213 protein-coding genes, 2 tRNA genes, 1 other RNA gene, 2 pseudogenes and 1 riboswitch (2 of these 219 running past the window's edge) are annotated in these 223,923 nt (G+C 72.6%); of the genes and pseudogenes, 149 read left to right on the top strand and 69 right to left on the bottom strand.

Features of this window, described 5'->3' with window-relative positions:
* On the top strand, positions 1 to 1,176 hold the 3' portion of the coding sequence (locus FA582_RS10755; RefSeq protein WP_141567634.1) for a cell division protein PerM. It extends 114 nt beyond the left edge of the window; 1,176 of the gene's 1,290 nt are visible here — the last part of the coding sequence; its start codon lies beyond the left edge, outside the window; the stop codon is at positions 1,174 to 1,176.
* A 34-nt stretch (positions 1,177 to 1,210) separates the two neighbouring features.
* Positions 1,211 to 1,804, top strand: a complete 594-nt coding sequence (gene purN, locus FA582_RS10750) for a phosphoribosylglycinamide formyltransferase (RefSeq protein WP_010147879.1) — start codon at positions 1,211 to 1,213, stop codon at positions 1,802 to 1,804.
* On the opposite strand, the gene FA582_RS10745 is transcribed toward purN, so the two are convergent.
* Complete coding sequence (locus FA582_RS10745; protein ID WP_010147878.1) at positions 1,763 to 2,374, bottom strand: class I SAM-dependent methyltransferase; 612 nt, start codon at positions 2,372 to 2,374, stop codon at positions 1,763 to 1,765. The genes purN and FA582_RS10745 overlap by 42 nt on opposite strands.
* A 44-nt stretch (positions 2,375 to 2,418) precedes the next feature.
* Positions 2,419 to 2,495: riboswitch (ZMP/ZTP riboswitch) on the top strand.
* A 59-nt stretch (positions 2,496 to 2,554) separates the two neighbouring features.
* Here FA582_RS10745 and purH point away from each other — a divergent pair.
* Genes purH through FA582_RS10720 form a run of 5 tightly spaced genes read left to right on the top strand, consistent with a single transcriptional unit; the run spans position 2,555 to position 6,916 of the window.
* The gene (purH, locus tag FA582_RS10740) at positions 2,555 to 4,174 is read left to right on the top strand and encodes a bifunctional phosphoribosylaminoimidazolecarboxamide formyltransferase/IMP cyclohydrolase (RefSeq protein ID WP_010147877.1); all 1,620 of its coding nucleotides are present in this window, start codon (positions 2,555 to 2,557) and stop codon (positions 4,172 to 4,174) included.
* The gene (locus FA582_RS10735; protein WP_033229024.1) at positions 4,164 to 5,186 is read left to right on the top strand and encodes a DMT family transporter; all 1,023 of its coding nucleotides are present in this window, start codon (positions 4,164 to 4,166) and stop codon (positions 5,184 to 5,186) included. Before purH ends, FA582_RS10735 begins: the two co-directional genes overlap by 11 nt.
* 10 nt (positions 5,187 to 5,196) lie before the next feature.
* Positions 5,197 to 5,730, top strand: coding sequence for a glycine cleavage system transcriptional repressor (locus FA582_RS10730; protein ID WP_010147875.1), 534 nt, complete (start codon positions 5,197 to 5,199; stop codon positions 5,728 to 5,730).
* A 32-nt stretch (positions 5,731 to 5,762) separates the two neighbouring features.
* Positions 5,763 to 6,617, top strand: coding sequence for a bifunctional methylenetetrahydrofolate dehydrogenase/methenyltetrahydrofolate cyclohydrolase (locus FA582_RS10725; protein WP_010147874.1), 855 nt, complete (start codon positions 5,763 to 5,765; stop codon positions 6,615 to 6,617).
* Entirely contained in the window at positions 6,614 to 6,916 is a 303-nt protein-coding gene (locus FA582_RS10720) for a DUF3017 domain-containing protein (RefSeq protein ID WP_010147873.1), read from the top strand. Before FA582_RS10725 ends, FA582_RS10720 begins: the two co-directional genes overlap by 4 nt.
* Positions 6,917 to 7,154: 238 nt before the next feature.
* Here FA582_RS10720 and FA582_RS10715 read toward each other — a convergent pair whose 3' ends face one another.
* Positions 7,155 to 8,141, bottom strand: a complete 987-nt coding sequence (locus FA582_RS10715) for a malate dehydrogenase (RefSeq protein WP_010147872.1) — start codon at positions 8,139 to 8,141, stop codon at positions 7,155 to 7,157.
* A 225-nt stretch (positions 8,142 to 8,366) separates the two neighbouring features.
* Here FA582_RS10715 and FA582_RS10710 point away from each other — a divergent pair, with 225 nt between their 5' ends.
* Entirely contained in the window at positions 8,367 to 8,738 is a 372-nt protein-coding gene (locus FA582_RS10710; protein ID WP_010147871.1) for a LysM peptidoglycan-binding domain-containing protein, read from the top strand.
* Positions 8,739 to 8,813: 75 nt separating this feature from the next.
* On the opposite strand, the gene FA582_RS10705 is transcribed toward FA582_RS10710, so the two are convergent.
* From FA582_RS10705 to FA582_RS10695, 3 genes are read right to left on the bottom strand one after another with little or no spacing between them, the layout of a single operon-like run.
* On the bottom strand, positions 8,814 to 9,377 hold the full coding sequence (locus tag FA582_RS10705; protein ID WP_010147869.1) for a 2'-5' RNA ligase family protein: 564 nt from the start codon (positions 9,375 to 9,377) through the stop codon (positions 8,814 to 8,816).
* A 51-nt stretch (positions 9,378 to 9,428) separates the two neighbouring features.
* On the bottom strand, positions 9,429 to 10,724 hold the full coding sequence (locus FA582_RS10700) for a glycosyltransferase (RefSeq protein ID WP_010147868.1): 1,296 nt from the start codon (positions 10,722 to 10,724) through the stop codon (positions 9,429 to 9,431).
* Positions 10,721 to 11,851, bottom strand: a complete 1,131-nt coding sequence (locus tag FA582_RS10695) for a mannose-1-phosphate guanylyltransferase (RefSeq protein WP_010147867.1) — start codon at positions 11,849 to 11,851, stop codon at positions 10,721 to 10,723. The genes FA582_RS10700 and FA582_RS10695 overlap by 4 nt, the downstream gene beginning before the upstream one ends.
* Positions 11,852 to 11,875: 24 nt before the next feature.
* On the opposite strand from FA582_RS10695, the gene FA582_RS10690 reads away from it, so the two are divergent.
* The 7 genes from FA582_RS10690 (at position 11,876) to FA582_RS10660 (ending at position 20,638) form a co-directional block, all read left to right on the top strand.
* On the top strand, positions 11,876 to 12,970 hold the full coding sequence (locus FA582_RS10690; protein WP_338093004.1) for a quinone-dependent dihydroorotate dehydrogenase: 1,095 nt from the start codon (positions 11,876 to 11,878) through the stop codon (positions 12,968 to 12,970).
* A gap of 94 nt (positions 12,971 to 13,064) precedes the next feature.
* On the top strand, positions 13,065 to 14,369 hold the full coding sequence (locus tag FA582_RS10685) for an amidohydrolase (protein ID WP_010147863.1): 1,305 nt from the start codon (positions 13,065 to 13,067) through the stop codon (positions 14,367 to 14,369).
* Between the two features lie 159 nt (positions 14,370 to 14,528).
* Positions 14,529 to 15,710, top strand: coding sequence for a BMP family lipoprotein (locus tag FA582_RS10680; protein ID WP_010147862.1), 1,182 nt, complete (start codon positions 14,529 to 14,531; stop codon positions 15,708 to 15,710).
* 163 nt (positions 15,711 to 15,873) lie between these two features.
* Positions 15,874 to 17,532 carry an ABC transporter ATP-binding protein gene (locus FA582_RS10675; RefSeq protein ID WP_010147861.1) on the top strand — a complete coding sequence of 553 codons (1,659 nt, stop codon included), beginning with the start codon at positions 15,874 to 15,876 and terminating at the stop codon, positions 17,530 to 17,532.
* Positions 17,529 to 18,884, top strand: coding sequence for an ABC transporter permease (locus FA582_RS10670; RefSeq protein WP_010147860.1), 1,356 nt, complete (start codon positions 17,529 to 17,531; stop codon positions 18,882 to 18,884). The genes FA582_RS10675 and FA582_RS10670 overlap by 4 nt, the downstream gene beginning before the upstream one ends.
* Positions 18,881 to 20,182, top strand: a complete 1,302-nt coding sequence (locus FA582_RS10665) for an ABC transporter permease (RefSeq protein ID WP_010147859.1) — start codon at positions 18,881 to 18,883, stop codon at positions 20,180 to 20,182. The genes FA582_RS10670 and FA582_RS10665 overlap by 4 nt, the downstream gene beginning before the upstream one ends.
* Before the next feature lie 60 nt (positions 20,183 to 20,242).
* Positions 20,243 to 20,638, top strand: coding sequence for a cytidine deaminase (locus tag FA582_RS10660; protein WP_010147858.1), 396 nt, complete (start codon positions 20,243 to 20,245; stop codon positions 20,636 to 20,638).
* 65 nt (positions 20,639 to 20,703) lie between these two features.
* On the opposite strand, the gene FA582_RS10655 is transcribed toward FA582_RS10660, so the two are convergent.
* A complete protein-coding gene (locus tag FA582_RS10655; RefSeq protein WP_010147857.1) occupies positions 20,704 to 21,387 on the bottom strand; it encodes a hypothetical protein in 684 nt (227 codons plus the stop codon).
* Positions 21,388 to 21,453: 66 nt separating this feature from the next.
* On the opposite strand from FA582_RS10655, the gene FA582_RS10650 reads away from it, so the two are divergent.
* Positions 21,454 to 22,257 (top strand): hypothetical protein, encoded by an 804-nt coding sequence (locus FA582_RS10650; RefSeq protein WP_010147855.1) that lies wholly within the window; start codon positions 21,454 to 21,456, stop codon positions 22,255 to 22,257.
* 104 nt (positions 22,258 to 22,361) lie between these two features.
* Positions 22,362 to 23,651 (top strand): thymidine phosphorylase, encoded by a 1,290-nt coding sequence (locus FA582_RS10645; protein ID WP_010147854.1) that lies wholly within the window; start codon positions 22,362 to 22,364, stop codon positions 23,649 to 23,651.
* A gap of 3 nt (positions 23,652 to 23,654) precedes the next feature.
* On the opposite strand, the gene deoC is transcribed toward FA582_RS10645, so the two are convergent.
* A complete protein-coding gene (gene deoC / locus FA582_RS10640; RefSeq protein WP_010147853.1) occupies positions 23,655 to 24,422 on the bottom strand; it encodes a deoxyribose-phosphate aldolase in 768 nt (255 codons plus the stop codon).
* A 24-nt stretch (positions 24,423 to 24,446) separates the two neighbouring features.
* Between deoC and FA582_RS10635 the strand changes: the two genes are divergently transcribed.
* Positions 24,447 to 24,797 carry a cupin domain-containing protein gene (locus FA582_RS10635; RefSeq protein WP_010147852.1) on the top strand — a complete coding sequence of 117 codons (351 nt, stop codon included), beginning with the start codon at positions 24,447 to 24,449 and terminating at the stop codon, positions 24,795 to 24,797.
* On the top strand, positions 24,790 to 25,935 hold the full coding sequence (locus FA582_RS10630) for an adenosine deaminase (protein ID WP_010147851.1): 1,146 nt from the start codon (positions 24,790 to 24,792) through the stop codon (positions 25,933 to 25,935). Before FA582_RS10635 ends, FA582_RS10630 begins: the two co-directional genes overlap by 8 nt.
* A gap of 92 nt (positions 25,936 to 26,027) precedes the next feature.
* Here the strand turns inward: FA582_RS10630 and FA582_RS10625 are convergent, their stop codons facing one another.
* Complete coding sequence (locus FA582_RS10625) at positions 26,028 to 26,861, bottom strand: RDD family protein (RefSeq protein ID WP_010147850.1); 834 nt, start codon at positions 26,859 to 26,861, stop codon at positions 26,028 to 26,030.
* 47 nt (positions 26,862 to 26,908) lie between these two features.
* Between FA582_RS10625 and FA582_RS10620 the strand changes: the two genes are divergently transcribed.
* Positions 26,909 to 27,904, top strand: a complete 996-nt coding sequence (locus FA582_RS10620) for a stage II sporulation protein M (RefSeq protein WP_029540979.1) — start codon at positions 26,909 to 26,911, stop codon at positions 27,902 to 27,904.
* Positions 27,905 to 27,923: 19 nt separating this feature from the next.
* Here the strand turns inward: FA582_RS10620 and FA582_RS10615 are convergent, their stop codons facing one another.
* From FA582_RS10615 to FA582_RS10575, 9 genes and pseudogenes are all read right to left on the bottom strand, one after another.
* Entirely contained in the window at positions 27,924 to 29,234 is a 1,311-nt protein-coding gene (locus FA582_RS10615; RefSeq protein ID WP_010147848.1) for a DUF58 domain-containing protein, read from the bottom strand.
* A gap of 13 nt (positions 29,235 to 29,247) precedes the next feature.
* Positions 29,248 to 30,176: pseudogene (locus tag FA582_RS10610) on the bottom strand (AAA family ATPase).
* 127 nt (positions 30,177 to 30,303) lie between these two features.
* Entirely contained in the window at positions 30,304 to 31,590 is a 1,287-nt protein-coding gene (locus FA582_RS10605; protein ID WP_141567623.1) for a DUF4350 domain-containing protein, read from the bottom strand.
* Positions 31,587 to 32,276, bottom strand: coding sequence for a DUF4129 domain-containing protein (locus FA582_RS10600; protein WP_010147845.1), 690 nt, complete (start codon positions 32,274 to 32,276; stop codon positions 31,587 to 31,589). The genes FA582_RS10605 and FA582_RS10600 overlap by 4 nt, the downstream gene beginning before the upstream one ends.
* A 16-nt stretch (positions 32,277 to 32,292) precedes the next feature.
* A complete protein-coding gene (locus FA582_RS10595) occupies positions 32,293 to 33,450 on the bottom strand; it encodes a DUF7847 domain-containing protein (RefSeq protein WP_010147844.1) in 1,158 nt (385 codons plus the stop codon).
* Positions 33,447 to 34,103 carry a uridine kinase family protein gene (locus FA582_RS10590; protein WP_010147843.1) on the bottom strand — a complete coding sequence of 219 codons (657 nt, stop codon included), beginning with the start codon at positions 34,101 to 34,103 and terminating at the stop codon, positions 33,447 to 33,449. Before FA582_RS10590 ends, FA582_RS10595 begins: the two co-directional genes overlap by 4 nt.
* Before the next feature lie 49 nt (positions 34,104 to 34,152).
* Positions 34,153 to 34,764 carry a hypothetical protein gene (locus FA582_RS10585; RefSeq protein WP_010147842.1) on the bottom strand — a complete coding sequence of 204 codons (612 nt, stop codon included), beginning with the start codon at positions 34,762 to 34,764 and terminating at the stop codon, positions 34,153 to 34,155.
* 62 nt (positions 34,765 to 34,826) lie between these two features.
* Entirely contained in the window at positions 34,827 to 36,515 is a 1,689-nt protein-coding gene (locus tag FA582_RS10580) for a phospho-sugar mutase (protein ID WP_010147841.1), read from the bottom strand.
* Between the two features lie 80 nt (positions 36,516 to 36,595).
* Positions 36,596 to 37,429 (bottom strand): purine-nucleoside phosphorylase, encoded by an 834-nt coding sequence (locus tag FA582_RS10575; protein ID WP_010147840.1) that lies wholly within the window; start codon positions 37,427 to 37,429, stop codon positions 36,596 to 36,598.
* A gap of 23 nt (positions 37,430 to 37,452) precedes the next feature.
* On the opposite strand from FA582_RS10575, the gene FA582_RS10570 reads away from it, so the two are divergent.
* Positions 37,453 to 38,928 (top strand): NAD(P)H-quinone dehydrogenase, encoded by a 1,476-nt coding sequence (locus FA582_RS10570; protein WP_010147839.1) that lies wholly within the window; start codon positions 37,453 to 37,455, stop codon positions 38,926 to 38,928.
* Positions 38,929 to 39,201: 273 nt separating this feature from the next.
* Here the strand turns inward: FA582_RS10570 and FA582_RS10565 are convergent, their stop codons facing one another.
* Positions 39,202 to 40,977, bottom strand: coding sequence for an acetyl/propionyl/methylcrotonyl-CoA carboxylase subunit alpha (locus tag FA582_RS10565; RefSeq protein WP_010147838.1), 1,776 nt, complete (start codon positions 40,975 to 40,977; stop codon positions 39,202 to 39,204).
* Between the two features lie 75 nt (positions 40,978 to 41,052).
* Positions 41,053 to 41,439 (bottom strand): MerR family transcriptional regulator, encoded by a 387-nt coding sequence (locus FA582_RS10560; RefSeq protein ID WP_010147836.1) that lies wholly within the window; start codon positions 41,437 to 41,439, stop codon positions 41,053 to 41,055.
* A 131-nt stretch (positions 41,440 to 41,570) separates the two neighbouring features.
* Here FA582_RS10560 and FA582_RS10555 point away from each other — a divergent pair, with 131 nt between their 5' ends.
* From FA582_RS10555 to FA582_RS10540, 4 genes are read left to right on the top strand one after another with little or no spacing between them, the layout of a single operon-like run.
* Positions 41,571 to 42,755: an acyl-CoA dehydrogenase family protein gene (locus tag FA582_RS10555; RefSeq protein WP_010147835.1), complete on the top strand. Its 1,185-nt coding sequence runs from the start codon at positions 41,571 to 41,573 to the stop codon at positions 42,753 to 42,755.
* Positions 42,756 to 42,783: 28 nt separating this feature from the next.
* Complete coding sequence (locus FA582_RS10550; protein WP_051125155.1) at positions 42,784 to 44,376, top strand: acyl-CoA carboxylase subunit beta; 1,593 nt, start codon at positions 42,784 to 42,786, stop codon at positions 44,374 to 44,376.
* A 59-nt stretch (positions 44,377 to 44,435) separates the two neighbouring features.
* A complete protein-coding gene (locus FA582_RS10545; protein WP_141567622.1) occupies positions 44,436 to 44,627 on the top strand; it encodes a hypothetical protein in 192 nt (63 codons plus the stop codon).
* Between the two features lie 37 nt (positions 44,628 to 44,664).
* Positions 44,665 to 46,200, top strand: a complete 1,536-nt coding sequence (locus tag FA582_RS10540) for a PIG-L family deacetylase (RefSeq protein ID WP_010147832.1) — start codon at positions 44,665 to 44,667, stop codon at positions 46,198 to 46,200.
* On the opposite strand, the gene FA582_RS10535 is transcribed toward FA582_RS10540, so the two are convergent.
* The gene (locus FA582_RS10535; RefSeq protein WP_147899811.1) at positions 46,197 to 48,140 is read right to left on the bottom strand and encodes an alpha/beta hydrolase family protein; all 1,944 of its coding nucleotides are present in this window, start codon (positions 48,138 to 48,140) and stop codon (positions 46,197 to 46,199) included. The genes FA582_RS10540 and FA582_RS10535 overlap by 4 nt on opposite strands.
* Before the next feature lie 240 nt (positions 48,141 to 48,380).
* Here FA582_RS10535 and FA582_RS10530 point away from each other — a divergent pair, with 240 nt between their 5' ends.
* Positions 48,381 to 49,649, top strand: coding sequence for an HNH endonuclease signature motif containing protein (locus tag FA582_RS10530; RefSeq protein ID WP_147899810.1), 1,269 nt, complete (start codon positions 48,381 to 48,383; stop codon positions 49,647 to 49,649).
* 99 nt (positions 49,650 to 49,748) lie between these two features.
* On the opposite strand, the gene FA582_RS10525 is transcribed toward FA582_RS10530, so the two are convergent.
* On the bottom strand, positions 49,749 to 50,759 hold the full coding sequence (locus tag FA582_RS10525; protein ID WP_010147829.1) for a dihydrofolate reductase: 1,011 nt from the start codon (positions 50,757 to 50,759) through the stop codon (positions 49,749 to 49,751).
* Positions 50,756 to 51,577 (bottom strand): thymidylate synthase, encoded by an 822-nt coding sequence (locus FA582_RS10520; protein WP_010147828.1) that lies wholly within the window; start codon positions 51,575 to 51,577, stop codon positions 50,756 to 50,758. The genes FA582_RS10525 and FA582_RS10520 overlap by 4 nt, the downstream gene beginning before the upstream one ends.
* 60 nt (positions 51,578 to 51,637) lie before the next feature.
* On the opposite strand from FA582_RS10520, the gene FA582_RS10515 reads away from it, so the two are divergent.
* Complete coding sequence (locus FA582_RS10515) at positions 51,638 to 53,323, top strand: ribonuclease J (RefSeq protein ID WP_010147827.1); 1,686 nt, start codon at positions 51,638 to 51,640, stop codon at positions 53,321 to 53,323.
* A 34-nt stretch (positions 53,324 to 53,357) separates the two neighbouring features.
* On the opposite strand, the gene FA582_RS10510 is transcribed toward FA582_RS10515, so the two are convergent.
* Together FA582_RS10510 and FA582_RS10505 are read right to left on the bottom strand one after the other, a co-directional pair.
* On the bottom strand, positions 53,358 to 53,723 hold the full coding sequence (locus FA582_RS10510; protein ID WP_010147826.1) for a 2TM domain-containing protein: 366 nt from the start codon (positions 53,721 to 53,723) through the stop codon (positions 53,358 to 53,360).
* 237 nt (positions 53,724 to 53,960) lie between these two features.
* Positions 53,961 to 54,608 (bottom strand): hypothetical protein, encoded by a 648-nt coding sequence (locus FA582_RS10505; RefSeq protein WP_010147824.1) that lies wholly within the window; start codon positions 54,606 to 54,608, stop codon positions 53,961 to 53,963.
* A gap of 337 nt (positions 54,609 to 54,945) precedes the next feature.
* Between FA582_RS10505 and FA582_RS10500 the strand changes: the two genes are divergently transcribed.
* Both FA582_RS10500 and FA582_RS10495 read left to right on the top strand, forming a co-directional pair.
* On the top strand, positions 54,946 to 57,570 hold the full coding sequence (locus FA582_RS10500; protein ID WP_010147823.1) for an FtsK/SpoIIIE family DNA translocase: 2,625 nt from the start codon (positions 54,946 to 54,948) through the stop codon (positions 57,568 to 57,570).
* A 1-nt stretch (position 57,571) separates the two neighbouring features.
* Complete coding sequence (locus FA582_RS10495; protein WP_029540954.1) at positions 57,572 to 58,288, top strand: maleylpyruvate isomerase family mycothiol-dependent enzyme; 717 nt, start codon at positions 57,572 to 57,574, stop codon at positions 58,286 to 58,288.
* Between the two features lie 114 nt (positions 58,289 to 58,402).
* Here the strand turns inward: FA582_RS10495 and FA582_RS10490 are convergent, their stop codons facing one another.
* On the bottom strand, positions 58,403 to 59,518 hold the full coding sequence (locus FA582_RS10490; RefSeq protein WP_010147821.1) for a dipeptidase: 1,116 nt from the start codon (positions 59,516 to 59,518) through the stop codon (positions 58,403 to 58,405).
* A 150-nt stretch (positions 59,519 to 59,668) separates the two neighbouring features.
* On the opposite strand from FA582_RS10490, the gene rimO reads away from it, so the two are divergent.
* From rimO to FA582_RS10465, 5 genes are read left to right on the top strand one after another with little or no spacing between them, the layout of a single operon-like run.
* The gene (gene rimO, locus FA582_RS10485; RefSeq protein ID WP_010147820.1) at positions 59,669 to 61,183 is read left to right on the top strand and encodes a 30S ribosomal protein S12 methylthiotransferase RimO; all 1,515 of its coding nucleotides are present in this window, start codon (positions 59,669 to 59,671) and stop codon (positions 61,181 to 61,183) included.
* On the top strand, positions 61,180 to 61,800 hold the full coding sequence (gene pgsA / locus FA582_RS10480) for a CDP-diacylglycerol--glycerol-3-phosphate 3-phosphatidyltransferase (RefSeq protein WP_010147819.1): 621 nt from the start codon (positions 61,180 to 61,182) through the stop codon (positions 61,798 to 61,800). Before rimO ends, pgsA begins: the two co-directional genes overlap by 4 nt.
* A complete protein-coding gene (locus tag FA582_RS10475) occupies positions 61,797 to 62,414 on the top strand; it encodes a nicotinamide-nucleotide amidohydrolase family protein (protein WP_010147818.1) in 618 nt (205 codons plus the stop codon). The genes pgsA and FA582_RS10475 overlap by 4 nt, the downstream gene beginning before the upstream one ends.
* A gap of 2 nt (positions 62,415 to 62,416) precedes the next feature.
* Positions 62,417 to 62,752 carry a helix-turn-helix domain-containing protein gene (locus FA582_RS10470; protein WP_033229005.1) on the top strand — a complete coding sequence of 112 codons (336 nt, stop codon included), beginning with the start codon at positions 62,417 to 62,419 and terminating at the stop codon, positions 62,750 to 62,752.
* 24 nt (positions 62,753 to 62,776) lie between these two features.
* Positions 62,777 to 64,177, top strand: a complete 1,401-nt coding sequence (locus FA582_RS10465) for a DUF6395 domain-containing protein (protein ID WP_010147816.1) — start codon at positions 62,777 to 62,779, stop codon at positions 64,175 to 64,177.
* On the opposite strand, the gene FA582_RS10460 is transcribed toward FA582_RS10465, so the two are convergent.
* Genes FA582_RS10460 through FA582_RS10440 form a run of 5 tightly spaced genes read right to left on the bottom strand, consistent with a single transcriptional unit; the run spans position 64,174 to position 69,346 of the window.
* Positions 64,174 to 65,073 carry an RNA polymerase sigma-70 factor gene (locus tag FA582_RS10460; RefSeq protein ID WP_010147815.1) on the bottom strand — a complete coding sequence of 300 codons (900 nt, stop codon included), beginning with the start codon at positions 65,071 to 65,073 and terminating at the stop codon, positions 64,174 to 64,176. The genes FA582_RS10465 and FA582_RS10460 overlap by 4 nt on opposite strands.
* Complete coding sequence (locus FA582_RS10455; protein WP_010147814.1) at positions 65,066 to 65,716, bottom strand: carboxymuconolactone decarboxylase family protein; 651 nt, start codon at positions 65,714 to 65,716, stop codon at positions 65,066 to 65,068. Before FA582_RS10455 ends, FA582_RS10460 begins: the two co-directional genes overlap by 8 nt.
* 30 nt (positions 65,717 to 65,746) lie before the next feature.
* Entirely contained in the window at positions 65,747 to 66,604 is an 858-nt protein-coding gene (locus tag FA582_RS10450) for a DNA-formamidopyrimidine glycosylase family protein (RefSeq protein WP_010147813.1), read from the bottom strand.
* On the bottom strand, positions 66,597 to 67,655 hold the full coding sequence (locus FA582_RS10445; RefSeq protein WP_010147812.1) for a hypothetical protein: 1,059 nt from the start codon (positions 67,653 to 67,655) through the stop codon (positions 66,597 to 66,599). The genes FA582_RS10450 and FA582_RS10445 overlap by 8 nt, the downstream gene beginning before the upstream one ends.
* Positions 67,652 to 69,346: an ABC-F family ATP-binding cassette domain-containing protein gene (locus tag FA582_RS10440; RefSeq protein WP_010147811.1), complete on the bottom strand. Its 1,695-nt coding sequence runs from the start codon at positions 69,344 to 69,346 to the stop codon at positions 67,652 to 67,654. The genes FA582_RS10445 and FA582_RS10440 overlap by 4 nt, the downstream gene beginning before the upstream one ends.
* Before the next feature lie 163 nt (positions 69,347 to 69,509).
* Here FA582_RS10440 and FA582_RS16405 point away from each other — a divergent pair, with 163 nt between their 5' ends.
* Positions 69,510 to 69,656: a hypothetical protein gene (locus tag FA582_RS16405; RefSeq protein WP_158640869.1), complete on the top strand. Its 147-nt coding sequence runs from the start codon at positions 69,510 to 69,512 to the stop codon at positions 69,654 to 69,656.
* 71 nt (positions 69,657 to 69,727) lie between these two features.
* On the opposite strand, the gene FA582_RS10435 is transcribed toward FA582_RS16405, so the two are convergent.
* Positions 69,728 to 74,989 (bottom strand): Lhr family ATP-dependent helicase, encoded by a 5,262-nt coding sequence (locus tag FA582_RS10435; protein WP_010147810.1) that lies wholly within the window; start codon positions 74,987 to 74,989, stop codon positions 69,728 to 69,730.
* Positions 74,990 to 75,037: 48 nt separating this feature from the next.
* Positions 75,038 to 75,259 carry a hypothetical protein gene (locus FA582_RS10430; protein WP_010147809.1) on the bottom strand — a complete coding sequence of 74 codons (222 nt, stop codon included), beginning with the start codon at positions 75,257 to 75,259 and terminating at the stop codon, positions 75,038 to 75,040.
* A 174-nt stretch (positions 75,260 to 75,433) separates the two neighbouring features.
* On the opposite strand from FA582_RS10430, the gene FA582_RS10425 reads away from it, so the two are divergent.
* Both FA582_RS10425 and FA582_RS10420 read left to right on the top strand, forming a co-directional pair.
* Positions 75,434 to 77,371: an ABC transporter transmembrane domain-containing protein gene (locus tag FA582_RS10425; RefSeq protein ID WP_010147808.1), complete on the top strand. Its 1,938-nt coding sequence runs from the start codon at positions 75,434 to 75,436 to the stop codon at positions 77,369 to 77,371.
* Entirely contained in the window at positions 77,368 to 79,317 is a 1,950-nt protein-coding gene (locus FA582_RS10420; RefSeq protein ID WP_010147807.1) for an ABC transporter ATP-binding protein, read from the top strand. Before FA582_RS10425 ends, FA582_RS10420 begins: the two co-directional genes overlap by 4 nt.
* 15 nt (positions 79,318 to 79,332) lie before the next feature.
* Here the strand turns inward: FA582_RS10420 and FA582_RS10415 are convergent, their stop codons facing one another.
* A complete protein-coding gene (locus FA582_RS10415) occupies positions 79,333 to 81,342 on the bottom strand; it encodes a carboxyl transferase domain-containing protein (protein WP_010147806.1) in 2,010 nt (669 codons plus the stop codon).
* Here FA582_RS10415 and FA582_RS10410 point away from each other — a divergent pair.
* From FA582_RS10410 to FA582_RS10390, 5 genes are read left to right on the top strand one after another with little or no spacing between them, the layout of a single operon-like run.
* The gene (locus FA582_RS10410) at positions 81,341 to 82,327 is read left to right on the top strand and encodes an AEC family transporter (protein WP_081480570.1); all 987 of its coding nucleotides are present in this window, start codon (positions 81,341 to 81,343) and stop codon (positions 82,325 to 82,327) included. The two genes, FA582_RS10415 and FA582_RS10410, sit on opposite strands and share 2 nt — an antisense overlap.
* A gap of 14 nt (positions 82,328 to 82,341) precedes the next feature.
* Positions 82,342 to 82,569 (top strand): DUF3046 domain-containing protein, encoded by a 228-nt coding sequence (locus tag FA582_RS10405; RefSeq protein ID WP_010147803.1) that lies wholly within the window; start codon positions 82,342 to 82,344, stop codon positions 82,567 to 82,569.
* Positions 82,570 to 82,615: 46 nt separating this feature from the next.
* Entirely contained in the window at positions 82,616 to 82,993 is a 378-nt protein-coding gene (locus FA582_RS10400) for a VOC family protein (RefSeq protein ID WP_010147802.1), read from the top strand.
* Positions 82,990 to 83,457: a hypothetical protein gene (locus FA582_RS10395; RefSeq protein ID WP_010147801.1), complete on the top strand. Its 468-nt coding sequence runs from the start codon at positions 82,990 to 82,992 to the stop codon at positions 83,455 to 83,457. Before FA582_RS10400 ends, FA582_RS10395 begins: the two co-directional genes overlap by 4 nt.
* On the top strand, positions 83,447 to 84,094 hold the full coding sequence (locus tag FA582_RS10390; RefSeq protein WP_010147800.1) for a class I SAM-dependent DNA methyltransferase: 648 nt from the start codon (positions 83,447 to 83,449) through the stop codon (positions 84,092 to 84,094). Before FA582_RS10395 ends, FA582_RS10390 begins: the two co-directional genes overlap by 11 nt.
* Positions 84,095 to 84,148: 54 nt before the next feature.
* On the opposite strand, the gene FA582_RS10385 is transcribed toward FA582_RS10390, so the two are convergent.
* Positions 84,149 to 85,291, bottom strand: coding sequence for an aspartate-semialdehyde dehydrogenase (locus tag FA582_RS10385; protein WP_420181529.1), 1,143 nt, complete (start codon positions 85,289 to 85,291; stop codon positions 84,149 to 84,151).
* A 5-nt stretch (positions 85,292 to 85,296) separates the two neighbouring features.
* Positions 85,297 to 86,568, bottom strand: a complete 1,272-nt coding sequence (locus tag FA582_RS10380; RefSeq protein ID WP_010147798.1) for an aspartate kinase — start codon at positions 86,566 to 86,568, stop codon at positions 85,297 to 85,299.
* 180 nt (positions 86,569 to 86,748) lie between these two features.
* Here FA582_RS10380 and FA582_RS10375 point away from each other — a divergent pair, with 180 nt between their 5' ends.
* The 4 genes from FA582_RS10375 to FA582_RS10360 all read left to right on the top strand — a co-directional run bounded on the left by FA582_RS10375 (position 86,749) and on the right by FA582_RS10360 (position 91,233).
* Complete coding sequence (locus FA582_RS10375; RefSeq protein WP_010147797.1) at positions 86,749 to 87,864, top strand: NYN domain-containing protein; 1,116 nt, start codon at positions 86,749 to 86,751, stop codon at positions 87,862 to 87,864.
* 354 nt (positions 87,865 to 88,218) lie between these two features.
* Complete coding sequence (gene recA / locus FA582_RS10370) at positions 88,219 to 89,241, top strand: recombinase RecA (RefSeq protein ID WP_010147796.1); 1,023 nt, start codon at positions 88,219 to 88,221, stop codon at positions 89,239 to 89,241.
* Positions 89,241 to 89,876 (top strand): regulatory protein RecX, encoded by a 636-nt coding sequence (locus FA582_RS10365; RefSeq protein WP_010147795.1) that lies wholly within the window; start codon positions 89,241 to 89,243, stop codon positions 89,874 to 89,876. The genes recA and FA582_RS10365 overlap by 1 nt, the downstream gene beginning before the upstream one ends.
* A gap of 70 nt (positions 89,877 to 89,946) precedes the next feature.
* Positions 89,947 to 91,233, top strand: coding sequence for a hypothetical protein (locus FA582_RS10360; RefSeq protein ID WP_010147794.1), 1,287 nt, complete (start codon positions 89,947 to 89,949; stop codon positions 91,231 to 91,233).
* 10 nt (positions 91,234 to 91,243) lie between these two features.
* On the opposite strand, the gene FA582_RS10355 is transcribed toward FA582_RS10360, so the two are convergent.
* Positions 91,244 to 91,660 (bottom strand): hypothetical protein, encoded by a 417-nt coding sequence (locus FA582_RS10355; protein ID WP_010147792.1) that lies wholly within the window; start codon positions 91,658 to 91,660, stop codon positions 91,244 to 91,246.
* Between the two features lie 98 nt (positions 91,661 to 91,758).
* On the opposite strand from FA582_RS10355, the gene FA582_RS10350 reads away from it, so the two are divergent.
* Both FA582_RS10350 and miaB read left to right on the top strand, forming a co-directional pair.
* Positions 91,759 to 92,505, top strand: a complete 747-nt coding sequence (locus tag FA582_RS10350; protein WP_010147791.1) for a sulfite exporter TauE/SafE family protein — start codon at positions 91,759 to 91,761, stop codon at positions 92,503 to 92,505.
* 51 nt (positions 92,506 to 92,556) lie between these two features.
* Positions 92,557 to 94,101 (top strand): tRNA (N6-isopentenyl adenosine(37)-C2)-methylthiotransferase MiaB, encoded by a 1,545-nt coding sequence (gene miaB / locus FA582_RS10345; RefSeq protein ID WP_010147790.1) that lies wholly within the window; start codon positions 92,557 to 92,559, stop codon positions 94,099 to 94,101.
* A 208-nt stretch (positions 94,102 to 94,309) separates the two neighbouring features.
* On the opposite strand, the gene FA582_RS10340 is transcribed toward miaB, so the two are convergent.
* Positions 94,310 to 94,933, bottom strand: a complete 624-nt coding sequence (locus FA582_RS10340) for a PGPGW domain-containing protein (RefSeq protein WP_010147789.1) — start codon at positions 94,931 to 94,933, stop codon at positions 94,310 to 94,312.
* Between the two features lie 121 nt (positions 94,934 to 95,054).
* Between FA582_RS10340 and FA582_RS10335 the strand changes: the two genes are divergently transcribed.
* Together FA582_RS10335 and FA582_RS10330 are read left to right on the top strand one after the other, a co-directional pair.
* A complete protein-coding gene (locus tag FA582_RS10335; RefSeq protein ID WP_010147788.1) occupies positions 95,055 to 95,852 on the top strand; it encodes a GNAT family N-acetyltransferase in 798 nt (265 codons plus the stop codon).
* Between the two features lie 298 nt (positions 95,853 to 96,150).
* Entirely contained in the window at positions 96,151 to 96,576 is a 426-nt protein-coding gene (locus FA582_RS10330; RefSeq protein WP_010147787.1) for a hypothetical protein, read from the top strand.
* On the opposite strand, the gene FA582_RS10325 is transcribed toward FA582_RS10330, so the two are convergent.
* Complete coding sequence (locus tag FA582_RS10325) at positions 96,551 to 100,591, bottom strand: FtsK/SpoIIIE domain-containing protein (RefSeq protein WP_010147786.1); 4,041 nt, start codon at positions 100,589 to 100,591, stop codon at positions 96,551 to 96,553. The genes FA582_RS10330 and FA582_RS10325 overlap by 26 nt on opposite strands.
* Positions 100,592 to 100,800: 209 nt before the next feature.
* Between FA582_RS10325 and FA582_RS10320 the strand changes: the two genes are divergently transcribed.
* The 11 genes from FA582_RS10320 (at position 100,801) to prfB (ending at position 110,331) form a co-directional block, all read left to right on the top strand.
* Positions 100,801 to 102,033, top strand: coding sequence for a TadA family conjugal transfer-associated ATPase (locus FA582_RS10320; RefSeq protein ID WP_010147785.1), 1,233 nt, complete (start codon positions 100,801 to 100,803; stop codon positions 102,031 to 102,033).
* Entirely contained in the window at positions 102,033 to 102,899 is an 867-nt protein-coding gene (locus FA582_RS10315; RefSeq protein ID WP_010147784.1) for a type II secretion system F family protein, read from the top strand. The genes FA582_RS10320 and FA582_RS10315 overlap by 1 nt, the downstream gene beginning before the upstream one ends.
* Entirely contained in the window at positions 102,896 to 103,825 is a 930-nt protein-coding gene (locus FA582_RS10310) for a type II secretion system F family protein (RefSeq protein WP_010147783.1), read from the top strand. The genes FA582_RS10315 and FA582_RS10310 overlap by 4 nt, the downstream gene beginning before the upstream one ends.
* 25 nt (positions 103,826 to 103,850) lie before the next feature.
* On the top strand, positions 103,851 to 104,054 hold the full coding sequence (locus tag FA582_RS10305) for a hypothetical protein (protein ID WP_010147782.1): 204 nt from the start codon (positions 103,851 to 103,853) through the stop codon (positions 104,052 to 104,054).
* 1 nt (position 104,055) lies between these two features.
* Positions 104,056 to 104,439, top strand: a complete 384-nt coding sequence (locus FA582_RS10300) for a TadE/TadG family type IV pilus assembly protein (protein ID WP_010147781.1) — start codon at positions 104,056 to 104,058, stop codon at positions 104,437 to 104,439.
* Entirely contained in the window at positions 104,436 to 104,873 is a 438-nt protein-coding gene (locus FA582_RS10295) for a hypothetical protein (protein WP_010147779.1), read from the top strand. Before FA582_RS10300 ends, FA582_RS10295 begins: the two co-directional genes overlap by 4 nt.
* Positions 104,870 to 105,322, top strand: coding sequence for a pilus assembly protein TadG-related protein (locus FA582_RS10290; RefSeq protein ID WP_010147778.1), 453 nt, complete (start codon positions 104,870 to 104,872; stop codon positions 105,320 to 105,322). The genes FA582_RS10295 and FA582_RS10290 overlap by 4 nt, the downstream gene beginning before the upstream one ends.
* 74 nt (positions 105,323 to 105,396) lie before the next feature.
* A complete protein-coding gene (locus FA582_RS10285) occupies positions 105,397 to 106,116 on the top strand; it encodes an HAD-IA family hydrolase (protein ID WP_010147777.1) in 720 nt (239 codons plus the stop codon).
* A 154-nt stretch (positions 106,117 to 106,270) separates the two neighbouring features.
* Entirely contained in the window at positions 106,271 to 107,779 is a 1,509-nt protein-coding gene (locus FA582_RS10280; protein ID WP_010147776.1) for a beta/alpha barrel domain-containing protein, read from the top strand.
* Positions 107,780 to 107,844: 65 nt separating this feature from the next.
* A complete protein-coding gene (locus FA582_RS10275; protein ID WP_010147775.1) occupies positions 107,845 to 108,390 on the top strand; it encodes a DinB family protein in 546 nt (181 codons plus the stop codon).
* Between the two features lie 828 nt (positions 108,391 to 109,218).
* The gene (gene prfB, locus FA582_RS10270; RefSeq protein WP_010147773.1) at positions 109,219 to 110,331 is read left to right on the top strand and encodes a peptide chain release factor 2; all 1,113 of its coding nucleotides are present in this window, start codon (positions 109,219 to 109,221) and stop codon (positions 110,329 to 110,331) included.
* A 93-nt stretch (positions 110,332 to 110,424) separates the two neighbouring features.
* On the opposite strand, the gene FA582_RS10265 is transcribed toward prfB, so the two are convergent.
* Positions 110,425 to 112,848 carry an ExeM/NucH family extracellular endonuclease gene (locus tag FA582_RS10265; RefSeq protein ID WP_010147772.1) on the bottom strand — a complete coding sequence of 808 codons (2,424 nt, stop codon included), beginning with the start codon at positions 112,846 to 112,848 and terminating at the stop codon, positions 110,425 to 110,427.
* A gap of 274 nt (positions 112,849 to 113,122) precedes the next feature.
* On the opposite strand from FA582_RS10265, the gene ftsE reads away from it, so the two are divergent.
* The 3 genes from ftsE to FA582_RS10250 are packed head-to-tail and all read left to right on the top strand — an operon-like array spanning position 113,123 to position 116,463.
* Positions 113,123 to 113,806 carry a cell division ATP-binding protein FtsE gene (ftsE, locus tag FA582_RS10260; RefSeq protein WP_237707516.1) on the top strand — a complete coding sequence of 228 codons (684 nt, stop codon included), beginning with the start codon at positions 113,123 to 113,125 and terminating at the stop codon, positions 113,804 to 113,806.
* Positions 113,803 to 114,726, top strand: a complete 924-nt coding sequence (gene ftsX / locus FA582_RS10255; protein WP_010147770.1) for a permease-like cell division protein FtsX — start codon at positions 113,803 to 113,805, stop codon at positions 114,724 to 114,726. The genes ftsE and ftsX overlap by 4 nt, the downstream gene beginning before the upstream one ends.
* A 12-nt stretch (positions 114,727 to 114,738) precedes the next feature.
* Positions 114,739 to 116,463, top strand: coding sequence for a M23 family metallopeptidase (locus tag FA582_RS10250; RefSeq protein WP_010147769.1), 1,725 nt, complete (start codon positions 114,739 to 114,741; stop codon positions 116,461 to 116,463).
* Positions 116,464 to 116,549: 86 nt separating this feature from the next.
* Here the strand turns inward: FA582_RS10250 and FA582_RS10245 are convergent, their stop codons facing one another.
* A complete protein-coding gene (locus FA582_RS10245) occupies positions 116,550 to 116,969 on the bottom strand; it encodes a CBS domain-containing protein (protein WP_010147768.1) in 420 nt (139 codons plus the stop codon).
* A 130-nt stretch (positions 116,970 to 117,099) separates the two neighbouring features.
* On the opposite strand from FA582_RS10245, the gene smpB reads away from it, so the two are divergent.
* Positions 117,100 to 117,576 (top strand): SsrA-binding protein SmpB, encoded by a 477-nt coding sequence (gene smpB, locus FA582_RS10240; protein WP_010147767.1) that lies wholly within the window; start codon positions 117,100 to 117,102, stop codon positions 117,574 to 117,576.
* Here smpB and FA582_RS10235 read toward each other — a convergent pair.
* Positions 117,560 to 118,000, bottom strand: a complete 441-nt coding sequence (locus tag FA582_RS10235) for a hypothetical protein (protein WP_010147765.1) — start codon at positions 117,998 to 118,000, stop codon at positions 117,560 to 117,562. The two genes, smpB and FA582_RS10235, sit on opposite strands and share 17 nt — an antisense overlap.
* Positions 118,001 to 118,127: 127 nt before the next feature.
* Between FA582_RS10235 and ssrA the strand changes: the two genes are divergently transcribed.
* Positions 118,128 to 118,495: a transfer-messenger RNA gene (gene ssrA, locus FA582_RS10230) on the top strand.
* 398 nt (positions 118,496 to 118,893) lie between these two features.
* Here the strand turns inward: ssrA and FA582_RS10225 are convergent.
* Positions 118,894 to 120,813, bottom strand: a complete 1,920-nt coding sequence (locus tag FA582_RS10225; RefSeq protein ID WP_237707515.1) for a metallophosphoesterase family protein — start codon at positions 120,811 to 120,813, stop codon at positions 118,894 to 118,896.
* A gap of 271 nt (positions 120,814 to 121,084) precedes the next feature.
* Here FA582_RS10225 and FA582_RS10220 point away from each other — a divergent pair.
* Positions 121,085 to 121,766, top strand: a pseudogene (locus FA582_RS10220) (winged helix-turn-helix domain-containing protein).
* A gap of 173 nt (positions 121,767 to 121,939) precedes the next feature.
* Here the strand turns inward: FA582_RS10220 and FA582_RS10215 are convergent.
* Positions 121,940 to 123,721, bottom strand: coding sequence for a choice-of-anchor I family protein (locus tag FA582_RS10215; protein ID WP_141567618.1), 1,782 nt, complete (start codon positions 123,719 to 123,721; stop codon positions 121,940 to 121,942).
* Between the two features lie 238 nt (positions 123,722 to 123,959).
* On the opposite strand from FA582_RS10215, the gene FA582_RS10210 reads away from it, so the two are divergent.
* From FA582_RS10210 to FA582_RS10200, 3 genes are all read left to right on the top strand, one after another.
* Positions 123,960 to 124,838: a metal ABC transporter permease gene (locus FA582_RS10210; protein WP_010147762.1), complete on the top strand. Its 879-nt coding sequence runs from the start codon at positions 123,960 to 123,962 to the stop codon at positions 124,836 to 124,838.
* A gap of 469 nt (positions 124,839 to 125,307) precedes the next feature.
* Positions 125,308 to 125,649, top strand: a complete 342-nt coding sequence (locus tag FA582_RS10205; protein ID WP_029540912.1) for an ArsR/SmtB family transcription factor — start codon at positions 125,308 to 125,310, stop codon at positions 125,647 to 125,649.
* Positions 125,646 to 126,080, top strand: coding sequence for an SRPBCC family protein (locus FA582_RS10200; RefSeq protein WP_010147760.1), 435 nt, complete (start codon positions 125,646 to 125,648; stop codon positions 126,078 to 126,080). Before FA582_RS10205 ends, FA582_RS10200 begins: the two co-directional genes overlap by 4 nt.
* A gap of 72 nt (positions 126,081 to 126,152) precedes the next feature.
* Here the strand turns inward: FA582_RS10200 and trxA are convergent, their stop codons facing one another.
* Positions 126,153 to 126,536 (bottom strand): thioredoxin, encoded by a 384-nt coding sequence (gene trxA / locus FA582_RS10195; protein WP_010147759.1) that lies wholly within the window; start codon positions 126,534 to 126,536, stop codon positions 126,153 to 126,155.
* 65 nt (positions 126,537 to 126,601) lie between these two features.
* Between trxA and FA582_RS10190 the strand changes: the two genes are divergently transcribed.
* The 7 genes from FA582_RS10190 (at position 126,602) to FA582_RS10160 (ending at position 134,149) form a co-directional block, all read left to right on the top strand.
* The gene (locus tag FA582_RS10190; protein ID WP_029540910.1) at positions 126,602 to 128,206 is read left to right on the top strand and encodes an ABC transporter substrate-binding protein; all 1,605 of its coding nucleotides are present in this window, start codon (positions 126,602 to 126,604) and stop codon (positions 128,204 to 128,206) included.
* Complete coding sequence (locus tag FA582_RS10185; RefSeq protein WP_051125158.1) at positions 128,203 to 129,207, top strand: ABC transporter permease; 1,005 nt, start codon at positions 128,203 to 128,205, stop codon at positions 129,205 to 129,207. The genes FA582_RS10190 and FA582_RS10185 overlap by 4 nt, the downstream gene beginning before the upstream one ends.
* Positions 129,200 to 130,075, top strand: a complete 876-nt coding sequence (locus FA582_RS10180; RefSeq protein ID WP_010147756.1) for an ABC transporter permease — start codon at positions 129,200 to 129,202, stop codon at positions 130,073 to 130,075. The genes FA582_RS10185 and FA582_RS10180 overlap by 8 nt, the downstream gene beginning before the upstream one ends.
* On the top strand, positions 130,072 to 131,640 hold the full coding sequence (locus FA582_RS10175; protein WP_010147755.1) for an ABC transporter ATP-binding protein: 1,569 nt from the start codon (positions 130,072 to 130,074) through the stop codon (positions 131,638 to 131,640). The genes FA582_RS10180 and FA582_RS10175 overlap by 4 nt, the downstream gene beginning before the upstream one ends.
* A gap of 101 nt (positions 131,641 to 131,741) precedes the next feature.
* Entirely contained in the window at positions 131,742 to 133,157 is a 1,416-nt protein-coding gene (locus FA582_RS10170; RefSeq protein WP_010147754.1) for an NAD-dependent malic enzyme, read from the top strand.
* 110 nt (positions 133,158 to 133,267) lie between these two features.
* Positions 133,268 to 133,528 (top strand): VanZ family protein, encoded by a 261-nt coding sequence (locus FA582_RS10165; RefSeq protein ID WP_147899809.1) that lies wholly within the window; start codon positions 133,268 to 133,270, stop codon positions 133,526 to 133,528.
* Positions 133,529 to 133,570: 42 nt separating this feature from the next.
* Complete coding sequence (locus FA582_RS10160) at positions 133,571 to 134,149, top strand: YqgE/AlgH family protein (RefSeq protein WP_010147752.1); 579 nt, start codon at positions 133,571 to 133,573, stop codon at positions 134,147 to 134,149.
* 101 nt (positions 134,150 to 134,250) lie between these two features.
* On the opposite strand, the gene FA582_RS10155 is transcribed toward FA582_RS10160, so the two are convergent.
* Positions 134,251 to 134,595 carry a DUF3039 domain-containing protein gene (locus FA582_RS10155; RefSeq protein ID WP_010147751.1) on the bottom strand — a complete coding sequence of 115 codons (345 nt, stop codon included), beginning with the start codon at positions 134,593 to 134,595 and terminating at the stop codon, positions 134,251 to 134,253.
* A gap of 134 nt (positions 134,596 to 134,729) precedes the next feature.
* Here FA582_RS10155 and FA582_RS10150 point away from each other — a divergent pair, with 134 nt between their 5' ends.
* Both FA582_RS10150 and FA582_RS10145 read left to right on the top strand, forming a co-directional pair.
* Entirely contained in the window at positions 134,730 to 136,478 is a 1,749-nt protein-coding gene (locus tag FA582_RS10150) for a DEAD/DEAH box helicase (protein WP_010147749.1), read from the top strand.
* A 259-nt stretch (positions 136,479 to 136,737) separates the two neighbouring features.
* Positions 136,738 to 138,099 (top strand): cytochrome P450, encoded by a 1,362-nt coding sequence (locus tag FA582_RS10145; protein ID WP_141567616.1) that lies wholly within the window; start codon positions 136,738 to 136,740, stop codon positions 138,097 to 138,099.
* Here FA582_RS10145 and FA582_RS10140 read toward each other — a convergent pair.
* Positions 138,096 to 138,572, bottom strand: coding sequence for an Lrp/AsnC family transcriptional regulator (locus FA582_RS10140; protein WP_010147747.1), 477 nt, complete (start codon positions 138,570 to 138,572; stop codon positions 138,096 to 138,098). The genes FA582_RS10145 and FA582_RS10140 overlap by 4 nt on opposite strands.
* Positions 138,573 to 138,679: 107 nt before the next feature.
* Here FA582_RS10140 and hppD point away from each other — a divergent pair, with 107 nt between their 5' ends.
* From hppD to FA582_RS10125, 3 genes are all read left to right on the top strand, one after another.
* The gene (hppD, locus tag FA582_RS10135; RefSeq protein WP_033228967.1) at positions 138,680 to 139,906 is read left to right on the top strand and encodes a 4-hydroxyphenylpyruvate dioxygenase; all 1,227 of its coding nucleotides are present in this window, start codon (positions 138,680 to 138,682) and stop codon (positions 139,904 to 139,906) included.
* Positions 139,907 to 139,981: 75 nt separating this feature from the next.
* Positions 139,982 to 140,602, top strand: coding sequence for a hypothetical protein (locus FA582_RS10130; protein ID WP_010147745.1), 621 nt, complete (start codon positions 139,982 to 139,984; stop codon positions 140,600 to 140,602).
* Between the two features lie 27 nt (positions 140,603 to 140,629).
* Entirely contained in the window at positions 140,630 to 141,529 is a 900-nt protein-coding gene (locus FA582_RS10125) for an RDD family protein (protein ID WP_010147744.1), read from the top strand.
* Positions 141,530 to 141,532: 3 nt separating this feature from the next.
* Here FA582_RS10125 and fahA read toward each other — a convergent pair whose 3' ends face one another.
* Complete coding sequence (gene fahA, locus FA582_RS10120) at positions 141,533 to 142,738, bottom strand: fumarylacetoacetase (protein ID WP_010147743.1); 1,206 nt, start codon at positions 142,736 to 142,738, stop codon at positions 141,533 to 141,535.
* Positions 142,735 to 143,631 (bottom strand): hypothetical protein, encoded by an 897-nt coding sequence (locus FA582_RS10115; protein ID WP_010147742.1) that lies wholly within the window; start codon positions 143,629 to 143,631, stop codon positions 142,735 to 142,737. The genes fahA and FA582_RS10115 overlap by 4 nt, the downstream gene beginning before the upstream one ends.
* A gap of 130 nt (positions 143,632 to 143,761) precedes the next feature.
* On the opposite strand from FA582_RS10115, the gene FA582_RS10110 reads away from it, so the two are divergent.
* Genes FA582_RS10110 through FA582_RS10095 form a run of 4 tightly spaced genes read left to right on the top strand, consistent with a single transcriptional unit; the run spans position 143,762 to position 147,407 of the window.
* Entirely contained in the window at positions 143,762 to 145,072 is a 1,311-nt protein-coding gene (locus tag FA582_RS10110; RefSeq protein WP_010147741.1) for a homogentisate 1,2-dioxygenase, read from the top strand.
* Positions 145,072 to 145,743, top strand: coding sequence for an IclR family transcriptional regulator (locus tag FA582_RS10105; RefSeq protein WP_010147740.1), 672 nt, complete (start codon positions 145,072 to 145,074; stop codon positions 145,741 to 145,743). The genes FA582_RS10110 and FA582_RS10105 overlap by 1 nt, the downstream gene beginning before the upstream one ends.
* Positions 145,744 to 145,777: 34 nt before the next feature.
* Positions 145,778 to 146,365, top strand: coding sequence for an isochorismatase family protein (locus FA582_RS10100; protein WP_010147739.1), 588 nt, complete (start codon positions 145,778 to 145,780; stop codon positions 146,363 to 146,365).
* Positions 146,277 to 147,407, top strand: coding sequence for a low temperature requirement protein A (locus FA582_RS10095; protein WP_272941907.1), 1,131 nt, complete (start codon positions 146,277 to 146,279; stop codon positions 147,405 to 147,407). Before FA582_RS10100 ends, FA582_RS10095 begins: the two co-directional genes overlap by 89 nt.
* On the opposite strand, the gene FA582_RS10090 is transcribed toward FA582_RS10095, so the two are convergent.
* Positions 147,386 to 148,642, bottom strand: a complete 1,257-nt coding sequence (locus FA582_RS10090) for a nicotinate phosphoribosyltransferase (protein ID WP_051125157.1) — start codon at positions 148,640 to 148,642, stop codon at positions 147,386 to 147,388. The genes FA582_RS10095 and FA582_RS10090 overlap by 22 nt on opposite strands.
* 67 nt (positions 148,643 to 148,709) lie before the next feature.
* Between FA582_RS10090 and clpS the strand changes: the two genes are divergently transcribed.
* The 6 genes from clpS (at position 148,710) to FA582_RS10060 (ending at position 152,498) form a co-directional block, all read left to right on the top strand.
* Positions 148,710 to 149,042 (top strand): ATP-dependent Clp protease adapter ClpS, encoded by a 333-nt coding sequence (gene clpS / locus FA582_RS10085; RefSeq protein ID WP_010147735.1) that lies wholly within the window; start codon positions 148,710 to 148,712, stop codon positions 149,040 to 149,042.
* Positions 149,043 to 149,045: 3 nt separating this feature from the next.
* Entirely contained in the window at positions 149,046 to 149,630 is a 585-nt protein-coding gene (locus tag FA582_RS10080; RefSeq protein ID WP_010147733.1) for a DUF2017 family protein, read from the top strand.
* A 46-nt stretch (positions 149,631 to 149,676) separates the two neighbouring features.
* Positions 149,677 to 151,230: a glutamate--tRNA ligase gene (gltX, locus tag FA582_RS10075; RefSeq protein ID WP_147899807.1), complete on the top strand. Its 1,554-nt coding sequence runs from the start codon at positions 149,677 to 149,679 to the stop codon at positions 151,228 to 151,230.
* An 86-nt stretch (positions 151,231 to 151,316) separates the two neighbouring features.
* Positions 151,317 to 151,388: transfer RNA gene (locus FA582_RS10070), tRNA-Gln, on the top strand.
* Positions 151,389 to 151,473: 85 nt separating this feature from the next.
* Positions 151,474 to 151,546 (top strand) — tRNA-Glu (locus FA582_RS10065).
* Between the two features lie 136 nt (positions 151,547 to 151,682).
* Positions 151,683 to 152,498 carry an HU family DNA-binding protein gene (locus FA582_RS10060; RefSeq protein ID WP_010147729.1) on the top strand — a complete coding sequence of 272 codons (816 nt, stop codon included), beginning with the start codon at positions 151,683 to 151,685 and terminating at the stop codon, positions 152,496 to 152,498.
* Positions 152,499 to 152,570: 72 nt separating this feature from the next.
* On the opposite strand, the gene FA582_RS16760 is transcribed toward FA582_RS10060, so the two are convergent.
* Positions 152,571 to 152,807: a patatin-like phospholipase domain-containing protein gene (locus tag FA582_RS16760; protein WP_010147728.1), complete on the bottom strand. Its 237-nt coding sequence runs from the start codon at positions 152,805 to 152,807 to the stop codon at positions 152,571 to 152,573.
* A 10-nt stretch (positions 152,808 to 152,817) separates the two neighbouring features.
* The gene (gene cofC / locus FA582_RS10055; RefSeq protein ID WP_010147727.1) at positions 152,818 to 153,513 is read right to left on the bottom strand and encodes a 2-phospho-L-lactate guanylyltransferase; all 696 of its coding nucleotides are present in this window, start codon (positions 153,511 to 153,513) and stop codon (positions 152,818 to 152,820) included.
* Between the two features lie 37 nt (positions 153,514 to 153,550).
* Here cofC and FA582_RS10050 point away from each other — a divergent pair, with 37 nt between their 5' ends.
* Genes FA582_RS10050 through FA582_RS10040 form a run of 3 tightly spaced genes read left to right on the top strand, consistent with a single transcriptional unit; the run spans position 153,551 to position 156,475 of the window.
* The gene (locus FA582_RS10050; protein ID WP_010147726.1) at positions 153,551 to 154,285 is read left to right on the top strand and encodes a lysophospholipid acyltransferase family protein; all 735 of its coding nucleotides are present in this window, start codon (positions 153,551 to 153,553) and stop codon (positions 154,283 to 154,285) included.
* Complete coding sequence (locus FA582_RS10045) at positions 154,282 to 155,283, top strand: NAD(P)H-dependent glycerol-3-phosphate dehydrogenase (RefSeq protein ID WP_010147724.1); 1,002 nt, start codon at positions 154,282 to 154,284, stop codon at positions 155,281 to 155,283. Before FA582_RS10050 ends, FA582_RS10045 begins: the two co-directional genes overlap by 4 nt.
* A 58-nt stretch (positions 155,284 to 155,341) precedes the next feature.
* Positions 155,342 to 156,475 (top strand): D-alanine--D-alanine ligase family protein, encoded by a 1,134-nt coding sequence (locus FA582_RS10040; RefSeq protein ID WP_010147723.1) that lies wholly within the window; start codon positions 155,342 to 155,344, stop codon positions 156,473 to 156,475.
* 70 nt (positions 156,476 to 156,545) lie between these two features.
* On the opposite strand, the gene FA582_RS10035 is transcribed toward FA582_RS10040, so the two are convergent.
* Both FA582_RS10035 and FA582_RS10030 read right to left on the bottom strand, forming a co-directional pair.
* Positions 156,546 to 157,022, bottom strand: coding sequence for a DUF3515 family protein (locus tag FA582_RS10035; RefSeq protein WP_081480566.1), 477 nt, complete (start codon positions 157,020 to 157,022; stop codon positions 156,546 to 156,548).
* Positions 157,001 to 157,234 (bottom strand): Lrp/AsnC ligand binding domain-containing protein, encoded by a 234-nt coding sequence (locus tag FA582_RS10030; RefSeq protein ID WP_010147721.1) that lies wholly within the window; start codon positions 157,232 to 157,234, stop codon positions 157,001 to 157,003. The genes FA582_RS10035 and FA582_RS10030 overlap by 22 nt, the downstream gene beginning before the upstream one ends.
* A gap of 51 nt (positions 157,235 to 157,285) precedes the next feature.
* Here FA582_RS10030 and thiL point away from each other — a divergent pair, with 51 nt between their 5' ends.
* The gene (gene thiL / locus FA582_RS10025) at positions 157,286 to 158,296 is read left to right on the top strand and encodes a thiamine-phosphate kinase (RefSeq protein ID WP_010147720.1); all 1,011 of its coding nucleotides are present in this window, start codon (positions 157,286 to 157,288) and stop codon (positions 158,294 to 158,296) included.
* A 110-nt stretch (positions 158,297 to 158,406) separates the two neighbouring features.
* On the opposite strand, the gene rpmB is transcribed toward thiL, so the two are convergent.
* Positions 158,407 to 158,592, bottom strand: coding sequence for a 50S ribosomal protein L28 (gene rpmB / locus FA582_RS10020; RefSeq protein ID WP_010147719.1), 186 nt, complete (start codon positions 158,590 to 158,592; stop codon positions 158,407 to 158,409).
* Positions 158,593 to 158,962: 370 nt separating this feature from the next.
* Between rpmB and FA582_RS10015 the strand changes: the two genes are divergently transcribed.
* From FA582_RS10015 to mutM, 9 genes are all read left to right on the top strand, one after another.
* Positions 158,963 to 160,615 (top strand): DAK2 domain-containing protein, encoded by a 1,653-nt coding sequence (locus FA582_RS10015; RefSeq protein WP_029540874.1) that lies wholly within the window; start codon positions 158,963 to 158,965, stop codon positions 160,613 to 160,615.
* Entirely contained in the window at positions 160,615 to 162,918 is a 2,304-nt protein-coding gene (locus tag FA582_RS10010) for an ATP-dependent DNA helicase RecG (RefSeq protein ID WP_010147717.1), read from the top strand. Before FA582_RS10015 ends, FA582_RS10010 begins: the two co-directional genes overlap by 1 nt.
* A gap of 4 nt (positions 162,919 to 162,922) precedes the next feature.
* Positions 162,923 to 163,492 carry a 16S rRNA (guanine(966)-N(2))-methyltransferase RsmD gene (gene rsmD, locus FA582_RS10005; RefSeq protein ID WP_010147716.1) on the top strand — a complete coding sequence of 190 codons (570 nt, stop codon included), beginning with the start codon at positions 162,923 to 162,925 and terminating at the stop codon, positions 163,490 to 163,492.
* A 26-nt stretch (positions 163,493 to 163,518) separates the two neighbouring features.
* Positions 163,519 to 164,061 carry a hemerythrin domain-containing protein gene (locus FA582_RS10000; RefSeq protein ID WP_010147715.1) on the top strand — a complete coding sequence of 181 codons (543 nt, stop codon included), beginning with the start codon at positions 163,519 to 163,521 and terminating at the stop codon, positions 164,059 to 164,061.
* Between the two features lie 43 nt (positions 164,062 to 164,104).
* Positions 164,105 to 164,587: a pantetheine-phosphate adenylyltransferase gene (coaD, locus tag FA582_RS09995; RefSeq protein ID WP_010147714.1), complete on the top strand. Its 483-nt coding sequence runs from the start codon at positions 164,105 to 164,107 to the stop codon at positions 164,585 to 164,587.
* Positions 164,588 to 164,705: 118 nt separating this feature from the next.
* Positions 164,706 to 165,308 carry a YceD family protein gene (locus FA582_RS09990; protein ID WP_010147713.1) on the top strand — a complete coding sequence of 201 codons (603 nt, stop codon included), beginning with the start codon at positions 164,706 to 164,708 and terminating at the stop codon, positions 165,306 to 165,308.
* A gap of 1 nt (position 165,309) precedes the next feature.
* Complete coding sequence (gene rpmF / locus FA582_RS09985) at positions 165,310 to 165,504, top strand: 50S ribosomal protein L32 (RefSeq protein ID WP_010147712.1); 195 nt, start codon at positions 165,310 to 165,312, stop codon at positions 165,502 to 165,504.
* Positions 165,505 to 165,518: 14 nt separating this feature from the next.
* Entirely contained in the window at positions 165,519 to 166,271 is a 753-nt protein-coding gene (gene rnc, locus FA582_RS09980; RefSeq protein ID WP_010147711.1) for a ribonuclease III, read from the top strand.
* Positions 166,272 to 166,281: 10 nt separating this feature from the next.
* On the top strand, positions 166,282 to 167,190 hold the full coding sequence (mutM, locus tag FA582_RS09975; protein ID WP_010147710.1) for a bifunctional DNA-formamidopyrimidine glycosylase/DNA-(apurinic or apyrimidinic site) lyase: 909 nt from the start codon (positions 166,282 to 166,284) through the stop codon (positions 167,188 to 167,190).
* 1 nt (position 167,191) lies between these two features.
* Here the strand turns inward: mutM and FA582_RS09970 are convergent, their stop codons facing one another.
* A complete protein-coding gene (locus FA582_RS09970) occupies positions 167,192 to 167,473 on the bottom strand; it encodes a hypothetical protein (RefSeq protein ID WP_010147709.1) in 282 nt (93 codons plus the stop codon).
* Between the two features lie 7 nt (positions 167,474 to 167,480).
* Positions 167,481 to 168,524, bottom strand: a complete 1,044-nt coding sequence (locus FA582_RS09965) for a Gfo/Idh/MocA family protein (protein WP_010147708.1) — start codon at positions 168,522 to 168,524, stop codon at positions 167,481 to 167,483.
* 24 nt (positions 168,525 to 168,548) lie between these two features.
* On the opposite strand from FA582_RS09965, the gene FA582_RS09960 reads away from it, so the two are divergent.
* From FA582_RS09960 to FA582_RS09945, 4 genes are all read left to right on the top strand, one after another.
* Complete coding sequence (locus tag FA582_RS09960) at positions 168,549 to 168,830, top strand: acylphosphatase (RefSeq protein WP_010147707.1); 282 nt, start codon at positions 168,549 to 168,551, stop codon at positions 168,828 to 168,830.
* Between the two features lie 111 nt (positions 168,831 to 168,941).
* Entirely contained in the window at positions 168,942 to 172,610 is a 3,669-nt protein-coding gene (gene smc / locus FA582_RS09955) for a chromosome segregation protein SMC (RefSeq protein WP_010147706.1), read from the top strand.
* Positions 172,607 to 173,113 (top strand): tetratricopeptide repeat protein, encoded by a 507-nt coding sequence (locus tag FA582_RS09950; RefSeq protein ID WP_010147705.1) that lies wholly within the window; start codon positions 172,607 to 172,609, stop codon positions 173,111 to 173,113. The genes smc and FA582_RS09950 overlap by 4 nt, the downstream gene beginning before the upstream one ends.
* Positions 173,114 to 173,227: 114 nt before the next feature.
* Positions 173,228 to 173,602, top strand: a complete 375-nt coding sequence (locus FA582_RS09945; RefSeq protein WP_010147704.1) for a hypothetical protein — start codon at positions 173,228 to 173,230, stop codon at positions 173,600 to 173,602.
* A 49-nt stretch (positions 173,603 to 173,651) separates the two neighbouring features.
* On the opposite strand, the gene FA582_RS09940 is transcribed toward FA582_RS09945, so the two are convergent.
* Complete coding sequence (locus FA582_RS09940) at positions 173,652 to 174,386, bottom strand: AAA family ATPase (protein WP_010147702.1); 735 nt, start codon at positions 174,384 to 174,386, stop codon at positions 173,652 to 173,654.
* 88 nt (positions 174,387 to 174,474) lie between these two features.
* On the opposite strand from FA582_RS09940, the gene ftsY reads away from it, so the two are divergent.
* Positions 174,475 to 175,662, top strand: a complete 1,188-nt coding sequence (ftsY, locus tag FA582_RS09935; protein WP_010147701.1) for a signal recognition particle-docking protein FtsY — start codon at positions 174,475 to 174,477, stop codon at positions 175,660 to 175,662.
* 158 nt (positions 175,663 to 175,820) lie between these two features.
* Here ftsY and FA582_RS09930 read toward each other — a convergent pair whose 3' ends face one another.
* On the bottom strand, positions 175,821 to 176,759 hold the full coding sequence (locus FA582_RS09930) for an oxygenase MpaB family protein (protein WP_010147700.1): 939 nt from the start codon (positions 176,757 to 176,759) through the stop codon (positions 175,821 to 175,823).
* A 94-nt stretch (positions 176,760 to 176,853) separates the two neighbouring features.
* Here FA582_RS09930 and ffh point away from each other — a divergent pair, with 94 nt between their 5' ends.
* The 3 genes from ffh to FA582_RS09915 are packed head-to-tail and all read left to right on the top strand — an operon-like array spanning position 176,854 to position 180,261.
* Positions 176,854 to 178,485, top strand: a complete 1,632-nt coding sequence (gene ffh / locus FA582_RS09925; protein ID WP_010147699.1) for a signal recognition particle protein — start codon at positions 176,854 to 176,856, stop codon at positions 178,483 to 178,485.
* A gap of 49 nt (positions 178,486 to 178,534) precedes the next feature.
* The gene (locus FA582_RS09920; protein ID WP_033228956.1) at positions 178,535 to 179,680 is read left to right on the top strand and encodes a M4 family metallopeptidase; all 1,146 of its coding nucleotides are present in this window, start codon (positions 178,535 to 178,537) and stop codon (positions 179,678 to 179,680) included.
* Positions 179,680 to 180,261 (top strand): mismatch-specific DNA-glycosylase, encoded by a 582-nt coding sequence (locus tag FA582_RS09915; protein WP_010147697.1) that lies wholly within the window; start codon positions 179,680 to 179,682, stop codon positions 180,259 to 180,261. The genes FA582_RS09920 and FA582_RS09915 overlap by 1 nt, the downstream gene beginning before the upstream one ends.
* A gap of 9 nt (positions 180,262 to 180,270) precedes the next feature.
* On the opposite strand, the gene FA582_RS09910 is transcribed toward FA582_RS09915, so the two are convergent.
* A complete protein-coding gene (locus tag FA582_RS09910) occupies positions 180,271 to 180,963 on the bottom strand; it encodes a hypothetical protein (protein ID WP_010147696.1) in 693 nt (230 codons plus the stop codon).
* 75 nt (positions 180,964 to 181,038) lie between these two features.
* Here FA582_RS09910 and FA582_RS09905 point away from each other — a divergent pair, with 75 nt between their 5' ends.
* Complete coding sequence (locus FA582_RS09905; protein ID WP_010147695.1) at positions 181,039 to 182,121, top strand: amidohydrolase family protein; 1,083 nt, start codon at positions 181,039 to 181,041, stop codon at positions 182,119 to 182,121.
* A gap of 121 nt (positions 182,122 to 182,242) precedes the next feature.
* Here the strand turns inward: FA582_RS09905 and FA582_RS09900 are convergent, their stop codons facing one another.
* Positions 182,243 to 183,808: an aldolase/citrate lyase/malate synthase family protein gene (locus FA582_RS09900; RefSeq protein ID WP_010147694.1), complete on the bottom strand. Its 1,566-nt coding sequence runs from the start codon at positions 183,806 to 183,808 to the stop codon at positions 182,243 to 182,245.
* A gap of 78 nt (positions 183,809 to 183,886) precedes the next feature.
* Complete coding sequence (aceA, locus tag FA582_RS09895; protein WP_010147693.1) at positions 183,887 to 185,188, bottom strand: isocitrate lyase; 1,302 nt, start codon at positions 185,186 to 185,188, stop codon at positions 183,887 to 183,889.
* Between the two features lie 119 nt (positions 185,189 to 185,307).
* Between aceA and FA582_RS09890 the strand changes: the two genes are divergently transcribed.
* The 5 genes from FA582_RS09890 (at position 185,308) to trmD (ending at position 189,175) form a co-directional block, all read left to right on the top strand.
* Positions 185,308 to 186,819, top strand: a complete 1,512-nt coding sequence (locus tag FA582_RS09890; protein ID WP_010147692.1) for a helix-turn-helix domain-containing protein — start codon at positions 185,308 to 185,310, stop codon at positions 186,817 to 186,819.
* A gap of 203 nt (positions 186,820 to 187,022) precedes the next feature.
* Positions 187,023 to 187,598 (top strand): 30S ribosomal protein S16, encoded by a 576-nt coding sequence (gene rpsP, locus FA582_RS09885; RefSeq protein WP_051125147.1) that lies wholly within the window; start codon positions 187,023 to 187,025, stop codon positions 187,596 to 187,598.
* 2 nt (positions 187,599 to 187,600) lie between these two features.
* Entirely contained in the window at positions 187,601 to 187,843 is a 243-nt protein-coding gene (locus FA582_RS09880) for an RNA-binding protein (RefSeq protein WP_010147690.1), read from the top strand.
* An 85-nt stretch (positions 187,844 to 187,928) separates the two neighbouring features.
* Positions 187,929 to 188,450 (top strand): ribosome maturation factor RimM, encoded by a 522-nt coding sequence (gene rimM / locus FA582_RS09875; RefSeq protein WP_010147689.1) that lies wholly within the window; start codon positions 187,929 to 187,931, stop codon positions 188,448 to 188,450.
* Between the two features lie 5 nt (positions 188,451 to 188,455).
* Complete coding sequence (gene trmD, locus FA582_RS09870) at positions 188,456 to 189,175, top strand: tRNA (guanosine(37)-N1)-methyltransferase TrmD (protein WP_010147687.1); 720 nt, start codon at positions 188,456 to 188,458, stop codon at positions 189,173 to 189,175.
* Positions 189,176 to 189,233: 58 nt separating this feature from the next.
* Here trmD and serB read toward each other — a convergent pair whose 3' ends face one another.
* Positions 189,234 to 190,121, bottom strand: a complete 888-nt coding sequence (gene serB, locus FA582_RS09865) for a phosphoserine phosphatase SerB (RefSeq protein ID WP_029540851.1) — start codon at positions 190,119 to 190,121, stop codon at positions 189,234 to 189,236.
* A gap of 282 nt (positions 190,122 to 190,403) precedes the next feature.
* Between serB and rplS the strand changes: the two genes are divergently transcribed.
* From rplS to chrA, 9 genes are all read left to right on the top strand, one after another.
* Entirely contained in the window at positions 190,404 to 190,793 is a 390-nt protein-coding gene (rplS, locus tag FA582_RS09860; RefSeq protein ID WP_033228927.1) for a 50S ribosomal protein L19, read from the top strand.
* Between the two features lie 121 nt (positions 190,794 to 190,914).
* On the top strand, positions 190,915 to 191,664 hold the full coding sequence (gene lepB / locus FA582_RS09855; protein WP_010147684.1) for a signal peptidase I: 750 nt from the start codon (positions 190,915 to 190,917) through the stop codon (positions 191,662 to 191,664).
* Positions 191,665 to 191,708: 44 nt separating this feature from the next.
* Positions 191,709 to 192,386 carry a ribonuclease HII gene (locus FA582_RS09850; protein WP_010147683.1) on the top strand — a complete coding sequence of 226 codons (678 nt, stop codon included), beginning with the start codon at positions 191,709 to 191,711 and terminating at the stop codon, positions 192,384 to 192,386.
* Positions 192,383 to 192,703, top strand: a complete 321-nt coding sequence (locus tag FA582_RS09845) for a DUF2469 domain-containing protein (protein WP_010147682.1) — start codon at positions 192,383 to 192,385, stop codon at positions 192,701 to 192,703. The genes FA582_RS09850 and FA582_RS09845 overlap by 4 nt, the downstream gene beginning before the upstream one ends.
* A gap of 109 nt (positions 192,704 to 192,812) precedes the next feature.
* Complete coding sequence (locus tag FA582_RS09840) at positions 192,813 to 193,211, top strand: YraN family protein (protein WP_010147681.1); 399 nt, start codon at positions 192,813 to 192,815, stop codon at positions 193,209 to 193,211.
* Positions 193,211 to 194,740 carry a YifB family Mg chelatase-like AAA ATPase gene (locus tag FA582_RS09835; protein ID WP_147899806.1) on the top strand — a complete coding sequence of 510 codons (1,530 nt, stop codon included), beginning with the start codon at positions 193,211 to 193,213 and terminating at the stop codon, positions 194,738 to 194,740. The genes FA582_RS09840 and FA582_RS09835 overlap by 1 nt, the downstream gene beginning before the upstream one ends.
* Positions 194,737 to 195,876 (top strand): DNA-processing protein DprA, encoded by a 1,140-nt coding sequence (gene dprA / locus FA582_RS09830; protein ID WP_010147678.1) that lies wholly within the window; start codon positions 194,737 to 194,739, stop codon positions 195,874 to 195,876. The genes FA582_RS09835 and dprA overlap by 4 nt, the downstream gene beginning before the upstream one ends.
* Entirely contained in the window at positions 195,873 to 196,532 is a 660-nt protein-coding gene (locus tag FA582_RS09825) for a M23 family metallopeptidase (protein ID WP_010147677.1), read from the top strand. Before dprA ends, FA582_RS09825 begins: the two co-directional genes overlap by 4 nt.
* Positions 196,533 to 196,673: 141 nt before the next feature.
* Positions 196,674 to 198,041 (top strand): chromate efflux transporter, encoded by a 1,368-nt coding sequence (gene chrA, locus FA582_RS09820; RefSeq protein ID WP_010147676.1) that lies wholly within the window; start codon positions 196,674 to 196,676, stop codon positions 198,039 to 198,041.
* Between the two features lie 4 nt (positions 198,042 to 198,045).
* Here chrA and FA582_RS09815 read toward each other — a convergent pair whose 3' ends face one another.
* The 3 genes from FA582_RS09815 to FA582_RS09805 are packed head-to-tail and all read right to left on the bottom strand — an operon-like array spanning position 198,046 to position 200,741.
* Positions 198,046 to 198,999: a tyrosine recombinase XerC gene (locus FA582_RS09815; protein WP_010147675.1), complete on the bottom strand. Its 954-nt coding sequence runs from the start codon at positions 198,997 to 198,999 to the stop codon at positions 198,046 to 198,048.
* Positions 198,996 to 199,565 (bottom strand): RDD family protein, encoded by a 570-nt coding sequence (locus FA582_RS09810; protein ID WP_010147674.1) that lies wholly within the window; start codon positions 199,563 to 199,565, stop codon positions 198,996 to 198,998. Before FA582_RS09810 ends, FA582_RS09815 begins: the two co-directional genes overlap by 4 nt.
* A gap of 12 nt (positions 199,566 to 199,577) precedes the next feature.
* The gene (locus FA582_RS09805; RefSeq protein ID WP_010147673.1) at positions 199,578 to 200,741 is read right to left on the bottom strand and encodes a pyridoxal phosphate-dependent aminotransferase; all 1,164 of its coding nucleotides are present in this window, start codon (positions 200,739 to 200,741) and stop codon (positions 199,578 to 199,580) included.
* Between the two features lie 261 nt (positions 200,742 to 201,002).
* Here FA582_RS09805 and rpsB point away from each other — a divergent pair, with 261 nt between their 5' ends.
* A complete protein-coding gene (gene rpsB, locus FA582_RS09800) occupies positions 201,003 to 201,932 on the top strand; it encodes a 30S ribosomal protein S2 (protein ID WP_010147672.1) in 930 nt (309 codons plus the stop codon).
* Between the two features lie 35 nt (positions 201,933 to 201,967).
* Entirely contained in the window at positions 201,968 to 202,795 is an 828-nt protein-coding gene (gene tsf, locus FA582_RS09795) for a translation elongation factor Ts (protein WP_010147671.1), read from the top strand.
* A 140-nt stretch (positions 202,796 to 202,935) separates the two neighbouring features.
* Here tsf and FA582_RS09790 read toward each other — a convergent pair whose 3' ends face one another.
* Complete coding sequence (locus tag FA582_RS09790) at positions 202,936 to 203,748, bottom strand: aminoglycoside phosphotransferase (RefSeq protein WP_010147669.1); 813 nt, start codon at positions 203,746 to 203,748, stop codon at positions 202,936 to 202,938.
* 190 nt (positions 203,749 to 203,938) lie between these two features.
* Between FA582_RS09790 and pyrH the strand changes: the two genes are divergently transcribed.
* From pyrH to FA582_RS09755, 7 genes are all read left to right on the top strand, one after another.
* On the top strand, positions 203,939 to 204,712 hold the full coding sequence (gene pyrH, locus FA582_RS09785; RefSeq protein ID WP_010147668.1) for a UMP kinase: 774 nt from the start codon (positions 203,939 to 203,941) through the stop codon (positions 204,710 to 204,712).
* 54 nt (positions 204,713 to 204,766) lie between these two features.
* Entirely contained in the window at positions 204,767 to 205,333 is a 567-nt protein-coding gene (frr, locus tag FA582_RS09780; protein ID WP_010147667.1) for a ribosome recycling factor, read from the top strand.
* Between the two features lie 28 nt (positions 205,334 to 205,361).
* On the top strand, positions 205,362 to 206,255 hold the full coding sequence (locus tag FA582_RS09775; RefSeq protein ID WP_010147666.1) for a phosphatidate cytidylyltransferase: 894 nt from the start codon (positions 205,362 to 205,364) through the stop codon (positions 206,253 to 206,255).
* 23 nt (positions 206,256 to 206,278) lie between these two features.
* Positions 206,279 to 207,445, top strand: a complete 1,167-nt coding sequence (rlmN, locus tag FA582_RS09770) for a dual-specificity RNA methyltransferase RlmN (RefSeq protein ID WP_010147665.1) — start codon at positions 206,279 to 206,281, stop codon at positions 207,443 to 207,445.
* A 45-nt stretch (positions 207,446 to 207,490) separates the two neighbouring features.
* The gene (locus tag FA582_RS09765) at positions 207,491 to 207,763 is read left to right on the top strand and encodes a hypothetical protein (RefSeq protein WP_010147664.1); all 273 of its coding nucleotides are present in this window, start codon (positions 207,491 to 207,493) and stop codon (positions 207,761 to 207,763) included.
* A gap of 3 nt (positions 207,764 to 207,766) precedes the next feature.
* Positions 207,767 to 209,221, top strand: coding sequence for a hypothetical protein (locus FA582_RS09760; protein WP_010147663.1), 1,455 nt, complete (start codon positions 207,767 to 207,769; stop codon positions 209,219 to 209,221).
* 98 nt (positions 209,222 to 209,319) lie between these two features.
* Positions 209,320 to 209,730, top strand: a complete 411-nt coding sequence (locus FA582_RS09755) for a hypothetical protein (RefSeq protein ID WP_010147662.1) — start codon at positions 209,320 to 209,322, stop codon at positions 209,728 to 209,730.
* Here FA582_RS09755 and FA582_RS09750 read toward each other — a convergent pair.
* Positions 209,727 to 210,950 carry an LOG family protein gene (locus tag FA582_RS09750; RefSeq protein WP_010147660.1) on the bottom strand — a complete coding sequence of 408 codons (1,224 nt, stop codon included), beginning with the start codon at positions 210,948 to 210,950 and terminating at the stop codon, positions 209,727 to 209,729. The genes FA582_RS09755 and FA582_RS09750 overlap by 4 nt on opposite strands.
* A 138-nt stretch (positions 210,951 to 211,088) precedes the next feature.
* Between FA582_RS09750 and FA582_RS09745 the strand changes: the two genes are divergently transcribed.
* The 12 genes from FA582_RS09745 (at position 211,089) to FA582_RS09690 (ending at position 222,915) form a co-directional block, all read left to right on the top strand.
* Complete coding sequence (locus FA582_RS09745; protein ID WP_010147659.1) at positions 211,089 to 212,990, top strand: acetate--CoA ligase; 1,902 nt, start codon at positions 211,089 to 211,091, stop codon at positions 212,988 to 212,990.
* 105 nt (positions 212,991 to 213,095) lie between these two features.
* Entirely contained in the window at positions 213,096 to 213,416 is a 321-nt protein-coding gene (locus FA582_RS09740) for a hypothetical protein (RefSeq protein ID WP_010147658.1), read from the top strand.
* Positions 213,413 to 213,598 (top strand): hypothetical protein, encoded by a 186-nt coding sequence (locus FA582_RS09735; RefSeq protein WP_147899805.1) that lies wholly within the window; start codon positions 213,413 to 213,415, stop codon positions 213,596 to 213,598. The genes FA582_RS09740 and FA582_RS09735 overlap by 4 nt, the downstream gene beginning before the upstream one ends.
* On the top strand, positions 213,595 to 214,809 hold the full coding sequence (locus FA582_RS09730; protein WP_147899804.1) for a hypothetical protein: 1,215 nt from the start codon (positions 213,595 to 213,597) through the stop codon (positions 214,807 to 214,809). Before FA582_RS09735 ends, FA582_RS09730 begins: the two co-directional genes overlap by 4 nt.
* Before the next feature lie 26 nt (positions 214,810 to 214,835).
* A complete protein-coding gene (locus FA582_RS09725; RefSeq protein ID WP_010147656.1) occupies positions 214,836 to 215,690 on the top strand; it encodes a hypothetical protein in 855 nt (284 codons plus the stop codon).
* 5 nt (positions 215,691 to 215,695) lie between these two features.
* Entirely contained in the window at positions 215,696 to 216,949 is a 1,254-nt protein-coding gene (locus FA582_RS09720) for a threonine/serine exporter family protein (protein ID WP_010147655.1), read from the top strand.
* Positions 216,946 to 218,169: a 1-deoxy-D-xylulose-5-phosphate reductoisomerase gene (gene dxr, locus FA582_RS09715; RefSeq protein ID WP_033228924.1), complete on the top strand. Its 1,224-nt coding sequence runs from the start codon at positions 216,946 to 216,948 to the stop codon at positions 218,167 to 218,169. The genes FA582_RS09720 and dxr overlap by 4 nt, the downstream gene beginning before the upstream one ends.
* 13 nt (positions 218,170 to 218,182) lie before the next feature.
* The gene (locus FA582_RS09710) at positions 218,183 to 219,505 is read left to right on the top strand and encodes a M50 family metallopeptidase (protein WP_010147653.1); all 1,323 of its coding nucleotides are present in this window, start codon (positions 218,183 to 218,185) and stop codon (positions 219,503 to 219,505) included.
* 53 nt (positions 219,506 to 219,558) lie between these two features.
* The gene (ispG, locus tag FA582_RS09705) at positions 219,559 to 220,737 is read left to right on the top strand and encodes a flavodoxin-dependent (E)-4-hydroxy-3-methylbut-2-enyl-diphosphate synthase (RefSeq protein ID WP_010147651.1); all 1,179 of its coding nucleotides are present in this window, start codon (positions 219,559 to 219,561) and stop codon (positions 220,735 to 220,737) included.
* A gap of 42 nt (positions 220,738 to 220,779) precedes the next feature.
* Positions 220,780 to 221,634 (top strand): GNAT family N-acetyltransferase, encoded by an 855-nt coding sequence (locus FA582_RS09700; RefSeq protein WP_010147650.1) that lies wholly within the window; start codon positions 220,780 to 220,782, stop codon positions 221,632 to 221,634.
* 4 nt (positions 221,635 to 221,638) lie between these two features.
* Positions 221,639 to 222,346, top strand: coding sequence for a nucleoside/nucleotide kinase family protein (locus tag FA582_RS09695; protein WP_010147649.1), 708 nt, complete (start codon positions 221,639 to 221,641; stop codon positions 222,344 to 222,346).
* Between the two features lie 14 nt (positions 222,347 to 222,360).
* A complete protein-coding gene (locus tag FA582_RS09690; RefSeq protein WP_010147648.1) occupies positions 222,361 to 222,915 on the top strand; it encodes an SRPBCC family protein in 555 nt (184 codons plus the stop codon).
* Between the two features lie 138 nt (positions 222,916 to 223,053).
* On the opposite strand, the gene FA582_RS09685 is transcribed toward FA582_RS09690, so the two are convergent.
* Together FA582_RS09685 and FA582_RS09680 are read right to left on the bottom strand one after the other, a co-directional pair.
* Positions 223,054 to 223,824, bottom strand: a complete 771-nt coding sequence (locus FA582_RS09685; RefSeq protein ID WP_010147647.1) for an amino acid ABC transporter ATP-binding protein — start codon at positions 223,822 to 223,824, stop codon at positions 223,054 to 223,056.
* On the bottom strand, positions 223,824 to 223,923 hold the 3' portion of the coding sequence (locus FA582_RS09680) for an amino acid ABC transporter permease (protein ID WP_010147646.1). The gene runs 695 nt beyond the window's last position; the window shows 100 of its 795 coding nt (coding positions 696-795); the start codon falls outside the window, past its right edge; it ends in the stop codon at positions 223,824 to 223,826. Before FA582_RS09680 ends, FA582_RS09685 begins: the two co-directional genes overlap by 1 nt.

The following is a 223,923-nucleotide window of genomic DNA, read 5'->3' as shown; positions in this document are numbered from 1 at the left end:
GGCCTCGCCGGCGTCGTGTGCGTCCTGCTGGGCCTGCTGGTCGTGGTGCTGCCGACCGCGCTGGCCTGGATCGTCGAGGAGCGCAGCACCGCGACCTTCTGGCAGACCGTAGGGGTCGGCGTCGACGTCTGGGCGCTCGCCCACCGGGCCAGCGTGAGCACGCCGGCCGCCGACCTCGTGCTCGCCCCGCTGCTGCTCACCGCCCTCTTCCTCGCCGTGTGCTGGTATGCCGCGCGCCAGGTGGTCCTCAGCCGCCACCAGGTCACCGCCCGGGTGCCGCGGATCGGGGGCTGGCGGACCGCGTGGAGCGCGCTCGGGGGCTCGGACGGCACCGCCTTCGTGCTCGGCTATCTCGTGACCGGTCTGCTCGTGGCGCACACCGCGAGCTTCGGGCTCGCGCCGGTGCGGCTGGCGACCCTCGTGCCCGGTGCGGTCCTCGTGCCGCTCGTCGCGCTCGGCCTCGTCTGGTGGGGGGAGCACCAGCGCGAGGAGCACCCCACCGTGGGGGCCGGTCTGGCCTTCCTCGAGGCCCGCACCCCCGTCCTCGTGCGCCGCGCGCTGCCGCCGGTGCTCGAGGTCCTCGTCGGGCTGGTGGCGGTGGCCTTCCTCCTCGTGCTCGGCCTGCTGCTGCTCCGCGGGGAGCGGATCATGACGCTCTACGGCTCCCTCGACGCCGGGGTGGTCGGCACCGGGCTGCTCACCGTGGGCCAGCTGCTGGCCCTGCCCAACCTCATGGTGTGGGCGCTGGGGTGGATGACCGGCTCCGGGGTCACGGTAGGGACCGTCCACGTGGGCTGGCAGGAGACGACGGCCGGCGACCTGCCGGTGCTGCCGGTCCTGGGTGCCCTGCCCGAGCCGGGCGCCATGCCTCCGGGGATGTGGGCCCTGGCCCTGGTGCCGCTCGTCGCCGGGGGGTGGCTGGGCTACCGCGCCGTCGGCTCGGCCTCCCGGCTGGCGTCTTGGTGGACCAAGGCGCAGATCATGCTGGCGTCCTGCCTCGCCGTCGCCCTCGTCGTCCTCGTCCTGTCGTGGCTCGCCACGGGCGGGCTCACCCCCGGGCTGCTCGGCACGGTCGGCGTCGAGCCGTGGCGGGTCGCGGGGACGCTCCTGCTGGAGCTGGCCGCGGGTGGGGTGCTCGTCGTGACCGCGCTGCACCTCAGCCGGCGACGGCTCTGAGGCGGCCCGGCGGCTGCGCCGTAGGCTGACGCGCGTGACCGAGCCCCGAGCTGCCCGCGTGCTGGCCCTCGTATCCGGGTCGGGCACGCTCCTCGAGGCGGTGCTGCAGGCCTGCACCGATCCCGGGTATGCCGTCGACGTCGTCGCCGTGGGCGCCGACCGGGAGGGGATCGAGGGGCTGGAGCGGGCCCGGCGCCGCGGCATACCGACCTTCGTCGAGCCGGTCTCGGCCCACCCGGACCGCAGCGCCTGGGACGCCGCGCTGGCCGCCCGGATCGACGCGCACGACCCCGATCTCGTGCTCAGCGCGGGGTTCATGAAGATCCTCGGCCCCGCCGTCCTGGGGTCGCACCGCGTGGTCAACACCCACCCCGCCCTCCTGCCCGCCTTTCCTGGCGCCCATGCCGTCCGCGACGCCCTCGCGCACGGCGTGCGGGTCACCGGGTGCACGCTGCACGAGGTGGACGCCGGCGTCGACACCGGGCCGATCCTGGCCCAGCGCGCCGTGAATGTGCTCCCGGGGGACACCCAGGAGAGCCTGCACGAGCGGATCAAGGTCGTCGAGCGGGAGATGCTCGTGGCGGCCCTACCCGGGCTGGCGCGCGTGCACCCGCTCGATGAGGCCTAGCGTCGTCCGCTCGGACTCCAGCACGGTGAGACCCACACCAGCCAGGTGCGTGCTGGGGCGGCGACCGAGGTGCTCCCCGGCGAGCGGCACGCTCACCACGTCGACCACGGCCTGAGGACCACGCACCCACCAGCGGTCCGAGGCGACGTGGTCGGCCAGCAGCAGCGAGCCGCCCGGGCGCAGCACCCGGGCCATCTCCCGCAGGGCGGCCGCGAGATCAGGGACGCAGCACAGGGTGAAGGTCGAGAGCACCGTGTCGAAGGAGTCGTCCGACAGGTCCATGGCCCCGGCGTCACCGTGCACCAGCGAGGGTCGCAGGCCGAGGTCGGCAGCCCGCCGACGGGTCTGCTCCAGCATGGGTGCGCTGCGCTCCAGAAGGGTCAGGTCCACGCCTGCGGGGTAGTGGGGCAGGTTGGCCCCGGTCCCGACCCCCACCTCGAGCACCCGGCCGCTCGCGCGCCCCGCCACCCACGGCCGGCTCGCCGCGAGGAAGCGTCGTTCCACCCCGGCCGACAGCTCGTCATACCGGTCGGCGAGGCGGTCCCAGTGCCGGGCGTGCCGCGAGTCCACGTCACCGAACCTACCGGTCGGACCCCTGCCTCGCCCCCGCTAGACTGGGCGCACACGACTGGCGCGGGTGGGACACCACCGGGGAGTGCACGCGTGGGTATCGCCCGCCTGGGTGCCCGCATTCGTCCGCCCGACGGTCGGCACCGGCCGTGGGCACGCACCCTGAGGAGCGATCCGCACGTGAGCACGACGAGCGACACCACCCCCACCACCACCGACGAGCGGCGCCCGGTGCGCCGGGCGCTGGTCTCGGTCTACGACAAGGCTGGCCTCGACGAGCTGGTGACCGGCCTGCACGACCACGGCGTCGCGCTGGTCTCGACCGGAGGGTCGGCGGCGAGGATCGAGGGCCTGGGCCTGCCGGTCACCCGGGTCGAGGAGCTCACCGGCTTCCCCGAGTGCCTCGACGGCCGCGTCAAGACCCTCCACCCCCGGGTGCATGCCGGGCTGCTCGCCGACACCACCAACCCCGAGCACGTGCGCCAGCTCGAGGACCTCGGTGTCGAGGGCTTCGACCTCGTGGTGTGCAACCTCTACCCGTTCACCGACACGGTGGCCTCGAGGGCCGACCCGGAGGCCTGCGTCGAGCAGATCGACATCGGTGGGCCCTCGATGGTCCGCGCCTCGGCCAAGAACCACCGCAGCGTCGCCGTCGTCACCAGCCCCACGGCATACTCGCAGGTGCTGGACGCGGTGGCGGCGGGCGGGTTCACCCTCGGCCAGCGGCAGCGGCTCGCGGCCGACGCCTTCGTGCACACGGCGACCTACGACGTCGCGGTCGCCTCGTGGATGCTGGGGCAGGCGCCGGCCGACACCGTGGCCGACCCGGGCGAGGACAACGGCTTCCCGACCTGGGTGGGCGCGACGTGGGACCAGGCCACCGTGCTGCGCTACGGCGAGAACCCGCACCAGCGCGCCGCGCTCTACACCGACGGCACCGGTGCCGGGCTGGTGCAGGCGGAGCAGCTGGGCGGCAAGGAGATGTCGTTCAACAACTTCGTCGACGCCGACGCCGCGCGGCGGGCGGCGCACGACCACGGCGACCTGCCGACCGTCGCGATCATCAAGCACGCCAACCCCTGCGGCATCGCCGTGGGCAGCGACATCGCCGACGCCCACGCCAAGGCGCACGCCTGCGACCCGGTGTCGGCCTTCGGTGGCATCATCGCGACCAACCAGCCCGTGAGCGAGGTGATGGCGCGTCAGGTGGCCGAGGTCTTCACCGAGGTCGTCGTGGCGCCGGACTTCGAGCCGGGTGCCCTCGAGGTCCTCTCGGCGAAGAAGAACCTGCGCCTGCTCAAGGTCGCCTCGCCGACGCCCGGTGGCCTGGAGACCCGACCGATCTCCGGCGGTCTGCTCGTCCAGGCGGTCGATGCGGTGGATGCCGAGGTCGAGGGAGGTGGGGACGACGCCGGGCGGTGGCGCCTGGTGGCCGGTGAGGCGGCCGACGAGGCGACCCTGGCCGACCTGCAGTTCGCCTGGCACGCGGTGCGGGCCACCAAGTCCAACGCGATCCTGCTCGCCCACGACGGGGCGTCCGTCGGGGTCGGTATGGGTCAGGTCAACCGGGTGGACTCCTGCCACCTGGCGGTGTCCCGGGCAGGCGAGCGTGCAGCGGGCTCGGTCGCGGCGTCCGACGCCTTCTTCCCGTTCGCCGACGGGCTGCAGGTGCTGCTCGACGCCGGGGTGCGCGCGGTCGTCGCCCCGGGAGGGTCGATCCGCGACGAGGAGGTCGTCGCCGCGGCGCAGCAGGCCGGGGTGACGATGTACTTCACGGGCACGAGGCACTTTGCCCACTGAGACCGCCGAGGAGGCCCGACCGGCGACCGTTCCCGTGCCGTCGGCGGTGCTCCCGCTCCTCGCCGCCGCGGTCTGCGGCGCTGTGCTGCCGGTGCAGTCGAGGGTCAACGGAGCGCTCTCCGAGCAGCTCGGTGCCCTCCCGGCGGCGACGATGTCCTTCGGCAGCGGCCTCGTGGTGCTCACGCTGCTGCTCGCGATCACCCCGCTGCGGCGGCGCACGGCGGCGGTGTGGGTGGCGCTGCGCGCGGGGCGGCTCCGGCCGTGGCAGGTCGTGGGTGGTGTCGGGGGAGCGCTGCTCGTCGCGAGCCAGACGTATGCCGTCCCCCTGGTCGGGGTCACCGCCTTCCTCGTCGCGGTCATCGGAGGGCAGTCGGTGAGCGCGCTGGTCGTCGACCGGGTCGGACTGGGGCCGGCTCCCGCGCAGCCGTTGCGGACCACGAGGGTCCTCGCGGCGGGGCTGACCGTGGTCGGGGTGGCGGTGGCCGCCTCGGCCCGGCCGGGTGGGGACGGGGCTGCCGCCGGTGCGGGGCTGCTCCTCGCCCTGGCCCTGGTCTGTGCGGCCGGAGCCCTGACCTCGGTCCAGCAGGCGCTCAACGGCGTGGTGACGACGGTGAGCCGCGCCCCGGTGGCGACCGCGTGGGTCAACTTCCTCACCGGCACCCTGACCTTGCTGCTCATCGGTCTCGTCTCCTCCCTCGCGGGCGGGCCGGCTCCGCAGGCCCTGTCGACGGGGGTGCCGTGGTGGGCCTGGACCGGCGGGGTGATGGGCATCGTCTTCATCGCGCTCGCCGCCTTCGCGGTGCAGCACCTGCCGGTGCTCGTCTTCGCGCTCGTCACGGTCACCACCCAGCTGGTGGTCGGGGTGCTGCTCGACCTGCTCGACCCCGCCGCGCGGCAGGCCCTCGGGGGCCAGCTGCTCCTCGGCGTGATGCTCGCGCTCGTGGGCTCGGTCTGGGCGGCCCTGGCCCGTGGGCGGCGCGCGTCGACCCCGACCGCCGCCACCCACCGGTAGTCTCAGAGCCATGGCCACCCTCGTGATCACCGTCATCGGCGACGACCGACCCGGACTCGTCAGCGCGCTGGCCGACGTCGTGGCCGAGCACGGCGGGAGCTGGGAGCGCAGCCAGCTCGCCGAGCTGGCCGGGAAGTTCGCCGGCATCGTCACCGTCGACGTCCCGGACGGCCGGGCGGAGAGCCTGGCCGGGGCGCTCGACGGACTCGGCGGCGTGCTCGAGACGAGCGTGCACCTCGTCGGGGCCGAGGCGCCGGAGGCGTCGGGCGAGCTGTTGCACCTGGATCTCATCGGCAACGACCGGCCCGGCATCGTCAAGGAGATCAGCGCGGTCCTGGCGGCTCAGCAGGTCTCCGTGGAGGACCTCCAGACCAAGGTCGTGCCGGCGCCCCAGGCCGGCGGGGACCTCTTCGCCGCGAAGGTGCGGCTGCGGGCGCCCGCGTCGACCGACCTCTCCGCACTGCGGGCGGCCCTGGAGGAGCTGGCGGCCGAGCTGCTCGTCGACCTGAGCTTCGACAGCGACGACCTGCCCGACTGGGAGTGAGCACCGCGGACCCAGGGTCCTAGACTCCTGGCATGAGCGCGACCATCCTCGACGGCAAGGCCGTTCACGCGACCATCCAGGACGAGCTGCGCACCAGGGTCGAGGCCTTGGCGGCGCGGGGGGTGGTGCCGGGGCTGGCGACCGTCCTCGTCGGGGACGACCCCGCGAGCCGGTGGTATGTCGGGGCCAAGCACAAGGACTGCGCGACGATCGGCGTCACCTCGATCCGCCGCGAGCTGCCTGCCGGGTCGACCCTGGAGGAGGTGCTCGCGGTCGTCGACGAGCTCAACGCCGACCCGGCCGTCACCGCCTTCCTCGTGCAGCAGCCGACCGGGCTGGACGAGTTCGCGATCCTCTCGCGGGTGGACCCCGCCAAGGACGTCGACGGCCTGCACCCCACCAACCTCGGTGCCCTCGTGATGAACGAGCCGGCCCCGCTGCCGTGCACACCGGTCGGGTGCGTCGAGCTTCTCCGGCGCTACGACGTGCCGATCGCCGGGGCCGAGGTCGTCGTCGTGGGGCGCGGGCTCACGGTGGGCCGACCCCTGGGTCTCATCCTCACCCGCCGCAGCGAGAACGCCACCGTCACCCTCTGCCACACCGGCACCCGGGACCTCGCGGCGCATACCCGGTCGGCGGACATCATCGTCTCGGCGGCCGGGGTGCCCGACATGATCACCCCCGACATGGTCAAGCCCGGCGCGGCCGTGCTCGACGTCGGGGTGGCCCGGCGGGAGGGCAAGATCGCCGGCGACGTGCACCCGGACGTCGCCGAGGTCGCGGGGTGGCTGACCCCCAACCCGGGCGGGGTCGGGCCGATGACACGGGCGATGTTGCTGAGCAACGTCGTGGAGGCCGCCGAGCGGACCGCCCACGCCGCAGGATGAGCCGGACCCCGGGGGAGTCGAACCGCCGGGAGAGCGGCGGGTCCACCCAGCCGCTCGGGGTCTGGTGGGTCGGGGTCGTGGGGCTCGTGGTGGCCGGCGTGCTCCTGACGTCCTCCAACCTGCGCGCCTACGGCTACGCGCTCGGGGCCACCCTGGCTGTGCTGGCCCTGCTGCGCGCCGTCCTGCCCACGGGCCGCGCCGGCGGGCTCGCGGTGCGCAGCCGGGTCGGTGACGTCATCACCCTGCTCCTGCTCGCCGGGGCCACGGTCACCGTCGCGGCGACCCTGCGCCTGGGCTGAGCCTCTCCGTCCCTGCTCAGGGGCCTGGGGAGGAGGCGTGCAGGTGCACCGATCCTCCACGCCAGGGGGGCGGTATGCGGAGAGGATACCTGCGGGTGCACCGATCCTCCACGCCGGGGAGGCGGTATGCGGGGAGGAGGCGTGCAGATGCACCGATCCTCCCCGGCGAACGACGTCGCACGGGGAGGATCGGGGGCGCTGGAGCGCGATCGGCTCCCGCAGGTAGGTCGGCTGCGGACTAGATGAGCCCGAGCTTCGTGACGGCCTCGCGCTCCTCGACGAGCTCGGCGACCGAGGCGTCGATCTTGGTGCGGGAGAAGTCGTCGATCTCCAGGCCCTGGACGATCTCGTAGGAGCCGTCGCGGGTGGTGACCGGGAAGGAGCTCATGATGCCCTCCTCGACGCCGTAGGAGCCGTCGGAGCGCACGGCCATCGACACCCAGTCACCCTCGGGCGAGCCACGCAGCCAGTCACGGGCGTGGTCGATCGTCGCGGACGCCGCGGACGCCGCGGACGAGGAGCCGCGCGCCTCGATGATCGCGGCGCCGCGCTTGGCGACGGTCGGGATGAAGGTGTCCTCGATCCACTGCTGGTCGCCCACCGCCTCGGCGGCGTTGCGGCCGCCGACCTGGGCGTGGAAGAGGTCGGGGTACTGCGTCGCGCTGTGGTTGCCCCAGATCGTCATATGGGACACGTCGGTGACGGGGGCGCCGACCTTGGCGGCGAGCTGCGCGATCGCGCGGTTGTGGTCCAGCCGGGTGAGAGCGGAGAAACGCTCGGTGGGGATGTCGGGGGCGTTGCTCATGGCGATGAGGGCGTTGGTGTTGGCCGGGTTGCCGGTGACGGTGATCCGGATGTCGTCGGCGGCGTGGTCGTTGAGCGCCTTGCCCTGGGCGGTGAAGATGGCGCCGTTGGCCTCCAGCAGGTCGCCCCGCTCCATCCCCTTGGTGCGCGGGCGCGCTCCGACGAGCAGCGCGACGTTGACGCCGTCGAAGACGACGTCGGGGTCGTCGCCGATCTCGACCTTCGACAGCAGCGGGAAGGCGCAGTCGTCGAGCTCCATGACCACGCCCTCCAGCGCACCCAGGGCGGGCGTGATCTCGAGCAGGCGGAGCTCGACCGGGGTGTCCTTGCCGAGCAGGTCACCGGAAGCGATGCGGAAGAGCAGGCTGTAGCCGATCTGACCGGCCGCGCCGGTGACGGCGACCTTGACGGGGGAGTTCACGAGAGGGGACCTTCCTTCGGGGTGCAGGTGGGCAGGCGCCCTGCTCGTGATGGCGTGCAGGGCCTCGCCGTCGGACGGCTGATGCGAGCGACGCTAGCACCCTGTGACACGACCACCGCGCCCGAGTGGCCGGGGTCCACGGCGTGGGCTAGCGTGCGCGGGCGAGGCGGGCCGCCGCCTGCGGGGTGCTGGCCCCGACCGGCCCGCAGGAAACGGAGAGCAGCCATGGGACTCATCGACCGGATCAAGGACGTCGTGCGCGGCGCACGCGGCGGGGACGCCGTCCAGGGCGCGACGACGCAGACCGGCCCGGCCGCGACGGACCGTGCCCACGACACGCGAGACGCTCGCCAGGTGCCCGCCGAGCCGGCCGCGTCGCACGACGCCGGCCCGGGTGCAGCCGACCGGGGCGAGGGGCCCGAGGAGGCTGCGGTCTCCGGTATGCGGTACGACACCGTCACCGTCCAGCCGGGCGACACCCTGTCGGAGATCGCGCAGCGACGCGGTGTCGACCTGCAGCAGATGGTGGAGCTCAACGGCATCGAGGACCCCGACCTCATCTTCGCCGGTCAGGTCTTCAAGCTGCCCCGCAACTGACCGTCGCTCGCGCGCCCCACCGGCCATCGGTGACCGAGGCCGGGCAACGGGGGCCCGTGAGCTGCGGGCGGAGGATCAGGCGTGGGCTCGGGCGCCGGCCAGCACCTGGTCGGCCCGCGTCCGCCATACCCCGTCGCCCTCGTGGACGTAGAGCCGCACCACGTCGGCCACGAAGGAGCAGCTGAAGGCCGCGAGGTCCTTGAAGGCGCGCTCCAGCGCGGCGACCGGCACGTCGTGGGCCAGAGTGACGTGCGGGTGGTAGGGGAAGTCGAGCTGGCGCCGCACCGGCCCGGAGCGCACCGCCTGCTCGAGGCGCTCACACATGGCCACCCCCTTGGCCACCTGGACGAAGACGACGTCGGACACCGGGCGGAAGGTCCCCGTGCCGCGCAGCAGGATCTCGAAGGGGCCGTGCTTTGTGCCCACCTGGGCCAGGTGCTCGGCGAGGGCGTCCACGACGTCAGGCTCCACCGGCGTCGGCGGCAGCAGCGTGATGTGCGTGGGGATCGCGGCGGCGCGCTCCTCGCCGTAGCCGATCCGCAGCTTCTGGAGGTGGGCCCCCCACGGGTCGGGGATGGGGATGGCCACCCCGACCACGGCCGAGTCGACGGACGGGTCCGACGGGGAGGAGGTGGTCATCGGCTCACCCTACTCGCGGTCGACCCCGGCCTGACCGGCACCGCAGCCGACTCAGGCCACCGAGCGCGCTGCCCCGTGGACGGCCTGGGCGTAGTAGTCGACGAGCTGGTCCACGAGGGCCGGCCACGAGCGTTCCTCCACCCGGGCACGCCCGGCCCGCCCCATCTGCTCACGCAGCTCCGCGGCGCCCGATCCGACCAGGGGGACCACGGCATCCCGCAGCGCGCCTCGCGCGTCGGGGTCGAAGAGGGAGCCGGTGACGCCCGGCTCGATGAGGTCGACGGGCCCGCCGCGCGCCGGCGCGACGACGGGGAGCCCGGCGGCCGAGGCCTCCTGCAGGGTCTGGCCGAAGGTCTCGCGGGTGCCGGTGTGGACGAAGACGTCGAAGGCGGCATAGGCCTCCGCGAGGTCGGCGCCCTCGCGCCGCCCGAGGAAGACGGCCTCGGGCAGCTGCGCCTGCAGGATCTCCCGGCCCGGGCCCTCGCCGACGAGGACGAGGCGGGTGCCCGGGAGGGAGGCGAGCTCGGTCAGCCGGTGCAGCTCCTTCTCGGGCGCCAGCCGGCCGACATACCCCAGGATCGTCTCCCCGCGCGGCGCGAGCCGGCTGCGCAGCAAGGCCGTGCCGGGGTCCTCACGACGGTCGGGGTGGAAGAGGTCGGCGTCGACGCCACGCCCCCACAGCGCGATCCGTGGCACGTCGTGGGCGGCGAGGTCGGCCAGCGCGGACGTGGAGGGGGCGAGGGTGAGGTCGGCCTGCTCGTGGATCCGCCGGATCCACCGCCACGCGGCGCGCGCCGTGAGGTCTCCGGCGGGCCCGGCGTGCTGACGGATGTAGGACGGCATGTCGGTCTGGTAGATCGCGACCGAGGGCAGACCGAGGGCGCGTGCGGCGACGAGCCCGCGCACGCCGAGCACGAAGGGGGAGGCGACGTGGACGACGTCGGGGGCGAAGCGGTGCAGGACCGTCTCCAGCTCGTAGGACGGCAGCCCGACCCGGAACTTGCGGACCGGCAGACTGGTGACGGTGTGCACGGGGAAGCCGGCGTAGCGCTCCGGCGTCATCACCGGGCTCCACGGGCTGGTGCCCGGCGCGATGACCAGGGCGTCGTGTCCCTGGTCGCGCAGGCACTCCAGCACCTTGCAAACGCTCGTGGTCACGCCGTTGAGCGCAGGGAGGAAGGACTCGGTGACGATGGCGACGCGCACGTGGTCCAGCCTGGGCGCCTCAGGTATGCCGTCGGCGGACTCCTCGGGTGTGTCGGGTGTCCGACGGGTGACCAACGGGTGCCCGATGCCGTCGCGCAGACCGCGTCGGGGCGTGCCCGTCGAGGGCTCGGGGGCGCTCACGTGAGGTCCTCCCGCCCGGCCTCGCGCAGCGTCGCGACGATGTCCCGGACGTCCTGGCAGCGCTCGCGGGTGGTGACGAGCAACGCGTCCGGGGTGTCCACGACGACGATGTCCTCCAGCCCGAGGGTGACCACGGTCCGTCCTCCCCGCGCGGCCACGATCCCGGTCGAGTCGTGGGAGACGACGTCGTGCGTCCGGCCGAGCACCCGCAGCCCGGCGTGCTCGGGGTGCTCGTCCAGCAAGGTTGCCAACGAGGCGAAGTCGCCGACGTCGTCCCACCCCAGCTCCGCGGGGACGACCTCCACGTGGCGGGCGCGCGCGGCCGGCTCGGCGACGGCCCGGTCGATGGAGATCGCCGGGAGCGAACCCCATACCTGCTCGAGATCCCCGGGGTCGGCGGCCAGGTCGCGCAGCGTGCCCACCATCTCGGGGTGCTCGTGGGCGAGCAGGTCCAGCAGCACCCCGGCCCGGACGACGAAGATCCCGGCGTTCCACAGGTGCCGACCCCCTTCGAGGTAGCCCTCGGCGACGTCGCGCTCCGGCTTCTCGACGAAGGAGGTCACCCGACGGACCTCCGGTGCGGCCGTATGGTGCCGGCGCTCGCCGACCTCGACGTAGCCGAAGCCGGTGGCGGGGTAGGTCGGCCGGATCCCGAGGGTGACCAGGCCCCCGGCGCGGGCCGCGACCACCGCCTGGCGGACGCACTCGGCGAAGGCGGTCTCGTCGTCGATGATGTGGTCGGCGGCGAACGAGCCGAGGATGGCGTCGGGGTCGCGGCGCTCGAGCACCGCGGCCGCCCAGCCGATGGCGGGCATGGAGTCGCGGGCCGACGGCTCGAGCAGGAGGTGGTCCTCGGCGAGCTCGGGGAGCTGCTCGCGGACGGCGTCGGCGTGTCGCCGGCCGGTGACGACGAGGACCCGGTCGCCGACGAGGGGGGTGAGCCGGTCGATCGTCGAGCGCAGCAGCGTGCGGCCGGAACCGGTGAGGTCCTGCAGGAACTTCGGGGAGGCGCTGCGGGACAACGGCCACAGCCGGGTCCCGAGGCCCCCGGCCGGGACGACGGCGGTGAGGTCGGCCAGCGCGTCGTGCGCGTCGTCGGCGTCGGTCGCGCGGGTCGAGGTGCTCACGTCCGCCAGTCTAGGGTTGCCACCATGTCGATGCCCCCGACCTCAGCAGCCGTGCCGCGTCGGGTGCTCGGCACGGTGTCCACCACGGCCTACCGTCGGCTGGTGCGGCCCGCGGCCTGGCGCCTGGATGCCGAGCGGGCGCACCACGGCACCGTCACCGCCGTCGACCTCATGGGCCGGTCGGCGCTCACCCGGGGACTCCTCGCCGCAGGGGGAGCGGCCGTGCCGCGCGGTGAGCCGGTCGAGCTGCTGGGGCTGCGCTTCGCCCACCGGATCGGCCTCGCGGCGGGCATGGACAAGGACGGGCGGGGTGTGCCGGGGTGGGGGGCGCTCGGCTTCGGCCACGTCGAGCTCGGCACCGTGACGGCGCGGCCGCAGCCGGGCAACCCCCGGCCGCGGCTGGTGCGGCTGACCTCCAGCGGTGCGGTGATCAACCGGATGGGCTTCAACAACGAGGGGGTCGAGGCCTTGGCGACCCGGCTGCGGGCGGACCGTGCCGCGGGGCGGGTGCGCCTGCCGGTCGGGGTGAGCATCGGCAAGAGCAAGGTCACCCCGGTGGAGGAGGCGACGGAGGACTACCTCGCGTCGGTGCGCGCGCTCGAGGGGCTCGCCGACTACCTCGCGGTCAATGTCTCCTCCCCGAACACCCCGGGCCTGCGCTCGCTCCAGGACGCCGGTCCGCTCGCCGAGCTGCTCACCGCGGTGGTGGGCGCCGCGGACGTGCCGGTGCTCGTCAAGGTCGCGCCGGATCTCACCGCGCCGGCGCTGGAGCAGGCGGTGGGTGTCGCGGTGGACGCCGGGGTCCGCGGGGTCATCGCCACCAACACGACGCTGTCGCGGGACGGGGTGGACCCCCGCGACCGGGCCGTGGCGCAGGCCGAGGGCGGCGGGCTCTCGGGGGCGCCGCTGACGCTGCGGGCGCGCGAGGTCGTCGGCCAGGTGCGCCGGCTCACCGACCTGCCGATCATCGGGGTGGGCGGGGTCATGACCGGAGCCGACGCCGCCGCTCTGGTGGACGCCGGCGCCGACCTGGTGCAGCTCTATACCGGCCTCGTGTATGCCGGACCGGGCCTCGTCGCCGACGCCGTCGCCGCCACGAGCGGCGCTCGGTGGGGGTGAGGGCGACCATCTGCGGCGCTCGGTGGGGTGCAGGGGCTGGTCGGGGGGCTCCGCGTATCCTGAGGGGTGACCCCGCCCCGTCCGGAGAGAGCCGTTGACGACCCACGCCCGCACCGACCGCGAGACCGCCGCACCCGACCGGGGTGCCGAGGGACCGACCGGACCCCGCCAGCGGGACGAGGGAGGGGCCGCGCCCCGCCCGCTCGCCGAGGTGATGCGTCGGATCGAGGCGGTCATCGACACCCGCTCCGAGGAGCTGCTGGCCTGGCGGCGTGACGTGCATCAGAACCCCGAGGTCTGCTGGACCGAGCACCGCACCACCGAGCTGGTGGCCGGGGTGCTGTCCCAGGCCGGCGCGCAGGTGCGGACGCTGCCGGGCACCGGCGCCCTGGTCGACATCGGCCACCCGGAGCCAAAGACCCGCATCGCGCTCCGCGCGGACCTCGACGCGCTGCCGATCGAGGAGGTCACGGGGCTGCCCTACGCGTCCCGCACGCAGGGCGTCTGCCACGCCTGCGGCCACGACGTGCACACCGTCGGGCTGCTCGGCGCCGGGTTGGCCCTGCACGACCTGGCCGACGAGCTGCACGCCCGCGAGGCCGCGGTACGGCTCGTCTTCCAGCCGGCCGAGGAGACCCACCCCGGCGGGGCGCTCAAGGTCATGGAGCAGGGCGGGCTCGAGGGGGTCGACCGGATGCTGGCCGTCCACTGCGACCCCTCGGTCGACGTCGGCCGCATCGGGCTGCGCGTCGGCCCGATCACCGCGGCCTCCGACGAGGTGCGCGTCGTCATCACCGGTCGCGGCGGGCACACCTCTCGCCCACACCTCACCCAGGACATCACGTATGCCCTCGCCAAGGTCGTCACCGAGGTGCCGGCCGCGCTGACCCGTCGTCTCGATCCGCGCGCCGCCGCGATCCTCGTGTGGGGCGTCGTGCGGGCCGGTGCCGCGGCCAACGTCATCCCCGCGCGCGGGGAGGCGCTGGGGACGCTGCGGATGCTCGACGCCGAGCTGTGGGACGTCGTCGAGCCGATCTTCACCGAGACGGTACAGGCCGTGGTGGCGCCCTACGGCGTGACCGCCACGGTCGACTACACCAAGGGCGTCCCTCCGGTCGACAACGAGAACGCCTCGGTCGTGGCCCTCTCCAAGGCCGGGATGATGCTGCTCGGGGCGGGTGCTGTGCAGCCGACCAAGCAGTCCATGGGCGGCGAGGACCTCGGGTGGTACCTCCAGGAGGTGCCCGGCGCGATGGCCAGGCTGGGCACCCGCACGCCGGGTGGCCCGACCTACGAGCTGCACCAGGGCGACCTCGTCGTCGACGAGCGATCGGTGCTCGTGGGCGCCAAGCTCCTCGCGGGCGCGGTCTTCACCGCGTTGGGCGAGACGCACCCCTGAGGTTCTCAAGGCTCGCAGGCCTGAGACGCGTGTGACGCGTGTGACCAGCAAGGTCACGACTGTGTCACGTCTTGCCCGACGCCAGCGGCGAGCGAGGCTACCCGTGAGTCACCAGGGTTACCATCATCGCGTCATACCCACAGGACAAAGGAGTTTCCCGTGCGTCGGGTCCTGAAGATTGCGACCGCCGGTGCGGCGGCCACCCTCGTTCTTGCCGCGTGCGGCGAGGCGCCCCCCGCCGACAACGAGTCGAGCGCCGGCAGCGGCGACAACGCCGAGAGCAGTGAGGACGGCGAAGCGGCCGGCGGCGACACCTCCGCTGCCGCCGACTTCAAGGCCTGCATGGTCTCCGACTCCGGCGGTTTCGACGACCAGTCGTTCAACCAGTCCGGCAAGGAGGGACTCGACGCCGCAGCCGAGGCCCTCGGTGTCGAGCCGGTCGAGGTCGAGTCCCAGGCGGACACCGACTACGCCACCAACGTCTCCAACCTCGTCTCCCAGGGCTGCTCGATCACCATCGGCGTCGGCTTCCTGCTCGAGGACGCCATCCAGGCGGCGGCCGAGGAGAACACCGACACCAACTTCGCCCTCATCGACTCCGCGTTCAGCGACGCCGACTTCGCTCCGGTCGAGCTGGACAACGCCAAGCCGATCCTCTTCAACACCGCGGAGGCGAGCTACCTCGCCGGCTACCTCGCGGCCGGCATGACCGAGTCGGGCACCGTCGCCACCTTCGGCGGCCTGCAGATCCCCTCGGTCTCGGTCTTCATGGACGGCTTCGCCGACGGCGTCGACAAGTTCAACGAGGACAACGGCACCGACGTCGAGCTCCTCGGCTGGGACAAGGAGGCCCAGGAGGGTGCCTTCTCCGGTGACTTCGAGAACCAGAGCCAGGGCCAGACCCTGACCGAGCAGTTCATCTCCCAGGGCGCCGACATCATCATGCCGGTCGCCGGCCCGGTCGGTCTGGGAGCGGCCGCCGCCGCCTCCGAGTCCGACGGTGTCCGGATCGTCTGGGTCGACTCCGACGGTTACCTCACCGCGTCCGAGTACTCCGACATCATGCTCACCTCGGTCATGAAGGAGATCGGTGCCGCGGTCGAGCAGACCATCACCGAGACGGTCGAGGGCGGCTTCACCAACGAGCCCTACGTCGGCACGCTGGAGAACGACGGTGTCGGCCTGGCCGAGTACCACGACTACGCCGGCGAGGTCGAGGGCAAGATGGTCACCGGCCCCGACGGCGAAGAGGTCTCGCTGGCCGAGGCGGTCACGATGCTCGAGGAGATGATCGTCTCGGGCGACATCACCGTCGAGTCGCCCAACAGCCCGCAGCAGTGAGGCGCTGACCTGTCGGTCGGCCACGACCGACAGGTCAGCCCGGTAGCGGCCCGGCCCCCAGCGGGCCGGGCCGCTACGCTGTCCCTCCCGTTCCACCCGGACGTCCCTGATCACCCGCGTCCGCCCGCACCACCCGTGAGGTTTGTATGAAGCAGGTTCTGCGATGAAGCTCGAGCTGCAGGGCATCACCAAGGTCTTCGGATCGCTGGTCGCCAACGACCACATCGACCTCGTCGTCGAACCCGGGGAGATCCACGCCCTCCTCGGCGAGAACGGCGCCGGCAAGTCCACCCTGATGAACGTCCTCTACGGCCTCTACGACCCCGATGACGGCCAGATCCTGCTCGACGGCGCCCCGGCGACCTTCAAGGGCCCGGGCGACGCGGTGGCCTCCGGGATCGGCATGGTGCACCAGCACTTCATGCTCGTGCCCGTCTTCACCGTCGCCGAGTCCGTCGCGCTGGGATACGAGCCCACGGGTGTCGGTGGCGTGCTCAAGCTGGAGGAGGCCCGCCGCCGGGTGCGCGAGATCTCCGACCGCTTCGGCTTCCAGGTCGACCCGGACGCGCGCATCGAGGACCTCCCCGTCGGGGTGCAGCAGCGGGTCGAGATCATCAAGGCGCTCTCGCGCGACGCGAAGGTGCTCATCCTCGACGAGCCGACCGCGGTGCTCACCCCCCAGGAGACCGACGAGCTCATCCGCATCATGCGCGAGCTCAAGGAGTCGGGCACCTCCATCGTCTTCATCACCCACAAGCTGCGCGAGGTCCGCGCCATCGCCGACCGCATCACCGTCATCCGTCGCGGAGCGGTGGTCGGGGAGGCGAGTCCGACGTCGACCGAGACCGAGCTGGCCTCGCTCATGGTGGGTCGCTCGGTGAGCCTCACCGTCGACAAGCAGGCGGCGCGCCCCGGGGAGGCGACCTTCGAGGTCGACGGCCTGTCCGTCGTCGCTCCCAACGGCACCGTCCTCGTCGACGACATCTCCTTCGACGTCCGGGCCGGGGAGATCCTCTGCGTCGCCGGTGTCCAGGGCAACGGGCAGACCGAGCTCGCCGAGGTCATCCTCGGCATCGAGGACGCCGACGCCGGGGCCATCCGCCTCGACGGCCAGGACATCCTCGGCCAGGGTGTCAAGGAGCGGCTCCGGTCCGGCATCGGCTTCGTCCCGGAGGACCGCTCCGCCGACGGCGTGGTGTCCAGCTTCTCCATCGCCGAGAACCTCGTGCTCGACCTCTACGACACCGAGCCGTTCGCCCGGGGCGTCTCCATGAGCCCCGCGAAGGTCGAGGCCAACGCCGAGCAGCGGACCGAGGAGTTCGACGTCCGCTACACCTCGGTGCACGACCCGATCTCCACCCTCTCCGGCGGCAACGCCCAGAAGGTCGTGCTGGCCCGCGAGATGTCGCGCCCGTTGCGCCTGCTCGTCGCCTCCCAGCCGACCCGCGGGCTGGATGTCGGCTCCATCGAGTTCGTGCACAAGCGGGTCGTGGCCGAGCGTGACCGGGGGACCCCGGTCATCATCGTCTCGACCGAGCTGGACGAGGTGCTCGGCCTCGCCGACCGGATCGCGGTGATGTACCGCGGGCGGATCGTCGGCATCGTCGACGCCGTCGCGGAGGACGGCACCGCCGTCAACCGAGACGTGCTGGGCCTCATGATGGCCGGCATCCCGCTCGAGGACGCCCAGGAGCAGGCCGCGCGGCACCAGTCGGTGCTCGGCGCTGCCGACCTCGACGGCGACGGCATACCTGATGACCAGCAGCGACCCCCCGCCGACCGGCATACCTCCGCCCCTGCGACCACCGAGGAGCCCTCGTGAGCGACGACGATCAGAGCCGCCCCGACGCCGGTGAGGAGCAGTCGGTCGCCGCCACACCGCCGGGGGAGACCGGCACGAGCACAGACGGCTCGGACGACGGGTCGGCGACGGGCCACGGCCCGACGCTGCGCGAGCGGGAGCGCCCCGGCGTGCTGCAGCAGATCCTCGGCGGCAGCGCCCTGATGTCGGTGCTCGCGGTGGTGCTGGCGCTCTTCATCGGCGGTCTGCTCATCGCCTTCGCCAACGAGGACACCCGTGAGGCGGCGACCTACTTCTTCGCCCGCCCGTTCGACACCATCGCGGCGGGGTGGAACACCATGGCGGAGGCCTACCTCGCGATGTTCCGCGGGTCGGTCTTCGACTGGCAGGCCGCGACCCTCGCCGGCATGATCAAGCCGTTCACCGAGTCCATGGTCTTCGCGATCCCGTTGATCCTCGCAGGCCTCGGCATCGCGGTCGGCTTCCGGGCCGGGCTGTTCAACATCGGCGCCCAGGGCCAGATCATCGTCGGCGCCATCGTCGCCGCGTGGCTGGGCTTCGCCTTCGACCTGCCGCCCGTCATCCACCTCCTCGTCGCCATCCTCGGCGGAGCGATCGGTGGTGCGGTCTGGGGTGGCATCCCCGGTGTGCTCAAGGCCCGCTTCGGCGCCAACGAGGTGATCGTCACGATCATGCTCAACTACATCGCGGTCTACCTCATCAGCTACATCCTCAAGCAGCCGAGCTTCAACCCCGGCCGCACCGGTCAGCGCAGCCCCGCGGTGAGCGCAGACGCGACCTACCCCCTCCTCGTGCCGCAGTGGCTGTGGCCGGACAACGGCTTCCGCCTGCACTGGGGCTTCGTCGTCGCGATCCTCGCCACGGTCTTCGTGTGGTGGCTCATGGAGCGCTCGACGGTCGGCTTCCAGATCCGCGCGGTCGGCGCCAACCCGGCGGCGGCGCGCACGGCCGGGATGTCGGTGGGACGGATCACCATCATCACCATGGTCGTCGCCGGTGCCCTCGCGGGGCTCGCGGCGACCGGCCAGGTGCTGGGCACCGAGCGCTCGCTCACCGCCGGTGTCGCCGCCTCCTTCGGCTTCGACGCCATCACCGTGGCGCTGCTGGGTCGCTCCCGGCCGTGGGGGACCTTCTTCGCCGGGATCCTCTTCGGCGCACTCAAGGCCGGTGGCTTCCTCATGCAGTCGCTCACCTCGACCCCCATCGACATCGTGCTCGTGGTGCAGTCGCTCATCGTCCTCTTCATCGCCGCGCCCCCGTTGATCCGGACCGTCTTCCGGCTGCCCGATCCTGACCGACGGCGTCGGCGCAAGGCCAACCCCGGCACCAGCCCCCAGGAGGCGACGGCATGAGCACCGCCACCCAGCCCCAGGCCACCCCGTCCGACGACACCGGCGTGCACCGCACCCGGCCCAAGGTGAGCCTCAAGGCGACGATCGTCTACGCCCTGGCGGCCCTGGTCACGCTGCTCGCGTGGGTGCTCGACACCCCGGCCGACGCGCGGACCACCTTCCAGTTCGGCACGAGCAGCGACCTGGTGCAGATCCCCAACATCCCGGTGCCCGCGCTCGGCTTCCTCGTCGTGCTGCTCCTCGTCATGGTGGCCGCCACCGGCTACTCCTTCTGGCGGTGGCGCGAGCGCCGACCGATGCCGGCCTGGTCGCACGTCGCCGTGGGCGTCGCCTTCGTCCTGGCCTTCCTCACGTTCGTGGGGGCGGGGCGCAGCACCGTCATCCCCATGGTGTCGCTGCTCGCCGGGGCCCTGGCCCTGTCGGTGCCGCTCGTCTTCGGCGCGATGTCCGGCGTCATCTGCGAGCGCTCGGGCATCATCAACATCGCCATCGAGGGGCAGCTGCTCTTCGGGGCCTTCATGGGTGCGGTGGTCGCCTCGGCAGCCGGCTCGGCCTATGTCGGGCTCGTCGCGGCACCCGTGGCCGGTGCCCTCGTCGGGGCCGCGCTGGCGTGGTTCTCGGTGTCCTTCCGGGTCAACCAGATCATCGTCGGCGTCGTCCTCAACACCCTCATCATCGGCCTGACCGGCTTCCTCTTCTCCACCGTGCTGTCGGACAACAAGGCGCTGTGGAACAGCCGCATGCCGTTGCCCCGGATCCGGATCCCGGGGCTGGCCGACATCCCCGTCATCGGCCCGGTGCTCTTCAACCAGACGATCCTCGTCTACCTCATGTACGCCCTCGTCTTCGGTCTGCAGTTCATGCTCTTCCGCAGCCGCTGGGGGCTCCGGACGCGCGCGGTCGGTGAGCACCCCAAGGCGGCCGACACGGTCGGCATCAAGGTCAACGTGCGCCGGGTCTGGAACACCATCCTCGGCGGTGCCATCGCCGGGCTCGGTGGTGCCTTCTTCACCGTCGGTTCGGGGCTGGCCTTCGGTCGCGAGATGTCCGCAGGACAGGGCTACATCGCGCTGGCCGCGATGATCCTGGGCAAGTGGAACCCGTGGGGTGCCGTCCTCGCGGCCCTGCTCTTCGGGTTCTCCAAGAACCTCGGCAACGTCCTGTCCAGCATCGGCAGCGGTGTCCCCTCCGAGCTGCTGCTCATGCTGCCCTACGTCATCACCATCCTGGCCGTCGCCGGCTTCGTCGGTCGGGTCCGCCCGCCGGCCGCCGAGGGCATGCCCTACACCAAGGGCTGAGCCCCGAACCGCCGCTTCCGATCCCACCCGCGCTCACCCGCATACCCCGAGGAGGCACCCGTGCCCGAGATCAACTGGCAGCCGCTGCACGACCGGGCGGTCGAGATGACCCACCGGTCCTACGCGCCCTACTCCGGTTATCCCGTCGGGGTCGCCGGGCTGGTCGACGACGGGCGCGTCGTGGCCGGCTGCAACGTCGAGAACGCCGGGTATGGCGTCACGCTCTGCGCCGAGTGCGGCATGGTCTCCGAGCTGGTCGCCGGTGGCGGGGGTCGCCTCGTCGCGGTGTGGTGCGTCGACGGTCGCGGGGAGACGATCATGCCGTGCGGCCGCTGCCGCCAACTGGTCTGGGAGCACGGTGGTGCCGACTGCCTGCTGCAGACGCCGCAGGGGATCCTGCGGATGGATGAGGTGCTGCCGCAGGCCTTCGGCCCCGAGGACCTCGACCGGCGCTGACGACCCGCGGGACCGACGTCACCCTAGCCCGACCTTCATCGGGAAGTTTGCCGATGCAGGTCGGGCTATCCCGACCGCACTCCGGAGTCGGTGGTGGACCCGCCCCCGAGCAGGCAGGTGCGCGGCAGCCCGGCCGCGAGGGCGGTGCGCGCGGCCTCCGGGCTGCGGGCGACGTAGATCGCCTGCCCGCCGATCTCGGAGACCCGCTCGTGCAGCGTCCTCATCGTGCCGGCGTCCACGACGACCCGCCCCTGCTCCGCGGCCAGGAAGGGCTCCTCGCCGAAGGTGCCGGAGCGGTCCTTGCGGGCGACCGTCGACACGTCGATCGGCCGCTGGCCCATCGCCTCGGCCAGCACCCGCAGCGTCCCCGCGCCCTGGCCCGTGGGCTCGCCACCGTCGACCGGCACCGAGAAGCGCACCCCGTCGGCCCCCTCGGTGACCTCCTGGAGCACCCATCTGGCCTGCCGCTCGCGGGTCATCACGGCATACGTCAGCGCGGGCTGCTCGCCGTCGAGCCGGGCCTCCGTGGCGACGACCAGCGCCTGCGGGTCCACTCCCACCGCGAGGGTGGTGGCGGCGGACATCGTCGCCTCGATCCTCGGGGTCGACACGCTGGCGACGACGCGGTCGTTGCGGACCGCGATGATGGTGGGGAACATCGGCTGCGGATCGGGCGTCCCAGTCCGGGATCGCCGCAGCAGATCCGTCACCGGCGGCGCGACCAGGGCCATGATGTCAGCGATGAGCACGCGGGTCAGGATGTCACACGACCCGCCCGGGCCGTCGACCGGAGCAGACGAGGAGCGCAACCACCCATGAAGAAGCCCAGGCAGGTCCCGATCTTCGCGATCGTCATCGGCATCCTCGTGCTCAACGGCCTCACGCCGCTGGACCTGCCGCTCATCCCCATCGTCCTGGGCCTCGTGGTGCTCAGCGTGGTGACCGGTCGTGGGGGCCTGCCCACCTCCCGGCGTCCGCAGGGTGCCGACCTCGGCCGCGACGCACACTCCCAGGTCTACGGCCACCGCGACGACGGCCACCGCGACGACGGCCACCACGACGACGGCCCGGGTATGCCGCTGATCGACGTGCCGGGCTACCACGACACGGCGTCGGCGCCCCCACCCCTGCCGTCGCCGGGGAACGGTCCGTCCGGCGAGAGCGGGTCGCCCGGGTCGGGACAAGCCTCCGAGCCGGGCCCGTGGCAGACCGGCTCCGCGCCCGGGCCGAGCCCGTCGCCGGCCACCTCCTGGGGAGCCACGAGTACGCCCGGGCCCGCGGCGGCATACCCCACCAGCACCTCGACCGACCCCGTGGTCTCCCTCGGCCAGCTGCACCTGGGGCGCCTGGCCCGCGAGCTGGACGCCGCGGCCCGCACGGCATCGGGCGCCGACGTCACGCGGTTGCTCGGCGAGATCGACCAGACCGTCGAGCGCTCGCTCATGATGCTCTCGGGAGCGCAGGGTGGGCCGGGCAGCGGACGCAAGGAGTTCGAGTCCGGGCTGCGACGTCTGGCCCGCGAGCTGGAGGCCGCCCGCGGGGAGGAGCCCGCCGGGAGCAGGGTGTCGCGGGTCGTGCAGACCTGCTCGTCGCTGGGGCAGACCGGGCGCTACGCCTAGAGCGGTCGGTGTGTGGGCGCGCCACAGGGAGCAGCCGTAGCACCAGCACAGAAGGGTCCTCCCCTCGTCGGCGGCGACGGCCCCTCATGCGTCACACTGTGCGGATGAGCGAGTCTTTCGATGCCGTCGACATCATCCGGACCAAGCGCGATCGGGGGGAGCTCGGCAGCGAGGAGATCGCGTGGGTCATCGATGCCTACACCCGTGAGGTCGTCGCCGACGAGCAGATGGCCGCGCTCGCGATGGCCATCCTGCTCAACGGGATGAACCGCCGCGAGATCGGCGACTGGACGGGCGCGATGATCGCCTCGGGGGAGCGGATGGACTTCTCCTCCCTCTCCCGGCCCACCGCGGACAAGCACTCCACGGGTGGCGTCGGCGACAAGATCACCCTGCCGCTGGCCCCGCTCGTGGCCGCCTGCGGCGTCGCGGTGCCCCAGCTCTCGGGGCGCGGGCTGGGCCACACCGGCGGCACCCTCGACAAGCTCGAGGCGATCCCGGGCTGGCGGGCGGCGCTGTCCAACGAGGAGATGCTCGACCAGCTCGAGGACGTCGGGGCGGTGATCTGCGCCGCCGGCTCCGGGCTCGCCCCGGCGGACAAGCGGCTGTATGCCCTGCGTGACGTCACCGGGACGGTCGAGGCGATCCCGCTCATCGCCTCCTCGATCATGAGCAAGAAGATCGCCGAGGGGACGGGCACCCTGGTGCTCGACGTCAAGGTGGGCTCCGGGGCCTTCATGAAGACCGAGGCGGACGCCCGCGAGCTGGCCGAGACGATGGTCGCGCTGGGTCAGGACGCCGGGGTCCACACCGTCGCGCTGCTCACCGACATGTCGACCCCGCTCGGGCTGACCGCCGGCAACGGCATCGAGGTCGCCGAGTCGGTGGAGGTGCTGGCCGGTGGCGGACCGCAGGACGTCGTCGACCTCACCGTGGCGCTGGCCCGGGAGATGCTCAGCGGGGCCGGCGTCACCGACGTGGACCCGGCCGACGCCCTCGCCGACGGGCGGGCGATGGACGTGTGGCGTCGGATGATCCAGGCACAGGGCGGCGACCCCGACGCCCCGATGCCGGAGCCGAAGGAGAGCCAGGAGGTCGTGGCCGATGCGGACGGTGTGCTGACCCGCCTCGACGCCCTCTCGGTCGGTGTCGCGGCCTGGCGCCTCGGCGCGGGGCGCGCCCGCAAGGAGGACCCGGTGCAGGCAGCCGCCGGTGTGGTCATGCACGCCAAGCCCGGTGACGAGGTCCGCAAGGGCCAGCCGCTCATGACGCTGCACACCGACGAGGCGCACCGCATCGAGCGGGCCGCGGACGCCCTCGAGGGCTCCTGGGCGATCGGCTCCGCGGGCGACGTCGAGACGGCCGGGAGCATCGTCATCGACCGCGTGAGCTGAGCGTCAGTAGCCCTGCCCGTCGGCCCCGGCGACATTGGCACCGGGCTCGGGCACGACGAGGGTGCCGGCCTGCTCGCGCTCCCGCGCACCGGCGAGCAGCGCCTCGGTCGAGGACGTGCCGATCCGGGTGACGCCCTCGGCGACCATGGCCAGGAGGGTGTCGATGTCGCGGACCCCGCCGGAGGCCTTGACCTGCATGGTGTCCGGGATCGCGGCTCGCATGAGCCGCACGTCAGGCAGCGTGGCGCCGCCGCCGGCGAAGCCGGTCGAGGTCTTGACGAAGTCGGCGCCCGCCGCCTCGCTGGCCCGGCAGGCGGCCTCCTTCTGCGCGTCGTCGAGGAGGGCGGTCTCGAAGATGACCTTGACGAGGACCCCGGCCGCGTGGCCGACCTCGACGACCGCGGCGATGTCCTGGGTGACGGCGTCGACGTCACCGCCGCGCAGCCGGCCGATGTTGAGCACCATGTCCAGCTCGGTCGCACCGTCGGCCAGGGCCTGGCGTGACTCGGCGACCTTCGCCGCCGTCGAGGTGGTGCCGTGCGGGAAGCCGATGACGGTGCAGACCCGCGTCGTGTGCCCGTCGACGGCCTGCAGGGCGAGCCGGACGTCGGACGGACGCACGCACACCGACCAGATCTCGTCCGCCGCGAGGGCGCGGCAGGCCTGCTCGACCTCCGCGGGCGTGAGCTCGGGCTTGAGCAGGGCGTGGTCGATGAGGTCGGCGACGTCCTGCGTGGTGAGGGTGGTCCCGGGGGTGATCGTGTGCGACATACCCACCAGAATAGGATCAACGGCATGCCGACGATGTTGCGGCCGGTCCGGGTGCCCGGGACCGGGGAGAAGCTGATCCAGGAACTTGCCGGTGCGGCGAGCACGGGCCAGGAGTCCGTGTCGCTCGCGAGGATGACCGCCCCGGCGGGGTGGGACGAGCCGGGCCAGCGCCCGGAGTTCGACGAGATCACCTACGTCCTGGCCGGTCACCTCGTCGTCGAGCACGACGAGGGGCAGGTGGACGTCGGTCCGGGGGAGTGCGTCCTGACCCGCGCCGGGGAGTGGGTGCGCTACTCCGCCGGACCGGGAGGTGCCGAGTACCTCGCGGTGTGCGCGCCGGCGTTCACCCTCGAGGGGGCCAACCGCGATGAGTGAGGCACTGACGCCCGAGCGGATCCGTGCCCTGCCCAAGGTGCTCCTGCACGACCACCTCGACGGGGGCGTGCGCCCCGCCACGGTGCTGGAGCTCGCCCGCGAGCAGGGGTATGCCGCACTGCCGGCCGACGACGTCGAGTCGCTCTCGACGTGGTTCGCGCAGGCGGCGGACAGCGGCTCGCTCGTGCGCTACCTCGAGACCTTCGCCCACACCGTCGGCGTCATGCAGACGGCGGACGCCCTCGCCCGGACCGCGCGCGAGTGCGTGCTCGACCTCGCGGCCGACGGGGTCGTCTACGCCGAGGTGAGGTATGCCCCCGAGCAGCACCTCGAGGGGGGCCTGGGGTTGGACGAGGTCGTCGAAGCGGTCAACACCGGCTTCCGGGAGGGCGAGGAGATCGTCGCCGCGGGCGAGTCGGCGGCCCCGGCCGGGCCGATCCGGATGCGTGCGATGCTCACCGCCATGCGGCACGCCGCCCGGAGTCGGGAGATCGCCGAGCTCATGGTGCGCCACCGCTCCGAGGAGGTCTGCGGCTTCGACATCGCCGGGGCCGAGGACGGCTTCCCCCCGACCCGCCACCTGGGGGCCTTCGAGTTCCTCCGCCAGGAGAACGCCCACTTCACCATCCATGCCGGGGAGGCCTTCGGGCTGCCCAGCATCTGGGAGGCGATCCAGTGGTGCGGGGCCGAGCGGCTGGGGCACGGCATCCGGATCATCGACGACATCACCCTCGACGGCGTGCCCGTCGCGCGGGACATGGCGGGGGCCATCGCGCGGGCTGCGCAGGATCCGGCCGCCTTCGAGCTCGGTGGGCTCGCGGCCTACGTGCGCGACCGCCGGATCCCGCTGGAGATGTGCCCGAGCAGCAACGTCCAGACCGGCGCGGCACCCTCGATCGCCGAGCACGCGATCCGGCTGCTCGACGCTCTGCGCTTCCGGGTCACCCTCAACACCGACAACCGGCTCATGAGCGCCACGACGATGACGCGCGAGGCCCAGCTGCTCGTCGACCACGCCGGGTGGGGGCTGACTGAGCTGCGGCGGCTGGGCGTCAACGCGATGAAGTCCGCCTTCCTCCCCTTCGACGAGCGGCTCGCCCTCATCGAGGACGTCCTCAAGCCGGCCTACGACGCCTGAGCGGCCGAGAGCCGCTGCTCCGTGGTGGCCCCGGGTCGGCACAGCGACCCGTAGCCACCACGTTCAGGCCCCGGCGACCGTGACCGGGCCCCTCAGCGGACGTCGGGGGAGGGCTGCGCCGGGTGCTCGTCGGGGAGCACCCGGGCCCGCAGCCGGTCGGCCCGGGCGAGGCGCTCCTCGTCGCGCTGCCGGCGCCGTGCCAGCACGCTGGCCATGACCTGCTCGGCGTGGGCACCGGGCGGTGGGGGCGGTGAGACGAAGCCGAGGATGGCGGCATACAACTCCCCACCGGTCTGGGCGCGCGCCGGCGGTGTGAGGCTCGAGGCGCGGGAGAGGAACTGCCGGGTCGCGACCACGAGGGCGTCCGGCACGACGCCGATGTCAGCACCCTGGACCCAGTCGGCGAGCGCCGGCTCGACCTCCGGCGGGTGGGCGAGCCGGAGCCGCACCCGGTCGTGCACGACATACGTGCCGGCGAGGAAGTCGCCGAGCCGCTTGCCCTTCTCGTTGGTCATCGCGGTGATGAGCGCGACGCTGCCGAACGTCATCCAGAGCTCGAAGGTGCCCACCAGAGCCCGGATCGTCGCGTGCCGGAAGCCGATCGGCCCGGTGTCGTCGCGGACGGTCCGCAGCCCCATGACGAGCTTGCCGACGGTGCGTCCGTGGGTGAGGGTCTCCAGCGTGATGGGGATGCCGGCCATGACGAGGATCGTGAGGACGATGACGAAGATCTGCCCGAGCGCGAGGTCGGCGTCGAAGATGTCGCCGGGCAGCAGCACGACGAGGACGAAGACGCCGACCACCACGAGCAGGAGGTCGATGAGGCCGGAGAGCATGCGGGTCGGCACCGGGGCCGCGGGCAGCTCGACCTCGACCGCCTCGCTGGTCACGAAGCGCTGCGCCTCGAAGATCCCCCGGGTCGCCATGCGGGCACTCTATCCCCGCCACCGCGGTGATGGCCTACGGTGTCGTCGTGGACCTTGATGCCCTGGTGGGCCGCCGACGCGAGGCGTGGGAGCGGCTGGACCGCCTGGCCCGGCAGCGACGGCTGGACGGCGAGCAGGCCGACGAGCTGCTCGACGGCTACCAGCGCGCGGCCACCGACCTGTCCCTCGTGCGCTCCAGCGCACCCGACGCGAGCGTCGTGACCCACCTGTCGACGCTCGTGGCGCGGGCCCGCGCGCGGGCCGCGCGGGTGCGCACGGCCAGCTGGTCCGGGGTCGGCCGGTTCTTCGTCGAGGACTTCCCGGCCGCGCTCTACCGCCTGCGCTGGTGGTGGGGCATCACCGCCCTGGCCAATGTCGTCGTCGGCCTCGTGCTCGGGTGGTGGCTCGTGCAGAACCCGGTGGTCGAGCAGTCCCTGCTCTCCCCGGAGGAGGTCACCGAGCTGGTCAACGTGAGCTTCGAGTCCTACTACTCCGAGCACGCCGCCAGCAGCTTCTCCACCCTCGTCTGGGTCAACAACGCGTGGGTCGCGGCGCGGTGCATCGGTATGGGGGTGCTCGGCGTCCCGGTCATCTGGTTGCTGTGGCAGAACATCGCCAACGTCGCGGTCATCGGCGCCCTCATGCACCGGCACGGCCGGGCTGACGTCTTCTGGGGTCTCATCACCCCGCACGGGCTGCTGGAGCTCATGGCGATCTTCGTCGCCGCGGGCGTGGGGCTCCGGTTGTTCTGGGCCTGGGTCGCCCCCGGCCCGCGCACCCGGCTGAGCAACCTGACCGCGGAGGGGCGGACCGCCGCGGGCGTCGCCATCGGGCTCGTCTTCGTGCTCCTGCTCTCCGGGCTCATCGAGGGCTTCGTCACGCCCTCACCCCTGCCGACCTGGGCCCGGGTGGGCATCGGCGTCCTCGCGCTCGCGGCCTTCTTCGGGTATGTCTTCACCCTCGGGCGGCGCGCCGCGCTCCGGGGCGTCACCGGTGACGTGGGGGAGGACCTCCAGTCGGCCTCCGCACCGTCAGCGGGCTGACCCGCTCAGGCCGAGCGGCTCAGAGGAGGCCCTGCGCCTTGAGTGCGAGGTAGTGGTCGGCCAGGGCGACCGGGAGCTGCTCCGGGGGCTCGTCGAGCACGGTGACCCCGAGCTGGGCGAGGGCGGTCGCGGTGCGGTGGCGCAGCGACTCGGTGCGCTCCGCCGCGGCGGCGGCGTAGGCCTCCTCCACCCCACCGGCACGGGTGCGCAGGTCGTCGAGCGCGGGGTCGGCGACGGAGGCGACGACCACCCGGTGGTGGGCGGTGAGGCTGGGCAGGACGGGGAGCAGCCCCTCCTCGATCGCCGCCGGCTCGAGCGGGGTGAGCAGCACCACGAGGGCCCGGCGCCGGGTCAGGGTCGTCACGGCACCTGCCAGTCGGGGCCAGTCGGCCTCCAGCAGCACCGGCTCCAGCGGGGCCATCGCGGTCACCAGCTGGTGCAGCAGACCGGACCGGCCGCTCGTGGTCCCCGAGCCGACCCTGGCCCTGATGACCCGGTCGCCGGCCAGCAGGTCGACCCGGTCGCCGGCCCGTGAGGCGAGCGCGGAGAGCAGGAGTGCGGCGTCCATCGCGGCGTCGAGCCGGGGTTCGTCACCGATGCGGGCCGCGCTGGTCCGGGCGGTGTCGAGCACGATGATGACCCGCCGGTCGCGCTCGGGCTGCCAGGTGCGGACCACGACGTGCTGGCGGCGCGCCGTCGCCCGCCAGTCGATGGAGCGCACGTCGTCGCCCTCGACGTAGTCGCGCAGCGAGTCGAACTCGGTGCCCTGGCCGCGGGTGCGGACCGCGGAGCGGCCGTCGAGCTGGCGCAGCTGGGCGAGCTTGGCCGGCAGGTGGCGACGGGAGCGGAAGGGCGGCAAGGAGCGCACCGCACCGGGCACCGTCAGCGTGGCCTGCCGCCCGGCCAGCCCCAGCGGGCCGTGGGTGCGGACGGTGACCCCGACCGCCGGGCGGTCACCTCGGCGCGTCGGGCGCAGCACGGTGACGACCCGGCGTCGCTCGCCCGCAGGGAGATAGAGAGCGTGCCGCGTGGGCTCCTGGGCACCCGCCGAGGGCACCCACGCATCCCGCAGCACGCCTCTGACCCGTCGGCGCGAGGAGTTGGTCACCAGCAGGGTCGTGGGGGTCTCCTCGTGCAGCCGGACCTGCGCGACCGGCAGCCGCTGGAGCTCCAGCGAGCGTGGCGAGGGAGCGCCGAGGACGTCCAGGGCGACGAGCACGGCGACGCCGCAGAGCCACGCGGCCGCCAGCACCCCCGCGGCGTCGGGCCAGAGCACCACCGGCACTAGCCCCAGGAGGGCCAGCGCCACGACGGGGCCACGGACGATCATCGTGTCTGCCGCGTCAGCGGGGGACCGGGACGCTGGCGAGCACGGAGTCCAGCACGGAGTCGCTGGTCACCCTCGAGCTCGGCCTCCGGGCGGAGGGCGACGCGGTGCCCGAGCGTCGCCTTGGCCAGCGCCTTGACGTCGTCCGGCGTGACGAAGTCACGGCCCGACAGCCAGGCCCAGGCGCGCGCCGCGCCCATGAGGGCCGTGGCCCCGCGCGGACTGACGCCGAGCTGGAGCGAGGGAGCCTCGCGGGTCGCGCGGGCCAGGTCCACGACATACCCCAGGACCTCCGGGGGAGACCTGCACGGTCCGCACCGCGGCAGACGCGGCGGCGAGGTCCTCGGGGGCGGCGACCGGGCGGACGCCTGCTGCCGCCAGGTCGCGCGGGTCGAAGCCGGCGGCGTGCCGCTCCAGCACCTGCACCTCGTCCGAGCGTGGGGGGAGCGGCACGGTGACCTTCATGAGGAACCGGTCGAGCTGGGCCTCGGGGAGGGGATAGGTGCCTTCGTACTCCACCGGGTTCTGGGTGGCGGCGACGAGGAAGGGAGAGGGGAGCGGCCGGGACGTGCCGTCCACGGTGACCTGGCGCTCCTCCATCGCCTCGAGCAGGGAGGACTGTGTCTTGGGCGGGGTCCGGTTGATCTCGTCGGCCAGGAGGAGGTTGGTGAAGACCGGACCGGGCCGGAACTCGAACTCGCCGCGGCCACTGTCGTAGATCATCGACCCGGTGACGTCGCCGGGCATGAGGTCGGGGGTGAACTGCACCCGCTTGGTGTCGATCGACAGCGCGGTGGCCAGGGTGCGGACCAGCAGGGTCTTGGCGACCCCGGGCACGCCCTCGAGCAGGATGTGCCCGCGGGCGAGCAGCGCCACGATGAGACCGGAGACCGCCTGGTCCTGCCCCACGACGGCCTTGGCGACCTCGGCCCGCACCGCGTGCAGCGCGGCCCGCGCGGCCTCGGCGCGGGCGTGGCCCCCGTCCGGTGCGGCAGGGGCGTCGCCGCCCTGGGGCGGTCCGGCGACGGTTGGCTCGCAGGCTGGTCCGCCCCGCGGGGCGCTGGCTGGTCGGTCATGGTGTCCTCTCGCCGGGGCGGGTGCCGGGAAGGGGGGTCTGCGCTGCCGGTGCGGAGGCCCCCTCGCGGTCAGGGTAGTCGGTGGGGTCGACGTCGACCGGCGGGGTCGGCGGGGCCGGCGCGGCGGGATGGCGGACCTGGTCCTCCAGCGCCTGGACGTCGCGGACGAGGGTGACCAGACCCGCGTCGTCGCCCACGGCGGTCGGGTCCAGCAGCAGCCGGCGCGTCTGCTCGGGGGCGCGCCCGCTCACCCGGCTCACGACGTCGACCAGGTGCTCGGGCGGGGCGCTGGTCGGCAGCCCGAGAAGCGGGGCGAGCCGGCGCCGAGCCCCCGCCTGCACCGCCCGCGCGGCGTGCGCGTGGTCGTGCGCCTGATGGTAGAGCCGGCCTCGGCTCAGCGTGGTCTCGGTGGACCGGACGAGCGCAGGGAGCGGCTCGGTCACCACGGCGCCGAGTCGGCGGCCCTGCCACAGCGCGAGCGCCAGCACCCCCCCGGCCACCACCCAGAGGGCGGCGGTGAGGTTGCGCGGCAGGACCTCCCACAGGCTGCCGGCGCCCTCCTGCCCCAGGTCGGAGGGCTGCGGTTGCACCCACACGAGGCGCTCGCTGCCTCCCAGCAGGCGCAGGGCCAGGGCGGCGTTGGCGCCCTCGGTGATCCCGGCGTTGGTCCACGTCGGCCCGATCCCCGCGACCACCGTGCGTGGCCGGTCCGTGGTGGCAGACAGCGTGAGGACGGCACCCTCACGGGCGCCCCCGAGGTTGTGCCCGGCGCCCGGGGGGAAGCAGGCGGTCGTCTCCGGGCGCTCCTGCGATCCCGCGGAGAGCAGGGTGTCCCAGCCGGTGATCTCCTCACCCTCCTGGACGAAGGGGGCCGAGCAGTCGGGCGCGACGGGTATGCCGGACCCCGGGCTGGCCTCGACGTCGAGCCCGAGCGCCGCGCCGACGTCCTCGGTGACGCCCTCGGTGAGCACGACGAGCTGGTCGAGGTCGGTGAGGTCGGCCAGCAGCTGGGGCCCGCTCTCGAGGCCGAGGTAGCGGGTGTGCGGGAGCAGGACGGTCGTGCCCGGGCCGAGGAGCGCCGGGTCGAGCGCGGCGGTCCCGGAGACGAGCTCGACCTCGACTCCTTCCTGTCGCAGCACCTCGGCCAGCGCCTGGGCGCCGTCGGGACCGTTGTTGCGGGGGCTGAGCGGCTCTCCGGAGCGTGGGGTGCTCACCAGGGCCGCAACCACGGTGACCACCACGACGAGCAGCACCCAGGGCCCCCACCGGCGCACGACCCTCATGAGGGCACCACCAGGCCGGGGTGCCGGTCCGCCCCGAGCTCGGGGCGGGCCTGCGCCAGGCGAGCCTCCAGCTCGAGGACGGCGCGGGCCTGGTCGGTACTCGCCCGGTGGTCGCCGTAGCGCACGGCGTCGAAGACGTCGCCCGCCCGGCGTAGCGCGTCGGCGCTGTCGACGAAGGTCGGCCCCAGCTCCAGCGCCACCTCGTGGGCGGTGCGACCGGGTCGGTCCTCGAGCAGGGTGCGCTCGATCGCGCCGGCCGCGATGGCGCGATAGGCCTCGAGGACCGCGTCGTCGAGCCGTCCGGCGTCCATCGCCTCCCGGGCGGCCGAGCGGTAGTCGGCGGCCGAGCGGCGCATACCGTCGAGGACGGCGCCGGCCGGGCCGGTCGGGGAGAGTCGGGCGGCGCGCCACCGGTCGCGGGTGACGAAGAGCACCCCGGCCACGACGGCCGCCCCCACCACGCCGAGGATGGCCCACGTCGACCACCCGGGCAGCGGCCCGAAGGAGGCGGGGTCGGGGAGGAGGTCGGTGAACCACCGCCAGAGGCGGACCAGCCACGACTCCTCGACCCTATAGTCGCCGGAGTCCAGCTCCTCCTGGAGCAGCCGCCTGGCCTCCTCCTGGTCTGGGTCCAGCGGCGTCCCCGTCAGGCCGGGGAGGGAGGCCCCGGCGGCGCGCGACGTCATACCCACGGGGTCGGACTCAGCGCGACCGGGCGGAGGCGCGCTCCTGGGCGGCGCGCACCAGGGAGACGTCGAGGCCCTCGCGGCGGATGCGCTGGTCGAGGTAGAGCAACGCGGTCACCCCCGCGGTGAACGGGATGGTCAGCGCCCCGACGACCAGCTGAAGGAGGTGATCGGTGACGAGGCTGGCCGGGTGGAAGGGGTTGGTGAGGCTCTCCGGACCGATGACCGTGGCGACCACGGCCGCGACCGGCAGCTGGATGATCGCGGCGAGGATGCCGGTGACGAGCCCGGCGAGGATGGTGATGCCGACCACCCGCCATCCCTGCCCGCCCTTGGTGAGCTGCCACGCCCGCGTGATGCCGCGCCACGGTCCGACCCGCTCGAGGACCACCGGGGCCGGTGCCAGGCTGAGTCGGCAGGCGGCCCAGACGAACCCGACGACGGCGACCAGGATGAGCAGCACGACGAGGGCGATGCCGGCCCCGGACTCGCCGAGCCCGGCGATGATGCCCACGATGGCCACACCGAGGATGGTCAGGGCCAGCACGAAGAGCACTCCGATGAGCAGCACCGTGCCGACGAGGGCCAGCAGGCGCCCACGGACCGCGGCCCAGGTCGAGCCGAGGCCGGCCCGGTCACCGAGGACGGCCTCCCCGACGACGTGCACGATCATGCCCGTCAGCGCGATCGAGGAGAGGCCGCTGAGCAGCCCCGCGACCATCGCGAGGATGAGGCCGGCACCGATCTCGTCGATCGAGGTCACCGAGCGGGTCGCGAGAAGGGTCAGCAGCAGCGAGGGCAGGAGGACGACGGTCTGGACGATGAGACCCATCCCGATCGTGGCCTCGGGGTTGCGGCGCATGGTCTGCAACGACCCGCCGAAGATGTCGCCGAGGGTCAGCGGGCGCAGCGGGATCACGCCTGGCTGGTGCAGTCGCGCCAGCTGCTCGGGAGGCAGCTGCTGCCACTGGGCCGGCTGGGGTGGCGCGTCCTGCCACGTGGCCTGCTCGCCGGGTGGCCGCTGCCACCCCGGCTGCTGCCAGCCCGCAGGCTGCTGCCCGCCGGGCTGAGGTCCGGGGGCGCTCATCGGGCCGGGCGGGATGGGTGGCGGCGTGGACGGCTGGTCCCCGCGCCCGGTGTCGCCGGGCGGTGGGCCGAAGGGTGGCTGGGTCATCCCCCTGCTCCTCGATCGATCGGTGAGGTCTGCTGGCCCGAGGACGACGACAGCCCCCGGGCGAGGGTCTCGGCCTCACGGGCGGTCATGGGCCGCGCGCCGAGCTCCTCCTGCGCCGCCACGATACCCGGCTCGGCCCGCCGCAGGACGTGGCCGCGCCGCCAGAGGGTGAGCGGGGGCTTGCGGCGTTCGGCCAGGTCGCGCGCGAGGCGCCGGGTGAAGGTCAGCCAGGGGCGGTTGCGCACGCACCACGCGTCGGCGAGCAGGCCGCGCTCGCGCAGCCCGGTCACGGTGTGGGCGGCGAAGATGCCCTCCGCGACGACGACGGTATGCCGTCCGAGACTCACCTCGTGCGTGCCGTTCACCGTGGAGCGGCTGATGTCGTAGACCGGCATGTGGGCCGAGCCCTCCCGGCACAGCTGCTCCAGTGCGCCGAGGGCGGCGTCGAGGTCCCAGGAGTCGACGTGGTCCCAGTCGGGCAGGCCGAGTGGGCTCATCGGCAGGTCGGGGTCGGTGCCCTCGCGGTAGAAGTCGTCCAGCTGGACGACCGGCCAGCCGTGGCTGGTGTGCAGGTGGGCGGCGAGCCTGGACTTGCCGGCGCCGCTGGGACCGGCCAGCACGAGCACGCGCGCGGGAGGAGGGGCCGGGTCCATGGGGGGACAGTCTAGGTCGCGTGCGGCGCGGGTGGGAGGGGACCTGCGCTCAGAGCAGCACGGCGAGCACGGCGAGGGTCGTCGCGAGGGAGAGGACCACGACGGCCGGCCAGGACAGGGCCGTCACCGCGGTGCGCCGCTCGGTGCCGATCTGCCCGCCGTCCAGCCGCCACCGCTGCAGGGTCCGCTGGGCCTGGTCGGCGACCGACTGGGCGGTGACGCCCCCGTCGCCCCGCTGCCGGGTCGTCTCGGCGAAGTCGTCCACCCCGGTGCGACGGCTGCGTTCACGCTTGGCGGGGACGGCCCACGCGCTGTGCCGGCGGCCCTGGGTGTCGTGCAGCTCGAGGGCCCACTGGTGGGTGATCTCCTCGACCGCGGCGAAGGGCACCGTGGTGTCCGTGACGACGTTGACCAGCCGGACCCCGTCCTCGCGTAGCACCACATGGGGCCGCAGGAAGAGCGCCCAGGCCGCCGCCGCGATCCCCGTCACCAGTGCTGCCGCCCCGAGCACCCCGGCCCGCTGGCCCGAGAGGAGGTCCCAGGTGGTGAGGGCGGCCAGGAGCACCGCGCCGGCGACCATCGCCCAACCCAGGATCCGGGCGGGCAGGGTGCGGTAGGTGCCGATGACGTCGCCGGTGAGGCCCCCGTCGGACGGTGCCATGCTTCTCCTCTCGAACACGCCCCGGTCGTCGCCGGGGCGAAGGGTCTGCCGCCGGGGCGGGGTCAGACCTGGGTGAGCTGCTGCATACTCTCCCGCACCTGCTCCAGGCGACGGGTCGCCTCCTGGCGGGCCTCGCCCAGGCCGCTCGCCCCGTCCACCGGCGCGATCGCCTCGAGGTAGACCTTGAGCTTGGGCTCGGTGCCGCTGGGCCGGACGATGACCTGGGTGTCGTCCTCGAGGAGGAAGCGCACGCCGTCGGTGGGCGGCAGGCCGTCGACCCCGTCGGCGAGGTCGTCGACCCGGGCGACGGGCACGCCACCGACCTGCGAGGGCGTCTCCTGCCGCAGGCGGGCCATGACGGGTGGGATCTGGCCGAGGTCCTCGACGCGCACCGAGAAGGAGTCGGTCTGGTGCACCCCGTGCCGGAGCGCGAGCTCGTCGAGCAGGTCGAGCAGGGTGCGCCCCTGCGCCTTGAGCGTGGCGGCGAGCTCGGCGGCCATGAGCGCCGCGGTGACGCCGTCCTTGTCGGGCACGGTGGCCGGGTCGACGCAGTAGCCGAGCGCCTCCTCGTAGCCGTAGGCCAGGCCGGGCACCCGGCCGATCCACTTGAACCCGGTGAGCGTCTCCGCCGGCTCCAGGCCCGCGTCCTGCGCCATGGCGCCGAGCAGCCGGGAGGAGACGATGGAGCGGGCGAGGACGGGTCGGTCGCCGCCGACCCTGCCCCGGTCGATGACGTGCTGACCGAGCAGGGCGCCGACCTCGTCGCCACGCAGCATCCGCCACCCGGTGCCGTCCTCGACCGCCAGCGCGCAGCGGTCGGCGTCCGGGTCGTTGGCGATGACGAGGTCCGGGCCGACCCGCGCGGCGAGCTCGAGCGCCGCGTCGATGGCACCGGGCTCCTCCGGGTTGGGGAAGGCGACGGTCGGGAACTCGGGGTCCGGCTCGGCCTGGGAGGCGACCGGTGCGGGGGTGGTGAAACCGGCCCGCTCGAAGGCTCGGCGGACCACCTCCGAGCCGACCCCGTGCAGCGCGGTGTGCACGACGGAGAGGTCCCGGGAGCTGGCCGGGTCGAGCACGGCGACCGCGCTCTCGAGGTAGGCCTCGAGCACCTCCTCGCCGAGGGTCTCCCAGCCGTCCTGCGCCAGCGGCACGGACGCGGTGGAGCCGACCGTCGCGATCTGGGCTGCGATGTCGACGTCGGCGGGCGGGACGATCTGGGAGCCGTCGCCGAGGTAGACCTTGTAGCCGTTGTCCTGCGGCGGGTTGTGGCTCGCTGTCACCATGACGCCGGCGTCGGCGCCGAGGTGGCCGATGGCGAAGGCGAGCACGGGCGTCGGCAGCGGGTGCGGGAGCACCATCGCGCGCCCACCGGCGGCGGTCACGACCGCGGCGGTGTCCCGGGCGAAGACGTCGGAGTTGTGCCGCGCGTCGAAGCCGATGACGACGGCCGGGCCCGGGGTGGCGTCGCCGGAGGACTCCAGGCGCGCGCGGAGGTATGCCGTGAGCCCGGCCGCGGTGCGGATGACCACGGCACGGTTCATCCGGTTGGGGCCGGCCCCGAGCGCCCCGCGCAGCCCGGCGGTGCCGAACTCGAGGAACCCGCTGAAGCGGTCGGCCAGGTCGGCGACCGCCTCCTCGTCGCCCGCCTGTGCACGCTCGAGGACGCCGTGCAGCTCCTGCCGTGTCGCGGTGTCGGGGTCGTCCTCGAGCCAGGCGCGCGCGGTGGTGAGAAGGTCGTCGGTCGTGCTCATGGATGTCCTCGCTGGCGGTGGTCGGGGCTGGTCACGCCGGTGCGGGCGTGCAGGTCACGGGTGGTGCCGGGGTGGTGCGCTCAGATGCGCTCGACGATGCGGGCCAGGAGCTCACCGCACCGCTGCGCGGCCGCCGCACCGGCGTCGATGACCTCCTGGTGGTCCAGCGGTGTCTCGCTGATCCCGGCCGCCGCATTGGTGACGAGGGAGACCCCGAGGACCTCGAGCCCCGCCTGCCGGGCGGCGATCGCCTCCAGGGCGGTCGACATACCGACGAGGTCGCCACCCAGCACCTTGGCCATCTGGACCTCCGCGGGGGTCTCGTAGTGCGGTCCGGGGAACTGCACGTAGACGCCCTCGTCGAGCGACGGGTCGACCTCGCGGGCGAGGTCGCGAAGGCGCGCGGAGTAGAGGTCGGTGAGGTCGACGAAGTTCGCGCCCTCGATCGGGGAGGTGGCGGTGAGGTTGAGGTGGTCCTTGATGAGGACCGGGGTCCCGGGGGCCCACTCCGGACGCAACCCGCCGCAGCCGTTGGTGAGCACGATCGTGGAGCACCCGGCCGCGGCCGCCGTGCGGACCGCGTGCACGACCGAGCGCACGCCCTTGCCCTCGTAGAAGTGGGTGCGGGTGCCGTAGACGAGGGCGCGTCGGCCGCTGCTCAGCGGGATGGAGCGCATCGTGCCGGAGTGGCCGGCGACCGCGGCCGCCGCGAAGCCGGGCACGTCGGCGTGGTCGATCTCGGCGTCCGCCCGGCCGAGGGCTTCCGCCGCAGGCTTCCAGCCGCTGCCGAGGACGAGCGCGATGTCGTGCCGGTCGGCGCCGGTGCGCTGCGCGATGACCTGCGCCGCGGCTGACGCCACCTCGAGCGGGTCGGTGGCGGGGTCGTCGAGCTCAGGGGCGGCACCAGTAGTCATCGGATCAGGGTAGCGATGGTTTGATGGGGCACGTGAGTGCCGCCAACAAGTCCGTCGTCGTCATCGGGGGAGGTCCCGGTGGCTACGAGGCCGCCCTGGCCGCTGCTCAGCTCGGCTCGGAGGTGACGGTGGTCGAGCGCTCGGGCCTGGGCGGTGCGGCCGTGCTCACCGACTGCGTGCCCAGCAAGGCCCTCATCGCCACCGCCGACTTCATGGACCGCTTCAGCGCGGCCAAGCGGATCGGGGTGCACTTCGACGGCGCCCAGGTGCCCGGCGACCAGGGCGTCACCGCGCACATCGCCGACGTCAACGCCCGGATCATCGAGCTCGCGCAGGCCCAGAGCCGCGACATCGCCGAGCGGCTGGAGTCCGCCGGGGTCGAGGTCGTCCAGGGGGCAGGCAGCCTCCTCGGTGCCGGGCGGGTGCAGGTGCTCGAAGGCGTGGACGACGTCGACTCCGGTGAGGAGCCGGCGCCGCACGACGAGGACTGTGCCGAGAGCCATACCCGCCGCGAGCTGGAGGCCGACCTCATCCTCGTCTCCACGGGAGCCCGCCCGCGGGTGCTCGACTCGGCGACGCCGGACGGGGAGCGGATCCTCACCTGGCAGCAGATCTGGGACCTCACCGAGCTGCCCGAGCACCTCGTCGTCATCGGCTCGGGTGTCACCGGTGCCGAGCTGGCGCACGCCTACCTCGGGCTCGGGTGCCGGGTGACCCTCATCTCCTCGCGCGACCGGGTGCTGCCGGGGGAGGACGCCGACGCCGCCAATGTCGTGGAGGAGGTCTTCCGTCGACGGGGGATGACGGTGCTCAACCGCTCTCGCGCCGGCGCCGTCCGACGCGAGGGCGACGGGGTCGTCGTCACCCTCGAGGACGGTCGTGAGGTCGAGGGCACCCATGCGCTGCTCGCCGTCGGCTCGATCCCCAACACCACCGACATGGGGCTGGAAGAGGCCGGGGTGCGGTTGAGCCGGTCCGGCCACGTCGAGGTGGACCGGGTCTCGCGCACCAGCGCGCCCGGGGTGTATGCCGCGGGCGACTGCACCGGTGTCTTCCCGCTGGCCTCGATCGCGGCGATGCAGGGCCGGATCGCGGTCGCGCACTCCCTCGGTGACGCCGTGGCGCCGCTGTCGCTGGGCAAGGTCAGCTCCAACATCTTCACCGACCCCGAGATCGCGACCGTCGGCGTGAGCCAGGCCGACATCGATGAGGGCCGGGTGGACGCGCGGGTGGTCATGCTGCCGCTCACCAAGAACCCGCGCGCCAAGATGCAGAACCTCCAGGACGGCTTCGTCAAGCTCTTCGCCCGCAGCGGCAGCGCGACGATCATCGGCGGCGTGGTCGTGGCGCCGCGCGCCAGCGAGCTGATCTTCCCCATCGCCCTCGCCGTGGCCAACCGGCTCAACGTCGACCAGTTCTCGGCGACCTTCACGGTCTACCCCTCGATGAGCGGCTCACTCTCCGAGGCCGCCCGCCAGCTGCACGAGATCGCCGACTGACCCCACCCCTCCCACGACAGCCCCTCCCGACCCCTCCCACGACCGCCCCTCCCGCTCGGCTGCCCCCTTTCCCCACCGAGCGCCGCAGATGGTCGCTCTCGGGGCGACCGGGCGTCGCACATGGTCGCTCTCAGGGGGACCGGGCGTCGTAGATGGTTGCTCTCAGGGCGACCCGCGTCGTCAGCGGCAACGCTGGGCGACCATCTGCGGCGCTCGGTGGGGTGCACAGCGACCATGTGCGGCGCTCGGTGGGGAGGAGGTGCCGAGTGTTGGTCAGTCCTTGAGCTCGCAGATCGCGGCGCCGTTGGCCACGGTGTCGCCGACGGCGGCGGAGAGGCGGGTCACGGTGCCGGCCTTATGCGCCTTGATGGGCTGTTCCATCTTCATCGCCTCGAGCACGACGACGACGTCGCCCTCGGCCAGGGTCTGACCCTCCTCGACGGCGATCTTGACGATGGTGCCCTGCATGGGCGCGGTCACGGCGTCACCGGACGCAGCTGCTCCTCCGCCACCACCGCGCGAGCGCTTGGGGGCCTTCTTGCGTCCACCGGCGGCCGCGCCACCGGCGCCGCCCAGCAACAGCCCGCCCGGCAGCGACACCTCGAGGCGCTGGCCGCCGACCTCGACGACGACCGTCTGCCGCTCGGCCTCCTCGGGGGCATCCGCGGTCGGGCCGGAGTAGGCCTCGATCTGGTTGTCGAAGTCGGTCTCGATCCACCGGGTATGCACCGTGAACGGCGCGTCGGCGTCCTCCGGGGCGAAGGCCGGGTCGGAGACGACGGCGCGGTGGAACGGCAGGACGGTCGGCATACCCTCCAGCTCGAACTCCGCGAGCGCGCGACGGGAGCGGGCCAGCGCCTGCTGGCGGGTGCGGCCCGTGACGATGAGCTTGGCGAGCATCGAGTCGAAGGCTCCAGCCACCGTGTCGCCCTCGACGACGCCGGAGTCGAGCCGCACGCCCGGGCCCGACGGCGGGCGGAAGGTCGTCGCCGTGCCGGGCGCGGGGAGGAAGTCGCGGCCGGCGTCCTCGGCGTTGAGCCGGAACTCGAAGGAGTGGGCGTGGGGCGCCGGGTCGTCGTAGCCCAGCTCCTCGCCGTCGGCGATGCGGAACTGCTCACGGACCAGGTCGATGCCGGTGACCTCCTCGGTGACCGGGTGCTCCACCTGGAGACGGGTGTTGACCTCGAGGAAGGAGATGTCGCCCTCGGGGCCGACGAGGAACTCGCAGGTCCCGGCGCCGACGTAGCCCGCGGCCGTCATGATCGCCTTGCTCGCGCGCACCAGCTCGGCGTGCTGCTCGTCGGTGAGGAACGGCGCGGGCGCCTCCTCGACGAGCTTCTGGTTGCGGCGCTGCAGCGAGCAGTCGCGGGTCGAGACGACCACGACGTTGCCGTGCTGGTCGGCCAGGCACTGCGTCTCGACGTGCCGCGGGCGGTCGAGGAAGCGCTCGACGAAGCACTCGCCGCGGCCGAAGGCGGTGACCGCCTCGCGGACGGCGGAGTCGAAGAGGTCGGGGATCTCCTCCATCGTGCGGGCCACCTTGAGCCCACGCCCGCCACCGCCGTAGGCGGCCTTGATCGCCACGGGCAGCCCGTGCTCCTGCGCGAAGGCGACGACCTCGTCGGGACCCTCGACCGGGTCCTTGGTGCCCGGCACGAGCGGCGCCTGCGCTTCCAGCGCGATGTGGCGCGCCTTGACCTTGTCGCCGAGCGCGTCGATCGCGTCGGGGGAGGGGCCGATCCAGGTCAGCCCGGCGTCGATGACGGCCTGGGCGAAGGAGGCGTTTTCGGCGAGGAAGCCGTAGCCGGGGTGCACCGCGTCGGCCCCGGCCTGACGGGCGACGTCGAGCAGCTTCTCCTGCACGAGGTAGGACTCGCCGGGGGTCGACCCGCCCAGGGAGTACGCCTCGTCGGCGACCTTGACGTGCAGGGCGTCCCGGTCGGGGTCGGCATAGACGGCGACGGAACCCAGGCCCGCGTCGCTGCACGCGCGGGCGATACGCACGGCGATCTCGCCGCGGTTGGCAATGAGGACCTTGCTGATCGGCATGGGGGTCACCCTAGCCCGTGAGGTATGCCGTGCGCGGCCAGGTGGCGGGCCCCGTCGCGGCGGCCCCGGGTGACGTCACGACAGGCGGGCGACGTCCTCGGCGCACCGCTGCTCGAGCTCGTCGAGCTCGCGCAGGCTGTCCTCGATGTCGTGTCGGCGACGCTCCAGGTCGGCCCGCCGGTCGCCGATCTGGGACAGCAGGTAGCGCAGCTGACCCACCTCGCCGGGCTGGTCGTCATACATGTCGAGGATCGTCGCGATCTCCTCCAGGGAGAAGCCCAGGCGACGGCCTCGCAGGATGAGGGCGAGGCGGGTGCGCTCGCGGCGGTGGTAGATGCGGCGCTGGCCCTCCCGGTCGGGGGAGAGCAGCCCGAGGTGCTCGTAGTGGCGCAGGGCGCGGTGGGTCACGTCGTAGTCGTCGGCCATCTGGGCGATGGTCCACGTCGTTGTGGTGTCGTTCACTGGTTGTCCTTACGTCAAGATCGTCCGCGCCCATCCTGCTTGACCTTAGCGTCAACGTCAAGCAGGATGGGCGAGAACGCTGGCGGGAGTCCCCGCCGCCACCCCGAGCGCGAGCAAGGATGCGGACGACGATGTTCGAACTGACCCAGGATCACGAGGAGTTCCGCGGCCTGGTCCGCGAGTTCGCGCAGGGGGAGGTGGCCCCCCATGTCGAGCAGTGGGACAAGGACAGCCATTTCCCGACCGAGCTGGTGCCCAAGATGGGCGAGCTCGGCCTCTTCGGGCTCAACGCGCCCGAGGAGTTCGGCGGCGCGGGCACCGAGCACGGCGGCTTCACCTACACCTGCCTGGCCATCGAGGAGCTCGGCCGGATCGACCAGTCGATCGGCATCACGCTCTCGGCCGGTGTCGGCCTCGGGATCAACCCAATCCTCTCCTACGGCACGCAGGAGCAGAAGGAGCGCTACCTGCCCGGCCTGCTCGCCGGCAGGACCCTGGCCGGCTTCGGTCTCACCGAGCCCGACGCCGGCTCCGACGCCGCTGCGAGCAAGACCAAGGCGCGCCTGGAGGACGGCTCGTGGGTGCTCAACGGGTCGAAGGCCTTCATCACCAACTCCGGCACCGACATCACCTCGGTCGTCACCGTCACCGCGAGGACCGGCGAGAGCGCCGACGGCAAGCCCGAGATCAGCGCGATCATGATCCCCGCCGGCACCGACGGGTTCGTCGTCGAGCCGGCCTACCGCAAGCTCGGCTGGCACATCTCCGACACCCACGGGCTGAGCTTCGAGGACTGCCGGGTGCCCGAGGACAACCTGCTCGGCGAGCGGGGGCAGGGGTTCAAGCAGTTCCTCAAGACCCTCGACGACGGGCGCATCGCGATCTCCGCGCTCGCCCTCGGGTGCGCGCAGCGGATGCTCGAGGAGTGCACGGCCTACAGCCAGCAGCGCATCGCCTTCGGCCGCCCGATCGCGGTCAACCAGGGCGTGTCCTTCCAGATCTCCGACCTCGCGGTCATGGTCGAGGCGGCGCGGCTGCTCACCTACAAGGCGGCCTGGCTCAAGGACGAGCAGGAGGCCGGGCGACGCGGCGTCGCCGAGGTCAAGCAGGCGGCGGCCATCGCCAAGCTCTACTCCACCGAGGCCGCCGTGGCCGCGACCCGGATCGCGACGCAGATCTTCGGCGGCAACGGCTTCATGGAGGAGTACCCCGTCGCCCGCTTCTACCGCGACGCCAAGATCCTGGAGATCGGCGAGGGCACCTCCGAGGTGCAGCGGATGGTCATCGCCCGGGGCCTGGGGCTCCCGGCGAGCTGACGCCGCGGGCCGAGGGGTTGCTGACACGATGACCGGTATGACGAGCGCCAGCGCAGACGACTCCGGCCCCGTCGCGGGCCAGGGCGACCCGCGCGTCGCCGACCTGCGGGCCCGGCTGGAGCGTGCGCATACGGACTCCGCCGGGCCGGGGGAGAAGGCGCGCGCCAAGCTCGACAGCCAGAACAAGCTCTACGTCCGCGACCGGATCGCGCTGCTCTTCGACGAGGGCACCTTCGTCGAGGACGGGCGGTATGCCAACGCCACCGCGGCCGGTCTGCCGGCCGACGGTGTGGTGACGGGTCGGGGTGAGGTCGACGGGCGGGCGGCGATCGTCGTCGCCAACGACCCGACGGTCAAGGCCGGGTCGTGGGGGGCACGGACGGTTGAGAAGATCATCCGGGCCACCGAGGCGGCGCTGCGCGAGGAGCTGCCGATCTTCTGGTTCGTCGACTCCGCGGGTGCGCGGATCACCGACCAGGTCGACCTCTTCCCGGGGCGGCGCGGGGCGGGCCGGATCTTCCACAACCAGGTCGCGCTCTCGGGCAAGGTGCCGCAGATCTGCTGCCTCTTCGGGCCGAGCGCAGCCGGTGGGGCCTACATCCCCAGTTTCACCGACCTCATCATCATGGTCGAGGGCAACGCCTCGATGTATCTCGGCAGCCCTCGGATGGCCGAGATGGTCGTGGGGGAGAAGGTGTCGCTGGAGGAGATGGGCGGTGCCCGCATGCACTGCACCGTCTCGGGGGTGGGGGACCTGCTCGCCGCCGATGACACCGAGGCGATCGAGCTGGCGCGCCACTTCTTCTCCTACCTGCCCGAGTCGTGGCGCGCCCCGACGCCCGCCTACGAGGGTGAGGAGCCCGCGACGCCGCTGACACGGCATACCGTGCCCGAGGCGGAGTCGGTGCCCTTCGACGTGCACGAGGTGATCGAGGGTCTCGTCGACGACGACAGCTTCTTCGAGGTCAAGCCGCTCTTCGCGGCCGAGCTCGTCGTCGGGCTGGGGCGCATCGACGGGCAGAGCGTCGGGATCGTGGCCAACAACTCCGCGGTCAAGGGCGGCGTGCTCTTCACCGACTCGGCCGACAAGGCCTCACGCTTCATCTGGCTGTGCGACGCCTACGGCATCCCGCTGCTCTACCTCGCCGACGTCCCGGGCTTCATGATCGGGTCCGAGGTCGAGCGCGGCGGGATCATCCGGCACGGTGCCAAGATGGTCTCGGCGGTGTCGGAGGCGACCGTGCCGCAGCTGTGCATCGTGCTCCGCAAGGCCTACGGCGCCGGGTTGTATGCCATGGGCGGGCCGGGCTTCGGCCCCGAGGCGACCATCGCGCTGCCCACGGCGCGGATCGCGGTCATGGGGCCCGAGGCCGCCGTCAACGCGGTCTACGCCAACAAGATCGCGGAGATCCAGGACCTCGACGCGCGGCAGGAGTTCATCGACGCCAAGCGCGCGGAGTACCTCGAGGACGTCGACCTGGAGCGGCTCGCTGCCGACCTCGTCATCGACGCCATCACCGAACCCGAGGACCTGCGGGCCGAGGTCGTGCACCGGCTGAGGTATGCGTCTCGTCGGGACCGGCACTTCTCCACCCGCCACCGCAGCATCCCGCCGGTGTGATGGTGCAGGAGCGTCGGTCGAGCGGGCACGCAAAGGCGCTGGCCGCGACCGGAGCCTCGATGGTCGTTGCTGGTGGGCTGCTGCCCTTCTTCGTGCCACGAAGCTTCGGGTGGTTCGCCTATCAGGAGATCGAGCCGACCCGCGTCATCCTCTGGCAGGACGGGGTGGGCATGGGTCTGATCGGCGTCGGCGCCGTGGTGCTGGGCCTGGGGTGCTACCGCTGGGGCCGGCTATCGCGCTCCAGAAGGTAGTCAGACCCGGCGATGGGCGCCTTGTTAGCCTCCCAGCATGCTCTCGATGATGCGGAACATGCTTGGTCACGCCCCCAGTCGGGCGGCGTTGCGCAAGCATGTCCGTCAGGGATCGCGGCGCGTCGCCTCTGTGTTGTCCCGCCCAGTGACCTATGTGGTCTCGCCGCACCCAGACGACGAGACCCTACGGCTCGCGGCCTACATCCCGTGGTTGTGCGCCCGAACGTCACACCCCGTCGTCCTGGTTGCCGTCAGCGACGGTGGTGCTTCGCAGCGGGCTCGGATCAATGGGTGGACCGAGGCGTACGAGCAGGAGTTCCGCCGGTCCGAGCAGGCGGCCGCATGGTCGGCGCTCACCGCTGGTGCTGGGCAGATCATCCGACTGGGTCTTCCGGATGGCAACGTGCAAGTGGCGGACGTCCGCAAGGCCCTGAAGAAGCTCGATCGTCGGGGGGCCCGGTGGGTCGTAGCGGCGCATCCTGAGGATGGCCATCCGGACCACCGCGCGGTCGCTGGGGCGGTCCGTGGTCTCGGTCACCGCGTAGTGAGGTTCAGCCTGGGCACCCTCATGTCGGGGGAGGCCGCGCTCTATCGACCGACACGGAGCACCAGTGATCAGATACAGATCGCGGTGGCTGCCTACCAGCAGTTCGGCCGCCAGTCCGTCAAGGACGAGTTCTCAGCCCTGCGCAGGTCGGGCTACGTCAGCCGGGTCGTGGCCATCTCGCGGGAGACGGCCGCTGACATCCCTTCGCCGGGCCCGGCGCAAGGCCAGCAGCAGGAGCGGGTGAGCCCTCCCCCGACCACGGGCCCGACCGGCGTAGGGACGTCACCGGTGTTCGTGCTGGGTAATCAAAAGTCGGGAAGCACGGCGATCGCTGCTCTGCTGGCCGAATGCATGGGTGGCAAGCCGTCCCTTGACGTGTTGTATCAGAGCCGCACCCGGCTGGAGGACCTGCTGGGGCAGGACGAAGCCATCGCTGCGCTGGCCCAACGACGCTCCAAAGCTTTCTCCGCCGAGGTCGTGAAGGACAACGACTTCATCTTCATCCTTCCTTCGCTGCGGGCTGCCTTCCCGGATGCGCCCGTGGTCTTCGTCGTCCGCGACCCAAGGGACAACATCAGGAGCATCCTCAATAGGGTGGATCTCCCTGGCTCCCAGCAGGATCTGACCACCGAGCAGTACGCCCACCTCCGCGACACACTTCCCGGCTGGCACTCCATCGTGACCAATGCGGGGATCGTCGCCGAGCCGCAGCAGTATGTCGAGGCGCTGGCCGAGAGATGGGCGCGCGCCGTGTCGGCCTACCTCGAGGCCGCAGACCGGATAACCCTCATCCGGTACGAGGACTTCTGCACCGACAAGCGCGGGCAGATCGAGAAGCTGTCCCGATCATTGGGCCGCCCGGTCGTCCACGACATCACCGGCTCGCAGGACCGACAGTTCCAGCCCCGGGGAGATCGCGAGATCTCTCCGGAGGCGTTCTTCGGTCCGGACAACCTCCGCAGGATCGAGGCAAGGTGCGGCGCGCTCATGTCGCGGCTCGGATACCAGCGGAGCGGAACCGCCTAGCGCAGGTGCTCGGCCCACCAGTCGAGGATGTGCTCGAAGCGCTGCTGTCGGTGGCGCGGCTGGCCGCTGCGGGAGAGCTCGTGACCTTCGCCCGGGAAGATCAGCAGCTTGGTCGGCACACCGTTGCGCTTCAGGCGGGCGAAGAGGCGCTGTCCCTGCTCCAGGGGGCACCGGAAGTCACGCTCGGAGTGGATGATCAGTGTCGGGGTGGTGATGTTGTCGGCCCAGGTCAGCGGCGACTGCTCGTGCTGGTAGGCGCCGGCATACTCGTCGGCGAAGAACCAGCCGATGTCGCTGGTGCCGGCGAAGGAGTCCCAGGCGTTGACGGCCCGCTCGCTGATCGCGGCGGTGAAGCGGTCGCTGTGACCGACGAGCCAGGTCGTCATGAGACCGCCGTAGGAGCCGCCCTGGACGCCGAGGCGTGAGCTGTCGAGCCCGGGCAGGGTCAGCGCGTGGTCCAGCAGCGCGGTGAGGTCGGTGACATCGACCGTGCCGATCGCCTCCTTGACCGCCCGCCCGTGGCTCGCGCCGTACCCCGCACCACCGCGCGGGTTACCCATGACGACGGCATACCCCGCACCTGCGAGCACCTGCGCCTCGTCGAAGAGGTTGCCGGAGTACTGCGCGTAGGGGCCGCCGTGGATCATGAGGATCACCGGGTGGCCCGCCTTGCGACGTGCCTTGGTGGTGGGCCGGAACAACCACCCGTGGACGGGGTAGCCGTCCCCCGAGGTCGCCTCGAGCTCCTCCGGTTCGATGGCCGCGGCCGAGCCGGTGAGGTGCCGCGCCAGCTCGGTCCGCTGGGTGAGCGGCTCGCTGCCGCGGCCCACGAACAGCTCGGAGTATGACGTGCGCGTTCCCGCGACAGCGACCGTCACGTCGCCACCGGTCGCCAGCGCATCGACGCTCACGTGGCCGTCGAGAACGACTGTGCCGGAAGGGAGTTCGCGTACCTCGGTGTCGCCGCGCCGCTCGAAGGCCGCGATGACCCGGCCGTCGTCGGCGATGACGGGTGAGCAGGCGAGGTGGTCGTCCTCGGCGTCCGTGAGCGCCACGCCGGGGCCGTCCAGGCGGCGCAGGACGGCATTGTGGGCCACGAAGTCCTGGAGGGACGGGCCGAGGTCGTTGGCGCCGTAGACGGCCGTGCCGTCGGTGCCGACGGTGAGGCTGCCGACGGACCCCGTCCCGTCGGTGTGGCGGCGGAATCCCTTGCCGCGCAGGTCGATCGAGCACACGTCCCGCACGAGGGTGTCGGGCCTCCAGGTGCCCCGCCGGTCGCGGGAGGCGAGGAAGGCGACGCGGGTGCCACCGTGCAGGAAGACCGGTGCCGTGTCGTCGCCGGCGCCATGGGTGAGCTGGGTGCTGGTGGGGATCGCCTCGGGCGCAGCCGGGTCGTGGGGGTCGGTGACGTCGACGGGGGCGAGGTCGAGCAGGAAGATCGCGCTCGGTCGGTCGAGCACGTAGCCGAGACCGTCCGCGAGGTAGGTGCTGTGCTCGATGAGGCGCGGCGCCTCCTGGTCGGGCTTGACCTCCGTGTCGGTGCCGTAGCGACCCTCCTCGGGCACGCGGGCGGCATACACGATCTGGCTGCTGTCGGGGGACCAGGAGTAGGCGCCGACACCGAGCGGCTGGTCGGTCAGCAGGCGTGCGTCGCCGCCATCCGTGCTCATGACGTGCAGCTGGGCCGGGCCGTCCTCGGAAGCGCGGAGGAAGGCGAGCCGGGTGCCGTCGGGGGAGTAGCGGGGGGCGGAGTCGCGGGTGCCGTGGGTGAGCCGGGTCAGTTCGGCGTCCTCGACCGTGAGGTCCAGGCGCCACAGGCTGGTGCGGTAGCGGTTGTCCTCCACGTCGGGCCGACTGAGGACCACGACGGTGTCTCGTCCAGCGGGGTGGACGGTCGGGGAGGAGAGGGTGCGGATCAGGGTGAGGTCGCCAGGTTTCACCAGAACGAGCCTACGCCGCAGCGTCCGAGTCGCCAGTGGGGGGCATCAGCGCAGGTGGGAAGGTCTGTCAGTCGGCGGTCGTACAGTTGTTCGCATGAAGGGGAATCGCGGGGGCGAGGGTCCGTCGGGCGGTGGCCGGGACCCCAGGACGAGGGGCGTCGAGCCGGGGTGCGCCGGTGCCATCGACGAGGTGAGCCGTGGTCTGGACCGCGCTGTGGTCGCTCTGAGCCGGCCGGCGCTGTGCATGAGCAGGAGCTCTCGCAGGTGCTGTCCGGCCTCGACACCGCGCTGGCACGGATTCAGTCGCTCCTGGTGACGGTGGCGCGGGAGGCCATCACGCGGGGACTGCACGTGGGTTCCGGGTTCTCCGTCATCGACTGGGTGAGGAGTCAGTGCCCCGGGTTGTCGACCCGTGAGGCCGCCGAGGTGGCGACCGTGGCCCGGGCCGGCCAGGAGCAGGTCCACCAGCCGCTGCTCGACGCGGTCGAGCGTGGGTCGGTGACCGTCTCGCGCGCCGCGTCGGTGCTACGGGCGCTCGGGCGGATCCGACCAGCGGTGGGGGAGTCGGAGTATGCGGAGGCGACCGAGCTCCTCGCCGCTGCGGCCGGTGATGACCGCTTCGACGACAAGGCTCTGACCAGGATCACCTCGAAGCTCGTGGCGTCCTGCCTGTCCGAGCGCGAGCAGGTCGCCCGGGAGAAGGCTCGACACGAGCTGCGCGACCTGCACGAGTCCTCGCTCGCCGACGGGTCGGTGCGTCGCTTCGTGCTCACGGTCGGCGATGACGCCGACGTCGCGACGATCCAGGCCATCCTCCGCTCGCCGTTGGCAGCGCCGGTCACGGCCACGGGTGACGGCGGCGCCCCGACCGCGACCACGTCGACGACAGTTTCGACGGCAACGGCGACGACGGCGACGACTGCGCCAGGGACGTCAGCGACGACTGCACAAGGGGTGACGGCGACGACTGCACCAGGGATGACCGCGATGCTGGACACGCGCACGCCGGGGCAGCGCCGATATGACGCCTTCATGACGGTCCTCCGTCGAGGGGTGGCCGGCAGTGAGGGTCAACCGACCACGCCCAAGGCGCAGGTCATGGTGACCATGGCACTCGACGAGCTCACCGGTGCCCTACGTGGAGCGGGGGTCACCGTGCACGACGGCACCCTGAGCGCCGGTCAGGTGCGCCAGCTCGCGTGCGAGGCCGACCTCATCCCGGCCGTGCTCGGCGAGAAGGGCGAGATCCTCGACCTCGGGTGCGCCCGCCGACTGGTCACCCCGGGGCAGCGACGAGCCCTCGCTCACCGAGATCAGGGGTGCACGTTCCCGGGGTGCCACGTGCCGGCGTCCTGGTGCGATGCGCATCATGTCGTCCACTGGGCCAGGGGCGGACGATCGGACCTCGCCAACTACGCCTTGCTGTGTCCCAGGTACCACACGTGGGTCCACCAGCACGACGCCACGGCCCAGGTCGACGCCACCGGTGTGCGGTGGAAGCTGCGATGATCCTGCCCCGCACCCGACCCGGGAGGGCCGGGTGATGGGGCTGCGATCGAGCCGGACTTGCCGGCTGTGACTCGATGTCCTGGCCCGGAGGCTGCGCTGTCAGGCCGATGTCGCGCCGGGGCGGTCGAGGCGTTCCCAGGTGACCCACGCGACCACGGCGTCGTCTCCGGAGCCGGGCTGGCGAGAGACGACGCGCCACGCCGAGGGGTCGACAGGGGGGAAGCGGGTGCGGCCTTCCGGCTCGAGGTCGACCTCGGTGAGGATCAACCGTTGGGCATGATCGATGGTCTGGGCATAGATCTCACCGCCACCGACGACGAAGACCTCGCTGTCCCCGGCCATGAGCAGGGCCTCCGCGAGCGAATGAGCCACCTCGGCGCCCGGTGCGGACCAGTCGCGTTGCCGGGTGACCACGATCGTGCGTCGGCCCGGCAGCGCGCGGCCGATGGAGTCCCAGGTGCCTCGACCCATGAGCAGGACTCCGCCCATCGTGGTCTGCTTGAAGAACCTCAGATCAGTGGGGAGGTGCCACGGCATCGACGACCCGTCGCCGATGACGCCGTTGCGACCGACCGCGGCCACCAGGGTCAACGACTGGCGGAAGCCGTGGAGCAGCAACGAGCCCCGTCTTCCCTCCCGCAGCGCGTCGAGGGCGAGACGTTCGTGCGGGACCACGGCGTCGGGCAGCTCATCCAGCGGCCACCAACGCAGCTCGGCGGCTCGGTGCGACTCGGCCACGTGCGGCTCTCCCGTCCAGGTGGTCGCGGTGACGAAGACGTCGACCCGCTGCTCGACCGGGTCCGGGAGCGCGCAGGTGCGGTGCACCGTCGCGAGGTAGGACAGCTCGGACTCCGCGAGGGTGATGCCCATCTCCTCCGACGCCTCGCGGACGCCCGCCTGCAGGAAGGACTCACCCGGCTCGACGTGCCCGGCGGCCCCGCACGCCCACCACCCGTCCATGTAGGGCGTGCCCTGGCGCAGCTGCAGGAGCACCTCGGTGCCGGACCCGCCCTCGCGCTGCAGCACGACATACGTGGCGGGCACGAGCCTGGAGTCGGGGTGCCGGTCCTCGCGGTCGGGCGCAGGCGCGCCCGCGGGGCCTGCGCTCATACGGCGATCGGTGCCTTGATCGTGGGTGCGGCGACGTAGTCGCGGACCTCGACGTCCTCGATCTCGAACCCGTCGATGTCGCGGACCTCAGGGTTGAGCCACAGCGTCGGCAACGGGCCGGGGGTGCGCGTCAGCTGCTCGGCCGCCTGGTCTAGGTGGTTGGTGTAGAGGTGTGCGTCACCCAGGGTGTGGACGAAGTCCTTGGCTCGCAGGTCCGTCACCTGCGCCACCATGTGCGTGAGCAGGGCATAGGAGGCGATGTTGAAGGGCACGCCGAGGAAGGTGTCGGCGCTGCGCTGGTAGAGCTGGCACGACAGCCACCCCCGCTGGTCCTCGTCGTCGGCGGCCGCGGGCGCGACGTAGAACTGGAACATCGTGTGGCACGGCGGGAGCGCCATGTCGTCGACGTCGGCGACGTTCCAGGCGCTGACGATGTGTCGACGCGAGTGGGGGGTGGTCCGCAGGCCCTCGACCAGCCGCTGGATCTGGTCGATGGTCTGCCCGTCGGCGGTCGGCCAGGACCGCCACTGGTGGCCGTAGACCGGACCGAGGTCGCCCTGCTCGTCCGCCCACTCGTCCCAGATCGTGATCCGGCGCTCCTGCAGCCAGCGCACGTTGGTGTCGCCGCGGAGGAACCAGATAAGCTCGCCGATGATCGAGCGCAGGTGCAGCTTCTTGGTCGTCAGCGCCGGGAAACCCTCGGTGAGGTCGAAGCGCATCTGGTGCCCGAAGACCGACAGCGTGCCCGTCCCCGTCCGGTCGTCCTTGCGGACCCCCTCGCGGCGGATCCGCTCCAGGAGGTCGAGGTATGCCTGCATGCGCCACACCCTAGACGAGGGCGGGGACACACCCTCTCGGTCCGGATATCCTCTGTCGCCATGAGCCACCCGCACCCCGAGCTGACCGCGCCCCCGCCGCTCCCGGACGGGGGCGTCCGCGTCATACCTCTGGGTGGTCTCGGTGAGGTCGGCCGCAACATGGCCGTTATCGAGCACCGCGGCAAGCTGCTCGTCGTGGACTGCGGCGTCCTCTTCCCCGAGGAGCACCACCCCGGCGTCGACCTGATCCTGCCCGACTTCGGGCCGATCGAGGACCGCCTCGACGACATCGTCGCCATCGTCCTGACCCACGGTCACGAGGACCACATCGGCGCGGTCCCCTACCTCCTGCGGCTCAAGCCGGACATCCCGCTGGTCGGGTCGCAGCTGACGCTGGCGCTCATCGAGGCCAAGCTCAAGGAGCACAAGATCACCCCGCTCACCCTGGGCGTGCGGGAGGGGGCGCGCGAGGTGCTCGGCCCCTTCGACTGCGAGTTCATCGCCGTCAACCACTCGATCCCGGACGCGCTCGCGGTGTTCATCCGCACCTCCGGCGGGACGATCCTGCACACGGGCGACTTCAAGATGGACCAGCTGCCGCTCGATGGCCGCATCACCGACCTGCGCGCCTTGGCCCGCCTCGGCGAGGAGGGCGTCGACCTCTTCATGACCGACTCGACCAACGCGCACGTCCCGGGCTTCACGACCCCGGAGCGGCAGATCGCGCCGGCGATCGAGCGGGTCTTCCACAAGGCCGAGCGGCGCATCATCGTGGCGTGCTTCTCCTCGCACGTGCACCGGGTACAGCAGGTCCTCGACGCGGCGCAGGAGTCGGGGCGCAAGGTCGCCATGGTCGGGCGCTCGATGATCCGCAACATGGGCATCGCGGCCGACCTCGGTTACCTGCGCGTCCCCGACGGCGTGCTGGTGGACCTCAAGCGGCTCACCACGCTCCCGGACCAGGACCAGGTCCTCATCTGCACCGGGTCCCAGGGGGAGCCGATGGCGGCGCTGTCGCGGATGGCGAACGGGGACCACCAGATCGACGTGGGCGAGGGCGACACCGTGCTTCTCGCCTCCTCGCTCATCCCCGGCAACGAGAATGCCGTCTACCGCGTCATCAACGGTCTGACCCGCCGCGGCGCCGACGTCGTGCACAAGGAGAACGCCCTCGTGCACGTCTCCGGCCACGCCAGCGCCGGTGAGCTGCTCTACTGCTACAACATCGTCAAGCCGCGCAACGTCCTGCCGGTCCACGGCGAGTGGCGGCACATGGTCGCCAACGGTGACCTCGCTGTGCAGACCGGGGTGCCACGCGACCACGTGGTCATCGCCGAGGACGGCGTCGTGGTGGACCTCATCGACGGGGTGGCCCGGGTCGCCGGGGCGGTCGACTGCGGCTACGTCTACGTCGACGGTTCGCTCGTCGGCGCCGCGGACGAGACGATGCTCAAGGACCGGCGCATCCTGCGCGACGAGGGCTTCGTCACGATCATCGTGGTCCGCGACGCCTCGACCGGCGCGATCGCCGCCGGCCCGGAGATCCAAACCCGCGGTTTCGCGGAGGGCCAGGACGTCTTCGAGCGGGTCCGCCCCAAGCTGGTCGCCGCCCTCGAGGAGGCGCAGCGCTCGGGCACCCAGGACACCTACCAGCTGCAGCAGGTCATCCGGCGCACCGTCGGGTCCTTCGTCGGCAACAGGCTGCGGCGGCGCCCGATGATCATCCCCGTCGTCATCGACGCCTGAGCGGGTCCATCAGGGACCCGGGTATGCCTCGCGCTCAGTCCTCCGGGTGATCGGGTCGTCCGAGGCGTCGGCGCAGGCGGGCCGCTTCTTCGGCGATCTCCGCCTCCGTGGGTTCGCGGTCCATCCGCAGCGTCAGGCCATGGCTGGCGACGCCGACGCCCCATCCCATCATCGGCCAGATGGGCCAGAAGTAGCCCATGCCGCTGACCAGCCAGATCCCGACGAGCAGCGCCATGATGATCCCGTAGATCGACAGGTGCTGGACGAACTCCTTGCGCTGCGCGAGCCGCTTGAGCGCCCGCTGCCGCAGCTCGGGGTCGAGCTCGGTGGAGGGTCGGTAGGGCTGGAGCGGGAAGGGCGTGTCCATCGGATCGTGCGGCCCGTCGACAGGCTGGCTCATCCCCTCACCCTACTCGCGCACGGGGCCGCAGCGCCCTGTGCCGGAGGGGTCGGCGACGACGCGCGAGACGTCAGGCGCGGCATACCCCTCGACGGTCCGATCGGCGTCGGGCACCTGCTGGATCATGACGGCTCCTGGGGCTCGTGGTCATCGGCGGGTGGTGATCCCTCGACGCTAGGCCCGGGTCGTGCGGATGCCCCGTGACAGATGTCAGCAGATCGACATCCCGTCCTCCCGCTACCGGCCCGAGAGGCCCTCGGGCACCGAAGCGGGCTCGCTGCAGATCGTCGCCAGCGCGGAGGTATGCCGCCCGATGACGTCGGTGCGCCCGTCCGCGGTGTCCACCGGGGCGGTGGTGAGGCAGAGCTGCCAGGTGCTCGGCAGCGGCTCGACCCGTTCACCACGCTGCGGGGCGTCGGGGAAGTCGACGGTCACCGGGAGAAGCACGAAGGCGGTGCCCTCGAGGGTGCCGCCCGGTTCGAGCAGCGCGGCAGGCAAGGTCGTCTCCGTCTCCTCGACGGTGCCCTCGGGCAGGGGCACGATCTCCTTGCTCAGCCGCAGGACGTCGCCGTCGGTGCGGACCCAGACGGACTCCTCGTTGTCCGGGCCGAAGGACGAGGTGTCCTGGCTGTGACCTCGCTCTCGTGCCACGAGCACGGGTGCCTCGCCGTCGTTGCGCACCGTGTAGGTCACCGCCAGACCCTGGCTGGTGGGGTCCAGGCCTGGGGCTGTGGGGGCGCCGAGGTCGGCCGTCGCCTCGACGCTCAGCGAGGTCGCAGCAGGCGTGGGGTCGCCCGCATCCTGCCCGCACCCGGCGAGGATCAGGGCTGCCGCGGCGAAGGCGGCCGTGGCGGGACCACGCAGATCAGGTCCGGACGTGCGCATCAGTACCTCCCTGCGGCAGACCCACCTTCGCGCCCTGTCGCGAGCGTCGTCCGGCGTCACCGTATCAAGGGGTGCTCGGCGTGGGACCCCTGTGACCAGGGTGGCCATTGGGTACCGTGCCAACGTGGCGAAAACTGCGACCTCGACCCGAGCCAGCTCCGGCGGCGCCTCCAAGCGCCCCGCCAGCCGATCGACGACGACCAAGGGCCGCAGCTCCGCGAGCTCGACGAGCTCCTCCAGGGGGAGCCGCTCCGCGTCCCGCGCGCCGGACGGACCCTCGCTGCCCGGTCGGGCCCTGCGCGGCATCGCCGGCGTCACCGGGGGCACGGTGCGGGCCATGACCGACACCGCCCACGACCTGGAGCCCGAGCACCGGCGGGACGGGGCCGGGTTCCTCCTCCTGGCGTTGGCGCTCGTCGTCGCGCTGCGCGAGTGGTGGGGTCTGGACGGCTTCGTCGGCGACGTCATCCACGTCGGTGCCGCGGGCACCTTCGGCCGCGTCGCCCTCGTGCTGCCGGCCGTGCTCCTCTTCTTCGCCGTCCGGCTCTTCCGCGCGCCGGGGGAGCAGCAGGCGACCAACCGGATGAGCATCGGCATGACGGCCATCCTCGTCTCTGCCAGCGGCATCACCCACCTGGCGACCGGCAACCCGGACTACGCCGAGGGCTCGGCGGTCCTGCAGCGCTCGGGCGGGATCCTCGGCTTCATGGCCTCCTCGATCCCGGCGTCGGCGATCACCGTGACCGGGGCATACATCGTCCTCAGCCTCCTGGGCCTCTTCGGCTTCCTCGTCCTCACTCGCACCCCCGTGCACCGGATCCCCGACCGCCTCCGCGAGGTCGAGCAGCAGCTCTTCGACTCCGCCCGCTTCGACGAGGTCGACGCCGACGGCAACGTCCTGCCGCGCCGCCGTCGGCGCGCGGGCGACGTCGACGGGGAGCGCGACGGCGACGTCGCCTTCGAGCAGGCTGCCGTGGTGGACCGCGGCACCCGGAAGCGTCCGACGAGGCGCGGCGCAGCAGCCGGCGAGAGCCGGTCCGCGACGCCCGAGGTCGACCCCGGCCCGACAGGCGACGCTCCCGCACCGACCCGGGCGAAGCGGCAGCAGGCCCCGGCCGAGGGCGACTCGACCGAGGAGATCCCCGCCCTGCGACCCGGCGTGAAGCGCCCGGCGCCCCCGAGTGCGGTGGAGAAGTCCAAGCAGGCGCCCAAGCCCGAGCTGGAGGCGCCCCCGACCGCACAGCTGCCGCAGCGCGTCGAGCAGCTCCAGCTCGCCGGTGACGTCACCTACACCCTGCCCGAGTCGGCCCTGCTCAAGCCCGGCAGCCCGCACAAGGAGAGGTCCGAGGCCAACGACAAGGTCGTGGAGGCGCTCACCGGGGTGCTCGAGGACTTCAACATCGACGCGCAGGTCACCGACTTCACCCGTGGCCCCACCGTGACCCGCTACGAGGTCGAGCTCGGCCCGGGCGTCAAGGTCGAGCGGATCACGGCGTTGTCCAAGAACATCGCGTATGCCGTCGCCAGCGCCGACGTGCGCATCCTCTCCCCGATCCCGGGCAAGTCCGCGGTCGGTGTGGAGATCCCCAACGCCGACCGCGAGAACGTCAGCCTCGGCGACGTGCTGCGCAGCCAGACCGCCCGCAACAACACCCACCCGATGGTCATGGGTGTCGGCAAGGACGTCGAGGGCGGCTACGTCATCGCCAACCTCGCCAAGATGCCGCACATGCTTGTCGCAGGGGCCACCGGCTCCGGAAAGTCCAGCTTCGTCAACTCGATGATCACCTCGATCCTCATGCGCTCGACCCCCGACGAGGTGCGCCTCATCCTCGTCGACCCCAAGCGGGTCGAGCTCACGGCATACGAGGGCGTCCCGCACCTCATCACCCCGATCATCACCAACCCCAAGAAGGCCGCGGAGGCCCTGGCCTGGGTCGTCAAGGAGATGGACCACCGCTACGACGACCTCGCGGCCTTCGGCTACAAGCACATCGACGACTTCAACAAGGCGATCCGGGCCGGCAAGGTGACCCCGCCGCCGGGGTCGGAGCGGGTCCTGCAGCCCTACCCCTACCTCCTCGTCGTCGTCGACGAGCTCGCCGACCTCATGATGGTCGCCCCGCGCGACGTAGAGGAGTCGGTGGTGCGGATCACCCAGCTCGCCCGCGCGGCGGGCATCCACCTCGTCCTCGCGACCCAGCGACCCAGCGTCGACGTGGTCACCGGCCTCATCAAGGCCAACGTGCCGAGCCGGATGGCCTTCGCGACCTCCTCCCTGGCCGACTCCCGGGTCGTGCTCGACCAGCCGGGCGCGGAGAAGCTCATCGGCATGGGTGACGCGCTCTTCCTGCCCATGGGCGCGAGCAAGACCATGCGCGTGCAGGGCTCCTGGGTCACCGAGACCGAGATCCACGACGTCGTCGCCCACGTCACCGGTCAGCTCAAGCCGAAGTACGTCGAGGAGGTCATCGCCGCCCCGGCCAAGAAGCACATCGACGAGGACATCGGCGACGACCTCGACCTGCTGCTGCAGGCGACCGAGCAGGTCATCACGACGCAGTTCGGCTCGACCTCCATGCTCCAGCGCAAGCTGCGGGTCGGCTTCGCCAAGGCGGGACGCCTCATGGACCTCATGGAGAGCCGGGGCATCGTCGGTCCGTCCGAGGGCAGCAAGGCGCGCGACGTGCTCGTCAAGCCCGACGACCTCGAGACCACCCTCGCGCTGCTCCAGGGCCAGGACCCGCCGCGGCCCGAGCCCGAGTCCGACCCGGCCCCCTTCGACGCCGACCCCACCGAGGTGGCCGACGAGCGGGAGGTCGAGGACGACGAGCCGGAGCGCGGTGCTCCGGCCCTCCGCCGGGACACCCGCTACGACAACGACCCGATCAGCGGCACCTACGTCGAGGACGAGGAGGAGCCCGAGAGCGAGGATGCCTGGTCGCTCACCGGGCGGGACTGACATGGCACCCGGACGCGAGAGCTCCCTGGCCTGGATGGAGGCCGGCACGCGGCTGTGGGAGGCCACGCTCGAGGCGCTGGAGGACCACGCGCTCACCGCGCCCTCCCTCCTGCCGGGCTGGACGCGGGCCCACGTGGTGGCCCACGTCGCGCTCAATGCCGGCGCGCTGCACAACCTCGTGACCTGGGCGCGTACCGGTGAGGAGACGCCGATGTATGCCTCGCCTGAGTCCCGCGACGCCGACATCGAGGACCTCGCGACGGCGTCCGCGGCCGAGCTGCGGCGACGCTCGAGCGGCGACGCGCTGGCCCTGGCCGAGGACGTCGGACGGCTGGGGGAGGAGCAGTGGGAGGCCCGGGTGCGGGTGCGTCAGGGCACGCAGATCCCGGCCTCCGTCATCCCCTGGCTGCGCGTGCGGGAGGTCTACCTCCACGCGATCGACCTGGGGGCCGCCGCGTCCGACCAGGACCTGCCGCTGGACGTCGCCGCCGCGCTCGTGGGTGACGCCAGCCGGCAGCGCTCGCGCGTCGAGGGCCACCCGAGCCTGGTCCTGCAGGAGCTCGACGGGCAGGGGCGCTGGGAGATCGGCGAGCCCGCCGCCGACGCCGTCGAGGTCTCGGGGGACGTCCGGGCGCTCGCCGCCTGGGTCACCGGGCGACCGGCCACCCTCCCGCTCACGAGCCGGGGCGACCTGCCAGAGCTGCCCGCCTGGCTCTGAGCCCCCGCTCACGAGCCCGGGTCGACCTGCCCGAGCTGCCCGCCTGGCTCTGAGCCCCTGCTCACGCGGCCAGGGTGGCGTGCCGGAGCTGCCCGCTGCGTGGCGAGGCGCTGCTCAGCCCTGTGCCACGTCCTCGACGGCGCGCATGACCCGCAGCACGTTGCCGTGCGCCAGCTTTTCCAGGTCGGCGCCGGACCATCCGCGACGGCCCAGCTCCTCCCAGAGCGCGGGATAGGTCGACACGTCCTCGAGCCCGGCCACCACCTGCTCGGTGCCGTCGAAGTCGCCGCCCAGCCCCACGTGGTCCACCCCGGCCACGGCACGCAGGTGCTCGACGTGGTCGGCCACCTGCTCCAGCGTCGCCACGGGCCGCGGGTTGGCTTCCTGGTGGGCCCGGCTGAAGCGGGTCATCGCCGGGTGGTCGTTGGGGTCCACCCCGGCGGCGTGCGCTGCCTGCCGCGCCCCGACCTGCCAGTCCCAGCAGTCCTGGGAGACGAACTGTGGCACGAAGGTCGCCATGCAGACCCCGCCGCCGGAGGCCAGCGACTCCAGGACGTCGTCGGGGACGTTGCGCGGGGAGTCGCACAGGGCGCGCGCCCCCGAGTGGCTGAAGACCACCGGGGCAGCCGTGGCCGCGAGCGCGTCCCGCATGGTGGTGGCCGCGACGTGGGAGAGGTCGACGAGCATGCCAAGCCGGTTCAGCTCGCCGACGACCTCGCGCCCGAAGCCGGTCAGCCCCCCGTGCTCGGGCTCGTCGGTGGCGCTGTCGGCCCACGGGGTGTTGTGGTTGTGGGTGAGGGTGAGGTAGCGCACCCCCAGCCGGTGCAGCACCCGCAGCACCCCCAGCGAGGAACCGATCGAGTGCCCGCCCTCGGCGCCGAGCAACGAGGCGACCCGGCCCTGCGCCATCGCCTCCCGCACCTGGGCCGCGGTCGTGGCCAGGGCGAGGCGGTCGGCATACCTCCTGACGAGGCGGTGCACCACGTCGACCTGCTCGAGCGTGGCGAGCACCGCCTCGGGCTCGGTGAGGGAGGACGGGACGTAGACCGACCAGAACTGCCCACCGACGCCGCCCGTGCGCAGACGCGAGAGGTCGGTGTGCAGGCCGAGCCCCCGGGTGTCGGCGCGCAGGTCGACCTCGAGCGCCCGCTCGGCACCGACGAGCTCACGCAGCGCCCACGGCAGGTCGTTGTGACCGTCCAGCACGAGAGGGTGGGCCCCGTCGCTCACGGCCGCGTCCGTCCGCGGCCGCCGCCATGGAAGGGGTGGGCTGCGGCATCGTCAGGTGCGGGCGTCAGCGGCATGGGCCCCATCATGGCCGACCACCCGCCCCACCCCGAGCCGGTAGGTCGGGCCCCGGGTCCGCCGTAGACTCGGGGGATGCCTGAAGCCTCCCGTAGCGTCGCCGTCGTCACCCTGGGGTGCACCCGCAACGAGGTGGACTCCGAGGAGCTGGCCGGTCGCCTCGCCGCCGAGGGGTGGACCCTCGTCGAGGACGCCGGCGACGCCGACGTGGCGGTCGTCAACACGTGCGGGTTCGTCGAGCAGGCCAAGAAGGACTCGATCGACGCGCTCCTCGAGGCCAACGAGCTCAAGCGCACCGGTCGCACCCAGAAGGTCGTCGCCGTCGGGTGCATGGCCGAGCGCTACGGCGAGCAGCTGGCCGCGGAGCTGCCCGAGGCCGACGCCGTCCTGGGCTTCGACTCCTACGGCGACATGTCCCAGCGCCTGCGCACCATCCTCTCCGGCCAGTCGGTGCCCTCGCACGTGCCGTCCGACCGCCGGCGGCTGCTGCCGATCTCACCGAGCGCACGGCATACCTCCAGCACAGGGGTGGCGCTGCCCGGGCACCAGCAGCCGAGCGCCGCACCGAAGGACGAGGTCCCGCTCGAGCAGGTCGCCCCCGCCACCGGCCCCCGGGTCGTGCGCGCCCGGCTGGACGGCCGCCCGTGGGCGCCGTTGAAGATCGCCTCCGGCTGCGATCGACGCTGCGCGTTCTGCGCGATCCCGATGTTCCGCGGTGCCTTCGTCTCGCGGACGCCGGAGGAGATCCTCGCCGAGGCGACCTGGCTGGGGGAGCGGGGCGTCAAGGAGGTCTTCCTCGTGAGCGAGAACACCACGTCCTACGGCAAGGACCTCGGTGACCTGCGCCTGGTCGATGCGCTGCTGCCCGAGCTGACCGAGGTGCCGGGGATCGAGCGCGTGCGGGTGTCCTACCTCCAGCCCGCGGAGATCCGCCCTGACCTGCTGGACGCGATGGCGAGGACGCCCGGCGTGGTGCCCTACTTCGACATCTCCTTCCAGCACGCCTCCGGCCCCCTGCTGCGGCGGATGCGCCGCTTCGGCGACCGCGAGTCCTTCCTCGGGCTGCTTGAGCAGGTCCGGGCCCGGGTGCCCGAGGCCGGCATCCGCACCAACGTCATCGTCGGCTTCCCGGGGGAGACCGAGGAGGATCTGGCCGAGCTGACCGACTTCCTCAGCGAGGCACGGCTCGACGTCGTGGGGGTCTTCGGCTACTCCGACGAGGACGGCACCGAGGCCGAGGGGTATGCCGACAAGATCGACGAGGACGTCATCCGCGAGCGGGTGGAGCAGGTCGGGGCCCTGGTCGAGGAGCTCACCGCCCAGCGCGCCGCCGAGCGGATCGGGAGCACGGTGGAGGTGCTCGTCGAGTCGGTCGAGGGCGACGACCCCGACGACGAGCCGCGCCTGGTCGGCCGCGCCGGGCAGCAGGGCCCGGACGTCGACGGCGTGACCTACCTCGTCGACGAGCAGGGAGGTATGCCCTCGCTCACGCCGGGCACGATCGTCACGGCGCGGGTGGTGGACACCGAGGGTGTGGATCTGGTGGCATGTCCCATCGTCTCTCCCGGCAGCGAGGACTCCCCACGATGATCGGCCCGCACGACCCCGACGGCCCTGACCTCGCGACGGCGGCGGTCCCGGATCGGGTGTCGGCGTGGAACCTCCCCAACGCCCTCACCGTGCTGCGGATCGCGCTCGTGCCGTTCTTCGGCTGGCTGCTGCTGGCCGACGGGGGCGACGACGTGGCGCTGCGCTGGTGGGCCCTGGCGCTCTTCCTCGTCGCGATCGCCACCGACTGGGTCGACGGGCACCTGGCCCGCAAGCACGGCCTCATCACCTCCTTCGGCAAGCTCATGGACCCCATCGCCGACAAGGCCCTCATCGGGACGGCGCTCATCGGGCTGTCGTTGCTCTCGTTGCTGCCCTGGTGGGTGACGGTCGTCATCCTCGTGCGCGAGATCGGCATCACCCTCATGCGCTTCGTCGTCATCCGGCGCGGCGTCATCCCCGCGAGCAAGGGTGGCAAGCTCAAGACGGTGCTGCAGGCGGTCGGCATCTCCATGGTCATCGCGCCGCTCGGCGGCTGGTTCGACGACCTCGGGGTCTGGGTCATGTATGTCGCCACGTTCGTCACCGTCGTGACGGGGGTCGACTACGTCCGGCAGGCGTTCGCCCCGGCCGGCCGGTCCACCACCGCGGGATCGTGACCGGCGGGTCGGGTGAGGACGTCGCCGCCGCGCTCGTGCGGGGGCTCGTCGCACGTGGGGAGTCCGTGGCGACGGCTGAGTCGCTGACCGGTGGGCTCCTCTGCGGGGCGCTGACCGGGGTCCCCGGGGCGAGCGCAACCGTCCGTGGTGCGGTGGTGGCGTATGCCGTCCCCGTCAAGGAGCGGGTGCTCGGGGTCGCCCGCGAGGTGCTCGACGCGCACGGTGCGGTCTCGCGGGAGTGCGCGGAGGCGATGGCGGTCGGGGGAGCCGGGGTCCTGGGCGCCGACTGGTGCGTCTCGACCACCGGGGTCGCGGGCCCGGACCCCAGCGAGGGCAAGCCGGTGGGCACCGTGCACCTCGCCGTCGCGCGCCGGGAACACGTGCAGGCCCATCAGATGTTGACCCTCCATGGCGATCGTGACCAGATCAGGAAGGACACGGTGAAGGCCGCGCTCGAGCTGCTGCGTGACTGCCTGGGGCAGGGTGTGTCGGGCGAGGGAGGTACGGTAGAGACATCAGGTGCCGTACCGGCACCCCCGCGACCCACCCGGTCCGCACGGGTCGGTGGCGCCGCACGACGCACGACCGAGACGGCGAGAGACGAGGAGGGATGACCATGGTGCTGCTGAGACGCGAGCTCGGGGACGCCCTCCGGGAGACCCGCCAGACGCAGGGTCGGACCCTGCGCGAGGTGAGTGCCTCGGCGTCCTGCTCGCTGGGCTACCTCTCGGAGATCGAGCGCGGGGAGAAGGAGGCCAGCTCTGAGCTGCTGGCCTCGATCTGCAAGGCGCTGGACGTGCCCCTGTCGCAGATGCTGTCGACGGTCGCCGACCGGGTCAGCCTCACCGAGGCCGCTGAGACCACGATGACCACGGTGCTCACCGAGGGCCTGGCCAAGCCGATCGACTCCCGCCGCGTCGCGCGCCGCGAGTCGGTCGTGTCCGCAGCCTGAGCCGCCGGCGGCCCGCGACGTCCGATGCACCTCGACCTCCGACACGAGCCGGGTCGGGTCCTCATCGGCCTCACGCCCGGCGAGGGCGAGCCCGACACCCGCAAGGGTGGGCTGGCACGGCATACCGCGTCTTTCGAGGTCTCCGTCGCCCCGCGTTCGCTGCACCCCGACCTGCTCGTCCTGTCGGCCATCCTCTGCGCCCGACCGTGGATCCGCCGGCAGACACCCGTCGTCACCTCGGTGGCGGGAAGCGAAGCACTGGCCACGGCGCTGCGGTCCGGGCCGGGGCTGCGCCTGGCGTCCGTGGATCCCGATCTGGCGCCGCGGGCCCGACCTGAGCCGGGTGCCCCCGGGCTGTGCTTCAGCGGCGGCACCGACAGCGTCGCCGCGCTCGCCGTCATGCCGGAGGCGACCCGCTCCTACCACCTCCGGCGTCGGGCTCCGGCGGGGGAGCGGCGGGCCACGATGTTCGACACCCGAGCGGCGCAGCAGTCCTGCGAGGTCGTGCGCCGGCACGGGCGGCAGGTCGAGGTGGTGCGCAGCGACGTCGAGTACCTCCGCGACGTCATGGGGTTCCCGCACGACTTCACCACCGCCGTGCCGCTGCTGCTCCACGCCGACCGGGACCGGCTCGACGCCATCGCCTGGGGTGCCCCGCTCGAGGCGACCTACCGGCTGCAGCGCGGCTACTACCGCGACCTCGCCGACTCTCCCTTCATCGGGGAGTGGGGCGACGTCTTCGCGGCCGTGGGGCTCCCCGTGTGCGTGCCGATCGCCGGCGTCTCCGAGGTCGTGACCAGCCGGATCGTGCAGACGCACGCGCTCGGCGCGGCAGCCCAGTCGTGCGTACGCGGGCCGCGTCTCGGCGCGCCGTGCGGACGCTGCGCGAAGTGCGCCCGCAAGACGCTGCTGGCCGGCGCCGTCACCGGCCGGTGGCCCTCCGCGCACGTGCTGGAGCGGCAGTGGCGCGGGGCCGAGCCCCGGGGGCACCTCCTCGCCGACCCGGTCAAGGTGGAGCCGGTCATCGCCCACACCACCCACGCCTACCTCGCGGCGGGAGGCGACAGCGCGCTCCTGCGCCTGGTGGCGGACAAGGTCGGCCCCGATCCGTTGCCGTGGCTCGACCGCTCCTACGAGCCCGCCCTCGAGCTGGTGCCGGAGCCCTACCGCGCCGAGATCGCCGACCGCCTGCACCGGGTCGCGCCCCCAATGAGTGCCGCGGAGGAGCAGGCGGTGCGCGACTACGACGTGCGTTCCGTCGACCGCGCCGCGGCACAGCAGGCGCTCGCCGCGTGGCTGGACGCCCACCCTCCCCAGGAGCGGTGGCCGCGCGTCACCGGGCGAGCCAGGAGGGAGGCCCGGGCGCGCCTACGCCGGTGTCGCGACCGGGTCCGCAGCCTCCTGCCAGGTGGGCGACGCGACTAGGTCGCAGACAGGCCTCTGGTCAGTGGCACCTCCTGGGAGACGTGGGACAGCTTGGCAGGGTTGCGCACGACGTAGATCGTCGTCACCACTCCGCCCTCGACCAGTGCGGTGGCGACGCTGTCGACCCGGCCACCCAGCCGGATGACCATCGCCGGGGAGCCGCCCACGAGCGCGCGTTCGACGGTGAGGTCCTCGCGGTAGACCCCGGTGAGGAATCGCAGGACCTTCTCCACCCCATGGATGGGCCGCAGCGCCGCGCTGACCGCGCCCCCGCCGTCGCTGAGCAGGACGACGTCGGGGGCCAGGACATCCATCAGCTGCTGCAGGTCGCCGGTCGCCGTCGCCGTCCGGAACACCTCCACGACGCGGTGCTGTTCGGCTGAGTCGACCTGACCCCGCGGTCGCCGGGCCTGCACGTGGCTGCGCGCCCGGTGGGCGATCTGCCGGGTCGCCTCCGGCGTGCGGTCGATCGCTGCGGCGATCTCGGCATACGGCAGGGCGAAGACCTCGCGCAGCACGAAGACCGCGCGCTCGATGTCGGTGAGGGTGAGCAGCACGAGCTGGACGGCGGTCGACACCGAGTCGGCGAGCGTGACGTCGTCGGCGACGTCCGGAGTGGTGAGGAACGGCTCCGGCAGCCACGTGCCGACGTAGTCCTCGCGGCGCCGGGCCAGGGTCCGCAGCCGGTTGAGGGCCAGCCTGGTGGTGATCCGGACGAGGTAGGCACGCGGGTCGAGCACGTCTGAGCGGTCCGCGGCGTCCCACCGCAGCCACACCTCCTGCAGCACGTCCTCGGCGTCCACGACGGACCCGAGCATCTCGTAGGCGACCGTGAAGAGCAGCGGTCGGTGCCGGATAAAGGTGTCCGTCGGCGAGCTCGCCGGTTCCTCACCCATGGTCTGCGTTCGTGTCAGCAGGTCTTGTCGCGCTCGGGCCCCCGGTCTCCGCCATGCCTGCCAACGGCACCGGGCACCGGTCGCTGAAGCCCTGGCTGCTCAGGCCGAGCGCCGCGTTCACCCGGGATCGCAGGTTCTCCACGCCCACCATCATCGTCAGTTCCACCAGTGCCGTGGGGCCGAGGGCCGCCTCCAGCCGGTGAACCTGCTCGTCGGTCACCTCGGGCGGGTCGGCGGTCATCGCCTCGGCGTAGTCCATGACGTCACGCTCCAGCGCGGTGAAGACCTCGCTGTCCCGCCACCTCGGCACCTGGCTGACCTTGGCCAGGTCCAGACCGGCGACCTGCGCGCCGTGGTAGCCGAAGTCGAGGCACCAGGAGCAGCCGATGCGGCCCGCGCTCGCGAGGACGGCATACGTCTTGAGGTGCGGGTCCAGGGCCGACCAGCGCGAGAGCAGGCCCTCGAAGACCAGGTCGGTGAGGAGCACGCGCGGGTGGTGCCACAGCGCCCGGGCCGGGTCGGGGACCGCTCCGAAGAAGCGCGTGGTCAGGGTGGTGACCAGGCGGCCCAGCGGGCCGTCCAGCCGGGCGGGGGTGATGCGCAGGGACGTCATGGTGTCCTCCTCGTGGATCGGTGTCGACATGGAGACACCGGCCGCCTGAAGGACGTGACATCAGTAGGTCGGGCGTCGCCCGTGACCCAGCGGAGACTGGGGCCGACCGTCGTCCGTGGGCGCCCGCCCTCCCTGGCAGCCGGGGCAGGAGAACATCACCCGCTGCTGGGGCTGCACGCCGATGGGCGCGAGCCGGATCGTCGTCCCGCACCTCTTGCACGGCAGGCCCATCCGTCCGTGCACCCACGCGTCGTCGTCGTTGACGTCGCCGCGCCCGGTGATCGTGGTCCGACCGGCCCGGCAGCTGAGGACGAGCAGGCGTCGCGCCAGGGTGAGCAGCTCGCTGACCTGCTCCTCGGTGAGCTTCCCGACGGGGGTCCAGGGGTTGATCCGCAGCAGGAAGAGCGGCTCCGCGGTGAAGATCGTGCCCATGCCCGCGACGTTGCGCTGGTCCAGGCAGGCCTCGGTGATGGTGCGGGCCGGGTCGGAGCGCACGTTCGCCAGGGCGACGTCGGCGTCATACCCCGGGTCGAGCAGGTCCGGCCCGAGATGACCGACGACGCGGTCTTCCTGGCTGGTGCGGACGAGGTCGAGCATCCCGAGCGAGTCGCCGACCGCCACCCGTTCGTCGGTCCACACCAGGGCCCGGACGGTATGCCGTCGCCCCAGCGGGTGCCGCCGCGCCACCGGGTGCACCCGCCAGGACCCCTCCATCCGCAGGTGGCTGTGCAGGGAGAGGTCGCCCTCGATCCGGTGCAGGAGGTGCTTGCCGCGGGGGACCACCTCGAGCGTGCGTCGCCCGGAGAGGTCGGCCGTGGCGTGCGCGGGGACCCGCAGGTCGGAGCCCACCAGCACCTGACCGGCCAGGCCCTGGTGCAGACGGCGGGCGGTCCGCCAGACCGCGTCTCCCTCAGGCACGGGGAAAGCCTAGGCCGAGCGAGGTGCCGACGCTCAGGACGGCCGTCGGAGGCTGGTCGGTCCAGGCCAGCGCCGCCGCCTGACCGTCGTTGACCAGCTCGCTCACGCGCACCGGCCGGTCCAGGCCTGCGGTCAGGGCCGCGCCGAGCAGGGCTGTCGGGTCCGGGCCCAGCCGGCCGAGGGTGCCGTAGGTCTGGTCGTCGTCCAGCACCCCGTCGACGACGTAGTTGGCGAGCGAGACCCGGACCTCCAGCTCGGCCACGCCCCGCGTCGACGCTGCGGGTCGCCTCGGCCCACATCGGTCGTCGCCCGCCTCGGCCACCGCCTCCGGTGCACTCCGGCCGGTCACCCGTCTGCCGGTCTCCCCTCGGCTGGTCACCTGTCGGGTCGCCTCGACGACGAGCGCCAGGAGACGCTCCGGCGCCGGCCAGGTGCCCACGTCCCACGGCGTCCACGGCACGCCGGTCCGATGCACCGGGCCGAGCGTGCCGGTGCGAGCGGTCCACGTCGCCGCCTTGACGGCCGAGTGGCCGAGGTCGAGGACGAGCAGGTCGCCGGTGACGGGCGCCGCCGCGACCAGACCGGTCAGCGGGGCGATCGCTGGGTCTGCGGCGATGAGGAGCTCGGCGGGCAGGGCACGCAGGTCGGGATCGGCCAGGGCCTGCTGCCCGAGCGCCCCAGCGACCACCCCACCGCCGAGGACGAACCGGCGCACCGCAGCCCAGCGATCCCATTCTGCGGCGTCCCACTCCTCCCGGGCCCGTCGGTCGGCGTCGTTGGGACGGGTGAGCGTGCGCAGCAGTCGGGTCAGTCCGGCGATCCACTCCGCCGCGACCTCCTGCGCCCACGGCTCCTCGTCGCGCAGCGCAGCGTCCAGGGCGGCGAGCGGCTGCTCGACCGGGCGAGGCGAGGGGTGGTGGACCTGCACCCGCTCGGCGAGGCCGACGGCGCCGAGGACCCGCCCGGCCGGCCGACCGTGCCACGGCTGCCGCTCGTCGAGGAGCAGAGTGCGGTTGAGCCCGGTGCGGCGGGTCACCGGCGGAGGGGTCACCGCGACAGTGTGCCTTCCCCCAGCTCCAGCCGCTCGCCCACCCAGTCCTCCCGCAGCCAGCGGTCGTGGCTGGCGACCACCACGGCGCCGGGGTAGTCGGGCAGCGACAGCTCCAGCTCGGAGACGAGCAGCAGCGACAGGTGGTTGGTGGGCTCGTCGAGCAGCAGCACCGCCGGCGGGTCGGCGAGCACGATCGCGAGGTCGAGACGACGGCGCTGGCCCACGGAGAGGTCCCGCCACCGCTGGTCGAGGTCACGGGCGGCCAGCAGCCCCAGCCCGGACAAGGGGTAGCGATCGGCGCGCTGCGCACCGATCGCTGCGGCATACACCTCACTGGCCGTGCTGTCCGGCTCGCGGGTAAGTGGCTCCTGGGAGAGCAGGGCCACGCTGCCGGTCGGGGCACGGGTGACGCTCCCGCCCGTCGGCGCGAGGTCGCCGGCGAGCAGTCGCAGCAAGGTCGACTTGCCGGAGCCGTTCGCGCCGGTGACCAAGAGCCGGCTGTCGGGACGCAGGGTGAGGCTGACCGGGGTCAGCCGGGTGGTGTGGCTGAGGTCCTGGGCGACCAGCAGCGGTCCCTGCCCCTCGGGCCGATGCCGCGCCAGGGCCCCGAGCCCGCGGAACCTCAGCCGGGCGGACGGCCGGCGCACCTGTGCGGCCTCGAGCCGTTCCAGCGCGGTCCTCGCGTCGTTGACCCGACGGGCTACCACCGTGGCGTTGCGGTCGGAGTAGAACTTCCGGGAGATCCGCGACTCGGTCCGTGGCGGGCGGTCGGCGTGGCCGACCCGCTGGTCGGCCCGCACCCGGGCGCGGAGCCGCTGCAGCTCACCCTGCTCCTCCTGGTAGCGCTGGACCCACCGTCTGCGCACCGCTCGACGGTGCTGGAGGTATGCCGTGTAGCTGCCGGTGAAGCGCGTCAGGCCGTAGCCCGACCCTGATGGCTCCGCGGTCACCACGCGGCGACGGTCCTCCTCCTGCTCACGGCCGTCGTCGAGGGAAGGCACGCCCGTTCGGGGCATCGGTGCCGGGTCGAGGTCGAGCAGGGTGGTCGCCGACTCGTCGAGGAAGGCGCGGTCGTGGCTGGCGATGAGCACCGGACCGCTCCAGGTGCTGAGCAGGTCCACCAGCAACGCCGTCCCCGCGTCGTCGAGGTGGTTGGTCGGCTCGTCCAGCAGCAGGGTGTCGGGAGAGCGCAGCAGCATCCACGCGAGTGACAACCTCGACCGCTGACCACCGGAGAGCTCACCTGCCGGGCGGTCGCGAGGCAGGTGGGTCAGGCCCAGTCCCTCGACCACGCGATGGGTGCGCTGCTCGACGTCCCAGGCCCCGGCGCGACGGGCGGCCTCGAGCGCCAGATCCAGCTCGGTGGCGGCCCCGGCGATACCGTCGCCGAGGGCCGCGCTCGCTCGCTCGACGGCCCGGGTGAGCGAGCGCAGGTGCCCGGTCGCGTCGGCGAGCACCCCGTCGAGGCGGAGGGAGGGGGCGAAGGGTGGCTCCTGGTGGAAGAGCCCCACCACGCCCGGGGCGTGCACCGACCCGACGTCGGGAGTCAGCAGGCTGGCCGCCACCCGCAGCAGCGTCGACTTGCCGGAGCCGTTCTCGCCGATGAGGGCGGCGCGCTCGCCGGAGGAGACGACGAGCGAGACGTCGGTGAGGACGCGACGGTCGCCGAAGGACAGGGAGATGCCGTCCATTCGGAGGTGGTCGGAGGCGGACGCGGTGGACGACGGCAGCAACGATGGTCGTGACATGGCGGGGATCTCGAACTCCTGGCGAGGGGGACTGACGGGCGGGACGCACACGGCGGCATCGGGAGGCGGGGCGTCAGGAGATCCACATGGGGCGCACGCTAGCAGGGTGGTCACCGCCGGTCACCTGCCTTTCCGGGCGGTCGGCCCGGACCGGCCCGGACCGGCCCGGACCGGCCCGGACCGGGCCGAGATGGCCGACCAGGACGACGACGAAGCCGGGGTGGACGACCAGGACGACGACGGGCCGGGGTGACTGATCAGGACGACGCCGGAGCTGGGTCGCCGACCAGGACGACGGCGGGGCGGCGCGGGGTGCCTCGGACGTCAGCGCCGCAGCCGCAGACCCTGCGGGGCCGTGTGGAACCCGGCGTCGGCCAGGGCAGCCGCCAACGGGTGCGCCGAGCCGAGGGCCCCGGCCCCGTCGATCTTGGCGATGGTGATCCCGCTGAGGGATCCGCGGCGCACCGCGGTGACGAGGGCGCGCGCGGCCGCGGGCCAGACCTCACCCGGGTCGGCCTCGGCGGGCAGCTCCATGGTGAGGGCGCTGCGCCCGCCGCGCTCGAGGTAGAGCGCCAGCACGCCGTCGACGAGCACCACCATCGAGCCGGCCTTGCGCGCCGGACGGTGACCGGCCTCCTCCTCACCCCGCTCCGGCCAGGGCACGCTCGCGCCGAAAGGGCTGGCCGGGTCGGTGGCCGCGAGGAGGACCACCTCGGGGCCGCCCGCACCCCGACCGGCGCTGCCTGCCTGCCAGCCCGCGCCACCCCCAGCACCAGCGCCGCCCGCCTGCCACCCGCCGCTGCCAACAACCTCGCCGCTCTCGGCACCGACGCCGTCATCACCAGAGCCGTGCGGGCGCTCGTGGCTGAGGGCCCGCAGCCGGTCGATGGCCCCGCTGCTGCCGAACTGCGCGGCCCCCAGGCCCTCGACGACGTAGCCGCGGCGCACCCGACCTGCCTCCTCTGCACCGGAGAGCACGCGGTAGACCCCCGCGAACCCCCCGGGCACGCCCTCGGCCACGACGGAGCCGCGGGTGAGCACGCCATACCGGTCCAGCAGCTGCTCGGCCCCCGCGAGGGCGCGGACGGTGGGATCGGTCTCGACGGGCGGCAGCAGCGACCACCGGCCCACCGTGGAGGCGGGGCCCGACCGCGTCGGTCCGGAAGGTCGGCCGGGCCTCGCGCGCGAGCTCGCCAGACCCACGGAGGTGCGCGACCACCGGGCGGGACGGGAGGGTGCGCGGCGCGCCTTGTGGGTGGTGCGCCCACCCGAGAGCAGCGCCCGGACCGGGGCGTAGGTGTCGGCGCTGACCCGGCCGGACCACACCAACTCCCAGAGCGTGGCCGCGAGCCGCTGGTCGTCGAGGGAGCCCACGGCGTCGCTGAGCGCCCGGAAGAAGTAGGCGCCGCCGGCGACCCGCTCGAGCACCTCCAGCACCCCGCGCGCCGTCTCGTCGAGGGCGTCGGGGTCGTCGTCGGTGGCGACCGGCTCCGGAGGCGTCATGGTCAGGTGGGCGGTGTCGGCGAGATGGAGGGAGACCCACCCGTCGTCGCCCGGGAGGGAGCCGTGCCCCTGCCAGAGCACCTCGCCGCCGCTCATGAGCTCGTCGAGCATGGCGGGGGAGTAGTCGACGACGCGGGCCGGCAGAACGAGCGACTCCAGCGCCGAGGCGGGGATGCGGGCACCGGCGAGCTGCTCCACGGCGCGCACCGTGCCGTCGAGGCCACGCAGCTCCCCGACCGACTGCCACCGCGGCAGGAAGCGGGCGTAGGCGGCCTGCGTGACCGGCTCGACCTCCTGCCGCAGCGCGGCCAGCGAGCGGCGTCGGAGCAGCCGCAGGACCTCCGCGTCGCAGACGTCCTCGTCGCCGGTGCCGGAGGGAGCGAGCGCGCCCATGGCCATGCGGCCGGAGGAGACCTGTCGGCGCACGGCGTCGCGGACCACGGCGGTGCCCAGGCCCAGCCGCTGCGCGAGGGAGTCGACGGTGAACGGGGTATGCGTGCGGGCGTGCCGGACCACCAGGTCGGCGAGCGGGTCCTCGACACCCTCGAGGAAGGTCGCGGGCACCCCCACCGGCATGGCGACCCCCAGAGCGTCCCGCAGGCGGGCGGCGTCCTGGGCGTCGGCGACCCGCTGCTCCCCGGCGATGCGCACCTCGATGATGCGCCGCGCCTCCAGGAGCGCGGCGAGCCATCCCTCGACCTCCTCCCGCTGCTCCTGCGTCGTCCGCTCGCCGACCTCCTGACGGGTGAGCGGCCCGAGCACCCGGAGCAGGTCCACGACCTCCTCGGGGTCGCGGGCCTGGCGATCGGGGGCGAGGCGTTGCAGCTCGGCCTCGGTGCGGGCGACGACCTCGGGGTCGAGCAGGTCGCGCAGCGCTGCCCCCTCGCCCCGACCGAGCAGTTCGGCGAGCAGACCGGCATCGAGCGACAGCGCGGCCGCCCGACGCTCTGCCAGGGGGGAGTCCCCCTCGTAGAGGAACTGGGCGATATAGCCCATGAGCAGCGAGGAGGCGAACGGTGACGGGCGTGGGCTGGCCACCGAGACCAGCTGGACCTCCCGGGAGGCGAGCTGGCGCATGAGCTCACGCAGCGCCTCGACGTCGTAGACGTCCTGGACGCACTCGCGCACGGCCTCCAGGACGATGGGGAAGGTGGGGTAGCGCGAGGCCACCTCGAGCAGCTGGGCCGACCGCTGCCGCTGCTGCCACAGCGGCTGCCGCTTGCCGGGGTTGCGGCGGGGGAGCAGCAGCGCCCTGGCCGCGCACTCGCGGAAGCGGGAGGCGAAGAGGGCGGACCCGCCGATCTCCTGGGTGACGAGATCGGCGACCTCGTCCGGGTCGAGGGTCAGCAGCTCGGCGATCTCGGCGTCCAGTCGCGCGGCCTCCGAGGCACCCGAGCCTCCTCGTGAGGACGAGGACCCTGCACCGCGGCCTCCCGCACCGCGTTCGGCGCCCGCGCCGCGATCCGCCTCGGGTCCCGGACCGCCGTCCGACGCCGGTCCGTCCTCGCCCGGGTCGTCCCAGCCGCCGAGGTCGGGCAGTCGGAGCACGATGCCGTCGTCGGCCGCCAGCGCCTGGACGTCGGCCCCGAAACGCTCACGCATGCGGGCCGCCAGGCACAGCGCCCACGGCGCGTGGACCGGGCTGCCCCACGGCGAGTGCACGACCACGCGCCAGTCGCCGATCTCGTCACGGAAGCGCTCGACGACGATGGTGCGGTCGTCGGGCAGGTGCCCGACGGCCTCCCGCTGGTCCCCGAGGTAGGTGAGCAGGTTGTCGGCGGCGAAGCCGTCCAGCCCCTGCTCGGCCAGGTCCGCCAGGGCGGCCTCCCGCGGCCGCCCCGCGATCCGGCGTACGAACTCGCCGACCGCCGCGCCCAGCTCGGCGGGCCGCCCCAGCGACTCGCCCTTCCAGAACGGCAGCCGCCCAATCTGTCCCGGTGCCGGGGTCACCAGCACCTGGTCATGGGTGATGTCCTCGATCCGCCAGCTGGTCGTGCCCAGGGTGAAGACGTCACCGACGCGGGACTCGTAGACCATCTCCTCGTCGAGCTCGCCGACGCGCCGCCCGGGCCCCTCGCCGGTGGCGAGCATGACGGCATACATGCCGCGGTCGGGGATCGTGCCGCCGGAGGTGACGGCGAGCAGCTGCGCCCCACGCCGGGCGCTGAGCGTGTCGGTGACGCGGTCCCACACGATCCGTGGGCGCAGGTCGGAGAAGTCCTCGCCGGGGTAGCGCCCGGCGAGCATGTCGAGCACCGCGTCGAAGAGGGAGCGGGGGAGCGCGGCGTAGGACGCGCTGCGCCGCACCAGCGCGAAGAGATCCGTGACCGCCCAGTCCTCCATCGCCAGCATCGCGACGACCTGCTGGGACAGGACATCGAGCGGGTTGGTCGGCACGGTGAGCGACTCGATCGCGCCGCGCCGCATCCGGTCGACCACCACGGCGGTCTGGACGAGGTCGGCGCGGTGGGTCGGGAAGAACACCCCGTGGCTGGTGGCCCCGACCTGGTGCCCGGCCCGGCCGACCCGCTGCAGCCCCGAGGCGACGCTGGGTGGGCTGGCGACCTGGACGACGAGGTCGACCGCGCCCATGTCGATGCCGAGCTCCAGGCTGCTGGTCGCGACCACCGCCGGCAGCTGACCAGTCTTGAGGGCGTCTTCGATCTGGCCGCGCTGCTCCTTGCTCACCGACCCGTGGTGTGCCCGGGCGAGGACGGGTGGGGCCGCTCCGCCCGACCCCGACTGGGCCATGACCTGGGCCGAGGACCGGGAGGTATGCCGCCCTCCCGCGGCGTCGATGTCGCCCGTGGTGTCCTCCCCGTCCCCCTCGTCGGCGTCGGCGGGCGCGTGCCGGTCCTCCCACTCCTCGTTGAGGCGGGAGGTGAACCGCTCGGCGACCCGCCGGGAGTTGGTGAAGACCAGCGTCGAGGTCTGGGCGGCGACGAGGTCGGTGACGCGGCGCTCGATGTGCGGCCAGATCGAGGCCCGCTCCTCCGGGTCGGTGGCCGGCGCCCAGACGTCCTCGGTGAGCTCGCCGCCGGCCCCGTCGAGGTCAGGCAGGACCGGCCCCGGACCGGCTCCGTCGAGGTCGGGCAGGACCGGCCCCGGACCGGCCCCGTCGAGCTCGGTCACGGCCAGGCCGTCGTCAGTGGCCGTGGCCTCCTCCCAGTCGCTGCTGCCCGGGGGCGGCCCGTCGGTCCGGGACGCAGGCTGCGCCCCGGGAGCACCGGGCCGCTCCGCGGCACCGGGGTCGGCCATGTCGGGGATCGGCACGACCACCTCGAGGTCCCAGCTCTTGGTCGAGGTCGGCTGGACGGTGCTCACCGGACGGCCACCCGCGAGGTAGCGGCCGACCTCCTCGACCGGCCGCACGGTGGCGGACAGCCCGATCCGCTGCGCGGGGCGCTCCAGCAGGTGGTCGAGGCGGTCGAGGGTGAGCGCGAGGTGGGTGCCGCGCTTGGTCCCGGCCACGGCGTGCACCTCGTCGACGATGACCGACTCGACCCCGGTGAGGGCGCTGCGGGCCTGGGAGGTGAGCAGGAGGAAGAGCGACTCCGGCGTCGTGATGAGGATCTCCGCGCCGTCCTTGGCGAAGGCCCGGCGCTCGGCGGCCGGCGTGTCACCGGAGCGGACGGCCACCGACACCTGCGGAGCCTGCGCCCCCAGTCGGCGGGCGGCGTGGCCGATCCCGACGAGGGGAGAACGCAGGTTGCGCTCCACGTCGACGGCCAACGCCTTGAGCGGGGAGACGTAGAGCACCCGGCACCGCCCGCGGGGCTCGTCCGGTGCATCCGTTGACGCGCCCGCTCCCCGCTTCGCCTTCTGCGGGGCGGCGGGGCGCGGCTCACTGACGATCCGGTCGATGGCCCAGAGGAAGGCCGAGAGCGTCTTGCCCGACCCGGTGGGCGCGACGACGAGGGTGTGCTCGCCGCGGCTGATGGAGTCCCAGGCACCGAGCTGGGCGGCCGTGGGGCCCGCGAACGACGCCTCGAACCAGGCGCGGGTCGGCGCGGAGAAGCGGCCCAGCACGAGCGAGGGGTCGAGCTCGGTGGTGGCGCTGTCGGGGTGGTCGCTGCCGGTCACGCGGTCACTGTGCCACGCGGCACCGACAGAGGTGGGGTGGGACGGCGCCTAGTCCATCGTGCTGGTGATCGGGCGGTCGTCCCGACGCTGCGGCACGAGCCGACGGCGGGTCGCCGTCTCCACCCGATTGCCGTAGGCACCGGTCACCGGGGGCATCTCGGGGCGCTCCATCTCCTTGCGCGCGTGGTGGTCGGTGCGGTGCTCGGGGCGCCACAGCTTGAGCGCGACGAGCAGCTTCTGCCACCAGGCGAGGTTCGCACCAGTGCTCACGAGATACCTCCAGGACGCCGAGATCGGATGCTTCGGCCTCATCCTCTCATCCCCTGGCGGGCCCGCGCCGAGCGTCTCCCACGCCGCGCGGGCGCGGCATACCCGCACCGGTGCTGACGTGCGCGGAAAACCGGTGGAGGACTGTCTGACCCGCGGCTTAGGCTGGCTCACGCCATGCGCGACTTCCCCCCTTCCGTCACCGCCTGGACCGACGCCTCGACGCCGTCCGGTCACCGGGCCGGCATCGGCGTGCCCGACACCCGCGGCCCGGTGCGCTTCCTGTGGTGGCTCCTGCGGCAGCAGGGCGACCTCGTGCTCGTCGGGTGCCTGTGCAGCCTGCTGTGGATGCTCCCGACGGCGCTCACCCCGTGGGTCTTCGGCCGGGCCGTCGACGAGGGCATCCTCGTGGGCGACGCCTCGCGCACGGCCCTCTGGTGCGGTGTCCTGCTCGTCATCACCCTGGTGGGCGCGAGCAGCGGTGTGTTCTACCACACGGTCGTCGTGCGCTCCTGGTTGTATGCCGCCTACGGCCAGACCCGCCTGGTCACCCACCAGGCCACCCGGCTGGGCCACGTGCTCCCGCGGCGCGCCCCGACCGGCGAGGTGCTCAGCGTCAACGGCAGCGACGGCGACCAGTTCGGCCACTTCATCGAGATCTTCTCCCGCCTCGTCGGCAATGTCATCGCCTACCTGCTCGTGGCCTTCATCGTGCTGCAGATCTCGGTGCCGCTCGGCCTCGTCGTGCTGCTCGTCGCGCCTGTGCTCGTCCTCATCTCCTCGGTGCTGCTCCGACCGCTGGCCGCCGCGCAGACCCGCGAGCGCAGCCGCGACTCCGAGCTGACCTCCATGGCCACGGACATCGTCGCCGGCCTGCGGATCCTGCGGGGCATCGGTGGTGAGCGGATCTTCGGTTCCAACTACGCCCGGCAGAGCCAGCGGGTGCGTCACTCCGGGGTGCAGGCGGGTGGCTGGGGTGCCCTCGTCGAGGCCGTGGGGGTGCTGCTCTCCGGGCTGTTCGTCGTTGCCCTCATGGTGCTCGGCGTGCAGCGGGTGCGCGAGGGTGACCTCGAGATCGGTGAGCTCATCACCTTCCTCGGGTATGCCCTCTTCCTCGTCCAGCCCATCCGGGTCGTCTTCGAGGCGGCCCAGCAGATCACCCGGTCCGTGGTGTCCGCGCGCAAGACGATCGGGGTGTTCGGCACGACCAACCCGTGGCCCGAGGGCGCCGCCACCGAGCGGGAGCGGGGTCACGGACTGGCCGCGGGCGAGCTGGTGGACGAACGGTCCGGGCTGCGGGCGCGGCCCGGTCTGCTGACCATGGTCGTGAGCGCCGTCCCCGACGAGACCGCGGCGCTCGCGGACCGGCTGGGCCGCTACCTCCCGGCCGGTGAGACGGTGCCAGGTGGCGACGACGAGGCGACCGGGCGTGCGGCCCGCAGGGCGGCCCGTGATCGGGCCGACCAGCGCCGCGAGCTCGAGCGTCTCGACGCCGAGCGGGCCCGTGGCGCCTGGGAGGTGCGGCTGGGCGGCACCGACCTGGCGGACCTGCCGCTGGAGCAGGTGCGCGAGCTCGTCATGGTGAGCGACACCGCCGCCCACGTCTTCGCCGGCACGCTCCAGGACGCCGTCGACCCGCACGGCACCCTGACCCGCGAGCAGGCGGAGGCGGCGCTCCACGCCGCCGCGGCCGAGGACGTCTTCGACATCCTTCCCGGCGGCTGGCAGGGCGTGCTCGACGAGCGCGGGCGCGGCCTCTCCGGTGGGCAGCGGCAGCGCCTGGTGCTCACCCGGGCCCTCGCGGCAGGCGCGCCGGTGCTGGTCCTCGTGGAGCCGACCTCGGCCGTCGACGCCCACACCGAGGCCCGCATCGCCCAGCGCCTGCCGGAGCACCGGGCCGGGCGCACGACCCTCGTCGTCACCGGCTCGCCCCTGCTGCTCCACCACGCCGACGAGGTGGCCTTCCTCGTCGACGGCGAGGTGGTGGCGACCGGCACGCACGACGAGCTGGTCGAGCGCCACCCCGGCTACCGGCGCATCGTGCTGCGCGGTGAGGCCGCCGACGACCCCCAGTCCGACCCCGACCACCAGCGCACGACGGAGGTGAACGCATGACCGACCTGCTTGATGTCGACCTGCGCGAGCGCTCGGCCCGCACCTGGCGGGACGCCGCGGACAGGGCACCCGTCGTGCCCGACCTCCTGCGCCCACCGCCCCCCGGTTCCGTCGGGGTCCGCGAGCGCCACCGGCTGCTGTGGGAGCGGCACGCCCTGCGCCGGGAGCGGGCCCGCGCCAACCTCGTCACCGCCCTCGACCCCGACCGCGGTCTGCCGGTGGCCACGGCCCGCACGGTCGTGGACTACCTGCGCGGCCTGCTCCGCGAGCGTTCCCGACTCGTCGTCCTGGTGACCCTGGCCAACGCGCTGGCCGCCGCGGCCGGCCTCGCCGTCCCCCTGCTGCTCGGTCGCCTCGTCGACGCGGTCGACGTCGCCGGCGGTGACCCGGCGCGGCAGGTCGTGACCGACCTCGTGCTGCTCGTCGTCGTGGTGCTCGTCGCGCAGGCGGTGCTGACCTTCGCCGCGAAGTCGCTGGCCGCCGTCCTCGGGCAGGGCGTGCTGGCGCAGGCGCGCGAGCACGTCATCCGGGCCGTCCTGCGCCTGCCGCTGGGCAAGGTCGAGTCCTCCGGCACCGGCGACCTGGTCACCCGGGTCACCCGTGACGTCGGGTCGATGAGCAGCGCCGTGCGCTGGGCCCTGCCCGAGTTCATCATCGGCGTCGTCACCGTGCTGCTCACGGTGGTCTTCATGGTGCTCAACTCCTGGGCGCTGGCACTCCCCACCCTCGTCACTGCCTCGCTGTCCCTGTGGCAGGTGCGCCGCTACCTGCGCGACGCGCCTGCGGCATACCTGCTGGAGGGCGCGACCTACAGCGACATTAATACCACCCTCACCGAGACGGTGGAGGGCGTGCGGACCGTGGAGGCCTACCGTCTGCAGGACCGCCGCCGCGGTCTCGGCGTCGACGACATCGAGGTCTCCTCCCAGGCCGAGCGCTACGGCCTGGTCCTGCGCAACGTGCTGTTCGCCGTGATGGACATGGCGTTCTCCGTGCCGCGGGTCATCACCCTCGTCCTCGGTGCCTGGCTCTACTCCAACGGTGCCGTGACGATCGGGCAGATCACCACGGCGATGCTCTTCATCGAGACGTTCTACGGCCCGTTCGACCGGTTGGTCGGCACGATCGATCGGCTGCAGGTCGGTGTCGCCTCGACCACGCGCCTGCTCGGCATCGCCGAGGTGCCCGCGGACCGGGTGGCGGGCGAGGCGCGGCCCGAGGGCAGCACGCTGGTCGGCGACGACCTGCGCTACGCCTACCGCCCCGGTCACGACGTGCTGCACGGCATCGACCTGCGGTTGGAGCCGGGGGAGCGGCTCGCGATCGTCGGGCCCTCCGGTTCCGGCAAGTCGACGTTGGGCCGGCTCCTGTCCGGCATCCACGCGCCGACCGGAGGCGCCGCCACGGTGGGCGGGGTGGCGCTCACCGAGCTGCCCCTGGAGCTGCTGCGCACCGAGGTCGCGCTCGTCACCCAGGAGCACCACGTCTTCCGTGGGTCCGTGCGCGACAACGTTGAGCTCGCGCGGGACGGCGCGGGTGATGAGGAGGTATGGCGTGCCCTCACGACCGTGGACGCGCGCGACTGGGTGGCGGCGCTGCCGCAGGGCCTGGACACCGTCCTCGGATCGGGTCACCACGAGGTGACGCCGGCGCAGGCCCAGCAGATCGCGTTGGCCCGGCTGATCCTGGCCGACCCGCACACCCTGGTGCTGGACGAGGCGACGAGCCTCATCGACCCCCGCACGGCACGACACCTGGAGGGCTCGATGAACGCCCTGCTCACCGGGCGGACCGTCGTGGCGATCGCGCACCGGCTGCACACGGCGCACGACGCGGACCGCATCGCCGTGGTGCAGGATGGCCGGATCGTCGAGCTGGGCAGCCACGACGAACTCATGGCCGCCGACGGGGAGTACGCCGCGCTCTGGCGGGCCTGGACCAGCTGAGTCCAGGCCCGGGCGTCAGCCGGAGTGCTCCTCCACGGCGGGGTCTTCGTGCTGCGGCTCGAGACCTGCCTCGGCAGGGGGAGCCACGTCGCTGGTCGCGCGATCAGGCTGCTCCGGTGCGGTGCTGTCCTGCTCATCTGCGCTCCGGTGCTGCTGCTGAGGCTGCTCCTCGTGAGCGTGTCGTTCTCCGGTCGTCGCCAGCTTGCCGAGCGTGCGCGGCCGGAGGCGGTCGTCGGCCTGGCGGCGCAGGCGTCGCGGGTTGAGCCCGTGCTGGGCGTTGTAGCCCTTGATGATGGCGGTGCGCAGCTCGCGGGCGGTCGCCTCCGGGTCGTCGGCGTCGTGCACGATCGTGTCGACCAGGCCCTGCGCCTTGAGGTCGAGCGCCGAGGCCTTCATCGTCTCCAGGGTCATCCCGACCTGCTCGACGCTGGGGTTGGCGACGCTGTAGAGGATCGAGGCGGTGGAGCGCGGCTCGGAGACGAAGCCCAGGGCGCTGTCCAGCATGATCGTCTGCCGGCCGAAGGGCGTCGTCGCCAGGCCGCCGCCGGAGCCCATCGCGCCGGAGATCACCGAGATCGTGGGGAAGGGGTGGGAGGCGGCCCGCTTGATGCTCTGGGCGATGGCGCGGGACTGGCCGCGCCGCTCGGCCGCCATCGACGGCATCGCGCCCAGGGTGTCGGTGAAGAAGACGATCGGCAGGTCCCAGCGCTCGGCCGCGGTCATCATGCGGACCGCATACTCGAAGTCCTCCGGGCTCGGGTTCGCCGGGCGCTTGCCGACATATCCCCCGGAGATCGCGTATGAGGGCTGGTCGCCGATGACCATGAACGACTGGCCGCGCAGGGTCGCGAGCGCCGCGATGATGCTCGGGTAGGCCTTCTGGTCCTCGAACCGGACGTGGTTGTAGAACGGGACCGCAGAGTCGAAGACGTGCCGCAGGAAGAACTCGGTGTCCAGTCGCCCGGCCCCGGCCGCGATCTCGTTGTAGCGCGCCATGAGCGAGTCGCGGGTCGAGGTGCTGTCGCGGTCGCGCCGCTCCCGGGGGATGTCGACTGACTCCTCGACCTCCTGGCGGTCCCACAGCGCCGCCGAGAAGCCCTCGGGCCCGGCCGTCATGGTGCGCGACCCCTTCTCAGCCGAGTGCTCGGCCCGGTCGTCCGCCTTGAGCCGGTGGGAGGTGCGGCCCGAGGCGAGGACCTGCCCGACGAAGGCGATGAGCTCCTCGACATCCTTGACGAGCACGTCGACGTTGCGGTCGAGGTAGTTGGCCTCCGCGCTCTGCAGGCCGCGCGGCACCTCCCGACCCTCGAAGGTCTCGATGACCCTCCGGCCGGCGAAACCGTAGTCGGTGCCCTCCAGCGCGACGATGAGGTCGGCCACCGGGACGGCGCTGGCCGACATGCCACCCCAGACCTGCCCGGCGAGCACCGAGATGTAGGGCCGGTTCGTCGTGTGCTGGAACTTGTTGGCCGCCGCCGCCATCCGCTGCATCTGCACCAGACCCAGCACGTTCTCGTGCTGACGGACCCCCGAGGAGGCCCCCATGCTGATGAGCGGCAGCCCCTCCCGCTCGGCCAGCTCGGCGGCCTGCACGAACTTCTCCCCGGCCACCTCGCCCAGGGACCCGGCGAAGAAGGACCAGTCCACGACATACACGACAGCGCGCTCGCGCCCGAAGTGTCCGATCCCGAAGCGCGCGGACTCGCTGTTGCCCGAGCGGGCCTCGGCGTTGCGCAGCTTGTCGGTGTAGCGCTCGATGGTGTCGCCGACCCGCCGCTGCAGACCGATGAGGTCGTCCACGACCCGCAGGTGGCCGAAGCGCTCCTGCAGGTTGACCGCCTCGAGGAAGGTGGTCACGGCCTGGGTGGGGTTCAGCCCCGGGCGGGTCTCGTAGAGGCTTGCGACGGTGCGCGGCACGACGGGTCGCCGGTCCAGCAGATCGGGGGTGACCCCGCCCTCTCCGTAGACGTCGTCGACATCGAGGTCGGAGTCTGCCGGGTCGGGGGTGTGACGGGGTTCGGCCATGAGCAAGAACGCTAGCAGCAGGGCGGGGGCCGATCTGACGCGACGGCCCACCGATAATGGCGTGGTGCTGTCCGTCCTCGAAGGGTTCTCGCTCATCGCCGCGGTCGTCTTCGTCGGGTGGCTCCTGGCGCAGACCGGCATCTTCGGTCGCGACGAGCAACGGATGCTGGCCCGGCTGACCTTCTGGGTCGGATCACCGGCCCTGCTCTTCCTCATCGTCTCCCGGGCCGAGGTCGGCGTGATCTTCTCCGGCTTCCTCATCGCCACGGTCGTCGCCGTCGCGGTCTGCGCGGTGGTCTACCTCCTCATCGCGCGCCGGGTCCTGCGCCGGCGGTGGTCGGACGCGGTGATGGGAGGGATGGCGGCGAGCTACGTCAACGCCAACAACCTGGGCCTGCCGATCGCCATCTACGTCCTCGGTGACGCGTCCTGGGCCGCGCCCGTGCTGCTCATGCAGCTGCTCTTCCTGCAGCCGGGGTGGTTGGCCGCACTCGACGCCACGCGGGCGGCGCAGGTGTCGTGGGTGCGGGTGCTGAAGCTGCCGCTGACCAACCCGTTGACGATCGGCACCGTCCTGGGGCTGGTCGTCAACCTTTCGGGCTGGGTGCCGCCGGAGGTGGTGCTGGCGCCGGTCGAGCTCGTCGCCGGTGTCGCGGTGCCCTGCATGCTCATCGCCTTCGGCATCTCCCTGCGGCTCTCGCCGCTCCCGGGGCGCGAGACCGGCCTCGCCGAGCCGGCGGCCGTCGTGGGCGTCAAGCTGGTCCTCATGCCCGTGGTGGCCGGGGTGGTGGCCGGGCCGGTGCTGGGTCTGCGCTCCGAGGAGGTGCTCGCGGCGGTCGTCATGGCCGCCCTGCCCACCGCGCAGAACGTCTACGTCCTCTCCGTCGCCTACAACAGCGGTGAGCGGCTCGCCCGCGACGGGGTCTTCCTGACGACCGTGCTCTCGCTGCCGGTCATGCTGGTGGTGATGGCGCTGCTGGGGTGACCTAGCCTGGAGGTATGCGGTTGAGCGAGTTCTGGGCCCTCGTCGAGCAGGAGTTCGGGGCCGGCTACGGGGCGGTGGTCACCCGTACCCAGACCCTGGGCAGCCTCGGTGGGCGCACGGCCGACGACGCGCTGGGGCAGGGCGAGCAGGTGCGGACCGTGTGGGAGGCCATCTGCCGCGACATGGACATCGCGCCGGAGCACCACCACCTGCCCGACCTCCCGGCGCGAGAGCAGCGCTGACGGATCGCAGGGCCACGGTCGGTGCCGCCATCTAGACTGACTCCGCATGGCAACGCTGCGCCTCTACAACACCGTCTTCGACTGTCAGGACGCGCTCGCGCTGTCCCGGTTCTGGGCCGATGCGCTCGGATGGGAGCTGCGGCAGCAGGAACCCGGGTGGGCGAGCGTAGGGGATCCGGGCGGGCCGCAGCGCCTCGGCTTCGGGCCGGTCACCGAGGGCAAGGTGGGCAAGAACCGGCTGCACGTGGACCTGCTGCCCGAGCAGGGCGTCAGCCGCGAGGCTGAGCGTGCCCGGCTGGAGGGGCTCGGTGCCCGGCTGCTGCATACCGTGCGCGAGGGCGACCTCGTCGCCCACGACGTCCTGACCGACCCCGAGGGCAACGAGTTCTGCCTCCTCGAGCCCCATCCGGACTACTTCGGATGACCGGTCGCGACAGGGAGACGGGCGGCGCGGAGGGCACGAGGTTGTGGCGACGCGGGCCGCGGCTGAGGTGGGTCTGGCTGTCGCTCGCCGTGCTGTGGCCCGTCGCCGCCGTCGTCTACGTGATGCAGGAGGGGGACTGGTGGTGGGTGGCGGTTCAGCTCGTCGTCTGGGTGCTGTGGATCTTGAACTTCGTCGTGTCCTCGAGCGGCACCGCGGCCGACTCCACGGGGCTCAGTCTTGGTCGGCAGCACGTGCCGTGGGACGAGGTCGTCGGGTTCCGTCGGCAGGGCCGTGACCTCGACGTCCTGACCGCATGCCGGGCGGATGGTTCCGAGATCCCCCTGACCGTGCCGGGGGACCAGCTCGACGAGCTCCTGGCGTATGCCCCCGCCCGGCTGCAGCATGCCGAGGTCCTGACCGGGAGCCGATTCGCCGAGCTGCGGAAGAGGGTCGATGAGGCCTGAGGAGGCGCTGACGAGGGTCGCCTACGACACCGTCGCCGATGTCTACGCCGACGCGTTCAGGGCGACCGAACCCGAGCAGCCGGTCGACCTCGCCATGATCGACCACTTCGTCGCCTCGCTCGGGGACGCACCACGCGTGCTCGACGCAGGCTGCGGTGCGGGCCGCATGCTTGCCCACCTCGCGGCGCGCGGCTGCCGGCCGGAGGGCGTGGACCTGTCGCCGCAGATGGTGCGTCGGGCGCGGGCCGACCACCCGGCATACCGGTGCACCGTCGGGAGCCTCACCGCCCTCGACGAGCCCGACGAGGAGTTCGACGGCGTCTTCTCGTGGTACTCCACCATCCACACGCCGGACGACGACCTCGACCAGGTCCTGGCGGAGCTGGTGCGCGTGCTCCGGCCGGGAGGTCACGTCCTGCTGGCCTTCCAGGTGGGGGAGGGCATGCGCGTCGTCGGCCAGGGCTTCGCCGCTCTCGGTCACCACGTGGTCATGCACCGGTACCACCGCAGTGTCACCGACATCGCCTCCCGGCTCGAGAGGCTGGGGCTGTCGGTGACCGCCCGGATGGAGCGTGGCCCGCTCGGCTCCGAGGCGGACCCGCAGGCGGTCGTCATCGCCCGACGCCCTGAGCAGTGACCCACCCCTCGGTGACCGCGCCGGTCGACCCCGGGGGAGCGAGGCCCGGCCTGCTCAGACCAGGTCGCGCTCCAGCAGCACCTCGGCGAGCTGCACCGTGTTGAGCGCAGCGCCCTTGCGCAGGTTGTCGCTGGAGATGAAGAGCACGAGCCCGCGGCCGTCCGGGACGGACTGGTCGACCCGGATGCGCCCCACGAGCGAGGGGTCCCGGCCCGCGGCGGCGAGCGGGGTCGGCACGTCGGCCAGCTCGACACCGGGTGCACCAGCCAGCAGCTGGGTCGCGCGCTCCGGGGTGATGGCCTCGGCGAACTCTGCGTGCACCGCGAGGCTGTGGCCGGTGAAGACCGGCACCCGCACGCACGTGCCCGAGACCGCCAGCTCCGGTATGCCGAGGATCTTGCGCGACTCCTGGCGCAGCTTGATCTCCTCGGTCGTCTCGTCGTCGGGGCCGAGGTCACCGGCCATGGGCAGCACGTTGAAGGCGATGGGGGCGACGTAGGCGGACGGCTCGGGTATGCGGACCGCGCCGCCGTCGTGGGTCAGTGCCTCGACCGGGACGTCACCGCCGAGGGCCGCCCGGGCCTGGTCGGCGAGCTCGCTGACACCGGCCAGCCCGGAGCCGGAGACCGCCTGGTAGGTCGCGACCCGCAGCCGCTCCAGCCCCGCCTCGGCGTGCAGGGGCCGCAGCACCGGCATCGCCGCCATGGTGGTGCAGTTGGGGTTGGCGACGATGCGTCGGCCGCCCTCCTGCACGGCGAGCGCCAGGTCGTCGGGGTTGACCTCGCTGACGACGAGCGGCACGGTCGAGTCCATACGCCAGGCGGAGGAGTTGTCGATGACGACGGCACCCGCGGCGGCGAACCGGGGGGCATGCTCCTTGGAGGCGCCTCCACCGGCGGAGAAGAGCGCCACGTCGATCCCCGAGAGGTCCGCGCTCGCGACGTCCTCGACCTCGATGTCGCGCGCCACGTCATACCCCTGGGCGCCGGCGGGGGAGCCCGTCCAGGGCAACGTCGTGCCGGCCGAGCGGGCGGAGGCGAGGTAGCGCACCGAGGCGACCGGGAAGGCGCGCTCGGCGAGCAGCCGTCGCATCACGGCGCCGACCTGGCCCGTCGCGCCGACGATGGCGACATGCAACCGCCGGGTCCCCTCGCCCGAGGTCACCTGACCGCTCGCGTCCTGGGTCGCGTCCTGCACGGTGCTCACCGTCCCGTCCCGCCGTAGACCACGGCTTCCTCGTCGGAGTCGAGCTCGAAGGCGGTGTGCACGGCGCGCACCGCCGCCTCGAGGTCCGTCTGGTCGCAGATCACCGAGATCCGGATCTCGGAGGTGCTGATCATCTCGATGTTGACCCCGGCGTCGGCGAGCGCGGAGAAGAGCTGGCTCGCGACGTTGGGGTTGGAGCGCATCCCGGCGCCGACGAGGGAGAGCTTGCCGACATGGCTGGTGAAGAGGACGTCGGAGAAGCCCATCTGCTCCTGCAGCGCGCGCACGGCGGCCACCGCGGTCTGGCCGTCGGTCTCGGGCAGGGTGAAGGAGATGTCGGAGGTCTCGGCGTTGGACGTCGAGACGTTCTGCACGATCATGTCGATCGAGACGCCCGCCTGCGAGACCGCGCCGACGACGGCGGCGGCGGCACCCGGCCGGTCAGGGATGCCGACGGCCGTCACCTTGCCCAGCGACTTGTCGTGGGCGATGCCGGAGATGATGGGTTCTTCCATGGTGTCCTCCGTGAGGGGTCGCCCGACCAGGATCCAGGTGCCTTCCTGGTCGGAGAAGCTGCTGCGGACGTGCAGGGGCACCTGGAAGCGGCGGGCGTACTCCACCGCGCGCAGGTGCAGGATCTTGGCGCCGTGCGCCGCCATCTCGAGGGTCTCCTCGATGGTGATGCGGGTGACCCGCTGCGCGCTGGGCACGATGCGCGGGTCGGCGGTGTAGAGCCCGTCGACGTCGGTGTAGATCTCGCAGACGTCGGCGCCGAGGGCCGCGGCCAGGGCCACGGCGGTCGTGTCGGACCCGCCCCGGCCGAGGGTCGTGATGTCGTCGTCGGTCGAGATGCCCTGGAAACCGGCCACGATCGCGACGGCGCCGTCCTCGAGGGTCCGCCGCACCCGGTCGGGCTGGACGTCGAGCAGGCGGGCCCGGCCGTGCGCGGTGTCGGTGCGCATGCCGGCCTGGGCGCCGGTGTAGCTGCGGGCCGGGACCCCCTGCTGCTCGATGGCCATCGCGAGGAGCGCCATCGAGATGCGCTCGCCGGCCGACAGCAGCATGTCCATCTCCCGCTCGGGCGGCGTGCCGGGGGAGATCTGGGCGGCGAGGTCGAGCAGGTCGTCGGTGGTATCGCCCATCGCGGAGACCACCACGGCGACACGGTCGCCCGCGCGGTGGGCGGCGACGACGCGCTGGGCGACGCGGCGCATCGCCTCCGCGTCGGCGACGGAGGATCCGCCGAACTTCATCACGAGCAGGGCCATGGGACTTCCTGTGCAGGGGGTATGACGGGGCAGCCGGACGGCGGCGTCCTGACCGAAGGTTCGAGCGGCCAGTCTAGGCCGTCGGGCGCCGTGGCCTTGACGCCGGGGAATCCCTCACCCCGCTCACCCCCACCGGGCGTCGCAGATGGTCGCCGGGCGGGCGGGGCATACCCTCGGGACATGGATGACGAGGACCGGATCGCACTGCTCATCGACTACGAGAACCTCGCACTGGGCTCGCGGGACCACCTCGGGGTCCCCTTCGACCTCCGGCCCGTGGCCGACGCGCTGGCGGAGCGGGGCAGGGTGGTGACGCGACGCGCCTACGCCGACTGGTCCTACTTCGACGAGGACCGCCGGATGCTGACGCGCAACCACGTCGAGCTGATCGAGATGACCCAGCGGATGGGCGCCTCGCGCAAGAACGCGGCGGACATCAAGATGGCCGTCGACGCGATCGAGACGGCCTACGAGCGCGACTACATCACGACCTTCGCGATCTGCACGGGGGACAGCGACTTCACCCCGCTGGTGCACAAGCTGCGCGAGCTCAACAAGCGGGTCATCGGCTTCGGAGTGCGGGACTCGACGTCGACGATGCTGCCGCCGGCCTGCGACGAGTTCCTCTACTACGACGACCTCGACGGGGTGGTGCCGGCGGACTCGCCCGACACCGAGGCACCCAAGAGCACGGGCGGCCGGGGCAAGGGGCGGGGCAAGGGTGGCTCTCGTGGAGCGGCGACCGCTGCTGCGGTGGAGCAGGTCGAGCCGGCCGCAGACGCAGACGCGGACGCCGAACCGGAGCCGGAGGAGGTCGAGGAGTCCACCACCGACCTCGCCTCGCTCGTGGCCCAGACCGTGTCGGGACTCCAGCGCAGCTCCAGTGGTGCGGTGACCGCATCGGTGCTCAAGCGCACCCTCGTGCGCAAGGACTCGACCTTCTCCGAGGCGGCCTACGGCTTCCGCGCGTTCGGCGAGCTGCTGGACCACCTCGCCGGCCGCGGCATCATCGAGCTCAGCGCGGGCCCGGCCAAGGGTGACCCGGAGGTGACGCTGCCGGAGGAGGGTGGTCGGCAGGAGGCCTTCGCGTTGCTGCGGCAGACCGTCGCCGAGCTCGACGACGGGTCGGGGGTGGCGCTGTCCGGGCTCAAGGACCAGGTCCGCGCCCGGCGGGAGGGCTTCTCGGAGAAGCCGCTCGGCTACGGCTCCTTCCTGCAGTTCTGCAAGGGCGCCGCAGCGGCGGGGCTCGTCGAGCTGACCCGTCGCGGAACGGGGTATGTCGTCACGCTCGCCTGAGCGGAGGTGCGGGTGGGGCGGCGCTGTGCCCGGGCGGTTGTCGGGTCCGCGAATCCCTGGCGCGACACGCGACACCCCCTGCGGGATGTCGTACAGGCTTTCGATTACCGTGGTCCACATGGTGCCGCCACAGGCGGAGCTGTCCACAGATCTGTGTCGGGCAGCGAGGTCTGTCGGCGGGAGCACCTAGCGTCTGACGCAGACATCGGATCGCCCACCGAGGGGGGTCCGCGGGTCGGTCGAAGGTAGGCGCGCCCGCCACGAGACGAAGGAGCACCGCACATGCCGCAGGCAAGCAAGACCACCAACTCCGCAGGGGCCGGCACAGACAGGTTGAGGGCACTCGACACGGTCATGGCCCAGATCGAGAAGCAGCACGGCAAGGGCTCGGTCATGCGCCTGGGCGACGAGGACCGTCCGCCGATCCAGGTCATCCCCACCGGTGCCATCGCGCTCGACGTCGCTCTCGGCGTCGGCGGCCTGCCGCGGGGTCGCGTCGTGGAGATCTACGGCCCGGAGAGCAGCGGTAAGACCACGGTCGCGCTGCACGCGGTCGCCAGCGCACAGAAGGCCGGCGGGATCGCCGCCTTCATCGACGCCGAGCACGCGCTCGACCCGGACTACGCCAAGAAGCTCGGGGTCGACACCGACGCGCTGCTCGTCTCCCAGCCCGACACCGGTGAGCAGGCGCTGGAGATCGCCGACATGCTCATCCGCTCCGGTGCGCTCGACATCATCGTCATCGACTCGGTGGCGGCGCTCGTGCCGCGTGCGGAGATCGAGGGCGAGATGGGCGACAGCCACGTCGGTCTGCAGGCCCGGCTCATGAGCCAGGCCCTGCGCAAGATCACCGGTGCCCTCAGCACGACCGGCACCACGGCCGTCTTCATCAACCAGCTGCGCGAGAAGATCGGCGTGATGTTCGGCTCGCCGGAGACCACGACCGGTGGCAAGGCGCTGAAGTTCTACGCCTCCGTGCGCATCGACGTGCGACGCATCGAGACCCTCAAGGACGGCACCGACGCGGTCGGCAACCGGACCCGCGCCAAGATCGTCAAGAACAAGGTGTCGCCGCCGTTCAAGCAGGCGGAGTTCGACATCCTCTACGGCCAGGGCATCTCCCGCGAGGGCGGCCTGATCGACATGGGGGTGGAGCACGGCTTCGTCCGCAAGTCCGGAGCCTGGTACACCTACGAGGGCGAGCAGATGGGGCAGGGCAAGGAGAATGCCCGCCAGTTCCTCAAGGACAACCCGGACATCTCCGACACCATCGACCGCAACATCAAGGCCAAGCTCGGCATCGGTGCGGCGCCGGTGACCGAAGACCTGCCGGACGGGGTGGACCCGGTCACCGGTGAGGTCTCGGTCGACTTCTGATGGCCGGCGCAGACAGGTTGTCTGCGGCCCGGGAGGCGCTGGCGGCCGCCGAGTCGGCGGCCAGCGCCTACGGGCTCCGGTCGGGCCCTGCGACGACAGGTGACCCTCACCCCAAGGGCGACACGGCGGGGACGCCGGGTGAGCAGGCCCACACCGACCCCCAGGCGGAAGCCCGCAAGGTCGTGCTGCGCCAGCTCGCCATGGGGCCGCGGACCCGGCGTCAGCTCGAGGACAAGCTGCGCGACAAGGGGTGCGACCCGCAGGCGTCGGCCCGGGTGCTGGACCGCATGACCGAGGTGGGGCTCGTCGACGACGAGGCCTACGCGGAGATGTATGTCCGGTCCAAGCAGGAGACCAAGGGCCTCGCCGCGGGTGCGCTGCGCCAGGAGCTGCGGCAGAAGGGGGTGTCGGACGAGCTCGTCGACGCCATCTTGCAGGACATCGACCCGCAGCAGGAGAAGGAGCAGGCACGCGCCCTCGTCGCGCGACGCCTCCGCACCATGCGGGGTCTGGGCCGCGAGGTCCAGACCCGTCGCCTCGCGGCGTTCCTGGCCCGCAAGGGCTATGACGCCGGGGTGTCCTTCCAGGTCATCCGGGAGGCTCTGGACGACCTGCCGGAGCACGGCCGCGACTGAGGTCGGGCGCTGCGCCGCGACTGAGGTCGGGCGCTGCACGCCAGGCCCGTCGCTGCCTATGCTGATCGGCATGAACGCGACCGCGCAGCGACGTCTCCGCTCGACGCCGGACCAGCTCGACCCCAGGGAGGTCGCCGACCTCCGCGCGCAGGGGAGGCCCGACCCGGAGGCGGTCGCCGCCCTGCGTCAGCTGCTCGCCTCGGAGAGCCCTTACCGCCGCGCGGCTGCCGCCATCCTCCTCGCCGAGCTCGCGGACGACCCTCTGCCGTTGAAGGCCATGGTGGAGGACGGCGACGCCACGGCAGGGTTGCTGAGCTACACCGACCGGGTCGCCACCGCCGAGGCCCGGGCGGTCCTGCAGGAGGCCGTGCGCCGCGAGCTCCGGCAGCCCGACCTGCGCCGGGCCGAGCAGGCCGTGTGGGCCGCGGTGACGTTGGGTGCTGTGGGTGACGGGCACGAGGTCACGCGGATCGTGCGTGGCCTCGCCGGGTCCACGGACCCCAAGGACCTCCGTGCGGCCTACAGTGCCGGATGGGACGCCGTGCCCGCGGTCCCTGACCCAGGGCCGCTGCTGCAGGTGGCTCTCGCCGCGCTGCGGCCCCGTCGGCGCCTGTTCCGTGCGCCCGAGCCGGTCGTCGAGCTGGGCGACCTCCTGCGGTTCGCGGCGCGGCTGGCGACGCGGGTGGAGGACGCAGACGCTGAGGCACTCGGCCGGGCCGCGCTCGAGGCGGGCGCGCAGCCAGGTCGCGACTCGTCCCGGGCATACTCGACCCTGGAGCTCCTGTCACTCAGCAGCTGGGGCCGCGCCGAGCTGAGCCGCCGAGGTCTCCCACCCCTGGAGCGGGAGGATCCGCCCTCACCGAGGGCGGTGCAGCTGGCCCGTCGACTCGGCGAGCACGGGATCCTCGATCCCGGGGCTCTCGACCTCACCCGAGACATCTATCTCTCCGACGAGACGGTCGAGCTGGTGCGCGCGATGCTGACCGAGGCGCGGCTGTGCCTGACGATTCCGGCCAAGGACACCGGCCCGGTCGACTACGCCGACTACCTCCTCCTCGCCGCAGAGCTCAGCAGCGGGCACTTCGCCGTGGACGGCGACGTCCGGGTCGAGCAGGAGGAGGGCGCCCAGGTGCTCCACTGGACGGCACGCGGAGAGCCGCGCTCAGTGCGTGTGCGGGACGCCGGGAAGTGGGCCGACCTGGAGGCGCTCACCGACGTGCTCTCCACGAGGCCTGATCACGCGGGTCGCAGCCTGGGCGTCATCGAATGGGACGACTGGCAGGACGGCCTCGACGTGGGCTACCTCGACTGGCCACGCTGGGAGCGCTTCTGGGCCGAGGTCGACCCGCAGCACTGAGCAGCCCGGGCTACTCGTCCTCACTGCGCGGCACGTCGTCCGAGGGCTCCCACTCGACCTCGGTGAGCTCCTCGGTGTCCGCGTCGGGGTCGTGGTAGTGCATGGCCGACTCCTCCGGCGAGTCCCAGCTCGTGGTGCGGCACTCGCGCGCGATCTCGCGCGCCTCTCCGTCCGGGCGGTGCCGCTCGGCATACCGCTCCGACTCCTCCTGGCGCTCCCGCTGGGCGATGCTCTCCTCGTGCGACTGCTCGTCCGCGGTGACTCCGAAGGCCGAGGATCCGACGTAGTGCTCGCCGGTCTGGTACCCCCGGTCCAGCACGTCCCCCTCCCCGTCGAGCGTGTCCTCGGGCTGCAGCTGGTCCTCCGCATCGACGCTCCACACCCCGAGATCGTCGCCGATGGTCTCGCGGTCGGCCTGATCGCTCATGACGGTGCTCCTTCGCTCGCGCCTGCTGTGAGGCACACAGTAGCGCCGCACGCCTCCGGTGGCAGCCGGAGTGCCGGACGTGAGAGAGACTGCCCCGTGTGACCTTCGCCGTGCTCGTCATCGCCGCCGTCACCCTGGGGGCGGCGCTGCAACGCGTGGCCGGTATGGGGCTGGGGATGAGCGTCGCGCCCGTCGCCACGGTGCTCATCGGGCCGGTGGCCGGGGTCATGGTCTCCAACGTCGCGGCGATCGTCGCGGCCGCGATCCTGGCCGTCATGCTGCGCGGCGACGTGGACTGGCGGCGGTTCTGGACCTTGGTGCCGCTGCTGCTGGTCGGCTCGGTGGTCGGTGCCCTGGTGGTGCGGCACGTCTCGACCGCCGTCCTGGACGTCGTGCTCGGGGCGAGCGTGCTCGTGGCCATCGGCGCCGTCCTGGGCACCCGGCGCCGGCTGACGGTGACCGGGCGCGGTGCGGTCGTCGTCTCCGGGGCGGTGGCCGGCTTCATGAACACCACCGCTGGGGTCGCCGGTCCAGCCATGGCGGTCTATGCCGTCGCCTCCCGCTGGGACCAGCGCTCGTTCGCCGCGACCCTGCAGCCCATCTTCCTGCTCGCCAACTCCGCGTCCGTGGTGACCAAGGTCGTGGTCGGCGCCACCCCGGCCGAGGGGTTGGTCCCGTGGTGGACCTGGGTGGCGATGTGCGTCGCGGTCCCGGTCGGTATCGCTGCCGGCTCGCTGGTGAGCGGCCGCGTGGGGATGGGCACCGCCCGGCGGGTCGCGATCGGCGTGGCCGCCACCGGTGGGCTGGTGGCGCTCGTCCGGGGTCTGCTGTCCTGGCTCGGGTGAACCTCCCGGCCGCACGGCCGGCCCTGGCCGAGCGCGTACCCTGGACCTGCGATGAGCACGACGACCACCAGCACCAGGACCTATGACGTGCGCACCCACGGGTGCCAGATGAACGTCCACGACTCCGAGCGCCTCGCCGGCCTTCTCGAGACGGCCGGCTACGTCGACCTGGCCAGCCTGCCGGGGGATGAGCGCCCGCAGGTGGCCGATGTCGTCGTCTTCAACACCTGCGCGGTCCGGGAGAACGCCGCCAACAAGCTCTACGGCAACCTCGGCCAGCTCCGCCCGGCGAAGCAGACCAACCCCGACATGCAGATCGCGGTCGGTGGCTGCCTGGCGCAGAAGGACCGCTCCACCATCGTCGAGCGAGCCCCCTGGGTGGACGTCGTCTTCGGCACCCACAACGTCGGCTCGCTCCCGGCCCTGCTCGACCGGGCCCGCCACAACAAGGCCGCCGAGGTCGAGATCCTCGAGTCGCTGGAGACCTTCCCCTCCACCCTGCCGACCCGGCGGGACTCGGCATACTCCGGCTGGGTGTCGATCTCGGTCGGGTGCAACAACACCTGCACCTTCTGCATCGTCCCGGCGCTGCGCGGCAAGGAGAAGGACCGCCGCCCCGGCGAGATCCTGGCCGAGATCGAGGCGCTCGTCGCGCAGGGTGTCGTGGAGGTCACCCTGCTGGGGCAGAACGTCAACACCTACGGCGTGGAGTTCGGCGACCGGCTGGCCTTCGGCAAGCTGCTGCGCTCCTGCGGGCAGATCGAGGGGCTGGAGCGGGTGCGCTTCACCTCGCCGCACCCGGCGGCCTTCACCGACGACGTCATCACCGCGATGGCGGAGACGCCCAACGTCATGCCCAGCCTGCACATGCCGCTGCAGTCGGGCTCGGACCGGGTGCTCAAGGCGATGCGCCGGTCCTACCGCTCCGAGAAGTTCCTCGGGATCCTGGACCGCGTGCGTGAGCAGATCCCGGACGCCGCGATCACGACCGACCTCATCGTCGGTTTCCCGGGGGAGACCGAGCAGGACTTCCAGGACACCCTCGACGTCGTGCGCGCCTCACGCTTCTCCAGCGCCTTCACCTTCCAGTACTCCATCCGCCCCGGCACCCCGGCCGCCGAGATGGACGACCAGATCCCCAAGGCGGTCGTCCAGGAGCGCTTCGACCGGCTCCTCGCGCTGCAGGAGGAGGTCTCCTGGGCGGGCAACCGCGAGGTCGAGGGACGCGAGGTCGAGGTGCTCGTGGCGCCTGGTGAGGGCCGCAAGGACGCCGAGACCCACCGCCTCTCCGGGCGGGCCAAGGACAACCGGCTCGTGCATTTCGCGGTGCCCGAGGGTGCCGAGGTGCCCCGGCCGGGCGACGCGGTGACCGTGGCGGTGACGTATGGCGCGCCGCACCACCTCGTCGCCGACTCCGGCGTCCAGGGTGGGGTGTATGCCGTGCGCCGCACCCGCGGCGGCGACGCGTGGGCGGCGCTGCAGGACGGTGCGACCCCGGGGGCAGTGACCAAGCCCGCGGTGAGCCTCGGGATCCCCACTGTCGGCGCGCCGCCGCCGGTCGCCGTCAGCACGGCCCCCTGCTGCCCCACCGACTGAGCGCCCGGCGGGCCAGGCTGGCCTGCTGACCCACCGACTGAGCTCCTGATGGGCCGGGCTGGCCTGCTGACCACCGGCTGAGCGCCTGGCACGGACCGGGCTGGATCGCGGCCCCTCCGACTGCGCTCCCAGCGCGGCCCCACCGACTGCGCTCCTAGCGGCCGCGCCGCTGACCAGCGGCGGCATACCGGCGGATGGGGATGCCGCGTCAGCTAGCCCTGGGAGCCTCGTCGGGGCTGGTCTCGGCCGCAGCCTGCGCCTCCGACGCGTCGGCGCGCTCCTGAGCCTCGCGCGCCTCCTCCTGTGCCTGACGGGCCTCCTCGGTCTCCTCGCTCGCCTCGCTCCGCGCCTCCCGGGCGACGGCCGCCAGGTGCTCAGCCTCCATCCGATCGATCTCGGCGCGGGCCTGCGGCTTGCCGTAGAACCGCACGACGCTGTAGACGAGCAGCACGATCGCGATCGCGCTCGAGACGATCATGGTGATGGCGACCGGCCGACCGCCGAAGAGCCACCAGCGCTCGTCGATCGGCCACCAGCTCGGCGGTGGCGGCGACATCAGCCAGAACACCGCGACCCCGACCAGTCCCAGGGCGATGAGGGCGGACAGGATGATGCGCGGGATCGTCTCGACCCCCTCGGCGGCACCACGCAGGGCGCGGATCTTGACCGGGTTGGTCCAGCGGCGGGCCCAGGCATACTGCGTCGACAGGATCCACAGGCCGGCGAAGGTGAGCAGCAGCCCCGGACCGGGGAGCACCAACGCCAGGATGCCGGCCACCAGGACGACCCAGCCCAGGGTCTCCAGGGCGATTCTCTTGGCGGCGGCACTCACAAGGGTTGAGCGTAGGCGAGCGGGTGCCCCGGCGCGAGCCGCGGTGCGCGCGCAGACGCTCCCACCGGCATACCCCAGGGGGATCTTCTCCCGGCCTCGCGGGTGTGGCAGGCTACCGCCCGTGACATGGAGTCAGGTCGACCGTGACGAACTGCTCAGACTCTCCGACCACGACCCGTTCGTGCGCTTCGCCACGAGCAGCGAGATCGTGGCGGTCGCCGCGCCGGACGGCTGGGCCTGCGTGGGTCCGTGGCGCCCCGGTTCGGGTCACTGGGGCGGTGCGGCGGTGGTCGGTGCCTCAGCCGTCAGGTCCTCGGAGTCGCAGGCGCTGGCAGCCATCGTCGAGGCGGGCGGTGAGGATCTCGCGCTGGAGTGGTTCTCCACCAGCGAGGACCGTCCCCTGTCGCTGCCCGGGCCCTATGCGAGCACCGGCTCCGGGCACTGGTCGTTCATGTGGACCGAGCACGACTACGGCCTGGACGCCCGCGCCGAGCTCTCGGCCCGTGGGCTGGCGGTGCACGACCTGGACGACCACCGCGACGCCGCGCTCATCGAGAGCTTCGGTGCGGCGCACAGCGACGGCCGCTACATGGGCTTCCCGGGCTTCGGCTTCGCCACCGCATGGCTCGCGGTCCGCGACCGCGCGGACGACATCGTCGCCGTCGGTGCCTTGCACGAGCTGGCCTCGGGTATGCCGCACCTCGCCGGCATCATCGTCCGCCCGGACCTGCGCGGCCACGGACTCGGCGGCCTGCTCACGCAGGAGCTCACCGCGCGCGCGGTGGAGGAGGCCGGGGTGTCGACGCTCAGCGTGTTCACCGACAACGCGGGCGCGATCGCGCTCTACGAGCGGTTGGGGTATGCCGTCGCCCACCGCTTCCACACCCGCGAGCTGGCTCCCGCCGGGCACCTGGTCTAGCCGGGCGCGCACGGGAAGACAGCGTCGCGGGGGAGAGGCCCGGCGTTGGCCGCCTGCCGCCTGGGTTCCTGCCGCCGGCCGCCTGGGCTTCTGCGGGCGGCCGCGTGGGTTTCTGCCCACCTGTCTTTCGCGGCGCTTCATGCTTGCGTGGCTTCCTGCCGGCCTGCCTTTCCGCTTGTCTGGCTTCCTGCCGGCCCGGCTTCTCGCCTGGCTTTCCGCTTGCCCGGCCTCCTGCCGTCCCCGCTTCTGACCTGCGGGCTCGGGAAGGTCTGAGCCGGGCCGAACCTACGATGGTGCGGTGAGCGCGTCGCCCCCGGCCTCCCCGGACCCTCAGCCCGAGCCCCTCGGCCCGCCGACCCCTCGTCAGCACACCGCCGGTCGGGTGGCGGCGGCGCTGGTCGCGCTGGAGGCGCTGATCGTCGCGGGCTTCGCCGTGTTCTACCTTGTCGAGCTCGCTCTCGGCCAGGGCCAGGACCTGCTGGTCGTCATCATGTCGGTCGTGACCATGGTGGTCTTCGTCATCGCGCTGAGCTATACCGCACTCGGTCTGCGCCGGCGCCATCCTCGCGCCCAGGCGCCCGCGATCGCCTTCAACTTCCTCATGGTGCCGCTCGGCATCGCGTTGTTCCCCTTGGTGCCGGGGTGGATCGGCGCCGGGGTGCTGGTGCTGGGCGTCAGCACCGTCGTCGCCACCTTCCTCATGGGGCGGCTCGAGGAGCGCTGACCGACGGCCGCCCAGTGGTCGCCACACCGGGTCGACTCTCGTCCGGCTCGTCATCTTTCAACCCCCTCGAGGAGGCCGAGAGATGACCAACCGGACGAGAGTCCCGTCGCGGTGGCGCCGCGACCTGCACCCGGGTGCACCGGCCACGGTGCACGAGCAGTCCGCGACCGGGGATGGCCAGGTCCCCGACGGGCAGGCTCACGCCCAGGACGCCGCCATCGCTCGGACTGTGCGCGTTGAGCACGAGACCGGTCCGCCCCCGGGCCGCCAACGGCACCAGCCCGCGGAACGACGTGCCGGCGTCCAGGTCGGCGGCGACGAGCAGCTCCATCCGGTATGCCGTCGCCAGCTGGGCCACGGCCTCCTCCAGCGGGTTGCCTGAGAGCAGGTGGGCGTCGTCCACGACGAGCAGCCCACCGGGGCCGAGCCGGGCGCACTCCTCCTCGAGGTCCTCCAGGCGGTGATCCTCGGCGGGGTCCACCACGACCGCATCGCGCCCCGCCCGCAGCCACTGCAGAGCAGTCGTGCGCCCCGACCCGGGTGGCCCGAGCACCAGGATGGATCCAGCGGGACGCTGCATCGGCGCGGCCTCGTCACCACCTACGGCCCACGCGGCCCCGCGCCCGAGGTCGGGCACCTCGCCCTCCTGGGATGCGTCGGCCATCGGCGCGGCCTCGTCACCGCCCACGGGCCGCGCGGCTGCGTCGCCGCCCACGGGCCGCGCGGTCTGGTGCCCGGCGCCAGGTCCCTCGTCCTCCAGGGCTGCGTCGGGCCATCCGGCGCCCTCCTGCGCCGCCTCCGGCGCCCAGACGCGGGGGAGGGGACGGCAGACCAGCGGGGGTGGGCCGGGGGGCGCGCCGGCAGGTGAAGGGTGGGCGGGGAGCACGACGTGGGCCTCGATGCCGTCGCGCATCCCGACGAGTCGCCCTGGTGGCTGGGCGGTCGGGATCTGAGAGGCCCGCAGCCCCGTCATCAGCAGGTCGGCCGGGTCGTTGAGCCGGAGCGCCCAGGTGCGCGGCAGCAGCGAGGCGATCTTGCCGAAGAGCAGGGTGCGGTCGCCCGTGACGAGCCCGACCACGCCGACGGCGGGCCCCTCCCGCAGGAGTCGTAGCGCCACCTCCTCCGCCCGGCCTCGCTCCACCGTCTCGAAGAGATCCACGAAACGGTCCCACCCGTCGACCACCAGGAGCACCGGCGGGCCGGTCGTGCCGGTGGCTTGGCGGGAGCGGACCAGTTCCTCGAGCCGGTCGAGGACCCGCAGGCCGTGGGCGAGGTCGTCCGGCTCGACCCAGGCCACCAACCCGGGGTGGGACTGGGCCTCGGTGCCCTCGAGGGCGCGGCCGAGGTCGAGCACGACGACCCAAGCGCCCGCGACGCGGGAGAGGACGGAGCGCAGAGCGGTGGTGCGGCCCGACCGGGCCGACCCCAGGACGGCGAGGTGCTCGTCAGCACCCCAGACGAGCGGCTGGCGCCGCTGCTGGGCCGGGAGGTCGGCCAGGGCCCAGGCGGCAGGACTGTCGGCCAGCGGGGGGAGGCTGTCGGGCAGCGGAGGGTGCCAGACGACCGGGGGCTCCAGGGCCTTCTCGGCGGCGGCCCGGGTGAGGACGTCTGCCAGCGGCCCGAGGTCGTCCTGCGGCTCGTCCGCCTCGGCGGGCTGGTCGAGGATCCGCCGCGCGGCCCAGACGTCGCCGGTGACCCGGACCTCCCACGCCCCTGCCGCCCCTGCCAGCGGGGGCCCCGCCCGGGCCACCTGGAGAGCCTGGGGTGCCTCGGCGCCGGTGCGCCACAGAGCCAGGCCGGGACGCCCCTGGGGCAGCAGCGACGCAGCCGGGGTCTCGATGACGTCCTGGGAGTCGGCGCTGTCGCGCACGCGCAGCGCGATGCGCAGGTTGACGTTGGCGCGCAGGTCGGCGCTCACCACCCCGGCGGGCCGCTGCGTGGCGAGCACGAGATGCACCCCGAGGCTGCGGCCCACCGCAGCGAGCCGCACCAGACCTGACATCACCTCCGGCACCTCCTCGGCCAGCACCCGGAACTCGTCGATCACCACGACGAGGCGGGGCAGGCCAGGCAGATCTCGGGCGTCCTTGGCGCCGGCGTCGGCCAGGGTCGCCTCGCGACGGGTGAGCTCGGCCTGGAGCGAGGTGAGGACCCGGGCCGCCAGGTGCGGGTCGAGATCGGTGACCAGCCCGGTCACGTGCGGGAGCCGGGCGCAGTCGCCGAGGGAGGAGCCGCCCTTGAAGTCGACCAGCAGGAGTGCGAGGTCTGCGGGAGAGGACTGCAGGGCCAGACCGGTGATGAGGGTGCGCAGGAGCTCGGACTTGCCCGAGCCGGTGGTGCCCGCCACGAGGGCGTGCGGGCCGTCGCGCACGAGGTCGAGGGTGACCGGTTCTCCGCCGGCGTCGGTGCCCAGCGGGACCGCCAGACTGGGGCGGGCCCACCTGCTGGCCGCCTCCTCCGGCGTGCTCGGCCAGGGGCAGAGGGCGCCGAGAGGTGGGGAGCCCGTCGGCAGGGCAGGGCCGCCCCCCTCCTCCCGCACGCCCTCCCGACTCCTCAGGGGAGCAAGAGCCCGGGCCAGGCTGCGCGCCCGCCCGGGGCCGAGGGTGGTCGGCCGGAAGGCCAGATCCGGCCGACCAGGCACCTGCAGGACGGCCAGGCCGGGCCCGGTCACCTGGATCCGGGTGGTGCCCGGTGGAGCGCTCGCCAGGTCATCGACGAGGACCAGGTCCTGCCCCCAGCGCACGGCGACGCCGTCCGTGCGCCGGCCAGAGGTATCGGTCTGCGGGAGCCAGGCCAGCAGGTCCCAGCGCTCGCCCGGTGGCCGGTCCGGGTCGACCACCAGCGTCCAGGAGGTCGGTGGGTATGCCGTGGCGAGCTGCAGCAGGATCGCCCGCGCGAGACCGTCCCGGGTCTCGCGATCGCCGGCGATGACGAGAGTGCCGTCCAGGGCTAGGGACAGCGGGGCGGCGTCGTGCTGCAGGAGCTCGCCCTCGAGCCGGACCTGGGAGTGGCACGCGTGCTCGCCGAGGGTGACGGTCATCGGCTCGGCGGCGCACTGCCACAGCGAGACCGACGGGTGCGGGAGGAGGCTGGTGACAACCCCCACGAGGCCCGGATGTCGGTGGCGCAGCAGGTCCAGCTCCTCCCGCAGGCATACCTCGGCCTCCACCTGGTGCCTCGCGCGGGCGGCGTCGTTCGCCGCGACCCCGTCCTCGAACTCCAGCCGGGCCGCCCGCCGGTCGCCGAGATGATGGCCCAGGACCATCGCCGGGCCGAGCAGGCCGAAGAGCAGGAGCCACGGCATCCGCAGCAGGACGGCGACGGCCAGCGCGACGACCAACGGGAGGGTCCAGGTCCATGCGCTCGGTGCCCGCACCTTTCTCCGTTCGGGCGCGGAAGGTGTGGCGAACTCCCGCACCTCCACCATCGAGGTATGCCGTGGCCACGGGACGATCTCCCGGCACCCTGCTCGTGACACCAGGCGGGTCGGCGCGGGTGGGCGGGGCACGAGGACGATGCCGGACCCACCGATGAGCAGCCGGTCACCCGACGACCAGAGGGTGTCGTCCTCGCGTCCGCTCTCCCACGTCATGCCGTTGGTCGACCCCAGGTCCTCGACCCGGACGCCGTCGCGGTCCTGGCGGACGCGGACGTGGCGGCGGGACAACCCCGGGTCGGCGATGGTGAGGTCGCACCGCGGGTCGCGGCCCAACGTCACCCACCGCCCCGGAGGAAGCGGGGCGGAGCCGCCGGCGTCGGGCCCCGTCGCCACGACGACCCGCGGCACACCGGCCCGGGCCTCGGCGCCCACCGGGCTGCCCGTCGGGAGGTGGCCGATCTCGGCGCCGTGCTCCAGAGGCACCTGCCGCGAAGGTGTGGCGGGAACCCCCGCGCCGTCGTCAGGGCTCTGGTGGCCAGCGCGGCGGGAGAGCTCATCCACCGTCGCACCGTCGGGAGCGAGCACGGCCAGGTGTTCGACCCCTCCGGCGACCGGTCGCGTCACGATGACTCTCATGGGGCCCATGGTGCTCGCCGCAGCCGACAGTCCCAGAAGTTATCCACAGCCTTCGTCCGCGCTGTTCCGTCAACGGGGGTGGACGGCATACAGTGAGGCGCAGAGGATCGGGGCCTCGTCGGGGGACCCAGGTTCAGGATCGATCAGGACGATGAGGTTCGCGGGTGCCGGGTGGGCGCTCGCGACCTCGACAGGGGAGTAGGGGAGAGATGTCTGCGACAGCGCTGCAGTTGCTCGAGGACGACGTCCGCGAACTCATCCGCCGACGCCGCCTCGACCCCTCCCGCGACGACGTCGCGGTGCGCGACCTCATCGGTGAGGTGCTCGACGACTACGACGATCGTTCGCTCGTCGGTGGGCTCGTGCCCCTCGCAGACCGCAAGGAGACCCACCGGGCGCTGCTGGAGTCGGTCGCCGGGTTCGGCCCCCTGCAGCCCTACCTCGACGACCCGTCGGTCGAGGAGATCTGGATCAACGAGCCCAGCAAGGTCTTCGTGGCACGCCACGGGCGATCAGAGCTCACGCCGACCCTGCTCACCGAGCAACAGGTCCATGACCTGGTGGAGCGGATGCTGCGCAGTTCGGGGCGACGCGTGGACCTCAGCAGCCCGTTCGTGGACGCCAGCCTGCCCGACGGCAGTCGGCTCCATGTCGCGATCCCGGACATCACACGGCGGCACTGGGCGGTCAACATCCGCAAGTTCGTCGTCGCCGCCGACGAGCTCGCCGACCTGGTGCGTCTCGGCTCCCTGACCGAGCAGGCCGCGAGGTTCCTCGAGGCCGCGGTGGTCTCGGGGCTCAACGTCCTGGTCGCGGGAGGCACCCAGGCGGGCAAGACCACCTTGCTCAACTGCCTCGCGGCGGCGATCCCCGCCAGCGAGAGGGTCGTCACCTGTGAGGAGGTCTTCGAGCTCAAGGTCAACCTGCGCGACGTCGCGTCCATGCAGTGTCGGCAGCCGAGCCTGGAGGGCACCGGTGAGATCCCACTGCGGCGCCTCGTCAAGGAGGCCCTGCGGATGCGGCCGGGCCGCATCATCGTCGGCGAGGTGCGTCAGGAGGAGAGCCTCGACCTGCTCATCGCCCTCAACAGCGGGCTGCCCGGGATGTGCACCATCCACGCCAACTCCGCGCGTGAGGCCGTGACCAAGATGTGCACCTTGCCCCTGCTCGCGGGGTCCAACGTCAGTAGCAGTTTCGTCGTGCCCACGGTCGCGAGCTCGGTGGACATCGTGGTCCACCTGGCCCTGGAGGCGCAGGGCGCGCGACAGGTGCGGGAGATCGTCGCGATCCCCGGCCGCACCGAGGGTGAGATCGTCGAGATCGCCGACCTCTTCGTGCGATCCGGACCAGACCTCGTCCGCGCCGACGGGTTCCCGCCGCACGTCGAGCGCTTCACCCGCGCCGGTTTCGACCTTGGACGTCTGCTCGGGAGGCCGTCGTGATGCAGGGGGCCGGGTGGGGGCTCGTGCTGGGACTCGGCCTGGCCGGCATCTGGTGGTCGTTCTGGCCCCGCGCCACGCGGGTGGGGCCACGTCGGGGAGCCCGACGGCTCGAGCGTTTGCAGGACCAGATCGTGCTCGCCGGGGTTCGGGGGCTGGGCGCGCGAACCCTGCTGTTCCTGTCGGTCACGGCCGGACTGATCGTCCTGCTGCTGCTGTATGCCGTCACCCGGGTGTGGACCGTGAGTCTGTGCTTCGGCGTCATGGCGTCGTGGCTCCCGCTGGCCGTGGTCGCCTCCCGTGCCCGTCGGCGTCGCAGCAAGTTGCGCGGCGTCTGGCCGGATGCGGTCGACCACGTCCAGTCGGCGGTGCGGGCGGGCCTGGCCCTGCCCGAGGCGCTGGTGCAGCTCGCGGACCGGGGTCCGGAGGAGCTGCGCCCGGCCTTCGAGGAGTTCGCGCACGACTACCGCGCCACCGGTCGCTTCTCGGAGAGCCTGGACCGCCTCAAGGAGCGGATGGCCGATCCCGTCGCCGACCGGCTCATCGAGGCGCTGCGCATCGCCCGTGACGTGGGCGGCACTGACCTGGGCCGCGTGCTGAGGACCCTGTCGTCCTTCCTCCGCGACGACGCCAGGGCTCGCGCCGAGCTCGAGGCCCGCCAGTCCTGGACGGTCAACGCGGCCCGGCTGGCCATGGCGGCCCCGTGGGCGGTCCTGCTCCTGCTGGCGACCCGAGGGAGCACGTTGCAGGCCTACGGCACCCCGGCCGGAGCGCTGGTGCTCGCGATCGGCGCCGGCCTGACCCTCGTCGCCTACCGCGTCATGGTCGCCATCGGTCGGCTGCCGGAAGAGAGCAGGGTGCTGCGGTGACCGGTGCGTGGTGGGGAGCGGTGCTCGGCCTGATGCTGGCGCTCGGAGGCGTCCTGACCTGGGCGGGTCTGCCGGTGTCGCGTCGCGTCAAGCTGGCTGACCGCGTCGAGCCCTATCTCGACCGGCCCGCCCGTCGCTCCAGCCTGCTCGCCCTCGACGATCCGCGTCCGTGGAGCGCCGGCGAGCTGCTGACCCCCGTCGCCGCCCGCGCGGCCCGCCTCCTGGACCGCCTGCTCGGCGGCGCCGAGTCCGTGCGCGCCCGGCTGCACCGCGCGGGGATGGCCGGAGACGTCGAGGCCTTCCGTGTCCAGCAGGTGGTCTGGGGCGTGCTGTGCTCAGCCCTCGCGGTGCTGCTGGGGATGGTGCTGTGGTTCACCCGCGGCACGAGCCCAGGAGTCGTGCTGCTCCTCGTCGGCTGTGCCTTCCTCGCGGGGGTGATGATCCGCGACAGCCTCCTGAGTAGGGCGGCAGGACGCCGCGAGCGGCAGATCATGGCCGAGTTCCCTGCCGTGGCCGAGCTGCTCGCCCTGTCGGTCACGGCGGGGGAGGGCACGGCCCAGGCGCTGGAACGCGTGGCCCGGTTGTCGCGCGGCGAGCTCGCCGCCGAGCTCGATCTGTGTCTGGCGCAGGCCCGCACCGGTGCCAGCCTGCCCGAGGCTCTGCACGGACTGAGCCGCCGCACCGGCATCGGACCCATCATCCGGTTCGTCGACGGCCTCGTCGTCGCGCTGCAGCGGGGCACACCCCTGGGCGAGGTGCTGCGCGCGCAAGCGGCGGACGCACGTGAGGCCGCGCGCCAAGAACTCATCGAGGAGGGCGGCAAACGGGAGATCAGCATGATGGTCCCCGTCGTCTTCCTCATCCTGCCCGTGACGGTGCTGTTCGCCGTCTTTCCCGGCGCGACCATGCTGCGCCTGGCGATGTGAAGATCCACTCACGAAGGAGAGTCCCATGACCCGACGATTTCTCACTGCCCCGGCAGTCCTGGCCGACCAGGTGCGGCGGTGGAGCCGCGAGCCCGAGCGCGGCGACGTGCCCGGCTGGGTGCTCATCACGATCATGACGGCCGGCCTGGTCGCCGCGCTGTGGATCGTGGCCGAGCCCCTGCTGACCAACCTGTTCACCAACGCCGTCAGCACGGTGACCGGTCCCTGACATGGCCGGCGGCTCACCTGAGCGGGGAGCGGCCGCCGCCGAGTTCGCGATGCTCGCCGGCCTGGTGAGCATCCTCATGCTGGCTGTCATGCAGCTCGCCTTCGGGCTGCACCTGCACAACACGGCGACAGCCCACGTCGTCGAGGGCGCGCGAGCCGGTGCACGGGCCGACGCCACCCCAGAGGACGGCGCTCGACGAGCCCAGGAGCTCATCTCCCGCAGCCTCTCGGGCGGTGGCGGGCTCAGCGTGTCCTCCCGGCGTACCGTCGTCGACGGTGTGGCAGTCGTCGAGGTCACCGCCACCATGCCGCTGCCCATCGTCGGACCGCTCGGGCCGGGGGAGTCGATGACGGTCGTCGGTCACGCCTACGCGGAGGACCAATGACCTCACGCGCGGACCGGGGGTCGATGACCGTGGAGGTGGCCTTCCTGCTCGTGCTCCTCGTCGTCCCGATGTTCTACCTCGTCGGCACCGTGGGCCGAGTACAGGCTGGCGCGTATGCCGTGACCGCCGCGGCCCGGGAGGCGGGCAGGGCGTTCGTCACGGCGGAGGAGGTCGAGGCGGCCTCCGCCCGCGCCCAGGTCGCCGCCGGTCTCGTCTACGGTGCCCATGGGTTCGAGGCCGGAGCAGGCACGGTGCAGGTGACCTGCGCGGACGGCGCGTGCCTCGGCCCCGGCACGACGGTGCGGGTGGACTCCGAGGTGTCGGTGGAGCTGCCTCTCGTGCCCGACTTCATGCGCGATCACCTGCCCACCTCGGTGATCCTCACCTCGACCCACCTGGAAACGGTGGACGAGTTCCGCGGAGGCCGCCGGTGAGCCCTTCGGACCGGGAGGCCGGGCAGATCAGCATCCTGCTGATCGGCATGGTCGCCCTCACGCTGACGATCATCATGGCGGTCGTGGGGGTCACCTCCGTGCAGCTGAGCCGCATCCAGCTGCTCGATGCCGCCGACGCCGCGTCCCTGGACGCCAGCGACGCCCTCGCGCAGGAGCAGGTCTACGACGCGGGCGTGGGCTCGGGACCACCGGTGAGCAACGACACGGTGGTCGAGGCGGCCGCGGCCCACCTCGACCGTCGCCCGATGCCGCCCAGGGTCCGGTCCTGGGTCGTCGGGTCTGGCACCGGCACCCCTGACGGCCGCACCGCTGTCGTCACCGTGACCGGGCAGGCGGAGGTGCCCGTGCTGAGCCCGGTGCTGGGCGCCTTCGGTGGAGGGGTGAGCATCACCGTCACCTCGACCGCCCGCTCCGAGATCGATCTCTAGGTGTCCGTCCTCGAGGAGGCGCGCGGCGGCATACCTGTCGGGCAGCCGCCACCCACGCCTGACACGATGGGTCGATGCGCGACATCCCTGCTGAGACCTTCGAGGCCGTCCTCTTCGACAACGACGGCACCCTGGCCGACTCCCGTGGCCCGGTCGAGCGGTCCTGGCGGGCCTGGGCACGCGAGCACGACGTGGAGTTCGAGAGCTTCGGCAACTTCCACGGGGTGACCAGCCGCGGCATCGTCCAGCGGGTCGCGCCGCACCTGGACGCCGACGCCGCCACCTCCCGCATCGACCGGCTGGAGCTGGAGGACCTCGACGGCATCGTCGCGCTCCCCGGCGCGGTCGACGCGCTGGCGGCGACCGGCGCCCGGGCCGCCATCGTCACCTCCGCCGGGCGCGAGCTCGCCAGGCTCCGGCTGGACGCCGCCGGTCTGGCGCTGCCCGCCGTGGTCGTCACCGCCGACGACATCACCTCCGGCAAGCCCGACCCGGAGCCCTACCTCACCGGCGCCTCCCGCCTCGACGCCGACCCTGCGCGCTGCCTCGTCGTCGAGGACGCCGTCGCCGGGCTGCAGGCGGGACGGGCCGCAGGCGCGGCCACCCTCGCCGTGCTCACCACGAGCACCCGCGAGGAGGTGGAGCTCTACGCCGACCTCGTCGTCACCTCGCTCGCGGACGTGGAGTTCTCGCTGACCGACGAGGGCGTCCGCGTCAGCCTGCGCACCCGCCGAGTCGCGTCCCGCAGCCGGGGTGCTGCGCGAGTGACGTGCAGAGAGGCCGGGGGAGGATGATCGTGGCGAGGGTGAGGGGGGCCGGCGGCCCGCCCTGTGACCTGCGAGGAGTCGGTCGAGCCTGACAACAGGGGGCAACCTACGTTACCGTAACCTACGCGCCCGAAACCTACGTTTGCGTAGGTTGACCCTGACCAGAGAGGTGCCCCCTCGTATGGCCGCACTCGCCACCGAGCCGATCGACCTGCCCACCACGACCGACCGCCCCCGCCCCACGATCATCCAGGGCGGTATGGGGGTGGCCGTCTCCGGCTGGCGCCTCGCCCGCGAGGTCGCCCGCGCCGGACATCTCGGCGTCGTGTCGGGCACGGCCATGGACGCGGTCATCAGCCGCGTGCTCCAGGACGGCGACCCGGGCGGCCACTACCGCCGGGCCCTCAAGGCGTTCCCGAGCCAGGCGATGGCCGAGCGGGTGCTCGACAAGCACTTCATCGAGGGCGGCCGTGACCCCGGCACCCCCTACAAGCCGATCCCCAAGCTGACGCTGGAGACCGCCCGCGCTGGCCAGGAGCTCGGGGTCGTCGGCAACTTCGCCGAGGTCTGGCTGGCCAAGGAGGGCCTGGCCGAGCACGGCGGTGAGGGTGCCGTCGGCATCAATTGCCTCGAGAAGATCCAGATGGCCAACCCGACCGCCATCCTCGGCGCGATGCTCGCCGGGGTCGACTACGTCCTCATGGGTGCCGGCATCCCGCGCGAGATCCCGGCCCTGCTGCGCTCGCTCACCGCGGGTGAGCCCGGCAGCATCTCGGCCGATGTCGCTGGCGGCTCGCTGCGGCGACGCATCACCGTCGACCCGGCCGACCTGCTCGGCGACGACCTGCCCGCCCTGGTCAAGCCCGACTTCCTCGCGATCATCTCGGTCGACCAGCTGGCCAACTACCTCCACCGCGACCCTGAGATCCGCCCCGACGGCTTCGTCGTGGAGCGGCCGCCGGCCGGCGGCCACTCCGCTCCGCCGCGCGGCAAGATGCAGCTCGACGACGCGGGCGAGCCGATCTACGGCGACCGCGACGAGGCCAACCTGGCCAAGATGGCCGAGATCGGCCTGCCGTTCTGGATGGCCGGCGCCTACTCCACCCCCGACAAGGTCGCCGAGGCGCTCGCCGCCGGCGCCGTCGGGGTGCAGGTCGGCACGCTCTTCGCGCTCAGCCACGAGTCCGGCCTCGCCGACGGCCCGCGCGCCCAGCTCGTCTCCCAGCTGCGCAGCGGCGAGCTGAGCGTCCGCAACGACCCGCGCGCCAGCCCGACCGGCTTCCCCTTCAAGGTCGCCACCCTGGAGGGCACTGCCAGCCAGGTCGAGGTCTACGAGGCCCGCCCGCGGCTGTGCGACCTGTCCTACCTGCGCCAGCCCTACGAGCGTGAGGACGGCGAGATCGGCTACCGCTGCGCCTCCGAGCCGGTCCACATGTATCTCAAGAAGGGCGGCGACGAGGCCGACACCGTCGGTCGCAAGTGCCTGTGCAACGGGCTCATGGCCAACATCGGCCTGGGCCAGGAGCGCAAGGACGGGTATGCCGAGGACACCCTCGTCACCCTGGGCCAGGACCTCGCGGGTGCCACCGAGCTCATCGGTCGCCACCCGGAGGGCTGGAGCGCGCTCGAGGCGCTGGGCTACCTCACCGAGGCGGTCCCGGCGCAGGTCGGTCTGCGGCACACCGCCTGACGTCACGCGCCCCGGGCCGATATGCGGTCGCCAGGTGTCCGCAGGTCGCCCTAGGGTGGCTCGACATGAGCGAGCCCACCATCGACGACGTCGGACGACCCGAGCCACCCCTGGCGAAGGGGGAGGCGGCCACCCTCGTCGGGTTCCTCGACTTCCAGCGGGCCACCCTGGAGTGGAAGACCCGCGACCTGGACGCCGACGGGCTGCGGCGACGGCTGCCCGGACACCCCAGCACCATGACGCTGGCCGGGCTGCTCAAGCACCTCGCCTGGGTCGAGGACTACTGGTTCACCGAGGTTCTCAGCCGCGCACCCATGCCGGAGCCCTGGGACGGCGTCGACTGGAAGGCCGACGAGAACTGGGAGTGGTCGAGTGCGACGACCGAGCACCCCGAGGCGGTGCGGGCGGTCTGGGCTGCCTCGGTCGACCGGTCACGTGCCGCGCTCGCCTCGGCCGGGATCGACTCGCTCGGCACGACGCACCCGGCCTGGGGTGGGCGGGGTGAGGTCTCCGTGCGATGGATCCTCACCCACATGGTCGAGGAGTATGCCCGGCACAACGGTCACGCCGACCTGTTGCGCGAGTTGGTCGACGGGCAGACGGGGGAGTAGTCGGCGTCGCGAGCGTCTCGGTCGCGGCGGTCCACCCTGAGGCGAGGTGCCTTCAGTCCTCCAGCAGTCCGTCGATGGTCAGATCCTGGGCGGCGAGCGCGAGCGACGCGACGTCGTCGACGGACGCTACGTGGGGGATGCTCGGGGGGAGGGGGGACACGGGCGTCCAGTCCTCGTCGCCGGTGCGGTCGATCTCCGGAGGGCCAGCAGTGGGGATGAAGAGACTCGTGGCCTGTGACGAGTCGCGTCGGGGGACCCACAGGGGAGGACGGAGCTGAACCGAGTCGCCCCATCGGGTCTCCTCGATCCAGGACAGTCGGGCCTTCTGCGCGGTTGTCTCACGTCGCGAGGGTCGATCGGGCCGGGGACCGCGAGCAGGTCCAGGTCGGCCGAGGCCATCGTGTGCCAGGTGCGCTCGTCGTGCTCGCCCGCGGGGTAGTGGTGCTCCTGCCGGGACACCACCCCGTAGGCCGGGAAGAGGTCCCACTCCATGACGCGGGCTCCGCCGTCGTGGTGGACGCTGATCTTGTGCGCGTAGAGCTCGTCTGCGTGGTGCGCTGAAGGGCGCAACGAGTGCTCCTGCACCAGGACGCCGGCTCGCCACCAGGAGACGGTGCCGGCATCGGGCCCGATGGCGTAGACCACGGTGGTGCGCTCGCCGTCGGTGACCTCGATGTGGACCGTCTCCGGCGAGGACATGAGAGCGACGGCGTCGTCCTGGGACATCTGCGGACCCTCGAAGCCCCGAGTCTTGTGCCACCAGTTCTATCCGTAGCGCGTCTGCATAGGCTCATCCTGCTCTGTTCGTGTGGCGTAGGCTGGTGGATCGTGGCAGTCGACTTCGAGACCGAGATCAAGCAGCTCCGCACGACCATGGCGTCGGTGCGGGAGGTCACCGACCTCGACCGGCTGAGCGCGCAGATCACCGAGCTGGAGACCCAGGCCAGCACCCCGGACCTCTGGGACGACGTCGACAACGCCCAGAAGGTCACCTCCGCGCTCTCCCGCGCCAAGGCCGAGCACGACAAGGTCGTCGGGATGGATGCGCGGATCGACGACCTGGAGGCCCTCGTCGAGCTCGGTCGGGAGGAGAACGACGCCGACACCCTCGTGGAGGCCGAGCGTGAGCTGGCCGGCCTCAAGAAGGCGGTGCAGCTGCTTGAGGTCCGCACGCTGCTCAACGGGGATTACGACATCCGGGAGGCGGTCGTCACGATCCGCTCCGGGGCCGGTGGCGTGGACGCCGCCGACTTCGCCGAGATGCTCATGCGGATGTATCTCCGCTGGGCCGAGCGGCACGACTACCCGACCTCCGTGCTCGACACGTCCTACGCCGAGGAGGCGGGGCTGAAGTCGGCGACCTTCGAGGTCAAGGTGCCGTATGCCTTCGGCACCCTCGCGGTCGAGGCAGGCACGCACCGCCTGGTCCGCATCAGCCCCTTCGACAACCAGGGTCGTCGCCAGACCAGCTTCGCCGCGGTCGAGGTCGTGCCGCTCATCGAGAGCACCGACACCATCGAGATCCCCGAGGGCGACCTCAAGATCGACGTCTTCCGCTCCAGCGGGCCGGGCGGTCAGTCGGTCAACACCACCGACTCCGCCGTCCGCATGACCCACCTGCCGACCGGCACCGTCGTCTCGATGCAGAACGAGAAGAGCCAGATCCAGAACCGCGCCGCCGCGCTCCGGGTGCTGCAGTCCCGCCTCCTGCTGCTCAAGAAGGCCGAGGAGGACGCCGCCCGCAAGGAGATGGCCGGCGACGTCAAGGCCTCGTGGGGTGACCAGATGCGTTCCTACGTGCTCCACCCCTACCAGATGGTCAAGGACCTGCGGACCGGCCACGAGGTGGGCTCGACCGCCGCGGTGCTCGACGGCGACATCGACGACTTCATCGACGCCGGGATCCGCTGGAAGCGCTCCGCCGACCGCGCGGAGGACTGAGCCCTCGACCGCAGCGCCCTCCGCACGCGCAACGGGCGGCATACCTCATCGATCGAGGTATGCCGCCCGCTCACGTCAGGGGCGGTGTGGGGGTCAGCCCTTGCCGCCCTTGCCCTTGCCACGGTTGCCGGTGTCCAGGCCGACCAGGACCGGGTCGTGGTCGGAGCTGGCGAACTGGTCGTCGCTGTGGAAGTCGGTCACGTTGTAGTTGCGCCGGCTGTACTGGAACGCGATCGACTCATCGGCGTTGATGTCCCACACGCCGGCGCCGGTGACCAGGCGCTGGGCCTGCTCATTGGCGAAGACGTGGTCGAGCGAGCCGAGGCGGCCGCTGAACTGGTAGGTCATCGAGTCCGGCTCGTAGGCACGGGCCAGGTTGGTGTAGCCCTCGTCCTCGATGATCCGGACCGGGTCCTCACGGCTGTAGGCATTGAAGTCGCCCATGAGGAAGACCGCGTCGTCGGCGAACATCTCCTCGGTCCAGCTCGTCAGCGCCTGCGCCTGCGCGATGCGCGAGGGGTTGGCGTTGCCCTGACCGGTGCCGTCGTCCTCACCCGAGCCCTTGGACTTGAAGTGGTTGGCGACCGCCACGAACGGCTTGCCCGAGCCCTTCGCCTTGAACTTCTGCGCCAGCGGGTAGCGCGCGTTGGCGAAAGCGTCGTCGAGCTGGATCAGCGAGGGGCCGAGCAGCTGCACCGCGCTCGGGTCGTAGATGAACGCGGTGCGGATGACGTCCTCGCTCGGCGGGGTGACCACCGGAGACGGGGCGTAGGCCCACCGCTCCTCGCCGGCGTCGGCGTTGAGCGCCTCGACCAGGTCGGCGAGCGCGGCGTCGCGCGGACGGTCCTTGTAGGTCAGCGCTGCGGCGTTCTCGATCTCCATGAGAGCCAGGACCTCGGCGTCGGTGCCGTTGATCGCGGTCACGAGCTTGGCCTGCTGGTCGGCGAACGCCTGCTCCGACCACGCACCGCGGACCTCGCAGAAGTCGGTCGCGACCGGGTCGCCGAAACGGTCGGCGTAGAAGTCGCAGCCGGGCTCGTCCATGCCGAGGTCGGAGAAGTAGTTGAGCACGTTGAACGCGCCGATCTGGACGTTGCCCCCGACCTCGGGCGCCTCGGCCTCACGGTCGTTCTCGCTGATGATCGGGTCGACCGCGCTCTGCGCGCCGACGACCTGACCGACCGGCTGGTAGTTCCACTGGAAGCGGTAGTCCAGGATCACCGGCGAGTCGAAGCCCACCTGCGATCCCGTGCGGTGCGGCTCCTGCGCCGAGAGGTAGGGCAGCGGGGAGTCCTGCGCGGTCGCGTTGCGCAGGTAGTCCCAGCTCGAGCCGTCGTCCAGGGTGATGTACTTCGCCTGGTTGGCCGCCTCGTAGGCCTCGGCCTCGGCGCCGGGCAGGACCTGGTCGGTCGCCTGGTAGAGCGGCTCCTCGCCGATCGCCAGGCCGAGCTGGCCGTACTGGTTGAGCTGGTAGTTGTTGGTGATGGTGTAGGTGCCCTCTGGCTGGACCAGCATCCCCTCGTAGACCTCCTTCTCCGCCTCGCTCACCGGCAGCGTCGCCAAGGGCGTCGGAGCGACCGCCTCGCAACCGTCGATGGGGTCGACGAAGCCTCCCGAGAGTTCGGTCAGGCCGTTGTACTCCACCACCTCGGTGCCGTCGACCGTGACGCAGTCGCCGATCTGCAGGTTGTCGGCGGCCCAGGAGCTGTAGAGGAAGATGCCGTCGGACGCGTCACCGGGCACCTTGGGCGTGCCGCCGGTACCGGAGGTCTGGAGGTAGACGCCGGCGAAGCCACCGGTGGGATAGGTCGCGGTGACGACACCGGTCGTGATGACCTCCCGGCCCTCCAGCGGGGAGGTGGCCCCGGTGCCCTGGATCTGCGCGATGCTCGCCTCGGTCGGCTCCTCCGGCTCCGGGTCGGGATCGGGGTCGGTCCCGCCGCCACCGGGGGTGGGCGTCGGCTCGCCGCGGGTGAAGTCGGCGGCGTTGTCGTCGGTGTCGACCGCGTCGGTGCGGGTCGCCGAGGTGGTGTTGGACAGGCCGGGCGCGGCGGCGCTGCCCTCGAAGCGGGAGGCGGTGCCGTAGCCGACGAGGTCCACGACCGCACCGTCGAGGGTGAGCTCGACGATGCCGTTGGACCCGGCCATCGAGGCCGCGCACTCGGCGTCAGGGTCCGGCAGCGGGGTGGTGCCCCCGGCGCCGGCGGCCTGCTGGATGAGGAAGGTGCTGCCGGGCGCCACGGTCCCGGACAGCGAGCACCGGTTGCCCAGGGTGCCGCCGGCGGAGGAGTAGGCGACGGCATACCCGTCGAGGCTGATCGGGGCGTCCGTCGAGTTCAGCAGCTCGACGAAGTCGTGGGTGAGCTCGGCTCCGCTGTTGCCGCCGCCGCCGTAGACCTCGTTGAGGACGAGGCCGGGGCCGGCGGCCTGGCTGGCCGGAGCGATCGCGACGAGGCCGGAGACGGCCACCGCGGCCGTCGAGACGGCGGCCAGGGCGCGTCTGGGGAGGTTCTGCATGTGGTTGCACTCCAAGGGGCAAGGGACAGATGGGTATGCCGCGGGGAACGGCTCTGCCGACCGTAGCCCGAGACACCGACACTCGCCCTCCCGACCCGCTCGGTCAGGGCAGTTGTCACCAGGTGTTCGCCCGGTGGCTGTGCGTTCGCCGCGACCCGGCGTGGGAGCCCTTGACCCCACCCTCACATCCGCTACCGTGTGTCGCGGCCGAAACTCCCCACACACCTGCCACATCCGTCCCACATACCTCTGGAGTCCCGTCCGGATGATCACCATGGATCGCGTCAGCCTGCGCTACGCCAAGGCCGATCCTTGGGCGCTGCAGGACGTCGACCTCGACGTGACGCGGGGGGAGTTCTGCTTCGTCGTGGGGGAGTCGGGCTCGGGCAAGTCCTCGCTGCTGCGCATGGTCATCCTCGAGCAGCGACCGACGAGCGGTCGGGTCCTCGTGGCCGGGCACGACCTCGGCCAGCTGGCCCCCCGCCGGGTCCACCTCATGCGCCGGCAGATCGGCACCGTCTTCCAGGACTTCCGGCTGCTCAGCGGCAAGACCGTGCACCAGAACGTCGCCTACGTGCTCCAGGTGCTGGGGGCCGGGCGGCACGAGATCAAGCAGCGCGTCCCCGAGACCCTCGACCTCGTGGGGCTGCAGGGCAAGGGCAAGCGGCTTCCGCACGAGCTCTCCGGCGGGGAGCAGCAGCGGGTCGCGATCGCCCGCGCGATGGTCAACAAGCCGCCGATCCTGCTCGCCGACGAGCCCACCGGCAACCTCGACCCCGACACCAGCGAGGAGATCGTGGCGATCCTCGACCGGATCAACCGGGCCGGGACCACGGTCGTCATGGCGACCCACGACACGACGATCGTCGACCAGTTCCGCAAGCGGGTCGTGCAGCTGCGCGACGGGCAGGTCGTGCGCGACCAGGCCGAGGGCGGCTACCGCGAGGTCCACCGGTGAGGCCCGGCTTCCTGCTCGGCGAGGTCGGCAACGGCCTGCGGCGCAACTTCTCGATGTTCGTCTCCGTCGTGCTGGTGACGATGGTCTCGCTCTTCTTCCTCGGGGTCGGGCTCCTCGCGCAGGCGCAGGTCAACACGGCCAAGGGCGAGTGGTATGACCGGGTGCAGGTGTCGATCTTCCTCTGCACCCCCGACTCGACCGACGCGCCCGGCTGCGCCGCCGGCGCTGTCACTCCCGAGCAGCGCGACCAGATCGAGAGCGACCTCGACGGTCTGCAGCCGCTGGTCACCGAATACTTCTACGAGTCCAACGAGCAGGCCTACGAGCGGTTCACCGAGCAGTTCCGTAACTCCTCGGCACTGGAGTCGGTCCCGCAGGAGTCGATCCCGGCCTCCTTCCGCGTCAACCTCTCCGACCCCGCGAAGTACGACGTCATCCGCGCCGCCTTCGAGCAGGCACCCGGCGTCGACAGCGTGGAGGACCAGCGTGAGGTCGTCGACAAGCTCTTCGCCTTCCTCGGCGCCCTCAGCTGGGGCGCGCTCGCCCTCGCGGTCGCCATGGTGGTCTGCGCCATCCTGCTCATCTCCACGACGATCCGGCTCACCGCGTGGACGCGGCGCAGGGAGACCGCGATCCAGCGCATGGTGGGCGCCTCGGCCTTCTCCATCCGTCTGCCGTTCATCCTCGAGACCGTGGTGGCTGCCCTGCTCGGCGCGGCCCTCGCCGTCGCCCTGCTCTGGGCCACGGTGCGCTTCGGGATCAGCGGCTTCCTGTCCGAGCTGCTCGCGGGGGAGAGCGGCCTGGTGAGCCTGGTCGGCGAGCGCGACCTGTGGCTCATCACCCCGTTCCTCGTCGGCGGAGCAGTCCTGCTCGCCGTCGTGACCGCCTGGACCGCGCTGCGGCGCCACGTCAGGGTCTGAGAAGGAGACACCATGGTGAGAAACCCCCGACCCGGCACCGGGCGAGGCGAGACGGACGGCGCGAGGTCAGGGCCGGCATACCGTCCACGCCTGCGCCGTGCCCTGGCGCTGGCCCTCGTCGGTGCGATCGGCGTGGCGACCCCGGCGCTGGCCTCCGGCGAGCTCGACGACATCCGGGACCGGCTGAGCAGCGTCGATGACGAGCAGAAGCGGACCAGCGCGGACCGCGAGAGCTCGGAGCAGCAGGCGCAGGAGCTGGGCGAGCACCTGGAGCACACCAGCGCCGAGCTGGTCGCCGCGGACGAGCGGCTGCGGGAGACCACGGCTCAGGTCAACCAGGCACGCATCGTGCTCGAGGAGGCCGAGCTCGACCTCGCGGACGCCGAGGCGGAGACTGAGCGGATCGACGGCGAGCTCGCCCTCGCCCGGGAGAACGAGGCGCAGATCGAGGAGTCGCTCGACCAGGTCTCCGCCGACCAGGAGGACACCGCGGCCACCGTCGGCGCCATCGCGCGACAGAGCTACAAGCACGGGGGTATGGGCTCGCTCGCCACGACGCTCGAGCTCCTCTCGGGCGAGGCGGACGCCGTCGACCAGATGTCGATGGCGCGCACGGTGCTGCGCGTGCAGGACCAGCAGATGCGCCAGCTCGCGACCCAGGAGGCCGAGCAGGTGGCCGAGCAGGACCGGCTGGTGGGGGTGCGCTCGGACATCGACTACCTGCTCGCCAAGGCCGAGGCCAACGTCGTCGCCAAGGAGCAGGCGCGGGCCGCGGCCGACGCCGCTAAGGTCGAGCTCGAGGACCTGGAGGCGCAGCAGCAGCAGGCCAAGGCCGACCTCGAGACCGAGAAGGCCAAGATCGAGACCTCGCTCGCGGCCGAGCAGGAGCGCTCCGAGGCGCTCGAGGCCGAGCTGGCTGAGCTCGCCCAGACCAAGAAGGGCCTCAAGGCCGCGGAGCAGGCCGAGCTCGAGCGGATCGAGGAGGCGCGCCGCAAGGCCGAGGAGGAGGCTCGCCGCAAGGCGGAGGAGGAGGCCCGTCGGCAGGCTGCGGCCGAGGCCGCCGCCCAGCGCGCGGCCGAGGAGGAGGCCGCACGTCAGCGGGCTGCCGAGCGGGAGGCCCAACGGCAGCGGGCCGCAGAGGCCGAGGCCCAGCGACTGCGGGACGAGGCGGCGGCTGCGGAGGCGGCCCGACGTGCGGAGGCTGCGGAGGCCGAGGCCGCGGCAGCCGCCCAGGCCGCCCGTGACGCCGCTGCACGTGAGGCCGCGGCGCGGGAGGCCGAGCAGGAGCGCGCCTCCCGAGAGGCAGAGCGGGAGCAGCGAGCCGCGGAGGAGGCGTCCACCGGCATCCTCTCCGCCCCGACGAGCGGCCCCATCACCAGCGAGTTCGGCAACCGCTTCCATCCCGTCTTCCAGACGTGGCGCCTGCACGCGGGGATGGACTACGGGCCCGGGTGCGGCACGCCGGTCGTCGCGGCGGCCGACGGGGTCGTCTACAGCGCAGGCTTCGACGCCGGCGGCGGCAACATGGTCATCGTCGACCACGGGGTGCAGCGCGGCGTCAACCTCACCACGAGCTACCTGCACTTCCAGAGCCCTGCCGTGGTGTCACCCGGGCAGTCGGTGAGCCGGGGTCAGCTGCTCGGGTATGTCGGCACGACGGGCGCCTCGACCGGCTGCCACCTGCACTTCGAGACGCGGGAGAACGGCACGCCGGTCAACCCGCGGACGTGGCTGTGACGACGGTCTGAGGCCTCACCCTGTCACGACGGCGCCCGGTGACCCGAGAAGGGGCACCGGGCGCCGTCGCGTCGTGAAGCCGCCGGTCAGCTGCGGCCGTAGACCTGCTTGACGAAGTCGACGATCTTGTCCTCCTCGACCGTGCGCGCGAGGTCGGACTCGCTGATCATGCCGAGGATCTCGTGACCCTCGACGACCACGAGGCGCTTGATCTGCTGGTCGCCCATGACGCGGACCACCCGGTCGACGTCCTCGTCAGGGGAGACCGTCGACACGATGCCCTGGGTGACCGTGCCGACCGCGACGGCGCCGACGTCGTGCGATGCGGCGACGCCGCTGACGACGATGTCGCGGTCGGTGATGATGCCGGTCAGCGCCCCGTCGGAGGACACCACCGGCAGGGCTCCGACACCGTGGTCGCGCATCAGGGTGGCGGCCTCCACCAGGGAGGCGCTGTCGCTCACCGTGTAGGCCTGGGGGGTCATGATCTCGCGCGCTGTGGTCATCTCTCACTCCTCGAGCTCTCGTGGATGGATCGCCCCCACCCTGCCCCGGGTCCTCTGGGGCGGCAACTCAGGGGGCGCGGGAGCAAACCCGTGTGAGCTTCGTCGATCTCTCGCCTAGACTTGACCGGCCATGCCCAAGGAGACCGGACGCAAGCTCATCGCCAGCAACAAGAAGGCCCGACACGAATACCTCATCGAGGACACCGTCGAGGCCGGCCTCGTGCTGACCGGGACCGAGGTGAAGTCGCTGCGGATGGGTCGCGCGACCCTCACCGACGGGTATGCCGTGGAGTACGGCGGGGAGCTGTACCTCGAAGGGGTGCACATCCCGGAGTACACCCAGGGGACGTGGACCAACCACACCGCCCGTCGCCGTCGCAAGCTGCTCCTGCACCGTGAGCAGATCGAGAAGATGGTCGCCAAGGCCGAGCAGGCCGGGCACACGATCGTGCCGTTGTCGCTCTACTTCGTCGACGGACGGGCCAAGGTCGAGATCGCGCTCGCCAAGGGCAAGAAGCTGCACGACAAGCGGCAGACGCTGCGCGAGCGGCAGGACCGGCGCGAGGCCGACCGGGCGATGTCAGCCCACCTCAAGCGCCACGGCTGACCCGCTGGGCCACGACCGACGGGCGCGCGAAGAGCAGCAGCCCGGCAACGGAGAAGAGCGCGGGCAGCACGTAGACGAGCAGGTTGATCGGCTGGCTCATGAAGGCCAGGACCAGGCCGATGATCGCGGGGGCCTCCAGCGCCGCGGCGCGCAGCACGACGAGCGGCCGCACCTGCGCGGCCAGCGGCATACTCTGCGCCACCTTCGGCACCGGGGAACCCAGCGCCAACGCCCAGGCGCCGATCGTCGTGACGCCCACGACGAGCAGCATCCAGGTCTCCGGGGTCTCCAGCTGAGCGCCGACCAGGGCCAGGACGACCGCCAGCATCACCAGGCCGCCGGCCATCGCGGACACGAGGATCGTCAACGGGCGCAGCGCCGCCGCGTCGTTCGGGTCGTGGGTGGGGGCACCGGGGTAGCTCATGGGCGGCAGCCTGTCACACGGGTCGGGAATCTCCGTGGTGGCCGAGCCGTTGACCACGTAGACTCAGATGAGTGGCCCCGCACCTCGTGGGGCTGGTTGACAACTGCACAGTGTGAGACACCCCCATGGGGGTGATCGGTTTCGACGTTGTTCGGCACTTCAGGGGAAGCGGGTCGAGGATGCAAGGTCATCTCGTCAACGCTCCTTGCGAAACCAATAGCTGCCAATTCCAAGCGCAGCGACTTCGCCCTCGCCGCCTGAGCGAGCCCGAAGTCTGTCAGCCTGAGCTCGTCATCGGCTCAGATCCTGGCATCATCTAGATGACTTGCTGCGTGATCTGTGTCGGGGGATCACGTGGGACTCCAACTCGACTGGGCCTGTCAGGGAACGTGTGCGCGCGAGCCCTGGGGCCGAGAAAATCCCTAGCGCACTGCACCCGGAGAAGCCCTGGTTTCCCGGCAACGGACGCGGGTTCGATTCCCGCCACCTCCACCACCGTGTCTCACGCTGTGCAGTACCGCCTCGGCGGCGCCGACAATCCGTGCAACGACGCGGATCCTGGGCCATGCGCAGGGGTCGCGTGGATGTGGCTAAAGAGACCAAAGCGCAGGTTCCCACTGACGGATCTGGCACGCAGCTGTCACAGGATCATGCTCTGGGCGCGGTGGGTAACTCGCGCGTCATAGAACCCGACGGGCCCGTGCACGCGCTGCCGGCGTGGATCGCAGCGACAAGGAGGGCGTTCGCGCGTACCGACGACACAAGGCCCTGACGTCGCGGATGGTGTAGATCTGTTGCGGACCGGAGCGCCCACCATCCCGGACGGGACGGTGGGCGCCTATGCGGCCGGAGCGTGGCTTGTCTCGCCAGTTGACCGCCGAGCGGCCCTGAGGTCAGGGCCGGTGGGCGTTTCCGGTGCAGCTGTTGTCCTGCACGACGCGGCCGTCGGCGTCAATGTCGAGGGTGAGGACGTCGTCGTAGACGCGGCGCTCGGTGCCGGTCACCTCGTAGTCCTGGTCCATGAGGGGGAAGAGGTAGACCGGGGTGAAGGTCAGCTCGGAGCCGCAGCGGGTGCGTCGCAGGTCCATCTGCAGGTGTCCGTAGTGCAGGCCGCCGTCGAGGAGGCGGGGTTGGCCGTTCTCGTCGTTCTCCCAGAGCTCGGGCTCATCCTTGGCGGCCATCCACTGTGAGTGGGTGTTGAAGCGGATCGGCTCCCACTGTCCGTCCTGGGTCCGGTAGAGCTGCTCGCCGCGCAGCCCGTCGGCGGCCACGCCGACGTCGTAGACCTGCACCCCAACCCCGTCACCGTCGCTGTCGACGAGGGAGCGTTCGAACATCTCGTCGTGGCCGCTGATCACGGCGGCGACGCCGTACTCCTCGAACATCGGGGTGTAGGCGCGCATCGCCACACCGGACTGGTTGTCGGCGTGCTCGTGGTTGGGCGGGGTGCCGTGCACGCCGCTGGAGTAGGCGGCGTGGTGGAACTGCACCAGGATCACCTGCCCCTGAGCGCGGGCGTTGGCAAGCTGCTCGCGAGCCCAGTCCCACTGCTCACCGCCGGGGGTGAGGTTGGGCAGGTCGCTCTGCGCGGGGTCGGTGCCGAACACGTCGGCGAACGTGGCGTCGTACTCCGGTGCCGCGATCTCTCCCTGGGTGTCGGTGGACATCCGCTCGGGGGTGAGGTTGGTGTCGTCGCCGGAGAAGACCTCGCCGGAGAGCTGCCCGGTGCGGGTATTCTCGTCCGGCACCCCGTTGGTGGAGTCCAGGGTCAGGATGGTGACCGGGCCGTGGTCGAGGCGGTAGTAGGAGTCCTTGAAACGGGTGTTGTGCGGGTCCCCGGGGGTGATCATGTAGTCGTGGTAGCGGTTGCGGGCCACCACGGGCGGGGTGCGGTCGGTGGGGGTGCCGTAGCCGCCGCTGATCCCGGCGTAGGTCTCCCAGTTGCCCAGGGCGGTGACCAGCGGGACGGTGGAGGCCAGGGTGCCGAACTCGCCGGCGAAGTGGCGCCAGAACTCGTCCCATGCCGGCTGGTAGCCGGATCCCTGGGCCAGGTCGCCGGCGATCATGAGCAGGTCGGGGTCCTGCGCGGCGATCGTGTCGAGGTTGGCGTCCAGCGCCTGCGCCTGGTTCATCGGATAGCGCACCAGCTCCTGCCCGTACCGCACCGCGGTGCCGTACTTGTCCGCCCAGACCGAGTCGGTCCCGGGCCGCTGCACCGAGCCGTCGGCGTAGCCGGCGTGGGCGATCTCCCACTCGCGGTGCTCGATGCGGCCGTAGGGCTCGGTCTCGGTGTCGGAGAAGGCGACGATGCGCACGTCCTGCCACCGCTGGGCGTCGGGGGCGGTGGAGAAGGTGGCCTCGTGCTCGACCCCGTCTTGGGTGACGGTGTACTTGTAGGTCTTGCCGGCCTTGAGGCCCTCGACTTCGACGACGTGCTGGTAGTTGTTGTCGGAGAGCAGCCAGGAGCCCTGCTCCAGACCGGGGATCGACTGGGCCAGCTCGGCGTCGGAGTACTCCATCAGGTCCAGGTGACGCGGGTCGCTGGTCAGCGTCCGCGTCCCGATGCCGGGGCCGCGCACCGTGACGGTCCCGGCGGTGTCGAGCTCACCGACCCACACGATCGTCATCGAGTCCGAGGAGGGGTTCTGCAGGTAGGGCAGCACCCGGAAGCCGGGCTGGGCAGCGACGGGCGAGCTGCCCGCCGAGGGCAGCGGCGTCATGGGCGCCAGCGCACCGGCGGGAGCTGCGGCCAGAGCGCCAAGCGTCGTGGCGGCGGCCAGGGCGGCCAGGGCAGGAGCGAGCGGACGTGGCACGAGTGACTCCTTGAGCAGGGGAGAGGCTTGCGGCGTCACTGTGCGCCGGCGGGATGGACACCCCGGAACCTGCAGGTCAACCAGGCGTGAACGGTCCGCGGCAGCCCGGGTGCTCGCTTGGCCTCCGGGCGCGGACGTCTGCTGGCGCGAGGAACGGGTGGGCCGAGGGGCCGTGGCAGAGGCCAGGACCCAACCGGTGGTTACACCGCTGAAGGGGTGGGGCTCGAGCATCGCAGGGTGCAGCAAGGGCTCTTCGACGTTGGCGACAGCTGTGACCCGGCTTCTCGTCGTGGAGGACGAGGAGTCCTTCTCGGACCCCCTGTCCTATGTCCTCCGGCGGGAGGGGTATGACGTCGACGTCGCCGCCACCGGTCCCGAGGCCCTGGCCCGGTTCGACCGCAACGGGCGGACCTGGTGCTGCTGGACCTGATGCTGCCTGGATTGCCCGGCGTGGACGTCCTCCGCGGCCTGCGGCAGCGTTCGGGCGTGCCCGTCATCATGCTCACGGCCGAGGACTCCGGGATCGAGAAGGTTGTCGCGCTGGAGCTGGGGGCGGATGACTACGTCACCAAGCCCTACTCAGCCCGCGAGCTGCCCGCACGGGTCAAGGCGGTGCTGCGCCGGCTGGCCGAGCCCGAGGACCTCAGCCCCGCAACCATCGAGGCCGGCCCGGTGCGGATCGACGTCGAAGGCCACACCGTGCACGTCCACGGGGAGCAGGTGTTGATGCCGTTGCGAGAGTTCCACCTGCTGGAGACGCTGCTGCGCAACGCCGATCGGGTGCTCACCCGCAGCCAGCTCATCGACCGGTATGGGGCAGCGACTACGTCGGCGACACCAAGACCCTCGACGTCCACATCAAGCGCCTGCGCGCCAAGATCGAGCCCGACCCCGCCGCACCGCGGCACATCGTCACCGTGCGGGGCCCGGGCTACACGTTCGCCAGCCACTGAAAGAAGCACCGGAAAGCGTCCTTCTCCGACCAGAGGCGCGAGCCACCGTTCCCTGGGGCGGGAAGAGAACAGGTGGCGATCCGGTGCGGCAGCCCCGATCGTCTCGGTCAGCACCGTCCCCGGCGGGCCAGGCCACCCGGACAAGGGGGCGCGGCCTGGCCCACCGCCAGGGCTCACCGCAGGTCGGTGACCTCGAAGAAGGTCGTCGTCCCGGACACCTCGTTGCCGACGATGACCAGGGGTGCCCCTGTGGGCGACTGATCAGCCGGGACGAAGGCCAGGCCCTCGGCGCCGAGGTCACCGGCCGCGGCCAGCGCAGTGTCGACGTCCTCGGCGTCCTCGACCGAGACCGAGAAGTCGCGGTTGTTGGCGTAGGTGACGAAGGCGGCCTGCGCGGGCTCGGTGACGTCGTAGACCATGACACCGCCGATGCGCTCCAGGCCGATGAACGCGTAGGTCCGACCGTCGACCTCACCCAGGACGACGCCCTCGGGCTCGGGGCCCTTGTCATCGGAACGGCCCTCGAGGTTGGTCTCGGAGTGGTTGGAGTTGAAGAAGTCCGGGACCGCCTCGGCGATGATCTGCTCGAACTGGGAACCGGAGTCGAACACGAGCGCACCCTCACCGTCGACGATCGAGAAGCCACGGGTCCCGTAGGTGAACAGCTCGGCGTAGCAGCCGGCCCCCTCGTCCAGGCCCTGGGCCAGGGTGATGTTGAGACGTCCGAGGTTCTCGTCGGCCTGCAGCTGCTCCACACTCATGCCCGCCTGCTCAGCGACGCCGTCGCAGATGGGGGGTATGCCGTCCTGGCCCAGGTCCTTGACCCGCGCCTCTTCGGAGTAGGCGTCGTAGTCGCGGGCGTCGCCTTCGTTGGCGGTGACGACGTAGTCGGTGCCGCGCACCCGGTAGGAGTCGATCGCATCCGGCAGCCGGAAGCCCTGGACCGGCCAGGTGCCGAGGTTGATGCCGCCGTCGCGGTCGGAGGGGTCGAAGGCGACCTCCCTGCGGTCTACCGTTCCCAGCGGCAGCAGGTCGGTCACGGTCGCGCTTTGTACGTCCAGGACGGCCAGGGCGTTGGCCTCCTGCAGCGACACCCACGCGGTACGGCCGTCCTTGGAGACGGTGACGTACTCCGGCTCTAGGTTCTCCGACACGGGGAACTCCGGGGAACCGGTGCCGGCGTCATCCCGTCCGCCGAAGACGCGGACACCCTCGGGGAGGGCGTCGCCCTCGAAGGCGCGGAAGTCGGCGGTGGCCACCGCGTCCTGGATGATCGCGGCCGTCCCGTGCTGCGCCGAGCGGCCGCGCTCGGTCAGCTGCTTCGGGAGGGTCACGACGGAGATGGTGCCCTCCGGGTCGACGCTGTAGTCGTCCGTCGGCTCACCCTCGTTGGCGACGAGCGCACGGTCACCGCGCGGGGTCAGGGTCACCATGTCCGGCAGAGCCCCCACTCGGTAGGCCCCCACTGCCCGCGGCTCTGGCGACCGCACGTCCACGACCAACAACCAGCCGTCTCCGCTCTTCTGCGGCGCCTCCAGGGCCACGACCGCGAGCCCGTCGGGACGGACGGCGACCGAGTTGGCGACGGTGCCGTTCGGCACCACGGATCCGTCGGCGGCCACGAGCCCTGCGGCGGAGATCTCAGCGACCTTGACCGGGCTTGTCGCGTCGGCGGCGTCCAGCACGTCGACCATGCCGCCCTGGGCGTTCACGACCAGGGCGCGCTGCCCGCCGGGGTACCAGGCCACGATCTCGGCCGCGGACTCGTCGAACACACCGGTCTCGAAGGTGCCGACCGGGTCGAGGGTGAAGGCGGCGTCCGGTGCGGAGTGGCGTACCGGCTCGGGCACGACCCCGGCCATGGCCGGGGCAGCAGCCAGCCCGCAGGCAAGACAGACGACGAGCGTCGAGCGGACAACACGGTTGCGGAGGTTGCGGGAGGAGGTGGAAGTCACGCCACGGACGGTAGGAGGCGCGCACCCACACCAGGTGACGCCGAAGTGAACACGATCGGTCCACCACGTGGTGACTCGGGCAAGAAGACCCCTGGGCTGCTCGTGGGGGACTGCTGCACCGATGGGTGACATCTGATCTGCCTAGTCCTCGGGCTGAGCTGGCCACCGACGTCGTCGAGGTCGCTGCCGGGCGGCTGCACCACCGGGCCGGGCCCCAACAACTTGCGGAGGGCGTGTGATGGAGGCCCTGGAGTTCGGTTTCACGCAGCGCGCCCCGGTCGCCTCGACGATCATCGCCGCCGTGGCCCCGCTGGTCGGCGCCTTCATCGTCCAGCGCCGCCAGGCGCTCATCGGCGACGGGATGGGACTCGTCGCCTTCGCCGGGGTGGGCCTTGCCTTTCTCGCCGGCCTGAACCCTCTCATCGGTGCCCTCGTGCTCACCGCGCTGGCCGAGCTCGCGCTGGTGCGCCTCTCCCGCGGTCCCGCCGGCGGGGACCTCTCCCTCGCCCTGGTCTTCTACGGCGGCATCGCGGCCGGCTACCTGTTCGCCTCCCGCGGCGGCGGAGGGCAGAACCAGATCCTCGGACTGCTCTTCGGCAGCCCGCTCAACCTGACCTGGGGCCAGGTCGGGTCGGTCGCCGCCCTCGCGATCGCGGTCGCGGGCGTGCTGGCGCTGCTCTACAGGCAGCTCGTGGCCCTGGCCTTCGACGAGGCCGCGGCCCGCGCCTCCGGCGTGTCCACCACCGGACTGGTCATGGCGTTGACCGTGCTGGTAGCCCTCGTGGTGGTCGCCGGGATGTCCACCATCGGGCTCCTGCTGATCTCCGCGATGATGGTCATCCCGGTCGCGACGGCCGCTCAGGTCACGAACTCCTACCGGTCCATGCTGTGGGTGTCCTCCGCCATCGGCGCCGCCAGCGCCGTCACGGGCATCCTCATCGCCTACCACGCCGCCGTTCCCACCGGCTCCTCCACCGCCCTCACCGCGCTCAGCGCCTACAGCCTCACCGCCCTCGCCGCCGCCATCAGCCGGCACCTCAGGCGGGCACGCAACACGGTCCCGGCAGGGCGGAACGCAGCCCTCATGAGCGAGGACGGGACCAACACCTCCGTGTAGCGAAGGTCAGGACGCGGTCGTTGTCAACCTGAGGGGGAGGCCTTGATGTCGGCGTAAGCCTGCGCGGTTCCAACAAGTTTTCGGGGGGTCCACCAACAGGGCAACGATCTGCCGACTGACCTACGATGTGCTCGAGAAGGTGGAGCGGGACGGGTGCTCCCGCCATTTCGCGGATAACTGGTACGGGCTTGCGGGGCCTCTGTGCAGGAGTGACCAGATCCACGCACGGAGCCTGTCACAGAACTGGCACACGCTGCACCGGGCGCGCATCTTCCCAGGTCAGGGCGGTTTAGGTGCGTTTCCCGCCACCTCCACCACCGTGTCTCACACTGTGCGCGTTGTCGCCACATCGACCCCCAGGATCCGTTCAGCAGCACGGGACCTGGGGGTCGATGTCGTCTGGATCCGACGCGGCCCACCGACCTCGTGACCGTGGCGGGCCGCGAAGGGAAGCCATATACTTATCTGTATGGTTAACCATGTGGCCGTCTGTGCGGCGCTCGGGGATGCCAACCGTGCGCACCTGGTCAGCCGGTTGTCCGCCACCGACGCCACCGTCTCCCAGCTGGCCCGGGAGATCTCGATCAGTCTCCCGGCCACGCTCAAGCACCTCGGCGTGTTGGAGGAAGCGGGTCTGGTCCGTCGGGTCAAGCACGGGAGGGTCGTCACGGTGAGCCTGTGCCCGGAGGCCCTCGAGCAGACCGAGGCCTGGCTCCATCGCACGAGGACGTTCTGGACGTCCCAGCTGGGACACCTGGCCGACAGCTTCGAGGCACCACCGCCATCACCGACACCGGAGGACTCACCATGACCACGAACCGCACCGCAGCCCATGACGTCCCCGAGCTCGTCGTGACCCAGGACGTGCCGGCCTCGATCGCCGACGTGTGGGTGGCGTGGACGACTGCCGAGGGCCTGGCGCGCTGGTGGTGGCCGCACTGGCCGGACACCGTCTATGTCATGGAGGCCGCAGGGGGAGGACGGTGGTCGGCCCGCAGCGCGGAGGGCGGCACGGGGGTTGAGGGTGAGGTCGTCCGGCTGGACGAGCCGCACCTCCTCGAGCTCACCTGGCGCTGGGACGGCGAGGGGACCGAGGACGCCGTGCGGGTCGAGCTGGTCGAGCACGGCAGCGGGACCCGGGTCACGGTCCGGCACCGGACGCCGGGCAGTGGGCACGCGGACTACCGAGCGGGCTGGGAGTTCGTCCTCGGCAACCTCGGAAGGGTCGTCGGCGCGGCGTAACCCCACGCGGGCTCGTGCACAGCGACGGCCCCGGCGTCCACGTGGACGCCGGGGCCGGATCGGTGGGGCGGGTCAGGACTGCTGGGCGGGCTGCTCCTGCTCGGCGGCGGCCAGCTTGGCGCGCACCTCGTCCATGTCCAGGTCGCGCACCTGGTCGACGACGGACTCCAGGTCGCGGGCCGGCAGGGCGCCGGACTGGCGGAAGACGAGCACGCCCTCCTTGAAGGCCATGATCGTCGGGATGGAGGAGATGCCGGCGCCCGCGGCGAGGGCCTGCTGGTCCTCGGTGTCGACCTTGCCGAAGACGACGTCGTCGTACTTCTCCGAGGCCTTCTCGTAGTTGGGCGCGAACATCTTGCACGGACCGCACCACTCGGCCCACCAGTCGACCAGCACGATGTCGTTGCCGGTGACGGTCTGCTCGAAGGTGTCGGCGGTCAGGTCTACGGTGCTCATGGTCGGTGTAACACCGGTCGGTGCTGGCTTCTTCCTGCCCCCGACGCGGCTGCTACCGTCCTTTCATGCGAACGCTTCGCAACAAAACCGGTGTCCTGGCCTCCTCCGCGGTGGTCGCGGGTCTCGTCCTCGTCGGCTGCACGGATCCCACGGCGACGCCCGGCGGTGACGCAGGGGCGCAGTCCTCGGGGGAGGTGTCGGAGGTGCTCATCGCGACCGGCGGGGAGCCCGACAGCTTCAACCCGGTGCTCGGGTATGCCCGCTGGGGCGACGGCAAGGTCGTCGAGGGACTGATCCGGCTGGGCGTCGACCTCGAGCCCGAGGCCGGTCTCGCCGCGGACCTGCCCGAGGTCTCCGACGACGGACTGACGTATGACTTCACCCTCCGTGAGGGCGTGCGCTTCCACGACGGGCAGCCCCTGCGCGCCGAGGACGTGGTGGCGACCTACGAGGCCGCCCTCGACCCCAGCAACGCCTCGCCCGTGGCCGCCGACCTCACGGCCCTCGACACGGTCGAGGCGGTGGACGACCTGGCGGTGCGCTTCACCCTGGAGCACCCGCAGTCCGCCTTCGTGACGGCCACGACCCTCGGCATCCTCCCCGCGGACGCGGTGGACGCGACCTCGCCGCAGGACGTCGTCGGCACCGGGCCCTACGAGGTCGAGAGCTACCGGGCGGGGGAGCGGCTGACCCTGACGTCCCACCCCGACTACTGGGGGACGCAGCCGGAGGTCACGAGCGCGACCTTCCTTTTCGTCGACGACGACGCGGCGCGTGCCGCCCGGCTCGCCTCTGGCGAGGTCGACGCCGCGTTGCTGCCGACCCAGGCGCTCGGGCGCTTCGCGGAAGACCCGGCCTTCGACGTGCTCCGCCGCGACACCGCCGACTTCCGCGCCCTCGTGCTCCCGGAGGAGGGGCCGGTGAGCGGCGATCCTGCCATCCGGGCTGCACTGCATACCGGGCTCGACCGCGAGGCCCTCGTGGAGGGCGCGCTGGCCGGGGCCGGACGACCGGCCTTCGGGCCGATCCCACCGGAGGCGCCCGAGTACTCCGACGTCCTGGAGGTCGAGGCCGACCCGCGCGCCGCCGAGCAGGCCCTCGACGAGGCCGGCTGGGTCGTCGGCAGCGACGGCATACGGGTCCAGGACGGGCAGCGCGCCAGCCTGACGCTCATGTACCCCGCCGGCGACACGCTGCGCCAGAACATCGCCCTCGAGGTGCAGGCCCAGGCCGCCGAGCTCGGCATCGAGGTCGAGCCGGAGGGGCTCAGCTGGGAGGCGATCGAGCCGCGCATGGCGACCGACGCCCTCGTCTACGGCACCGGCAACCCCTACAACGCCGACCTGTCGACCTACCCCCTCTTCCACTCCTCCCGCGCCTTCCAGGGTTTCGACAACCCGGGCGGCTACTCCTCCCCGGAGATGGACGCCGCCCTCGAGGAGGGTCGCGCCGCGCAGGAGGAGGCGGCGCAGGTGGCGGCCTATGCGCGGGTCCAGGAGCAGCTGGCGCAGGACCTGCCCTGGGTCTTCCTCGCCTACGTCGAGCACGACTACGTCATCCGGGCAGACACGTGGTCGGGGTATGACGTGCCGCTCGTCGAACCGCACGAGCACGGACTCCAGGGCGGGCCCTGGTGGAACCTCCCGGCGTGGACGACCGACCCGGGATGAGCATCGCCGCTCGGTCACGCCACGTGTCGGCCCCGCTCGGCCGCCTGGTCCTGGGGCGGCTGCTGCTCCTGCCGCTGCTCGTCGCGGTCGTCACGCTGGTGATGTTCGCGCTCGCGCAGCGCACCCCCTTCGACCCGGTGCTCGCCGCCCTGGGGGAGCGGGCGCTGACGATGGATGGCCCGACGCTGGAGGCCATGCGTGCGCGGGTCTCCGAGGTCGGTCCGGTCCAGCAGTGGGCCGCCTGGTGGGGCAACGCGCTGCAGGGTGACCTCGGTGTCTCCTCGAGCCAGCGACTGCCCGTCGCCGCCGTCATCGGCCAGCGGCTCCCGTGGACCCTGGGCCTCATGTCCGTGGCCCTGGTGCTCGCGGTGGTGGGCGGCATCGTGCTCGGTGGCCTCGCCGGCACCCGACCCGGATCGTGGGCCGACCGGCTGGTGGGCGGCGGGCTGCTCGGGGTCCAGTCGGCGCCGCCCTTCTGGCTGGGGCTGGTGGCCGTGTGGGTCTTCGCCGTCTGGCTCGAGTGGTTGCCGACCGGCGGGGCGACCGCACCGGAGACCGATGCGGTCGAGGCGGCGGACGTGGTGCGCCACGCCGTCCTGCCGGTCTGCGTGCTCGCGCTGTCCCAGCTGCCGTGGTTCGGGCTCGTGGTCCGCGACGCCACCCGGGACGCCCTCGCCGGGCTCCCGGTCCGCGCGGCCTGGGCCCGCGGCATACCCACCGCACCGCTGCTGCGTCAGCACGCGGTGCGCCCCGCGCTGCTGCCCCTGGTGACGGTGCTCGGGGTGCGGGTGCCCGAGCTCATCACCGGTGCCGTCCTCGTGGAGACGGTCTTCTCCTGGCCCGGCGTCGCGAGCGCCACGGTCGACTCCGCCCTGCGGCTCGACTTCCCGCTGCTCGCCGCGCTCACCGTGCTCACCACCGTCATCGTCGTGCTCGGCAACCTCGCCGCCGACGTGGCCTACCGCGTCATCGACCCGAGGGTGGGGGAGCGCGATGGCTGAGCCGTGGCGCACCGTCGGCGCTGAGCGCTCCCGCCCCTGGGCTGGGACCGATCGTCGGGCCGGGCGGCGGCCGGCGAGCCGATGGTGGATCGCCCTGCTCGCCGTGGCCGTCGTCGTGCTGCTGCTCGGGGCTGGGGCCGAGTCGCAGCGCGCCGACTTCACCCGGGCCTTCCTCCCGCCCTCCGCCCACCACCCCTTCGGCACCGACCAGGCCGGCCGGGACCTGCTCGCCCGCAGCCTTGCCGGGGCGCGGGTGTCGCTGCTCGTCGGGCTCGTCGCGGCGCTGGTCTCCAGCGTGGTCGGCGTCGTCGTCGGCAGCCTCGCCGGCTCGCTCGCCTCCCGCGCCGGCGGTCTCGTCGACGGCGCCCTCATGCGGCTGGTGGACGCCGTCAACGCGTTGCCGCACCTCGTGCTCGGCATCGTCATCGTCGCCCTGCTCGGCCCGTCGCTGAGCAGCGTCGTCCTCAGCGTCGCCCTGACCCACTGGACGACGACCGCGCGACTGGTGCGGGCCGAGCTGCTCGCGCTGCAGGGGGCGGGCTTCGTCGAGGCGGCCGTCGGGGCCGGCGCGGGCCGGTGGTGGGTGCTCTCGCGGCACCTCTTCGCGCACGTCGCTGGGAGGGTCGTGCTGGCGACGGTGCTCATGGTGCCGCACGCGATCATGCACGAGTCGGCCCTGAGCTTCCTCGGTCTCGGGCTGCCCGACGACCAGGCCTCGCTCGGCACGATCATCGAGCAGTCGCGCACGGCGGTCCTCGCGGGTCACTGGTGGCCGGCGGTGCTGCCCGGCCTCCTGCTCGTCCTGCTCAGCCTGGTCGTCTTCGCCCTCGCCGAGCGGCTGCGGCCGGAGTCGAGGGGACGGGCATGAGCGGCCATGGGTATGCCGCCCCCGCCCCGGCCCCTCGCGCCGAGCCGGGACCGGCCGGCGCACCGCCGTCCGCTGGGGGGCTGCGGGTCAGCGGGCTCGGCGTGGCGCTGCCCGACGGTCGCGGGGCGCACCACACCGTGCTGGAGCAGGTCGACCTGGAGGTCCCGCGGGGCCGCCTGGTCGTGCTGCTCGGGCCCAGCGGTGCGGGCAAGTCGACGCTCGTCGCGGCGCTGCTGGGCCTGCTGCCCGCCGGGTCGCTGGTCCGCGGTCACGGCTGGTGGACCGAGGACGATGCCGAACCGCTGGAGCTCGTGGACCCCGGCGGAGTTGCGCGCGAGCGGGTGCGCGGCCGGGTCGCGGCCTGGCTGCCCCAGGCCCCTGTGAGCGCCCTCACCCCGGTCCTCACCGTGGGCCACCACCTCACCGAGAAGGCCCGGGTGCACGTGCCCCGGTCGCGGGTCTCCCGAACCGTGGCGCAGAGCATGCGGCGGCACGACGTGGAGCGGGAGTGGTGGGGCCGACTGCCCTCCCAGCTCTCCGGCGGGCAGGCGCAGCGGGTGTCCAACGCGCTCGCCCTGCTCGGTGACCCGGGTCTCGTGCTGGCGGACGAGCCGACCACCGGCCTGGACCTGCCCCGCGCCCGCGCCGCGGCCGAGGGTCTCGCCGCCCTGGCCCACGAGGAGGGGCGCGCCGTGCTCGTCGTGACGCACGACCTGCGGCTGGCCGAGCAGGTCGCCGACGGCGTCGTCGAGCTGGACGGCGGCCGCGCGCGCGGCGACGGCGGCGGCGCCCCGGTCCAGGAGGTCGTCGCCCGCGCCCGTCGGGCCACCCACCTGCTCGCACCGCACCCGACCTCACACCGGCCGGCCTCCGTACGCGCCGAGCACCGCCCGGCCGGCCCCGAAGCCGAATCCGTCCCCGGCCCCGGCCTCGCCGCGGTCGACCTCACCCTGCGGCGCGGACGCGGGACGCTGGTCCGCAACCATGTCAGCCTGCACGTCCGCCCGGACCGCACCACGGGCCTCATGGCCCCCTCCGGGGCAGGCAAGACCACGCTGCTGCGCACGCTTGCCCTGCTGCATCGCCCCTCGAACGGCCAGGTGCGCCTCGACGGGCGGCCGATCCACGGCACGGGGTATGCCGTGCCCCCCGAGGTACGCAGACGCATCGCCTTCGTGCCCCAGGACCCACGTCAGGGCGTCGATCCCCGGTGGACGCTCGCCCGCACACTCCTCGAGCCCGCCCGGCTCGCGGGGCAGCCGGTCGACGACACCACGGCCGCCGAGCTGCTGGACTGCGTGGGGCTCGCGCCCGAGCTGGCTGGCCGCCGGGCGGACGAGGTGTCCGGTGGCCAGCTGCAGCGGGTGGTGCTGGCCCGGGCGCTCGCGCTGGAGGCCGACTACCTGCTGCTCGACGAGCCGACCTCGATGGTCGACGCGGCGACGGCCCGGGCGGTCGTCCGTGCCGTCCACGAGCACCAGCACCGCACGGGGTGCGGGGTCCTCGTGGCCTCCCACGACGAGGAGCTGCTCCGCACCTGGTGCGACGTCGTCGTCCAGTGGTGAGCTCCGGCGCCCCGACCTCCCGACCACCCTCGCGCGCGGCGGCGCGCCCGGTGAGCGGGCCGCATACCCGCTCGCTGCCGGGGACGCGCCACAATGGGGCCATGAGCCCCGTCCCGTCCGTGTCGAACTCCATCACCGTCCGGCTCGAGCTGCCGGCCCGCGTCACCGCCGTCTCCGAGATCACCACCGCCGTGGCCGAGGTCGGCGGCATGGTCACCGCGGTCGACATCAGCGACTCGGGGCCGGAGCGGCTCCAGGCCGACCTGACGATCGCGACCTACGGCACCGACCACGCCGCCGAGGTCGTCGCGGCCATCGGCTCGGTCGACGGGGTCGAGATCGGCCGGGTCAGCGACCGGACCTTCCTGGCGCACCTGGGCGGCAAGCTCGAGGTCAAGTCCAAGCTGCCGATCCGCAACCGTGACGACCTCTCGCTGGTCTACACCCCCGGGGTGGCCAAGATCTGCCAGGCGATCGCCGACAACCCCGAGGACGCACGCAGCCTGACCATCAAGCGCAACACCGTCGCGGTGGTCACCGACGGGTCGGCCGTCCTCGGGCTCGGTGACATCGGCCCGCTCGCCGCGATGCCGGTGATGGAGGGCAAGGCGGCGCTGTTCAAGCGGTTCGCCGACATCGACGCCTTCCCGATCTGCCTCGACGCCCACGACAGCGACGAGATCGTCAGCATCGTCAAGGCGCTCTCGCCCGGCTTCGCCGGCATCAACCTCGAGGACATCTCCGCCCCGCGCTGCTTCGAGATCGAGGCCCGGCTGCGTCGCGAGCTCGACATCCCCGTCTTCCACGACGACCAGCACGGCACCGCCATCGTCGCGCTCGCCGCCCTCAAGAACTCGCTGCGCGTGGTCGACAAGGAGCTCGGTGCGGTCAAGATCGTCATGTCCGGCGCGGGTGCCGCCGGGTCGGCGATCATCCGGCTGCTGCTCAAGGCCGGTGCCGCGGAGGTCGTCGTGGCCGACGTCGACGGCCTCGTCCACGCGGGGCGCGACGACGTCGTACGCGGCGACAACGAGAACCTCACCTGGATCGCGGAGCACACCAACCGCGCCGGCAGCATCGGCACCCTCAAAGAGGCGCTGGCCGGGGCCGACGTCTTCATCGGGGTCTCGGCGGGCAACATCCTCACCGGTGACGACATCGCCACGATGAACTCCGACGCCATCGTCTTCGCCATGGCCAACCCCGTGCCCGAGGTGGACCCCGCCGACGCCGGGATGCACGCGACGGTCGTCGCCACCGGCCGCAGCGACTTCGCCAACCAGATCAACAACGTCCTCGTCTTCCCCGGGGTCTTCCGTGGCCTGCTCGATGCGCAGAGCGACCACATCGACGACGAGATGCTGCTCGCGGCGGCGAGTGCCCTCGCGGACGTCGTCGGGGCCGATGAGCTGAACCCGACCTACATCATCCCCAGCGTCTTCAACCCGCAGGCGACCAAGGCGGTCGCGCAGGCCGTCGAGAAGGCCGCCCGCGCCGCGCGCGAGGCGACGCACTGACCAGCACCGCCTCCGCTCGACCGCCCGGTCTCGACCTCGTCGTCGTCCTCGGGTGGTTCGCCCTGCTCGTCTCCCTGCTCGTCCAGGGATTCGGCCTGTATGCCCCACGGATGCCCGGTCCCGACGGCGTCCCGGGCCTGGACAAGGTCGGCCACCTCGTCGCCTTCGCGGTGCCCGCCGCCCTGGCCTGGTGGCTGAGGGCTCGGTGGCTCGTGCCGGTCATGGTGCTGCACGCGCTCGTGAGCGAGCCGCTGCAGCACCTGGTCGCGCCGAGCCGGCAGGCCGAGCTGCTCGACGCCGTCGTCGACCTGATCGGGGTAGCACTCGGGGGTATGGGTCGCCGCGACGGCCCGGCGCCGCTGGGGTCATGATGGGGACATGGGTGAGATCTCGACGCCTCCGCGAGCACCCTCATGAGCGGCGCGCGCCACCACCAGGGGGAGATCACCGGCCAGCTGCTCGTGGCGACCCCGCTGACGGGCGACCCGTTCTCCGGGTCGGTCGTGCTCGTCCTGCACCACGACGAGGAGGGAGCACACGGCCTGGTGCTCAACCAGCCCCTCGACGCGGGCGTCGACGCCGTGCTGCCCGAATGGCAGCCCTTCGTGACCGACCCCGGCGTGCTCTTCCGTGGGGGGCCGGTCGGCCGGGACACCGCGATGGGCCTGGTCAGCGTGCCGGGCCACCGGCCGGGCGACGCGCCGCTGGGCACCCAGCTGCTCTTCGGGGGCATCGGCCTCGTCGACCTCGACGCACCGGCACCACTCGTCGTGCCCGAGCTCGGGGCGTTCCGGATCTTCGTCGGCTACAGCGGCTGGTCGGCCGGACAGCTCGACTCCGAGATCCGCCACGGGGCCTGGGCGGTCGTGCCTCGCGAGCCGCGCGACCCCTTCCACGAGGACACCACCGACCTCTGGCGCGAGGTGCTGCTGCGCCAGCGCTCGTCGACGTCCTTCCTCACCACCTGGACCGAGCACCCCGAGCGCAACTGACGTCACCAGCTCGGCGCTCGCGGCCGGGCTCGCGCGACCCGCGATGTCGTGGGTGGACGCCTGGGCGGCCCGGCCCCACGCGCACTCCTGCGCGGCGAAGCTCAGCCGCCGCTACCGCTGCTGCCGCCGTCCTTGCCGCCGCCGCCGTCCTGCGGCTCGCGGAGACCCTCGTAGATCTCCTTGCACTGCGGGCATACCGGGAACTTCTGCGGGTCCCGCCCAGGGATCCAGACCTTGCCGCACAGCGCGATCACGGGGTTGCCGCTGAGGGCCGACTCCATGATCTTCTCCTTGCGCACGTAGTGCGAGAAGCGCTCGTGGTCGCCCGGCTCGGACAGGTCGGGCTCGACCCGGGTGTCCTCCCGCTCGAGGACGGCGGTCTGCGTGGACGGCGCCGTGGGGGCCTCGGGGGAGTCGAGGGGCTGCTGGGACATGCGCACGATCATGCGCCCCAGTCTAGGCGCGCCCGGCGCCGCCCTGCCCGCCGGCGGGAGGTGCGGCATACCACGACCGGGGTCGGTCCACAGGCAGCGGGAGGGGCGGTGAGTCGGATCCGAAAACCGCCTATCCTGAATCGCCGATGTCGACCTCAGCTGCCTCCCACCTGCCACCCGCCTACCCCGAGCGTGCCGCCTGGGGGACCGCGGGCAAGCTGCGTGCGTGGCAGGCGGCGGCGCTGGAGACCTACCTCGCCGATCGGCCCCGTGACTTCCTCGCGGTGGCGACACCCGGCGCGGGCAAGACGACCTTCGCGCTGCGGGTCGCGACCGAGCTGCTGGACCGCGGCGAGGTGCAGCGGATCACCGTCGTGGCGCCCACCGAGCACCTCAAGACGCAGTGGGCCGAGGCGGCTGCCAAGGTGGGCATCCGGATCGACCCGCGCTTCGCCAACGCCCAGGGCCGGCACAGCCAGGACTTCGACGGGGTCGCCGTGACCTACGCCGGGGTCGCGAGCAAGCCGCTGCTGCACCGGGCGCGCACCGAGGCCGCGCGCACCCTCGTCATCCTCGACGAGGTGCACCACGGCGGTGACGCGCTCTCCTGGGGCGAGGCGGTGCGCGACGCCTTCGAGCCGGCGACCCGGCGGCTCGCACTGACCGGGACGCCGTTCCGCTCCGACACCGCGGCCATCCCGTTCGTGCGCTACGAGATGGACGCCGAGGGGATCCTGCGGTCTTCCGCGGACTTCACCTACGGGTATGCCGACGCCCTGCGGGACGGGGTCGTGCGCCCCGTGCTCTTCCTGTCCTACGGCGGCACCATGCGCTGGCGGACCAAGGTCGGTGACGAGCTCGAGGCCCGGCTCGGTGAGCCCCTCACGCAGGACGTCACCAAGCAGGCGTGGCGCACCGCGCTCGACCCGGCGGGCGACTGGGTGCCGGCGGTGCTACGGGCCGCCGACAAGCGGCTCACCGAGGTGCGCCGGCACGTCGAGGACGCCGGCGGCCTGGTCATCGCCACCGACCAGCGCTCGGCCCGCTCCTACGCCAAGCAGCTGCGCGAGATCACCGGTGAGGCGGCGACGGTGGTGCTCTCCGACGACGCCGGCGCCTCCGCGCGCATCGAGGAGTATGCCTCCGGGGACTCCCGCTGGATGGTCGCCGTGCGCATGGTGTCCGAGGGTGTCGACGTGCCCCGGCTCGCGGTCGGGGTCTACGCCACGTCGACCTCGACGCCGCTGTTCTTCGCCCAGGCCGTGGGGCGCTTCGTCCGCGCCCGGCGCCGGGGCGAGACCGCCTCGATCTTCCTGCCCAACGTGCCCCTGCTGCTCGGGCACGCCGGCAGCATGGAGCTAGAGCGTGACCACGCGCTCAACCGCAAGGACACCGGCGAGGACCAGCTCTGGTCGGAGGAGGACGGCCTCCTCGAGCAGGCCCAGGCGGCCGAGGGTGCCTCCGACGACCTCGAGGGCAGCTATGAGGCCATCGGCTCGGACGCGGAGTTCGACCACGTCCTCTTCGACGCCGAGCAGTTCGGCCTCGGGGGGATGCCGGGGTCGGAGGACGAGGACGACTACCTCGGGCTCCCCGGGCTGCTCGAGCCCGACCAGGTCGCGACCCTGCTGCGGGAGCGGCAGAAGAAGCAGGTGGGCCGGGACGGCGGGAGGGCTCGTGCCGAGGCGGTCTCGGCCCACCGGGCCCTGGCCGAGCACCGCAAGGAGCTCAACAAGCTGGTCTCCGCCTACGCCCAGAAGAAGGGCCAGCCGCACGCCGTCGTCCACGCCGAGCTGCGCCGCACCTGCGGCGGCCCCGAGCTGGCCACCGCGACCTCCGACCAGGTCCAGTCGCGCATCGAGACGATCCGGCGCTGGTTCGTCGGCCGGCGCTGAGGCATACCTCGCCTCGCCCTTGCTCTGCGAGCGGACTCACCCTCCTGCGCAGCCGACCGGGGCACGCTGACTCTGCCCCCAGCCGACATGAGCACGCTGACTCCGCTGGATGCACCATGGCCATGGTGTAGGCAGAGCACCAGGCTTGCTCAGGTTGCTCACGAGGAACGCCGGCTTGCTCAGGTGCAGGCGGAGAGGGCACCGCCCGTGAACGGGCCCGGGAGAGCGCCGGGGCGAGGTCCTCGGTAGCGTTCCGGTCATGGCGAGGAGCAAGCGGCCCGGGGTGGGTCGGGGACCGACGCTCCCGCCGGGGCCGCGCACGCCCGCCCTCGTGCAGACGGTCCAGGCGTTCACCGGGCGGCAGGCGGCGTTCGAGCGGCACCGTCGACGGTATGGCGATCCGTTCACCGTCTCGATGCTGCCGGGACCTCAACGGCTGGTGATGTTCAGCGAGCCGGCTGCGATCAAGGAGATCTTCGCCGGCGACCCGGTGCAGTTCAGCGGGGCCCTCGGCAACGAGATGCTGCGGGCCGCGATGGGGGACAGGTCCGTCATGCTCAACGACGGCGAGGCTCACCGCGCCATCCGCCGCTACCTCATGCCGGCCTTCTCCCCAGCGGCCGTGCGCAGCTATCGACCCATCGTTGAGCGGGCCGCCGCCGCGGAGGTCGCATCCTGGCGACCGGGGCAGACCGTGTCCGCCCTGGAGCGGATGAGCAGCCTGACGCTCGACGTCATGACCGAGATGGTGCTCGGCGCCAGCGACCCCCGATCCCTGGCCGAGCTCCGACCACGGTTGCTGCGCCTGGTGGAGGTCGACCCGGTGGTCGTCGGTGGGTGGCTCTACCCGCGGCTGCGCGCCCTGCCCCCGTGGAGGGGCCACGCCCGCAACCTCGCCGCCATCGACGACCTCATCGAGGCCGAGATCGCCGACCGCAGATCTTCGGGGTCGCCCGAACCGGCGCCCGATGCTGCGGCCGAGGGCGCAGATGCCGCCGACCTCCTCGACCGCCTCATCCGGGTGGGTGCCGAGGACGGTGAGCCACTCACGGCGGCGGAGATCCGGGACCAGGTCGTGACGCTGCTGCTCGCCGGCTACGAGACGTCGGCCTCGACCATCGCCTGGACCCTGCACGAGCTGGGCCGTGACGAACGGGTCCGCGCGCGGGCGCGCCGAGCCGCGGACGAGGGCGACGACGACTACCTCGAGGCCTGCCTGCAGGAGGCCATGCGGCTGCACCCGATCATCGACTACGTCGCGCGCACCCTGCGCAGCGACGCCCGCGTCGGCGGCGTCGACCTCCCGGCCGGGGTGACGGTGGCCCCGGCGATCCTGCTGGCCCACCACGACGAGCATGCCTTCGAGGACCCGCACGCCTTCCGCCCCGAGCGTTTCCTGGGGGAGGGGCCCGCGCCGCATACCTTCCTTCCCTTCGGTGGCGGGGTCCGCCGCTGCATCGGCGCGGCCTTTGCGTTGATGGAGGGTGTCGTCGTGCTCCGGGAGGTGCTGCTCAGGGTGGACGTCGTGGCCGACGCGCCAGCACCGACGCGGCTGCGCAACATCACCAACGTGCCCGGCGACGGCGCGCCGTTGCGGCTGGGACCCAGAGCAGCCGGCTAACGACCGGCCGCGGCGGCGACCAGCGGCATGGTCCGCCATGGTATGCGCGTGGTCAGGGCGATGAGCGTCGAGGACCGTTCGACGTGCTCGTGACCGTCGACCGCGTCGATGACCCGCTGCAGGTCGGCGTTGTCGCGGGCCACGATCCGGATCATGAGGTCACCGGAGCCGGTGATCGTGTGCGCCTCGAGGACCTCCGGGATCGCCTGCAGGTGCTCCAGCACCGGCCCGCCGCCGGTGCCCTGCCGGATCTCCAGGGTGGTGAAGGCCGTGACCGGCCGACCGAGTCCGGCCGGGTCGAGCCGGGGCGCGAAGCTCGCGATGACGCCGCGCTCGCGCAGCTTGTCCAGCCGGCTCTGCACCGTGCCGCGCGCGACCCCGAGGATGCGCGAGGCCCCGAGCACGCCGACGTGGGGATCGTCCTCGAGCAGGGTGAGCAGCCGGGCGTCCAGGTCGTCGATGACAGCAGACATGGACACAGTGTGCAGTATGCCCGCGCAGACCCCCATCCCCCTGCGCACTCTGCCCAGCGACTCGGGTCGCGGTTGCCACGGGTGTCCAGGCGCGACACCCTCGCACCATGACTACGGTGTCCGACTCGAACCACCTGACCGCCCAGGAGCGCGAGGCCGACCTCGAGCTCGACCAGCTCAAGCAGCTCGTCGGGCTGGTGCCCTACGACGAGACCACGGATGTCTTCCCGGTCACGGGATGGGACGCCATCCACTTCGTGGTCGGCAACGCCACGCAGGCCACGCACTACTACCAGTCCGCGTTCGGCATGGAGCTGGTCGGCTACTCCGGCCCGGAGACCGGCAATCGCGACCACAAGGCCTTCGTCCTGAAGTCGGGCTCGATCCGCTTCGTCATCAAGGGCGGCGTCGACCCCGAGAGCCCGCTGCACGACCACGTGCGCCGGCACGGCGACGGCGTCGTCGACATCTCCCTCGAGGTCCCCGACGTCGACCGGTGCATCGAGCACGCACGCTCTGTCGGCGCGACCATCCTGCTGGAGCCGGAGAACCGCAGTGACGAGCACGGGACCGTCCGCGTCGCCGCGATCGCCACCTACGGTGAGACGCGGCATACCCTCGTCCAGCGCACCCTCGACGGCCAGACGTATGACGGCCCGTATCTGCCCGGGTATGTCGCGCGGAGCAGCGGCTACGTCAAGCGCGAGGGCGAGCCCAAGCGGCTCTTCCAGGCCCTCGACCACATCGTCGGCAACGTCGAGCTCGGCAAGATGGACGAGTGGGTGACCTTCTACAACAAGGTCATGGGCTTCACCAACATGGCCGAGTTCATCGGCGACGACATCGCCACCGACTACTCCGCGCTGATGTCCAAGGTCGTCGCCAACGGCAACCACCGGGTGAAGTTCCCGCTCAACGAGCCGGCCATCGCCAAGAAGAAGAGCCAGATCGACGAATACCTGGAGTTCTACCGTGGCGCCGGGGCCCAGCACCTCGCCGTCGCGACCGGTGACATCCTGGGCACGGTCGACCACATGCGGGCCAATGGCGTGGAGTTCCTGGAGACGCCGGACTCCTACTACGAGGACCCCGAGCTGCGCGAGCGCATCGGCGAGGTCCGCGTGCCCATCGAGGAGCTGCAGCAGCGCGGCATCCTGGTCGACCGCGACGAGGACGGCTACCTGCTCCAGATCTTCACCCGCCCCGTGCAGGACCGCCCGACCGTCTTCTTCGAGGTCATCGAGCGGCACGGTTCGCTCGGCTTCGGCAAGGGCAACTTCAAGGCGCTCTTCGAGGCGATCGAGCGCGAGCAGGACAAGCGCGGCAACCTCTGAGCGACTCGCTCCGCCTCGGCCCCGGTGCTCCCTGCGCCGGGGCCGAGCTGCGTCCGAGCGGGTTAGGGTCGCAGAATGCCGGAGTCGCCTCAGCAGTGGTTCGCGCGGGTCAGCGAGGCGGTCGCCCGTGAGGGCTACCGCGAGAGCGACCTGCAGCAGTGGAGCTCCTGGCCGTGGATCGGTGATCTCTCGCCCAAGGCGTTGGACGCACCGGTCGACGCCGAGCCGCCGCGGCGAGGGGCCGGTGGGGTGGAGTGCGGTCAGTGCGCGGGAGCCGCGTCTTTGGATCCTGGGTATGTCGTGTGGCACGACGATCTCTTCTTCCTCGGGTTGCCCTTCGAGCCGCGAGGTCTTCCGTTCGCGCTCTTCCTCATGCCGCGACGCCACGCCGAGCTGGCGACACTCACCGTGAAGGAGGCCGCTCGTCAGGGTGAGCTGCTGGCAGCGATCGACGCGTCCGCTCAGGCGGTCCTGGACGTGCCCCGGATTCAGGTGGCGCTGTGGGGCGATGGGTCCGAGCACCTGCACTGGTGGCTCTACGCGCGCCCCACGGGAATGCTCCAGCTGCGGGGGACCTTTCTCTCCCACTGGGACAACCTGCTGCCTGCTGCCCCGGCGGCCGAGTTCCGGGCTGACCAGGTGCTCGTGGCCCACGAGGTGGCCCGTCGGGCGGGCGGTGAAGCGGTGCCGGTCTGAGGTGGGCGCGCGGCTAGGCTGAGGCCCATGAGTCAGCAGGCAGGGTGGTACGACGACCCCCAGGACGAGCAGAACCTCCGCTACTGGGACGGCGTGCAGTGGTCCAACCACACCGCGCCCAAGCAGAAGCCCAACCTGGAGCAGGCGGGCCAGACGCGCGCACCCGAGGTCGGCGGCGTGGATCAGACCGGTCAGCAGCAGGGGTGGGGCCAGCAGGCACCGGGGCAGGGCTACGGCCAGCAGGGTGGCCAGGGGCAGTCCGGCTGGGGTCAGCAGCAGGGCTGGGGGCAGCAGGGTCAGGGCGGCTACCAGCAGCCCAACCCCTATGCGGGCCAGACGGGCCAGAACCCCTACCAGGGCCAGTGGCAGGGCGGCCCGGTGCCCGGCGGCTACCAGCCGCAGCTCGGCCCCGCCACCCCGGACGGTCAGCCGCTGGCCGGGTGGTGGCACCGCGTGCTGGCTCGGCTCATCGACGGTCTCCTGGCGCTGGTCCTCACCACCGTGCTGGTCATGCTCACCGTGACCCCTGAGCTGAGCGCCGAGCTGGAGGACTTCGTCTTCGACCCCGACCCGCTGCGCGTCGTGCCCGTGGTCGTCGAGGACTGGATCCTGCGGCTGGGCCTCATGACCGCCGCCGCGGCCATCGCCTACGAGGTGCTCCTGGTCAAGTTCTTCGGCGGCACCGTCGGCAAGCTGGTCACCGGTCTGCGCGTCCGGCTCCGCGACGAGCCGGGGCTGCCCACCTGGCGGGCGGTGCTGCTGCGCTCGGCGGTCTACCAGGGACCGAATCTCCTGAGCAGCCTGGTGCCCGTGCTGGGCTTCCTCGGGCTGTTCACCCTCATCGACGTCCTGTGGCCGCTCTGGGACGGCAACAAGCAGGCGCTGCACGACAAGGCGGCTGGCACCAACGTCGTCAAGAAGCGCTGAGGTTCAGCGCGCCGGCGCGATCGTGCCGGTGACCTCGGCGAGGCCGATGACGCTGCCGTCCGGCCCGGGTGCGGTCGCCGTGATGGTGACGGTGTCGCCGTCCTCGAGGAAGGTGCGGGTCCGGTCGTCGTCGAGGCGCAGGGGCTCGGTGCCGTTCCAGCTCAGCTCGAGCAGGGACCCGCGCTCACCCAGCTCGGCGCCGGAGACGGTGCCGGAGGCGAAGACGTCGCCGCTGCGGACGACCGCCCCGTTGACCGACAGGTGCGCCAGCATCTGGGTGGGTGACCAGTACATCGTCCGGTAGGGGGGACGGGACACGACGGTGTCGCGCAGCCGGACCTCCAGACTCAGGTCGAGCCCGAAGAGCTGCTCGCCGAGCAGGTACGGCAGCGGCTGCGGGTCCTGCGCCGGCAGCGGCACCCGGGCGGCGGCCAGGGCCGCCATCGGGGTGATCCAGGCCGCGATCGAGGAGGCGAAGCTCTTGCCGAGGAACGGTCCGAGCGGGACGTACTCCCAGGCCTGCAGGTCGCGGGCCGACCAGTCGTTGAAGAGGGCGACGCCGAAGAGGTGGTCGGCCGCCTCGTCCACGGTGAGCCGGCTGCCGAGAGCGGTGGCGCCGCCGACGACGAAGGCCAGCTCGGCCTCGATGTCGAGCTTGATGCTCGGCCCGAAGGTGGGCTCGGCGTCCTGTGGAGCCTTGCGCTGACCGGTCGGGCGCACGACGTCGGTGCCGGAGACCACGACGGTGGAGGAGCGCCCGTGGTAGCCGATCGGCAGATGCTTCCAGTTCGGCGTCAGCGGCTCGCCGTCCGGGCGGAAGATCGCGCCGACGTTGCTCGCGTGGTGCTCGCTGGCATAGAAGTCGACGTAGTCGGCGACCTCGATCGGCAGGTGCTCGGTGAGCTCGGTCAACGGCGTGAGGTATGCCGTGAGCTCCTCCCTCCGGTCGGCGTCACCGAGGGCGTCCTGCAGGTGCGCCCGCAGACCCGCCCAGGCCTGCGGGCCCAGGTCGAGGAAGGCGTTGAGCGTCGGCCCGGTCAGGGCGTCCGCCCACGGGGTGCCCGCGGTGACGGAGGCGAGGTCGAGCGCGTGGTCGCCGACGCGGACGGCCAGCCGCGGCGTGCCATCCGGGGTCTCGCTCACCGCACCGAGGGGGAGGTGGTGCAGCCCGAAGGGATGGTCGGTCGGCAGGTCCAGGGGGTGGGTCACGGCATCATCCTGTTGAGTCTGGGGCCAGGGCTTGCCTCCGGGAGGAGGCCGAGCGACACGAGGTCGCGGATCGGGTCGAGGACGCCGCAGCAGCCGAAGGAGGAGACGACCTCTCGGGTCACCTGCATCTGCTCACCGCTCCAGCCGAGGACCTCGGCGACGAGGGGCTCGTGGTCGCGCTCGCCCAGGACGGCCACCGCCTCGTCGAGGTCGGCGCCGGCGGCGACACGGGCGGCGGCGACGAGGACGTTGAGGCACCCGTGCTCGTGGTGCCCGTCCACCTCCGTCGGAAGGGCGTGGTGCAGCCCGCCGGTGAGCTTGACCGGCAGGCCGTGCTCGTGGGCGGTCACGAGGAAGGCGGCCAGCTCCTCCGCCGACGGGGGTGCGGCCTGCGCCGTGGCCTGCGTGCGCAGCTTGGCCAGCACCGTGCAGCCCTCGGCCCGGGCGCGGCCCAGGTCGGCCATCGCCGGCTTGTGACCCACGCGGGGCAGCTCCACGGCCAGGGGCCGACCGAAGGTCAGCGCCTCGCGCCAGCCGTCCGTCCCGTCGTGCGCGAGCTCGACCCCCCACAGTCCCAGGAGCGGCACCCCCGCACCGACGACCCGGTGCACGGCGTCGAGCAGGTCCGGCACCGGGGTGCCCGCCCGGGCCACCACGCTGACGTCGACGTCCGGCTCACGCCCTCGGGGGTGGGCCGCCGCCACCTCGGTCAGCTCCGCGACGTGACCGACCCCCACCAGCAACGGGCCGACGAGGTCCCCGTAGCCCCCGTCGAGAAGCTCGAGGTGACGTCGCCAGGCGACCGCCACCGGTGCCTCGCCGGGCGGGAAGACCGCGGCGTCGTCGATCCACCGACGGAGGGCGATCCGAGGAGGCGGGCGGACTGTTGACATGCCCGGCACCATACTGGATCGTGGACGACAAGAGAACAGTTCCGCCCGATAACCGGACGGAGTCTCAGGTGGAGTCCGAACGGTCGCTCCACCGCACCGGCAGGACTCGAGACTCGACGAGGAGACCACCGTGGTCCACTACGCCCGCACCGGCCTCGTGCCCCCCAAGCGGCACACCCAGCACCGCGACGAGCAGGGCAACCTCTACTACGAGGAGCTCATGGGGGAGGAGGGCTTCTCCTCCGACTCCTCGCTGCTCTACCACCGCAACATCCCCTCGGCCATCGCCGACGCGCGCGTCTGGGAGCTCGGTGATCACGCCACGGTCCCCAACCACCCGCTCGTGCCGCGGCACCTCAAGTTGCACGACCTCTTCGTCGACGAGTCCTCGCCGACCGGCCTGGAGGCGGGGGTCGATGTGGTCACGGGTCGCCGGCTCGTCCTCGGCAATGCCGACGTCCGGCTGCTCTACGTCGTGGCCGACACCCCGAGTCCCTACTACCGCAACGGGATCGGCGACGAGTGCGTCTACCTCGAGCGCGGTGGCGCCCGGGTCGAGACGATCTTCGGGTCCTTCGACGTGGCGCAGGGCGACTACGTCATGATCCCGCGCGCGACGACGCACCGCTGGATCCCCCTCGTGGACGGCGAAGACGGTTTCACCGAGCCGTTGCGGGCCTACTGCATCGAGGGCAACAGCCACATCGGCCCGCCCAAGCGCTACCTCTCCCGGTTCGGCCAGCTGCTGGAGCACGCGCCCTACTGCGAGCGCGACCTCCGCGGCCCGCAGGGGCCGCTGCTGGCCGAGGACGTGGGGGCCGACCGCGACGAACCCACGGAGGTCTACATCAAGCACCGTGGCGGCGGCGAGCACTCGACCGGTGGCCTGGTCGGCACGATCTACACCTACCCCTACCACCCCTTCGACGTCGTCGGCTGGGACGGTTGCCTCTACCCCTACGTCTTCAACATCGCCGACTTCGAGCCGATCACCGGCCGGGTCCACCAGCCGCCGCCGGTCCACCAGGTGTGGGAGGGCCACAACTTCGTGGTCTGCAACTTCGTCCCGCGCAAGGTCGATTACCACCCGCTGTCGATCCCGGTGCCCTACTACCACTCCAACGTCGACTCCGACGAGATCATGTTCTACGTCGACGGCGACTACGAGGCCCGCAAGGGCAGCGGCATCGGCAAGGGGTCGATCTCGGTGCACCCGGGCGGGCACGCCCACGGGCCGCAACCCGGCGCGACCGAGGCCTCGATCGGGGTGGAGTACTTCGACGAGACCGCCGTCATGGTCGACACCTTCCGACCGCTGGAGCTGGGTGAGGCCGGGCGGGCGAGCGACGACGGCGCGTATGCCGGCAGCTGGGGCCGTGGGCTGGCGGCCGGCGGTCGGTCCGCCGGGTCGGGCCCTGACGAGGTCTTCACCACCAGCTGATGTCCGATCCGACCGTGTCCGGCGAGCCGCGCGCGAGCGCCCCGGAGACCGCGCAGACCCTCGACCGCGGGCTGGAGGTCCTGCACCTGCTCTCCCGGTCCTCGGGCGGGCTCACGGTGACGGCGCTGGCGACCGCCCTCGGCGTCGGTCGCGCCGTGATCTACCGTCTCGTCGCCACCCTGCAGGCCCGCGACTACGTCATCCGCACCGAGGACGGCCGGGTCCGGCTCGGGCTCGGGGTCACCCGCCTGCACCTGGCGGTGCGGCCCATGCTGGCCGAGGTGGCGACGCCGATGCTGCAGGCGCTCGCCGACGAGGCCCGGGCCACGGCTCACCTGACGATCGCCGAGGGGGAGCAGGCGTTGGCGGTCGCGGTCGTCGAACCGACCTGGAGCGACTTCCACGTGTCCTACCGGGTCGGCAGCCGCCATCCGCTCTCCCGTGGCGCCGCGGGGCTCGCGATCCTGCGGGCCAGGGACGGGGAGCACGGACTCGCCGTCACCTCCGGCGAGCTGCAGTCCAGCGCGCACGGACTGGCCGTGGCCATACCGGACCTGCCCGGCCTCGAGGCCTCCGTGGGTGTGGTGGCCCTGCAGGAGCTCGGTGCCCCCGGCGTGGGCGCCGCCGTGCAGTCGGCGGCCGCGGCGATCTCGGCGGCGCTGCGCGGCTGAGCGCCCCGTGCCACGGGGTGGCACGATCAGCCGTATGAGCCGCGCCCTGATCATCGTCGACGTCCAGCACGACTTCTGCGAGGGCGGGTCCCTGCCGGTGACCGGCGGGATCGCGGTGGCGACGGCGATCAGCGCCTACGTCGCCTCCCACGGTCAGGACTACGCGGCGATCGTCGCCACCGCGGACTGGCACGTCGACCCCGGCGAGCACTGGGCGACCCAGGGCGAGCCCGACTTCGCCGCCTCCTGGCCGGTGCACTGCAAGGTCGGCACGCAGGGGGCGGACTTCCGACCGGAGCTGGGCCCGGCCCTGGAGCACGTCCAGGAGGTCTTCCGCAAGGGCGAGCACGAGGCGGCCTACTCCGGCTTCGAGGGCACGGCCTACGTCCACGGACAGCTCGTGGGCCTCGGGGACTGGCTGCGCGGGCGTGGGATCACCGAGGTGGACGTCTGCGGGATCGCCACCGACCACTGCGTCCGTGCCACGGCGCTGGACGCCCGCCGCGAGGGGCTCGACACGACGCTGCTGCTCGATCTGTGCGCCGGAGTCGCCCCCGACACCACCGAGCGCGCCGTCCGCGAGATGCGGGAGGCGGGGGTGGGCGTGTCAGGATCCCCCTAACTTCACCTGGTTCGCCTCGGCCTACGACACCGACGACTGGATCTACCGGTTGCTCGCGATGGTGCAGATGATGGGCGTCTCGCTGCTCGCCCTGGGGATCCCCGACATCTTCCACTCGATCGAGGAGGGTGGGGTCCTGCACAACGAGATCCTCGTCGCCGGCTACGTCGTCATGCGGGTCGCGCTCATCGCGCAGTTCCTGCGCGCCGCGCACCGCGACCCGGAGCGCCGGTCGATCCTGCGGACCTACGTCATGGGTTGGTCGCTCGCCCAGGTCGGCTGGGTCGTGCTCATCGTCCTGCCGCTGGAGTTGCCGTGGGTGTTCCTCGCGATGGCGCCGCTCTACGTCCTGGAGCTCGGGGTGCCCTGGTATGCCGAGCGCCAGGGTGGTCTGCCCTGGCACCCGCACCACATCGCCGAGCGCTACGGCCTCCTCGCGATCATCGCCCTCGGTGAGGGGGTCGCCGGCACCATCGCCGCCCTCGGTGCCCTCCTCGACGCCCAGGGCTGGACCACCGACACCGTGCTGCTGCTCATCTCCGGGATGGCCGTCACCTTCGCCATGTGGTGGGTCTACTTCGTCCTGCCGCACGGGGAGCTGCTGGACGTGCGCCGGGGTGCGGCCCCGCTGTTCACGGTGCTGCACTACCCGCTCTACATGGCCATCGCCGCGATCGGCGCCGGGCTGCACGTCGTGGCCTACCTCCTCGATCCCGAGCACGCGGGCTTCGAGGTGAAGATCGGGCCGGTGGGCACGGTGGTCTCGGTCGCGTTCCCGGTGGGGATCTTCGTGGCCCTGGTGTTCGGCGCGTATGCGGTGCTGCTGCGCAGCAGCGGCGCGCACGACCTCTTCCACGCCGGTCTCGCGGTCGGGACGCTCACGGTGCTCACGGCCGCGACCGGGATCGTGGCCCTCGGCGCCCCGGTGATGCTCGGCATCCTCGTGGCCTCACTGGCCCCGGCGGTGACCATCGCCGGATACGAGTGGAGGGGCCATCGCCACCTGCAGGGCGAGGTCGCTCAGCTCCAGTCGTCGAGATAGGTCGTCGGCAGCACGGGCTCACCGTGCGAGAGCCGCAGCGCCCGCTGCGGCAGCTCGGCCCGCGCCTGCTCATGGTGGGCGCGGGCGGTGTGCACGTCGGTCGGGGCGACCACCTCGCCGGCGGTCACGAGCGGCACGAGCAGCTCGCGGTCGTCACCGTCGTCGGCCGGGCGCTCGTTGATGCCCACGATCTCCTCGGTCGCCTGCCCCGAGGCCGAGCGGCGGCGGAGGGCATACTTGCGCCCCCCGACGCTGGACTTGTCCTTGCTGGCCTTGGCCACCCCCTCCATCACGCCGGCGGCGTTCTCCCGGCTGACCAGCTTGTAGACCATCCCCGCGGCCGGGTGCCCCGACCCGGTGACGACCTTGGTCCCCACGCCGTAGGCGTCGACCGGCGCGGCCTGCAGCGCGGCGATGGCGTGCTCGTCGAGGTCGGAGGTGACCACGATCCGGGTGTCGGTCGCGCCGAGGCGGTCCAGCTGGGCCCGCACTTCGAAGGCCTGGCTCACGAGGTCCCCGGAGTCCAGCCGCACACCGCCGAGCTCCGGCCCGGCGAGCTCGACGGCGAGCTCCACCGCGCCGGTCACGTCGTAGGTGTCGACGAGCAGCGTCGTGGACGGGCCCAGGCTCGCGAGCTGGTTGGTGAAGGCCTCCCGCTCGTCGTCGTGGAGCAGGGTGAAGGAGTGGGCCGCCGTGCCCATCGTCGGGAGGTCGTGGCGGCGTCCTGCCTCGAGGTTGGAGGTGGAGGAGAAGCCGGCGAGGTAGGCCGCGCGGGCCGCGGCGACCGCCGACTCCTCGTGGGTGCGCCGCGAGCCCATCTCGATGCACGGGCGGCCGTGCGCGACCGCCGTCATCCGGGAGGCCGCCGAGGCGACCGCGGAGTCGTGGTTGAGCACCGAGAGCAGCAACGTCTCCAGGACCACGCCCTCGGCGAAGCCGGACTCGACGACGAGCAGCGGTGAGCCGGGGAAGTAGATCTCGCCCTCGGCATACCCCCAGATGTCGCCGGTGAAGCGGTAGTCCGCCAACCAGTCCAGGGTGCGTGCGTCGACGACCTCCCGCTGCGCCAGGAAGGAGATCTCCTCCTCGGCGAAGCGGAAGTCGCGCAACGCCTCGAGCGCCCGGCCGGTGCCGGCGACCACGCCGTAGCGGCGCCCGTCGGGCAGCCGCCGCGCGAAGGCCTCGAAGACGCAGCGGCGGTCCGCATGACCGCTGGCCAGGGCGGCCTGGATCATCGTCAGCTCGTAGTGGTCGGTCAGCAGGGCGGTGCTCGGGCTCACCCCCGCACCCTATGGTGGGGGAGTGCCGATCGACACCACGAGCCCACCGCCCCCGCCGACCGGCCCGCAGAGCACGCCGCAGGAGCAGGGCGGGGTGGCCGTCCTGGACCGGCCCGAGGCCGACACCCCCTGGATCACCCTGGTGTGGAACGACCCGGTCAACCTCATGAGCTACGTCACCTGGGTCTTCCAGACCCATTTCGGCTACAGCAGGTCCAAGGCGGAGAAGCTCATGATGGACGTGCACACCGTCGGTCGCGCCGTCGTCTCGACCGGCAGCCGGGAGAAGATGGAGGCCGACACCGAGGCGATGCACGGCTACGGCCTGTGGGCGACCTTCCAGAAGGACGACTGAGGTATGGCGCGCGCGTTCCGCCGCAAGGGTGAGCGGCTGGTGGCCTCCTTCGACGCCGAGGAGATCATGATCGTGACCCACGTGCTCCGGCTGACCCGTGACTTCGTCGCCCCCGAGCGGCCCGAGACCGGCGACCCGTTCCTCGACCTCGTCGCGGGCCTGGGTGACGAGGTCGACCCGACGGAGCCGAGCGACCCGGCTCTGCGTCGTCTCCTGCCGTCGGCGTCCCGCGACGACGAGGAGCAGGCGGCGGAGTTCCGCCGCCTCACCGAGCACGGGCTGCGGCAGCGCAAGGCGGCCACCCTGAGCACCGCCATCGCCGCGCTGGAGGCGGCCGAGCCACCACGGCTCGAGCTGGACCTAGACCAGGGCCGGGCGCTCGCGGTCGCGCTGACCGATGCCCGGTTGATCCTGGGGGAGCGGCTCGGGCTGCGCACCGACGAGGACTCCGAGCGGCTGCACGAGGAGCTCGAGGCGGCCCTGTCGGGGCGGAGCGAGCTGGATCCCGCGCTGGCGCAGAAGATGGCCTACTACGACTTCCTCTCCTGGGTGCAGGAGTCGGTGACGACCGCGATGATGGGGCGCTGAGGCATACCCCGCGAGGCGCGGAGCGCGAAGTAGGCTGGCGCCCATCATGACGACGCACTCCGCCCCCGCATCGACCACAGAGCACGACGAGGTCACCGGCGCCGACGTCCGGGTCCGCTTCTGCCCCAGCCCCACCGGGACCCCGCACGTCGGGATGGCCCGCACCGCGCTGTTCAACTGGGCCTACGCCCGGCACCACGGCGGCACCTTCGTCTTCCGGGTCGAGGACACCGACGCGGCCCGTGACTCCGAGGAGTCGATGGGTCAGCTGGTCGAGGCGCTCGACTGGCTCGGGCTCGACTACGACGAGGGCCCGGGCAAGGGCGGCCCCTACGCCCCCTACCGCCAGAGCGAGCGCGCCGACCTGCACGCCGACGTGGCGCGTCGGCTGCTCGAGGCCGGCCTGGCCTACGAGTCGTTCAGCACGCCCGAGGAGGTCGAGGCGCGCCACCGTGCGGCCGGGCGCGACCCCAAGCTCGGCTACGACAACCACGACCGGGAGCTCTCCGAGGAGGAGAAGCAGGCCTACCGCGCACAGGGCCGGGAGCCGGTGCTGCGCCTGCGCATGCCCGACGAGGACATCACCTTCACCGACCTGGTCCGCGGCGAGGTGACCTTCGGTGCCGGCTCGGTGCCCGACTTCGTCATCGTGCGCGGTAACGGCCAGCCGCTCTACACGCTGGTCAACCCGGTCGACGACGCGATGATGCGGATCACCCACGTCATCCGCGGTGAGGACCTGCTCTCCTCGACCCCCCGCCAGGTCGCGCTCTACCGCGCGCTCATCGAGATCGGTGTCGCGGAGCGCGTCCCCGCCTTCGCCCACCTGCCGCTGGTGCTGGGCGAGGGCAGCAAGAAGCTGTCCAAGCGCGACCCGCAGTCCGACCTCTTCCTCCACCGCGAGCGCGGCTTCGTGCGGGAGGGGATGATCAACTACCTCGCGCTGCTGGGCTGGTCGATCGGGGCCGACCGCGACATCTTCGACCCGCAGCACCTCGTCGAGGCCTTCGACGTCGCCGACGTCAACCCCAACCCCGCGCGGTGGGACCAGAAGAAGGCCGAGTCGATCAACGGCGACCACCTGCGCCGGCTGCCGCTGGCGGAGTTCACGACCCGGATGCTGCCCGTGCTCCGCGAGGCGGGCGTCCTGGGTGAGCAGTCCGACATGGGGGAGCTGGCCCGGCTGGAGTCGGTCGCCGACCTCATCCAGACCCGCATCCAGGTGCTCTCCGAGGCGGTGCCGATGGTGCGCCCCTTCTACCAGCGGGCCGACGAGCTGGAGATCGCCGAGGACGCCCGGGGCCAGCTCAAGGACGACGCCGCGGCGGTCCTCGACGCGGCCATCGCCGCCCTCGAGCCGATCTCCGGCGCCGCTCCGCAGCCGCTCGGTGGCGGCGTGGAGTGGACCCACGACCGCATCGAGGACGCCCTGCGCGAGGCGCTGGTCGAGCAGCTGGGCCTCAAGCCGCGCTTCGCCTTCGGCCCCCTGCGCACGGCCGTGTCGGGGCAGCGCATCAGCCCGCCGCTCTTCGAGTCGATGCAGATCCTGGGCAAGGAGGAGACGCTGGAGCGGCTCCGGAGGCTGCGCGCCTCCCTCTGAGCCGTCCAGGGATTTGGGTCGGCGTGCGGGGCACGGTAGAGTGGTTCCTCGGTTCGCCGCCCCGGAACGGGGTCGGAGATACCCCTTGGGGTATGGTGTAATTGGCAACACGGCTGATTCTGGTTCAGTTGTTCTAGGTTCGAGTCCTGGTACCCCAGCGCGACATCGAGACGCCGCTCTCGATTTCGTGGAGGTCTGCCCTTCGGGTAGGCTCTCCGGTCGGCGCACACACGCGTCGGACACGGCCCCGTTGTGTAGCGGCCTAGCACGCCGCCCTCTCAAGGCGGTAGCGCGGGTTCGAATCCCGTCGGGGCTACCCGTGTCGGAACGGCCCTCATCGCAGCAGCGATGGGGGCCGTTCTGCATGTGCGGGCGGTGGCCGCGATAGCGTGTGGAGCGCGTGCGGCCGGCAGGTGTCCGGCAGAGTCACGCCCCGGCGAGGAGGGTGCTAGATGAACAAGTCGGACCTGATCGAGGCGCTCGCGCCCCGTCTGGGGGGCCGGGCTGCGGCTGCTGCCGCCGTCGAGGCCATGGTCGACGTGGTGCTGCGGGAGGTGGCCTCTGGAGGATCGGTCGGCATCACCGGCTTCGGGACCTTCGAGCGGGTCGATCGCGCCCCGCGCACCGGCCGCAACCCGCGCACCGGGCAGAGCGTGCCGATCGCCGGTACCAGCAGCCCGCGGTTCCGCCCTGGCAGCTACTTCAAGGACGTCGTGGCCGACCCGGCGACCCTGCCGGCCGAGGGCTCCGCCGGACTGCGGGGCTCCACCACCGAGCGCGCCGCCGCCCACGAGCGCTCGGGTGCCCCGGCGAGCGTGCGCCGGTCCGCCGCCGAGGGGCGGCGCGCGGACCGCGACGCACGCGGGGAGAGCGCAGCGCGGGGAGATCGCACCCGGCGAGGGCAGGAGCAGGCCGCAGACCAGGGCAGGGGAGGCTCGACGCGCGCCGCGACCGGGACCCCGCCGAGCGTCCGCAAGGAGCCCGCACGCCCGCCGTCGGTCGATCCGACCGAGGCCGGTGGGTCGACCGAGCAGGCCACCGGCACGGGGCTCGTCACCGGCGGCGAGGACATCACCGCCGGGATGATCTCGGCCAAGAAGGCCCAGCTCGCCAAGGTGAAGAACGACCAGGTCGCCACCCAGGGCGCGAAGAGGGCGAAGAAGGCGAAGAAGGCGAAGAAGGCCGACAAGGCCAAGGGAGGCAAGAACACGAAGGCCGGCAAGGCCAAGGGCGGCAAGGGCCGGGGTAAGGGCGCGAAGACGGGCTGAACGTCCGACGTCGATCAACGCCTGGTACGGCCCCGGACCGGGGGAGGGGTGCCGGTGCCGGCACCAGTCCGGTCAGCGGATCCGTTCGCCCTCGCCGATGCCGACGATCCACACGCGGGAGACGTGTGCGCCGACGTCCTCGGGGTCGGCGTCGTCGGCCACCTCGATGCTCACCCGCTGCCCCACCCGCAGGTGGCGCAGGCCGTTCGCCTCCATCGCGGAGGCGGGGAAGGGCAGGACCCGTCCGGAGTCCAGCAGCACCTCGCCCGTGCGCTCGTCGAGGTCGTAGGTGTGCACGCTGGCCTGCATGGGCCCCACTCTAGGCCGAGGGTCGCGCCGGTCGGGAGGCCGCGAGCTCGGCGCACGTCCGGGCACCGACGCCGAGCGCCACGGCCGCCGCCAGGTCGTCCGTGGTGTCCACGTCACGGCGCAGGTGAGGCAGGTCGAGATCGAGGACGGCGGCCCTCGATCCATGGCGTGCCGCGCTGCCCGGACCGAACTGCGGCACCGGCGGCCCGGCCAGCGACGTCAGCAGCACCGTGCCCGTGCCGTCGGCGTCGGGCACCACGGCACGCTCGTGCCGCGCGCAGGCCGACAGCGCCTGCACCAGGTCGCAGGGCCGGAGGGACGGCAGATCACCCAGCAGCACCGCCCACCCCGGCGTCGCGTCGTCGGCGCTCGATGCGCCGGGGCGAGCGGCATCTCTCGGGTGGGCGTAATCCAGGCCCGCACGGACGGCGGCGTCGAGCCCCTCACCGGGGTCGGGGACGACGCGGACGCCGAGGTCGCGGGCGAGGGCGCCCCCGACCGGGTCCGAGGTCACGACGAGGACCTCGGGCGCGGGGAGGGCACGGCATACCGCGGTCAGGGTGTCCGCGGCGATGGCCCGGGCCAGCCCGGGCCGGGAGACCCCCTCGGGAGCCACCAGCCGGGTCTTGGCCCGCTCGGCGCGCTGGACCGGCACCACCAGCCGCCAGCTCACGGCAGGTCGGGGGATCGGCGGGTCGGAGGTCACCGGTGAATCTTCGCCACGACGGGCCGCGGATGCAAAGATGACCGTCGTGAGACGCCAGCCCAGCCGCCACGACCTGCCGTGGTCCTACCACGCCGCCATCGGCGCCATCCGCCCCGTGCTGCAGGCCGTCACCCGGCGGGACTGGGCCGGCGGCGAGCACCTGCCGGCCGAGGGCGGCTTCATCGTCGCCGCCAACCACTACTCCGAGGTCGACCCGGTCACCCTGGCCCACTTCCTCGTCGACCACGGGCACCCGCCGTTCTTCCTGGCCAAGTCCTCGCTCTTCGAGGTGCCCGTGCTGGGGGCGGCGCTCAACCACCTCCAGCAGGTCCCCGTCTACCGCGCCAGCTCCCGGGCCGGTGACGCGCTGGTGGCGGCCCGCGAGGCCGTGCAGGGCGGCCGGTGCATCGCGATCATGCCCGAGGGCACCCTGACGCGTGATCCCGACCTGTGGCCGATGCGCGCCAAGCCGGGCGTCGGCCGCCTCGCCCTCAGCTCCGGCGCCCCGGTGGTGCCCGTCGCCCAGTGGGGCGCCCAGCGGATCCTCGGTCGGTATGCCCGGCGTCCCGGCAACCTCTTCGCCCGGCCGGTGCAGCAGGTCCTGGCCGGTCCTGCGGTGGACCTGTCGGACCTGCGGGACCGGCCGGACGACCCGCGCGCGCACACGGAGGCGACCACCCGCATCATGGCGGCCATCACGGCCCAGCTCGCCATCCTGCGCGGCGAGCAGCCGCCGGAGCGCCCCCACGAGCACCAGGAGGGTGGCGGGTGACCCGGGCCGTCATCTACGGCGCGGGCAGCTGGGGCACCGCCTTCGCCCAGATCCTCGCCGACGCCGGTGCCGAGCGGGTGACACTGTGGGCCAGGAGGCCCGAGATCGCCCGGCACATCCAGGAGGGCCACCACAACCCGGACTACCTGCCCGAGGTCGAGCTGAGCCCGGTGGTGACCGCCACCTCCGACCCGCAGGAGGCCGCGGCGGGTGCCGATCTCGTCGTGCTCGCCGTGCCCAGCCAGAGCCTGCGCGACAACCTCGGCCAGTGGGGCGCCCACCTGCCGCAGGAAGCCCCCGTCGTCTCGCTCATGAAGGGCATCGAGCTCGGCACCGGCCTGCGCATGAGTCAGGTCATCGCGGCCGCCGGCGTCGAGGAGTCCCGCATCGTCGTCGTCACCGGGCCCAACCTCAGCCGCGAGATCGCTGCGCGTCAACCGGCCGCCAGCGTCGTGGCCAGCGCGGACCACGCGGCCGCCGACCGGGTCGCGGCCGCCGCGATGACGGCATACTTCCGGCCCTACACGCAGACCGACGTCATCGGGGCGGAGCTCGGCGGTGCGGTGAAGAACGTCATCGCGCTGGCGGTCGGGATGGCCGAGGGCCTGGGCTACGGCGACAACACCAAGTCCAGCCTCATCACGCGGGGTCTGGCCGAGACCGCGCGGCTGGGGCAGGCACTCGGCGCGGACCCGGCGACCCTCATGGGGTTGGCCGGGGTCGGCGACCTCATCGCGACGTGCATGTCGCCGCTGTCCCGCAACCACCGGGTGGGGGTGGCGCTGGGGCAGGGGCGCTCCGTCGAGGAGATCCTGGCGGTCCCGCACCAGACGGCGGAGGGGGTCAAGTCGTGCCGCAGCGTCGTCGAGCTCGGCGCCCGGCACGGGGTGGACCTGCCGATCTGCCAGGGCGTCACCGCGGTGGTCGACGGCGCGATCACCCCGGAGCGGCTCACCGGTGAGCTCATGACCCGGGCCCGCAAGCACGAGCGCCACTGACCCTCGGGGAGCGCGTCCTGCCCGGCCTCCCGCACCTCCTTGGTTAGGCTCGACGTCGATGGACACCGTGACCCCGCCCGCGCCCCGCACCCGTCGTCGCGTCGCCCTCGTCTTCGGCGGCCGATCCGACGAGCACGCCATCTCCTGCGCCACGGCCGCGAGCGTCCTGCGGGCCCTGGACCGCCAGCGGTATGACGTGGTGCCGGTCGGCATCACCCGCGAGGGCCACTGGGTGCTCGTCGAGGACGACCCGGAGGCCCTCGACATCCGCGAGGGGATGCTGCCGGCCGTGACGGACACCGGGCGCAGGGTCATCGTGCCGCTGGGCGGGGTGGAGCACGAGTGGACGTGGGTCGACCCGACGGGCGAGGTGCACCCGATCGGCGAGGTCGACGTCGTCTTCCCCCTGCTGCACGGGCCGTTCGGCGAGGACGGCACGATCCAGGGCCTGCTGGAGCTGGCCGACCTGCCCTACGTCGGCTGCGGGGTGATGGCGTCGGCGGCCATGATGGACAAGCACGTCATGAAGGTCCTCTTCGCCTCCGCCGGCCTGCCGGTCGGCCCCTACACCGTCATCACCGACCGGCAGTGGCAGCGCGACCGCGCCGCAGCGCTGGACGCCGCCTCCGCCCTGCAGTTCCCGGTGTTCGTCAAGCCGGCCCGGGCCGGGTCCTCGGTGGGCGTGGTCAAGGTGGATCGCCCCGAGGACCTCGAGGTGGCCATCGACAAGGCTCGTGACCACGATCCCAAGGTGCTCGTGGAGCAGGGGATCGAGGGACGCGAGATTGAGTGCGGAGTGCTGGGTGGGCACGGCTCGGAGCCGCCCCGGATCAGCGAGTGCGGCGAGATCGTCGTCACCGGCGGTCACGACTTCTACGACTTCGAGGCGAAGTACCTCGACGAGGCCGGCGTGCAGATCACCGCACCCGCGGACATCCCGGCCGACATCCGCGAGGAGATCCACCGCATCGCCGCGCTCGCCTTCGAGGTGGCCGACGCCGAGGGACTCTCCCGCGTCGACTGCTTCGTCACCCCCCGTGGTGAGGTGGTGCTCAACGAGATCAACACCATGCCCGGCTTCACGCCCTACTCGATGTATCCCCAGGCGTGGGCGGCGTCCGGGGTGAGCTATCCCGAACTGGTGGACGAGCTCATCACCCTCGCGCTGGAGCGCCCGCTCGGCCTGCGCTGAGCACCGGCGCGAGGTGAGCACCGGCCCGCGCTGAGCACGAGACGAGGGAGCACCTCGGAGGGGCGCCGACTCACCCCGGCGCGGAGGAGCACTCTCCCAGCGTCTGCGGCACCACTTCGGCGGCGTCGCCGAACGGCGGGAGCAGCATCGGGTGGCTGTCGTAGTCGGCCGGGACGAGGACCTCCAGCGCCGGCTCCCGCCCGAAGGTCGTGAACATCGTCCCGCCGTCGTCGAGCTGGGTGGCGACCCAGTCCACGCCGTTGACGTCGATGCACGGGTCGGTCGTCGGCCCGGGAGGTGGCTTGCCGCAGCGGGCGACGATCGGCGGCTCGCCCCAGGCCGCGACGCCCCCGGACTGCACCGCGGTGACGCGGGACTCGTAGGGGCCGATGGTGTCCGGCCAGAGCTCGGCCACCTCCTGGCAGGGGGCGGAGTCGGTCGCGTCGAAGGGGACGGCGCGCACGGCTCCCTCGCCACACCCAGCGAGGACGACGGCGAGGGCGGACGCGGCGACGGACGCCCGGGTCAGAGCTCGACGACCGTGCACGTCGTGGTGCGGGTGATGCCGGGTACCTCCAGGACCCGGGCGATCACCCCACGGCCGAGCTCCTGGACGGTGGGTGCCTCGACGACGACGATGACGTCGTAGGGGCCCGCGACGTCCTCGGCGCTGACGACGCCTCCGAGGTCGCGGATGGTCCGCGTGACCTGCGCCGAGGCCCCCACCTCGGTCTGGACGAGCATGTATGCCTTGACCACGTGCTTCCTCCTCCTCCGGCTCGGCTGGTGGTGGGAGGCTACCGTGCGGGGGTGGATTCGAGCGAGGACGGTGCGCCGGTGGCGCGGCACGACGGACCGGTGCTGGGGGAGGTGGGCGAGCGCGGGGTGCTGGCCGAGATCTTCGCCGCCCTCGCCGACCAGCCCGGGGACGGCGTCCTCGTCGGCCCGGGCGACGACACGGCATACCTCCGGACGTGGCGGGGCGCGGTGCTGGCGACGACCGACACCATGGTCCTGGGCCACGACTGGCGCGACGACTGGTCGACGCCGCAGGACGTCGGTGTCAAGGCCACGACCCAGAACCTCGCCGACCTCGCCGCGATGGGAGGCGTCGGGACGGGCCTGCTCGTCACGCTCGCCGCGCACCCCCGGCTGCCGCTGGCCTGGGCGCGGGGCCTGGCGGTAGGGTTGGCCCGAGCCGCCCGGGACAGCGGGGTGCCGGTCGTCGGGGGAGACCTCAGCGCGGCCCCCGACGGCGTGGTCATGGTGAGCGTCACCGCACTGGGAGAGCTGCCCGACGGGGTGGAGGAGCCCGTGCTGCGCAGCGGCGCCCGCCCGGGTGAGGTGCTGGCCGTCTCCGGGCCGCTGGGGCGCTCCGGTGCGGGGCTGACGCAGCTGCTCGACGGCGAGCGCGAGGGGCCCTGGGTGGATTACCACCGTCGTCCCTGGACCGATCTCGGTCAAGGCCCCCGGGCCGCGCGGGCCGGCGCCACCGCGATGATCGACGTGTCCGACGGGCTGGGTCGCGACGCGGACCGTCTGGCTCGGGCGAGCGGCGTGCGGATGCGCCTGCGCCCGGCAGCGGTGGGCGATCTCGCCGATGCCCTCGACGGCGTGCCGCCCGAGGCAGCCCGACGGGCGGTCCTCAGCGGCGGCGAGGAGCACGTGCTGCTCGCCACCTTCCCCGCCACCGTCGTGCCGCCGGGGTGGGTCGCCGTGGGCGACGTGGAGCCCTGCCCGAACCGGGGGGAGACGGGGGTCTGGCTCGGCCCGGACCGCCTGGATCCGGCGCGTGGCGGGTGGGACCACTACGGCGGCTGACGGCACGACGGCGGCCGACCGGAGGGCAGGTCACGTCATGCCCCCGCACATGACGAAGCCGGCGGCACCCTGGTGGGTGCCGCCGGCTTCGACTCGTGCAGAAGGGCAGGTCAGCGGGTGACCTTCCCAGCCTTCAGGCAGGAGGTGCAGACATTGAGGCGCTTCGCGGTGCCGCCCATGGTCGTGCGCACCCGCTGGATGTTGGGGTTCCAACGACGCTTGGTGCGGCGGTGCGAGTGCGAGATGCTGTGACCGAAGCTCGGTCCCTTGCCGCAGACGTCGCAAGTGGCAGCCACGGTGTACTCCTGAAGGTCGTCCGGTGAAAAGGTCTCGGGCCTACGGCATCGCGGCGCGCAGGCAACCGGACCAGCGTACCGGACGGCCGCGGCGGCACCCAAATCACCCGGGCTGGGGCGCGGCCCGGCGTCCGCACGGGTCGCCCGCCGGGGTCCACCGCCGCCTCGGGTGCGGCACGGCCCAAGCACGGGACACCGAGTCACACGCAGCGCATCGACACCACGGTGCCAGGACAACGGGATCTGCGCGGGTCGTCATCCCCAGCACATCCCCCTTTCCTCGCCGCCGGTCGTGGTGGGTGGGACTGGTGTGGTGGCGGCACGCGGTGCGGGCGGCAGGTATGACGTGGTGCAGCGTTAGGTTGGGGGCGTGCCAGGACCAGCCCTCGATCTCGTGACCGCCCGCCGGTGGGCGATGACGGCCCGGCTCTCGCTCGCCGCGGCGCGGGACCGGATCGATGCGCTCAACGTCTTCCCGGTGGCCGACGGCGACACCGGCACCAACATGTTCCTCACGATCGACGGCGCTCTCGAGCACGTGCGCGTGCAGTTCGAGAACGGCGCGGGCACTGACCGGCTGCGCGACGGGCTGCAGCTCATCGCCCGCGGCATGCTGCTGGCGGCCCGCGGCAACTCCGGCGTCATCCTCGCCCAGCTGACCGCAGGGCTGGCCGACGCGGTCGGCCCGGACGTCGAGGCCGCCGGGCCGCAGGAGGTCGCCACCGCCTTCGAGCAGGCGGCCCGCAGCGCCTGGGACGCGCTCGCCGCGCCGGTGGAGGGGACCATCCTCACCGTGGCCCGGGCCGCGGCGTATGGCGCGCGGGCCGCAGCCTGCCCGGGGCAGGACAGCGTGGCCGAGGTCGTCGGGGCGGCCCTGGAGGCGGCGCGGGAGGCCCTGGCCCGCACCCCGGAGCAGCTGGCCGAGCTGCGTGACGCGGGTGTGGTGGACGCCGGCGGCGCCGGCCTGGTGCTCGTGATCGAGGCGCTGCACACGGTCCTGCTCGACCTGCCGGCAGGGGCTGACGGCGAGATCCCCGACTGGTGGTCCGCCGCCGACGGCCCGATGACGCAGGGCGAGGACTCGACGGAGGACGCGATCGAGGTGATGTTCCTCCTCACCGGCAGCGACCCGGACCGTGCCGGTCGGCTGCGGGCCCACCTCGCGCACGTCGGGGACTCCGTGGTGGTCGCCGGGGGCCCGTCCGACTACCACGTGCACGTCCACCTCGAGGATCCCTCCGCGGCGCTGGAGGCAGGCAGCCTGGCCGGCGCGGTGAGCGAGGTGCGCCAGACCTCGCTCGCGGCGACGGCCCACGAGCGGCCGGGCCCGGCGGCACCGAGCAGGCCGCTCCCCACGGGCGTGGGGGTGGTCAGCTGCGCACTCGGCGAGGGCGTGACCGAGCTCATGACGGCCGCCGGTGCTGTCATCGTGCCGAGCGGCCCCCGCCACCGTGCCTCGGCCGGGCAGGTACTGGCCGCCGTGCGGGCCTGCGAGTCAGAGGCCGTGGTCGTGCTGCCCAACGACGAGGACATGGTCATGGTCACCCGGGTGGCGGCCGTCGAGGCCCGCAAGGAGGGGCTCTCGGTCGCGGTGGCCCCGACCCGCACCCTCGTGGAGGGGTTGGCGGCCCTGGCCGTGATGGACCCCAGCGGCCGCCTCGAGGACGTCGTGCGCTTCATGAGCGAGGCGGCCTCCTCGGTCCACGGCGGGGCACTCACCCGGGCGGACCGCCCGGCGGACACGCCGGTCGGCCCGTGCCGGCCCGGGCAGTGGCTCGGCATCGTCGACCACGGGATCGTCGCGGTCGAGGACGACCTCGCCCCGGCCGCCCGGGTCGTCCTGGGCACCGTCTGGCACGACGGCGTGGAGCTCGTGACCGTCCTGCTGGGGGAGGGCTGCGACGCCCAGGTGCGCGGCGAGCTGGACGCCCAGCTGAGCGGGCGGATCCAGGGGAACGACGTCGAGCTGACCGTCGTGGACGGGGGCCAGCCGACCTATACCGTGCTGCTCGGGGTCGAGTGATGGCGCGCCGACACCTCCGTGCCGTGGGCGACGGCGCGCTCAACCCGCTCGACATCGGGCTGCGCGACGTCGTCGGCGCCAGCGCCACGACGCTGGAGAAGGCCCGGGGGATCCGCACCGTCGGGCAGCTGCTCGACTGGCTCCCGCGCACCTACCTCGATCCCCGTCGTCCCACCGCCTTCCGCGACCTGCCGCACGGCGAGGACGTCGTGGTCGTCGGGACCGTGCAGGCGGCCACCACCCACCAGATGCGCAACCGCCGCGGCCGCCGCCTGGTCGTCGATGTCGCCGACGACGCCGGCGGGACGATCCAGCTCACCTTCTTCAAGGCCTTCGGTCATCAGGACCGTCTCACCCCGGGGGTGCGGGTCGTCTGCTCCGGGCAGGTCGGTGTGTGGCGCGACACGCTGCAGCTCACCCATCCCGACTACGCCACCCTCGGGGAGGACGGTGAGGGCGGGGCGCAGTGGCTGCTCGACGGCCTGGTCCCCGTCTACACCGCGACCAAGGGGCTGTCGCCGATCGTCCACGGTCAGTGTCTCGAACTCGTCTTCCACCACCTGGACGAGCTCCCCGACCCGGTCCCCGAGGAGGTGCGCACGCAGGCCGGCCTCCCCGACCTGCTGGCGGCCTACCGGCTGGTGCACCGGCCTCGCACCGATGCCGACCAGCGCACGGGCCGGTGGCGGCTGAAGTTCGGGGAGGCCTTCACCGTGCAGGCCCAGCTCGCCCAGGTTCGGCGCTCCAGCGGCGCCGTCCCGGCCCGTCCCCGCGTGCCGGTGCCGGACGGCCTGGGCAGCCAGCTGCGTCAGCGGCTGCCGTTCGACCTCACCGAGGGGCAGGAGAGCGTGCTCGCCGAGCTGCTCGCCGACCTCGCTCGGGACGTGCCGATGCACCGGCTCCTGCAGGGCGAGGTCGGCTCGGGCAAGACCGTGCTGGCCCTGCTCGCGATGCTCGCCGTCGCCGACTCCGGGGGGCAGGCCGCCCTCCTGGCACCGACCGAGGTGCTCGCCGCGCAGCACTACCGGTCCATGAGCCAGCTGCTCGGCCCGATCGCCGAGGCAGGCCTGCTCGGAGGCCTGGCGGAGGGGACCCGCATCGCGCTGCTCACCGGCAGCCAGTCCGCGGCCGAGCGCCGCTCCTCCCTGCTCGCGGCGGCCTCGGGGGAGGCGGGCCTGGTCATCGGGACCCACGCGATCATCCAGCAGCACGTGCAGTTCGCCGACCTCGCGATGGTCGTCGTCGACGAGCAGCACCGTTTCGGCGTCGAGCAGCGCGACGCCTTGCGCGCCAAGGCGCCGGAGGGCACGGCGCCGCACGTGCTCGTCATGACGGCCACCCCCATCCCGCGCACCGTCGCCATGACGGTCTACGGCGACATGGAGATCTCCACGCTCCGCGAGCTGCCCGGGGGGCGCCGACCGATCAGCAGCTTCGTCGTCGACGGCCAGCGCCCCGACTGGGTCCGTCGCACCTGGGACCGCGTCGCCGAGGAGGTGCGCGGCGGCGGTCAGGTGTATGTCGTGTGCCCGCGGATCGGCGACGTCGAGGACCCGGACCTGCCCGGCTCCGGCGGCGCCGGGCCGGGCCTGCCGATGGGCGCGGGCGCGGGCGATGCAGCGGGGGCGGCCGGTGACGACGGCGCCGACCTGCTCACCGAGCCGGTCGAGGCCGGCACCGCCGCGCCGGCCCTGCACGGCGTGCACCAGGTCGCGCGGTGCCTGCGCGCCCTGCCGGCGACCCGGGACCTCGCGATCGAGGTGCTGCACGGTCGGATGCCGGCCGAGGACAAGGACGCCGTCATGCTCGCCTTCGCGGCGGGGCGCGTCGACGTCGTGGTCGCGACGACGGTCATCGAGGTGGGGGTCGACGTGCCTAACGCCACGACTATGGTGCTCCTGGACGCCGACCGCTTCGGCATCTCCCAGCTGCACCAGCTGCGCGGGCGCGTCGGTCGCGGGGGCAAGCCCGGCCTCGCGCTGCTCCTCACCCAGGGCGAGGGGGTCGACCCGGAGGCCGTGGAGCGGCTCGAGCGGGTGGCGGCGACGACCGACGGCTTCGAGCTGGCCCGGCTCGACCTGGAGAGCCGCCGCGAGGGTGACGTGCTCGGGGCCAGCCAGAGCGGTGGGCGCAGCGGCCTGAGGTTCCTGCGCCTCGCCCGCGACGAGGACCTCATCGTGCAGGCGCACGAGGCGGCCTGGCGCACCGTGGAGGCCGACCCCGAGCTGGAGCGGCACCCCGAGCTGGCCGACGCCCTGACCCGCCTCGACGCCACCCGCGCGGCCTTCCTGGAGCGGGGGTGAGCCGATGACGAGGATCATCGCCGGCACCGCGGGCGGACGCACGCTGCATACCCCTCGCGGTGCCCGGACCCGACCCACCACCGACCGGGTGCGCGAGGCGTTGTTCTCCCGCGTCGAGGCGCTGCTCGACCTCGACGGGTGCGCGGTGCTGGACCTCTATGCCGGCTCCGGCGCCCTCGGGCTGGAGGCGGTCTCCCGCGGTGCCGCGCACCTGCTCTCGGTCGAGCGGCACAAGGACAGCGCCCGCCTCATCGCCCGCAACGCGACCGACCTCGGCCTGGCCGGCGTCGATGTCGTCACGGGTGCGGTGGTGCCGGTGCTGGCGGCCGGGCCCGGGGACGAGCGCTACCACCTCGCCCTGCTCGACCCGCCCTACCCGCTGGGCGAGGACGATCTGGCGGAGGTGCTGGGCCTGCTCACCGCCTGGCTCGACCCCGACGCCCTCGTCGTCGTCGAGCGCAGCTCCCGGTCACCGCAACCGCGCTGGCCGGAGGGGCTGGTCCACCTCGACACCCGCCGTTACGGCGAGACGGCCCTGCACCTGGCCGAGCCCGACACCTCGGCGAGCACCTGAGCCAGGACTTTGCCAGGATCGGGGCCATGACCTCCTACACCATCCCCCGCCCCGTGTCCGGTGACGTCGTCGATCTCATCCTCGCCGACCACCGCCTCTTCGAGGACCTCATGCGCGACCTGCGCGACAGCACCGCCGACCGGGCCTCGGCCCGCGACGCCTTCGCCGCCGTGCTCATCGCGCATGGTGAGGCCGAGGAGGAGAAGGTCTACCCGCGGCTGCGGCGCAAGGACGCGATCGACGCGCACGAGGCCGAGCACGGTGAGGAGGAGCACGCCGAGATCAACCAGGCGCTGCTGGCTCTCATGGAGTGCAAGGGCACCGACACCCAGAAGTTCGACGACGCTGTCGAGGCGATGAACGAGGTGCTCCAGCACCACCTGACCGAGGAGGAGCTGACCATCCTCAACCCGGCCCGTGAGCAGGTCTCGGACGCCGACCGCGCGGACCTCGGCTCCGCCTTCCTCGAGGTGCGCGGCCAGCACCTCGACCAGGGCGTGACCATCGAGACCGTCCGCGAGCTCGTCACGCAGGCGGAGAAGGACGGCCTGCTCGACGAGGAGGAGTGAGCACCCCCCCGGGGCGATGCGCGCCGCCGGTAGGCTGCCGCGCATGACCACCCGTCGATGCGTCTGCCCCGGCTCCTTCGACCCGGTGACCCTCGGCCACGTCGACATCGTCGAGCGTGCGGCCACGCTCTACGACGAGGTCGTCGTGGCGGTCATGCACAACCCGGCCAAGCACGGCACCTTCGCGGTCGAGCAGCGCCTGGAGCTGGTCCGCAGCTCGCTGTCGGAGCAGACCGCCGCGGTCGTGCGGGTGGAGGCGTATGCCGAGCGCCTGCTCGTCGACGTCTGCACGGAGGTCGGAGCGCAGGCCGTGGTCAAGGGCCTGCGTGGTGGCACCGACTTCGCCTACGAGCTGCCGATGGCGCTCATGAACCGCCACCTCACCGGGGTGGAGACCGTCTTCCTCCCCGGCGACCCGGCCCTGGAGCACGTGTCGAGCTCGCTGGTCAAGGAGGTGCACCGCCTCGGCGGCGACGTCTCCGCGCTCGTCCCGGCGCCGGTGCTGGAGGCGCTGCGGCAGATTTGAGCCCCGGCCGTCCGCTCCGGTAGTCTGGTGCGTCGGTTTGCGTTCCCTCCATCCTCCGCACCACGGACGAGGGCCGAACCCTCGATCAGCAGGTCAGACACACGTGAGGGACTTCATCATGGCTGCCCAGCAGACCGAACGCGACTGGGTGTTCGACACCCGGGAGCTGGTCCGCCGGCCCGGCACGATGCGCGAGCTCACGCGTGAGGTGACCACGACGGAGCCGTTCGGCACCGACGTCATCGCGATCCCCGCCGGCGCGCCGGTCCAGGTGGAGCTGCGACTGGAGTCGGTGGTCGAGGGGGTCCTCGCGACGGGGACGGCCCAGGCCACGGCGGTCGGGGAGTGCGTACGCTGTCTGGAGGAGGTCGTCGAGGAGCTCGACGTCCCGTTCCAGGAGCTGTACGTCTATCCGGACCGGGCGGCGCACCACCAGCAGGTGGCGGGTCGCTCCGGCGGCGAGAAGGACGCGAACACCGATGAGGACGAGCAGCGGATGCTCGACGACGACCTGATGGACCTCGAAGAGGTCATCAGGGACGCCGTGGTCACCGCGCTGCCCTTCCAACCGGTATGCCGGGACGATTGTCCGGGACTGTGCTCCGAGTGCGGAGCACGCCTGGCGGACGACCCGGAGCACGAGCACGACGTGATCGACCCCCGGTGGTCGGCGCTGGCCGCGATGGCCTCGCCGACCGACGACGACGAGAAGAGGACCTGACGTGGCCGTTCCCAAGCGGAAGATGTCCCGTTCCAACACCCGGCACCGCCGGTCGCAGTGGAAGGCCGCCCCGATCGCGCTGACCACCTGCCCGCAGTGCCAGTCCGTGGCGACCCCGCACCAGGCGTGCCCCACCTGCGGTACCTACGGTGGTCGGCACTACGCCGCCGCCGAGCGCACCGAGCACCAGGGCTGACCCGGACCTGCGGTATGCGCCCCGTCGCCGAGCTCAACGACTACCTCACGGAGGTGATCGGGGAGCGGTGTGACGAGGCGCTGCTGCAGCGTGCCCTGACGCACCGGTCGTTCTCCTACGAGAACGACGAGCGGCCCCACAACGAGCGGCTGGAGTTCCTCGGGGACTCCGTGCTGGGCGTGGTCGTCACCGACACGCTCTACCGCACGCACCCGGACCTGTCCGAGGGCCAGCTGGCCAAGCTGCGCGCCGCGGTCGTCAATTCTCGCGCCCTTGCCGAGGTCGCGCGGACCGTCGACCTCGGTGCCTTCGTGCTGCTCGGCAAGGGGGAGGAGGCCACCGGTGGCCGCGACAAGGACTCGATCCTGGCCGACACCACTGAGGCCGTCATCGGCTGCGTCTACCTCGCGCTCGGCCTGCCCGCGGCCGACACCCTCATCCACCACCTGCTCGACCCGGTGATGCGCCGCAGCGCCGACCTCGGCGCCGGCCTGGACTGGAAGACCAGTCTTCAGGAGGTCGCCTCGGCCGCCGAGCTGGGTCCGCCGGAGTACGTCCTGGACTCCGAGGGTCCCGACCACGACAAGCGGTTCACCGCCCGGGTCGTCGTCGGTGGTGAGGTCGTCGGCACCGGCCTCGGCCGGTCCAAGAAGCTGGCCGAGCAGCAGGCCGCCGAGCAGGGCTGGCAGCTGCTGACCGAGCGGGCGGCCCAGGTCGTGGCGACGGAGCCGCGCGTGGAGCCCACCCTCGGCGCCACGGCCGACTAGGCACGCCGCCGTGCCCGAGCTCCCCGAGGTGGAGGTCGTCCGTCGTGGCCTCGCCGAGCACGTCGTCGGTCGACGGATCGAGACCGCGACCCTCACCGGCCACCGGGTGGCGAGAAGGCACGCCGCCGGCCCGGGGGACCTCACGGCACGCGTGGCCGGCGCCACGGTCCTCGAGGCCGACCGGCGCGGGAAGTACCTCTGGCTGGTCCTCCAGGCTCCCGGGGACGACCCCCAGGCGTTGGTGGTCCACCTGGGGATGAGCGGCCAGCTCCTCGTCGAGGCCGCCGACGCGCCCCGCGAGAAGCACCTGCACGCCACCCTCGACTTCGCCGACGACGGTCCCCAGCTGCGTTTCGTCGACCAGCGCACCTTCGGCGGGCTCGCCCTGACGCCGCTGCACCCCGACCGGGCGCCCGACCCGTCCGGGGCGGGTGGGCACGCGCACGGCATACCGGAGCCGGTGCTGCACATCGCGCCGGACCCGTTGGAGGACGCCTTCGACCGCCCCGGCGTGATCCGGCGGATGAAGGCCAAGGACGTCGCGATCAAGCGGTTGCTCCTGGACCAGGGTCTGGTGAGCGGGATCGGCAACATCTATGCCGATGAGGCGCTCTGGCGGGCCCAGGTGCACGGGCGGCGCCCCGCCGCAGCTCTCACCCGGCCCGCGCTCGGGCGACTCCTCGACCACGCCGCGGAGGTCATGCGGGCGGCGTTGGGGCAGGGCGGGACGAGCTTTGACGCGCTCTACGTCAATGTCAACGGGGCCAGCGGCTACTTCGACCGGTCGCTGGATGCCTACGGCCAGACCGGCCGGCCGTGCGCGCGGTGCGGCACGGCCATCCGGCGCGAGGAGTTCATGAACCGCAGCTCGCACTTCTGCCCGCGCTGCCAGCCGGCCCCACGCGTCACCGTCCGCTGAGTCAGGGCCGGTCGTCGGGGTCGCGCGGCCCCGTCGGCCCGGACGGAGGCCAGGGGTCGTCCTCGTCGCGGCGCCCCTCTACCTCCTCGCGGGCCACCTCCTGACGGCGGGCCCGCTCCTTGCCGGCGTCGCCGAAGACCCGGAAGCCGCGACCCACGAGGTCGGCGACGTAGACCGGGGTCCACTCCCGCAGGGGGAGCCGGTCACGCACCGGCGTCGCGGCCCGGCCCAGCAGCGCCAGCAGCACGACGCCCCCGGCGGCGAAGGTCAGCAGCGTGATCATGCGGCGCTCACCCGCCCTCGGGGGTGTGCAACGGGGCGTCCTCCTGGGGGTAGCGCACGCCCAGCTCGCGGCGGGCACTCTCCAGGATCGTCATGATCGCCACGGTGTCGGCGTGCGGGGCCAGGGGAGACTCCGTGAGCCCTTCCCGCAGGCAGCGGTGCATCTCCTCGACCTCGTGCTCGTAGCCTCGCCGGTCACCCTCGACCGTCTCCTGCTCCTCGCCCCGCCGCACGGTGTAGGACGTCGGGTTGTTGACCTGCCCGTGCAGCACGATCGAGCCCTCGGTGCCGCGCACGATCGTCTCGGTGCTGCCCTGCGAGCGGGAGTCGGTGAGCACCTGGACGACGGCGCCCTGCTCGGTCATCCACTGCAGGGCCACCAGGGCGTCGGCGCCCGTCTCGACCCGGGCCCCCAGGACGTGCAGGTGCGTCGGGTGGCCGACGAGCAGGTGCGCCAGCGTCACCGGGTAGATCCCGAGGTCGAGCAGGGCGCCACCGCCGTTGGCGAGGTCGAAGAGGCGGTGCGACTCGTCATACTCGAAGGGCATGGGGAAGGCGGCGTGGAAGCTGCGGACGGTGCCGATCTCGCCCTCGCGCACCCGGCGCGCGACGTCCAGCACGATGGGCTGGAAGCGGGTCCACATCGCCTCCATCGCCAGCACCCCCGCCGCGCGGGCCGCCTCGAAGACCTCCTCGGTGTCGCGGACGGTCAGCGTGGTCGGCTTCTCGACGAGGACGTGCTTGCCGGCTGCGATGCTGGCCAGGGCCTGCTCGCGGTGGAAGGGGTGGGTGGAGGAGATGTAGACGGCGTCCACCTCGGGGTCGCGCAGGAACTCGTCGTAGCTGCCGTAGGAGCGGGGGATGGAGAACTCCTGGGCGAAGGCCCGGGCCCGGTCGGCGTCGCGGGCGGCGACCGCCACCACCTCGCCTCCGTCGACCGCGGCGATCGCCTCGGCGAGCGCGCGGGCGATGTTGCCGGCGGCCAGCAGGCCCCAGCGGACCGGGCGGTCCGTGATCGCGGTGGGGGCCGGGACGCTCGTGCTCTGCTCCATGGTCCCACCGTAGTCTTGCGCGGTATGGAGCGTGCGCTGATCTTCGTCCGCGGCCGGGTCCAGGGGGTGGGTTTCCGGTGGTGGACCCGCTCCCGGGCCCTCGAGCTGGGGATCGCGGGCCACGCCCTCAACCTGCCCGACAGCCGGGTGGAGGTCAACGCCCAGGGGGAGCGCTCGGCCATCGAGGCCCTTGTCGAGCTCCTGCGGGAGGACCCGTCCACGCACAGCCGCCCCGGCCGCGTCGACAGCGTGGTGGTGCAGTGGCACACGGTGCGCGAGGGGCTGGTGGGGTTCGTGGAGCGCTGAACGCGCCCCCTGGAGGAGGTCACGGACCGTGTGGCGGCGCAGGGACGGCATACCCCGCAGGTATCTTGACCGGACAGCGCCCAGACGAAGACCTGGAGAGACCGCCCCCGTATGTACGTCAAGAGCCTGACCCTCAAGGGGTTCAAGTCGTTCGCGTCCGCGACGACCATGCGCCTCGAGCCCGGCATCACGTGCATCGTCGGACCCAACGGCTCGGGCAAGTCCAACGTCGTCGACGCGCTGGCGTGGGTCATGGGGGAGCAGGGCGCCAAGAGCCTGCGCGGCGGCAAGATGGAGGACGTCATCTTCGCCGGCACGTCCGGTCGGCAGCCGCTGGGCCGGGCGGAGGTGTCGCTGACCATCGACAACACCGACGGCGCGCTGCCCATCGACTACACCGAGGTGACGATCACCCGGACGATGTTCCGCACCGGGGGCAGCGAGTATGCGATCAACGGCACCTCGTGCCGGCTGCTCGACGTGCAGGAGCTGCTCTCCGACTCCGGCATCGGCCGGGAGATGCACGTCATCGTCGGGCAGGGCCAGCTCGACCAGGTGCTGCGCGCCACGCCCGAGGAGCGGCGCGGCTTCATCGAGGAGGCCGCGGGGGTCCTCAAGCACCGCAAGCGCAAGGAGCGGGCGCTGCGCAAGCTGGAGACGATGGAGGGCAACCTCACCCGGCTCGCCGACCTCACCACGGAGATCCGGCGTCAGCTCGGCCCGCTGGGACGCCAGGCGGAGACGGCACGCCGCGCTGCGACCATCCAGGCCGAGGTCAGGGACGCACGCCTGCGGATCCTCGCCGACGACCTCGTGCAGCTGACGAGCTCCCTGGAGCAGGAGATGGCCGACGAGCGGGCGCTCATCGAGCGACGGACCGCCGTCCAGGCGGCGGCGCGGGCCGCGGAGGCACAGGTGGGCGAGCTGGAGCAGGAGCGAGCCGCGGCAGCGCCCGCGCTCACCGAGGTCCAGGACCGGTGGTATGCCCTCTCCTCGCTGCTGGAGCGGGCCCGGGCGCTGGGCGACCTCGCCGCCGAGCGGGTCCGGTTGCTCGGCGCCGAGGAGGAGGACCTGTCGGCGGAGGAGAGCGGGCGGTCGCGTCGCGGTCGTGACCCCGAGGAGCTGCGGGCCCAGGCGGCCCGGGTCCGCCAGGAGGAGTCGGACCTGCAGGCGCGGGTGGCCGAGCTGGCCGAGGCGCTCGCCGCGGCCGAGGCGTCACGCACCGAGGCGGAGGAGGCCCACGCCCAGGAGCAGGCGCGGCTGCAGCGGCTTGCCCGGGCGGCCGCCGATCGTCGGGAGGGGTTGGCCCGGTTGTCGGGCCAGGTGGCGGCCCGCCGCTCGCGGCTCGAGGCGGGCGAGGGAGAGATCGCCCGGCTTCAGCAGGTCGCGGTCGCCGTCGTCGAGCGGGCCGAGAAGGCCGAGCAGGACTTCGCCGCGCTCGAGGGCACCGTGCTGGACGTCGAGCAGGGCGAGGAGGGGCTTGACGAGCACTACGAGGAGGCCGAGGAGCGCCGCGCCGAGGCCGCCGAGGAGGTCGAGCGGCTCACCGAGGAGGTCCGGGAGGCCCAGGCGGAGCAGGCCCGGTGCCAGGCCCGGGTGGAGGCGCTCTCGCTCAGCCTGCGACGCACCGACGGCGCGAGCGCGCTGCTCTCCGCCGACGGGGTCGACGGCGTGCGGGGCACCGTCACCGACCAGCTCCAGGTGGAGCCGGGGCGGGAGGGCGCCGTGGCGGCAGCGCTCGGGTGGGCCGGCGAGGCGCTCGTCGTCGACGGACTCGGGCCCGCCCAGGAGGCGCTCGCCTGGCTGCGGGAGGAGGACCAGGGGCAGGCCGGCCTCCTGGTCCCCGAGCTCGTCGCCGGGCAGGACGACACCGACCGCTCGGGGTGGCCGCAGCTGCCGGGGTATGCCGTGTGGGCCGCCGACACCGTGCGCGCCAAGGATGGTGACGAGTCGCTCCTGCGCGCGGTGACCGGGCTGCTCACTCGGGTGGCCCTGGTGCAGGACGCCGACGACGCGGCCCTGCTCGTGCGCGCGATGCCCGGCGTCACGGTGGTCACGGCCGACGGCGACGTCTACGGCCCCGGGTGGGTCCGCGGTGGTTCCTCCGCCGCGCCCAGCCTGCTGGAGCTCACCTCGGCGCTGGAGGAGGCGCAGGCGGGGGTGCGGGAGGCGACGGCACGCGCGGAGCGGGCGACCTTCGCGCTCGGCTCGGCGCGGGAGGACCTCGAGCAGGCCGGACGCGCGGCGGACGAGGCGCTGGAGGCCCTGCACGACTCGGACGCGCGGATGACCGCCGTGGCCGAACAGCTGACCCAGCTCGGCCAGACCATGCGCACCGCGCGGGCCGAGCACCAGCGCGCCACCTCAGCGATCGGCACCGCCGAGGAGTCCCTGGCCACCACCCGGACCGAGCTCGCCGAGCTCGAGCAGCGGCTCGCCGACGCCGAGGAGCTGGCCACCCAGGAGGGCACCGAGGACCCCGACACGGGGGAGCGCGAACGCCTCGCCGAGGCCGCCGCCCGCGCCCGCAGCACCGAGACCGAGGCCCGGCTGGCGCTGCGGACCCAGGAGGAGCGGGTCACCGCCCTGGCCGGCCGCGCCGACAGCCTGGAGTCCGCGGCGGCCGGCGAGCTCGCCGCGCGACGCCGCGCCGCCGAGCGTCGCGAGCGGCGCGCCCGGGAGCGGGCGACGGCCCAGGCGGTCGGGGTGGGAGCGGCATACCTCCTGCAGCGGACCGAGCAGGTGCTGGCCGCGGCCACGCAGGAGCGGGAGCAGGGTCGGACCGAGCAGGCCGAGCGCGACCAGGCGCTCGCCACCGCCCGGCAGCGCGCCCGCGAGCTGGCCGACGACCTGCGCGACCTCACCGACTCGGTGCACGCCGACGAGATCGCCCGGGCCGAGCAGCGGCTGAGGATCGAGGCGCTGCAGACCCGCGCCGTCGAGGAGCTCGGCATCGCGCCGGACACCCTCGTGGAGGAGTACGGCCCGCACCAGCCGGTGCCTCACATCCCCGGACCGGACGATCCGGCACGGCCGGAGGACGCCGGCCCGCCCGAGCCGCAGCCCTTCGTCCGGGAGGTCCAGGACAAGCGGCTGCGCAGGGCGGAGAGGGCGCTCGGTCAGCTCGGCAGGGTCAACCCGCTCGCGCTGGAGGAGTTCGCGGCGCTGGAGGAGCGGCATACCTTCCTCGTCGAGCAGGTCGAGGACCTCAAACACTCCAAGCAGGACCTCCTGGAGATCGTCCGGTCGGTGGACGAGCGCGTCGAGCGGGTCTTCACCGAGGCCTTCCACGACACGGCCGCACAGTTCGAGCGGGTCTTCTCCCGGCTGTTCCCGGGCGGTGAGGGGCGCATCACCCTCACCGACCCCGACAACATGCTCACCACCGGGATCGAGGTCGAGGCGCGGCCCCCCGGCAAGAAGATCAAGCGCCTCTCGCTGCTCTCCGGCGGGGAGCGCTCGCTGACCGCCGTCGCGCTGCTGGTCGCGATCTTCAAGGCCCGTCCGAGCCCGTTCTACATCATGGACGAGGTGGAGGCGGCGCTGGACGACACCAACCTCGGCCGGCTCATCACGCTCTTCGAGGAGCTGCGCGACTCCAGCCAGCTCATCGTCATCACCCACCAGAAGCGCACCATGGAGATCGCCGACGCACTCTACGGCGTGTCCATGCGCGGTGACGGCGTGACCACCGTCATCAGCCAGCGGATCAAGGACGTCGCCGCCCCCGGGGTGGAGCAGCCGACCCGCTCGCCCGAGCCGGAGCCGGCCCCGGCATGACCGTCGTCTTCGGGGGAGCCGAGTTCCCGGCCTACGTCATCGACGAGGAGACGCTGCGCGAGGAGCTGCTCGATGAGGAGGAGACCCGCGAGTGGGTCGAGGAGACGCCGCAGGACCCGCACGCTGTGGCGCTGCTGCGGATGCTCGGTGAGCTCGACGCCGCGCTCGCCGCGGGCCAGGACCGCGTGCACGAGCGGGAGCCAGGCACACCGGAGTGGGCCACCGCCGCGATCCGGCTGGCGCACGTGCACCACTGGCGCGGGGAGTTCGTCGAGGCGCACGAGCTCCTCGACGCCGCCGAGGAGGTCCTCGTCGGTGACATCGCCCGCACCGCGCTCGTCCACCAGCACCGGGCCAAGGCGCTCTTCGACGCGGGCCGGTATGCCGAGGCGCAGCGGGAGGCCCGGCGCGCCGTCGCTCTGCGCGAGGAGGGCGGCGACCCCGGGCTCATCCAGTCGAGCAGGCAGGCGCTGGCCAGGATCGACCGGGCGCTGGCGACCTGAGGCTCCGAGCGCGCCGGGCACAGGACGTGATTCTGGTCACGAATCGTGCGACACGCCCGGGACACGCCGGGAGAGCATGCGGACGCAGGCCTGACCGAGCCTCACACTGGACCCATGCTTGCACTTGTCCTGGCCATGCTGCTGTGTGTCGCCCTGGGCGCGGGGGTCGTGGGGTACGTCATGATCGAGGCGCGACGGGAGGGGCGCGGCGAGTTCTGGACCCCTGAGGGCGAGGAACTCATCGCCGGCGCCCGCCGCACGGGGAAGATGGTGCGACACCGGGGCGAGGAGATCGGGCGCTCTGCCGCCGAGCGCACCAAGGCACTGCGCGCTCGCCAGGCCGAGTCGGCGGTCGCCCCGACTCCCCGTCCCGAGGTGTCGGACGCGCCAGCCCGTCAGGCCGACGCGGACGCCCCGGTGGCTCATCAGGACGCCGACGAGGACCTCGCGGATGTCCGGGCCGACGAGGGGTACCGCGCCGCGAGCTGAGCACCAAGCCTCGGCCGCACAGGCCGTGCCGGGGCCTCGTGCTCGTCGCTCAGTCGAGCAGGTGCCGCAGGTAGCGCTCCGGGGCGCCGAGGAAGCGACGGTAGTGGTCGACGACGGAAAGGTCCTCCCAGCCCACCGCGCGCATACCGTCGTCGGAGAGCTCGATGAGACGGGCACCGGGGATCGCCGCGAGCACGGGGGAGTGGGTGGCGAGCAGCACCTGGGCCCCGGGGCGCGAGGCGATCACGGCCATCTCGGCCACGAGCCGCAGCTGGGCGTCGAAGGACAGGCCGGCCTCCGGCTCGTCCCAGACGAACAGACCGTCGCCCTCGTAGCGGCGGGTCCCCAGCAGGTCGAGGAAGGCCTCTCCGTGCGAACGGCGGTGGAACACCTCGTAGGTCGTGTCCTGCAGGTAGGTGAACAGGCCGTGCATGGTCTCGGCCCGTACGAAGTAGCCCCAGCGCGAGCCACCGGGTCCGCGCACCAGCCGCAGCCACTCGTGCAGGGGTGACTCGCTGCGGGTCGTGGAGTGCATGGCGCCCGTAGAGCCGCCTTCCGGGCCCAGCCCGAAGCACTCTGCGATCGCCTCGATGATCGTCGACTTGCCGACGCCGTTGGCGCCCACCAAAACGGTGCAACGGTCGAGATCGAGCCCCTCGGTGAGCAGGTGTCGGACCGCCGGGATGGTGCTGGGCCAGGTGTCCGAGGAGGGTGCCGGGGCGGCAGGGTGCCGCTCGACCCGGCGCACCGGGACGGGCGACAGGTCGGCGACGTCCTCGTCCATGCAGTCCACCGTAGGCGGAGTCTCCGACAGACGTGGGTCGTGCCCGCACGATGTGGGGAAGGGCCGCAGGTCTGCCAGACTGGCGCCCGTGGGACCGATCAACGAACTCTGGGAGATCCTGACCCTCGTCACCGTCGTGGTGCTCGGGGGTCTCGCGCTGCTGGTCGCGCTGGTGCGCGGCCGGGGCGGAGACACCGCGACCCTGGACCGTGACCGTCGGTCCCCGGACGCCGCGCCGGAGGGCGATGTCCTCGTCGAGGACCGGCCCGCGGGGAGCGGCGAGGTCGACAACCGCGGCGGCGGGGTCGCCGTGGAGGAGCCCCCGGCGCCGACCCCGACGCTCGAGCGGCCCGACTCCGCTCGCGGACGGCTGCAGCGTCTCCGGGCCCGGCTGGCCCGCTCCAACAACGCCATCGGGCAGGCGCTGCTGTCGCTGTTGTCACGCGGTGGTCTGGACGAGCAGGCCTGGGAGGACGTCGAGGACACCCTGCTGGCCTCCGACCTCGGGGTCGAGGCGACCCAGGAGCTGGTGGCCTCGCTGAGGACCCAGGTCAAGGTCGACGGCACGACGGACGCCGCGCAGGTCAAGCAGTGGCTCCACGACGACCTGCTGCGGCTGGTCGACCCGACGCTCGACCGTCGGATCCGGGCCAGCCGCGAGGGCGAGCATCCCGCCGTGATCCTCGTCGTGGGCGTCAACGGCACCGGCAAGACGACCACCGTCGGCAAGCTCGGACGGGTGCTGGTCGCCGAGGACAAGGACGTGCTCTTCGGCGCGGCCGACACCTTCCGCGCCGCGGCTGCTGACCAGCTGCAGACCTGGGGGGAGCGGGTGGGCGTGCCCACCGTGCGCTCCCACGCCGAGGGTGCCGACCCGGCGTCCGTGGCCTACGACGCCGTCAAGGGCGGCGTCGAGGCCGAGGTCGACGTCGTGCTCATCGACACGGCCGGGCGGCTGCACACCAAGCGCGGGCTCATGGACGAGCTCGGCAAGATCAAGCGGGTCGTGGAGAAGGTCGCCCCCGTCGGTGAGGTCCTGCTCGTGCTCGACGCCACGACCGGTCAGAACGGCATGCGGCAGGCCGAGGAGTTCGCCCGCGAGGTCGCCATCACCGGCATCGTGCTCACCAAGATGGACGGCACCGCCAAGGGCGGCATCGTCGTCAACGTGCAGCGCAAGCTCGGGGTCCCGGTCAAGCTCATCGGGCTCGGCGAGGGTCCGGACGACCTGGCGCCGTTCGACGCGGAGGCCTTCGTCTCGGCGATCGTCGGCTGACAGGCCGCGGAGGACCCGCAGCGGAGCGAGGACCGGACGTGGCCGCGGAAGTCGACCATGGGAGCGTCGGCTGACAGGCCGCGGAGGACCCGCAGCGGAGCGAGGACCGGACGTGGCCGCGGAAGTCGACCATGGGAGCGTGGGCTGACGGGCCGCGCCTAGGCCGGAGGGCGGCCGGTGCGGTCCAGCACCGCCGAGCTGGTGGGGGCGTTGCGGGGGTCCTCGGGGTTGGCCAATGCCCAGCCGACGGCGGCGGTGCCGAGCCGACCGACCGGGTCGAGGAGCGCGAGCGCGGCCGGCTCCGCGGCGCGCCAGGTCGGCGGGAGGCGCAGGTCGAGCAGGTCGCGGGCATACCCGGGCAGCATGGTGAGCGCCCCGGCGGCGAGCATCCAGAAGCCCGGCCGTGCGACCCAGGGCAGCGGCGGCTCGGCGAGCAGGAAGCGTGCGACGTCGCGGGCCCCGTCGCTCGTCTCCAGCTCGGGCCGGTATGCCGTGAGGGCCGCGTCCAGCTCGCCCGCCGTCCGTGGCGGGTCGAGGACGCCCAGCTGCTCGGCGGCCCAGGCGGTCTGCGCGACGTAGGTGTCGGCCTCGGCAGGTGTCAGCGGGGTGCGTGCGTAGCGCTGGTGGGCCACGAGGAAGCTGTCGATCTCGGCGACGTGCACCCAGCGCAGCAGGTGGCTGTCGGTGGCGGCATACCGTCGCCCGTCGCTCGTGGTACCGACAACCGTGCGGTGCACCCGGTTGATCCGGTCGATGACCCGTTGGGCGGACTCGAGCGGCCCGTAGGTCGTCATCGCGATGAACTCGCTGGTGCGCTGCAGCCGCCCCCACGGGTCACCGCGGTATCCCGAGTGCTCGCCCACGCCGGCCATCGCGAGCGGGTGCAGCGCTTGGAGCAGCAGCGCGCGGATGCCACCGGCATACATCCCGGCATGGCCGTGCACGCGGCAGATGGGGTCGTCAGGGGCGAAGCGTCGTGGGCCCGGCGCGAGCCAGATGGCGTGGGCCCGTCGCTCGGCGTCCGGACCGGCGACCCGGTCGCGCAGCGCGAGGGAGAGCCGGCGGCGCGCGTCGGCGGCGAGGGGAGGGAGGGGCACGACACCAGTATGCGGAGCGCCCCGCCTCCGGGCACGGCGAGGGCCGGTGGACGCGCGACGTGAGGCTCGGGGCCTGGCACGTATCCTTGGGCGGGTGTTCACCAGTCTCTCCGACCGCCTGACGGATACCTTCCGCAACCTCAAGCGCAAGGGCACCGTCACCGAGTCCGACCTCAACTCCACCGTCCGCGACATCCGGATGGCCCTCCTGGACGCCGATGTGGCGCTGCCGGTGGTCAAGGAGTTCACCGGACGGATCCGCGAGCGTGGCCTGGGGGCCGAGGTGCACCAGGCCCTCAACCCGGCGCAGCAGATCGTCAAGATCGTCAACGAGGAGCTCGTCGCGATCCTCGGTGGGCAGACCCGGCGGCTCAACCTCGCCAAGACGCCGCCGACGGTGATCATGCTCGCGGGCCTGCAGGGCTCGGGCAAGACGACCTTCGCCGGCAAGCTCGGCAAGTGGATGGCCGACCAGGGGCATACCCCGCTGCTCGTCGCGGCCGACCTCCAGCGACCCAACGCCGTCACCCAGCTCGAGGTGGTGGGCCAGCGCGCGGGGGTGCCGGTCTTCGCCCCCGAGCGGGGCAACATGCTCGGCCACGACGCGAGCCTGGAGTCGGGGGAGGGGACCCGCTCCTTCGGTGACCCGGTCGACGTCGCCGTCGACGGGGTCGAGGAGGCGCGTCGCAAGGGTCACGACGTGGTCATCATCGACACCGCCGGTCGGTTGGCGGTCGATGTCGACCTCATGCGTCAGGCGCACGACATCCGGCTGGAGACGCAGGCCCACGAGGTGCTCTTCGTCATCGACGCGATGATCGGGCAGGCGGCCGTGGAGACGGCCAAGGCCTTCGCCGACGGGGTCGGGATCACCGGCTCGGTGCTCTCCAAGCTCGACGGTGACGCGCGCGGTGGTGCCGCCCTCTCGGTGGCGACGGTGACCGGCCAGCCCATCCTCTTCGCCTCCACGGGTGAGGGCGTCAAGGACATCGAGCTCTTCCATCCCGACCGGATGGCCTCGCGCATCCTCGACATGGGTGACGTGCTGACCCTCATCGAGCAGGCGGAGAAGGCCTTCGACGCCGCCCAGGCGCGGGAGATGACCCGCAAGTTCCTGGCCGACGAGGACTTCACCTTCGACGACTTCCTCGAGCAGATGTCCGCGATCAAGCGGATGGGCTCGCTCAAGCAGATGCTCGGCATGATGCCGGGGATGCAGGGGATGAAGGAGCAGCTGGACTCCCTGGACGAGCGCGAGTTCGACCGGGTCGAGGCCATGGTGCGCTCGATGACCCCCCAGGAGCGTGGCCACCCCAAGCTCATCAACGGCTCGCGCCGCGCGCGCATCGCCCGCGGTTCGGGCGTCAGCGTCAGCGAGGTCAACCAGCTGCTCGAGCGCTTCGGTGAGGCGCAGAAGATGATGCGCCAGCTCAAGAAGGGCGGCGGCATGCCCGGTATGCCGGGGATGCCCGGCCTCGGTGGCGGCGCGGCCAAGAAGGGCAAGGCCCCGCAGCGCAAGAAGGGCAAGTCGGGCAACCCGGCCAAGCGGGCCCAGCAGGAGCGGGAGGCGGTGCAGAAGGAGCAGGCGGCGCGCGACCGGTCCTTCGAGAGTGCCTTCGGCGGCGGCGCTCCCGGCGCCGAGGACGACCCGGTGCCCGGTCAGGACCTGTCCGGCCTCAAGCTGCCGAAGGGCTTCGAGAAGTACCTCGACGGCGGCAAGGGCTGAGGGCACTTCCGGGGCGGGCCTGTCGGAGCGGGATGGCACAGTGGGGATCATGACGGGGACACGTTGCACGATCATCCCGGGCTACCTCCTGGCGAGGATCGCCCAGGCCGAGCCGGACCTCGCACCGGTGATGGAGTTCACGCTGCGCGACAGCGCCGACACCCGCGGGCGCCGCGAGGTCGAGGCCACACGGTGGCCCGGTGGGCACGCACCGCTGCAGGGCGGCATCCTGCCGGCGACGATGCCCGGTCAGCGGGGCGCCTCCTCCACGACCCTCCAGGCCGCCTGGGCCGGCGCGGTGCCGGAGGAGGCCGGTCCCGAGCGGCGGATCCACGACGCCGACGGCGGCACGAGCCTGCCGGGTCGGTTGGTGCGCGGCGAGGGCGAGCCGGCCACCGGTGACGTCGCGGCGACCGAGGCCTACGACGGCCTCGGGTCGACCTGGGAGCTGCTGGCCCGGGCCTACGGCCGCGACTCCCTCGACGGGCGTGGGCTGCTCCTGTCGGCCACCGTGCACTACGCGCGCGACTACGCCAACGCCTTCTGGGACGGTCGCCAGATGGTCTTCGGTGACGGCGACGGCGTCTACTTCGCCCGGTTCACCGCGAGCCTGGACGTCATCGCCCACGAGCTGGCCCACGGGCTCGTGCAGTACACCGCGGGGCTGACCTACGTCGGGCAGCCGGGAGCCCTCAACGAGTCGGTCTGCGACGTCGTCGGGGCCCTCGTGAGCCAGTGGGTCCTCGGGCAGGGGGCGCAGGAGGCGGACTGGCTCATCGGGTCAGCCCTGCTCACCGACCGGGTCCAGGGGCGGGCGCTGCGCTCCATGGCGGAGCCGGGCACGGCTTATGACGACCCGGTGCTGGGCCAGGACCCGCAGCCGGCCCACATGGACGACTACGTCGACCTCCCGCACGACGCCGACAACGACAACGGCGGGGTCCACATCAACTCCGGCATCCCCAACAAGGCGTTCCACCTCTTCGCGACGAGCCTGGGGGGCAACGCCTGGGAGCGCGCGGGGCGGGTCTGGTACGACACCCTGGCCACCCGGGGTCGTCTCCCGCGCGACGTCGACTTCGCCACTTTCGCCGCCGCGACGGTGCAGTCCGCCGGGGAGAGGTATGCCGACGAGCCGGAGGTGCTCGACGCCTTGCTCGAGGCGTGGGCCGGGGTCGGCATCGAGGTGACCTGATGGCGGCGCGCTTCAGCCGCGAGCAGCTGGAGTCCTTCCGTGACGCCGAGGTGCCCGACCTGCTGCCCGGGCCTGACGGGCCGGCGCTGCGGCTGCTTTTCGTCGGCATCAATCCCGGCCTGTGGACGGCGGCGACCCAGACGCACTTCGCGCACCCGGTCAACCGCTTCTACCCCGCGCTGCTGCGCGCCGGCATCATCGAGCGGGCGGTCGACCCGTCGGCGGGGATGACGGACGAGGACCGCGCCCACCTCCTGCGCCGGGGGATCGGCATCACCAACCTCGTCCGTCGCGCCACCGCCCGGGCCGACGAGCTCACTGCCGAGGAGCTCCGTGAGGGCGGAGGTCGGCTGACCGCGACGGTGCGTCGCACCCGGCCGGTCGTGGTCGCCGTGGCCGGCATCACGGCATACCGCAGCGCCTTCGGGGTGCGCAAGGCGCTGGCCGGTCGCCAGCCGGAGGACCTCGAGGGGGCACAGCTCTGGGTCGTCCCCAACCCCAGCGGGCTCAACGCGCACGAGACCGTCGACTCCCTTGCCCGGGCCTACGCCGAGCCGGCTCGGGCGGCCGGGTTGGTGTGAGGAAGCAGGTCAGCGTCGCCCCGGCCGCCGGGGCTTCCAGAGCTGCTCGCTGGCGACCGGGAGGAATCCTCGGCGCAGGAAGAAGCGCAGCGACCGGGCGTTGCCCGGGGTGATCGAGGCGAGCACGACCTCACCGGCCGGCAACCGGCCCAGGACGCCGTCGAGGAGGGTCGCGGCGTGGCCGTCCTCGGCCTGGATCCCCACCTCGGGTAGGCCTCCGATGCCCAGCGACAAGGTCGCGAGGGAGGAGATCTCGGGGTCGGGCAGGCCGTAGACGTCGACCTCGGTGCGCCACTCACCGGCGTGGGCGGCGCGGTCGGTGACGGCGAGGTCAGGTCTCGACACGAGCGGGCCACCGCGGCCGGTGCCGTGCCCGACGAGCAACGCGTCGAGCACCCCGATCGGTCCTTCGCCGGCGAGCGCGAGGGTCGTGCGGGGCTCGTGCGCGCCGCCGAACCCGTGCACGCCCAGGCCCGCCAGCTCGCCGTCGCTCACGTCGTCGCCGACGACCATGACGGCATGGCCGGTGAAGGCGATGGCCCCTTCCACACCGTCCTTCCAGGCCGGAGCGCGGGAGAACGACCCGTCCGGGTCCGGGAAGCGGCCGGCCGCGGCATCACGCAACAGGTCACCCAGGTGGACGCGCGGCACGCGCAGCGGTTCCCGGGAGGGCGGCGCGGCAGGGCTGACGGGAGAGGGCACGAGGGGCAAGTCTACGGACCCGGCGGCCGGATACGGTGGGGTCGGACGGCATACCTGCGACGAAGGAGACGCGACGTGAGCGCACCGGTGCTGCACATCGAGGGACAGATCCTGGTCGGACCGGAGGAGGTCCTGGGCGAGATCTGGGTCGTCGACGGTCGGATCAGCCGCACCGCCCCGGCCGGCGCCGAGGTCGAGACGATCCGGGGGTATGCCCTCCCCGGCCTGGTCGACGCGCACTGCCACGTCGGGCTCGAGGCGCACGGTGCCGTCGACGACGCGCGCGCCGAGGAGCACGCGCTGGCCGAGCGGGACGCCGGAGCCTTGCTCCTGCGGGACGCGGGGAGCCCTGCGGACACCCGATGGGTGCAGGAACGCGAGGACCTGCCCCGTCTCATCCGTGCGGGCCGGCACATCGCGCGGACCAAGAGGTACATCCGCAACTTCGCCTGGGAGGTCGAGCCCGAGGACCTCGTCGCCTACGTCCGGCAGGAGGCGCGGGCGGGGGACGGCTGGGTCAAGCTCGTGGGCGACTGGATCGACCGGGAGACCGGCGACCTCGGCATCTGCTGGCCGGTGGAGGTGCTGACCGAGGCCATCGCCGCCGCGCACGAGGAGGGGGCGCGGGTCACGGCCCACTGCTTCGGCGAGCAGTCCCTCGTCGACTTCGCGGCCGCCGGCACCGACTGCATCGAGCACGCCACGGGGCTCGTCGACGAGACCATCGACACCTTCGCCCGGCAGGGGATCGCCATCGTGCCGACCCTGGTCAACATCGACAACTTCCCGGGCTTCGCCGAGGCGGGACGCGGCAAGTTCCCCACCTACGCCGACCACATGATGGACCTCTACGCACGCCGCCACGAGACGGTGGCCAAGGCCCACGAGGCAGGCATACCGGTGTATGTCGGCACCGACGCCGGCGGCCAGCTGCCGCACGGTCTCGTGGCCCAGGAGGTCGAGGCGCTGAGCCGGGCGGGCCTGAGCGCGCTCGAGGCGCTCGGCGCCGCGACCTGGGCCGCCCGCGACTGGCTGGGCCGCCCGGGAATCGCCGAGGGGGAGTCGGCCGACCTCGTCGTCTACGCCGAGGACCCGCGGGCTGACGTGCGCGTCCTGGCTGACCCGGCGCACGTCATCCTGCGCGGGCGGCCTTACTGAGCGACCATCTGCGGCGCTCGGTGGGTGTCAGGGCGACCATCTGCGGCGCTCGGTGGGCACAGGAGCGACCATCTGCGGCGCTCGGTGGGTGTCAGGGCGACCATCTGCGGCGCCCGGTGGGTCAGGCGACGTCGCTCTCCTGACCGGCCTCGTCCAGCGACAGCAGCACGTCGTAGGCCTGCTGGGAGAGGAAGGCGGGCGGCTCGGGCGCGACGACCGAGCTGCGCAGCAGCCGCACCGCGTGCTCGAGCAGGTCCTCGCGCGCGCCGCGCCGCCGCAGCAGCGCGACCTCGTCCTCGAGCATCCGGTCCAGCAGCAGCTCGGACATCGTCGGGCCCTCCGCGAGTCGCTGCCCGTGGCTGAGCCACTGCCACAGCTGCATCCGGTTGAGCTCCACCGTGCCGAAGTCCTCGATGTGACCGGCGAGGACCGCCGTGCCCTCCCCGGCCAGCCAGCCGGTGAGATAGCTCAGCGAGGAGCGCAGCGCCGTGCGGACCCCGGTGAGCGTCGATGCTCCCGGGATCGCGCTCACGTCGCGCAGCGCCACCGGGTCGATGGTCGCCGCTCGACTCGTGTCGGGCTCGGTCCACACGCCCTCGGCCCGCAGCCGGTCGCGCTCCTCGAAGGGGGCCCGCGCGACGGCGACCATGCCCGGGTGCACCACCCACGCCCCGTCGAAGCCCTGCTTGGCCTCGCGGGCCTTGTCGCGGTGCACCCTGGCGTGGGTCATCGCGACCGACTCGTCGAACGGCCCGCTGGCGGCGAGCGCGATGGGGCCGCCGATCGCCTGGACCCCGCGCCGGTGGCACACCCCGACGATGAGCGAGGTGTAGCTGCGCAGGAAGCGCGTGTTCATCGTGAACGCGTCGCGGTCGGGCAGGAGGTGGTCGCTGCGGGTCCCGTAGGTCCGCAGGTGGGAGAAGATGTAGTCCCACCGACCCGCCGCCAGCCCGGTGATCCGCTCGCGGAGCGCGTGCACGATCTCCTCGAGCTCGTAGGTCGCCTGCACCGTCTCCACCAGCACGCTGACCCGGGTGCAGCCGTACGGCAGCCCGAGCAGCGACTCGGCCTGGGTGATCATCTCGTCCCACCACACGGCCTCGGCCGCCGTCTCCAGCTTGGGCAGATAGAGGTATGGCGCGGTGCCGTTCGAGAGCAACGTCTGGCCGCACCGGGCCAGGAAGGTGAAGGAGTCGACCGTCGAGGCGCTCGCCGAGGCGCCGTCCACCTGCAGGTGCGCCTCGTCCAGGTGCAGGCCGCGGGGTCGGACCATGAGGGTCGGCACCCCCGGCTGGGCGTCGCCCGTGCGGGTGGCGGCGACGTCCTCGATCGCCCGCTGGGCCGCCACGAGGCGGGCCGAGGTCGGCACGAGCATGTCCTCCAGGTCGGCCACCCACACGTCGGCGCGGGAGGCCAGGGCCGCGGTCGCATGCTCCGCAGAGGCCGGCGTCGCGAGCTCGACGAGACGGTAGGTCAGGTCGGCCGGGGGAGGGGCCACCCGCCACGAGTCGTCTTCGCGGATGGCCGCGCCCTCCGCTGACTGCGTCAGCTCGGCCCCGGCGCGCACCGCGCGGGCTTGCTCCTTGCGGGCCCGCAAGAGGTCCTCGCGGTGCGCCGAGGTCCCCGCCACGAGGCGTCGCAGCAGCTCACCGGTGGGCTCGTCCAGGAGCGTCGTCGGGTAGTCCATCTCGTCCTCGTCTCGTCGGGAAGGGGTGCGCGCCCGCCGCCCGCCGCAGCGGGTCGGCGGGCGCACGGCCCGCATCGATCAGTGGAACTGCTCGGACTCGGTCGAGCCCGACAGAGCCGTCGTGGACGACTCGGGGTTGACCGCGGTGCTCACCGCGTCAAAGTACCCGGTGCCGACCTCGGCCTGGTGCCGCACCGCGGTGTAGCCCGACCCGGCCGAGGCGAACTCCGCCTCCTGCAGCTCGACGTAGGCGCTCATCCCGCTGCGGGCATACCCCTGGGCGAGGGTGAACATCGAGTGGTTGAGGGCGTGGAAGCCGGCCAGCGTGATGAACTGGAAGGCGTAGCCGAGGTCGCCGAGCTCGTCCTGGAACGAGGCGATCTCACTGTCCGAGAGCGCCGAGCGCCAGTTGAACGACGGGCTGCAGTTGTAGGCCAGCTTCTGGTCCGGGAAGTCCTTGTGCAGCTCCTGCGCGAACTCCCGGGCCAGCCCCAGGTCGGGCGTCCCGGTCTCGACCCAGATGAGATCGGCATACGGGGCGTAGGCCTTGGCGCGGGCGAGGACCGGCTCGATGCCGTTGCGCACCCGGTAGAAGCCCTCGGAGGTGCGCTCGCCGGTGATGAACTCCTGGTCGATCTCGTCCACGTCGCTGGTGAGCAGGTCGGCTGCCAGCGCGTCGGTGCGGGCGACGACGACGGAGGGGACGCCGAGCACGTCGGCCGCGAGGCGGGCCGAGTTGAGGGTGCGCACGTGCTGGCCGGTGGGGATGAGGACCTTGCCGCCGAGGTGACCGCACTTCTTCTCCGAGGCGAGCTGGTCCTCCCAGTGCACCCCGGCGGCACCGGAGGCGATCATCGACTTCATGAGCTCGAAGACGTTGAGCGGTCCGCCGAAGCCGGCCTCGGCGTCGGCGACGATCGGCACGAAGTAGTCGGTGCTCGTGTCACCGTTCATCCAGGCGATCTGGTCGGCGCGCTGCAGGGCGTTGTTGATGCGGCGGACGACGGCGGGCACCGAGTTGGCGGGGTAGAGGCTCTGGTCGGGGTAGGTCTGCCCCGCGAGGTTGGCGTCCGCGGCCACCTGCCAGCCGGAGAGGTAGATCGCCTCCAGACCGCCCTTGACCATCTGGACCGCCTGGTTGCCGGTGAGGGCGCCCAGGGCTCGGGTGAAGGACTTCGTCTCCAGGGCCTCCCAGAGCTTCTCCGCACCGCGCCGGGCGAGGGTGTGCTCCTCGACGACGGAGCCGCGCAGGCGCACGACGTCCTCGGGGCTGTAGCGACGCTCGACGCCCGACCAGCGCGGGTTGTCGCGCCAGTCCTGCTCGATCTCCAGGGCCTGGGACGCGGCCGGGGTGGTGGTCTGCTCGGTGGTGATGGTCATCGTCGACCCCTTTCAACGGGTGTGGCGACTACGGGTGTGACACCACTCTGGCGACGATCCGGCACATCGGAAGGGGGTTCGCCGGTGAAGAAACGTCGAAGTTTCGCTATTGTGGAGGTATGCCGTCCTCTCCCGGTCGAGTCCTGCCGTTCCGCCCCTCCGAGCGGCTGGAGAGCTCCGAGCCGGACGCGTCGGGTGCCGCGGACCCGGTCTCCGTGGGGCGGCGGGTCCGGCACCACCGGCGTGCGGCCGGGCTGACCCTGGCCGAGGTGGCCGCCCGGACCGCGATGTCCTCCTCGGCGTTGTCGCTCATCGAGAACGGTCGCCGTGAGGCCCGGGTCTCGACGCTGCAGCAGCTCGCCACCGCCCTGGGGACCGACCTCTCCGCACTGGTCTCCGGCGGGTCCCCGAGTCGTCGGGCAGCGCTGGAGGTCCGGTGGGAGCGGGCGCAGCGGGGGGAGGGGTTCCAGACGTTGGGGATCCCGCCCGTGCGGGTCGGGCCCGGCCTGCCGGACGACGCCCTCGAGGCCCTGGTGGGTCTCTATGAGAGCGTGGTCGGTCTGCAGCAGCAGCGCGCAGCCACCCCCGAGTTCGCCCGCCTCGCCAATGCCGAGCTGCGTGCACGGATGCGCGCCGCCGGCAACTACTTCGCCGAGATCGAGGGTGCGGCCGCCGCCCTCGTCGACCAGGTGGGGCATACCCAGGGTCCGTTGTCGCGGGAGGCGGTCCATCGGATCGCGCGGCACGTGGGCTTCGAGATCGTCACGGTCCCCGACGTCCCGGCGTCGACGCGGACCGTGACCGACCTCGCCCACCGCCGCATCTATCTCCCGGCCGCCGGCGGGCACGACCCCCGGGCCGCGGCGCTGCAGGCCCTGGGGCACGTCGTCCTGGAGCACGAGCCGCCCCGCGACTACGCCGAGTTCCTGGCCCAGCGGGTGGAGATCAACTACTTCGCAGCGGCAGTGCTGGTCCCCGAGCGCAGCGCCGTGCCCTTCCTGGCCCAGGCCAAGGCCGAGCGCGACATCGCGCTGGAGGACCTGCGCGACACCTTCGCCGTGTCCTACGAGACCGCCGCCCACCGCTTCTGCAACCTCGCGACCCAGCATCTCGACCTCCAGGTGCACTTCATGCGCACCAGCGCCGACGGCGTCATCTACAAGGCCTACGAGAACGACGGCGTCCGCTTCCCCATGGACGCCTCGGGCGCCATCGAGGGGGCCCGCGTCTGCCGGTCCTGGACGGCCCGGGTCGTCTTCGACCGACCGACGGGCGAGGTCTACCACCAGTACACCGACACCGGCCGGGGCACCTACTGGTGCACGGCGGTCGCCGAGCCGTCGGCGGCCGGGCTCTTCTCGGTCAGCGTCGGCGTGCCCTTCGACCAGGTGCGCTGGATGCGCGGGCGTGACACCCGCGAGCGGCGGGTCTCCCGTTGCCCCGACCCCCGGTGCTGCACGAGGCCGCCGGCCGACCTCGCCCGGGAGTGGCAGGGCCAGGTCTGGCCGAGCGCCCGGGCGCACTCGCACCTGCTGGCGGTCATGCCTCCCGGCGTGTTCCCGGGGGTGGACGACACCGAGGTCCTGCGCTTCGTCGCGGGGCAGGCGCCGGGGCAGGACGGCACGGACTGAGCCGGACCCCCGATCGCCACGGTGGGCTCCGTCAGGGTCGGAGGCCCCGGGCCCGGTGTGGCACAATACCGGGGTACCCATCGGCGGTCGGCCCTCTCACCGTGCCCTGATGTGTCCATCGCAGCTGCGGCGCCGTGCGTGTCTTTTCCCCACGCGGACGCCTGGCCGCTCACCACAGACAAGAATGAGGAGACACCGCACACGTGGCTGTCAAGATTCGCCTGAAGCGCATGGGCAAGATCCGTGCACCGTACTACCGTGTCGTCGTCATGGACTCGCGCGTCAAGCGCGACGGCCGGGCGATCGAGGAGATCGGCAAGTACCACCCCACCGAGGAGCCCTCGCTCATCCAGATCGACTCCGAGCGTGCGCAGTACTGGCTCGGGGTCGGCGCGCAGCCGACCGAGCAGGTCGCCGCGCTGCTGAAGATCACGGGTGACTGGCAGAAGTACAAGGGTGAGCCCGGTGCCGAGGGCACGCTCAAGGTGCGCGAGCCCAAGGCCGACAAGAAGGCCCTCTACGAGGCAGCCCTCGCCGCCTCCGACAACGAGGACTCCTCCGGCGCGACCACCCAGCGTCGCAAGAAGGCCGACAAGGCCGAGAAGGCTGACGCGGCCGGCACCGAGCAGACCGAGAGCACCCCGGCGGAGACCGCTCCCGCGGCCGACACCGACAGCTCGGCCGCCGCGAGCTCCGGTGACGGGGCGGACACCGCCGCCGACGCCGCCACGGGCACCGAGGCTGCTGCCGAGGGCAGCGAGAAGACCGACGAGGCCTGAGCGTGCTCGAGGAAGCGCTGGAGCACCTGGTCAAGGGCATCGTCGACCACGACGGTGATGTGGTCGTGCGCACCAAGAACGCCCGCCACGGGGACATCCTCGAGGTCCGGGTCCACCCGGAGGACCTGGGCCGCGTCATCGGTCGCCGGGGCCGCACGGCCAGTGCGCTGCGCACCGTCGTCGGCGCCCTGGCGGGCGGCGACAAGGTCCGCGTCGACATCGTCGACACCGACCGGGCGCGCTGAGCCCTCCCAGGCAGCACCACCTCCGACCCGCCCGAGCGCAGCAGCGCCGGGCGGGTCGCCTCGTTCCCCCGACACCGGAGGCACCATGAGCCAGACCTTCCTCGTCGCCCGCGTGGGCAAGCCGCACGGCCTGCGCGGTGAGGTCACCGTGCAGGTGCACACCGACGACCCGACCGGCCGCTTCGAGCCCGGCGCCAGCTTCGTCACTGACCCGCCCGAGCGGGGCCCGCTCACCCTGACCACCGTCCGGGTGCACCAGGGGACCTACCTGCTCGGCTTCGAGGGGCATACCGACCGGACCGCCGCCGAGTCCCTGCGTGGCACCCGGCTGCTCGTCGACGACGAGGCAGGTGTCCCCGACGAGGACCCCGACGAGGGGTGGCGGGAGGAGGACCTCCTCGGGTTCTCCGTCGTCCTCACCGACGGGCGCCGCGTCGGTGAGGTGATCGCGCTGCACGTGCGCCCGGTCCAGGACCTCCTCGAGGTGCGCACGCCGGCCGGCACCTCGCTCGTGCCCTTCGTGGAGGAGATCGTGCCCGAGGTCGACGAGGAGTCGCGCACGGTCGTCCTCGACCCGCCGCCCGGGCTGCTCGAGCTGGGGGAGTGAGGGGTATGCCGTTGCGCCTCGACGTCGTCACGATCTTCCCGGACTACCTCGCTCCTTTGGAGCTGTCGTTGCTGGGGCGGGCCCAGCGCGAGGGGCTGCTCGAGGTGAACGTCCACGACCTGCGGGACTGGACCCACGACCGGCACCGCACCGTCGACGACACGCCCTACGGCGGCGGCGCCGGCATGGTCATGCGGCCCGAGCCGTGGGGCGAGGCGCTGGACCAGATCTGCACGTCGCTGCCGGGGCGGACCCCGCACCTCGTGGTCCCCGGGCCGGGCGGCGACGTCTTCACCCAGGAACGGGCCGGTGAGCTGGCGGCGGACGAGGACTGGCTGGTCTTCGTCTGCGGGCGCTACGAGGGCATCGACGAACGGGTCTACGACGAGTTCGCGGCGCGCTACCCCCTCTCGGTGCTGAGCCTGGGCGACTACGTCCTCAACGGCGGGGAGGTCGCGGTGCTCGCGATGACCGAGGCCATCGCCCGCCTGCTGCCCGGCATGGTCGGCAACGAGGCGTCGTTGGTCGAGGAGTCGCACACCGGCGGACTGCTGGAGTACCCCGTCTACACCAAGCCGGCGAGCTGGCGCGGCCACGACGTCCCGGACGTCCTGCTGTCGGGGCACCACGGGCAGATCGCGACCTGGCGCCACGAGCAGCGCCTCACCCGCACGGCCCAGCGACGGCCCGACCTCATGGCCCGCTACGAGGCCGACAGCGACTGACGGGTCCGGACAGAGGGCCCTGGGCGACGGGCCGCGAGATGCTCGGTCCTGCCAGGGGTCAGGGACGGACGAACTCGTCCTCGGCATATCCCTGGAGGTAGAGCGCTGCGGTGAGGTCTCCGTGGTTGACCCGCACCCGGGCCCCGGCTGCGACCGCCGGCTTGGCGTGCAGCGCCACCCCGAGCCCGGCCGCCTGCAGCATCGGCAGGTCGTTGGCCCCGTCACCGACCGCGACGACGTCGTCGGCACCGAGGCCGAGCCTGGCGGTGATCTCGCGCAGCGCGGCCAGCTTGGCGTCCTGGCCGACCACGGGCGGCACGACGTGCCCGGTGAACGCGCCGTCCGCGACCTCGAGGGTGTTGGCCCGGTGCTCGTCGAAACGCAGCCGGGCAGCGATGACCTCGGTGAAGAGGGTGAACCCGCCGGAGACGAGCGCGGCGTAGCCTCCCGCGGCCGCCATCGTGGCCAGGAGCTCGGGGCCACCCGGCGTGAGCGTGATCCGCTCGGCCAGGACCTCATCGACCACCCCGACGGGCAGGCCACGCAGCAGCCCGACCCGCTCGGCCAGCGCGGCCTCGAAGTCCAGCTCACCGTTCATCGCCCGGGCCGTGATGGACGCGACCTGCGCGCCGACCCCGGCCTGGGCCGCGAGCTCGTCGATGCACTCCTGCTGGATCATCGTGGAGTCCATGTCCGCGAGGAGCACGCGGCGTCGACGGGGCCCCTCGGGCTGGAGCACGAGGTCCACGCCGCGGGCCTGCCAGGCCGCCCAGAGGTCCTCGGCGAGCAGCAGATCCTCCGCTACCGGGACCTCGACCGCCGACCCGGGCCGCAACCACCGAGGTGTGCCTGCCGCCGACGTGCCGGCCACCTCCGTCGGGGCCGCCTCGGTGAGGTCTCGGGCGCTCGGATCGCTCAGCAGGGTCAGCACAGGCACGAGGCTCATGCTAGGTGCCGCCGACCTGCGTGGATCCGGCCCTACGGTGCGGGGTGTGACGACGGAAGGGACGTCCCTGCCGACTTGGAGGGTGTGCGCGTCCTCTGGCAGACTGGATCCTTGCGTCCCGGCGTCAGCGCCGATCATCCCGTGCCCCTGCCACAGGGGGAGCGTGCGGGTGGTGCCTCACCGGAGACGACACCACGACGACTGTGCCCCGGCCGCCCACCCGCGGACCAGGGGCCCGACACGCCGCGGGTGACCTGTGGCATCCACGAGCAGGAGAACACCATGCACAAGCTTGACGATCTCGACGCCGCCAGCCTCCGCAGCGACATCCCCGACTTCCGCGCCGGTGACACGGTCAACGTCCACGTCAAGGTCATCGAGGGCAACCGCTCCCGTGTCCAGGTCTTCAAGGGCGTGGTCATCCGTCGTCACGGTGGGGGCCTCGGCGAGACCTACACCGTCCGCAAGGTGTCCTTCGGCGTCGGCGTGGAGCGCACCTTCCCGCTGCACTCCCCGAACATCGAGAAGATCGAGGTCGTGAGCCGCGGCGACGTGCGCCGCGCCAAGCTCTACTACCTGCGCGACCTGCGCGGCAAGGCCGCCAAGATTCGCGAGCGCCGCGACAACGTCCCCGCCGCCGGGGCCGCCGCGAAGACCGCGGACCAGGCCTGAGCCCGACCGACCTTCCACGACGATCCCCCGCCCGGCCCACCCGGCGGGGGATCGGTCTGTTCCCAGCCACCCGCGTTAGGGTCGGCGTGGCCACATACCCCGCACGACAGGACGGCAACCGGTGACCGAACCCACCCGGGAGAGGGGCAGTTCCTCTGACGAGCACCCGCCGGAGCCGGTCGAGCAGCCCGCCCGCAGCGGCGGCTTCTGGGCAGGGGTCAAGGAGGTCGCCGCGATCGCCGCGACCGCGCTGGTCATCTCCTTCCTCATCAAGACCTTCCTCGCGCAGGCGTTCTGGATCCCCTCGGGGAGCATGGAGAACACCCTCGTCTACGGCGACCGGGTCATGGTGAGCAAGATCCAGGCCGGGGCCTGGTCGGTGGACCGCGGTGACGTCGTCGTCTTCGAGGACCCTGGCGGCTGGCTGCCGCCGGTGCAGCGGGCCGACCGCGGACCGGTGATCAACGCCGCGCTGCGCGGGCTGGAGTTCGTCGGCGTGGCCCCGTCGTCCCAGGGCAACCACCTCATCAAGCGGGTCATCGGCCTCCCGGGAGACACTGTCGAGTGCTGCGACGAGCAGGGACGGCTCCTGGTCAACGGCGAGCCCCTGGAGGAGGACTACCTCTTCCCGGGCGACGACCCCAGCACCACCGACTTCGCCATCACCGTGCCGGAGGACCACATCTGGCTCATGGGCGACCACCGGTCCAACTCCCGCGACTCCCGGGCCAACGACGACGGCACCGGCCAGGAGGGCTCGGTGCCGCTGGACGACGTCGTCGGGCAGGCCGTGGTCCTCATCTACCCCTTCGACCACTTCGACTGGTTCTCGGTCCCGGACACCTTCACCGACGTGCCGGCCGCCCCGTGAGCACGGCGACACCGCGCCCAACGACGGGGCGACCCAGCCTGCGGGTGGAGCGCACCCTGCAGCGTGAGGGGTATGCCGTGCTCGTCGGGATGGACGAGGTGGGGCGTGGTGCACTGGCCGGGCCGGTCAGCGTGGGCGTCGTGGCGATCGGCATCTCCTGCCGCACCGCCCCGCAGGGGGTCAAGGACTCCAAGCTCCTCACGCCCGCCGCGCGGGAGCGCCTGGTGCCCCGCATCAAGCGGTGGGCCCTGGCGCACGGCGTCGGGCACGCCTGGCCCGAGGAGATCGACGCGGTCGGCATCATGGCCGCGCTGCGGCTCGCCGGTGAGCGCGCCCTGGCCCAGCTCGGCGACACCCGCCCCGACCTCGTCCTGCTCGACGGCAACCACGACTGGCTGACCGACCCCACCCGCGTGGGGCTCCTGGGCCTGCTCGAGGGGTCCCAGCCGCCGCCCGTGCGGACGATGATCAAGGCCGACCTGCGCTGTTCCTCGGTCGCCGCGGCCTCGGTCCTCGCCAAGGTCGAGCGCGACGGACTCATGGTGCAGGCGTCGGCCGAGCCACGTCATACCCCCTATCTGTGGGAGCACAACAAGGGCTACGCCGCGCCCGAGCACCAGGAGGCGCTGCGGCGGCTGGGGCCGAGCGAGTGGCACCGGCGCAGCTGGAACATCGCCGCGGCGGGTACCGTCGTGGTGCCCGAGGAAGGAGTGCCCCAGTGAGCGCAGAGGACCTGGAGAAGTACGAGACCGACGCCGAGCTCGCGCTCTACCGCGAGTACCGCGACGTGGTGGGGCTCTTCACCCATGTGGTGGAGACCGAGAGGCGGTTCTACCTCGCCAACGAGGTCGACGTGCAGGTGCGCACCGGTGACGGTGAGACGTGGTTCGAGGTGACCCTCACCGACGCCTGGGTCTGGGACGTCTACCGCCCCGCACGCTTCGTCAAGAAGGCCCGGGTCATCACCTTCAAGGACGTCAACGTCGAGGAGCTGGCCAAGTCCGACCTCGACGTCAAGGGCCTCACCGACGGCAGCTGAGCCGCTCGTCCACACCCCCTGACCCTCCACCCCACTCCTCCACAGAGAGCGGGGAGCCCCTTGTCGTCGCGGCAGTCGCGTCGTTGGCTGGGGGTGGCCGCCATCGACGGTGGCCGAGGAGGAGGGGGAGATGGACGACGGGGGTATGCCGTGGGTCACGGCCCGCGCGGTCGGCGACCGGGGGGAGGATCTCGTCTGCGCCCACGTGGAGGCGCTGGGGTGGACCGTGCTGGAACGCAACTGGCGCTGCCCGCACGGTGAGCTCGACGTGGTGGCCCACGACGGACGTGAGCTCGTCTTCTGCGAGGTCAAGACGAGACGGTCCACGCGCTTCGGTGAGCCGGTCGAGGCGGTGGGCCCGGACAAGGCGCACCGCCTCCGGCGGCTGGCCTGGGCCTGGCTGGAGGAGCACGGGCAGCGCGGCGCGACCTTCCGGATCGACGTCTTCGGGCTGCTGAGCCCTCCGGACGCCCCGCCGCGGCTCACCCACCTGCGGGCGGTGGCCTGATGGCGCTGGCGCGGACCCATGCCGTCACCCTGAGCGGGGTGGAGGGGCGCCTGGTCACCGTGGAGGCCCAGGGTGCCGACGGACTGCCTGCGACGGTGATGACGGGGCTGGCCGACAACGCCTGTCGGCAGGCGCCGGACCGTGTGCGACCGGCGCTGCGCAACTGCGGGATGCCGTTGCCGCCCCGGCGCTGGACGATCAACCTCTCACCGGCGGGCGTGCCCAAGACCGGCAGCGGCCTCGACCTCGCCATCGCCGTGGCGATGATGGCCGCGGAGGGGCACGTGCCGCCCGCGACCGTGGCCGGCGTCGGCCACATCGGGGAGGTCGGCCTGGCCGGGGACGTGCGCCCGGTGCCCGGGGTGCTCCCCATGACCCTGGCCGCCGCGGCCGGTGGAGTGGCGGAGGTGCTCGTGGCGGCCGACGCCGCCCGCGAGGCCGCCCTGGTCTCGGGCACGCGCGTGCACCCGGTCCGCACCCTGGCCGACGTGCGAGCGTTCTACCTCGCTCGCGCGCAGGGCGAGGTGCTGGAGCTGCAGATGCCGGCCTCCACCCCCTCGCTGCCCGTGCGGATGCCCGACCTCGGTGACGTGGTCGGTCAGGCCGTGGCCCGCCAGGCCCTGGAGATCGCGGCCGCCGGCGGGCACCACCTGCTGCTCGTCGGGCCGCCGGGGGCCGGCAAGACGATGCTCGCCGAGCGGCTGCCCGGCATCCTGCCCGAGCTCAGCGCCGACGAGGCACTCGCGGTCACCGGCATCCACTCGGTCCTCGGCGCCCTCGCGGCCGACGACCGGCTCCTCACCCGACCGCCCTTCGTCGCGCCGCACCACACGGCCTCCACGGCGGCGGTCATCGGGGGCGGTTCCCGACTCATCCACCCGGGTGCGGTGTCCCGGGCCCACCGAGGCGTGCTCTTCCTGGACGAGGCACCGGAGTTCCGCCGCGACGTCCTCGACGGCCTGCGCCAGCCGCTGGAGTCCGGTGAGGTGCTCATCGCGCGCGCCGATCGTCACGTGCGCCTGCCGGCGCGCTTTCAGCTCGTCCTCGCGGCCAACCCCTGCCCGTGCGGCAGCGCGAGTGGGCAGTGCATCTGCCCACCCTTCCGGCGCACCGGCTACCTCGGACGCCTGTCCGGGCCCCTCCTGGACCGCGTCGACCTCAAGCTCGCCGTGAGCGCGGTCACCCGGGGTGACCTCGCGCTGCCACCGGGGGAGCCGTCCGCGGTCGTCGCGTCCCGGGTGCTGCAGGCCCGTGAACGTCAGCGGGAGCGCTGGCGCGACCTGCCCTTCCGCCTCAACAGCGAGGTGCCCGGGGCGGTCCTGCGGGAGGAGCCCTGGAGGTTGGGCGCGGCCGAGCGCCGGCCCCTCGAGCGGGCCATGGACCGTGGTGCCCTCACACTGCGCGGGCTGGACCGGGCCCTGCGCGTCGCCTGGACCCTCGCCGACCTGCGCGGGGCGCAGCATCCCGCCCTGGACGACGTGACCCTCGCGCTCGACCTGCGGACCCCGAGCGGGGTGAAGGTCGCATGAGGGTCACCGACGAGCGCCACGCACGCCTCCTGCTCTCTCGGCTGGCCGAGCCCTACGACGAGCGCGTGCAGCGCGTCGTCGCCGAGCATGGGGTCGAGGACGTCGTCGGGTATGCCGTGCGTGATGGCCGCACCCCGGACGGGGTCGACCTGGGTCGGCTCGCGGCTCGGGTCGAACGGGCGACCTCGCTGGACGAGGCCCACATCGCCCGCCGGCTCGGCGCCCGGATCCTCATCCCCGGCGACGCGGGATGGCCCGAGGGTCTCGACGAGCTGGAGCAGCCGCCGTGGTGCCTGTGGCTCACCGGACCCGGTGACGTCCGCGAGCTCGCCGAGCGCAGCGTCGCCGTCGTGGGCGCCCGGGCGAGCACCGCGTATGGCGACCACGTCGCTGCGGGCCTGTGCGTCGACCTCGTGGGACGGGGTTTCACCGTCGTCTCGGGCGCGGCCTTCGGGATCGACGCCGCGGCGCACCGTGCCACCCTCTCGGTCGACGGGTCGACCATCGCCGTGCTCGCCGGGGGCGTGGACGTCGCCTATCCCCGCGCCAATGCCGAGCTCATCGACCGGATCCGCCGGACGGGCGCGCTGGTCAGCGAGACTCCTCCGGGTGGGGCCCCGGCCCGAATGCGTTTCCTGGCCCGCAACCGGATCATCGCAGGCCTCGCCCGCGGGACGGTCGTCGTCGAGGCCGGGCTGCGCTCGGGTGCGCGGTCGACGGTCAAGCACGCGCGGGAGCTCGGGCGACCGGTCATGGCCGTCCCCGGCTCGGTGGAGAGCCTCATGTCCCAGGGGTGCCACGCAGAGATCCGGATGGGGGCCGAGCTGGTCACCGACGGTGCCGAGGTCGCCGAGCTCGTGGGTCGGATCGGCGACGACCTCGCTCCGGTCAAGCAGGGGATGGCCCGGGCCGAGGACCGCCTCACCGACGACCTGCGCCGGGTCTGGCAGTGGTTGCGACCACGCTCCTCCTGCCCGGTCGATGAGGTCATGGTGCGGTGCGGGCTCACGCTCCGGGAGACGCTGGCCGCGCTGCGCGCGCTGGAGCAGGACGGGCTGGCCGAGGAGCTGCTGGACGGCTGGCAGCGGCGACCCCTGCGGGTCGCGGCGTCGAGCAGGGTGGAGCCGACCCGATGAGGGCGACGGTGCTCCTGGCGCTGCTCGTCGCGCTCGTCCCGGGATCGGCCGGGCTGGCCGGCGCGACCGTCGGTGACGGGGCAGCAGATGACCCGTCACCCCTGCTGTCCGCGACGGCCGCCGAGGGTGGCGGGGGCGCCGCCCCGCCGACCGATCCTCCCGCCTCGCCCGCTCTCTCGGGTCTGCGTTCCTCGGAGGTGCTCGGGATCCGCGAGCCGGCCGTCACGGACCGGGAGCGCGCCACCCACTGGGGCTGGCCGCTGGCCGGGGTGCCGGAGGTCGCCCGCGGGTTCGACCCACCGGAGCAGCGATGGGGCGCCGGGCACCGTGGCATCGACGTCGTCGGCGTGGTGGGGGAGCCGGTGCTGTCCACGGAGGCCGGGGTGGTCACCTACAGCGGCGTGGTGGCGGGGGTCGGCGTCGTCAGCGTGACGCATCCCGACGGCCTGCGCAGCACCTATCAACCGATCGCCGACCGGGTGGGTCGAGGTGACCGGGTGGCCCGGGGCGATCGTCTCGGGTCCCTGGACTCCGGAGGGCACTGCCTGACCCGCGACTGCCTGCACCTGGGGGCGATCCGCGGACGCGACACCTACGTCGACCCGACACCCCTCCTGCTGGAGGTGGACCTCACCTTGCTGCCGATCGGCGGGTGAGACGAGGCTCGGGACTTCCCCGCGACGCAGGCTCCCGGGCGGCCAGGAGGCGTCGACTCGAGACAGGTCGGGCCCGGTGCGGACTCCCTACACTGCAGCCGTGATGACACCTCACCCCGGCGACGTGACGGGCCCTGTCCGATGACGCCGCCGGCGGCCTCGGGTCGCGACGTCGTTCCCCTGCGAGACGCCACCCGGGCCTGGTTCGCCATCTCCCTGCAGACCTTCGGTGGCCCCGCGGGCCAGATCGCGGTCATGCAACGCATGCTCGTCGACGAGTTGCGTTGGATCAGCCAGCAGCGCTTCCTCTTCGCTCTCTCCTTCTGCACCCTTCTCCCCGGTCCCGAGGCCCAGCAGCTGGCGACCTACATCGGCTGGCTGCTCAACGGGGCCAAGGGCGCGCTCATCGCCGGCACGCTCTTCGTGCTCCCGGGGGTGGTGGCCCTGCTGGCGCTCTCAGCCATCTACATCGCCTACGGCGACGCCCCGTGGATCGAGGCGCTGTTCCTCGGGCTCGGTGCCGCCGTCATCGCGATCGTGGTCCAGGCGGTCATCCGGGTCGCTCGACGGGGACTGCACCACCCGGCGCTGGTCGTCATCGCCCTCGGCTCGTTCGTGGCGCTGACGGCGTTCGCCGCCCCCTTCCCCGCGGTCATCGCGGTGGCCGCCGTCGCGGGATGGTTCCTCGGTCGGGCCTACCCGGACTTCGCCGCCCCCACGAAGGGCGCGCAGGTCGACGGTCCCACCCCGCTCATCAGCGACTCCGACCTCCACTCCGAGCACCGCTCACCGCGACGGACCCTTTTCATCCTCGTGACGGGGATGGTCCTGTGGGCCGCCCCCGTCGTCGCGGCAGCGGCCCTCCTCGGTCGCGACAGCGTCTACGTCGACCAGGGACTCTTCTTCTCCGGCGCCGCACTGGTCACCTTCGGGGGCGCCTACGCCGTCCTGGCCTACGTCGCCCAGGAGGCGGTCACCGTCTACGGGTGGCTCGCCCCGGGGGAGATGGTCCGCGGACTCGCGCTCGCCGAGAGCACCCCGGGCCCGCTCATCATGGTGGTGCAGTTCGTCGCCTTCCTCGGGGCATACCGGGATCCGGGCCTGCTCAGCCCCTGGGTGGGGGCCCTCACCGGCGCGCTCATCACCACCTGGGTGACCTTCGTGCCGTGCTTCCTGTTCATCCTCCTGGGCGCCCCCTACGTCGAGCGCCTGCGCGACAACAGGGTGCTGGCCGCCTCGCTCACCGGCATCACCGCTGCCGTGGTCGGGGTCATCGCGAGCCTCGCGCTCTACTTCGCCACCCACACGTTGTTCGACAGCACCGCTGAGGTCTCCTGGGGGCCGATATCCCTCGACCTGCCCGTCCTGGACACCGTCGACCTTGTCGCGGTCGCGATCACGGCGCTCGCGGTCTACCTCATCTTCCCGCGCAGCTGGAGCGTGCTACGCACCCTCGGCGCCTGCGCGCTGGCGAGCCTGCTCATCGAGCTCGGATCCCGACTGGTGTAGCGCGTCAGGCGCGGGGGTGGGCCTGCTGGTAGGCCGAGCGCAACCGCTCGACCGACACATGGGTGTAGATCTGGGTGGTCGCCAGGCTCGCGTGACCGAGCAGCTCCTGCACCGTCCGCAGATCGGCCCCGCCCTCCAGCAGGTGGGTGGCGGCGCTGTGCCGGAGGCCGTGCGGTCCCATCGCGGGGGTGTCGGGCAGGTGGGCGAGGAGGTCCTGCAGGCTCGAACGCACCTGCCGCTGGTCCACCCGTCGCCCGCGCCGCCCGAGGAAGAGGGCTGGTCCCGATTCGACGGTCACCAACCGCGGTCGGCCGGAGGCCAGCCAGGCCGTCGTCGCCTCGGCGGCGGGGGCGCCGAAGGGCACGATCCGCTCCTTGTCACCCTTGCCGAGCACCCGGGCGGTCCCCTGCTGCAGGTCGAGGTCGTCCACGTCGAGCCCGGTCAGCTCGCCCACCCGCATCCCCGAGGCGTAGAGCAGCTCGAGCATCGCCCGGTTGCGGACGTGCACCGGGTCCTCGTCGTCCGCCGCGACGGCCGCGAGGTCCATGAGGGCGCCGGCCTGAGGGGCTCGCAGCACCCCAGGAAGGTGCGCGTCCTTGCCGGGCGCGAGCAGGCGGAGGGAGGGGTCGGAGGTGAGGCGACCGGTGCGCTGCGCCCAGCGGAAGAACGTCTTGGCCGACGCGGCACGGCGCGACACGCTGGAGCGGGCCGCGCCGTCGCTGCCCAGCCCCGCCAACCAGGCGCGGAGGTCGGTGAGCCGCACGGCCGCCGGGCCGTCGACCCCCCGCGTGGCGAGGAAGGCGTCGAGGGCGCGCAGGTCGGACAGATAAGCGCGGACGGTATGGGCCGAGCGTCCCTTCTCGACCTCCAGGTGCCGGGCGAAGCCCGCCATCCACTCCTCGTCGAGCACCTCCGGCGCCGCCGCCTCGGCCCGTCCCGCACCGGCCCGGCCGCTCACGGCGACCAACCGTCCGCCGTGGCGCGCTGCACCCGGGTGCCGGCGGCGCGGTCGTGGATGCCGCGTCCACCGATGAGCGCCGGGCCCGCGCACGCCGCGGCGAGCGCGAGGGACAGCACGACCAGCAGCAGGCCCAGGCCCTGCTGGACCTCGAGGATCCCCCGGCTCGCACCGAGGTGCCCCAGCTGCCAGGGCAGCGCCTTGACGATGTTGCGGAGCCAGAGCGCCGAGGCGGCCGGTGCCCCACCGTCGACGCCCGCGACCGCGAGCCCGGCCCACCGCTTCCCCAGGGTGGCGTGCCGTGGCGAGGACTCGGTGAGGGCGAGGTAGCACACGTAGGGGAGCACGGTGAGCACCGTGATGACGACATCGGAGGCCAGGAGCGAGGTCGGCGTGACCTCGAAGGCCGTGGGGATCCCGAGGGCCGGCGCGAGCACCAGCCCGGCGACGGCCAGCACGCCCAGCCACGCACCCACCACCGCCCAGTCGCCCAGCCACGACCCGACCCTCACCCGGGGCGAGGGGCGCCACGAGGCGCGCGCGCTGGTCGGGGGGGCAGGCGGCATACCTCGAGCCTGTCAGGCCGGGGCCAGGCGATGCAGGCGGCGCGCCGCCTCGCGCAGCACCTCGTCCTGCTTGCAGAAGGCGAAGCGCACCAGGCTGCGCACCGGCGCAGGGTCGTCGCAGAACACCGACACCGGCACCCCCACCAGGCCGAGCTCCTCGGGCATGCGGCGGCAGAAGTCGACGGCGTCCTCGACCCCGTGGCCGGCCAGGTCGGCGATGACGAAGTAGCTGCCCTGGCACGGGCTGACCGGCACGCCGACCTCACCGAGGGCCGCGACGAGCAGGTCCCGCTTGTCCTGCAGCTGGTGGGCGAAGCCGGTGAAGAACGCGTCCGGCATCCCCAACCCGTGCGCGACGGCTGGCTGCACGTGGGTGACCCCCACGAAGGTGAGGAACTGCTTCACCGCCGCCACGGCATCGACGAGCTCCGGCGGCCCGCTCACCCACCCGGTCTTCCACCCGGTGAGGGAGAAGGTCTTGCCCACGGACGAGATCGTCAGGGTGCGCTCTGCCATGCCCGGCAGCGTCGCGATGGGCGTGTGCTGCAGCCCGTCGAAGACCAGATGCTCGTAGACCTCGTCGGAGAGGACGACGAGGTCGTGCTCGCGTGCGATCGCGGCGATGCCCTCGAGCTCGGCGCGGGTGAAGACCTTGCCCGTGGGGTTGTGCGGCGTGTTGAGCACCAGCACGCGCGTCCGCCCGGTGACCGCCGCCCGCAGCTCTTCGAGGTCGAGCTCCAGGTCGGGGAAGGTGAGCTGAACCGTGCGCCGCACACCACCGGCCATCGCCACGGCGGCGCCGTAGGAGTCGTAGGACGGCTCGATGAGCAGGACCTCCTCACCGGGCTCGACGAGGGCGATGAGGGAGGCCGCGATCGCCTCGGTCGCGCCGACGGTGACCAGCACCTGCGTCTGCGGATCCAGAGGTATGCCGTACCACCGGTCCTGGTGCGCCGCGACCGCCTCGCGCAGCGCCGGGAGACCGCGGGCGGGGGCATACTGGTTGAGTCCCTCGCGCAGCCCCTGCGCCGCGATGTCACGCATCTCCTGGGGTCCGTCGGTGTCCGGGAAGCCCTGCCCGAGGTTCACCGCGTCGAACTGCAGGGCGCGCTGGGTCATCTCGGCGAAGACGCTGGTGCCGAAGGGCTGGAGTCGCTGCACGAGGGGGCTGCTCATCGCCCCACCGTAACGATTCGGAACAACGCGCCCCGCTGCCGTACCATGGGCCCTACGTGCGTCCCCTCCTGCCCTCGGGCGGGTAGGACGCGCGAATTCGCGCCCGGGCGCGACCGGCCCACACCGCCGACCTCTATGGTCGGTGGCTCGTGACCGGTGGCGCACCCCGCGGTCCCGCAGCCCCGTGTCACCACGGTCTGCGGGTGGGAGGCGTCCCCGGGCCAGGACACAACTGCCAACGAGAAGAAAGCGAGACACGGCATGGCCGTCGTCACCATGCGCCAGCTCCTGGAGAGCGGCGTCCACTTCGGGCACCAGACCCGTCGCTGGAACCCCAAGATGAAGCGCTTCATCATGACCGAGCGCAACGGCATCTACATCATCGACCTGCAGCAGTCGCTGACCTACCTCAACGAGGCCTACGACTTCGTCAAGCAGACCGTCGCGCACGGCGGGTCGATCATGTTCGTCGGGACCAAGAAGCAGGCCCAGGAGTCCATCGCCGAGCAGGCGACGCGGGTCGGGATGCCCTACGTCAACCACCGCTGGCTGGGCGGCATGCTCACCAACTTCCAGACCGTCTCCAAGCGCCTCACGCGCATGAAGGAGCTCGAGGAGATCGACTTCGACGACGTGGCCGGCAGCGGTCACACGAAGAAGGAGCTCCTCATGATGCGTCGCGAGTACGAGAAGCTCGCCAAGACGCTGGGCGGCATCCGCGACATGCAGAAGGTGCCCTCGGCCATCTGGGTCGTCGACACCAAGAAGGAGCACCTGGCCGTCACCGAGGCCCGCAAGCTCGGCTTGCCGGTCATCGCGATCCTCGACACCAACTGCGACCCCGACGAGGTCGACTACAAGATCCCGGGCAACGACGACGCCATCCGCTCCGTCACCCTCCTGACCCGCGTGGTCGCCGACGCCGTGGCCGACGGCCTCATGTCCCGCTCCGGCGGCGGCAGCGAGACCGCCGGTGATGAGGAGGCCGCCGCCAACGAGCCGATGGCCGAGTGGGAGCGCGAGCTGCTCGCCGGCTCCGAGGAGGCCGCCCCGGCCGACACCGCAGCCACCGAGACCGCGGAGTCCACCGAGGCGCCGGAGCAGGCTGCCGAGGAGGCCGCCGCCGAGGAGTCGACCGAGACCGCCGCCGCCGAGGGCACCGACGCCGACGCGCCGGCCACCCAGTCCTGACCCACATCCCCCTACGAAGGAGCAAGCAAGCACTCATGGCGAACTACACCGCCGCTGACATCAAGGCGCTGCGCGAGTCCACCGGCGCCGGGATGATGGACGTCAAGAAGGCCCTCGACGAGGCTGACGGCGACACCGCCAAGGCCACCGAGATCCTCCGGGTCAAGGGCCTCAAGGGCGTGACCAAGCGTGAGGGTCGCTCGGCGACCAACGGTCTCGTCCGGGCCCAGGTCGACGGAGGCGTCGGCACCCTCGTCGAGGTCAACTGCGAGACCGACTTCGTCGCCAAGGGCCCGAAGTTCGGCGAGCTGGCCGACCGCGTCCTCGCCCAGGCCGTGGCCGTGGAGGCCGCGGACGCCGAGCAGCTCCTGGCCTCCGACCTCGACGGTCAGACCGTCAAGGAGATGCTCGACGACGCCAACGCCACCATCGGCGAGAAGATCGAGGTGCGTCGGGTCGCCCGCGTCACCGGCGACCAGGTCGTGTCCTACCTGCACAAGACGATGCCCGACCTGCCCCCGCAGATCGGTGTCCTCGTGGCCACCTCCGGTGGTGACGAGCAGACCGCGCGTGACATCGCGATGCACGTCGCGGCCTTCTCGCCCTCGGTCCTGACCCGCGAGGAGATCGACGCCGAGACGGTCGAGAACGAGCGCCGCATCGCCGAGGAGACCGCTCGCGAGGAGGGCAAGCCCGAGCAGGCGCTGCCCAAGATCGTCGAGGGCCGGGTCAACGGCTACTTCAAGGAGAACGTCCTGCTGGACCAGCCGTTCGCCAAGGACAACAAGAAGACGATCGCCAAGGTCGCCGAGGAGGCCGGCGCCCAGGTGACCGGCTTCGCCCGCTTCAAGGTCGGCGTCTGACGCCCACCTGAGCACCAGCCGGAGGCCGGGTCCCCGTGGGGCCCGGCCTTCGTCATACCCGGGGGTCGCCGTGTCGACGGGGCGGTGCGTCGCGGTGGCGGGGACCCGTCGCCGTCGGGCCGGAGATGATCCGGTGGGGGTCAGAGGCCGAGCTGCTCCGCTGCACGGGTATGCCGCCACACCTGCTCCTCGACCTCGGCGTGGGTCCAGCGCCCCTCGCCGAGCGGCGTGAGCACCAGCACCCGGAACAGCAGCGCGCGCACGACCGCGTCGCGGGGGACGTCGAGTCGCTCGACCAGCTCGGGTCGGCCGTCGTGCCAGCAGAGCGCGTCGGCGAGGACCACCCCCTCGGCATAGGCCGGTGGACGCCACGCCAGCGAGAGGTCGATGACGGCAGGTGGCCGCGGAGGGTCGAGCAGGACGTTGCCGGTGAGGTCGAGGTGGACCAGCTGCGCCGTCCCTGACGGCGCCCCAGGGTCCAGAGCACGTCTCAGCCGTGCCGCCAGGGGCTGGAACCCGCTGGCGACGGGCAGGTCGGCCTCGCCCCAGGCGGCGGCGTCGGCCCGGGCCCACGGGTCGTCACGCACCCTGAGCCACTCCGGGCGGGGAAGGTGGCGCATCGCCCGGTGGAGGGCCCGACCGGCCGCCAGGACTGCCGCCCAGTCCGGGTCTCCTGGCCGCTCCTCGGTGCCCATGCCGTCGACGTGACCGGTGGCCGACCAGCCCTCGACGGTCCACCGGCCGTCGCGGGCGGGCAGCGCCGGGGCCAGGCGGAACCCCCGCTGCGGCACCCGCGCGAGCTCGGTCCCGACCCACTCCTGCGCCCGGGGGTCCGCCCCGGGTTTGAGGACGGTGCCGCCGGCCAACCAGCTGTCGCCCTGTCCACCGGGCAGCGCCACGGGGATGTCCACCAGCCCGAACGCCTCGAGGACGGCTGACGGCGGTGAGGGCATACCTCATCCTCCCAGCCCCACCCGCCCTCCCGGGAGTGACCACGGCCTAGCACGACCTCCATCGGCAAACTTCCCGATGCAGCTCGTGCTATCCCGTGGTCGGTCCTGCGGGGGGCGGGGTGGATCGCCGGACCCCCGGGCGTGTGGCAGGATCGAGCGACCGCCTCGCCTCGATCCCAGGAGGACCCCTATGACCACGACGGCGCCTGCGCAGCAGACCTCGACGACCCAGGAGGCCCACCCCGAGCCCACGCGGACGGCCCGCCGCGTGCTCCTCAAGCTCTCCGGCGAGGCCTTCGGCGGCGGCCACGTCGGCGTCGACCCCGACGTCGTCAAGGGGATCGCCCGACAGATCGCCGAGGCGCACCGGACGGGGGTCCAGATCGCGGTGGTCATCGGGGGTGGCAACTTCTTCCGCGGCGCCGAGCTGCAGCAGCGGGGGATGGAGCGGGCCCGGGCCGACTACATGGGCATGCTCGGCACGGTGATGAACTGCCTGGCCCTCCAGGACTTCCTGGAGAAGGAGGGCGTCGACACCCGCGTGCAGACCGCCATCACCATGGGACAGGTCGCCGAGCCCTACATCCCCCGCCGCGCGATCCGCCACCTGGAGAAGGGCCGGGTGGTCATCTTCGGCGCCGGCGCCGGTATGCCGTACTTCTCCACCGACACCGTCTCGGCCCAGCGGGCGCTGGAGATCAAGTGCGACCAGGTCCTCATGAGCAAGCACGGTGTGGACGGCGTCTACACCGCCGACCCCCGCACCGACGACCAGGCACGCAAGCTCGACGAGCTCACCTTCTCCGACGCGCTCACCGGCAACCTGCGCGTCGTGGACGCCGCCGCCTTCAGCCTCTGCATGGACAACGCGTTGCCGATGCTCGTCTTCGGGATGGACGGCGAGGACTCCATCACCCGCGCGATCAAGGGTGAGAGGATCGGGACACTCGTGACGGCGGGCTGACCGCCGCACCGCACGGATCAGCCGCAGCACGACATACACGCAAGGAGCACCACGATGTCCGAGGTCGTCGAGATGGCCCTCATGGAGGCCGAGGAGAAGATGGAGAAGGCGCTGGAGGTGGCGCGCGAGGACATGGCCTCCATCCGCACCGGTCGAGCGCACCCCGGCATGTTCAGCAAGCTGGAGGTCGACTACTACGGTGCCCCGACCCCGCTGCAGCAGCTCGCCAGCTTCGGCATCCAGGACGCCCGCACCGTCCTCATCACGCCCTACGACAAGAGCGCGATGAAGGACATCGAGAAGGCCCTGCGCGAGGCCGACCTCGGCGCCAACCCGAGCAACGACGGCAACGCCATCCGCATCGTCATGCCGCAGCTGACCGAGGAGCGCCGCCGCGAGTACATCAAGCTGGCCCACTCCAAGGGCGAGGACGCCAAGGTGACCGTCCGGCACGTCCGGCGGCACGCCAAGGACGTCATCGACAAGGCCGTCAAGGACGGCGAGATCGGTGAGGACGACGGCTCGCGCGGCGAGAAGGAGCTGGAGGCGCTGACCAAGCGCCACGTCGACGTCGTCGACGACATCCTCAAGCACAAGGAGGCCGAGCTGCTCGAGGTCTGAGCAGCTCAGCACGAGGGGGATCGACCCGATGACCGAGCCGAGCGCTCCGGCGCCCGTGACGCCGGAGATCTCCACCCGCCGCGCCGCCAGGGCCGCCCGGCGGTCGGCGCAGCAGGCTCGGACGCCCCGCGCGGGACGCAACCTGCCGGCCGCGATCGGGGTGGGCGTCGGGCTGGTGCTGGTCATCCTGGCCAGCCTCGTCTTCTGGAAGCCGGCCTTCGTCTACCTCGTGACGGCGGCCGCCCTCGTCGGGGTCTGGGAGCTGGACCAGGCGCTGCGCAGCGGACGCGTGGACCCGCCCCGGCTGCCGGTCCTCGCCTCGGTGGGGCTCATCCCGCTCGCCTACTACGCAGGGGCCGACGCCCTGGCGGCCGGCTTCGCCGCGGCGGCGGCCCTGGTCCTGCTCTGGCGCAGCGTGGGGGCCCAGCAGGACGCCGTGCGCGACGTCGCCGGCGGCGTCTTCATCGTCGCCTACGTCCCGCTGCTCGCCTCGATCGCCTCGCTCATGGTCGCCCAGCCCGACGGGGTGGGGCGCATCATCACCTTCATCCTCGTCACCGTCGCCTCCGACACCGGGGGGTATGCCGTCGGCGTCCTGCGCGGGCGTACCCCCATGTCGCCCTCGCTCTCCCCGAAGAAGTCGTGGGAGGGGTTCGCGGGGTCGGTGGCCACCAGCGCCATCGTCGGGGCGATCTGTGTCGGGGTGCTGCTGGACGGCGCCTGGTGGGCGGGGCTGCTCGTGGGCGCGCTCGCCGCAGCCTTCGCCACGGTGGGCGACCTCGCCGAGTCGGCGCTCAAGCGGGATCTCGGCATCAAGGACATGGGCAGCATCCTGCCCGGCCACGGCGGGGTGATGGACCGGTTGGACTCCCTGGTCGTGACCGCCCCTGTCTGCTGGGCGCTGCTGCACCTGCTCGTCTGAATCCCTGAGACACTGGAGGGGCCATGACGACCGAACTCCCCACCCCGACCGCCGACCGTCCCGTCCCCGGCCAGCTGACCTTCCGGGCCCCCCGCCGGGGCAAGGCCCCCACGCACCTGGCCGACCACGACCTCGAGGGCCGCAAGGAGTGGGCGAGCGAGCTGGGCATCCCCGGCTTCCGCGCCGACCAGGTCAGCCGGCACTACTTCGAGCGCCTCGTCACCGACCCCGAGCAGATGACCGACCTGCCCAAGGCCGGGCGCCAGGAGCTGGTCGAGGGCCTGCTGCCGCCGCTGCTGACCCCGGTGCGCACCCTGTCGGCCGACGACGGCGCCACGCTCAAGCAGGTGCACCGGCTCCACGACGGGGCCATGGTCGAGTCAGTGCTCATGCGCTACCCCGGCCGGGTCACCATGTGCATCTCCAGCCAGGCCGGCTGCGGCATGAACTGCCCCTTCTGCGCCACCGGCCAGGCCGGGTTGACCCGCAACCTGTCCACCGCGGAGATCGTCGAGCAGGTGGTAGCCGCGGCGCGGGCGCTGCGGCACGGGGAACTGACCGGCGGTGAGGACGCGGGGGAGGCCGCCGACCAGCTGCGGGTGAGCAATGTCGTCTTCATGGGCATGGGGGAGGCCCTGGCCAACTACAAGGCGTCCCTGGCGGCCGTCCGCCGCCTCGTCGACCCCTCGCCCCACGGCCTGGGGATGTCGGCCCGCGGGGTCACGATGTCGACGGTGGGACTCGCGCCGGCCATCGACAAGCTCGCGGGAGAGGGCATACCCATGACGTTGGCGCTGTCCTTGCACGCGCCGGACGACGAGCTGCGCGACGAGCTCGTGCCGATCAACACCCGGTGGAAGGTCGATGAGGCCCTCGACGCGGCGCGACGCTACTTCGACGCCACGGGGCGCCGGGTCTCGATCGAGTATGCCCTCATCCGCGACATCAACGACCAGGCGTGGCGGGCCGACCTGCTCGGTGACAAGCTCAACGCCCGCGGTCGAGGCTGGGTGCACGTCAACCCCATCCCGCTCAACCCGACGCCGGGCAGCAAGTGGACCGCGTCCCGCCGTGGCGTGGAGCAGCAGTTCGTCGAACGGCTGCTGGCGCACGGCATCCCCACGACCGTGCGCGACACCCGTGGGTCGGACATCGACGGCGCCTGCGGCCAGCTCGCGGCGACGGTCTGAGCGCGGGGGTAGGCTGTCGGGCATCGATGACGAGGGGGTCCAACGATGCCGGACGACAGGGCCAACCCACGCAAGGCCGAGCTGCGCCAGCTGCTGGAGCGGGCGGAGACGCTCGAGGCGAGCCTCGACGGGGTGCTCTCCCCGGCCCGTGACGCGCTGGGCGCCGGGGCCTGGGTGTCCTCGGCCGCCAGACCGTTCGAGGAGGGCCTGGAGGAGGCGCGCCGGGACCTCGTGCGCGGGGCACAGGCCACTACTGCCGCGCTGCGGGCCGAGCTGGCCAGCACTCCCGCGCGGATCCCCGCGCTGGAGGTGAGCTAGACCATGGCGCTCACCCAGATCCACCTCCCCTCGATGCGGCGCCTCATCGAGGACGTGCGCACGGTGTCCGACGACGCCGTCGCGCAGCACCAGGAGCTCTCCGGGCTCCTCACCGACGCCGACCTGTCCGCCTCCGACGCGGCCCCCGTGCAGGCCGCCGCGCACTGGCTCGCGGCGCAGGTCCCCATGCTGCGGCGCCGGCTGGCGCTGGCCGAGGAGGTCGAGGCGTCCACGCCCGGGATCCAGGTCTCGGTCCGGATCGATGAGTCCCAGCTGACCGACCTCTCGCCGGAGGAGGCCGAGGCCCTGGCCGAGCAGCTCGCCGAGCAGATCTCCGAGGGCCCGCACACCCAGGAGCTGGCCGACCAGCTCGCCGAGCACGCCGGTGATCCCTACTTCGCCACGGCGCTGCTCGACGCGCTCTCTCCCGAGGAGCTGGCCGACTACCTCGGATCCGTGGACTTCGAGGCTCCACGGACCGGACAGGCTGACCTCGACTACGCCCGGCGCCACGGCGGGATCGTGAGCGGGCTGCGTCTCGCGCTGCAGACGGCAGCCCGCTCCGGTGACCTCCCGGAGGGGTATGCCGAGGGGTTGGCCGAGGTGATCATGACCGGAGAGGGGTCGGACGCCCTCGCGCTCGCGGACTTCCTGTCCGGCACCGACGGCCTGCACGCCGACGTCGCCGGCCCGACCCGGGACGCGCTCCAGGTGATCGAGGGCTATCGCGAGCTGGTCGACGAGGGCGTCCTCACCGAGCTGCCCACGGCATACCTCCGGGAGTGGATCGGGGTGGTGCAGGGCGCGGGTGGCGACCCCGTCGCCCTCGCCCGGCAGGAGGGCGTCGACGACCACACCTTCGACCTGCTCCAGGAGCTGGAGGTCATGCGCGACCCCGAGGGCCGCGCCTACTTCCTCATCACGGCCGAGCACGCTGACGACGCGCGGCTCGTCGCCGAGCTCACCGAGCTCCTCGCCGGTGGGGAGCCCTCGACCAACGCCTGGCGGCGCGACGCCAACTCGTGGACGTTCGACACCTGGTTCGGCAACGGCGACATCAAGCTGGTCCTGGCCGACGGAGCAGCGCTCGCCACGACACCCGAGGGGATCTTCATGACCGTGGGGGACAGCGACGTCCTGGTCACCTCCACCGACCTGTTCGCCCACGAGGCCGGCACCATGTGGGGCGAGATCTTCATGGTCAACGACGAGTCGGCTGATCCTGCGGCCCGGCTGCGGCAGATCATCGAGGCAGGCACCACGGATCCACCCACGTCCGACCACCCGCTGTGGCGTGTGCTGCGGCACGAGGAGGTGCATGCACAGCAATGGGCACGCTACGGCCACTCCGGGTTCATCGCCCGCTATCTGTGGCACAACCCCTTCGACCCCTGCAACCACCCGTTCGAGGAAGAGGCGGGTTTCGAGGACGGGGGGTACTTCCAGTGCGTGAGCTGAGCCGTCGCGCCGCTCTTGCTGGTGGGTGCATCGCCCTTCTGGCGGGCTGCTGGAGCGCGCCGGAGCCTCCCACGGGTTCGCTCATCGGGTTGCGCCCGGTGGGCGAGCAGCTGGAGTTCTGGGCCGGGCGGGACTGCGCCGGTGTGGCGAGCGTGACCGTGCTCATGGGCCCGGCCGACGGACCGGAGCGGGAGTGGGTGATGACCGCCGAGCAGGGCACCGGCAGCGTGGAGTCCTTCGTCGTGGGCGAGGCTCCGGCCGGGTTCGTCGCGCCCGGAGCCGCGCCAGAGCCCGCTGCCGACGACACGATCACCGTCGTCGTCCGGGGTGAGGACGACCTCGCCTTCTCCCGCACGAGCTGGCAGCTCACGGACGTCACCGCGGGAGAGGGTGCCCAGGAGGGGGAGTGGTTGACGCCGTCCGGCGAATGGGTCAGCGAGTCCGACGCCTCGGCGCTCGCGGAGGATGGCATCCGCGCGCCGCTGTGCGCGTCGGGCGACAGCGGCTAGGAGCCGGTGTCCAGGCCGACCAGCAGGTCGGAGGCCTGTTCCACGGTCTCCACGAGGTGCAGGGCCTGCGCCATCGGCCGCCCCTTCGCCAAGGCCGTCAGCAGCGGCCAGACGGGCAGCCGCGAGGCCCAGTGCTCCTGGCCGACGAGGATGAGCGGCGTGAGCCGGTTGGTGGCGTCCACCTCGTAGTAGAGGCGGGTGGCCATCTGGAAGACCTCCTGCACGGTGCCTGCCGCCCCGGGCAGCACGACCAGCCCGTCCCGGGACTGGGCGAGGAGCAGGTCCTCGCGCAGCGCGTTGGAGAAGAACTTGGCGATGAGCTGGCCGAAGGCGTTGGGCGGCTCGTGCCCGTAGTACCACGTCGGGATGCCGACGCTGCGCAGCTCGCGCGGGGCGGGGACCTCGGGGGAGTCGGCTCGCAGCCGCAGCGCCGGCCGGACCCAGGCGGCGATGTCCGACGCGAAGTCGGGCACCCGGCCCAGCACCTCCAGGGCGTGCTCCAGCAGCGCCTCGTCGGACGACCAGGCCCCGAGGTTGGCGGCCTCCATGGCCCCCGGCCCCCCGCCGGTGAGCACGACCGCGCCTGCCTCGGCGAGGCGGTGACCGAGCAGCGCCGCGGCGGCGAAGTCGGCGGTGCCCCGTCGCAGGGCGTGCCCGCCCATGACGCCGACGACCCGACGCTCCTCGAGGGCCGCGACCAGGGCGTCGGTCATCGCGTCGTCGTGGATGGCGCGCAGCGCCGTGACGTAGGCGTCGTGGCGCACGGTCGCATCCTCGAACCACCGGTAGGCCCGGGCGTCCGTGGTCTGGTCGTAGCCGTGCTCGGCGAGACCGGTATACAGCTCCTCCGCGGTGTAGAGACGCGCCCGGTAGGGGTCGATGGGGGCGTGGGGCACGGCGGGGAAGACGAGGGCTCCCGCCTGGCGCAGGTGCTCCTCGATCCCGGTGTCGAGGCGACCGCCCAGGACCACGAGGTCGGCGAGGTCGTCCCGGGCGAGCAGGAGGTCCCGGTCGGCGGTGAGGTCCACGCCCTGGACCCGCAGCGGAGGCAGCGGGCCCTCCGTCTGCAACCAGCGACGCCAGGCGGCGGGGTCCTCCACCTCGCGCGCGGCAGCGCAGGGCCCGGGCTCGACGCGGCGGTAGCGCACCTCCGAGGTCTCTCCCGGGCCGACGGGACGGTCGGAGACCTGCTCGCTGACGGGCCGCTCACGCTGCTGCATACCGAGCGACCCTAACGGGCGCGACCGCGCGCGCCCTCCGCGTCCCCTGCCGCCCGTCGCAACAGGGGGACCGCCGGTCGCCCCACCCTGGCGCTGCGCGGCGATGGGGTGTGTGATGGGCGCATGAGCAGCGACGCCATGACCCAGCAGGCCTACCGGGAGACGGTCGCGGAGAGCCTCACCGACCCGTGGACGTTCTGGGGGGAGGCGGCCGGCCTCATCGACTGGATCCACCGGCCGCGCGAGGTGCTGGACGAGGAGTCGGCCCCGTTCTACCGGTGGTTCCCGGACGGCACGCTCAACGTCTGCTACAACGCCCTCGACCGCCACGTCGTGCACGGCCGCGCCGACCAGACCGCGCTGATCTACGACAGCCCCGTCACCGGGACGGTCCGGCGCTACACCTACGCCCACCTGCTCGACCTCGTGGCGCGTTTCGCCGGGGTGCTGCGCGACCTCGGCGTCGCGAAGGGCGACCGCGTCGTCATCTACCTGCCGATGGTGCCCGAGGCGGTCATCGCCATGCTGGCCTGCGCGCGGATCGGCGCGGTCCACTCGGTGGTCTTCGGTGGCTTCGCCCCGGCCGAGCTCGCCGCACGCATCGAGGACGCCCAGCCCAAGGTCGTCGTCTCGGCGAGTTGCGGCATCGAGCCCACCCGGGTGGTGCCCTACAAGCCCCTCCTGGACCAGGCGATCGCCCGGTCCTCCCACCAGCCCGAGCACTGCGTCATCCTCCAGCGCGAGCAGCTGCCCTGCGAGCTGGGGGAGCGTGACCTCGACTGGGCCCGCCTCATGCACCCGGACGCCGTGGCGCCCGCGGCCTGCGTGCCCGTGGAGGCCACCCACCCGCTCTACGTCCTCTACACCTCCGGCACGACCGGCCGACCCAAGGGCATCGTCCGCGACAGCGGCGGGTATGCCGTCGCGCTGCGGTGGTCGATGACCCACCTCTACGGCGTCCAGCCGGGGGAGACCTGGCTCTGCGGCTCCGACGTGGGGTGGGTGGTCGGGCACTCCTACATCGTCTACGCGCCCCTGCTCACCGGGGCGACGACGATCCTCTTCGAGGGCAAACCGGTCGGCACCCCGGACGCTGGGGTCTACTGGCGGATGATCGCCGAGCACGGTGTCGTGGGGGCGTTCACCGCACCCACCGCGATCCGGGCGATCACCAAGCAGGACCCCTCGGCCTCGCTCGTGGGCGAGCACGACCTCTCCTCCCTGCGTGCCCTCTTCCTCGCCGGTGAGCGGCTGGACCCCGACACCTGGGCGTGGGCGACCGAGCACCTCGGGGTCCCGGTCATCGACAACTGGTGGCAGACCGAGACCGGTTGGCCCATCGCCATCAACCCCGTCGGGCCCGACGGAGCCCTCTTCGACATCCGCCCGGGCAGCCCCAGCCTGCCGACGGCCGGCTACGACGTGCGGGTGCTGGACCCCGGCGGGCAGGAGGTGCCCGCGGGCACCGAGGGGGCGATCTGCCTGCGCCTGCCGCTGCCGCCCGGGACGCTTCCGACCCTGTGGGAGGACGACGAACGCTACGTCGCCTCCTACCTCTCGGCCCACGAGGGCTACTACCTGTCCGGCGACGGCGGCTACGTCGACGAGGACGGCTACGTCTTCGTCATGGGCCGCACGGACGACGTGCTCAACGTCGCCGGCCACCGCCTGTCCACCGGCTCGCTGGAGGAGGCGCTCGCGGGTCACCCCGCGGTGGCGGAGTGCGCCGTCATCGGTGTGGCCGACCAGCTCAAGGGTCAGGTCCCGCGGGCCCTGGTGGTCCTGAAGTCGGGGACCGACCTGGGCGACGCGGCCCTGGAGCGGGTGCGGGAGGAACTGGTCGCGCGGGTCCGGGACGAGGTGGGTGCCGTCGCCTCCCTGCGTCAGGTCGACGTCGTGGACGCCCTGCCCAAGACGCGGTCCGGCAAGATCCTGCGCCGCACGATGCGCCAGATCGCCGACGGCGACACCCCGATGGTCCCCTCGACGATCGAGGACCTCGCCGTCCTCGACGCCCTGCGCCCCGTCCTCCGGGGGTAGCCGCCACCCGGCTGTGGATAACTTCGGCCGGTCCCGGCCCGCTGGGCCTAGCCTCGGTGTCAGTCGGGCGGTCCGCGCCCGGCGGGACACCGAGGGGGTGCACACATGGGGTATGCCGTGCGCGTGGACGGCGCCCACCTGGACGCCGCGGCCGGGGAGCTCGCGGCAGCCGGGGGAGCGCTGGAGGAAATCGCGGAGGGGGTGGCCCACGGGCTCGGGTTGGTGGCCTCGAGCGCGGGAGGCGGGCTGCTCACGAGGGCCGCCCAGGACGCCTCGACGCGCTGGCGATCGGGGCTGCGCGAGGTCGCCGCGCAGGGTGACTCGCTGGCGGCGGCGTTGCGGCAGGCGCGGGCCGACTACCTCGAGGTGGAGCGGCTCCTGTCCGGCGGGTGGGCCCGGGGGCCCAGGACGGGGCTGGTGCCGTGAGCGTGTCGGTCCTGTCGACCTCGCCGGAGGAGATGGAGCGCGCAGCACGTCTGCTGCGGGAGGCCGGGGCCCAGATCGAGGCGACCGCCGAGCGGGTGCTCGGTAGCGCTCCGGACCCCGGGGCGTGGTCCGGGCTGGCGGCGCTGGAGGCGACGGCCAGGGCGAGGGCGGTCCACCGTTGACCCGGTCGGCGGCCTCCCCGCCGCGCGAGGCGGCCGCCGTGGTGCAGGAGTGTGCCGGTGCCGCCCGCGTCGCGACTCAGGAGATCCACCGTTGGCAGCGGCAGGGCGAGCGCGCCCGCGCCGAGGTGGTCGCCCTGCGGGCGCCAGGTCCGCCGCCCGAGCCCGGCCTCGAGCTGCTGTGGCGGCGCAAGATCGAGCAGCTGGAGCACGAGGTCGAGCTCGCGCGGCGGCGGATCGCGGGGGTCGAGGAGGAGTTCCGCCAGCGGGAGCAGGCCGCGGCCCAGCGGCTGGGGCGCGCGTGGGAGGTCCTGCACGAGGTGAAGGACCTCGCGACCGTGCCGAAGAAGGCGGTGGAGGCCGTCGGCTATGCCTGGGGCACCGGGGAGCGGGTCGTCCGCACCACCCAGGTCGTCGTCACGCTGGCGCGGGCACGCTGGGCGCACGCCGCCCAGGTGCGGCAGCGCGCGCTGCGTCGGGCCGCGCACGCGCTGTCCCGGTTGCGGCGGCTGGTCAGGGTCCGCGGGGGAGCCACCCTGGGGCGCCTCAGCCTGGTCCCGGGGCCTCCCACGCTCCTCCTCTCGTGGTTCACCGCCTGGGGCGACCTGCGCGACGGCGGGGGCTACGCCGGGTGGCGGGGTGACATCACCCGGGTCGCCGCGGCCGGCGGGCTCATCGGGGGCCTCATGATCCTTCCGGGCAGCCTCCTCCATCCCCTCGTCGGCGGGGTGGGCGTGGGCCTGCTCGCGGCCTACACCGCGTGGTCGCTGGGCAACGCGGCCTGGGACGGCGGGGTCGTCATCATCCGGTATGCCCGCAAGCACGGGCCGTCGTTCGCCGCCCGCGTCGGGGTGCGGATGCTCCTGGCCCGCCAGCGGGCGGTGGACCGGCTCCGCACGATGCGGTCCGCCCTGCCGGTCGTCCGGGCTGCGCTGCGGGGCGAGGTCGGTCACCGGGTGAAGCGGGCCGGTGAGGTGCTCGCCCCGGTGCTGGCGCCCCTCACCGACCCCCGACGCCGCGTGATCGGGCTGCCGCCGGGTGGGCCGATCCGGCTCCCGAGCCGGCAGGTCGTCCACGAGGTGGTCGGCAGGCTGCCCGACATCGAGCCGGTCCGCGACTGGTGGCGCAGCATGGGGGACCCCATCCGGCTGCCGCTCGTGCCGCTGCCGCCGGAACTCCCCGGTCCGGTCCAGCTGGGCCGGTGGCGTCCGTGAGAGGGGCGGCCAGGAGCAGCGGGGCGATGGGCGCCGTGACGCGGGACGCGACGCAGGCCGCGACAGGCGACGCCTCGGCGCCGGAATCGACGGACGCCGGGGCGAGGGACGCCGCGACAGGCGACGCCTCGGCGCCGGAATCGAAGGACGCCGTGGCCCGGCCGGTGCTCGTGCTCACCCCGGAAGAGCTCGACCTGCTCGAGGAGGCCCATGCCCACAGCCTCGGTGTCGAGCCCGAGAGCGACGTGCCGGTGACGCCGGCGCGGGCCCAGGCGCTGAACTCGTTGCAGGGCCGGGGGCTGCTCGGCGGCGACGCCCGTCTCCTCGAGGGCGGTGCGCTCACGGACCTCGTCCTGCTCATGCTCGACGTCCGGGTGGCTGCCGATGCGCTGCTCGTGGTCGAGCGACGTCTGGCGGGGTCCGAGGACCGTCCCGACCTGCGGCTGCTGCACCTGCTCCCGAGCGGGGGCGTCGTCGAGGACCTCCACCCTGGCGGGTGGCACGGTTTGGACCTGCACGTCGACCCGGGCCTCCTGGCCGAGCAGGCCCTGGCGACGGTCCTGCCGCCGGACGCGCGGGCCGGTGAGGGCGACGACCTCGTCCTCGACCTGGGCGATCCCGACGCCGCAGCGTCCTGGGGTGCGGTGCTGCTCGCGGAGCTGACCCTCGCCCGGCCGGCCGGCGGCACCGAGGAGTCGGTCCTGCTCGCCGTGGGGAGCTCGGGGTGCCACCTGGCCACGGACCCCGGACGCACCGACGGCAGGGTGACCTTCGTGCCGACGACGCCGGAGGTGGTGCAGACGATGGTGCGCGAGTGGGTGTCGCGGGTGGTCGATCCGGTGGAGGATCAGGGGGAGGCCGCGGCGCCGGGCATACCGTAGGGCGCGTGCCCACCCCTCAGCCCGCCCCGGCCCCTGCGTCGCTCACCCGCACGGTCCTGCTCCGGATGGCGGCCGAGCTGGTCGCCTCGGGGGAGCCGGTGACCGACACCGAGCGGGAGATCAGGGTGCTCGGGGCCCGGGCCGGGCACCCGGGCGTGCAGGTCGCGGCCAGCCCGACAGCCATCCTGCTCAGCCTGGAGGCGGGGGCGCCGTCCTCGCTCGCGCCGGTCCGCGGGCCGCTGCGGCTCGACCAGTGCGCGGCGGTGCACGCGATCCGCCACTTCCTCGCCACCGGGCGACTCACCCTGGCGCAGGCCGAGCAGGAGCTCGACGCCGTCCGCGCCCTGCCCCATCCCTACCCCGCGTGGGTGCGCCACCTGGGGCTCATGGGCGTCTCCGTCGGGCTCTCGCTCATCCTGCAGCCCGGCCTGCCCAACGTCGTCGTCGCCGCCCTCGGCTCCCTCCTCGTGAGCCTGCTCATGACCCAGTCCGGGCGGCACAGCCTCATGGGCTCCCTCCTGCCGTCGGTGGCTGCCTTCGCCGCGGCGTTGTTCGCCTTCGGCGGCTACCAGCTCGACCTGCTCGACGGCCCGTTGCGCACCCTCATCTGCCCGCTGGCGGTCCTGCTCCCGGGTGCGCTGCTCGTGACCGGGGTGAGCGAGCTGGCCCAGGGAGCGATGGTCGCGGGCTCGGCCCGGGTGTTCTACGGCCTCGTCCAGCTCGGCCTCTTCTCCCTCGGCGTCGTCGGCGCCTCGATGGTCCTCGGGGTAGACGCCATGGCCTTCGCCAACGTCCGCGTCGAGGGCCCCGGGCTGTGGATGGCACCCCTCGGTCTGGGGCTCATCACCCTGGGCATCACCCTCTCCGAGGCGCTGCCGTGGTCGCTGCTGCGCTGGTCGGGACTCGTGCTCGTCCTGACCTTCGGTGCGCAGCTGGCCGGGCAGCAGAGCGCCTCCTCGCTCCCGCTGGGCGGGTTCACCGGGGCGGTCGTCGCCTCCTTCGTGCCGGGCCTGCTCGACCGGCTGCGCGACGACGTGCCCCGCCTCGTCGCCTTCCTGCCCTCCTTCTGGCTGCTCGTGCCGGGCACCGTCGGCCTCATGGGCGTCACCCAGATCGGCTCCGGCAGCGGCGACGGCGCCACCCTCATCGGCGCCGCGGGCATCGTCGCCAGCATCGCGCTCGGCCTGCTCGTCGGGTCCGCCCTCGCCCTCCCGATGGCCCGCCCGGCGACGACGTGGCGACGGCGCGGGGCACAATGAGCGGTGTGAGTGCGCGCACCCTGACCCTGCTCGGATCGACCGGATCCATCGGTACGCAGGCGATCGACGTCGTCCGGGCCCACCCGGACCGCTTCGTCGTGCGCGCCCTCGCCGCCGGCGGCGGCGACCTCGACCTCCTCGCGAGCCAGGCGGTGGAGCTCGGCGTCGAGCAGGTGGCCGTCGCCCGTGACGACGACGGTGCGCGCGCCGACCTCGGTGCCGCCCTCGACGCGGCGGCCCGCGACGCCGGGCGCACGGCATACCGGCCGGAGGTGGTGACCGGTCCGCAGGCGGCGACCCAGGTCGCCGGCAACGGCGCCGACGTCGTGCTCAACGGCATCACCGGCAGCATCGGTCTGCACCCGACACTCGCTGCGCTGGCCGCCGGGAGCACCCTCGCACTGGCCAACAAGGAGTCGCTCATCGTCGGTGGTCGGCTCGTCATGGACGCCGCCGCGCCGGGGCAGATCGTGCCGGTCGACTCCGAGCACAGCGCCATCGCGCAGGCCCTGCGCGCGGGGACCGAGCGCGAGGTGCGCCGGCTCGTCCTCACCGCCAGCGGCGGTCCCTTCCGCGGGATGACCCGCGAGCAGCTCCACGACGTCACCCCCGAGCAGGCGCTGGCGCACCCCACGTGGGACATGGGCCAGGTCATCACCACCAACTCGGCGACCCTGGTCAACAAGGGGCTGGAGGTCATCGAGGCGCACCTGCTCTTCGGCGTGCCCTTCGAGGCCATCGATGTCGTCGTCCACCCGCAGTCGGTCGTGCACTCGATGGTGGAGTTCGTCGACGGCTCGACCATCGCCCAGGCCTCGCCCCCGACCATGCACATCCCCATCGCCCTGGGCCTGGCCTGGCCGGAGCGCCTGGACGACGTGGCCCCCGCCTGCGACTGGACGCAGGCCACGAGCTGGGACTTCCTGCCGCTGGACGACGAGGCCTTCCCCGCGGTGCGCCTGGCCCGGCAGGTCGGTGCCGCGGGCGGCACCCACCCCGCCGTCTACAATGCGGCCAACGAGGTCTGCGTCGCGGCCTTCCATCGCCGCGAGCTGGCGTTCCCGGCCATCGTGGACGTCGTCGAGCAGGTGGTGTCCGAGCACGCCGGGAACTCCGGAGCCGCCACGGGGGTTGACCTGACGGTGGACCAGGTGCTGGCCGCCGACGCCTGGGCGCGGGACGCCGCCGCCCACCGCATCCAGTCCCTCACCCGGGTCTGAGGAGGAGGTCTTCGTGCTCTACCTGCTCGGCGTGCTCGCCGTCTTCGTCGGGATCGCCGTCTCGATCGCCCTGCACGAGATCGGGCACCTCCTGCCCGCCAAGCGTTTCGGCGTGCGGTGCACCCAGTACATGGTCGGCTTCGGGCCCACCCTGTGGTCGACCCGGCGCGGCGACACCGAGTACGGCCTCAAGGCGATCCCGCTCGGCGGCTACGTCCGGATGATCGGGATGTTCCCGCCGCGGCCCGGCGACGGCGGCCGGGTGCGGGCCAGCAGCTCCAACCCCATGCACCTCATGATCGAGCAGGCCCGCCAGGACTCGCTCGAGGAGATCGGTCCGGGTGATGAGGACCGCGTGTTCTACCGGCTGCCGGTCTGGAAGCGCGTCGTCGTCATGGCCGGAGGCCCGCTGATGAACCTCGCGATCAGCGCCGTGCTCATCACCCTCCTCATGACGGTGCAGGGCGTCGCCGTGGGCACCCCCACCGTCAGCCAGGTCGCGGCCTGCGCCAACGCCGACGTGGCCGACGACGACTGCGCCGGTCAGCCCGCCTCCCCGGCCGCCGCGGCCGGCTTCGAGGTCGGTGACACCATCCTCTCGGTCGACGGGACGCCGGTGCAGGACTGGGCGGCCACCACCTACGCCATCCAGAACGCCGGCGAGCAGGCGACCTTCGTCGTCGACCGGGGCGGCAGCACGCAGACGCTCACTGCCGACCTCGTGCTGCGCGAGCGCCCGCTCATGGACGCCGAGGGGCTCCCGGTGCTGGACGAGGAGGGCGAGCTGGTCTACGGCGAGGTCGGCTTCCTCGGTGCGTCGCCCACCATCGTCAACGAGCCGCAGCCGATCACCGCGGTGCCCGCCGTGGTGGGGGAGATGTTCACCGGGACGGCCGGCATCGTGCTCACCCTCCCGCAGCGCATGGTCGACGTCAGCCAGGCGGCCTTCGGCAGCGAGGAGCGCGACCCCAACGGCCCGATGTCCGTCGTCGGGGTCGGTCGGGTCGCGGGCGATGTGACGCAGAACGGCATCGACGGCTTCGTCGAGACGGCGCAGGAGCGCTTCTGGCTCCTCGTCTCGCTGCTGGCCTCGCTCAACATGGCGCTCTTCGTCTTCAACCTCATCCCGTTGCTGCCGCTCGACGGCGGCCACATCGCCGGCGCGCTGTGGGAGGGACTGAAGAAGACCTGGGCCAAGGTCTTCCGTCGCCCCGACCCGGGGCCGGTGGACACCGCGGCCGCCCTGCCCGTGGCCTATGCCGTCGCCATCGGCCTGCTCGGCATGACCGCCCTGCTCATCTACGCCGACATCGTGCGCCCGGTCCAGCTCGGCTGAGACACCCAGCGGGTGTCCAGGAAGGCACCAGGCCGGGGTGCGACAATGGACGCATGACTGCTGGTGTCCCCATCTCCCTCGGTATGCCGTCCGCCCCGCCGCCCGTCCTGGCGCCGCGACGCCAGACGCGCAAGATCAAGGTCGGCAAGGTGGAGGTCGGCGGTGACGCCCCGATCTCGGTCCAGTCGATGACGACGACCCCCACGACCGACATCAACGCGACCCTTCAGCAGATCGCCGAGCTCACCGCGACCGGCTGCGACATCGTCCGGGTCGCCTGCCCGACCCAGGACGACGCCGACGCGTTGCCCGCGATCGCGCGCAAGTCGCAGATCCCGGTCATCGCCGACATCCACTTCCAGCCCAAGTACGTCTACGCCGCGATCGACGCCGGCTGCGCGGCCGTCCGCGTCAACCCCGGCAACATCCGCCGCTTCGACGACCAGGTCAAGCAGATCGCCCGGGCCGCCAAGGACGCCGGAGTCTCCATCCGTATCGGCGTCAACGCCGGCTCGCTGGACAAGCGGCTGCTGGACAAGTACGGCAAGCCGACGGCGGAGGCCCTCGTCGAGTCCGCGGTGTGGGAGGCCGGCCTCTTCGAGGAGCACGACTTCCACGACTTCAAGATCTCCGTCAAGCACAACGACCCCGTCGTCATGGTGCGGGCCTACGAGATGCTCTCCGAGCGGGGCGACTGGCCGCTGCACCTCGGCGTGACCGAGGCGGGCCCGGCCTTCCAGGGCACGATCAAGTCCTCCGTGGCCTTCGGGGCGCTGCTCTCCCAGGGCATCGGCGACACGATCCGGGTCTCCCTGTCGGCGCCGCCGGTCGAGGAGGTCAAGGTCGGCAACCAGATCCTGCAGAGCCTCAACCTCAAGCCGCGCAAGCTGGAGATCGTCTCCTGCCCCTCCTGCGGGCGCGCGCAGGTGGACGTCTACACCCTCGCCGAGGAGGTCACCGCCGGTCTGGAGGGCATGGAGGTGCCGCTGCGGGTGGCCGTCATGGGCTGCGTCGTCAACGGGCCTGGGGAGGCCCGCGAGGCCGACCTCGGCGTGGCCTCCGGCAACGGCAAGGGCCAGATCTTCGTCAAGGGCGAGGTCATCAAGACCGTCCCCGAGAGCCAGATCGTGGAGACCCTCATCGAGGAGGCCATGCGCATCGCCGAGGAGATGGGCGAGCTGGAGGAGACGGAGTCCGGCGGCGCCGGGGCGCCCACGGTCACCGTCGGCTGACGCCCGAGACGCGGCGCACGGCATACCCGGTAGCGTCCTGTCATGGCACCGGACCCGATCAGCACGCAGACGGCCCGCCAGTCGACCTGGCACGAGGTGTGTCGGGCCTTCCACTTCGTGGATCGCGCCGACCTGAGCGTCGTGCACGAGCACATGCCCGCCGGCACCTCCGGCGAGCCGCACACCCATGAGCGTGCCCGCCAGTTCTTCTACGTCCTGGCGGGCACGGGCACCATGACGCTCGGCCAGCGCGAGGTGCAGGTGCCCGCGGAGTCGGGTATCGAGGTGCCCCCGCGCACGCGCCACCACATGCGCAACGACGGTGAGGAAGACCTCGAGATGATCGTCGTGACGACCCCTCGGGCGAGCGGCACACCGCACGTGCGGGAGCGTCCGCTCGGCCGGGACCGCGGGGGACTCGTCGTCGGCTCCCACCTGCGGCAGACGCGCCCCGGCGACCTCGCGACGGTCGTGAGCTTCGAGGAGGCCATGGACACCAGCCCTTTCCTGGGACAGGGGGGTATGGCGTGGCACGAGTCGGCGCTGCAGGACCCTGATCTCGAGCACTGGGTGCTGGTGGACCGGCTGGACCGCGTCATCGCCTTCGGCATCCTCGTCGGGGTCGCCGGGGGAGAGGTCGTGGAGATCCGCCGGATGGTCGTGGCCCCCGAGGGCCGGGGGCAGGGGCTGGGCCGGCTGCTGCTGCGCCAGCTCCTCGAGCACGCCCTGGCCAACCCCGGCGTCCACCGGGTCTGGCTCGACGTCAGCGCCGACAACACCCGCGCCCGCTCGCTCTACCGCGCGGTCGGGTTCGTCGAGAAGCCCGCCCCGCCGGACGCCACCTTGCTCGACAACGGTGTCTACATGGAGTGGGGCGACACCCACCGCCTACCCTGAGGGGGTGACTGCCCCGGGGTTCCTGCCGCTGCGCCAGCTGGTCCTCGTGGACCTGCTGGGTCTCATGCTCGCCGTGCGGCCGGGGGAGCGGGCGATCATCGCCCTGGACGGGCCGGACGGCGTCGGCAAGTCACGCCTCGCGGCCGAGCTCGTGGCGCTCGCGCCGCACGTCGCAGGGCGCGCGCTGCACGCGGTGTCGGTGGACGGCTTCCACCACCCCCGGGCCGAGCGCTACGCCCGGGGCCGGACGGGGGAGAGCTGCTACCACGACTCCTACGACTACGACGCCCTGCGCCGCGCGGTGCTGTGGCCCTTCCGCGCCGGCCAGGACATCGTCCCCGCCGTCTTCGACGTCACCCGGGACCAGCCGGTCTCCCCGGACCCGGTGGCCCTGCCGCAGGACGCCATCCTGCTCGTCGAGGGGGTCTTCCTGCGTCGGCCCGAGCTGCGGGGGGAGTGGGACGCGACCTGCCTCGTCACCGCCCCGGAGTCGGTGACCGTGCCACGCGGCAACGCCCGGTTCCCCGCCTCCCGGGTGTCCGGTGACGAGGTGCCGGGACATCCGGCCAACGCACGTTATGTTGAGGCCCAGCGCCTCTACCGGCTCCAGGCCCGCACCTGGGCGCCGGAGTGGATCGTGGACAACACCGACCTCGCCCGGCCCGAGCTGGTCTGGCCCGACCCCGATGAGCCCCAGTGGTTCGACCAGTGACAGGAGGGACCCGTATGCGCCTCGCGCCCCTGCCCTACGCCGCCTCCAGGAGCATCCTCGTCCAGGCGCCTCCGGAGCGGATCTTCGTCGAGCTGGTGGACTTCCGGCGCTGGCGGGACTGGTCGCCCTGGGAGGGCGTGGATCCGGCGATGCGGCGGACCTACTCCGGGCCCAAGTCCGGCGTCGGGTCGGGGTATGCCTGGGACGGCAACAGCAAGGCCGGTGAGGGCTCGATGCAGATCACCGCGGTGGAGCCGCCGCGGTCGGTGCACATCGACCTGCACTTCGAGAAGCCCTTCCCGGCGGACAACCGCATCCGGCTCGACCTGGAGCCGCAGTCGCCAGCGCCTGGGGATGCGTCGGAGTCCGGCTCGGGGTCTGCCGCGGACTCTGGCTCTGGCTCTGGCTCTGGGTCTGGCTCTGGGGCGAGCACGCTGGTGACCTGGAGCATGGAGGGCGAGCACACCGGAGTCATGCGGGTGCTCGGTCGGGTCATGTCGATGGACCGGCTCGTCGGCAAGGACTTCGAGAAGGGTCTCGCCCGGCTCAAGGCCCTCGTCGAGCGCTGACCGTCTCCCACCCCTGACCCACCGAGCGCCGCAGATGGTCGCCCCCTGACCCACCGGGCGTCGCAGATGGTCGCTCCCTGACCGACCGGGCGTCGCAGATGGTTGTCGTACGACAACCATCTGCGACGCCCGGTGGATCTAGAGGACCTTGGAGAGGAACTCGCGGGTGCGGGCCTGGCGGGGGTTGGCGAGCACCTCGCGGGGGTCGCCCTCCTCGCAGATGACGCCGTCGGCCATGAAGACGAGCTTGTCGCCGACCTCGCGGGCGAAGCCCATCTCGTGGGTGACGACCATCATCGTCATCCCCTCGGCCGCCAGCGACTTCATGACGTCCAGGACCTCCCCGACGAGCTCGGGGTCCAGCGCCGAGGTCGGCTCGTCGAAGAGCATCATGTCGGGATTCATCGACAGCGCCCGCGCGATGGCCACCCGCTGCTGCTGGCCACCGGAAAGGTGGGCGGGGTAGGCGTCGATCTTCTCCGCCAGCCCGACCCGCTCGAGGTTGGCCCGGGCGACCTCCTCGGCCTCCTTGCGACCGCGCTTCTTGGCCCGCTGCTGAGCGACGGTGAGGTTGCGCAGCACGGTCATGTGGCTGAAGAGGTTGAACTGCTGGAACACCATGCCGATGCGAGTTCGGACGGCGTCCAGCTCGGTCTCCGGGTCGGTGATGTCGATGCCCTCGATGAGCACCTGCCCACTGGTGGGCTCCTCGAGCCGGTTGACGCAGCGGAGCAGCGTCGACTTGCCCGAGCCGGAGGGCCCGATGACGCAGACGACCTGGCCGGCGTCGACGTGGAAGTCGATGCCGGTGAGGACGTGGTTGTCGCCGAAGGACTTGTGCAGACCCCGGACCTCGATGGCGGGCGCCGAGGTGTCGACCTGCTGGGTCGGGTGCAGTCGTTCAGTCATCAGCGGGACCTGTTCTGTCGGCGCTCCAGCCAGGACACCAGCTGGGTCAGGGGGAGAGTGATGGCCAGGTAGAGCAGGGCGACGAAGACCAACGAGGTC

Origin of the sequence: Serinicoccus profundi, assembly GCF_008001015.1 — a bacterium.
Classification (GTDB): domain Bacteria; phylum Actinomycetota; class Actinomycetes; order Actinomycetales; family Dermatophilaceae; genus Ornithinicoccus; species Ornithinicoccus profundi.
Note: the sequence above shows the minus strand (reverse complement) of the source record. Positions and strands in the feature narration are given on the sequence as shown.

What these genes read in the sequence shown, in the direction of transcription:
- FA582_RS10730 (WP_010147875.1), top strand. Translation starts at nt 5,197, where the DNA reads ATGGCCACCCTCGTGATCACCGTCATCGGCGACGACCGACCCGGACTC.
- FA582_RS10725 (WP_010147874.1), top strand. Translation starts at nt 5,763, where the DNA reads ATGAGCGCGACCATCCTCGACGGCAAGGCCGTTCACGCGACCATCCAG.
- FA582_RS10720 (WP_010147873.1), top strand. Translation starts at nt 6,614, where the DNA reads ATGAGCCGGACCCCGGGGGAGTCGAACCGCCGGGAGAGCGGCGGGTCC.
- FA582_RS10710 (WP_010147871.1), top strand. Translation starts at nt 8,367, where the DNA reads ATGGGACTCATCGACCGGATCAAGGACGTCGTGCGCGGCGCACGCGGC.
- FA582_RS10705 (WP_010147869.1), bottom strand. Translation starts at nt 9,377, where the DNA reads ATGACCACCTCCTCCCCGTCGGACCCGTCCGTCGACTCGGCCGTGGTC.
- FA582_RS10690 (WP_338093004.1), top strand. Translation starts at nt 11,876, where the DNA reads ATGTCGATGCCCCCGACCTCAGCAGCCGTGCCGCGTCGGGTGCTCGGC.
- FA582_RS10675 (WP_010147861.1), top strand. Translation starts at nt 15,874, where the DNA reads ATGAAGCTCGAGCTGCAGGGCATCACCAAGGTCTTCGGATCGCTGGTC.
- FA582_RS10665 (WP_010147859.1), top strand. Translation starts at nt 18,881, where the DNA reads ATGAGCACCGCCACCCAGCCCCAGGCCACCCCGTCCGACGACACCGGC.
- FA582_RS10650 (WP_010147855.1), top strand. Translation starts at nt 21,454, where the DNA reads ATGAAGAAGCCCAGGCAGGTCCCGATCTTCGCGATCGTCATCGGCATC.
- FA582_RS10645 (WP_010147854.1), top strand. Translation starts at nt 22,362, where the DNA reads ATGAGCGAGTCTTTCGATGCCGTCGACATCATCCGGACCAAGCGCGAT.
- deoC (WP_010147853.1), bottom strand. Translation starts at nt 24,422, where the DNA reads ATGTCGCACACGATCACCCCCGGGACCACCCTCACCACGCAGGACGTC.
- FA582_RS10635 (WP_010147852.1), top strand. Translation starts at nt 24,447, where the DNA reads ATGCCGACGATGTTGCGGCCGGTCCGGGTGCCCGGGACCGGGGAGAAG.
- FA582_RS10630 (WP_010147851.1), top strand. Translation starts at nt 24,790, where the DNA reads ATGAGTGAGGCACTGACGCCCGAGCGGATCCGTGCCCTGCCCAAGGTG.
- FA582_RS10625 (WP_010147850.1), bottom strand. Translation starts at nt 26,861, where the DNA reads ATGGCGACCCGGGGGATCTTCGAGGCGCAGCGCTTCGTGACCAGCGAG.
- FA582_RS10615 (WP_010147848.1), bottom strand. Translation starts at nt 29,234, where the DNA reads ATGATCGTCCGTGGCCCCGTCGTGGCGCTGGCCCTCCTGGGGCTAGTG.
- FA582_RS10605 (WP_141567623.1), bottom strand. Translation starts at nt 31,590, where the DNA reads ATGAGGGTCGTGCGCCGGTGGGGGCCCTGGGTGCTGCTCGTCGTGGTG.
- FA582_RS10600 (WP_010147845.1), bottom strand. Translation starts at nt 32,276, where the DNA reads ATGACGTCGCGCGCCGCCGGGGCCTCCCTCCCCGGCCTGACGGGGACG.
- FA582_RS10595 (WP_010147844.1), bottom strand. Translation starts at nt 33,450, where the DNA reads ATGACCCAGCCACCCTTCGGCCCACCGCCCGGCGACACCGGGCGCGGG.
- FA582_RS10590 (WP_010147843.1), bottom strand. Translation starts at nt 34,103, where the DNA reads ATGGACCCGGCCCCTCCTCCCGCGCGCGTGCTCGTGCTGGCCGGTCCC.
- FA582_RS10585 (WP_010147842.1), bottom strand. Translation starts at nt 34,764, where the DNA reads ATGGCACCGTCCGACGGGGGCCTCACCGGCGACGTCATCGGCACCTAC.
- FA582_RS10580 (WP_010147841.1), bottom strand. Translation starts at nt 36,515, where the DNA reads ATGAGCACGACCGACGACCTTCTCACCACCGCGCGCGCCTGGCTCGAG.
- FA582_RS10575 (WP_010147840.1), bottom strand. Translation starts at nt 37,429, where the DNA reads ATGACTACTGGTGCCGCCCCTGAGCTCGACGACCCCGCCACCGACCCG.
- FA582_RS10570 (WP_010147839.1), top strand. Translation starts at nt 37,453, where the DNA reads ATGGGGCACGTGAGTGCCGCCAACAAGTCCGTCGTCGTCATCGGGGGA.
- FA582_RS10565 (WP_010147838.1), bottom strand. Translation starts at nt 40,977, where the DNA reads ATGCCGATCAGCAAGGTCCTCATTGCCAACCGCGGCGAGATCGCCGTG.
- FA582_RS10555 (WP_010147835.1), top strand. Translation starts at nt 41,571, where the DNA reads ATGTTCGAACTGACCCAGGATCACGAGGAGTTCCGCGGCCTGGTCCGC.
- FA582_RS10550 (WP_051125155.1), top strand. Translation starts at nt 42,784, where the DNA reads ATGACCGGTATGACGAGCGCCAGCGCAGACGACTCCGGCCCCGTCGCG.
- FA582_RS10545 (WP_141567622.1), top strand. Translation starts at nt 44,436, where the DNA reads ATGGTCGTTGCTGGTGGGCTGCTGCCCTTCTTCGTGCCACGAAGCTTC.
- FA582_RS10540 (WP_010147832.1), top strand. Translation starts at nt 44,665, where the DNA reads ATGCTCTCGATGATGCGGAACATGCTTGGTCACGCCCCCAGTCGGGCG.
- FA582_RS10525 (WP_010147829.1), bottom strand. Translation starts at nt 50,759, where the DNA reads ATGAGCGCAGGCCCCGCGGGCGCGCCTGCGCCCGACCGCGAGGACCGG.
- FA582_RS10520 (WP_010147828.1), bottom strand. Translation starts at nt 51,577, where the DNA reads ATGCAGGCATACCTCGACCTCCTGGAGCGGATCCGCCGCGAGGGGGTC.
- FA582_RS10515 (WP_010147827.1), top strand. Translation starts at nt 51,638, where the DNA reads ATGAGCCACCCGCACCCCGAGCTGACCGCGCCCCCGCCGCTCCCGGAC.
- FA582_RS10510 (WP_010147826.1), bottom strand. Translation starts at nt 53,723, where the DNA reads ATGAGCCAGCCTGTCGACGGGCCGCACGATCCGATGGACACGCCCTTC.
- FA582_RS10505 (WP_010147824.1), bottom strand. Translation starts at nt 54,608, where the DNA reads ATGCGCACGTCCGGACCTGATCTGCGTGGTCCCGCCACGGCCGCCTTC.
- FA582_RS10500 (WP_010147823.1), top strand. Translation starts at nt 54,946, where the DNA reads ATGACCGACACCGCCCACGACCTGGAGCCCGAGCACCGGCGGGACGGG.
- FA582_RS10495 (WP_029540954.1), top strand. Translation starts at nt 57,572, where the DNA reads ATGGCACCCGGACGCGAGAGCTCCCTGGCCTGGATGGAGGCCGGCACG.
- rimO (WP_010147820.1), top strand. Translation starts at nt 59,669, where the DNA reads ATGCCTGAAGCCTCCCGTAGCGTCGCCGTCGTCACCCTGGGGTGCACC.
- pgsA (WP_010147819.1), top strand. Translation starts at nt 61,180, where the DNA reads ATGATCGGCCCGCACGACCCCGACGGCCCTGACCTCGCGACGGCGGCG.
- FA582_RS10470 (WP_033229005.1), top strand. Translation starts at nt 62,417, where the DNA reads ATGGTGCTGCTGAGACGCGAGCTCGGGGACGCCCTCCGGGAGACCCGC.
- FA582_RS10465 (WP_010147816.1), top strand. Translation starts at nt 62,777, where the DNA reads ATGCACCTCGACCTCCGACACGAGCCGGGTCGGGTCCTCATCGGCCTC.
- FA582_RS10460 (WP_010147815.1), bottom strand. Translation starts at nt 65,073, where the DNA reads ATGGGTGAGGAACCGGCGAGCTCGCCGACGGACACCTTTATCCGGCAC.
- FA582_RS10455 (WP_010147814.1), bottom strand. Translation starts at nt 65,716, where the DNA reads ATGTCGACACCGATCCACGAGGAGGACACCATGACGTCCCTGCGCATC.
- FA582_RS10440 (WP_010147811.1), bottom strand. Translation starts at nt 69,346, where the DNA reads ATGGACGGCATCTCCCTGTCCTTCGGCGACCGTCGCGTCCTCACCGAC.
- FA582_RS10425 (WP_010147808.1), top strand. Translation starts at nt 75,434, where the DNA reads ATGCGCGACTTCCCCCCTTCCGTCACCGCCTGGACCGACGCCTCGACG.
- FA582_RS10420 (WP_010147807.1), top strand. Translation starts at nt 77,368, where the DNA reads ATGACCGACCTGCTTGATGTCGACCTGCGCGAGCGCTCGGCCCGCACC.
- FA582_RS10410 (WP_081480570.1), top strand. Translation starts at nt 81,341, where the DNA reads ATGAGCAAGAACGCTAGCAGCAGGGCGGGGGCCGATCTGACGCGACGG.
- FA582_RS10415 (WP_010147806.1), bottom strand. Translation starts at nt 81,342, where the DNA reads ATGGCCGAACCCCGTCACACCCCCGACCCGGCAGACTCCGACCTCGAT.
- FA582_RS10405 (WP_010147803.1), top strand. Translation starts at nt 82,342, where the DNA reads ATGCGGTTGAGCGAGTTCTGGGCCCTCGTCGAGCAGGAGTTCGGGGCC.
- FA582_RS10400 (WP_010147802.1), top strand. Translation starts at nt 82,616, where the DNA reads ATGGCAACGCTGCGCCTCTACAACACCGTCTTCGACTGTCAGGACGCG.
- FA582_RS10395 (WP_010147801.1), top strand. Translation starts at nt 82,990, where the DNA reads ATGACCGGTCGCGACAGGGAGACGGGCGGCGCGGAGGGCACGAGGTTG.
- FA582_RS10390 (WP_010147800.1), top strand. Translation starts at nt 83,447, where the DNA reads ATGAGGCCTGAGGAGGCGCTGACGAGGGTCGCCTACGACACCGTCGCC.
- FA582_RS10380 (WP_010147798.1), bottom strand. Translation starts at nt 86,568, where the DNA reads ATGGCCCTGCTCGTGATGAAGTTCGGCGGATCCTCCGTCGCCGACGCG.
- FA582_RS10375 (WP_010147797.1), top strand. Translation starts at nt 86,749, where the DNA reads ATGGATGACGAGGACCGGATCGCACTGCTCATCGACTACGAGAACCTC.
- recA (WP_010147796.1), top strand. Translation starts at nt 88,219, where the DNA reads ATGGCCCAGATCGAGAAGCAGCACGGCAAGGGCTCGGTCATGCGCCTG.
- FA582_RS10365 (WP_010147795.1), top strand. Translation starts at nt 89,241, where the DNA reads ATGGCCGGCGCAGACAGGTTGTCTGCGGCCCGGGAGGCGCTGGCGGCC.
- FA582_RS10360 (WP_010147794.1), top strand. Translation starts at nt 89,947, where the DNA reads ATGAACGCGACCGCGCAGCGACGTCTCCGCTCGACGCCGGACCAGCTC.
- FA582_RS10355 (WP_010147792.1), bottom strand. Translation starts at nt 91,660, where the DNA reads ATGAGCGATCAGGCCGACCGCGAGACCATCGGCGACGATCTCGGGGTG.
- miaB (WP_010147790.1), top strand. Translation starts at nt 92,557, where the DNA reads ATGAGCACGACGACCACCAGCACCAGGACCTATGACGTGCGCACCCAC.
- FA582_RS10325 (WP_010147786.1), bottom strand. Translation starts at nt 100,591, where the DNA reads ATGAGAGTCATCGTGACGCGACCGGTCGCCGGAGGGGTCGAACACCTG.
- FA582_RS10320 (WP_010147785.1), top strand. Translation starts at nt 100,801, where the DNA reads ATGTCTGCGACAGCGCTGCAGTTGCTCGAGGACGACGTCCGCGAACTC.
- FA582_RS10315 (WP_010147784.1), top strand. Translation starts at nt 102,033, where the DNA reads ATGCAGGGGGCCGGGTGGGGGCTCGTGCTGGGACTCGGCCTGGCCGGC.
- FA582_RS10305 (WP_010147782.1), top strand. Translation starts at nt 103,851, where the DNA reads ATGACCCGACGATTTCTCACTGCCCCGGCAGTCCTGGCCGACCAGGTG.
- FA582_RS10300 (WP_010147781.1), top strand. Translation starts at nt 104,056, where the DNA reads ATGGCCGGCGGCTCACCTGAGCGGGGAGCGGCCGCCGCCGAGTTCGCG.
- FA582_RS10295 (WP_010147779.1), top strand. Translation starts at nt 104,436, where the DNA reads ATGACCTCACGCGCGGACCGGGGGTCGATGACCGTGGAGGTGGCCTTC.
- FA582_RS10285 (WP_010147777.1), top strand. Translation starts at nt 105,397, where the DNA reads ATGCGCGACATCCCTGCTGAGACCTTCGAGGCCGTCCTCTTCGACAAC.
- FA582_RS10280 (WP_010147776.1), top strand. Translation starts at nt 106,271, where the DNA reads ATGGCCGCACTCGCCACCGAGCCGATCGACCTGCCCACCACGACCGAC.
- FA582_RS10275 (WP_010147775.1), top strand. Translation starts at nt 107,845, where the DNA reads ATGAGCGAGCCCACCATCGACGACGTCGGACGACCCGAGCCACCCCTG.
- FA582_RS10265 (WP_010147772.1), bottom strand. Translation starts at nt 112,848, where the DNA reads ATGCAGAACCTCCCCAGACGCGCCCTGGCCGCCGTCTCGACGGCCGCG.
- ftsE (WP_237707516.1), top strand. Translation starts at nt 113,123, where the DNA reads ATGGATCGCGTCAGCCTGCGCTACGCCAAGGCCGATCCTTGGGCGCTG.
- FA582_RS10250 (WP_010147769.1), top strand. Translation starts at nt 114,739, where the DNA reads ATGGTGAGAAACCCCCGACCCGGCACCGGGCGAGGCGAGACGGACGGC.
- FA582_RS10245 (WP_010147768.1), bottom strand. Translation starts at nt 116,969, where the DNA reads ATGACCACAGCGCGCGAGATCATGACCCCCCAGGCCTACACGGTGAGC.
- smpB (WP_010147767.1), top strand. Translation starts at nt 117,100, where the DNA reads ATGCCCAAGGAGACCGGACGCAAGCTCATCGCCAGCAACAAGAAGGCC.
- FA582_RS10235 (WP_010147765.1), bottom strand. Translation starts at nt 118,000, where the DNA reads ATGAGCTACCCCGGTGCCCCCACCCACGACCCGAACGACGCGGCGGCG.
- FA582_RS10210 (WP_010147762.1), top strand. Translation starts at nt 123,960, where the DNA reads ATGGAGGCCCTGGAGTTCGGTTTCACGCAGCGCGCCCCGGTCGCCTCG.
- FA582_RS10205 (WP_029540912.1), top strand. Translation starts at nt 125,308, where the DNA reads ATGGTTAACCATGTGGCCGTCTGTGCGGCGCTCGGGGATGCCAACCGT.
- FA582_RS10200 (WP_010147760.1), top strand. Translation starts at nt 125,646, where the DNA reads ATGACCACGAACCGCACCGCAGCCCATGACGTCCCCGAGCTCGTCGTG.
- trxA (WP_010147759.1), bottom strand. Translation starts at nt 126,536, where the DNA reads ATGAGCACCGTAGACCTGACCGCCGACACCTTCGAGCAGACCGTCACC.
- FA582_RS10190 (WP_029540910.1), top strand. Translation starts at nt 126,602, where the DNA reads ATGCGAACGCTTCGCAACAAAACCGGTGTCCTGGCCTCCTCCGCGGTG.
- FA582_RS10185 (WP_051125158.1), top strand. Translation starts at nt 128,203, where the DNA reads ATGAGCATCGCCGCTCGGTCACGCCACGTGTCGGCCCCGCTCGGCCGC.
- FA582_RS10180 (WP_010147756.1), top strand. Translation starts at nt 129,200, where the DNA reads ATGGCTGAGCCGTGGCGCACCGTCGGCGCTGAGCGCTCCCGCCCCTGG.
- FA582_RS10175 (WP_010147755.1), top strand. Translation starts at nt 130,072, where the DNA reads ATGAGCGGCCATGGGTATGCCGCCCCCGCCCCGGCCCCTCGCGCCGAG.
- FA582_RS10170 (WP_010147754.1), top strand. Translation starts at nt 131,742, where the DNA reads ATGAGCCCCGTCCCGTCCGTGTCGAACTCCATCACCGTCCGGCTCGAG.
- FA582_RS10165 (WP_147899809.1), top strand. Translation starts at nt 133,268, where the DNA reads ATGCCCGGTCCCGACGGCGTCCCGGGCCTGGACAAGGTCGGCCACCTC.
- FA582_RS10160 (WP_010147752.1), top strand. Translation starts at nt 133,571, where the DNA reads ATGAGCGGCGCGCGCCACCACCAGGGGGAGATCACCGGCCAGCTGCTC.
- FA582_RS10155 (WP_010147751.1), bottom strand. Translation starts at nt 134,595, where the DNA reads ATGATCGTGCGCATGTCCCAGCAGCCCCTCGACTCCCCCGAGGCCCCC.
- FA582_RS10150 (WP_010147749.1), top strand. Translation starts at nt 134,730, where the DNA reads ATGTCGACCTCAGCTGCCTCCCACCTGCCACCCGCCTACCCCGAGCGT.
- FA582_RS10145 (WP_141567616.1), top strand. Translation starts at nt 136,738, where the DNA reads ATGGCGAGGAGCAAGCGGCCCGGGGTGGGTCGGGGACCGACGCTCCCG.
- FA582_RS10140 (WP_010147747.1), bottom strand. Translation starts at nt 138,572, where the DNA reads ATGTCTGCTGTCATCGACGACCTGGACGCCCGGCTGCTCACCCTGCTC.
- hppD (WP_033228967.1), top strand. Translation starts at nt 138,680, where the DNA reads ATGACTACGGTGTCCGACTCGAACCACCTGACCGCCCAGGAGCGCGAG.
- FA582_RS10130 (WP_010147745.1), top strand. Translation starts at nt 139,982, where the DNA reads ATGCCGGAGTCGCCTCAGCAGTGGTTCGCGCGGGTCAGCGAGGCGGTC.
- FA582_RS10125 (WP_010147744.1), top strand. Translation starts at nt 140,630, where the DNA reads ATGAGTCAGCAGGCAGGGTGGTACGACGACCCCCAGGACGAGCAGAAC.
- FA582_RS10115 (WP_010147742.1), bottom strand. Translation starts at nt 143,631, where the DNA reads ATGTCAACAGTCCGCCCGCCTCCTCGGATCGCCCTCCGTCGGTGGATC.
- FA582_RS10105 (WP_010147740.1), top strand. Translation starts at nt 145,072, where the DNA reads ATGTCCGATCCGACCGTGTCCGGCGAGCCGCGCGCGAGCGCCCCGGAG.
- FA582_RS10100 (WP_010147739.1), top strand. Translation starts at nt 145,778, where the DNA reads ATGAGCCGCGCCCTGATCATCGTCGACGTCCAGCACGACTTCTGCGAG.
- FA582_RS10090 (WP_051125157.1), bottom strand. Translation starts at nt 148,642, where the DNA reads ATGATCCAGGCCGCCCTGGCCAGCGGTCATGCGGACCGCCGCTGCGTC.
- FA582_RS10080 (WP_010147733.1), top strand. Translation starts at nt 149,046, where the DNA reads ATGGCGCGCGCGTTCCGCCGCAAGGGTGAGCGGCTGGTGGCCTCCTTC.
- gltX (WP_147899807.1), top strand. Translation starts at nt 149,677, where the DNA reads ATGACGACGCACTCCGCCCCCGCATCGACCACAGAGCACGACGAGGTC.
- FA582_RS10060 (WP_010147729.1), top strand. Translation starts at nt 151,683, where the DNA reads ATGAACAAGTCGGACCTGATCGAGGCGCTCGCGCCCCGTCTGGGGGGC.
- FA582_RS16760 (WP_010147728.1), bottom strand. Translation starts at nt 152,807, where the DNA reads ATGCAGGCCAGCGTGCACACCTACGACCTCGACGAGCGCACGGGCGAG.
- FA582_RS10050 (WP_010147726.1), top strand. Translation starts at nt 153,551, where the DNA reads ATGACCGTCGTGAGACGCCAGCCCAGCCGCCACGACCTGCCGTGGTCC.
- FA582_RS10040 (WP_010147723.1), top strand. Translation starts at nt 155,342, where the DNA reads ATGGACACCGTGACCCCGCCCGCGCCCCGCACCCGTCGTCGCGTCGCC.
- FA582_RS10010 (WP_010147717.1), top strand. Translation starts at nt 160,615, where the DNA reads ATGGCGCGCCGACACCTCCGTGCCGTGGGCGACGGCGCGCTCAACCCG.
- rsmD (WP_010147716.1), top strand. Translation starts at nt 162,923, where the DNA reads ATGACGAGGATCATCGCCGGCACCGCGGGCGGACGCACGCTGCATACC.
- FA582_RS10000 (WP_010147715.1), top strand. Translation starts at nt 163,519, where the DNA reads ATGACCTCCTACACCATCCCCCGCCCCGTGTCCGGTGACGTCGTCGAT.
- coaD (WP_010147714.1), top strand. Translation starts at nt 164,105, where the DNA reads ATGACCACCCGTCGATGCGTCTGCCCCGGCTCCTTCGACCCGGTGACC.
- FA582_RS09990 (WP_010147713.1), top strand. Translation starts at nt 164,706, where the DNA reads ATGGCTGCCCAGCAGACCGAACGCGACTGGGTGTTCGACACCCGGGAG.
- rnc (WP_010147711.1), top strand. Translation starts at nt 165,519, where the DNA reads ATGCGCCCCGTCGCCGAGCTCAACGACTACCTCACGGAGGTGATCGGG.
- FA582_RS09970 (WP_010147709.1), bottom strand. Translation starts at nt 167,473, where the DNA reads ATGATCACGCTGCTGACCTTCGCCGCCGGGGGCGTCGTGCTGCTGGCG.
- FA582_RS09965 (WP_010147708.1), bottom strand. Translation starts at nt 168,524, where the DNA reads ATGGAGCAGAGCACGAGCGTCCCGGCCCCCACCGCGATCACGGACCGC.
- FA582_RS09960 (WP_010147707.1), top strand. Translation starts at nt 168,549, where the DNA reads ATGGAGCGTGCGCTGATCTTCGTCCGCGGCCGGGTCCAGGGGGTGGGT.
- smc (WP_010147706.1), top strand. Translation starts at nt 168,942, where the DNA reads ATGTACGTCAAGAGCCTGACCCTCAAGGGGTTCAAGTCGTTCGCGTCC.
- FA582_RS09950 (WP_010147705.1), top strand. Translation starts at nt 172,607, where the DNA reads ATGACCGTCGTCTTCGGGGGAGCCGAGTTCCCGGCCTACGTCATCGAC.
- FA582_RS09945 (WP_010147704.1), top strand. Translation starts at nt 173,228, where the DNA reads ATGCTTGCACTTGTCCTGGCCATGCTGCTGTGTGTCGCCCTGGGCGCG.
- FA582_RS09940 (WP_010147702.1), bottom strand. Translation starts at nt 174,386, where the DNA reads ATGGACGAGGACGTCGCCGACCTGTCGCCCGTCCCGGTGCGCCGGGTC.
- FA582_RS09920 (WP_033228956.1), top strand. Translation starts at nt 178,535, where the DNA reads ATGACGGGGACACGTTGCACGATCATCCCGGGCTACCTCCTGGCGAGG.
- FA582_RS09915 (WP_010147697.1), top strand. Translation starts at nt 179,680, where the DNA reads ATGGCGGCGCGCTTCAGCCGCGAGCAGCTGGAGTCCTTCCGTGACGCC.
- FA582_RS09900 (WP_010147694.1), bottom strand. Translation starts at nt 183,808, where the DNA reads ATGGACTACCCGACGACGCTCCTGGACGAGCCCACCGGTGAGCTGCTG.
- aceA (WP_010147693.1), bottom strand. Translation starts at nt 185,188, where the DNA reads ATGACCATCACCACCGAGCAGACCACCACCCCGGCCGCGTCCCAGGCC.
- FA582_RS09890 (WP_010147692.1), top strand. Translation starts at nt 185,308, where the DNA reads ATGCCGTCCTCTCCCGGTCGAGTCCTGCCGTTCCGCCCCTCCGAGCGG.
- rimM (WP_010147689.1), top strand. Translation starts at nt 187,929, where the DNA reads ATGAGCCAGACCTTCCTCGTCGCCCGCGTGGGCAAGCCGCACGGCCTG.
- trmD (WP_010147687.1), top strand. Translation starts at nt 188,456, where the DNA reads ATGCCGTTGCGCCTCGACGTCGTCACGATCTTCCCGGACTACCTCGCT.
- serB (WP_029540851.1), bottom strand. Translation starts at nt 190,121, where the DNA reads ATGAGCCTCGTGCCTGTGCTGACCCTGCTGAGCGATCCGAGCGCCCGA.
- rplS (WP_033228927.1), top strand. Translation starts at nt 190,404, where the DNA reads ATGCACAAGCTTGACGATCTCGACGCCGCCAGCCTCCGCAGCGACATC.
- FA582_RS09835 (WP_147899806.1), top strand. Translation starts at nt 193,211, where the DNA reads ATGGCGCTGGCGCGGACCCATGCCGTCACCCTGAGCGGGGTGGAGGGG.
- dprA (WP_010147678.1), top strand. Translation starts at nt 194,737, where the DNA reads ATGAGGGTCACCGACGAGCGCCACGCACGCCTCCTGCTCTCTCGGCTG.
- FA582_RS09825 (WP_010147677.1), top strand. Translation starts at nt 195,873, where the DNA reads ATGAGGGCGACGGTGCTCCTGGCGCTGCTCGTCGCGCTCGTCCCGGGA.
- chrA (WP_010147676.1), top strand. Translation starts at nt 196,674, where the DNA reads ATGACGCCGCCGGCGGCCTCGGGTCGCGACGTCGTTCCCCTGCGAGAC.
- FA582_RS09810 (WP_010147674.1), bottom strand. Translation starts at nt 199,565, where the DNA reads ATGCCGCCTGCCCCCCCGACCAGCGCGCGCGCCTCGTGGCGCCCCTCG.
- FA582_RS09805 (WP_010147673.1), bottom strand. Translation starts at nt 200,741, where the DNA reads ATGAGCAGCCCCCTCGTGCAGCGACTCCAGCCCTTCGGCACCAGCGTC.
- rpsB (WP_010147672.1), top strand. Translation starts at nt 201,003, where the DNA reads ATGGCCGTCGTCACCATGCGCCAGCTCCTGGAGAGCGGCGTCCACTTC.
- tsf (WP_010147671.1), top strand. Translation starts at nt 201,968, where the DNA reads ATGGCGAACTACACCGCCGCTGACATCAAGGCGCTGCGCGAGTCCACC.
- FA582_RS09790 (WP_010147669.1), bottom strand. Translation starts at nt 203,748, where the DNA reads ATGCCCTCACCGCCGTCAGCCGTCCTCGAGGCGTTCGGGCTGGTGGAC.
- pyrH (WP_010147668.1), top strand. Translation starts at nt 203,939, where the DNA reads ATGACCACGACGGCGCCTGCGCAGCAGACCTCGACGACCCAGGAGGCC.
- frr (WP_010147667.1), top strand. Translation starts at nt 204,767, where the DNA reads ATGTCCGAGGTCGTCGAGATGGCCCTCATGGAGGCCGAGGAGAAGATG.
- FA582_RS09775 (WP_010147666.1), top strand. Translation starts at nt 205,362, where the DNA reads ATGACCGAGCCGAGCGCTCCGGCGCCCGTGACGCCGGAGATCTCCACC.
- rlmN (WP_010147665.1), top strand. Translation starts at nt 206,279, where the DNA reads ATGACGACCGAACTCCCCACCCCGACCGCCGACCGTCCCGTCCCCGGC.
- FA582_RS09765 (WP_010147664.1), top strand. Translation starts at nt 207,491, where the DNA reads ATGCCGGACGACAGGGCCAACCCACGCAAGGCCGAGCTGCGCCAGCTG.
- FA582_RS09760 (WP_010147663.1), top strand. Translation starts at nt 207,767, where the DNA reads ATGGCGCTCACCCAGATCCACCTCCCCTCGATGCGGCGCCTCATCGAG.
- FA582_RS09750 (WP_010147660.1), bottom strand. Translation starts at nt 210,950, where the DNA reads ATGCAGCAGCGTGAGCGGCCCGTCAGCGAGCAGGTCTCCGACCGTCCC.
- FA582_RS09745 (WP_010147659.1), top strand. Translation starts at nt 211,089, where the DNA reads ATGACCCAGCAGGCCTACCGGGAGACGGTCGCGGAGAGCCTCACCGAC.
- FA582_RS09740 (WP_010147658.1), top strand. Translation starts at nt 213,096, where the DNA reads ATGGGGTATGCCGTGCGCGTGGACGGCGCCCACCTGGACGCCGCGGCC.
- FA582_RS09725 (WP_010147656.1), top strand. Translation starts at nt 214,836, where the DNA reads ATGGGCGCCGTGACGCGGGACGCGACGCAGGCCGCGACAGGCGACGCC.
- dxr (WP_033228924.1), top strand. Translation starts at nt 216,946, where the DNA reads ATGAGCGGTGTGAGTGCGCGCACCCTGACCCTGCTCGGATCGACCGGA.
- ispG (WP_010147651.1), top strand. Translation starts at nt 219,559, where the DNA reads ATGACTGCTGGTGTCCCCATCTCCCTCGGTATGCCGTCCGCCCCGCCG.
- FA582_RS09700 (WP_010147650.1), top strand. Translation starts at nt 220,780, where the DNA reads ATGGCACCGGACCCGATCAGCACGCAGACGGCCCGCCAGTCGACCTGG.
- FA582_RS09690 (WP_010147648.1), top strand. Translation starts at nt 222,361, where the DNA reads ATGCGCCTCGCGCCCCTGCCCTACGCCGCCTCCAGGAGCATCCTCGTC.
- FA582_RS09685 (WP_010147647.1), bottom strand. Translation starts at nt 223,824, where the DNA reads ATGACTGAACGACTGCACCCGACCCAGCAGGTCGACACCTCGGCGCCC.